This is a genomic window from Flavobacterium sp. GNP001 (assembly GCF_054343775.1).
This window is the reverse complement of the sequence record NZ_JBTGUX010000001.1, coordinates 2,768,232-2,998,917: the sequence shown is the minus strand read 5'-3', so window position 1 is coordinate 2,998,917 and position 230,686 is coordinate 2,768,232. Positions and strand designations below refer to the sequence as shown.

Annotated in this window: 206 protein-coding genes and 3 tRNA genes (2 of these 209 only partly in view); 123 read left to right on the top strand and 86 right to left on the bottom strand. The window is 35.9% G+C overall.

Features of this window, described 5'->3' with window-relative positions:
* From ACXX8U_RS12845 to ACXX8U_RS12820, 6 genes are all read left to right on the top strand, one after another.
* Positions 1–1,025, top strand: partial view of a lipopolysaccharide biosynthesis protein gene (locus ACXX8U_RS12845; RefSeq protein ID WP_458566181.1) — the 3' portion only. It extends 442 nt beyond the left edge of the window; the window shows 1,025 of its 1,467 coding nt (coding positions 443–1,467); its start codon lies beyond the left edge, outside the window; its stop codon occupies positions 1,023–1,025.
* Positions 1,026–1,244: 219 nt separating this feature from the next.
* Positions 1,245–1,679, top strand: coding sequence for a dUTP diphosphatase (gene dut / locus ACXX8U_RS12840; RefSeq protein ID WP_458566180.1), 435 nt, complete (start codon positions 1,245–1,247; stop codon positions 1,677–1,679).
* A 288-nt stretch (positions 1,680–1,967) separates the two neighbouring features.
* Entirely contained in the window at positions 1,968–2,978 is a 1,011-nt protein-coding gene (locus ACXX8U_RS12835) for a sugar phosphate nucleotidyltransferase (protein ID WP_458566179.1), read from the top strand.
* A gap of 155 nt (positions 2,979–3,133) precedes the next feature.
* On the top strand, positions 3,134–4,426 hold the full coding sequence (locus tag ACXX8U_RS12830) for a tetratricopeptide repeat protein (RefSeq protein ID WP_458566178.1): 1,293 nt from the start codon (positions 3,134–3,136) through the stop codon (positions 4,424–4,426).
* Positions 4,426–5,223, top strand: coding sequence for a lipoprotein insertase outer membrane protein LolB1 (gene lolB1, locus ACXX8U_RS12825; RefSeq protein WP_505307833.1), 798 nt, complete (start codon positions 4,426–4,428; stop codon positions 5,221–5,223). The genes ACXX8U_RS12830 and lolB1 overlap by 1 nt, the downstream gene beginning before the upstream one ends.
* A 59-nt stretch (positions 5,224–5,282) precedes the next feature.
* On the top strand, positions 5,283–6,500 hold the full coding sequence (locus ACXX8U_RS12820) for a murein hydrolase activator EnvC family protein (protein ID WP_225899133.1): 1,218 nt from the start codon (positions 5,283–5,285) through the stop codon (positions 6,498–6,500).
* 103 nt (positions 6,501–6,603) lie between these two features.
* Here the strand turns inward: ACXX8U_RS12820 and ACXX8U_RS12815 are convergent, their stop codons facing one another.
* On the bottom strand, positions 6,604–7,611 hold the full coding sequence (locus ACXX8U_RS12815; RefSeq protein ID WP_458566176.1) for a hypothetical protein: 1,008 nt from the start codon (positions 7,609–7,611) through the stop codon (positions 6,604–6,606).
* A gap of 189 nt (positions 7,612–7,800) precedes the next feature.
* Here ACXX8U_RS12815 and ACXX8U_RS12810 point away from each other — a divergent pair, with 189 nt between their 5' ends.
* Positions 7,801–9,864, top strand: a complete 2,064-nt coding sequence (locus tag ACXX8U_RS12810; RefSeq protein WP_458566175.1) for a TonB-dependent receptor family protein — start codon at positions 7,801–7,803, stop codon at positions 9,862–9,864.
* 21 nt (positions 9,865–9,885) lie between these two features.
* On the opposite strand, the gene ACXX8U_RS12805 is transcribed toward ACXX8U_RS12810, so the two are convergent.
* The 3 genes from ACXX8U_RS12805 to ACXX8U_RS12795 form a co-directional block, all read right to left on the bottom strand.
* Positions 9,886–10,326 carry a c-type cytochrome gene (locus ACXX8U_RS12805; protein WP_458566174.1) on the bottom strand — a complete coding sequence of 147 codons (441 nt, stop codon included), beginning with the start codon at positions 10,324–10,326 and terminating at the stop codon, positions 9,886–9,888.
* A 3-nt stretch (positions 10,327–10,329) separates the two neighbouring features.
* A complete protein-coding gene (locus tag ACXX8U_RS12800) occupies positions 10,330–11,454 on the bottom strand; it encodes a PQQ-dependent sugar dehydrogenase (protein WP_458566173.1) in 1,125 nt (374 codons plus the stop codon).
* A 194-nt stretch (positions 11,455–11,648) separates the two neighbouring features.
* Complete coding sequence (locus ACXX8U_RS12795) at positions 11,649–13,979, bottom strand: glycoside hydrolase family 3 protein (protein WP_458566172.1); 2,331 nt, start codon at positions 13,977–13,979, stop codon at positions 11,649–11,651.
* Positions 13,980–14,187: 208 nt separating this feature from the next.
* Here ACXX8U_RS12795 and ACXX8U_RS12790 point away from each other — a divergent pair, with 208 nt between their 5' ends.
* Positions 14,188–14,601, top strand: coding sequence for a DUF2452 domain-containing protein (locus ACXX8U_RS12790; RefSeq protein WP_166132679.1), 414 nt, complete (start codon positions 14,188–14,190; stop codon positions 14,599–14,601).
* Between the two features lie 106 nt (positions 14,602–14,707).
* Here the strand turns inward: ACXX8U_RS12790 and ACXX8U_RS12785 are convergent, their stop codons facing one another.
* The 3 genes from ACXX8U_RS12785 to ACXX8U_RS12775 form a co-directional block, all read right to left on the bottom strand.
* Positions 14,708–17,929 (bottom strand): WD40/YVTN/BNR-like repeat-containing protein, encoded by a 3,222-nt coding sequence (locus ACXX8U_RS12785; protein WP_458566171.1) that lies wholly within the window; start codon positions 17,927–17,929, stop codon positions 14,708–14,710.
* 262 nt (positions 17,930–18,191) lie between these two features.
* A complete protein-coding gene (locus ACXX8U_RS12780; RefSeq protein ID WP_458566170.1) occupies positions 18,192–18,395 on the bottom strand; it encodes a Dabb family protein in 204 nt (67 codons plus the stop codon).
* A 9-nt stretch (positions 18,396–18,404) separates the two neighbouring features.
* Complete coding sequence (locus ACXX8U_RS12775; protein WP_458566169.1) at positions 18,405–18,581, bottom strand: antibiotic biosynthesis monooxygenase family protein; 177 nt, start codon at positions 18,579–18,581, stop codon at positions 18,405–18,407.
* 565 nt (positions 18,582–19,146) lie between these two features.
* Here ACXX8U_RS12775 and ACXX8U_RS12770 point away from each other — a divergent pair.
* Both ACXX8U_RS12770 and ACXX8U_RS12765 read left to right on the top strand, forming a co-directional pair.
* On the top strand, positions 19,147–20,211 hold the full coding sequence (locus ACXX8U_RS12770) for an HNH endonuclease domain-containing protein (protein WP_458566168.1): 1,065 nt from the start codon (positions 19,147–19,149) through the stop codon (positions 20,209–20,211).
* Positions 20,204–21,064, top strand: a complete 861-nt coding sequence (locus ACXX8U_RS12765; protein WP_458566167.1) for an HIT family protein — start codon at positions 20,204–20,206, stop codon at positions 21,062–21,064. Before ACXX8U_RS12770 ends, ACXX8U_RS12765 begins: the two co-directional genes overlap by 8 nt.
* 263 nt (positions 21,065–21,327) lie before the next feature.
* On the opposite strand, the gene ACXX8U_RS12760 is transcribed toward ACXX8U_RS12765, so the two are convergent.
* Both ACXX8U_RS12760 and rseP read right to left on the bottom strand, forming a co-directional pair.
* Positions 21,328–21,401, bottom strand: a tRNA-Asn gene (locus ACXX8U_RS12760).
* Between the two features lie 137 nt (positions 21,402–21,538).
* A complete protein-coding gene (gene rseP, locus ACXX8U_RS12755) occupies positions 21,539–22,882 on the bottom strand; it encodes an RIP metalloprotease RseP (protein ID WP_458566166.1) in 1,344 nt (447 codons plus the stop codon).
* Positions 22,883–23,074: 192 nt separating this feature from the next.
* On the opposite strand from rseP, the gene ACXX8U_RS12750 reads away from it, so the two are divergent.
* The 6 genes from ACXX8U_RS12750 to ACXX8U_RS12725 all read left to right on the top strand — a co-directional run bounded on the left by ACXX8U_RS12750 (position 23,075) and on the right by ACXX8U_RS12725 (position 31,958).
* Positions 23,075–24,142: an NADH:flavin oxidoreductase/NADH oxidase gene (locus tag ACXX8U_RS12750; protein WP_458566165.1), complete on the top strand. Its 1,068-nt coding sequence runs from the start codon at positions 23,075–23,077 to the stop codon at positions 24,140–24,142.
* A gap of 211 nt (positions 24,143–24,353) precedes the next feature.
* On the top strand, positions 24,354–25,394 hold the full coding sequence (locus ACXX8U_RS12745; protein ID WP_458566411.1) for a Gfo/Idh/MocA family oxidoreductase: 1,041 nt from the start codon (positions 24,354–24,356) through the stop codon (positions 25,392–25,394).
* 136 nt (positions 25,395–25,530) lie between these two features.
* Positions 25,531–26,742, top strand: coding sequence for an MFS transporter (locus ACXX8U_RS12740; protein WP_458566164.1), 1,212 nt, complete (start codon positions 25,531–25,533; stop codon positions 26,740–26,742).
* Between the two features lie 494 nt (positions 26,743–27,236).
* Positions 27,237–30,074: a carboxypeptidase-like regulatory domain-containing protein gene (locus ACXX8U_RS12735; RefSeq protein ID WP_458566163.1), complete on the top strand. Its 2,838-nt coding sequence runs from the start codon at positions 27,237–27,239 to the stop codon at positions 30,072–30,074.
* Between the two features lie 10 nt (positions 30,075–30,084).
* A complete protein-coding gene (locus ACXX8U_RS12730; RefSeq protein ID WP_458566162.1) occupies positions 30,085–31,440 on the top strand; it encodes a DUF5689 domain-containing protein in 1,356 nt (451 codons plus the stop codon).
* Between the two features lie 59 nt (positions 31,441–31,499).
* The gene (locus tag ACXX8U_RS12725) at positions 31,500–31,958 is read left to right on the top strand and encodes an FKBP-type peptidyl-prolyl cis-trans isomerase (protein ID WP_458566161.1); all 459 of its coding nucleotides are present in this window, start codon (positions 31,500–31,502) and stop codon (positions 31,956–31,958) included.
* Positions 31,959–32,020: 62 nt separating this feature from the next.
* On the opposite strand, the gene ACXX8U_RS12720 is transcribed toward ACXX8U_RS12725, so the two are convergent.
* Positions 32,021–34,135 (bottom strand): glycoside hydrolase family 97 protein, encoded by a 2,115-nt coding sequence (locus tag ACXX8U_RS12720; RefSeq protein ID WP_458566160.1) that lies wholly within the window; start codon positions 34,133–34,135, stop codon positions 32,021–32,023.
* A 298-nt stretch (positions 34,136–34,433) separates the two neighbouring features.
* Here ACXX8U_RS12720 and hflX point away from each other — a divergent pair, with 298 nt between their 5' ends.
* From hflX to ACXX8U_RS12700, 4 genes are all read left to right on the top strand, one after another.
* Positions 34,434–35,675, top strand: coding sequence for a GTPase HflX (gene hflX / locus ACXX8U_RS12715; RefSeq protein ID WP_458566159.1), 1,242 nt, complete (start codon positions 34,434–34,436; stop codon positions 35,673–35,675).
* 414 nt (positions 35,676–36,089) lie between these two features.
* Entirely contained in the window at positions 36,090–36,671 is a 582-nt protein-coding gene (locus ACXX8U_RS12710) for a PepSY domain-containing protein (RefSeq protein WP_458566158.1), read from the top strand.
* 69 nt (positions 36,672–36,740) lie between these two features.
* Positions 36,741–37,172, top strand: coding sequence for a hypothetical protein (locus ACXX8U_RS12705; protein ID WP_458566157.1), 432 nt, complete (start codon positions 36,741–36,743; stop codon positions 37,170–37,172).
* Positions 37,173–37,226: 54 nt separating this feature from the next.
* Complete coding sequence (locus ACXX8U_RS12700; RefSeq protein ID WP_458566156.1) at positions 37,227–37,829, top strand: hypothetical protein; 603 nt, start codon at positions 37,227–37,229, stop codon at positions 37,827–37,829.
* 423 nt (positions 37,830–38,252) lie between these two features.
* Here ACXX8U_RS12700 and ACXX8U_RS12695 read toward each other — a convergent pair whose 3' ends face one another.
* From ACXX8U_RS12695 to ACXX8U_RS12670, 6 genes are all read right to left on the bottom strand, one after another.
* Positions 38,253–38,759, bottom strand: coding sequence for a DUF2480 family protein (locus ACXX8U_RS12695; RefSeq protein WP_210791050.1), 507 nt, complete (start codon positions 38,757–38,759; stop codon positions 38,253–38,255).
* 67 nt (positions 38,760–38,826) lie between these two features.
* Positions 38,827–39,150 (bottom strand): SUF system Fe-S cluster assembly protein, encoded by a 324-nt coding sequence (locus tag ACXX8U_RS12690; RefSeq protein ID WP_086455167.1) that lies wholly within the window; start codon positions 39,148–39,150, stop codon positions 38,827–38,829.
* Between the two features lie 145 nt (positions 39,151–39,295).
* Positions 39,296–39,709 carry a GxxExxY protein gene (locus ACXX8U_RS12685; protein WP_458566155.1) on the bottom strand — a complete coding sequence of 138 codons (414 nt, stop codon included), beginning with the start codon at positions 39,707–39,709 and terminating at the stop codon, positions 39,296–39,298.
* A 78-nt stretch (positions 39,710–39,787) separates the two neighbouring features.
* Positions 39,788–40,207 (bottom strand): SufE family protein, encoded by a 420-nt coding sequence (locus ACXX8U_RS12680; protein WP_458566154.1) that lies wholly within the window; start codon positions 40,205–40,207, stop codon positions 39,788–39,790.
* Positions 40,208–40,219: 12 nt separating this feature from the next.
* On the bottom strand, positions 40,220–40,654 hold the full coding sequence (locus ACXX8U_RS12675; RefSeq protein ID WP_458566153.1) for a hypothetical protein: 435 nt from the start codon (positions 40,652–40,654) through the stop codon (positions 40,220–40,222).
* Positions 40,655–40,671: 17 nt separating this feature from the next.
* On the bottom strand, positions 40,672–41,886 hold the full coding sequence (locus ACXX8U_RS12670) for an aminotransferase class V-fold PLP-dependent enzyme (RefSeq protein WP_458566152.1): 1,215 nt from the start codon (positions 41,884–41,886) through the stop codon (positions 40,672–40,674).
* A 181-nt stretch (positions 41,887–42,067) separates the two neighbouring features.
* Between ACXX8U_RS12670 and ACXX8U_RS12665 the strand changes: the two genes are divergently transcribed.
* On the top strand, positions 42,068–43,420 hold the full coding sequence (locus ACXX8U_RS12665) for a serine hydrolase domain-containing protein (RefSeq protein WP_458566151.1): 1,353 nt from the start codon (positions 42,068–42,070) through the stop codon (positions 43,418–43,420).
* A gap of 66 nt (positions 43,421–43,486) precedes the next feature.
* Here the strand turns inward: ACXX8U_RS12665 and sufD are convergent, their stop codons facing one another.
* From sufD to ACXX8U_RS12635, 6 genes are all read right to left on the bottom strand, one after another.
* Entirely contained in the window at positions 43,487–44,803 is a 1,317-nt protein-coding gene (gene sufD / locus ACXX8U_RS12660; RefSeq protein WP_236362187.1) for a Fe-S cluster assembly protein SufD, read from the bottom strand.
* A gap of 44 nt (positions 44,804–44,847) precedes the next feature.
* Positions 44,848–45,237 (bottom strand): four helix bundle protein, encoded by a 390-nt coding sequence (locus tag ACXX8U_RS12655; RefSeq protein WP_458566150.1) that lies wholly within the window; start codon positions 45,235–45,237, stop codon positions 44,848–44,850.
* Positions 45,238–45,323: 86 nt separating this feature from the next.
* Positions 45,324–46,070, bottom strand: a complete 747-nt coding sequence (gene sufC, locus ACXX8U_RS12650) for a Fe-S cluster assembly ATPase SufC (RefSeq protein WP_458566149.1) — start codon at positions 46,068–46,070, stop codon at positions 45,324–45,326.
* A gap of 230 nt (positions 46,071–46,300) precedes the next feature.
* On the bottom strand, positions 46,301–47,749 hold the full coding sequence (sufB, locus tag ACXX8U_RS12645) for a Fe-S cluster assembly protein SufB (RefSeq protein WP_458566148.1): 1,449 nt from the start codon (positions 47,747–47,749) through the stop codon (positions 46,301–46,303).
* A gap of 44 nt (positions 47,750–47,793) precedes the next feature.
* Positions 47,794–48,012, bottom strand: coding sequence for a four helix bundle protein (locus ACXX8U_RS12640; protein WP_458566410.1), 219 nt, complete (start codon positions 48,010–48,012; stop codon positions 47,794–47,796).
* A gap of 185 nt (positions 48,013–48,197) precedes the next feature.
* Positions 48,198–48,527 (bottom strand): HesB/IscA family protein, encoded by a 330-nt coding sequence (locus ACXX8U_RS12635; RefSeq protein ID WP_166132709.1) that lies wholly within the window; start codon positions 48,525–48,527, stop codon positions 48,198–48,200.
* Between the two features lie 175 nt (positions 48,528–48,702).
* On the opposite strand from ACXX8U_RS12635, the gene ACXX8U_RS12630 reads away from it, so the two are divergent.
* The 7 genes from ACXX8U_RS12630 (at position 48,703) to ACXX8U_RS12600 (ending at position 58,505) form a co-directional block, all read left to right on the top strand.
* Positions 48,703–49,662 carry a YjgN family protein gene (locus ACXX8U_RS12630; RefSeq protein ID WP_458566147.1) on the top strand — a complete coding sequence of 320 codons (960 nt, stop codon included), beginning with the start codon at positions 48,703–48,705 and terminating at the stop codon, positions 49,660–49,662.
* A 3-nt stretch (positions 49,663–49,665) separates the two neighbouring features.
* Positions 49,666–50,736 (top strand): M48 family metallopeptidase, encoded by a 1,071-nt coding sequence (locus ACXX8U_RS12625; protein WP_458566146.1) that lies wholly within the window; start codon positions 49,666–49,668, stop codon positions 50,734–50,736.
* 131 nt (positions 50,737–50,867) lie between these two features.
* The gene (locus ACXX8U_RS12620) at positions 50,868–51,725 is read left to right on the top strand and encodes an MBL fold metallo-hydrolase (protein WP_458566145.1); all 858 of its coding nucleotides are present in this window, start codon (positions 50,868–50,870) and stop codon (positions 51,723–51,725) included.
* Between the two features lie 231 nt (positions 51,726–51,956).
* Entirely contained in the window at positions 51,957–53,093 is a 1,137-nt protein-coding gene (locus ACXX8U_RS12615; RefSeq protein ID WP_458566144.1) for a hypothetical protein, read from the top strand.
* 6 nt (positions 53,094–53,099) lie between these two features.
* Positions 53,100–54,761, top strand: coding sequence for a hypothetical protein (locus ACXX8U_RS12610; protein ID WP_458566143.1), 1,662 nt, complete (start codon positions 53,100–53,102; stop codon positions 54,759–54,761).
* A gap of 184 nt (positions 54,762–54,945) precedes the next feature.
* On the top strand, positions 54,946–56,574 hold the full coding sequence (locus ACXX8U_RS12605) for a S8 family peptidase (RefSeq protein ID WP_458566142.1): 1,629 nt from the start codon (positions 54,946–54,948) through the stop codon (positions 56,572–56,574).
* 62 nt (positions 56,575–56,636) lie between these two features.
* Positions 56,637–58,505: a M1 family metallopeptidase gene (locus ACXX8U_RS12600; RefSeq protein ID WP_458566141.1), complete on the top strand. Its 1,869-nt coding sequence runs from the start codon at positions 56,637–56,639 to the stop codon at positions 58,503–58,505.
* A 234-nt stretch (positions 58,506–58,739) separates the two neighbouring features.
* On the opposite strand, the gene ACXX8U_RS12595 is transcribed toward ACXX8U_RS12600, so the two are convergent.
* The 4 genes from ACXX8U_RS12595 to ACXX8U_RS12580 are packed head-to-tail and all read right to left on the bottom strand — an operon-like array spanning position 58,740 to position 65,312.
* Complete coding sequence (locus ACXX8U_RS12595) at positions 58,740–59,840, bottom strand: MBOAT family O-acyltransferase (RefSeq protein WP_458566140.1); 1,101 nt, start codon at positions 59,838–59,840, stop codon at positions 58,740–58,742.
* A complete protein-coding gene (locus tag ACXX8U_RS12590) occupies positions 59,837–60,745 on the bottom strand; it encodes an LB_356 family protein (protein WP_458566139.1) in 909 nt (302 codons plus the stop codon). The genes ACXX8U_RS12595 and ACXX8U_RS12590 overlap by 4 nt, the downstream gene beginning before the upstream one ends.
* Positions 60,745–62,580 carry an AMP-binding protein gene (locus ACXX8U_RS12585; protein ID WP_458566138.1) on the bottom strand — a complete coding sequence of 612 codons (1,836 nt, stop codon included), beginning with the start codon at positions 62,578–62,580 and terminating at the stop codon, positions 60,745–60,747. The genes ACXX8U_RS12590 and ACXX8U_RS12585 overlap by 1 nt, the downstream gene beginning before the upstream one ends.
* On the bottom strand, positions 62,577–65,312 hold the full coding sequence (locus ACXX8U_RS12580) for a class I adenylate-forming enzyme family protein (RefSeq protein WP_458566137.1): 2,736 nt from the start codon (positions 65,310–65,312) through the stop codon (positions 62,577–62,579). The genes ACXX8U_RS12585 and ACXX8U_RS12580 overlap by 4 nt, the downstream gene beginning before the upstream one ends.
* A 165-nt stretch (positions 65,313–65,477) precedes the next feature.
* Between ACXX8U_RS12580 and ACXX8U_RS12575 the strand changes: the two genes are divergently transcribed.
* The gene (locus tag ACXX8U_RS12575) at positions 65,478–65,870 is read left to right on the top strand and encodes a hypothetical protein (RefSeq protein ID WP_458566136.1); all 393 of its coding nucleotides are present in this window, start codon (positions 65,478–65,480) and stop codon (positions 65,868–65,870) included.
* Between the two features lie 76 nt (positions 65,871–65,946).
* Here ACXX8U_RS12575 and ACXX8U_RS12570 read toward each other — a convergent pair whose 3' ends face one another.
* Entirely contained in the window at positions 65,947–67,152 is a 1,206-nt protein-coding gene (locus tag ACXX8U_RS12570) for an NAD(P)/FAD-dependent oxidoreductase (RefSeq protein ID WP_458566135.1), read from the bottom strand.
* A 252-nt stretch (positions 67,153–67,404) separates the two neighbouring features.
* Between ACXX8U_RS12570 and ACXX8U_RS12565 the strand changes: the two genes are divergently transcribed.
* Entirely contained in the window at positions 67,405–67,875 is a 471-nt protein-coding gene (locus ACXX8U_RS12565; protein WP_458566134.1) for a hypothetical protein, read from the top strand.
* Positions 67,876–67,996: 121 nt separating this feature from the next.
* Here ACXX8U_RS12565 and ACXX8U_RS12560 read toward each other — a convergent pair whose 3' ends face one another.
* Positions 67,997–68,935: an L-threonine 3-dehydrogenase gene (locus ACXX8U_RS12560; RefSeq protein WP_458566133.1), complete on the bottom strand. Its 939-nt coding sequence runs from the start codon at positions 68,933–68,935 to the stop codon at positions 67,997–67,999.
* A 350-nt stretch (positions 68,936–69,285) separates the two neighbouring features.
* Between ACXX8U_RS12560 and ACXX8U_RS12555 the strand changes: the two genes are divergently transcribed.
* The 5 genes from ACXX8U_RS12555 (at position 69,286) to ACXX8U_RS12535 (ending at position 74,452) form a co-directional block, all read left to right on the top strand.
* Complete coding sequence (locus ACXX8U_RS12555) at positions 69,286–69,891, top strand: hypothetical protein (RefSeq protein WP_458566132.1); 606 nt, start codon at positions 69,286–69,288, stop codon at positions 69,889–69,891.
* Complete coding sequence (mfd, locus tag ACXX8U_RS12550) at positions 69,884–73,252, top strand: transcription-repair coupling factor (protein WP_458566131.1); 3,369 nt, start codon at positions 69,884–69,886, stop codon at positions 73,250–73,252. Before ACXX8U_RS12555 ends, mfd begins: the two co-directional genes overlap by 8 nt.
* A gap of 37 nt (positions 73,253–73,289) precedes the next feature.
* Complete coding sequence (locus ACXX8U_RS12545) at positions 73,290–73,802, top strand: tripartite tricarboxylate transporter TctB family protein (RefSeq protein ID WP_458566130.1); 513 nt, start codon at positions 73,290–73,292, stop codon at positions 73,800–73,802.
* Between the two features lie 141 nt (positions 73,803–73,943).
* On the top strand, positions 73,944–74,168 hold the full coding sequence (locus ACXX8U_RS12540; protein ID WP_458566129.1) for a hypothetical protein: 225 nt from the start codon (positions 73,944–73,946) through the stop codon (positions 74,166–74,168).
* On the top strand, positions 74,159–74,452 hold the full coding sequence (locus ACXX8U_RS12535; protein ID WP_458566128.1) for a type II toxin-antitoxin system RelE/ParE family toxin: 294 nt from the start codon (positions 74,159–74,161) through the stop codon (positions 74,450–74,452). The genes ACXX8U_RS12540 and ACXX8U_RS12535 overlap by 10 nt, the downstream gene beginning before the upstream one ends.
* A gap of 9 nt (positions 74,453–74,461) precedes the next feature.
* Here the strand turns inward: ACXX8U_RS12535 and ACXX8U_RS12530 are convergent, their stop codons facing one another.
* From ACXX8U_RS12530 to ACXX8U_RS12520, 3 genes are all read right to left on the bottom strand, one after another.
* The gene (locus tag ACXX8U_RS12530) at positions 74,462–75,118 is read right to left on the bottom strand and encodes an aspartate kinase (RefSeq protein ID WP_166132728.1); all 657 of its coding nucleotides are present in this window, start codon (positions 75,116–75,118) and stop codon (positions 74,462–74,464) included.
* 109 nt (positions 75,119–75,227) lie between these two features.
* On the bottom strand, positions 75,228–75,587 hold the full coding sequence (locus ACXX8U_RS12525; RefSeq protein WP_458566127.1) for a YraN family protein: 360 nt from the start codon (positions 75,585–75,587) through the stop codon (positions 75,228–75,230).
* 153 nt (positions 75,588–75,740) lie between these two features.
* Positions 75,741–76,742: a S66 peptidase family protein gene (locus ACXX8U_RS12520; RefSeq protein WP_458566126.1), complete on the bottom strand. Its 1,002-nt coding sequence runs from the start codon at positions 76,740–76,742 to the stop codon at positions 75,741–75,743.
* A gap of 142 nt (positions 76,743–76,884) precedes the next feature.
* Between ACXX8U_RS12520 and ACXX8U_RS12515 the strand changes: the two genes are divergently transcribed.
* The 3 genes from ACXX8U_RS12515 (at position 76,885) to amaB (ending at position 80,373) form a co-directional block, all read left to right on the top strand.
* Entirely contained in the window at positions 76,885–77,985 is a 1,101-nt protein-coding gene (locus ACXX8U_RS12515; RefSeq protein ID WP_458566125.1) for an endonuclease/exonuclease/phosphatase family protein, read from the top strand.
* Between the two features lie 99 nt (positions 77,986–78,084).
* On the top strand, positions 78,085–78,624 hold the full coding sequence (locus tag ACXX8U_RS12510; protein ID WP_166132731.1) for a 3-hydroxyanthranilate 3,4-dioxygenase: 540 nt from the start codon (positions 78,085–78,087) through the stop codon (positions 78,622–78,624).
* A 195-nt stretch (positions 78,625–78,819) separates the two neighbouring features.
* Entirely contained in the window at positions 78,820–80,373 is a 1,554-nt protein-coding gene (gene amaB, locus ACXX8U_RS12505) for an L-piperidine-6-carboxylate dehydrogenase (protein ID WP_458566124.1), read from the top strand.
* Between the two features lie 74 nt (positions 80,374–80,447).
* Here amaB and ACXX8U_RS12500 read toward each other — a convergent pair whose 3' ends face one another.
* The 5 genes from ACXX8U_RS12500 to ACXX8U_RS12480 all read right to left on the bottom strand — a co-directional run bounded on the left by ACXX8U_RS12500 (position 80,448) and on the right by ACXX8U_RS12480 (position 85,197).
* Complete coding sequence (locus tag ACXX8U_RS12500; RefSeq protein WP_458566123.1) at positions 80,448–80,948, bottom strand: DUF6646 family protein; 501 nt, start codon at positions 80,946–80,948, stop codon at positions 80,448–80,450.
* Positions 80,949–80,990: 42 nt separating this feature from the next.
* Positions 80,991–81,716: a metallophosphoesterase gene (locus tag ACXX8U_RS12495; RefSeq protein ID WP_458566122.1), complete on the bottom strand. Its 726-nt coding sequence runs from the start codon at positions 81,714–81,716 to the stop codon at positions 80,991–80,993.
* Between the two features lie 520 nt (positions 81,717–82,236).
* Entirely contained in the window at positions 82,237–83,373 is a 1,137-nt protein-coding gene (locus ACXX8U_RS12490) for an ATP-binding protein (RefSeq protein ID WP_458566121.1), read from the bottom strand.
* Positions 83,374–83,532: 159 nt separating this feature from the next.
* Complete coding sequence (locus ACXX8U_RS12485; protein ID WP_458566120.1) at positions 83,533–84,285, bottom strand: SDR family NAD(P)-dependent oxidoreductase; 753 nt, start codon at positions 84,283–84,285, stop codon at positions 83,533–83,535.
* Positions 84,286–84,324: 39 nt separating this feature from the next.
* Positions 84,325–85,197 (bottom strand): aldo/keto reductase, encoded by an 873-nt coding sequence (locus ACXX8U_RS12480; protein ID WP_458566119.1) that lies wholly within the window; start codon positions 85,195–85,197, stop codon positions 84,325–84,327.
* Between the two features lie 212 nt (positions 85,198–85,409).
* On the opposite strand from ACXX8U_RS12480, the gene ACXX8U_RS12475 reads away from it, so the two are divergent.
* From ACXX8U_RS12475 to ACXX8U_RS12435, 9 genes are all read left to right on the top strand, one after another.
* On the top strand, positions 85,410–86,414 hold the full coding sequence (locus tag ACXX8U_RS12475) for an AAA family ATPase (RefSeq protein ID WP_166132738.1): 1,005 nt from the start codon (positions 85,410–85,412) through the stop codon (positions 86,412–86,414).
* An 80-nt stretch (positions 86,415–86,494) separates the two neighbouring features.
* The gene (locus ACXX8U_RS12470) at positions 86,495–87,358 is read left to right on the top strand and encodes a DUF58 domain-containing protein (RefSeq protein WP_166132739.1); all 864 of its coding nucleotides are present in this window, start codon (positions 86,495–86,497) and stop codon (positions 87,356–87,358) included.
* A gap of 71 nt (positions 87,359–87,429) precedes the next feature.
* Complete coding sequence (locus ACXX8U_RS12465; protein WP_458566118.1) at positions 87,430–89,061, top strand: hypothetical protein; 1,632 nt, start codon at positions 87,430–87,432, stop codon at positions 89,059–89,061.
* Complete coding sequence (locus ACXX8U_RS12460) at positions 89,061–90,062, top strand: vWA domain-containing protein (RefSeq protein ID WP_166132741.1); 1,002 nt, start codon at positions 89,061–89,063, stop codon at positions 90,060–90,062. Before ACXX8U_RS12465 ends, ACXX8U_RS12460 begins: the two co-directional genes overlap by 1 nt.
* 48 nt (positions 90,063–90,110) lie before the next feature.
* Positions 90,111–91,151 (top strand): VWA domain-containing protein, encoded by a 1,041-nt coding sequence (locus tag ACXX8U_RS12455; RefSeq protein ID WP_458566117.1) that lies wholly within the window; start codon positions 90,111–90,113, stop codon positions 91,149–91,151.
* Between the two features lie 30 nt (positions 91,152–91,181).
* Complete coding sequence (locus ACXX8U_RS12450; RefSeq protein WP_458566116.1) at positions 91,182–91,940, top strand: tetratricopeptide repeat protein; 759 nt, start codon at positions 91,182–91,184, stop codon at positions 91,938–91,940.
* 20 nt (positions 91,941–91,960) lie between these two features.
* On the top strand, positions 91,961–93,706 hold the full coding sequence (locus ACXX8U_RS12445; protein WP_458566409.1) for a BatD family protein: 1,746 nt from the start codon (positions 91,961–91,963) through the stop codon (positions 93,704–93,706).
* A gap of 51 nt (positions 93,707–93,757) precedes the next feature.
* The gene (locus ACXX8U_RS12440) at positions 93,758–94,138 is read left to right on the top strand and encodes a GxxExxY protein (protein ID WP_458566115.1); all 381 of its coding nucleotides are present in this window, start codon (positions 93,758–93,760) and stop codon (positions 94,136–94,138) included.
* Positions 94,139–94,183: 45 nt separating this feature from the next.
* A complete protein-coding gene (locus ACXX8U_RS12435) occupies positions 94,184–94,930 on the top strand; it encodes a tetratricopeptide repeat protein (RefSeq protein ID WP_458566114.1) in 747 nt (248 codons plus the stop codon).
* Here ACXX8U_RS12435 and ACXX8U_RS12430 read toward each other — a convergent pair.
* Positions 94,927–95,526, bottom strand: coding sequence for a CvpA family protein (locus ACXX8U_RS12430; protein ID WP_458566113.1), 600 nt, complete (start codon positions 95,524–95,526; stop codon positions 94,927–94,929). The genes ACXX8U_RS12435 and ACXX8U_RS12430 overlap by 4 nt on opposite strands.
* A 76-nt stretch (positions 95,527–95,602) precedes the next feature.
* Between ACXX8U_RS12430 and ACXX8U_RS12425 the strand changes: the two genes are divergently transcribed.
* From ACXX8U_RS12425 to ACXX8U_RS12415, 3 genes are all read left to right on the top strand, one after another.
* Positions 95,603–95,959: a hypothetical protein gene (locus ACXX8U_RS12425; protein ID WP_458566112.1), complete on the top strand. Its 357-nt coding sequence runs from the start codon at positions 95,603–95,605 to the stop codon at positions 95,957–95,959.
* Between the two features lie 110 nt (positions 95,960–96,069).
* On the top strand, positions 96,070–97,089 hold the full coding sequence (pheS, locus tag ACXX8U_RS12420; protein WP_166132748.1) for a phenylalanine--tRNA ligase subunit alpha: 1,020 nt from the start codon (positions 96,070–96,072) through the stop codon (positions 97,087–97,089).
* 82 nt (positions 97,090–97,171) lie between these two features.
* On the top strand, positions 97,172–97,579 hold the full coding sequence (locus ACXX8U_RS12415; RefSeq protein ID WP_458566111.1) for a hypothetical protein: 408 nt from the start codon (positions 97,172–97,174) through the stop codon (positions 97,577–97,579).
* Between the two features lie 202 nt (positions 97,580–97,781).
* Here ACXX8U_RS12415 and ACXX8U_RS12410 read toward each other — a convergent pair whose 3' ends face one another.
* The 4 genes from ACXX8U_RS12410 to ACXX8U_RS12395 all read right to left on the bottom strand — a co-directional run bounded on the left by ACXX8U_RS12410 (position 97,782) and on the right by ACXX8U_RS12395 (position 101,253).
* A complete protein-coding gene (locus ACXX8U_RS12410; RefSeq protein ID WP_458566110.1) occupies positions 97,782–97,994 on the bottom strand; it encodes a hypothetical protein in 213 nt (70 codons plus the stop codon).
* A gap of 34 nt (positions 97,995–98,028) precedes the next feature.
* Positions 98,029–99,024, bottom strand: a complete 996-nt coding sequence (locus ACXX8U_RS12405) for an NAD(P)H-dependent glycerol-3-phosphate dehydrogenase (RefSeq protein WP_458566109.1) — start codon at positions 99,022–99,024, stop codon at positions 98,029–98,031.
* A 290-nt stretch (positions 99,025–99,314) separates the two neighbouring features.
* Complete coding sequence (locus ACXX8U_RS12400; protein WP_458566108.1) at positions 99,315–100,478, bottom strand: iron-containing alcohol dehydrogenase; 1,164 nt, start codon at positions 100,476–100,478, stop codon at positions 99,315–99,317.
* Between the two features lie 4 nt (positions 100,479–100,482).
* Positions 100,483–101,253, bottom strand: coding sequence for a type 1 glutamine amidotransferase domain-containing protein (locus ACXX8U_RS12395; protein WP_458566107.1), 771 nt, complete (start codon positions 101,251–101,253; stop codon positions 100,483–100,485).
* Between the two features lie 86 nt (positions 101,254–101,339).
* Between ACXX8U_RS12395 and ACXX8U_RS12390 the strand changes: the two genes are divergently transcribed.
* Positions 101,340–102,233, top strand: a complete 894-nt coding sequence (locus ACXX8U_RS12390) for a LysR family transcriptional regulator (RefSeq protein ID WP_458566106.1) — start codon at positions 101,340–101,342, stop codon at positions 102,231–102,233.
* A 3-nt stretch (positions 102,234–102,236) separates the two neighbouring features.
* Here the strand turns inward: ACXX8U_RS12390 and nadD are convergent, their stop codons facing one another.
* From nadD to ACXX8U_RS12360, 6 genes are all read right to left on the bottom strand, one after another.
* Complete coding sequence (nadD, locus tag ACXX8U_RS12385) at positions 102,237–102,818, bottom strand: nicotinate (nicotinamide) nucleotide adenylyltransferase (protein ID WP_458566105.1); 582 nt, start codon at positions 102,816–102,818, stop codon at positions 102,237–102,239.
* Positions 102,819–102,977: 159 nt separating this feature from the next.
* Positions 102,978–103,340, bottom strand: coding sequence for a four helix bundle protein (locus ACXX8U_RS12380; RefSeq protein ID WP_458566104.1), 363 nt, complete (start codon positions 103,338–103,340; stop codon positions 102,978–102,980).
* A gap of 100 nt (positions 103,341–103,440) precedes the next feature.
* On the bottom strand, positions 103,441–104,013 hold the full coding sequence (gmk, locus tag ACXX8U_RS12375; RefSeq protein ID WP_458566103.1) for a guanylate kinase: 573 nt from the start codon (positions 104,011–104,013) through the stop codon (positions 103,441–103,443).
* A gap of 84 nt (positions 104,014–104,097) precedes the next feature.
* Positions 104,098–104,958, bottom strand: coding sequence for a YicC/YloC family endoribonuclease (locus ACXX8U_RS12370; RefSeq protein WP_458566102.1), 861 nt, complete (start codon positions 104,956–104,958; stop codon positions 104,098–104,100).
* Positions 104,959–105,143: 185 nt separating this feature from the next.
* Positions 105,144–106,025 (bottom strand): DMT family transporter, encoded by an 882-nt coding sequence (locus tag ACXX8U_RS12365; RefSeq protein WP_458566101.1) that lies wholly within the window; start codon positions 106,023–106,025, stop codon positions 105,144–105,146.
* Complete coding sequence (locus ACXX8U_RS12360) at positions 106,018–106,374, bottom strand: arsenate reductase family protein (RefSeq protein ID WP_458566100.1); 357 nt, start codon at positions 106,372–106,374, stop codon at positions 106,018–106,020. Before ACXX8U_RS12360 ends, ACXX8U_RS12365 begins: the two co-directional genes overlap by 8 nt.
* A 77-nt stretch (positions 106,375–106,451) precedes the next feature.
* Here ACXX8U_RS12360 and ACXX8U_RS12355 point away from each other — a divergent pair, with 77 nt between their 5' ends.
* Positions 106,452–106,910 (top strand): DinB family protein, encoded by a 459-nt coding sequence (locus ACXX8U_RS12355; RefSeq protein WP_458566099.1) that lies wholly within the window; start codon positions 106,452–106,454, stop codon positions 106,908–106,910.
* Positions 106,911–107,100: 190 nt separating this feature from the next.
* Here the strand turns inward: ACXX8U_RS12355 and ACXX8U_RS12350 are convergent, their stop codons facing one another.
* Complete coding sequence (locus ACXX8U_RS12350) at positions 107,101–107,844, bottom strand: DUF3298 and DUF4163 domain-containing protein (RefSeq protein WP_458566098.1); 744 nt, start codon at positions 107,842–107,844, stop codon at positions 107,101–107,103.
* A 112-nt stretch (positions 107,845–107,956) separates the two neighbouring features.
* Between ACXX8U_RS12350 and ACXX8U_RS12345 the strand changes: the two genes are divergently transcribed.
* A complete protein-coding gene (locus tag ACXX8U_RS12345; RefSeq protein WP_458566408.1) occupies positions 107,957–109,159 on the top strand; it encodes a cystathionine gamma-synthase in 1,203 nt (400 codons plus the stop codon).
* Between the two features lie 62 nt (positions 109,160–109,221).
* Here ACXX8U_RS12345 and ACXX8U_RS12340 read toward each other — a convergent pair whose 3' ends face one another.
* A complete protein-coding gene (locus tag ACXX8U_RS12340; protein ID WP_210788145.1) occupies positions 109,222–110,028 on the bottom strand; it encodes a THC0290_0291 family protein in 807 nt (268 codons plus the stop codon).
* A gap of 277 nt (positions 110,029–110,305) precedes the next feature.
* Here ACXX8U_RS12340 and gdhA point away from each other — a divergent pair, with 277 nt between their 5' ends.
* From gdhA to ACXX8U_RS12285, 11 genes are all read left to right on the top strand, one after another.
* On the top strand, positions 110,306–111,649 hold the full coding sequence (gene gdhA / locus ACXX8U_RS12335) for an NADP-specific glutamate dehydrogenase (RefSeq protein ID WP_458566097.1): 1,344 nt from the start codon (positions 110,306–110,308) through the stop codon (positions 111,647–111,649).
* Between the two features lie 119 nt (positions 111,650–111,768).
* Complete coding sequence (gene porZ / locus ACXX8U_RS12330) at positions 111,769–114,057, top strand: type IX secretion system anionic LPS delivery protein PorZ (protein WP_458566096.1); 2,289 nt, start codon at positions 111,769–111,771, stop codon at positions 114,055–114,057.
* Positions 114,058–114,131: 74 nt separating this feature from the next.
* The gene (gene recO, locus ACXX8U_RS12325) at positions 114,132–114,845 is read left to right on the top strand and encodes a DNA repair protein RecO (RefSeq protein WP_458566095.1); all 714 of its coding nucleotides are present in this window, start codon (positions 114,132–114,134) and stop codon (positions 114,843–114,845) included.
* A 291-nt stretch (positions 114,846–115,136) separates the two neighbouring features.
* Positions 115,137–115,520, top strand: coding sequence for a hypothetical protein (locus ACXX8U_RS12320; RefSeq protein WP_458566094.1), 384 nt, complete (start codon positions 115,137–115,139; stop codon positions 115,518–115,520).
* Positions 115,521–115,754: 234 nt separating this feature from the next.
* Positions 115,755–116,213 carry a hypothetical protein gene (locus ACXX8U_RS12315; protein WP_458566093.1) on the top strand — a complete coding sequence of 153 codons (459 nt, stop codon included), beginning with the start codon at positions 115,755–115,757 and terminating at the stop codon, positions 116,211–116,213.
* A 219-nt stretch (positions 116,214–116,432) separates the two neighbouring features.
* Positions 116,433–117,020 (top strand): hypothetical protein, encoded by a 588-nt coding sequence (locus ACXX8U_RS12310; protein WP_458566092.1) that lies wholly within the window; start codon positions 116,433–116,435, stop codon positions 117,018–117,020.
* Positions 117,021–117,114: 94 nt separating this feature from the next.
* On the top strand, positions 117,115–117,276 hold the full coding sequence (locus ACXX8U_RS12305) for a hypothetical protein (protein ID WP_458566091.1): 162 nt from the start codon (positions 117,115–117,117) through the stop codon (positions 117,274–117,276).
* A 442-nt stretch (positions 117,277–117,718) separates the two neighbouring features.
* Complete coding sequence (locus tag ACXX8U_RS12300; RefSeq protein WP_458566090.1) at positions 117,719–118,126, top strand: hypothetical protein; 408 nt, start codon at positions 117,719–117,721, stop codon at positions 118,124–118,126.
* A gap of 151 nt (positions 118,127–118,277) precedes the next feature.
* A complete protein-coding gene (gene ileS, locus ACXX8U_RS12295; protein WP_458566089.1) occupies positions 118,278–121,697 on the top strand; it encodes an isoleucine--tRNA ligase in 3,420 nt (1,139 codons plus the stop codon).
* A 10-nt stretch (positions 121,698–121,707) separates the two neighbouring features.
* Entirely contained in the window at positions 121,708–122,088 is a 381-nt protein-coding gene (locus ACXX8U_RS12290; protein WP_166132771.1) for a TraR/DksA family transcriptional regulator, read from the top strand.
* Positions 122,089–122,204: 116 nt separating this feature from the next.
* The gene (locus ACXX8U_RS12285; protein ID WP_166132772.1) at positions 122,205–122,801 is read left to right on the top strand and encodes a lipoprotein signal peptidase; all 597 of its coding nucleotides are present in this window, start codon (positions 122,205–122,207) and stop codon (positions 122,799–122,801) included.
* Between the two features lie 58 nt (positions 122,802–122,859).
* Here ACXX8U_RS12285 and ACXX8U_RS12280 read toward each other — a convergent pair whose 3' ends face one another.
* The 3 genes from ACXX8U_RS12280 to ACXX8U_RS12270 are packed head-to-tail and all read right to left on the bottom strand — an operon-like array spanning position 122,860 to position 124,648.
* Entirely contained in the window at positions 122,860–123,054 is a 195-nt protein-coding gene (locus ACXX8U_RS12280) for a hypothetical protein (RefSeq protein ID WP_458566088.1), read from the bottom strand.
* Positions 123,055–123,097: 43 nt separating this feature from the next.
* Positions 123,098–123,661 (bottom strand): 5-formyltetrahydrofolate cyclo-ligase, encoded by a 564-nt coding sequence (locus ACXX8U_RS12275; protein ID WP_458566087.1) that lies wholly within the window; start codon positions 123,659–123,661, stop codon positions 123,098–123,100.
* A 9-nt stretch (positions 123,662–123,670) separates the two neighbouring features.
* Complete coding sequence (locus tag ACXX8U_RS12270; RefSeq protein WP_458566086.1) at positions 123,671–124,648, bottom strand: succinylglutamate desuccinylase/aspartoacylase family protein; 978 nt, start codon at positions 124,646–124,648, stop codon at positions 123,671–123,673.
* A 136-nt stretch (positions 124,649–124,784) separates the two neighbouring features.
* Between ACXX8U_RS12270 and uvrC the strand changes: the two genes are divergently transcribed.
* The 12 genes from uvrC to ACXX8U_RS12210 all read left to right on the top strand — a co-directional run bounded on the left by uvrC (position 124,785) and on the right by ACXX8U_RS12210 (position 142,684).
* Positions 124,785–126,581 carry an excinuclease ABC subunit UvrC gene (gene uvrC / locus ACXX8U_RS12265; RefSeq protein WP_458566085.1) on the top strand — a complete coding sequence of 599 codons (1,797 nt, stop codon included), beginning with the start codon at positions 124,785–124,787 and terminating at the stop codon, positions 126,579–126,581.
* Positions 126,582–126,588: 7 nt separating this feature from the next.
* Positions 126,589–128,943, top strand: a complete 2,355-nt coding sequence (locus tag ACXX8U_RS12260; protein WP_458566084.1) for a patatin-like phospholipase family protein — start codon at positions 126,589–126,591, stop codon at positions 128,941–128,943.
* Positions 128,944–129,126: 183 nt separating this feature from the next.
* Positions 129,127–130,284: a homogentisate 1,2-dioxygenase gene (locus tag ACXX8U_RS12255; protein ID WP_458566083.1), complete on the top strand. Its 1,158-nt coding sequence runs from the start codon at positions 129,127–129,129 to the stop codon at positions 130,282–130,284.
* Between the two features lie 229 nt (positions 130,285–130,513).
* Entirely contained in the window at positions 130,514–131,674 is a 1,161-nt protein-coding gene (gene hppD / locus ACXX8U_RS12250) for a 4-hydroxyphenylpyruvate dioxygenase (protein WP_458566082.1), read from the top strand.
* Positions 131,675–131,961: 287 nt separating this feature from the next.
* Complete coding sequence (locus tag ACXX8U_RS12245) at positions 131,962–132,732, top strand: DUF3108 domain-containing protein (RefSeq protein ID WP_458566081.1); 771 nt, start codon at positions 131,962–131,964, stop codon at positions 132,730–132,732.
* Positions 132,732–133,667, top strand: coding sequence for a tryptophan 2,3-dioxygenase family protein (locus tag ACXX8U_RS12240; RefSeq protein ID WP_458566080.1), 936 nt, complete (start codon positions 132,732–132,734; stop codon positions 133,665–133,667). Before ACXX8U_RS12245 ends, ACXX8U_RS12240 begins: the two co-directional genes overlap by 1 nt.
* A 20-nt stretch (positions 133,668–133,687) precedes the next feature.
* Positions 133,688–134,908: a M23 family metallopeptidase gene (locus ACXX8U_RS12235; protein WP_458566079.1), complete on the top strand. Its 1,221-nt coding sequence runs from the start codon at positions 133,688–133,690 to the stop codon at positions 134,906–134,908.
* A 158-nt stretch (positions 134,909–135,066) separates the two neighbouring features.
* Positions 135,067–136,719, top strand: coding sequence for a glucose-6-phosphate isomerase (gene pgi, locus ACXX8U_RS12230; protein WP_458566078.1), 1,653 nt, complete (start codon positions 135,067–135,069; stop codon positions 136,717–136,719).
* Positions 136,720–137,081: 362 nt separating this feature from the next.
* Positions 137,082–140,429: a TonB-dependent receptor gene (locus ACXX8U_RS12225; protein ID WP_458566077.1), complete on the top strand. Its 3,348-nt coding sequence runs from the start codon at positions 137,082–137,084 to the stop codon at positions 140,427–140,429.
* A 50-nt stretch (positions 140,430–140,479) separates the two neighbouring features.
* Positions 140,480–141,520 carry a fasciclin domain-containing protein gene (locus ACXX8U_RS12220; RefSeq protein ID WP_458566076.1) on the top strand — a complete coding sequence of 347 codons (1,041 nt, stop codon included), beginning with the start codon at positions 140,480–140,482 and terminating at the stop codon, positions 141,518–141,520.
* A 130-nt stretch (positions 141,521–141,650) separates the two neighbouring features.
* A complete protein-coding gene (locus ACXX8U_RS12215; RefSeq protein WP_458566075.1) occupies positions 141,651–142,073 on the top strand; it encodes a hypothetical protein in 423 nt (140 codons plus the stop codon).
* 83 nt (positions 142,074–142,156) lie between these two features.
* Positions 142,157–142,684 carry a septal ring lytic transglycosylase RlpA family protein gene (locus ACXX8U_RS12210; RefSeq protein ID WP_458566074.1) on the top strand — a complete coding sequence of 176 codons (528 nt, stop codon included), beginning with the start codon at positions 142,157–142,159 and terminating at the stop codon, positions 142,682–142,684.
* Here the strand turns inward: ACXX8U_RS12210 and ACXX8U_RS12205 are convergent, their stop codons facing one another.
* Positions 142,685–143,152 carry a CYTH domain-containing protein gene (locus ACXX8U_RS12205; protein ID WP_458566073.1) on the bottom strand — a complete coding sequence of 156 codons (468 nt, stop codon included), beginning with the start codon at positions 143,150–143,152 and terminating at the stop codon, positions 142,685–142,687.
* A 321-nt stretch (positions 143,153–143,473) separates the two neighbouring features.
* Between ACXX8U_RS12205 and ACXX8U_RS12200 the strand changes: the two genes are divergently transcribed.
* From ACXX8U_RS12200 to ACXX8U_RS12190, 3 genes are all read left to right on the top strand, one after another.
* Positions 143,474–145,561 (top strand): transporter-like protein, encoded by a 2,088-nt coding sequence (locus tag ACXX8U_RS12200; protein ID WP_458566072.1) that lies wholly within the window; start codon positions 143,474–143,476, stop codon positions 145,559–145,561.
* A gap of 46 nt (positions 145,562–145,607) precedes the next feature.
* Positions 145,608–146,690 carry a DNA polymerase IV gene (dinB, locus tag ACXX8U_RS12195; RefSeq protein WP_458566071.1) on the top strand — a complete coding sequence of 361 codons (1,083 nt, stop codon included), beginning with the start codon at positions 145,608–145,610 and terminating at the stop codon, positions 146,688–146,690.
* Positions 146,691–146,786: 96 nt separating this feature from the next.
* Positions 146,787–147,302, top strand: coding sequence for a PAS domain-containing protein (locus ACXX8U_RS12190; protein ID WP_458566070.1), 516 nt, complete (start codon positions 146,787–146,789; stop codon positions 147,300–147,302).
* 76 nt (positions 147,303–147,378) lie between these two features.
* Here ACXX8U_RS12190 and pyk read toward each other — a convergent pair whose 3' ends face one another.
* The 5 genes from pyk to ACXX8U_RS12165 form a co-directional block, all read right to left on the bottom strand.
* A complete protein-coding gene (gene pyk / locus ACXX8U_RS12185) occupies positions 147,379–148,809 on the bottom strand; it encodes a pyruvate kinase (RefSeq protein WP_210788121.1) in 1,431 nt (476 codons plus the stop codon).
* Between the two features lie 5 nt (positions 148,810–148,814).
* Positions 148,815–149,300, bottom strand: a complete 486-nt coding sequence (locus tag ACXX8U_RS12180) for an IPExxxVDY family protein (protein ID WP_210788120.1) — start codon at positions 149,298–149,300, stop codon at positions 148,815–148,817.
* 114 nt (positions 149,301–149,414) lie between these two features.
* Positions 149,415–150,155: a ribonuclease III gene (gene rnc, locus ACXX8U_RS12175; RefSeq protein ID WP_458566069.1), complete on the bottom strand. Its 741-nt coding sequence runs from the start codon at positions 150,153–150,155 to the stop codon at positions 149,415–149,417.
* Positions 150,156–150,159: 4 nt separating this feature from the next.
* On the bottom strand, positions 150,160–151,413 hold the full coding sequence (fabF, locus tag ACXX8U_RS12170; protein ID WP_458566068.1) for a beta-ketoacyl-ACP synthase II: 1,254 nt from the start codon (positions 151,411–151,413) through the stop codon (positions 150,160–150,162).
* A 177-nt stretch (positions 151,414–151,590) separates the two neighbouring features.
* Positions 151,591–151,827 (bottom strand): acyl carrier protein, encoded by a 237-nt coding sequence (locus tag ACXX8U_RS12165; protein WP_007137004.1) that lies wholly within the window; start codon positions 151,825–151,827, stop codon positions 151,591–151,593.
* Positions 151,828–152,003: 176 nt separating this feature from the next.
* On the opposite strand from ACXX8U_RS12165, the gene purN reads away from it, so the two are divergent.
* The 4 genes from purN to ACXX8U_RS12145 all read left to right on the top strand — a co-directional run bounded on the left by purN (position 152,004) and on the right by ACXX8U_RS12145 (position 156,120).
* Positions 152,004–152,594 (top strand): phosphoribosylglycinamide formyltransferase, encoded by a 591-nt coding sequence (gene purN, locus ACXX8U_RS12160; protein WP_458566067.1) that lies wholly within the window; start codon positions 152,004–152,006, stop codon positions 152,592–152,594.
* Positions 152,595–152,596: 2 nt separating this feature from the next.
* Positions 152,597–153,079 carry a ribonuclease HI gene (gene rnhA, locus ACXX8U_RS12155; RefSeq protein WP_458566066.1) on the top strand — a complete coding sequence of 161 codons (483 nt, stop codon included), beginning with the start codon at positions 152,597–152,599 and terminating at the stop codon, positions 153,077–153,079.
* Positions 153,080–153,174: 95 nt separating this feature from the next.
* Positions 153,175–154,098: a PfkB family carbohydrate kinase gene (locus tag ACXX8U_RS12150; RefSeq protein WP_210788116.1), complete on the top strand. Its 924-nt coding sequence runs from the start codon at positions 153,175–153,177 to the stop codon at positions 154,096–154,098.
* A gap of 123 nt (positions 154,099–154,221) precedes the next feature.
* Entirely contained in the window at positions 154,222–156,120 is a 1,899-nt protein-coding gene (locus ACXX8U_RS12145) for an amidophosphoribosyltransferase (RefSeq protein WP_458566065.1), read from the top strand.
* A gap of 361 nt (positions 156,121–156,481) precedes the next feature.
* Here the strand turns inward: ACXX8U_RS12145 and ACXX8U_RS12140 are convergent, their stop codons facing one another.
* Positions 156,482–157,090, bottom strand: a complete 609-nt coding sequence (locus ACXX8U_RS12140; RefSeq protein ID WP_210788114.1) for a superoxide dismutase — start codon at positions 157,088–157,090, stop codon at positions 156,482–156,484.
* Positions 157,091–157,299: 209 nt separating this feature from the next.
* Positions 157,300–157,983 carry a ComF family protein gene (locus tag ACXX8U_RS12135; protein ID WP_458566064.1) on the bottom strand — a complete coding sequence of 228 codons (684 nt, stop codon included), beginning with the start codon at positions 157,981–157,983 and terminating at the stop codon, positions 157,300–157,302.
* A 97-nt stretch (positions 157,984–158,080) separates the two neighbouring features.
* Here ACXX8U_RS12135 and ACXX8U_RS12130 point away from each other — a divergent pair, with 97 nt between their 5' ends.
* From ACXX8U_RS12130 to ACXX8U_RS12110, 5 genes are all read left to right on the top strand, one after another.
* The gene (locus ACXX8U_RS12130; RefSeq protein ID WP_236362340.1) at positions 158,081–159,622 is read left to right on the top strand and encodes a glycine--tRNA ligase; all 1,542 of its coding nucleotides are present in this window, start codon (positions 158,081–158,083) and stop codon (positions 159,620–159,622) included.
* Positions 159,623–159,978: 356 nt separating this feature from the next.
* Entirely contained in the window at positions 159,979–160,788 is an 810-nt protein-coding gene (locus ACXX8U_RS12125) for a LytR/AlgR family response regulator transcription factor (RefSeq protein WP_458566063.1), read from the top strand.
* Positions 160,789–160,966: 178 nt separating this feature from the next.
* Positions 160,967–161,212: a 3-oxoacyl-ACP reductase gene (locus ACXX8U_RS12120; RefSeq protein WP_458566062.1), complete on the top strand. Its 246-nt coding sequence runs from the start codon at positions 160,967–160,969 to the stop codon at positions 161,210–161,212.
* Between the two features lie 115 nt (positions 161,213–161,327).
* Entirely contained in the window at positions 161,328–163,352 is a 2,025-nt protein-coding gene (locus ACXX8U_RS12115; protein ID WP_458566061.1) for an ATP-binding protein, read from the top strand.
* A gap of 17 nt (positions 163,353–163,369) precedes the next feature.
* On the top strand, positions 163,370–164,071 hold the full coding sequence (locus ACXX8U_RS12110; RefSeq protein ID WP_458566060.1) for a response regulator: 702 nt from the start codon (positions 163,370–163,372) through the stop codon (positions 164,069–164,071).
* 42 nt (positions 164,072–164,113) lie between these two features.
* On the opposite strand, the gene thiL is transcribed toward ACXX8U_RS12110, so the two are convergent.
* On the bottom strand, positions 164,114–165,160 hold the full coding sequence (gene thiL / locus ACXX8U_RS12105) for a thiamine-phosphate kinase (protein ID WP_458566059.1): 1,047 nt from the start codon (positions 165,158–165,160) through the stop codon (positions 164,114–164,116).
* Between the two features lie 304 nt (positions 165,161–165,464).
* Here thiL and ACXX8U_RS12100 point away from each other — a divergent pair, with 304 nt between their 5' ends.
* On the top strand, positions 165,465–166,382 hold the full coding sequence (locus tag ACXX8U_RS12100; RefSeq protein ID WP_458566058.1) for a 1-phosphofructokinase family hexose kinase: 918 nt from the start codon (positions 165,465–165,467) through the stop codon (positions 166,380–166,382).
* A gap of 76 nt (positions 166,383–166,458) precedes the next feature.
* Here the strand turns inward: ACXX8U_RS12100 and lepA are convergent, their stop codons facing one another.
* Complete coding sequence (gene lepA / locus ACXX8U_RS12095; protein WP_458566057.1) at positions 166,459–168,255, bottom strand: translation elongation factor 4; 1,797 nt, start codon at positions 168,253–168,255, stop codon at positions 166,459–166,461.
* 324 nt (positions 168,256–168,579) lie between these two features.
* Here lepA and ACXX8U_RS12090 point away from each other — a divergent pair, with 324 nt between their 5' ends.
* Positions 168,580–169,218 carry a pyridoxamine 5'-phosphate oxidase family protein gene (locus ACXX8U_RS12090; RefSeq protein WP_458566056.1) on the top strand — a complete coding sequence of 213 codons (639 nt, stop codon included), beginning with the start codon at positions 168,580–168,582 and terminating at the stop codon, positions 169,216–169,218.
* A gap of 17 nt (positions 169,219–169,235) precedes the next feature.
* Here the strand turns inward: ACXX8U_RS12090 and ACXX8U_RS12085 are convergent, their stop codons facing one another.
* The 3 genes from ACXX8U_RS12085 to ACXX8U_RS12075 all read right to left on the bottom strand — a co-directional run bounded on the left by ACXX8U_RS12085 (position 169,236) and on the right by ACXX8U_RS12075 (position 170,540).
* On the bottom strand, positions 169,236–169,595 hold the full coding sequence (locus ACXX8U_RS12085) for a hypothetical protein (RefSeq protein ID WP_458566055.1): 360 nt from the start codon (positions 169,593–169,595) through the stop codon (positions 169,236–169,238).
* 2 nt (positions 169,596–169,597) lie between these two features.
* A complete protein-coding gene (locus tag ACXX8U_RS12080) occupies positions 169,598–170,080 on the bottom strand; it encodes a DoxX family protein (protein ID WP_458566054.1) in 483 nt (160 codons plus the stop codon).
* 103 nt (positions 170,081–170,183) lie between these two features.
* Positions 170,184–170,540: a putative periplasmic lipoprotein gene (locus tag ACXX8U_RS12075; protein ID WP_458566053.1), complete on the bottom strand. Its 357-nt coding sequence runs from the start codon at positions 170,538–170,540 to the stop codon at positions 170,184–170,186.
* Positions 170,541–170,878: 338 nt separating this feature from the next.
* Between ACXX8U_RS12075 and ACXX8U_RS12070 the strand changes: the two genes are divergently transcribed.
* Complete coding sequence (locus ACXX8U_RS12070; protein WP_458566052.1) at positions 170,879–171,052, top strand: hypothetical protein; 174 nt, start codon at positions 170,879–170,881, stop codon at positions 171,050–171,052.
* Positions 171,053–171,080: 28 nt separating this feature from the next.
* Here ACXX8U_RS12070 and ACXX8U_RS12065 read toward each other — a convergent pair whose 3' ends face one another.
* Positions 171,081–172,283, bottom strand: coding sequence for a helix-turn-helix domain-containing protein (locus tag ACXX8U_RS12065; RefSeq protein ID WP_458566051.1), 1,203 nt, complete (start codon positions 172,281–172,283; stop codon positions 171,081–171,083).
* Positions 172,284–172,433: 150 nt separating this feature from the next.
* Here ACXX8U_RS12065 and ACXX8U_RS12060 point away from each other — a divergent pair, with 150 nt between their 5' ends.
* The 5 genes from ACXX8U_RS12060 (at position 172,434) to ACXX8U_RS12040 (ending at position 176,093) form a co-directional block, all read left to right on the top strand.
* On the top strand, positions 172,434–173,714 hold the full coding sequence (locus ACXX8U_RS12060; RefSeq protein WP_458566050.1) for a putative DNA modification/repair radical SAM protein: 1,281 nt from the start codon (positions 172,434–172,436) through the stop codon (positions 173,712–173,714).
* Entirely contained in the window at positions 173,692–174,459 is a 768-nt protein-coding gene (locus ACXX8U_RS12055; RefSeq protein WP_458566049.1) for a TIGR03915 family putative DNA repair protein, read from the top strand. The genes ACXX8U_RS12060 and ACXX8U_RS12055 overlap by 23 nt, the downstream gene beginning before the upstream one ends.
* A gap of 43 nt (positions 174,460–174,502) precedes the next feature.
* Positions 174,503–175,498: a tRNA dihydrouridine synthase DusB gene (gene dusB / locus ACXX8U_RS12050; RefSeq protein WP_144890531.1), complete on the top strand. Its 996-nt coding sequence runs from the start codon at positions 174,503–174,505 to the stop codon at positions 175,496–175,498.
* A 69-nt stretch (positions 175,499–175,567) separates the two neighbouring features.
* A complete protein-coding gene (locus tag ACXX8U_RS12045; protein ID WP_458566048.1) occupies positions 175,568–175,801 on the top strand; it encodes a hypothetical protein in 234 nt (77 codons plus the stop codon).
* On the top strand, positions 175,791–176,093 hold the full coding sequence (locus tag ACXX8U_RS12040) for a type II toxin-antitoxin system RelE/ParE family toxin (RefSeq protein ID WP_458566047.1): 303 nt from the start codon (positions 175,791–175,793) through the stop codon (positions 176,091–176,093). Before ACXX8U_RS12045 ends, ACXX8U_RS12040 begins: the two co-directional genes overlap by 11 nt.
* A gap of 3 nt (positions 176,094–176,096) precedes the next feature.
* Here ACXX8U_RS12040 and ACXX8U_RS12035 read toward each other — a convergent pair whose 3' ends face one another.
* Both ACXX8U_RS12035 and rbfA read right to left on the bottom strand, forming a co-directional pair.
* On the bottom strand, positions 176,097–177,296 hold the full coding sequence (locus tag ACXX8U_RS12035; RefSeq protein WP_458566046.1) for an ABC transporter permease: 1,200 nt from the start codon (positions 177,294–177,296) through the stop codon (positions 176,097–176,099).
* 3 nt (positions 177,297–177,299) lie between these two features.
* Positions 177,300–177,692 (bottom strand): 30S ribosome-binding factor RbfA, encoded by a 393-nt coding sequence (rbfA, locus tag ACXX8U_RS12030; RefSeq protein ID WP_166132818.1) that lies wholly within the window; start codon positions 177,690–177,692, stop codon positions 177,300–177,302.
* Positions 177,693–177,924: 232 nt separating this feature from the next.
* Between rbfA and ACXX8U_RS12025 the strand changes: the two genes are divergently transcribed.
* The 5 genes from ACXX8U_RS12025 (at position 177,925) to ACXX8U_RS12005 (ending at position 187,708) form a co-directional block, all read left to right on the top strand.
* A complete protein-coding gene (locus ACXX8U_RS12025) occupies positions 177,925–181,095 on the top strand; it encodes a UvrD-helicase domain-containing protein (protein ID WP_458566045.1) in 3,171 nt (1,056 codons plus the stop codon).
* A gap of 45 nt (positions 181,096–181,140) precedes the next feature.
* A complete protein-coding gene (gene kbl, locus ACXX8U_RS12020) occupies positions 181,141–182,334 on the top strand; it encodes a glycine C-acetyltransferase (RefSeq protein WP_458566044.1) in 1,194 nt (397 codons plus the stop codon).
* Positions 182,335–182,446: 112 nt separating this feature from the next.
* Positions 182,447–183,895, top strand: coding sequence for an OmpA family protein (locus ACXX8U_RS12015; RefSeq protein ID WP_458566043.1), 1,449 nt, complete (start codon positions 182,447–182,449; stop codon positions 183,893–183,895).
* A gap of 63 nt (positions 183,896–183,958) precedes the next feature.
* Entirely contained in the window at positions 183,959–186,736 is a 2,778-nt protein-coding gene (locus tag ACXX8U_RS12010) for a PD-(D/E)XK nuclease family protein (RefSeq protein ID WP_458566042.1), read from the top strand.
* Between the two features lie 300 nt (positions 186,737–187,036).
* The gene (locus tag ACXX8U_RS12005; RefSeq protein WP_458566041.1) at positions 187,037–187,708 is read left to right on the top strand and encodes an ATP-binding cassette domain-containing protein; all 672 of its coding nucleotides are present in this window, start codon (positions 187,037–187,039) and stop codon (positions 187,706–187,708) included.
* On the opposite strand, the gene ACXX8U_RS12000 is transcribed toward ACXX8U_RS12005, so the two are convergent.
* The 3 genes from ACXX8U_RS12000 to ACXX8U_RS11990 form a co-directional block, all read right to left on the bottom strand.
* Complete coding sequence (locus ACXX8U_RS12000; RefSeq protein WP_458566040.1) at positions 187,705–188,487, bottom strand: alpha/beta fold hydrolase; 783 nt, start codon at positions 188,485–188,487, stop codon at positions 187,705–187,707. The genes ACXX8U_RS12005 and ACXX8U_RS12000 overlap by 4 nt on opposite strands.
* Positions 188,488–188,695: 208 nt before the next feature.
* Positions 188,696–189,496, bottom strand: coding sequence for a TIGR00266 family protein (locus tag ACXX8U_RS11995; protein ID WP_166132825.1), 801 nt, complete (start codon positions 189,494–189,496; stop codon positions 188,696–188,698).
* Between the two features lie 317 nt (positions 189,497–189,813).
* Entirely contained in the window at positions 189,814–191,106 is a 1,293-nt protein-coding gene (locus ACXX8U_RS11990) for an aminopeptidase P family protein (RefSeq protein WP_458566039.1), read from the bottom strand.
* 204 nt (positions 191,107–191,310) lie between these two features.
* On the opposite strand from ACXX8U_RS11990, the gene ACXX8U_RS11985 reads away from it, so the two are divergent.
* Both ACXX8U_RS11985 and ACXX8U_RS11980 read left to right on the top strand, forming a co-directional pair.
* Positions 191,311–194,148, top strand: a complete 2,838-nt coding sequence (locus ACXX8U_RS11985) for a WD40/YVTN/BNR-like repeat-containing protein (RefSeq protein ID WP_458566038.1) — start codon at positions 191,311–191,313, stop codon at positions 194,146–194,148.
* A 422-nt stretch (positions 194,149–194,570) separates the two neighbouring features.
* The gene (locus tag ACXX8U_RS11980) at positions 194,571–195,038 is read left to right on the top strand and encodes a hypothetical protein (protein WP_458566037.1); all 468 of its coding nucleotides are present in this window, start codon (positions 194,571–194,573) and stop codon (positions 195,036–195,038) included.
* Between the two features lie 109 nt (positions 195,039–195,147).
* On the opposite strand, the gene ACXX8U_RS11975 is transcribed toward ACXX8U_RS11980, so the two are convergent.
* Positions 195,148–196,509, bottom strand: a complete 1,362-nt coding sequence (locus ACXX8U_RS11975; protein WP_458566036.1) for a hydroxymethylglutaryl-CoA synthase family protein — start codon at positions 196,507–196,509, stop codon at positions 195,148–195,150.
* Positions 196,510–196,877: 368 nt separating this feature from the next.
* Between ACXX8U_RS11975 and ACXX8U_RS11970 the strand changes: the two genes are divergently transcribed.
* From ACXX8U_RS11970 to ACXX8U_RS11955, 4 genes are all read left to right on the top strand, one after another.
* On the top strand, positions 196,878–197,543 hold the full coding sequence (locus ACXX8U_RS11970; RefSeq protein WP_458566035.1) for a succinate dehydrogenase cytochrome b subunit: 666 nt from the start codon (positions 196,878–196,880) through the stop codon (positions 197,541–197,543).
* Positions 197,544–197,556: 13 nt separating this feature from the next.
* A complete protein-coding gene (locus tag ACXX8U_RS11965) occupies positions 197,557–199,557 on the top strand; it encodes a fumarate reductase/succinate dehydrogenase flavoprotein subunit (RefSeq protein ID WP_458566034.1) in 2,001 nt (666 codons plus the stop codon).
* Between the two features lie 69 nt (positions 199,558–199,626).
* Positions 199,627–200,373, top strand: a complete 747-nt coding sequence (locus ACXX8U_RS11960) for a succinate dehydrogenase/fumarate reductase iron-sulfur subunit (RefSeq protein WP_458566033.1) — start codon at positions 199,627–199,629, stop codon at positions 200,371–200,373.
* Positions 200,374–200,640: 267 nt separating this feature from the next.
* Positions 200,641–201,405, top strand: coding sequence for an amidohydrolase (locus ACXX8U_RS11955; protein ID WP_458566032.1), 765 nt, complete (start codon positions 200,641–200,643; stop codon positions 201,403–201,405).
* Between the two features lie 7 nt (positions 201,406–201,412).
* Here the strand turns inward: ACXX8U_RS11955 and ACXX8U_RS11950 are convergent, their stop codons facing one another.
* A complete protein-coding gene (locus ACXX8U_RS11950; RefSeq protein WP_458566031.1) occupies positions 201,413–203,065 on the bottom strand; it encodes an Ig-like domain-containing domain in 1,653 nt (550 codons plus the stop codon).
* Between the two features lie 202 nt (positions 203,066–203,267).
* On the opposite strand from ACXX8U_RS11950, the gene mce reads away from it, so the two are divergent.
* From mce to ACXX8U_RS11935, 3 genes are all read left to right on the top strand, one after another.
* The gene (gene mce, locus ACXX8U_RS11945) at positions 203,268–203,669 is read left to right on the top strand and encodes a methylmalonyl-CoA epimerase (RefSeq protein ID WP_458566030.1); all 402 of its coding nucleotides are present in this window, start codon (positions 203,268–203,270) and stop codon (positions 203,667–203,669) included.
* A 139-nt stretch (positions 203,670–203,808) separates the two neighbouring features.
* Positions 203,809–203,882: transfer RNA gene (locus tag ACXX8U_RS11940), tRNA-Ile, on the top strand.
* A gap of 146 nt (positions 203,883–204,028) precedes the next feature.
* Positions 204,029–204,238 carry an Fjoh_0651 family PID-CTERM protein gene (locus ACXX8U_RS11935; RefSeq protein WP_505307834.1) on the top strand — a complete coding sequence of 70 codons (210 nt, stop codon included), beginning with the start codon at positions 204,029–204,031 and terminating at the stop codon, positions 204,236–204,238.
* Positions 204,239–204,260: 22 nt separating this feature from the next.
* Here the strand turns inward: ACXX8U_RS11935 and ACXX8U_RS11930 are convergent, their stop codons facing one another.
* A complete protein-coding gene (locus tag ACXX8U_RS11930) occupies positions 204,261–204,848 on the bottom strand; it encodes a riboflavin synthase (RefSeq protein WP_458566028.1) in 588 nt (195 codons plus the stop codon).
* 58 nt (positions 204,849–204,906) lie between these two features.
* On the opposite strand from ACXX8U_RS11930, the gene pdxA reads away from it, so the two are divergent.
* From pdxA to ACXX8U_RS11890, 8 genes are all read left to right on the top strand, one after another.
* On the top strand, positions 204,907–205,950 hold the full coding sequence (gene pdxA, locus ACXX8U_RS11925; RefSeq protein ID WP_458566027.1) for a 4-hydroxythreonine-4-phosphate dehydrogenase PdxA: 1,044 nt from the start codon (positions 204,907–204,909) through the stop codon (positions 205,948–205,950).
* Positions 205,951–206,052: 102 nt separating this feature from the next.
* Positions 206,053–206,595 carry a YceD family protein gene (locus ACXX8U_RS11920; protein ID WP_210788074.1) on the top strand — a complete coding sequence of 181 codons (543 nt, stop codon included), beginning with the start codon at positions 206,053–206,055 and terminating at the stop codon, positions 206,593–206,595.
* Between the two features lie 9 nt (positions 206,596–206,604).
* The gene (gene rpmF, locus ACXX8U_RS11915) at positions 206,605–206,799 is read left to right on the top strand and encodes a 50S ribosomal protein L32 (protein WP_133532440.1); all 195 of its coding nucleotides are present in this window, start codon (positions 206,605–206,607) and stop codon (positions 206,797–206,799) included.
* A 170-nt stretch (positions 206,800–206,969) separates the two neighbouring features.
* Positions 206,970–207,968, top strand: a complete 999-nt coding sequence (locus ACXX8U_RS11910; protein WP_458566026.1) for a beta-ketoacyl-ACP synthase III — start codon at positions 206,970–206,972, stop codon at positions 207,966–207,968.
* Positions 207,969–207,991: 23 nt separating this feature from the next.
* Positions 207,992–208,471 carry an acetyl-CoA carboxylase biotin carboxyl carrier protein gene (gene accB, locus ACXX8U_RS11905; protein WP_458566025.1) on the top strand — a complete coding sequence of 160 codons (480 nt, stop codon included), beginning with the start codon at positions 207,992–207,994 and terminating at the stop codon, positions 208,469–208,471.
* 98 nt (positions 208,472–208,569) lie between these two features.
* Positions 208,570–209,916 carry an acetyl-CoA carboxylase biotin carboxylase subunit gene (gene accC / locus ACXX8U_RS11900; RefSeq protein WP_166132843.1) on the top strand — a complete coding sequence of 449 codons (1,347 nt, stop codon included), beginning with the start codon at positions 208,570–208,572 and terminating at the stop codon, positions 209,914–209,916.
* A gap of 264 nt (positions 209,917–210,180) precedes the next feature.
* Positions 210,181–210,477: a hypothetical protein gene (locus tag ACXX8U_RS11895; protein ID WP_458566024.1), complete on the top strand. Its 297-nt coding sequence runs from the start codon at positions 210,181–210,183 to the stop codon at positions 210,475–210,477.
* 212 nt (positions 210,478–210,689) lie between these two features.
* Positions 210,690–212,036 (top strand): sigma-54-dependent transcriptional regulator, encoded by a 1,347-nt coding sequence (locus ACXX8U_RS11890; protein ID WP_458566023.1) that lies wholly within the window; start codon positions 210,690–210,692, stop codon positions 212,034–212,036.
* Here the strand turns inward: ACXX8U_RS11890 and ACXX8U_RS11885 are convergent.
* Together ACXX8U_RS11885 and ACXX8U_RS11880 are read right to left on the bottom strand one after the other, a co-directional pair.
* On the bottom strand, positions 212,029–214,464 hold the full coding sequence (locus tag ACXX8U_RS11885; protein ID WP_458566022.1) for an ATP-binding protein: 2,436 nt from the start codon (positions 214,462–214,464) through the stop codon (positions 212,029–212,031). The two genes, ACXX8U_RS11890 and ACXX8U_RS11885, sit on opposite strands and share 8 nt — an antisense overlap.
* Positions 214,465–214,569: 105 nt before the next feature.
* Positions 214,570–216,471 (bottom strand): S9 family peptidase, encoded by a 1,902-nt coding sequence (locus ACXX8U_RS11880; RefSeq protein ID WP_458566021.1) that lies wholly within the window; start codon positions 216,469–216,471, stop codon positions 214,570–214,572.
* A gap of 209 nt (positions 216,472–216,680) precedes the next feature.
* Here ACXX8U_RS11880 and ACXX8U_RS11875 point away from each other — a divergent pair, with 209 nt between their 5' ends.
* Entirely contained in the window at positions 216,681–217,793 is a 1,113-nt protein-coding gene (locus ACXX8U_RS11875; RefSeq protein ID WP_458566020.1) for an NAD(P)/FAD-dependent oxidoreductase, read from the top strand.
* On the top strand, positions 217,793–218,539 hold the full coding sequence (gene mtgA, locus ACXX8U_RS11870) for a monofunctional biosynthetic peptidoglycan transglycosylase (protein ID WP_458566019.1): 747 nt from the start codon (positions 217,793–217,795) through the stop codon (positions 218,537–218,539). Before ACXX8U_RS11875 ends, mtgA begins: the two co-directional genes overlap by 1 nt.
* 67 nt (positions 218,540–218,606) lie before the next feature.
* On the opposite strand, the gene ACXX8U_RS11865 is transcribed toward mtgA, so the two are convergent.
* Positions 218,607–218,680: transfer RNA gene (locus ACXX8U_RS11865), tRNA-Ala, on the bottom strand.
* A 125-nt stretch (positions 218,681–218,805) separates the two neighbouring features.
* Here ACXX8U_RS11865 and ACXX8U_RS11860 point away from each other — a divergent pair.
* Positions 218,806–219,573, top strand: coding sequence for an enoyl-CoA hydratase/isomerase family protein (locus ACXX8U_RS11860; protein WP_458566018.1), 768 nt, complete (start codon positions 218,806–218,808; stop codon positions 219,571–219,573).
* 117 nt (positions 219,574–219,690) lie between these two features.
* Here ACXX8U_RS11860 and ACXX8U_RS11855 read toward each other — a convergent pair whose 3' ends face one another.
* Together ACXX8U_RS11855 and ACXX8U_RS11850 are read right to left on the bottom strand one after the other, a co-directional pair.
* Positions 219,691–219,912 carry an Fjoh_0651 family PID-CTERM protein gene (locus tag ACXX8U_RS11855; protein ID WP_458566017.1) on the bottom strand — a complete coding sequence of 74 codons (222 nt, stop codon included), beginning with the start codon at positions 219,910–219,912 and terminating at the stop codon, positions 219,691–219,693.
* A gap of 51 nt (positions 219,913–219,963) precedes the next feature.
* Entirely contained in the window at positions 219,964–222,756 is a 2,793-nt protein-coding gene (locus ACXX8U_RS11850; RefSeq protein WP_458566016.1) for a beta strand repeat-containing protein, read from the bottom strand.
* Between the two features lie 308 nt (positions 222,757–223,064).
* Between ACXX8U_RS11850 and ACXX8U_RS11845 the strand changes: the two genes are divergently transcribed.
* Positions 223,065–223,517: a 6-pyruvoyl trahydropterin synthase family protein gene (locus ACXX8U_RS11845; RefSeq protein WP_306264182.1), complete on the top strand. Its 453-nt coding sequence runs from the start codon at positions 223,065–223,067 to the stop codon at positions 223,515–223,517.
* A 16-nt stretch (positions 223,518–223,533) separates the two neighbouring features.
* A complete protein-coding gene (locus ACXX8U_RS11840; protein WP_458566015.1) occupies positions 223,534–224,292 on the top strand; it encodes a UDP-2,3-diacylglucosamine diphosphatase in 759 nt (252 codons plus the stop codon).
* Here the strand turns inward: ACXX8U_RS11840 and ACXX8U_RS11835 are convergent.
* The 7 genes from ACXX8U_RS11835 to ACXX8U_RS11805 all read right to left on the bottom strand — a co-directional run.
* Positions 224,289–224,645 (bottom strand): hypothetical protein, encoded by a 357-nt coding sequence (locus ACXX8U_RS11835; RefSeq protein WP_458566014.1) that lies wholly within the window; start codon positions 224,643–224,645, stop codon positions 224,289–224,291. The two genes, ACXX8U_RS11840 and ACXX8U_RS11835, sit on opposite strands and share 4 nt — an antisense overlap.
* A gap of 107 nt (positions 224,646–224,752) precedes the next feature.
* Positions 224,753–226,030 (bottom strand): MFS transporter, encoded by a 1,278-nt coding sequence (locus ACXX8U_RS11830; protein WP_458566013.1) that lies wholly within the window; start codon positions 226,028–226,030, stop codon positions 224,753–224,755.
* A 4-nt stretch (positions 226,031–226,034) separates the two neighbouring features.
* Positions 226,035–227,726 carry a single-stranded-DNA-specific exonuclease RecJ gene (gene recJ, locus ACXX8U_RS11825; protein ID WP_458566012.1) on the bottom strand — a complete coding sequence of 564 codons (1,692 nt, stop codon included), beginning with the start codon at positions 227,724–227,726 and terminating at the stop codon, positions 226,035–226,037.
* 81 nt (positions 227,727–227,807) lie between these two features.
* Positions 227,808–228,152, bottom strand: a complete 345-nt coding sequence (locus ACXX8U_RS11820; protein ID WP_458566011.1) for a HopJ type III effector protein — start codon at positions 228,150–228,152, stop codon at positions 227,808–227,810.
* Between the two features lie 13 nt (positions 228,153–228,165).
* Entirely contained in the window at positions 228,166–229,218 is a 1,053-nt protein-coding gene (locus ACXX8U_RS11815) for a flavin monoamine oxidase family protein (protein WP_458566010.1), read from the bottom strand.
* Positions 229,215–229,934 carry a 16S rRNA (cytidine(1402)-2'-O)-methyltransferase gene (gene rsmI / locus ACXX8U_RS11810; protein WP_458566009.1) on the bottom strand — a complete coding sequence of 240 codons (720 nt, stop codon included), beginning with the start codon at positions 229,932–229,934 and terminating at the stop codon, positions 229,215–229,217. Before rsmI ends, ACXX8U_RS11815 begins: the two co-directional genes overlap by 4 nt.
* A gap of 57 nt (positions 229,935–229,991) precedes the next feature.
* A protein-coding gene (locus ACXX8U_RS11805) for a DUF8457 domain-containing protein (protein ID WP_458566008.1) crosses the window boundary here: on the bottom strand, positions 229,992–230,686 show its 3' portion. The gene runs 352 nt beyond the window's last position; 695 of the gene's 1,047 nt are visible here — the last part of the coding sequence; the start codon falls outside the window, past its right edge; its stop codon occupies positions 229,992–229,994.

Sequence of the window (230,686 nt, the reverse complement as noted above, 5' to 3'; positions counted from 1 at the left end):
TCAAAATAGGGAATGTTGTAGTTAATATGGTTCTTAACTTATTCTTTTTGAGTTATTTACCCGCCATTGCAAAATCAAATCCTGATGGTTTTTTAGGCTCGTTGTATATAACTGATTTTCAAATAGGTTATATTTTCGTATCCAACATTGTAGCCAGTTTGCTCACATTTTTAGTATTGTCACTAAGTTATTTAAAACTAAAATGGCATTTTGATTACCAGCTTTGGAAACGCATGCTGCAATACGGAATGCCCATTATGGTGGCCGGAATTGCATTTGCCATCAACGAACAGTTTGATAAAATTTTGTTGGCAGAACTATTGCCAGCAAATATTGCCGATGCAGAGGTAGGAGTATATTCCGCTTGTTATAAGCTTGGTTTATTTATGGTTTTGTACCGTACGGCCTACACTTTAGGAATTGAGCCTTTCTTTTTTAGCCATGCTGATAGTAAAGATGCACCACAAACCTATGCCACAATAACCAAATATTTTGTCATTTTTGGGTCGTTCATATTACTCTCCGTTATCGTTTTTGCCGATGTTTTAAAGGTAATTATGATTCAGGACGAGTCCTATTGGGAAGCCATGAAAGTAGTGCCATTAATTATTTTGGCTAATTTTTTTCTAGGTATTTACACCAACCTTTCCGTTTGGTACAAACTCATCGATAAAACGTATGTAGGTGCTTACATATCTATCGTAGGAGCCATCATCACACTAGCGCTCAATTACCTGTTAATCCCAACCATGAGTTATTACGGTTCAGCTATTGCCACAATAGCCGCTTATGGTAGCATGATGACCATCTCTTATTATTTCGGAAACAAATACTATCCCATACCGTATGACAGCCGTAAAATTTTTATGTATCTCATAATTTCAATTGGTTTTTCAGCGATTTCATTTTACGGATTCCGTGAGAATTATTTCGTAGGAATCCCGTTATTGCTCGTGTTCCTTTATTTTATATACCACAACGAAAAAGAATTATTAACCCAAATACTAAAACGTAAAGCGAAGTAGTATCAAATTTTCTAGGAGCTTATCGCGCCCTTCGTTTCAAGCTTTTTCCTAAAATTGTTTTTTTCTACGGCTCAAAAGGAGCTTCTTGCAGTCGCTCTTTTCACCCTCGAAAAAAATACAATTTTATAAAAAAAGGCTTTCCACTTCGGTCACGGCTAAAAAAGCGCACTTCCTAAATAAGACTATCTGATCCTGAAAACTAGCTCAAACAAATACATTATGAATATCAATATCATCAACAAATCACAACACGACTTGCCTAGCTATGAAACCATCGCCTCCGCAGGAATGGATTTACGAGCCAATATAACCGACCCAATTACATTAAAACCTTTAGAAAGAACCATCGTAAAAACAGGTCTTTTTATAGAACTACCTATTGGGTACGAAGCACAAGTAAGACCACGCAGCGGATTAGCTGCAAAAAATGGCGTAACCGTACTAAACGCACCCGGAACTGTTGATGCGGATTATCGTGGAGAAATTGGAGTTATTTTAGTAAATTTATCCAATGAAGATTTTACCATTCAAAACGGAGAACGCATAGCGCAATTGGTAATAGCAAAACACGAACGCGCCGAGTGGGCTGTAGTTCAGGAACTATCTGAAACTTCAAGAGGTGAAGGTGGTTTTGGTAGCACGGGAGTGAAGTAAACAGTCGCAGTATTCAGTGTGCAGTGTTAAGTCAAAGTAATCAGTCACAGTTAACAGTTTTAGAAAATTATTAAACGAGAAATTTCAAATATAAAGTGTCAAAAATCCGTTTAATCTTTTAAATCTGTGGTTAAATAAAATAGAAAAACTTTGCGAGCTTTGCGAAATCCTTCGTGAACTTTGCGTTTAAAAAGTAAAAGAAATTTAATAATTCAATGATTGAAAAATTTTAAAGATTTGTGATAATCATTAAATTTTTCAGTCATTTAATCTTTCAATAAATAAAGCATGAAAATAATCGTTCCTATGGCTGGTCGTGGATCACGCCTTCGCCCACATACATTAACCATTCCTAAACCATTAATTCCTGTTGCGGGTAAACCTATCGTACATAGATTGGTTGAAGACATTGCAGGAGTTTTAAATCAACAAATTGACGAAGTAGCTTTTATCATTCATGAAAGTTTTGGTCAGAAAGTGGAAGAAGAACTTTTGGCTATAGCTGCAAAACTAGGTGCTAAAGGAACCATTTACTACCAAAACGAAGCCTTAGGAACTGGTCACGCCATCATGTGTGCCAAAGAATCCTTGAGCGGACCAGCGGTAATTGCTTATGCCGATACCTTAATTCGTGCCGATTTTGACTTAGACAAAGAGGCAGATAGCGTAATTTGGGTAAAACAAGTTGAACAACCAGAAGCTTTTGGTGTGGTAAAATTAAACGCGAATAATGAAATCGTCGAGTTGGTTGAAAAACCAGCCACTTTTGTTTCAGACTTAGCGGTTATCGGGATTTACTATTTCAAAGATATCGCAGTACTTAAAAACGAATTGCAGTTGGTACTTGACAATAACATCATTCACGGTGGCGAATACCAAATCAATGACGGAATCAAACAAATGATGGCCAAAGGCATGAAATTTGTCCCTGGCAAAGTGGAGGAGTGGATGGATTGCGGTAACAAAAACGTGACTGTAGAAACCAATTCTAGAATGTTAGGATTTTTACATAATGATGGTAAATCCTTAGTTGATGAAAGTGTAAAACTAGAAAACGCAACTATTATACCGCCTTGCTATATTGGTAAAAACGTAGTGTTGGTTAACGCTACTGTTGGTCCAAATGTTTCCCTTGGAGATGGTTGTCATGTGGTAAACAGTACGGTAAAAAACAGTTTAGTACAAACGCATTCGCATATCAAAAATGCCGTTTTAGACAATGCTATGATTGGTAATCACGCTAGTTTTGATGGTAATTTTACCAGCATTAGCATAGGTGATTATTCTGTTTTAGAGTAAAATATGGCAACAACTCACTGATGTGAATCGGTGAGTTGTTACTTCAAAAAGGTTTTGATTTTGTGTCAATTGTACTAGTATTACGTTTAATTATGAATAGGAAAAACAATTTTTTTGTACTGCTACTAATTGGATTTTTTGGATTCCAAACAAATTTGTGCGCACAAATTGAGCCTGATGAAATCAAATTGGAAACGGATCAATTTCAAGAACTATTCTACGAATCTTTGCTGCAAAAAGGAATCGAAAATCACGATAAAGCCATTGTCGCTCTTGAAAAAGCCGATAAAATCAGTCCTAACAACGCTACCGTTTTTTATGAATTAGGGAAAAATTATTTAGCCTTAAAAAATTATCCCGAAGCCTTTACTTTTTTTGAAAAAGCCAGCACCATCGATCCTAAGAATAAATGGAATTACATTGGCATGTACGATGTGAGTTATGAAACCAAAAACTATGCGCAAGGAATCACAGTTTTAAACCAATTAATTCCAATCGATTCGAAGTACAAAGAGGATTTGACCTCGCTGTATATGGCTACCAATCAATACGACAAAGCTTTAACTTTGATACAAGAACTCAACCAGACCGTTGGAAAAACCGATAGAAGAGAATTGTATAAAAGTCAAATTCTATCAGTAGGGAAATATCAAAATTCGGAAATTGCAAACCTCGAACAACTCATTGCAAAGAACCCAAAGGAAGAATCGAATTACTTGAATTTGATTTTTTTATACTCTAAAAATAACGACGAGAAAAAAGCCTTTGAAGTTGTTCAGAAATTAGAGAAAGCCATACCTACTTCAGAGTGGGCGCAGGTGAGTTTATTCAAAAATTATTTAGATAGTAATGACGCTGCAAAAGCCATTAGTGCTATGAATACTGTTTTGGGAAGTAACAAAATAGACTCCAAAATTAAACACCGTATTCTGAACGAATTTTTAATTTATGTAAATAAAAATCCACAGTACAGCGCTGATTTAGAAAAAGCAGTTTCTTATTTTGATAATGATCCAAACATCAATGTTGCAAAAGAAGTTGGTTTGTTTTTTCAAAACAAAAAGCTGTACCAAAAAGCAATTCCCTTTTACGAAAAGGCTCTGAAAACCAATGCTGACAGTGATATCGCAACGCATTTGTTGCTCTTGCAAGCACTTACTGAGGTGCAGCAATTTGACCAAATAGATAAAAAAGCAACTGCTTTGGTAGAGAGTTTTCCAACACAAGCTACCTTTTATTATTATGCAGGTTTGGCTAACAATCAATTAAAACAGTTCAAGAAAGCAAAGGACTATCTCGAAATGGGCATGGATTATGTAGTAGAACAATTGGATTTAGAAGTGAATTTCAACATCCAATTAGGAGAAGCCTACAACGGTTTGGGCGATTTCAAGAAAAAAGACTTGTATTTTGCCAAAGCCAATCAATTACTTAAAGCAAAAAAATAATGAAAAAATGTGTCCTACTCTTTATACTTTCAGTGTCGTTGTTGGCATGCAAGTCCAAATCAATGGCAGTTGGTACAACTCCTGAAGCTCCTGAAGTTCCCGCAGTTACAAGCGCTGAAATGTCTGCTAAAAAAATTATTGAGCAGCATTACAACAATAAAATCGATTTTTCTACATTGTACATTAAGTCGAGCGCACGCTATGCAGATGATAAATTAACACAAAACGTAACGGCTGAAATTAAAATACAAAAAGACGAACAAATTTTGGTAAGCGTTCGTTTTCTGGGCATCACAATGGCTAAAGCCTTAATTACGCCAAAAGCAGTAAGTTATTACGAGAAATTAAATGGAACTTATTTTGAAGGCGATTTTAGTAGTTTGAGCCAATGGTTAGGTACTGATTTAGATTACGAAAAAGTGCAAAATTTATTATTGGGTAAGGCTATTGATAATTTAAACAAAGGCAAGTATCAAGTTAAACTTGAAGAGCAAAGTTATCAATTAGTAGATCAAAATAGTGGGAGCACTTCAAAATCTTACTTTTTAGATGCGTTGCGTTATTTAGTTCAAAAACAAGAAGTGGCTCAAGCTACTGAAGAACGTAACATTAAAGTAGAGTATGGCGCACACCAAGATTATGCACAAGGAACCTTGCCTACGCAAATTGCTATTCAAACCCAACAAAAAAAAGGAACTACGGATATAAAATTGGAGTACAACGGAATTTCTTTTAACGAAGAACTTTCTTTTCCTTATAGTGTGCCAAATGGCTACAAAAGAATTTTAATTAAGTAAATTTGCCAAAACATTTTTTTCACATGCCAAAATTGATCCTAAGCCTAATTTGTATTTGTATGACTTCCTTACTTTGGAGTCAAGAGTCACAACAAGAAAAATTAGAACAACGCAAAGAGCAAATTCAAAAAGAAATTCGCGAAAACGAAAAACTTTTACAATCCGTTAAGAAAAAAGAAAAAACGGTCGTGAACGTTATCGCGATTCAAAGCAATAAAATTAAGCTAAAGGAAAAATTAATTAATACGACCGAAAAGCAGACCAAATTGCTTAAAAACGACATGTATATTAATCAAGTACAGATTAATAAACTGAAAAAAGAATTAAAAATTTTAAAAGAAGACTATGCTAAAATGATTGTGAAATCATACAAAAGCAGGTCTAGTGAGAGTAGAGCCATGTTTTTACTGTCGTCTGAAAATTTCTTGCAAGCTTACAAACGTGCGCAATACATGAAGCAATACACGAGCTACAGAAAGATGCAAGGAGAAGAAATTAAAACTAAAACGGATAAATTAGCCGATTTCAATCAAAAGCTAGACGTTCAAAAAACGGCCAAACAAAAATTGATTGCCGAGAATGAAAAAGAACGTTTGTCTCTCGAAAAAGAAAAGCAAGAGCAACTTAAGTTGGTGAATTCTATCAAGAAGGACAAAAACAAGATTGCGCAAGAAATTAAAAAACGCCAGCAAGAATACAGAACAATTGACAGGCAAATCAATAGGTTAATTAGAGAAGCCATTGCTGAAGCCAATAGAAAAGCAGCACTAGAAAAAGCAAAAGCAAATCCTAGCGCGCCAGTATCTAAAGCGGCAGTATCATCATCAAAAATTGAATTAACGCCAGAGGCTAAATTAATTGCAGATAATTTTAGAGCCAACAGAGGTCGTTTGCCTTATCCGGTTGAAAAAGGGTTTATCTCTCTCGGCTACGGAAACCAAACGCACCCGCTCTTTAATACGATTACCATTCACAACAGTGGTGTTGAAATCACTACCGAAAAAGGGGCTAGTGCTCGTGCAGTTTTTGGAGGTGAGGTAACAAGTGTAATGGTAATTTCGCCAGTAAACAAGGCCGTTACCATTTTGCATGGTGATTATTTTACGGTGTATCAAAACTTAAGTTCGGTATCAGTAAGTAAAGGCGATAAAGTAAGTATTAAACAAAGCATTGGGAAAGTAAGAACCAATGGCGACACCGGAAAGACAGTTTTAAAGTTTATGATTTCTCAAAACTCAACCTTGATTAATCCAGAGGGTTGGTTGTCAGGAAGGTAATTTATAACTTGCCTTAACATAAAAAAGCACTATCTTTTCACAAGAAATGATAGTGCTTTTTTAGTTTTTAAAGGTGATTTTTCAATCAGTAATTCACTCCAATTTATTGGTACTGAATGTAAATTGGCTTTGGTGTAAGCTGAACCAATTGTTTTGGCGTGTACATGCTCCAGTTATTCCAATTGTCATTTTTGTAAAATAATTTGAAACCTGTAAACTGCACAGGCTCTCTAAAAATGTAACGTAAGTAAGTTGATTTTTTTAGAATTTGACTTCCAAAACCATCCATGTGCATCACGATTTGTACTTCAGGAACTTTTTTAATGTTTTGGTAATTGGTAACCATTCCTTGTGTAAAACGGTGTACTACTAAAACTTTTGGCGGAAGCTTTTTCTCGCGTACAATTCGAGACAAAATTTCAATTGCATCGTTAATATCGGAGGCGTCAAGTGTACCAATTTTTTTGCCAGGCACGTGACCTCTTTTCATCGAAAATTCAGGATCAATACCTAAATGCACATTGGGTTTTGCCAAATACGATTCTAGTTGCGTTACTTCTTCTTTTACAGTACTATGACCAATTTGCACGTCTAAAAACACCAATGCTTTAATAGGTTTTGCCCAAGCTAGCAAGGTATCAATTTGTTTAAACGGCATGCGCATGTTGTACCTATTTGCTTTTCCAGGTTGGCTTTGCGCCGAAACTGCAATATAATGTAGCGCAGGTATTGCTTGAACTGTTGAATCAGCGGCTTGCCATTTGGCTACTTCTGATTGTAGTTTTTGGATCATTTCTTCTTTGGGATATTCGCCTAAAACGCCCATTCTTTTCGAGTACAAATTACCATAAAATGCAATGATGCGTTGGTATGGCAAAACAGCACCCACTAACGGATACGGACTTTCTGCAGGCCATCTTCCTGTGGTGTCTTGGTTGCTTAAAGCGAGCATGCGCTTGTTGTAATCTATTGTGTCAAGTTGTGGTTTGTGACTTTGAATTTTTTTTGTAATAGGAGCTGTGGCTGGTTTTTTTGCAGCCTTTTCATTTTGACAAGAAAAAAACAGTAGTGAAAATGCTAAGGCAAAAAGTAGATTTAAAACGGGTTTCATTGTTGAGGAATTACTGCATCAAAAAGCTGCTGATTATGACAGCAAGGTATTCATTATTGGTTGAAATAAAGTTTGAAACCGTTACATAATTTACGGTTTTTGACAATATGAAATCGTGTTTTGACTTGGTTCCAAACCGAAGAAAAGAGTATCTTTAAGCACCAATTTAAACCGCTAAATAGTAGTCTCTTGTTAAAAAAAATAATTCTTTGTTTCCTTCTAGTTCAATATGCCTGCTTAACTTTTGCGCAAGCTAAAAAAGACACCATCTCTCTACCAGAAGTAGTTTTGAAAGGCGCACCGATACAAAAAAGCGTTCAAAAAACCGCTGCAGCTGTTGCAATACTAACTGCCGTTGATATCAATAAAAGCGATGGTTTGATTTTAACTTCAGTTTTAAATACAATTCCGGGCGTGAATATGCAGCAAGGTGCGTTGAACACCAACCGAATTATGATACGTGGTATTGGTGCACGCGCACAATTTGGCACTACCAAAATCAAAGCTTATTTTGACGGGATTCCGTTAACTACCGGCGAAGGAGAAACTACAATTGACGATTTAAATTTAAGCGCAATTGAAAAAATAGAAATCACAAAAGGACCCAATGCCACGAGTTTTGGATCTGGTTTGGGAGGCGTTATTCAACTGTTTTCAAAAGAGACGCCTGCGGGAGAGAATTTTGCAAAAGCTGCTACCACTTTAGGCAGTTTTGGTTTGCTACATCAGCAATATACTGCCGGGTTTGCGAATGCAAAAAGCAATTGGTACAGCAGTTATGCCAATGTGCAGCAAGACGGATTTAGAGCCAACAGTGACTACAATCGTAAAACATTCAACTTGCATGGCAAGCAGCAATTGGGAACGAAAGGGAAATTGTCTTTTTTAGGAACCTTTACACGATTGAAAGCGTTTATCCCAAGTTCGATTAACGAAAATGATTTTAACAACAATCCCGAAAAAGCCGCTCCTACTTGGGCTTCCGCAAAAGGATTTGAATCATATGATAAAGTACTTTTAGGACTTGCTCACCAACATCAATTCACAAATAAATGGTCGTTGCAAACGAGTGTTTTTGGTAGTTTCAAAGAGGCTTATGAACCACGACCTTTTGATATTTTAGAGGACAACACCAATACAGTGGGTTTGCGAGCGCATGCGAACTTCAAAAACCAACTTTTTTCAATACCCATGGAATTGAGTTTTGGAACTGAATTACTCAAAGAACGATACAATAATACTTTGTATCGCAATTTGTATCAATCGCAGCCGGGTCAGGGAAGTGTGCAAGGAGAAGCTTTCAGTACCGTAAATCAAAATAGAAATTATAGTACTTTTTTTGTTCAAATGGAGTTGCAACTAAATTCAAAACTGCAATTAGAAACGGGTTTGGCTTTCAATGAAACTTCATACTCATTAGAAAATGAAGAAAATCAAGGTGATCCGTACTCCTTTGGCGCTGTGTGGTCGCCACGTGTAGGATTGTCGTATCAAGTAAGCAAAGGAAAACATTTGTATACGGCAGTTAGCAATGGTTTTTCGGTGCCTTCGGTTTCAGAAACCTTAACTCCTCAAGGTCAAATCAATAGTAGTTTGAAACCAGAATTGGGTTGGAATTATGAAGTTGGTTTTAAAGGAAATTGGTTGGGTCAAAAGTTATATACCGAAGTTGCTTTGTACACTACTCAAATCAAAAATTTGTTGGTCGCACGTCGCACTGCCGAAGATCAATTTGTGGGTATCAATGCGGGTAGCAGCTCACATTCAGGTCTTGAGTTTGTGTTGCGTTATTTAGTTTTAAATACCCAACAAGTACAAGTTAAAACCTATACTTCGGGGACTTTGAATAATTTTAAGTTCAATGAATTTGTAGATGGAGATGCTGATTATTCTGGAAATCAACTTACGGGCGCACCGCAATCGCAGTTTAATTTCGGAATTGATGTGCAAACTAAAATGGGAGTAAGTTGGAACACTGCTTTGCAAACCGTTGGTAAAATCCCTATGAATGACAGCAACACCAAATACAGTGATCGTTACGCGCTGTTAGATAGTAAACTGACTTATTTATTTACCTTGTTTAATTGTTTAAAAACAGAGGCAAATGCTGGAGTAAACAACGCTTTAAATCAAAAATATGCGGCTAATATTTTACCTAATGCAGTAGGATTTGGTACTGCTGCGCCACGTTATTTTTATCCCGGAAATCCGATCAATTATTACGGAGGTTTTTCGGTAGCCTATTACTTTTAAATCTAAACTCTAAAAAAAACTTTATTTTTTAATAGCGGCAACCTCTGTTACAGTCACAACTTTGGTTTGTTTGTTGCTCCACGAAGTCATAATGTAGTTCATTACATCAGCTACTTCTTGATCACTGAGGCCCATGGCAGGCATGTTACCATTGTACCATTTACCATTAACTATCATCATGCCTTTTTTTCCGTATTTTACAGCTGCGATACTTGCTTTTCGTTTGTTTTTTAACCAGCTAGAACCATCTAATGGCGGAAAGTTAGTGCCATCGCCCTTCCCAGTGGCGCCGTGACATTGTATGCAAAAATCGGCATAGATTTCTTTACCTGGATTTTGAGTAGTTACAAAGTTGTTATTTTTATCAATGCGGCTGTATGTAGCTGTTTCAATAGAGTTCTTTGTAGCGATGCTTCCAAGCAATGCCATACCCAATCCCATTATTAGTTTTGTGTTGATCATGATTTAGTTAGGTATAATTTTTACAATTCCTTTTCCTTCAACTCCCATGTAAATGTAACCGTCGGGACCTTGCGCTACATTGCGTACACGACCTACACCGGTGGCAATTTTTTGACGACCTACAATTTCATCTCCCTTTAATTGAACCAATTCGAGGTATTGAAATTTCAACGATCCTACTAACAAATGTCCTTTCCAGTCTGGATATTTATCGCTGGTTACAAATGTCATTCCGCTTGGCGCGATAGAAGGCAACCAGTAATAAATTGGTTTTTCAATTCCTGGTTTTTCGTTTTGAGTGCTAATTGTAGTGCCATCATAATCGATGCCGTAGGTCACCACAGGCCAACCGTAATTCACTCCTTTTTGAATGATATTGATTTCGTCGCCACCTTGAGGTCCGTGTTCGGTTTCCCAAATAGCGCCTGTAACTGGATTTTTTGCCATTCCTTGTGGGTTGCGATTTCCGTAAGTGTAAATAGCTTCTTTAGCTCCTGATTTACCCACAAAAGGATTGTCTTTTGGAATACTTCCATCATCATTTAGTCGGTAAATTTTTCCGCCATCGCGGTTAATATCTTGTGGATTGACAAAGTGTTCGCCACGTTCTCCTACTGAGAAAAATAGGTAGCCATCATTGTCAAAAACAATTCGGGAACCAAAATGCTGTCCTTTGGTTGTGTTTGGAGTTGCTTTGTACAACGATTCAATTTGGGTTAAACCGCCATCAACTAATTTAGCGCGAATTAATTTTGTATTTCCTCCCGTACCTTCACCTTCTTCTGAAGCAAAAGTCATGTAAATCCAACCGTTTTTAGCGTAGTCTGGATGTAGAGCGATATCCAACAAACCACCTTGTCCGCGAGTATATACTTTTGGAACATTTTTAACGGCTGTTTTTTGTCCGTTTTTAATGTGAAACAAAGTCCCACTTTTTTCTGTAACCAATAGCGCACCGTCTGGCAACCAAGTCATTCCCCATGGAATGGCAATGTCCGAAGCCACGGTTTCTAAAGTATAATTTTTAACTTCGTCTTTGACAACTACATCATTTGGTTTGGTTTGTGCCTCACAATTTAGTGCAAGCATGGAGAATATAGAAAGGGAAACAAGCGTTATTTTTTTCATGATGGAAGTTTTAACAAAATTGTTTTTAAAGGTACTAAATGCCCAATAAAAATTGATGATTGGATTTAATTTTTGCTTCGAATTAACAAAATCAGTTCGTTGCGTTTAATTAATGTTTTTTGAAAAAAGATAAAGCCAAAGTTTCTCGATTAAAAAACCACCTTTTTGTTAGGTGGTTTTTGAGAGATTGTGTTTTATTTTTTGACACTGTATTTGGCTGTTCGGGCATCTTTGATGGTTCCTTTCCAATTTAATCCGAAACCAAAATCATAGACATTTCCAACGTTGTCTTGGTAAGGAATCATATCGTGTGGCACATCTTCGAGTTGTTTTTCAACGGTTGACATGTTGGCGGGCATTTGCAAGGGCAACAAACCAGACGGTTCGGTTTTACCAGAAACAATATCTAGCAAAGCCTCTACTTGTACGCCAAAATCTCCCAGAATTGCATCTACATTTTTTTCGAAATCACTAAAAACCATCGGATTTGAAATGGATACAGCTACTAAAACTGGTTTGTCTTTCATAGCTTTTTTTGTGTCCAAAATGGTATTTAAATCAGGATACGAATTGGATTTACTCGTTTTATTCACATACGAACGGTTGTTGATAGTAGGATCAATCACGGGATCACCAGCAGCAATACTTTGCACTCTTGCATCAACGGCGGTGTAGTCACTCAATTGCAAACTAATGGGTACATATCCGTTTCCGCCAGCTTCTCTATCCGCTCGGCTATACCCGTTGCTGATCGGACTTTTGATAAAAACCATTGCAAAGTCAGCTTTGTTCGGATCATCGGTTACAGTGTAGTATCTTTTAATCAATTCTAAATTAACTGGATATTCTGTCTTTTCTGGCGAAGGTTGTCCAAAAAAATTAATGCCAGCAGGTGTAGTGCGTTTTGGTACATAGACCGTTTTTCCTTTGGCAATTGGTAGCGTTTTGTTTTTATTTTTAAGCAATACTACCGATTTTAATTGCGCATCGTAACCGGCTTTCATGAACTCGGGTTTTCCAACAATAGCTTTGGTTTCGTTCGGGTCTAAATAGGCATTTTCGAACAATCCTACTCTAAAAATATTCAAAAGTAGCCTAACCGCTGACTGCTCAAAACGCTTCCGCATGAAGGATTCGCCTTGCTCTTTTACACCCATTTCATAGGCTTCAAGAACAGGTTTGATGTCGTTATTTCCTCCAAATTGATCTACTCCAGCCATCAGCACTTTGTAATGTCTTTCGGCCACGGTTAAGGATTCAACTCCCCAAGATTTTCCAGCAAATACATCTGGTTTCGGGCCTTCATCAGCAGTAATGAGCCAATCGGTACAAACTACGCCATCGTAGCTGTATTTATCTCGCAACAAATCAGTGATGATGTATTTGCTAAACCCGTTCCCAACGTTCTCGTTATATTTTTTATCTTGACCAAATGAGATGGTGTAGTAAGGCATCACCGCCGATGCTTTTTTGGTAGATCCATTCAGTTGAAAAGCGCCTTCGGTAAATGGTTTTAAGTGCGTTTCGAAATTGTTTCCCGGATAAACTGCAAATTTTCCGTAGGCAAAATGTCCATCGCGTCCGGCTTCTTCAGGACCGCCGCTTGGCCAATGTTTCACCATGGCATTTACACTTTGATGTCCCCAACCGTTGTAGTTGGCAATTGGTTTTTTTGGAGTTTGAAAACCATCTACATAGGCTCTTGCCATGTCGGTAGCTAGTTTTGGGTCTTCGCCAAAAGTACCCACAAAGCGATTCCATCTTGGTTCTGTTGCCAAATCAATTTGAGGCGAAAGCGCCGTTGCAATTCCCATGGCACGGTATTCTTGTGCAGCAATACTGCCAAATTGTTGTGTAATGGCAGCATCAAAAGTAGCAGCTAGTCCTAATTCTTCTGGCCATTGTGAGATAGCACCTCCTGAACCCGCATTGTATTCGGCATCTTTATTGGCTCCGTTTCTAGGATCGGAACTGTTGTTGGCTGGAATTCCCATCCCGATACCTTCGACTAAAGTTTGAATATTGTTGTTCCACTGTGCTGCAATTTCGGGCGACGCTACCGAGGTCATTAATATATGTCGCAGATTGTCTTTGGTTAAAAAAGCAATTTGCTGATCGGATAAAGCGGAAGCTTGTGCTCCACTTTGCGAGAAAGGTTTTCCGTTATAGGTTCCTGTAAACATGCCTGCTTCTTGCGCCGGAATGGCTTGGTGCCTGCTGTACAACATTAAACCTGCGATTTGTTCTACGGTCATTTGTGCGGCTAGGTCTTTGGCTCTTTCGTTTACGGGTTTGCGCCAATCTTCATAGAGGTCTAATTTCCCGTTTTTATTCAAGTCTTTAAAGGCAAATCCATCTACTTGAATGATTTTGATACCTGATTGTGGGGAGTAACCCAAGGTTTGACCTCCTTTGTTGGCTACCAATTTATAGGTGTTTTTGTTGGTTTCGGTCCATTTGGTTTGTGCCTGCAAGCCTAAAGCAAGTAGGAGCAAAGAGGGTAGTATTACAATTTTTGATTTCATATGGGTTTATTTTCAGGTCAATAGCTTTAATTGAAGTATTTCAAATGTAACGAAAAATAATATGTGTTGTATAGACACAATGAAACTATTTTTATTTTTGAAATCAAAGTAATTAGGAATAGCGACTATAAAACTATTTTTTGTTTAACTTTGCTGAATTAAAATTAAACAAAATAAAATAATTATTCTTTGCATAAGCTGAAAATAAATGGAAGATAAAAAACCAGATAATGTTGTTTATACTGCCGAGGCGGGATACAATGCTAATATTTTGCCCTACGCAACAGGCGTTGGTGCACCAGTTATTCGTGTTGATGATGTAGTTTCTTGGAAAAGCAGAGGAATTGACAATGTGAATAAAGAATTGGGGAATAAGTTCAATGAACTCAAGTTGCAGTACGAAAAATTGATGCAAGAATACGAATGGAACGAACTCGTATACAGTGCCAAATTTTCGTTTGAGCCAGTTATTGGCGAGATTTACCATTTGTATCGCGATGCGCAAGGCGTTCATTTTTTATCCTTGATAGGTCCACACGAGTGGAATAAAGAACACATTGGTACTTTTAAACTCAACAGCGATAAAAAGTGGATGCATTTAGACGGCTATTCCAACTTTTAATAAGTGCTTTTACTTTTCAAAAAGAAATATTTTTACAAGAAGAAAGGGACCGCTCATTGTGAACGGTCCCTTTTTTGGTTTTGTAATACTTTATATTCGTTGCAACTTATTTTTTATCCTCATCTACAATAATAGCGGGAACTTTTTGTTGCATCACATAGCTGTTAAAAGCTTTCACATCTTTATCCATCAGCTCTTGTAATTTACTGATTTGAGCGTCTATTTTTTGAGCTAAATCTTGGTAAACTACATACGCATTTCGCGTAGGTTTTGACTCTGATGAAGAAATGTTTGAGCCCAAACCAGCCATTTTATCATTCAATTGTATAGGGTAGGCCAATACATCTTGCGGTGCTTTCGCTTTTGGTTGCATTAAAGTTCCTTCGATAGCATCTAGACTTTCTAAAGTTGTTTTTGTCATTTTTTTCATTTCTTCTACCAGCGCAACATCTTTTACGCTACCGATATACGAATTGATTTGCGATCTAATTTTGCGTAATTTGTTGATCGCCTTATGCGCTTCGTCCACTTTTTTGTTTACTTTTTGATGCAAATCAAATTGTTCTTGTAAGTCGGCTGCACTTGTATTTACTCGTGGGTCTAATTTAATTTCGAAGGCTGCTTCGCCAATTACAGTTTTTCCTTCTAAAAGTTTAACGGTATAAGTACCAGGAACTACTTTTGCACCTGCTCCAGAACCAGCCCACATTACATTGGTACCCTCTACTTCGGTTACATTAGGATATCTCATGTTCCACACAAAAGAATTCATACCTGCTTGCGCTGAAATTGTTCCTGGTTGTGCTTTCTTGGTATCAGTATAAAACTCTTTTGAAGGTGTCATTTCTTTGCCTTTCAAGTTTTTTGTAGACGAGTAGGTGATAATAGTATCTCCTTTTGGAGTAGCAAATTGCAATTTTATCTCGCTCGTAGGTTTCTTTTTAAAATAGTAACGCACAATTACACCATTTGGCGCATTGGTCCCTGTGCTTGTGTCATCGCTTTGACCACCTGACATACGGTAGGCATGGCGTGGTTTGAATAAGTGTTTGTCTGCTTTTACTGCTTGGTCTTTGATTTCGTACAATGGAGTAATGTCATCTAAGACCCAGAACGCACGACCGTGAGTAGCCACTACTAAATCTTTCTCTCTTTTGTGAACACGTAAATCACGAATTGGTGTTAGCGGAAGGTTTAAGTTGAGTTTTTGCCACGAATCGCCATCATTGAATGAAACATAAATACCGCGTTCTGTACCAGCATAAAGCAATCCGGGTTTGTTTGGGTCTTCGCGCAATACACGACAATATTCGTCACTCGGAATTCCGTTCGTTATTTTAGTCCATGTTTTTCCGTAATCAGACGTTTTAAATAAATATGGATTGCGATCGCCGTACATGTATTTGTTCGCCGCTACGTAAGCTTTTCCTTTTTGATGCTCAGAAGTATGAATCATACTAATCAATGAAAAATCAGGTAAAAGCGTTGTTGGTAATGAAATATTATCCCATTTGGCACCATTGTTTTTCGTGATGTGAATCAAACCATCATCAGATCCTGTCCAGATAACACCTTCTTCAAGAGGCGATTCTGATAAGGTGAAAATAGTAGCATAGGCTTCGGCACCAGTTTGGTCTAAAGTTATTGGACCTCCTGTTTCGCCAGTAGTTTTTGGATCATTACGCGACAAGTCAGGACTTATAATTTGAAAAGAATTTCCTTGATCCTCAGTAACGTGCACCACTTGTGAGGTCACGTACATTTTCTTAGGATTGTGAGGCGAAAAAACGATTGGGTACGTCCATTGAAAACGGTATTTTTTAGCATTGGATGGCGCTCCAATATTCGACTCCGGATAAGGAGAAATATCTTTTGACTGTCCTGTTTTTTTGTTGAAAGTACTTAACTGTCCGTCGTATTCACCACCAAAAGTAATGTCAGAATTGGTTGGGTCAGCTTCAATATAACCCGCTTCGCCACCCGCAACAGGATACCAAGATTCTGTACCGATACCATAACCATTGGTTCTTGAAGCGATACGAACAGATGAGTTGTCTTGTTGTGCGCCGTAGATGTTATACGGAAATTCATTGTCTACCGAAACGTGGTAAAACTGACTCGTAGGTACATCAAGGGCAGTAAAAGTTTCACCTCCGTTATAGGTAACTTCTCCGCCACCATCATCACCAATTATAAAATTATCAGGGTTGTTCGGGTTGATCCAAACATCATGTGTATCACCGTGACCTACGTTTATTTTTTTGAAACTTTTGCCGCCATCGCTTGTTTTCCAAGCATCAACATTCAAAACAATTAATCCATTTTCGTTTTTAGGATCGGTTTGTAAATTCATGTAATACCATGGACGTTGCCACAAATTTTTGTCTTCGTTAATTAGTTGCCAGTGTTCACCAGCATCATCAGAGCGGTACAATCCGCCTTTGTTGTTTTCGATTAAAGCATACAAACGGTTTGAGTTTACAGGCGAAACAGCAACTCCTATTTTACCAAGCAAACCAATAGGCATTCCTGGTTTTTCGTTTAAAGAAACCCAAGTATCGCCACCATCGATCGATTTGTATAGTCCAGAACCTTTTCCTCCAGACGACATCGAGTGTCCGTTACGATACGCTTCCCACAAGGTAGCATACACAATTCGCGGATTAGATGGATCAATGCGAACACACATCGCTCCGGTTTTAGCATCTTTAGAAAGGACTAATTGCCATGTTTTTCCACCATCTTTAGATCGGTACACACCACGCTCCGGGTTCGATTGAAAAGGATTTCCCATTGCTGCTGCAAAAACGATATTGGCATCAGTAGGATGTACCTCAATATTACCAATAGCATCTGCCTTGTCTAGTCCTGCTTTTGCCCAGCTTTTGCCACCGTTAACTGATTTATAAACGCCATCGCCAAAGGAAATGTTAGATCGCATATCGGCCTCGCCCATTCCTACATAAATCACATTAGCATCAGAAGGCGCCACGGTTATAGCTCCAACGGAAGAGGATTTAAAAACACTGTCAGATATAGGAAACCATTCGTTTCCGCCATCAATGGTTTTCCAGACACCGCCACCGGTTGCCCCAAAGTAGTACGTGAGCGGTTGACTGGCGTGACCTGCAACAGCCAAGGACCTACCGGCTCTAAAGGGCCCGATGTTGCGCCATTTGAGGGCGTTAAAAACACTATCTGTAGCAATGGCTGCCGTGTTTTTGTTTTTTACATTCTTTTTTTGAGCGAATCCGCTTGGTGCGTTACTCACTAATGCTGCTGCAATGATAAGGCCATGAAAGACTTTTTTACAATGCGTTCGATTCATATGGTTTGGTTTTTAGTTAGTTTTTAGTTTTATAATGAAAACACAATTTAGAACTTTATTTTCAACTGTTATTACAATTAAAACTCATGATCAAAGCGGTTTTGTATTTTAACTACTGTTCAAATATAGTGAATAATCAAATGGTTTGGTTATGAAGTGTTTGCAGATGAGGTGTTTTTGGAATTCTGTTCTTTTACAAGTAGATATTGCTCGTAAATTACAGACTATTAACAACTTATCGTTGCAATTATTTCTGAAAAAGCTACTGTGTCATACTATCGAATACGCGAACTTTTTCCCAAAGATGTTGGTGTTTTTTTACGAATTCTAAGTGAATGGGATGGTCTTGATATATTTTTTGGTCGGATTCATTGTCAAAAAACAACAATTCGGATACCTGCCAAGAGGTATCAACCACTTCGCGTTTTTCAGTAGAGGCTAAAGTGCCTACGTGAATTTGTCGCACTGTTGGTATTTATTCTAGCGTTTTTAAGCCTGCGATAAGTTGTTTTTTGTCAGCTTCAGAATCTGGATTTTTTAACCAAAAGTAAACTTGATGCAGCACGGACGGCGATGCTGTTTTGGTTTTTAATCCTATCAAACTAGCCAAACCAATTGCTGTAGTAGCTCCAATAAATTTTCGTCGTAACATGTTACTGTAGTTTTAGTACGGGAAAATAAGAAAAATATTGGGAATAATAATGTAAACCACTCAATTTGAAGGTGTAGTAAAAGCAATTGTGAGTAACATTAAGATCGTTATCAAAAAGGCACTCCATTTTAGGCATAAGATTTTAAAGGTTTTAATTTTTTAGCTTTCTTAATTATGTTCCTTTTTAATATTTTTCTTATCTTTCAGAATCGCTTTTTAATTGCTGTTTTAACTTAAGATTATTTATATTTTTTATAATCGGTCAATGATAAAAGTTGATTAAAGGTAGGTAACTGAAATGATGCTATTTTTAGAGATATTAAGAATATAAAACAGGATATTTTACTAGAAAAAAACCAATTGTTTTATGTTTCAATTACGAGAGTTAGGGACAAATTATTTTTGATTATAGATTTTGGAAACGAGTCGTCATTTGTAGATGAAATTCCGCAGCATTTCTATAATGTTGATAAGCCTAAAATTAAAAACATAGATGCACAAATTATAAATAACAGCAATTTTACAAGAATGTATAAAGAACTAAATCATTAATAATCTAAGCTTGATGAACCTTCCTACTTCAAATAATTTACCAATCAATAAATTGGTTTCTGTTTTCAGAAGCACTTCTGCTACTTATAAATTTTATTGGTTGCTTGCTATTATCGAATTAGTTGAAGAAGGTCATTTGAAACTTGAAAAAAGAAAAATTTTTGCAAGAATGATAAGCAATTCTTGGTATACGATAAATTACTTTCATGTGTCGTACGGAAAACAAGATAACATTCAATTGGCTGTAGAAAGGATTTTAAATACTGAAGCTTCACTTACTATTGATGAGAAAAAACAAAGCCTAAATCAACGTTTAGAAACATCTGAAAATAAAGTCACCATCAAAGAATTAATGCATTTTGATAAAAACGTACCTCATTGGTTTTTGACGCCTTGGTTTCCTAAGTTAGCGGGAGAGACGGATACTGCTCATTGCAAGCGAATTTATGCGGATTCGCAATCTTTTTTGAATGATAGTTTGTATGCTTTACACAAGAATTTTATCAGCATTAATCCGATTTGGATTGATTATTTGCGAAGTAACGCAAAAATCATTAAAGATTTCTGTTATTGGAATTTGACTTTGTTTCTTCAAGTCAGAAATCCAAATGTACCTGATATTCCTAATAAATTAATTAAACCTGCAACTAGAAATAGTTTAACTAAACAAACCAATCAATATTGGAAACCTGTTTTCAAAGAGTTAGGACACATAAATTGTATTTTTACAGATACTAAACTGTATTTCGATGAAAAGAATTATGCTTTAGATCATTTTGTCCCTCATGCTTTTGTATCACACGATTTAATTTGGAATTTGTTGCCAATTGAAAAAAAATTCAATTCTTCAAAAAGTGATAAACTTCCATTGTTCGATAAGCATTTCCACAAATTTTATGAATTGCAAAAGTTAGCTTTTGAAATTAATAAACAATATAGTTCAAGTAGTAAATATATGGATGAGTTTCTGACAATTTTTCCCAGTATTGATGCTTTTGAAAAAGATAAATTTTCAAATACCATTCAACCATTGATTACCATTGCTAGTAATAACGGATTTTTATTTATGAATGAGTAGCCAAAACCCAAATAGTCACTTAACAGCAATTGAAAGAACTTCACTTTCTTATCCTGCAAGGATTTTACTAAATCAAAAAAAGATTAATGGTAAAGTTTTAGATTTTGGCTGTGGCATTGGTAAAGATGTAGAATTTTTGAAAAATAAAGGTTTTGATATTACTGGATACGATCCCTTTTATTTTCCGACATTTCCAACCGAAAAATATGATACAATCTTGTGCTTTTATGTTCTAAATGTTTTACTTCCTGAAGAACAAGCTGAGGTTTTAATGAATGTATCGAGTCTCTTAAAGCCAAACGGAAAGGCCTTTTTTGCTGTTCGTAGAGATATTCAACACGAAGGTTTTAGAATTCATAAAATCCATAAAAAAGAAACTTATCAATGTTTAATTAGATTAGGTTATTTGTCTATTTATAAGAACGAAAACTGTCAAATATACGAGTACCAACATTATACTGTTTTAAACAAAGGAAACGTAGATTTAAGCCCTTTTTTAATTGGAGAGGAAACACGAGAATTAATTGTTGAAACAGCAACAGTCTTTTCATTTTATGATAAGTTTCCCGTTTCAGAAGGCCATGCTTTAATTGTCCCAAAAAGATTAGTCTCAAATTATTTTGATTTGACTTTAAAAGAACAAACCGCCTGTTGGATTGTCGTGAATAAATTAAAAAATATACTTCAGGAAAAATTTCGACCAGATGGGTTTAATATTGGTATAAATATCAATGAGGATGCTGGACAAACGATATCGCATTGTCATATACATATTATTCCACGATATAAAAATGATGTTGAAAATCCGAGAGGTGGAATTCGTGGAGTGATTCCAAGTAAAAAGGATTATTAGCTTATAAAATTATTTTTCCCCGTAATCTCTTAGTTTAAGTCCGACATTTGATCGGGGTTGTAAAAAGACTTACCTTTTCAAGACAGAGTATTCCTTTTTTAACTCAAAATATGAGGTCAACATCCAAAAGTGACTTTGTAATTGAAAATTAAAAAGAAATTCCATTAGTTTCTAAAAGCTCCTCCGCCGCGGCGAACTCGAACCAAGTTCGAAATGATATAAAACAAAAAAGCCACTCAATTTCTTGAATGGCTTTCTAAAAGCTCCCCCTCTTGGGCTCGAACCAAGGACCCTCTGATTAACAGTCAGATGCTCTAACCAACTGAGCTAAGGAGGAAACTGTATATTTTTATTTTTTTAAAGAACGTCTTTTTTATTTGCTTTTGAACAACTCTGTTTGTTTGTCTAAGCGGTTGCAAAGATAGGCTATCATTTGGTTTCTGCAAATAAATTTCAAACTTTTTTTCATTTTTTTTACTTGCCGATGATCGCTTTGTAAATGTCGTTTCCGTTAGCAAATAGTAAGAGTGTGATAAGTAAAACAAAACCAACCATTTGTGCATTCTCTAGGAATTTATCGCTAGGTTTTTTGCCTGAAACAATTTCGTATAATAAAAACATCACATGACCTCCATCAAGTGCCGGAATTGGCAAAAGGTTCATTACTCCGAGCATTATTGACAATAAAGCCGTGATATTCCAGAATACTTCCCAGCTCCAAGTTTTAGGGAAAATATCAAAAATAGCCTTGAATCCGCCTACTTGTTTGTATGCGCCGGTGCTTGGACTGAAAATCATTTTTAATTGTTTACCATAGCCAACAAGCTGGTCTTTTCCTTTTGTAATTCCTACCGGGATAGATTCGGCAAAACTAAATTGTTGTTTACTTACTTTATAGTACCCCAATTTTTCTAGCGATTCCATACCTAAACGACCAATTCCAATACCAAGTTTCCCATCAGCGGATATTACAACTGGTAATTTAATTTCCTTCTCCTCACGAAGTATTGTAGCGGTTACGGTTTTGTTTTTGTTGTTTTCAAGCACTGCTTTTGCTTGATCAAAATATTTAGTAGGCGTACCGTTAATAGCAAGAACAATATCTTTTGGTTGCAAATTGGTGTTTTTAGATCCTTCAGAAATTGCACCAACAACAAATGGCATTCTGATATCTAATAAAATTCCTTTTTCTACTTTGTCAAGTTGATCTACAAAATCAATAGGAAGTTTTACAGTAGTATCAGCACCATTGCGGTGTAAAACTACCTCTTTTGCAGTAAGCACTTTTAGGGTTAATTCTTTATCGAATTTTTCGATTGTTTCTCCATCAACTGCTTTTATTTGATCTCCGGTGCGGAAACCAATTTTTTGCAGGATCGTGTTTTCTACCAGCATTCCATCTTTCAAGTCTTTGTTAGCAATATAAATATCGCCATACACATACGCCATTCCTATATATATAATGAAAGCCAAAATAAAATTGACCGTAACACCACCTAACATGATGATCAAACGCTGCCAAGCTGGTTTCGATCTAAATTCCCAAGGTTGTGGAGGCAAAGCCATTTGTTCTTTGTCCATACTTTCATCAATCATTCCGGAAATTTTCACATAACCACCTAGTGGCAACCACCCAATACCGTATTCGGTTTCGCCAATTTTCTTTTTGATAAGAGAATATTTAACATCAAAAAACAAATAGAATTTTTCGACTCTGGTTTTAAACAATTTGGCAGGAATGAAATGTCCTAATTCGTGAAGTACAATCAGTAATGATAGGCTCAATAAAAATTGAGAAAGCTTGATAACTATGTCCATTTTAAATTTTTAGTTCTTTTATAACTCACAAAAGTAAGGTTTTCTGTTTGTATATTTTACAATATTTGTATCATCGCTTTTTAAAAGTTTGTTAATTATCAAAAATTCAATTCTTACTTTGGTAATAGAGCCTTAACTTTACTTTTTTGGAAACTTATTACAGTGTTTCTTTCATTTTAAATTTAACTCAGCATGACATCAGCATTATTTTCTCCATTAACAATAAAAAGTATCACCTTAAAAAACCGTTTGGCTATTTCGCCCATGTGCCAATATTCTGCCGTAGATGGTTTTGCAAACGATTGGCATTTGGTACATTTAGGAAGCCGTGCCAGTGGTGGCGCAGGTTTGATTATTCAAGAAGCTACTTCGGTTTCGCCAGAAGGACGCATTTCGCCAGAAGATTTGGGACTTTGGAAAGACGAGCAAATCGAGAAAATGCAGCAAATCAACCGTTTTATTATCAGTCAAAATTCGGTTCCTGGTATTCAGTTAGCTCATGCCGGACGTAAAGCGAGTGCTGCTTCGCCATGGAACGGTGGTCGAAAAGTTGCTATCGAAAAGGGTGGTTGGAATACTGTGGCGCCAAGTGCAATTCCGTTTTACGATACGGATCCTGCGCCTGTAGCACTTGATTTAAATGGGATTCAAAAAGTGATTGCTGACTTCAAGTCGGCTACCAAAAGAGCGGTTCAAGCGGGTTTTCAGGTGATGGAAATTCACGCTGCTCACGGTTATTTAATGCATCAATTTTTATCGCCTTTGTCTAATACCAGAACAGATGCATACGGCGGTAGTTTCGAAAATCGAATCCGATTCACACTCGAAATAGTAGCAGCAGTGCAAGCCGAATGGCCGGAGAATTTACCTTTGTTTGTTCGAATTTCAGCTACTGATTGGGCTGAAGGCGGTTGGAATTTACAAGAGTCGATTGCTCTATCAAAAATTTTAAAAGAAAAAGGAGTCGATTTAATTGACGCTTCTTCTGGCGGAGCGGTAACGCAACAGCAAATTCCTGTTGGTCCGAATTATCAAGTACCTTTTGCGGAAAGCATAAAAAAGGAAGTAGGCATTTTAACAGGAGCAGTTGGTTTAATTACTCAAGCAGCTCAAGCGGAGGAAATAGTATCCTCTGGAAAAGCTGATTTGGTTTTGGTAGCGCGTGAATCATTGAGAGATGCTAATTTGGGATTGACATTTGCGCACGAGTTAAATGCAGATACGACTTGGCCTAAACAATACGAACGAGCTAAACTTTAGGTTTTGAAACATATAAGTCAAGTAAGTTTTTTTAAAACCATTAAGGGATTAAGAAAAGTTAAGGGTTTGAAACATATAAGTCATGTAAGTTTTTTTTGTAAACCATTAAGGGATTAAGGAAAGTTAAGGTTGTTGGTACCTCTACAAATCTTAAAAACTCATATGACTTATATGTTAAAATAACTTTGGCATGAATAACAAAAAGAACAACATGCAAAAAATAAAAACCGCTTTACTCTCCTACGGAATGTCAGGAAAAGTATTTCATGCACCCTTTATAACCAATCATCCCGGATTTGAATTACTGGGCTCGTGGGAACGCAGTAAAAAGTTAATTCAACTTGATTTTCCAGCGGTAAAAAGTTATCCTACGCTCGAAGCTGTATTACAAGATGAGGCTGATTTAGTGATTGTCAACACACCTGTTGCAACGCATTACGAGTATGCCAAACAAGTTTTGCTAGCCGGAAAACATGCCATTGTCGAGAAAGCTTTTACCACAACAGTTGCGCAAGCAAAAGAATTGGCCCAAATTGCTCAAGAAAAAGGGGTAAAATTGGCCGTTTTTCAAAATCGCCGTTGGGATAGCGACTTCAAAACGGTTCAAAAAATAGTGCAAGAAGGACTTTTGGGTGAAATTGTAGAAGCCGAATTCCATTTTGATCGTTACAATCCTTTGTTAAGTCCTAAGCAACATAAAGAAACCACGAATGATGGTGCCGGAATTCTAAAAGATTTGGGTCCACACTTAATAGATCAAGCATTGTGTTTGTTCGGAATGCCAACAGCTGTTTTTGCTGATGTTCGATTTACAAGAGCAAATTCATTGGTTGATGATTGTATAGATATTCTATTGTATTACAATTCATTTAGAGTACGTCTCAAAGCTGGTTTTTTTGTTCGCGAAGCCGTTCCGTCGTTTGTTGTTCATGGCAAAAAAGGTTCGTTTTTAAAAACTCGTGCCGATGTGCAAGAAGACAATTTGAAACTTGGCATGCAGCCCAACACAGCAACTTGGGGTACAGAGCCGGAATCGCAACAAGGTTTTTTACACACTGAAGTTGATGGAATTTTGAAAAAAGAATTCGTACCCACACAACAAGGCAATTATATGGCGTTTTTTGATGGTGTATATCATTCAATTACAAACAATACCGTTGAGCCTGTAACGGGCCAAGATGGTGTTCATGTGATGCAAATTATCGAGGCAGCATTGCAAAGTAGCACAGCGCAAAAAGTAATTTCGTTGTAAAGTAGCGCTCTAAACAATGGTTTGCTAATAGCTATTTATAAACAATAACGTTGTATTTATTGGTATTAGTGTTGTATTGACACAATCAATAGTTGGTTTTTGTAATTTTGCACCTCTAATTATAAAATTCATTATTTTGATAGTGCTCAACTTCTTAAACAGGTCTCGTACCAAAGCCAAATTCAAAAAATCATATAAAGATGTCAAAATCTCGTATTTAAACCGCATTCGTTGGGCGGTTTCTATGTTTTATTTTGGCATGGGTTTGTCTTTTGCTACTTGGGCAAGCCGTATTCCGGATATAAAAACTGCCTTGCACCTTAGCGAAGGCGATTTAGGGAGTATTCTTTTTGCTTTACCCATGGGGCAATTGGTAATCATGCCGTTCTCAGGCCAATTGGTTACTCGTTTTGGTAGTCACAAAGTTCTGGTATTTTCTCTTTTTATGTATGTGCTGAGCTTAACCAATTTGGGTTTGGCTACCGCGGCTTGGCAATTATCGCTTGGCTTGTTTGTGTTTGGTATCTTCGGAAATCTCTCTAACATTGCTGTAAATACGCAAGGCGTGTACACCGAAGTTTTATTCAAAAAAACCATCATGAGCTCCTTTCATGGTATGTGGAGTTTTGCCGGTTTTACCGGTGCTTTGGTAGGTTTAGGCATGCTCGCTTTTAAATTATCTCCGTATGCTCATTTTCTTATTGTGGGAGCGTTGGTACTTTTATTAATGGTTTTCAATTACAAATTTTTAATCAAAGCCAAAGAAACTGCCAAAGCCGCCAAGAAAAAATTATTTTCTAAACCTGATCCTACTTTAATATGGCTCGGAGTAATTGGTTTTTGCTGTATGGCCAGCGAGGGAGTCATGTTTGACTGGAGCGGAGTCTACTTTAAAGATGTCATAAAAGCACCCGGTGCCTTAGTAATTTTGGGCTACACCTCGTTTATGATCATGATGGCTAGCGGACGCTTTGTTGGCGATAGTTTGATACATAAATTCGGTCGTAAAAAAGTATTACAAATTAGCGGAATCATGATTTCTGCAGGGCTTTTTACTGCCGTATTTTTCCCTTTTGTTGTTACTTCAACTATTGCATTCATGTTTGTTGGTTTAGGAGTTTCAACCATCGTGCCTACCGTTTATAGTGTAGCGGGTAAAACACCTAATGTATCGCCAAGTGTCGCTTTAACCACTGTTTCAAGCGTTAGTTTCCTTGGTTTTTTAATGGGTCCGCCTATTATTGGTTACATCGCTGAGTTATCAAGTCTGCGTTTTTCTTTCGCTTTTATTGGTGTTTTCGGACTGCTAATTACACTTATGGTTTCCAGAATCAAAGCTATTGCGTAATTTTTTAGGAGCAGTCATGCTGTTTTCAGTAGCTATCTATTCCCGCTCTTAGCCGTATCTTTTTTATAAACGTACTCGAGTAGTGCTAAAACGCCAGAAATACTAGCGTTTATAAAAAAGGATACCTGCTGCGATCGGGGCTATGCTAGACGTATTCCTTTTGCTCACACGGCTCCTTTTTTTTAAAAGAAAAATACTGCTATTTTTTTTCAAAAAAGAAACAACTAACAAAATTTTTTATTATTTTTAACATAATAATTCGTTCGAATATTTTTTAAGTGTCTGAAATTCAAATACCATTCATCAGCCTTAAGCTTTAAGATTTATACCACTTTTCCAAAATTTATTTTTTAATTCTAACACGAAGTACCCACAAAAAGGTGGGTATAAAGCCTGCTTGTTGTTCAACCTTAAGTCATCACTTTTGGTTGAACTTTGGGCATGCTGGTTTAAAAAAATATTTTTTGTTGATGTAAAAATCTAATGCATTGGATATGGTAAAACTCGGAATTTGTTTGTGCTTTGGCTTGTTATTCAATAGTGTTTGGTCGCAAAATAATGCTGCTGCTCGCGGTACAGTTGTAAATGCCAAAACTCAAATTCCTATTGCAGGTGTCGTAGTGAGTATTCAAAACACGGCACAAATGCAAATTACCAATTCTGATGGAAGCTTTCAAATTCAAGAAATTCCAGCCGGAAAATGGTATCTTTTAGTACGCAATCAAGGTTATCAAGATGCGTTATTTCCTATTGAACTCGCCGCAAATCAAATCCTAGATTTAGGTACAATTCCACTGCAAGAAGACCAATCCTTCGAACAACAATCTAGTATTATAGCTTTATCTGAAAGTGATTTCAGTGATGATAATTCCAGTTCCGAAAACACGGCAGGCTTGCTACAATCTACCCGAGATGCCTTTTTACAAGCGGCTGCTTTTCATTGGGGACAAGCCCGTTTTCGAACCCGCGGATTAGATAGTGAACAGGCCATAATGATGATTAATGGCGTTAGTATGAATAAAATAATTGACGGCCGACCGCAGTGGGGCGATTGGGGCGGACTCAATGATGCGCTCCGAAATCAAGAGTTTACCATTGGCACCACTCCTTCTGATTATACCTTTGGGGCACTTTTGGGTACTCAGGAAATAAATACTCGAGCTTCTGTTTATCGGCCGGGAACGCGCCTCACTTTTTCAGGAACCAATAGCAATTACAATTGGCGCAGCATGGCTACTCACGCATCAGGCATGAGTTCATCGGGTTGGGCTTACGTTGTTTCGGCTAGTAAAAGATGGGCGCAAGAAGGCTATTTTGAAGGCACTTCGTATGATGCGAATTCTTTTTTCGTGAGTATCGAAAAGAAACTCAATCAACGGCATGCACTAAATCTTACCGCTTTTTACACACCCAATACCCGAGCAAAAAATTCACCGAATACGGCTGAGGTCACGAAACTCACCTCCGAAAATTACAATTCGTATTGGGGTTTCCAAAGCGGAAAAAAACGAAATGCGCGCTTAAAAACAGTCGAAGAACCAATAGTGATGCTACAGCATTTTTTTAAAATTAAAGAACAAATCCAATTGAACACCACTTTAATGTATCAAATGGGAACCATCACCAATAGCAATATCGATTTTCAAAATGCCAACAGTCCGGATCCAGCTTATTACCGCAAATTACCTAGTTTTTACAGTTCGCTTTACGCCCCTGACGATGGGGAGTTTTCTGGGGCTTTTACGCCAGATGAAGATAATGCCGCCAAAAATAAAGCCGCTTTTTTAGCGCAGCCACAGTTAGATTGGAAGGCATTGTACTTGGCCAATCAAACTGCTGTAACCGATAGCAATGGCGCCATCACAGGCTATGAACCTGCTCAAAGCAAATATGTACTTTACGATGATGTAGTTGCTGATCAGGTGGCAGCGGCGACAACCAATTTGAATGCGCAACTGGCCGATAATATTAGCCTTAATGCTGCGGCCTCGTACAAGAAACTCTTTTCACGTAATTACCAAAAGTTAACGGATTTATTGGGAGGCAAGTTTTATAATGATATTGATGCTTTTTACAACGGCGACGAATCACAATCTGATTTAAATAATCCGAACCGTCAAGTTGTGGTGGGAGATGTTTATGGCTATAATTTTAACTATACAGCTCAAACGATTGACGCTTTTACACAGTTTAAATTCAATTATAATGATGTTGATTTTTATGTATCCCAAACCTATTCTAATACGGTGTACCAAAGAGAAGGCTTGTACAAAAATGGTTTGTATCCCAACAGCTCCTTTGGGAAAAGCGAAACGGTACATTTTGAAAATTTTGGGTTCAAAGTCGGTTTGATTTACAAAATTTCAGGGAAGCAACTCCTTAGTTTTCATGCTGCTCACTTGAGTAAAGCGCCATCGCTACGAAATGTATTTTCAAACGCCAGACTCAATAATGTGGTGGTTCCCAATATAAAAAGTGAACGCAATAGTAGTTTAGAGTTGAGTTATACCTATCGGTCTCCATTGTTTAAGGCGCGTGCTACGGCGTACCACACTTTACAACGTGACATCACCCAAGTTTCTTTTTTCTATGCCGAAGGAATTTTTGACGATGGTGCAGGATTTGCGAGTACCGATGCTTTTGTGAGTCAGACTTTAACAGGTTTAAACAAAAAACACACAGGTGCCGAGTTGAGTTTAGAATACCAATGGACAGCAACATTTAAGACCACTTTGGCGGGAGCTTTTGGTTTGCATACGTATGCCAGTAATCCAAATGTAACTTTGGTTAATGATGCGCAAGCAGCGGCAAGCAATGAAAATCCTCAATTTGATTTCGGCAAGGCAGCGCTTACCAACTATAAACAATCGGGGACACCGCAGCGCGCGTACTCCTTTGGTTGCGAGTATCGTGATCCTAAATATTGGTGGTTGGGTACCACCATAAACTATTTGTCTCATAGTTTTCTGGATGTTTCGCCAATAGCGCGCACTGATATTTTTTACAGAAACCCAAGTAGCGGACTTACTTTTCCAGAGGCTACTCCTGAACGTGGCAAAGAGTTGTTGCAGCAAGAACAACTTGAGCCTATTGTGCTTTTGAATCTTGTAGGTGGCAAATCATGGATTGTGAAAGGTAAAAATCTGGGAGTCTTCTTTAGTGTGAATAATATGCTGAATCAACGCTTTAAAACAGGCGGTTTTGAGCAAGCTCGAAATGCTAATTTTAGAGAGCGAAATCAAGACGTTTCAAGCGGCACACCTTCTTTTGGGCCAAAGTATTTTTATGGTTATGGCCGTACTTATTTTGTCAATTTTTATATCAACTTGTAAAACGATAGCTATGAATACAATGTTTAAAAATACGATAGTTGTGTTAAGTTTTTTATTGTTTTTTGTGGGATGCGTTCCCGAGGAAACGGCTGTGCCAGAATTAAAATGTACACAACCTGATATTGCGGTAACAGCAACAGTTGCAAAGGTATTAGCCCAAACAACTTCTACCGCAACGCAATACCAATACGATGATGTGGTTGAGGCCTATGTGGTATCGAGTGATGAAGGAGGGAATTTTTTCAAATCGATTTCTCTTCAAACTTTGGGTACAGCCAACACAGCGGCGCAAGGTTTTAGCATTCCTATTGATGTGAGTAACTTGTATATTGAGTATCGTGTGGGCACAAAAGTGTATGTTAAACTAAAAGATTTGTACACCGATTTGTATTTTGGAGGTTTACGAATTGGTGGTCTCTATGTGAATGCCTTTAATCAAGGTGGAGTGGGGCGACTTTCGCAAAATGATTACAAAAAAATAGTAAATGCTTCGTGTACACAGCTTCAGGAGGAGGCGTTGGTACGCAAAATGAGTTTACAAGAGGTGTTTAATGATGCCAATTTGAATACACTTATTGAAATCAAAGATGTTCAATTTGCAGAAGAAGCTATTGGGCGTAGTTTTTTTGAAGAAACCAATAATGTAGGAGGAGCAAGTAATTGGAACATAGTGGACAAAAGTGGCAATCAGTTGTATGTTCGAACGAGCAGTTTTGCCGACTTTGCTGCTCAAAAAATACCTGAAGGAAACGGGACTGTTCGAGGGATTTTGACCAAATTTGGAGACGATTACCAACTCCTTCCGCGATCGGTTAAAGATATAGTGATGACAGGCAAAAGAGCGATTCCTTTTTTTAATCAAGATTTTAAAACTGTTGTAGATCGTTCTGTTATTAGTTTGCCAGGCTGGGCCAATATTGTACAAAATGGCTCTTTGGCTTGGCGCGGTGGTGTTTCGTCAGGAAACGGATATGCCGAGTTTTACTTTTCAGGTACTAGAGTGTTAAATAATACTGCGTGGTTAATTTCGCCAAAAATTGATATGGATTTGTACACCAAGGAAATCCTCACTTTTAGATCGGCACAGCATCATTTGGATGTTGATTCGCCTTTGAACGCGCTAGAGGTATACGTGTCATCTGATTTTAATGGGTTGAATGTAACTACTGCCACTTGGACTAAATTAAACCCGAAATTACCAACTCAAGCAACACCTTGGAATCTATTCATTGGCAGTGGCCCCATTGATTTATCTGCTTATCAGGGCAAAATTAATCTAGCATTTAAGTTTGTAGGATCAGGTCGGAACTTGGCCTTAGATGGTTCGTTTATGGTGGATGATGTACAACTTTATGGAGAAAAATAATTTTAACTAACTCATTAGTTGAAATTAGTATATTTGTCAGCAAACTAAAAAATTACATTATGAAATATACAGTATTAGCTTTGATTTCGTTCTTATTTGTTTCTTGTTTGCCGGAAAATGATAAAGAACCAATTGATTTTACAGCGCAAAACGAAAAAGAAATTACAGATTATATCGCTGCAAAAAACTTAACTGCGACCAAAACCGGAACCGGATTGTATTATGTAATGACCGAACAAGGTGCAGGAGCACAGCCTACTGCAAACTCTAATGTGACGGTAGCGTACAAAGGATATTACACCAACGGAAATGTGTTTGATCAAAGTAAACCAGAAGGAATTACTTTTGGATTGCAGCAAGTAATTAAAGGTTGGACCGAAGGAATTCCTTTTTTTAAAGAAGGAGGAAGCGGAATATTATTAATTCCAGCGCACTTAGGTTACGGTAGTTTTGATTACAGCGGTATTCCTGGAGGCTCCGTTTTAATTTTTGATATTAAAGTTATCAAAGTAAATTAAGACTAAACGTTTTTACTCTTCATAAAAAAAAGGCTGTCAAATCAATGACAGCCTTTTTAGTATTATTTAATTTCTATTAAACTAATGGCGTAACCTCCACCAGGAGCGCTAGATAATTTAATTTTTGAAGTACTAGTTACTACCTTTTTTTGAATGGTGTAAGCTTGCGGATTGGTTTTATAATGAGCATCTTTTGCATCAGCATAAATTACAGTATTGTATTTTTTACCTTTCTCTAAAAAATCAAATGAGATTGTTGCCGTTCTCGGTGTTTCACCATTTACGTTACCTACAAACCAGTTGTTGGTTCCTTTGGCTTTACGCGCTACGGTTACGTATTGTCCAGGTTCTGCCTCAAGGTATTTGCTGTCAGACCAGTCAATAGCCACATCTTTAATAAACTGAAACGCATCTGGAAAACGGTCGTAATTCTCTGGTGTATCAGCAGCCATTTGTAGCGGGCTGTACATAGTAACATACAAAGCTAACTGATTAGCAAGTGTACTATTTACATGTGAATTATTGTCTTTGTTCAACTTGCTCAAGTCCATTTCAAATATTCCAGGAGTATAATCCATAGGTCCACCTATTAAGCGTGTAAATGGCAAAACCGTTACGTGGTTTGGTTTTGATCCTCCAAAAGATTGGTATTCTGTTCCTCTTGCCGCTTCGTTACCTATTAAGTTCGGGTAAGTTCTCGCAATTCCTGTTGGTCGAACGGCTTCATGAGCATTCACCATAATTTTATAATCGGCTGCTTTTTCAATAGCATATTGGTAGTGGTTGATCATGAATTGGTTGTAATGATTCCCACCGTTTTCGATGATATCCCCAACATAGCCACTTTTTACAGCATCGTATCCGTTATCTTTCATGAATTGGTACGCTTTGTCTAGGTGGCGTTCGTAATTGCGCACTGAACCAGAAGTTTCGTGGTGCATGATCATTTTTACGCCTTTTTCTTTAGCATAGGCTTGCAAACCTTTTACATCAAAATCAGGATAAGGCGTCACAAAATCAAAAACATAATCTTTTAAATGACCAAACCAGTCTTCCCAACCTTCGTTCCAGCCTTCAACTAACACACCATCAAAACCGTGCTTGGCAGCAAAATCAATGTACTTTTTTACGTTGGCATTATTCGCCCCGTGTTTGCTGTTTGGTTTTACTTTTGAGAAATCAGTAACTCCCAATTGAACGGTTGGCAATTCGTCAGTGTAAGCCCAAGAACTTTTTCCGGTAATCATTTCCCACCAAACGCCTACATATTTCACAGGCTTAATCCAAGAAGTATCTTTTATTTTATTAGGCTCGTTGAGGTTCAATGTCATTTTAGAGGCTAGAATATCTCTCGCATCATCACTCACGATAATGGTTCTCCATGGCGAATGTTGAGGAGCTTGCATGTAGCCTTTATCACCTTTTGCATCAGGAGTTAACCACGATTCAAAAACCATGTTTTTATCATCAAGGTTTAGGTGCATACAAGAATAATTGATCAAAGCCGCCTCGTGTAGGTTGATGTATAATCCGTCAGCAGTTTTTAGCATTAATGACGTTTGTACTCCTGTATTCGAAAATGATTTTTGAGATACATTGGCAGTAGTTGCTTTTTCTGTCAACCCTCTAATTTCGGATAGTTTAGAGGTGGTATAATCGTATTCTTGCGTATCATAATCGCCCGGAATCCAAAATGCAGTATGATCACCAGTCATGGCAAATTGGCTTCTTTCTTCTTTGATGACGAAGTAAGTTAGGTTTTTTTGCGAAGGAAATTCATATCGAAAACCCAAACCATCATTGAACAAACGAAAACGAATAATCATTTTACGTTCTGTCTCTTTTTGTTCTAAAGTAACAGCTAGTTCGTTATAATTGTTTGTTATTGTGGCAACTTCGCCCCAAACCGGTTTCCAACTTTCATTAAAAGTAGTTGCCTTTGAGTCAATAACCGTAAACTCATTTAGTAATGATTTCTTGTCGTTTTTCAACTCAAGACCTAATTTACTGGTTTTAATTACCGCTTTGTTTTTATAATTCAGCTGGTAGCTTGGTGTTCCATTTGCTTGTAGGGCAAACTCCATAACTAATTTTCCGTTCGGAGATTGCAATTGCTGCGCTTGTATCGTGCCCAAAAACAGGAAACAAACTACGGTTGTAAAAAAGAATTGCTTCATTTTTTAAATAAAATTTTAAAAATTAATGTTTCGATTTTCATTTGGCAAAAGCCATTCAACAATGATAAGCCTGATGAAAACCCCTTAATTACAAAAGTAAGCCCTTTATTTTTTATTTTTAAAACAAATTGTATTTAATGTTCTTGAGCCCGTTTTTGATTTTTTTTAGATTCATATTCGAGTTAAAACTTTCCTTTGGCTTGACCGAAGTTATATTCTGTTCAAACGTTCTTTTTTTATAATCAGATAGCTTCATAAGTCGCTGACAAATCCGTAAATTTGTAGCTTATTCAATAACATGTTAGAAACAGAAGTAATCAATTTCGAAAAAACCGCTTTAGTAGGTATCGTAACTCAAAATCAAAGTGAAGAAAAGTTAAACGAATACCTAGACGAATTAGAGTTTTTAACCTACACCGCTGGTGGCGAGGTAATCAAGCGCTTTTCGCAAAAAATGGAGCGCCCTAATCCCAAAACGTTTGTTGGTACCGGAAAAATAGAAGAAATTCACCTTTTTGTAAAAGAAAATGGCATTTCGACCCTAGTTTTTGACGACGAATTATCGCCGTCACAACAAAAAAATATATCCAAGATTATCACCGAATGTAAAATTCTAGACCGTACCCACCTTATTCTAGACATTTTTGCACAACGTGCCGAAACCTCTTATGCTCGTACCCAAGTAGAACTGGCGCAATGTATTTATATGTTGCCTCGTTTGTCCGGATTATGGACGCACTTAGAGCGACAAAAAGGGGGAATTGGAATGCGCGGACCGGGTGAAACCGAGATTGAAACCGACCGTCGTATTGTACGTGATCGCATCTCGTTACTCAAAGACAAAATCAAAACTATTGACAAACAAATGGGCATACAACGCAGCAACCGCGGTGCTATGGTACGTGTTGCGCTGGTGGGATATACAAATGTTGGTAAATCTACCTTGATGAATGCTGTGGGTAAAAGTGATGTTTTTGTAGAGAACAAACTCTTTGCAACGCTGGATACTACCGTGCGTAAAGTGGTTATCAAAAACCTGCCTTTTCTGCTTTCGGATACCGTAGGATTCATTAGAAAATTGCCTACGCAGTTGGTTGATTCCTTCAAAAGTACACTTGATGAGGTACGCGAGGCCGATTTATTGCTGCACGTAGTAGATATTTCGCACCCAGATTTTGAAGACCATATCGAGTCGGTAAACCAAACCTTGCAAGACATCAAGGCGCATGACAAACCGGTGATTATGGTGTTCAATAAAATTGACGCTTATAAACCGCTAATCATTGACGAAGACGATTTGATGACCGAAAAAACTCCTAGACACTTCACGCTAGAGGAATGGAAAGCCACTTGGATGAGTAGAGTAGGAGAGCAAAATGCTTTGTTTATTTCGGCTACACATAAAGAAAATTTCGAAGAATTCAGAGAGCGCGTGTACGAGTCTGTGCGCCAGATACACATAACCCGTTTCCCGTACAACAAGTTTTTGTATCCAGATTACAGTGACGCCATCGAGAAAGACGAGGACGAAAACGAATAATTTCACACCTTTGTCAGTTCGAGCGCAGTCGAGAACGCATGCAAGCGAGAATAATTTAATAAACAGAATCCCTTTTGAATTTCAAGAGGGATTTTTTTGGGCATGCCCCAGCTTTCACTAGCGTTGCAGCTGCGTCAGGCTGTTCGCTTTATCTTTTTATACATTTTAGGCTACTAGCCTTTCAAAGGCTAGTAGCCTAAAATGTAGAAAAAGGATGCCGCTTCCATCCTTCATGCATTCGAGTTCAATGTTCAAGTGCTATTTACAATAATTAACACTTTTCAGTTGGATAGTTGGGTACGAAACGTCTTGTATAAGTTCCTTTTTTCAGTATATTTGAAAGCAAACGCAGAGCCTATAATGCTTTATAAATTTTTTAGCATAGGTACTATTTTCAATTTTTTGAACAATCAAATGATAACATCAAATAAACGACAAAATCAAGCAAAGTTGCTCCGAACTTTCAGAGAAATTCACCGCAAAACAGGTGCGTTACTTTTTGTGTTTTTCTTTGTCATTGCATTAAGTGGTTTGTTTTTGGGCTGGAAAAAACATAGTAACGGATTACTCTTACCACAATCTATTAAAGGAACTTCAACTAATTTGAAAGAGTGGTTGCCAATAGATAGTTTACATCAAAAGGCGTGTAAAATTGTACACGACTCAATTGATTCTCAACTATCTCTTGACTTAGACCGAATCGATATTCGAAAAGACAAAGGAATGGTCAAATTTGTATTTACCGACAGTTTTTGGGAAGTGCAATTGGATGGCGCTACTGGTAATTTGTTACAAGTTGCACGCCGTCGTTCTGATTTTATTGAAACCATTCACGACGGGTCGTTTTTAGATCAAATATTTGGTACCTCGGGCGGAGAATTAAAGGTGGTGTACAGTTCGGTGATGGGTTTGGCGTTGCTCATTTTTACCGTAACCGGATTTTGGCTTTGGTATGGACCAAAGCGCATGCGCAAGCAATCAAAAAATGTTGATTAACCCTCATTTTAAAAATAATTAGTAAAGAACACAGGCCAAATTAGGCGTCTTAAAGTAAAATAAAATAATATGAAAAAATTAATGCTAGCCTCAGCGGCTTTCTTTTGTCACTTTTTAATTATGGGTCAAGATTTGAAATCAAATGTGGTACCTGACGAAAAGGAACACGATCCAAGTTTAGTGGGCTGTTGGAAAGGGTCTGAAGTAAATCAACAAATAAAGGGTATGAGTAAGTATTGGGTGTCTTGCAGAATGGCCAATGGTACGAGTACACTTTTATTTATAGCTATTGATAAAAAAGGGAAAGTTACTCAAGAAACAGAAAATGGCAGGTGGTGGACCGAAAACGGAAAATACTACGAGTTGCACAATTACGATGGCGTAATCGATACCTATATTTATGAAATGACTCCTGAGGGTGTAAAGTTTAAGTCGGTAGAATTAATGGGGAAAATGGACAGTAGTTACAAATTTGTGGACTATAAAATCGAGGAAGATTAATACAAAATTTTAAAACCAAAGCACAACGAAATAAGTGCACAACCAAACAAGTTTATGAAAAAAATCATTTTATTAGCACTGATTTTATTTACGGTTAACTCGTTTTCACAAAAAAATGCAGAGTACGTTTCCTTTGTACAACAAATTAAAAAAGACGCTAAGATTGATACCAAAGACCAAACGGTACTTAACTTATTAACTGATTTTTACGAACAAATTTTACAGTCCGAAACAGGTGAATTACAAGCTAGTTTGTCAGAACGAATTCAGAAATTGTATGCTGATAAAGATGCTAAAAACCTCCATATCTTGAATCTGTTTTTAGCGTATCAAGAACATATCAGCCAAACGGCAGTTAAGGGAAAAGTACCGGATGCTACGTTTCAGAATAATTTGTTAGACGATTTGCAGACTGAGTTGCAAAGCACCTTTGGGGTTGTGCCGGTTATTATCAAAATTTATAAAGTAGAAGCTTTACAATCGGCTGGTAAGTTTGGCGAATCAAGTGCGTTATTAGCAAAAAGTTTGCAGGAGTTTCCTAAGTCGGTTCCTTTAAAAGTATATTCATACTTAGATACGAGGAACGAAAGTTTAAAGAAAGAATTGATATCGCAACATGCTTCGCACTGGATGGTGCAACAGTTTCAAATTAAATAAGATTAGAAATTAGTTGTTAAAACAAATATACGTGTTTGAGTAGTCCTAAATATTTGCAAAACAACAATTCTGAAAAAAATCGTATTCATTAGAGTATGATTTGAAGCACTATTTTTTAAGTAGGGAAAGTGATAGTGGTAATACTATAGGTAGATGTTAAACAAGATGAAGGTTACTTGATTATTTATGGGCAAAATAATATTTCTTTTGTGCAATATTTATTTAATAATAATCTGTTTTTTGAGGTTTTAGATATTCAAAAGTTTGCAACTAAATAAAATAAGCAGTAAAACCCTAAGCTTTATTTATGGTGGTTTTACTGCTTTATAATTTTATTTCGAGTGGAATTAATTTTTCATTTGTAGTAATATCACAGATGAAATTTTTGAATGCAATCACTTCTCGGAACCAAAAAATTCTTTTTTATTTTTGAATCTTGAACAGCGGTACTGCAGAGCACGCTTCGCCATACATAATACTGCGGGCCACTTGTTGTAAATGTTGTACTGCTACGATATAAGCACGAGTTGGAACTGGTTTTTTAGAACATCCTTTCAAGATAACAGGTTTATCTTGATACACTGAATAGTCGATTTTTGGCAGTAATTCTTCATATAAAGACGCTTCAAGATCTTCTAAATTCCCATTGACTATTTTTTTTGCAAAAGGAACAAGTTGAATAGCCACCAATATAGATGCCCAAGCCGGAACTATGGCATCAGTACTGCAATTAATAGCTACGTAGTGATCTTGGTAATGCGACCAATCGTGATTTTTGAGACTTTCTCTAAAGTCTTTTTCTCTTAATAAAAATCCTTCAGCAAGCCATTGTGAGATGTCAATTTGCGTACGAATCCCTTTTGGATAATAATCCTCAAGATCGAAAACTTCGAGTACACTATTGGCTACTTTGTTGATTATTTCTTCCATTTCTAAAAGTTTAAAAGGTTTAAAGTTTAAAGTTGCTCAACCTTAAACTTTAAACCTGAAACAAATTTTACAACATCCCCAATTCTAATTTGGCCTCTTCACTCATCAAATCTTTACTCCAGGGCGGGTCAAAAGTAATTTCAACTTCTGCATCTTTTACATGCTCGATAGATTTAATTTTGTCTTCTACCTCTTTTGGTAAACTTTCTGCAACGGGACAATTTGGTGAAGTAAGTGTCATAAGAACTTTTACTTCGTAATCAGTGTTTACCATTACGTCATAAATCAAGCCTAATTCGTAAATATCTACAGGAATCTCTGGATCATAAATGGTTTTTAATTTTTTTACGATTGCTTCTCCTAATTCGTTAGTGTCTATTTCTTGTGTCATGTTTTTTTATTGTTTTTGTTGTGACTTTTTGGTTAACATATAAGTCATTTAAGTATTTAGAGAATTTCTTTAAAGTTAAAGGGAAGTGAATATAAGTTATTAATTTAATGTCTATAAATTTTAAATATATGTTTAAATCGTTTTTTTATTCATCTAGTTTACGATACAACTCATTTACCAAAGTTTTTTGACCCTCATAAAAAATATTCTTCACATTAAAGTTAATTAATAAACCAATAGGGGCATTCAATAAATTCATGTAAGTCAGTAATTGTGCTTCAAAAATTGGATTGATTTCATTTACTGATTTTAATTCAACAACTAGGGTATTTTCTATAAACAAATCGCATTTTAATTTAGATTCTAATTCATGGCCTTTATAAATAATTGGCACCGATAATTCTGAAATAAAATTAATGTTTCGCAACGTAAGTTCTTTTTTTAAGCATTGGTGATAAACCGATTCTAAAAGTCCTGGACCAATACTTTTATGCACCTCGATTGCTGCTCCATTAACCTGATATACCAGATCTTTAAGATAACTCCTTGTAATGTCCATTCTTCTAAACTTAATATATCAGTAAGGTAAAAGGTGTGAACACAAATATAGAAAACTTATATGACTTACCTGTTTAAATCAATTCTTCGCCTCAAAAGCCAAAGCATACATTTTGATGTTTTTTATCATCGAAACTAGTCCATTAGCACGAGTGGGTGATAAGTGTTCTTTCAGGCCAATTTCATCAATAAAATCCATATCGGCAGAAAGTATATCGGCGGCTTTTTGATTGCTAAAAGCGCGAATCAAAATGGCAATAATTCCTTTGGTTAAAATAGCATCACTATCGGCAGTGAACATAATTTTATCGTCAGCTTGCTCGCCTTGTAACCAAACTTTTGATTGACAACCTTTGATGATGTTATCTTCTGTTTTGAATTCTTCTTTGATAAGGGGTAGTTTTTTCCCCAGTTCAATGATGTATTCGTAACGATCCATCCAATCATCAAACATCGAGAATTCCTCTACTATTTCTTCTTGTATATTTTTTATAGTCATGTTTGTTCGTGTTTAATTTGCCTCAGCTAAAGCATTGATTTTTTTTACTAACTTTTCAATTTCTTTTGGAGGAGTACCATGATCAAATGATGTGCTTTGATAGGTTTTATCTTGATGTACTATTTTCAGATTTGCAATAGCAGCTCCGTCGTGAAATCGTTTTTCAGAAGGTGCTTTGAATGTTTCCACTTTGTCAAGTTCAATAGTTTGAAAATCCGTTACAAGTTCCTTCCAATCTGCATCAGAAATTGGAGTTGTTGTAGGTTTTTCAGTCTCATTTCGGTCTTTGCTTACACTCAATTCTTGGTTGACAACGGTGATTTTTTGATAAAAACCTCTTGTATTAGCCGTATACTCGATCACTGTGTTTTCTAGATCAGATTGTTTCTTGTTGCTGCATGTAGATCCAAGAATCACGGTGGCAACTAAAGCTAGTACTGTTTTCATAAGGTTGTGTTTAAGTGTTAAGCAAGCATATTTTGAGCTCTTTTTACAGCGGCTACTAAGCTGTCAATTTCTTCCTTGGTGTTGTAAAACGCAAACGAAGCTCTTATGGTGCCCGGAATTTCAAAGAAATTCATGATCGGTTGTGCACAATGATGTCCTGTTCGAACTGCAATTCCTAATTTGTCAATTATAGTGCCAATATCGTACGGGTGAATTCCTTCAATATTAAATGAAATCACAGACGTTTTTTCTTTGGCAGTACCGTAAATTTTCAAACCTTCAATGGTTAATAATTGTTGGGTACCATACTCTAGCAATTCTTTTTCTTGTTGCTGAATGTTGTCAAAACCTACTTCGTTCATATAATCAACCGCGGTACCTAATGCAATTCCTCCAGCAATATTGGGCGTTCCTGCTTCAAATTTATGAGGTAGCTCTGCATAGGTTGTTTTCTCGAAAGACACTTCTTTGATCATTTCGCCACCACCTTGATACGGCGGTAATTTATTCAACCATTCTTCTTTACCATATAAAATACCGGTACCTGTTGGTCCGCACAATTTATGTCCTGAAAATACATAGAAATCACAATCTAGTTCTTGTACATCAGGTTTTAAATGCGGAACAGCTTGTGCACCATCTATCAAAACTGCAGCGCCTACTTCGTGTGCTTTGTCAATCATGTATTTAACAGGATTGATCGTTCCTAGCGCATTCGAAATATGATTTACCGTTACCACCTTAGTTTTATCCGACAACAATTTATCGTATTCTGCCATAATTAACTCGCCATCCGTATTCATAGGAATGACACGTAAAACAGCTCCTGTACGTTCACACAACATTTGCCAAGGCACTATATTGCTGTGGTGTTCCAATGCCGAAACTAAAATTTCATCACCCGGTTTTAAAATTGAAGCAAATCCATTGGTTACCGCATTAATACCGTGTGTAGTTCCTGAGGTAAAAAGTACTTCGTGAGCAAATTTGGCATTGATGTGATTTTGAATTTTCTTGCGCGATTCTTCGTAAGCATCTGTTGCTAATTGACTCAAGGTATGTACACCACGATGGATATTAGCGTTGATTTCTTGGTAATATTTCGCTATCGCATCAATCACCACTTGCGGTTTTTGAGTGGTAGCTCCGTTATCGAAATAGACTAATGGTTTACCGTTTACTTTTTGAGTAAGTATCGGAAAATCGGCTCTTATTTTTTGAATGTCTAGCATAGTTATCGTAGAAAAAATCTAGTTACAAAAGTACTGAAATTAAACCGTTTTGAAATTAAGAAACCCAAGTTTTTCATACTTTCTTGTTATGCTTTGATAGCCAAATTATTTGCGAAACAGTCGTTTTTTAAACCAACGTAATTCAAATGTTTTTAATAAATTGCAGTCAAAAGAATGGTTTATGAAAAAAATATTTAAAATTGCTGCGGTTGTTCTATTAATCGGAATTGTATATGTGGGTTTTACAACTTATCCAAAACTCGATTTAATTTCTGGCTTTTCAGCCAAAAGTATTGCGTCTGGCCATTTTTTAGACCATCGTTCGCAGTCGCTGATTGAAAAAGGAGACAATGATATCGACATGATGGATCTGGCTACGAACCAAATTGATGAAGCGGGAAAAATGGCGATTGCCTCAGTATACGGCTTAAAAGAACGAAAAGCTATTTACCGTGAAGGATTGGGAGTAACCCTAATCAACGATAATTTTGATGTAACTAAACCGTATTTGGTTCCCAAAAGAACAAAATTGAACAACAATTTACCTTTTCCGTACGGAAATAACGAACCAAAAGACACTATTTTTGCGAATGTTGATTATACCCAATTGAATGCGGCTGTAGCCAATGCTTTTGATGTGAAAGGAGAATTGAAAAAGAGGACGCGTTCCCTTTTAGTAATTTATAAAGACAAAATTATTGCCGAAAAATACGATACTGGATTTACTAAAAACAGTAGAATATTAGGCTGGTCCATGACCAAAAGTATCACGAGCGCTGTATTTGGAGTTTTAGAAAAGCAAAGAAAATTTCACATTGATGCTCCAGCTCCTATTGCAGAATGGGCCAATGACGAACGAAAAAAAATTACAACAAGTGACTTGCTGCACATGAATTCCGGTTTAGAGTGGGATGAGCAGTATGACCGAATTTGTGATGCTACCAAAATGCTTTTTCAAGCCGAAGATATGACCCGAGCGCAACTCGAGAAACCAGCGGAGCATAAACCCAACACCCATTGGAATTACTCCTCAGGAACGACGAATTTACTTTCTGGAATTTTGCGCAAGCAGTTCAAAACACATCAAGAATATTTAGATTTTTGGTACACGGATTTAATAGATAAAATAGGAATGAATTCTATGGTAATCGAAACGGATATGAAGGGGAATTATGTAGGCTCCTCATACGGCTGGGCAACTACTCGGGATTGGGCTAAGTTTGGCTTGCTCTATTTACATCAAGGCAACTGGAACGGGGAGCAAATTTTTAATGAAGGTTGGGCAAAATACACCGCAACACCTACGAATACCTCAGATGGAAAATACGGTGCTCATTTTTGGCTTAATGCTAGTGGCACCTTTCAAGATGTTCCAAGGGATATGTATTTTTGTAGTGGCTATCAAGGTCAAATGATTTTGATTATTCCGTCGCTTGACTTAGTTGTGGTGCGAATGGGTTTAAAAGAATCTCCAGAATTTAATTTTAATGAAATCATGAAGGGGATAATTTCATCACTTAATCACAAAAAGTAAAAATAGAAAGGGCGCAAAGTTGTAAAACTCTGCGCCCTTTGTGTATAGCGAACCTTGTTGTTAAAACTACAAATCAAATCCCATTTTTACGCCAAGTTTGTTAGCAATAATTTTGGTGATGCGTTGTTTTAATTCTGGTATTTTAATGCTTTCGATTACTGCATTAGAGAATGCGTACATCAATAAAGCTTTGGCTTCTTTAACAGGAATTCCGCGTTGTTGCATATAAAACAATGCTGTTTCGTCTAACTGCCCGATGGTGCAACCATGAGAACATTTCACATCATCAGCAAAAATTTCTAGTTGCGGTTTGGCATTGATGGTAGCCTTGTCACTCAACAAAATATTATTGCTTTTTTGAAAAGCATTTGTTTTTTGAGCTTCTTTTTCTACAAAGATTTTACCGTTAAATACCCCGGTAGATTTATCGGTAAAAATTCCTTTATAATCTTGATGACTTTCACAATTTGGCGTAGCGTGGTGTACCAAGGTGTAGTGATCTACGTGCTGTTTATCGCCAATAATGGTAATTCCGTTCAAGTAGCTTACAATATGCTCCCCGAAATGGTAAAAATTAAGATTATTACGAGTCATGTTTCCTCCAAAACTGAAGGTATTTACAGCAACACTACTTTCTTCTTGCTGAGATACATATGTATTATCAACTAAATTAGCAGCCTCGTTATCGTTTTGAATTTTATAAACATCTACAAAAGCTCTTTTTTGTGCAAAAATTTCAGTAACCGAATTGGTTAATACTGCATTTTCGTTCAAGCTTTGGTGACGTTCGATGATTTGCACTTGTGCATTCTCACCAACAACAATCAAGTTGCGCGGTTGTACTAGCATTGCCGCTTCATTACCAGTCGATAAATACATGATTTCGATCGGTTTGTCAGCCACTTTTCCTTTCGGAATGTTGATGTACGCTCCTTCATTGGCGAAAGCCGTGTTTAATGAAGTCAACGTTTCTTCTTTGTTGACAACTTGGTTGAAATACGCGTCAATAACTGTTTTGTATTTTGGTTTTGTCAAAGCAGAAGATAGTAGGCAAACATCAATTCCTTCGTGAGTTGTAGCTGATAAATGCGAACTAAAAACGCCATCAATAAAAACTACTTTGTAGGTATCAACTTCATGTAAAAAGTATTTTTTCACATCAGAATATTGTACAGCGTTTTCCTGTTTTGGAAAAACGGTAAAGTCATTTTTAAGAATTGCGTTAAGCGATGTATATTTCCAAGCTTCCTCTTTTTTAGTTGGGAAACCTTTGGTTTCAAAGTTTTTTAAGGCAGCGGTACGCAAGTCGTGCAGTTCAGTGTGAACATCAACGCGCTCCTCAAAAGCCATAAAAGACGATATTAATTTTTCTTTTAAATCCATTTTTATTTTGTTTCAGGTTTAAAGTTTAAAGTTTCAGGTTTTGCCTATTGAAACTTATTTCCTTTAAAGTCTTTCTTATTTAAATAGGTAATAAAATTTTTAATTTTACCACTTAGGTTTTCATAATCTTTTTTGAGCAGTTCATCTTTGGATTCATTGATATAGCCAAAATCGTAAATTCTATAGAGTTGCGATCTTGTTTCACCAGAAGAACCTTTTGCAATGGATAGAAATTGTCTAAATTCAAGATTTCCATCTCTTTCAAACCCTTCAGCTATATTATCCATTACTGAACCTGAAGAAGATTTAATTTGCTCTTTGAATCTAAAATCTGATTTCAAGTCGGTTTCAATAGCAATTAGATGTATTTCTTTTGCTAAGCGTCTTGCTTCCTGCCAGATTTCTAAATCTTCAAATCGATTTATGGTAGCCATAGGTTTTGTTTATTCGTTTCAAGTTTTTACTTGTTTCAGATTTTTTTTAACTTGAAACTAAGAAAACTTTAAACTTGAAACAATTTTTAATTCTCTGCTTTAATCCAATCGTATCCTTTTTCCTCTAGTTCGTGCGCTAATTCTTTTCCGCCAGATTTTACAATTTTTCCGTTATACAAAACGTGAACAAAATCAGGAACGATATAATCAAGTAATCTTTGGTAGTGTGTGATCACTACGATAGCATTTTTATCGCTTTTTAGTTTGTTAACACCATTGGCAACAATTCTCAAAGCATCGATATCTAGTCCAGAATCGGTTTCATCAAGGATGGCTAATTTTGGTTCTAACATAGCCATTTGAAAAATTTCGTTACGTTTTTTCTCTCCACCCGAAAAACCTTCGTTTAAAGAACGTGACAAAAATTTACGGTCTATTTCTAGTAATTCTGATTTTTCACGAATCACTTTTAGCATTTCGTTAGCAGGCATTTCTTCCTGTCCGTTTGCTTTACGTGTTTCGTTGATAGCTGTTCTCATGAAGTTAGTTACTGAAACACCCGGGATTTCAACAGGATATTGAAAAGAAAGAAATACACCTTTATGTGCTCTTTCCTCTGGAGCCAATTCTGAAATATCTTCATTGTCCAAAAAGATTTCTCCATCGGTCACTTCATAATTTTCGTTTCCTGCAATAACTGCCGAAAGGGTACTTTTTCCAGCACCGTTTGGTCCCATAATCGCGTGAATTTCTCCCGCTTTTACTTCAAGGTTAATCCCTTTTAATATTTCTTTGTCGCCTATTGAGGCGTGTAAATTTTTTATTGATAACATATCTGTTTTATTAATTCTATTTTGAATTACTTTTTTTGTTAATAATTTTCCCTTTTACTACTTGACCTATGTATAGTAAAATTAGAATAACGATCGGTGTGGTGAATAAAAATAAAAAAATATAAAAAACTATTTTAAAAGCACTATAGCTCAGTTTAAATCCCAAGAAATAAGTAAAAAATAAAGCACCTATTCCAAACAATAAACTTGGTCCTATTTCTCTCAAATTTTTATCCAACACTTCCTTCTAACGAAATTTCCAATAATTTTTGCGCTTCTACTGCAAATTCCATTGGCAATTTATTCAATACATCTTTACTGAAGCCGTTTACAATTAATGCAATTGCTTTTTCGGTTGGAATACCACGTTGGTTGCAATAAAAAACTTGGTCTTCACCAATTTTACTTGTCGTAGCCTCGTGTTCTATTTTTGCCGTTGGATTTTTACTTTCGATGTATGGAAATGTATGCGCTCCACATTTGTTCCCCATTAATAAAGAGTCGCATTGTGAAAAATTACGAGCATTTTCAGCATTAGGAGAAATACGCACTAAACCACGGTAACTGTTTTGTGATTTACCAGCAGAAATTCCTTTAGAAATAATAGTCGATTTGGTGTTTTTACCAAGGTGAACCATTTTAGTACCCGTATCGGCTTGTTGGTAATTATTAGTTACTGCAATCGAATAAAACTCACCAACTGAATTATCTCCTTTTAAAACCACTGATGGGTATTTCCAAGTTACAGCTGATCCTGTTTCTACTTGTGTCCAAGAAATTTTTGAGTTTTTCTCGCAAATTCCTCTTTTAGTCACAAAGTTATACACACCACCTTTACCTTCTTTGTTTCCAGGATACCAGTTTTGTACGGTTGAATATTTTATTTCGGCATCGTCAAGAGCAATTAACTCTACAACTGCAGCGTGTAATTGGTTTTCATCACGACTTGGAGCTGTACAACCTTCAAGGTATGATACGTAGCTTCCTTCATCGGCAATAAGTAAGGTTCTTTCAAATTGTCCGGTACCGGCTTGATTGATACGGAAATAGGTAGAAAGTTCCATTGGACAACGAACGCCTTTTGGGATGTAACAAAACGATCCGTCAGAGAATACGGCCGAGTTTAACGCAGCATAAAAATTGTCTTTTTGCGGCACTACAGTTCCTAAATATTTGCGTACTAATTCTGGATGTTCTTTGATGGCTTCAGAAATACTCATGAAAATAATTCCTTTTTCGCCTAATGTTTTCTTGAATGTCGTAGCTACCGATACCGAGTCAACTACGATATCCATGGCCACATTATTCATCATTTTTTGCTCATCTACAGAGATACCTAACTTTTTATACATTTCTAAAAGTTCCGGATCTACATCATCTAAAGTTTTATTAGGATCTACGGCCTTTGGTGCAGAGTAGTATGATATGGCTTGGAAATCTGGTTTTTCATAATGTACGTTAGCCCATTCTGGCTCTACCATTTGCTCCCAAGCACGAAAAGCCTCAAGGCGCCAATCGGTCATCCATTGTGGTTCTTCTTTTTTAAGAGAAATGGCACGAACGATATCTTCGTTTAAACCAATAGGAAACGTCTCAGCTTCCAACTCGGTATAAAATCCGTATTCGTATTCTTTATTTTCGAGTTCGATTTTTAAATCGTCTTCTGTGTATTTACTCATTGTGATTTAAAGATTTAAAGATTTAAAGATTCAAAAATTGAATATCAAACTTTATTATTTGTGTCTAAATATTTAATAAAATTAGAAAGGTTTTGAGAAATTTCAATTGTTAAATTATAACATATTTGAATCTCGTCTTGATTGCAAAAACCTAACTCTCTTGCTAATATCAACATATTTCTAACCTCAGCGCAACTGCCTTTGGAGATTTTTAAATATCTTGTAAATTGTCTATTACTGTTGTATTCTGAACCTTCGGCAATATTATTTGTAATTGAAACTACAGCTCTTTTTATTTGGTCTTTAAACCAAATTCCTTTTCTAAAGATTTATTGTTTAATACTTGAAAAACTAATTTGGTCAAGACAACACCTTTTTTATGAACATCAAATTCTTCAAATGATTTTGCCATGCTTTCATTAATCTTTTAATTTTTCAATCTTTAAATTTAAAGAGAGAAACTCTCGCCACAACCGCAAGTTCTTGTTGCATTCGGATTGTTAAATACAAATCCTTTTCCGTTTAATCCACCAGAAAATTCTAAAATAGTTCCTGCTAGGTAAAGGAATGATTTTTTTTCAACCGCTATAGTTATGTCGTTGTCAATGAATATTTTATCATCGTCTCCTTTGTTTTTGTCAAATTTTAAATCATATGACAATCCAGAGCAGCCGCCGCTTTTTACACCTACTCGTACATAATCTGTAGCAGCATTAAAACCATCGTCTTGCATTAAGTCGATAATTTTCTTTTTGGCAGTGTCAGATACCTTTATCATGTTTATGTTGATTTTGTCTAAATTAAACGCAAAGATAGTGTTTAAAATACTTTTTCCATAATTGATAACATTATTATAACTAATGCGAAAATAGAATTTAGTTATTTGCGCACTTTAATTTTATTGTATTACTTTTAACGCTTTATAACTTACAAACAAACCAAAAAAACTATTTATGGAAGAAAATGTACCAAGCAAAATGCACTATCAACTCGATTTTAAAGGAAAAGGGGAGACTTTTTTCGGTATCGTAATTGTCAATTGGCTCTTAACTATCGTTACATTAGGACTTTATTATCCGTGGGCTAAGGCCAAAACGCTACAGTTTTTATTCGGTCAAACCACACTGAATGATGATCCTTTTACGTTTCACGGTACCGGTAAAGAGATGTTCAAAGGATTTTTAAAAGCTTTGTTAGTCTTTGCTGTTTTGTTTGGAATCATGGGTGCACTTACCTATTTAGGTCATCAAGGTATTGGTATTTTGGTTCTTTATTTAGGGATTTTTGCTATTATGCCATTGGCCATTCACGGATCGTACCGTTACAGAATGTCTCGTACTACCTGGAGAGGTATTCGTTTTGGTTACCGAGGTGATCAAGCTGAATTAGTTAAACTTTTTTTTAAGTGGGTTTTCTTTACCATTATTACTTTGGGTATATACAGCTCGTGGCTTCAAATGAATTTACGCAGGTATGTTATCGGAAATATTCGTTTTGGTGATGCCGAGATGAATTATGATGGTGATGGCGGCGATTATTTATTGATGAATATTAAAGGATACTTTTTGACTATTATAACGTTTGGAATTTATTCTTTCTGGTGGCAAAAAGAAATTTTTGAATACTATGTGAACAATTTGTCTTTGCATAAAGATGACAAACGTATCGAGTTTACATCGACAGCTAGTGGCGCTGATTTTATTGGCCTCATCGTAATTAATATGTTGCTAATTGTGTTTACATTAGGATTGGGTTACTCTTGGGTAGTAACGCGCACCATGAAATTTATTTTTGACCACATTCAATTAGACGGTAACATTGATTTGAATACATTACATCAAACCGAAGAAAACTATAAAGATGCTACCGGCGAAGACGTTAGTGACTTTTTAGATATGGATTTTATCGTTTAAAATATGAACCAAGAAGCCGCAGGAATTTATTTTGATGGCAAGTCAGCCGCCCCGCAAGCAGTAACTATTGTTTTGAACACATTAAATGGTGTTCTACAGTTTCAAACCGAAACAGCTACAGTAGAGCGCTGGTTGCTGGGTGAACTGAGTTTTGAAAACGTGGGTACAACCCTGCAATTGCAAAAACAGCAACCGGATGGCATAGCAATTTTAAAAATCACAGACGCCTCATTTGCAGCTGCTATTTTAAAATTTCGTAAAGAAAACAATCAAGTAGGCTGGTATGAAAAAATGCTAGCATCGGGCATGAAATTTCATCTTGTTTTGGCACTCGTGATTTTAGGTTTAATAGGTCTGACCTATGTGTACGCCATTCCGTGGGTGGGTGAAAAATCAGTAGCGCTAATTCCTGAGAGTTTTGATGATACCATGAGCGGAACATTTATCAGCGATAATTTACTGTTTTCAGATGTAGCTTCGGATAAATCCAAAGTCTTAAACGCTTTCGCAAAAGAGTTACTACTGAACAATAAAAAGAAATTGAAATTCATATTTGTTGAAGAGGATATTGTAAACGCTTTTGCTTTGCCTGATGGTACCATTGTGGTATACTCCGGAATTGTAGACAAGATGCAAAATTACGATGAGTTAGTTGCTCTTTTAGGTCACGAAGCCGCACACGTCAACAACCGCCATTCGATGAAAATGCTTTGTCGCAACTTGTCTGGTTATTTGTTTATTTCGGCAATTTTAGGTGATGCCAACGGAATCATGGCCACAATTGGCGATAACGTAAATAGTTTTCAATCATTGTCGTTTTCTCGTGAGTTCGAGCAAGAAGCTGATCGTGAAGGTTTCGCTATTGTTGTCAAAAACAAAGTAGATCCAAACGGAATGTTGAATTTATTTAAAAGATTACAAGACGAAGGCGATTCTATCGTTCCGGAGTTTTTAAGTTCGCACCCTGTTACAAAGCAGCGCATTGCAACCACTAGACAATTGGTTAAATCTACTCCGCACCAAGTTGAGCCAAATAGTAAGCTGCAACAGTTATTTCAACAATTAAAAAAATAATCTAAAATCAAATTGCGTTCAAACCATTGCACATCAGTTGTGTATTGGTTTGGGTGCAATTTGTTTTTACATACTTTTAGTTCGGTATCAATAAATATGCTTAATTTTAGAGCATACAATTTTGATATATTATGAAACTATATCCAATAGAAACGGGTAATTTTAAATTAGATGGTGGCGCTATGTTTGGCGTGGTTCCCAAAACCATCTGGAACAAAACCAATCCTGCTGATGCCAATAACCTCATTGATATTGCGGCACGTTGTTTATTAATTGAAGAGGGAAACCGCTTGATTTTGATTGACACCGGAATGGGAAACAAACAATCTGAAAAATTCTTCGGATACTATTCTTTATGGGGTTCCCATTCATTAGATAAATCTCTAGCAAAATACGGTTTTCACCGCGACGATATTACGGATGTGTTTATGACGCATTTGCATTTTGATCATTGTGGTGGAAGTGTACAATGGAATAAAGACAAAACGGGATACGAACCAGCCTTTAAAAACGCAAAGTTTTGGACCAACGAAAATCACTGGGAATGGGCTACAAAACCAAACCCGAGGGAGAAAGCATCGTTCTTGTCTGAAAATATTTTGCCCATGCAAGAAAGTGGTCAATTGCATTTTATAAAAAGACCCGAAGGTGATTTTCTTGAAAAATCTGAATTAGGATTTGGAATCTTTTTTGTAGATGGACATACCGAAAAACAGATGATTCCGCACATTCAATATAAAGGTAAAACGATTGTTTTTTGCGCTGATTTGTTGGCTACCGCCGGGCACATTCCAATTCCGTATGTGATGGGCTATGATACCAGACCTTTATTGACAATGCCAGAAAAGAGTAAATTATTGCACACTGCAGTAGAGCAAAACCACTATTTGTTTTTAGAGCATGACGCCCACAACCAGATCGTTACAGTGCAAAACACAGAGAAGGGTGTGCGATTACAAGACGTATTTACTACCGATGAAATTTTTTAAAGTAAAAATTTGAAATAAATAGAATAAGCCTCTTAATACTAAAATGTTAAGGGGCTTTTTTTTTGGACCTGATCTTTTTTGCTTGACATTGTAAAGTTAAAAATGTGCAACATTATTCGTACTATATTAAGCAATCTTTAATTATTCTATTTTAGAATTTTTAGTAAGATAATAAATTGTTTTTTTAGAATATAATAAATAGGTTTGTGCCAAATTTATAAAAATACACTTATGAAAAAAACTTTAATTTTTTTGTTGTTTTTAGTTTCTGTTACTATTTCAGCACAAAAAGTAGACTTGGATCGTTTTTACTTTGATGTTAGTTATCAGGCACTTCCAAAAGAGCCTGTGGCCTTTGAAAAAAGAACCTATACTTCAGAAGTTAAATTAGGCGGAAAAATACAAACGTATGCAAACCCAACTTCATTAAATGAGAGCATTGCTATTTTTGGCTGGAAAAAAGTTGACGAAAATGCAACTGTAAAAATTACTTTATCTGTTGATGATTTTGTAGAAAAAAGCGTTACTCCTCAAATTCGTGTTGAAGAAAGTAAGGACAAAGAAGGTAGAGTAACAAGTCGTAGAGAGTACCATTATGTTTTAGCAAAATATTCAGGAAGAGCACATGCAAAAATAGCTGGACCACGCACACCAACTCCTTTATCAGCAAAACAAATTGAGGAAGAAAAAGCTAAGCAAGCAGCTGCTTCTACAAACAGATTTTTGAAAAACGCAGTGGTTAAAAAGGACACAGTTGCTTCTACTAAAGGATTTGATTGGAGTTTTAATGAGGAAATAGAGGTTAAATCAGCTGAATTTCAGGACGCGGCAGCAGCGATGAAATCTTTCAATCTTAATAGAAATGGAGTTCATGACAATGCATTAAGAGATTATGTGGATGGGACAATGAAAAAGTTTAGCGCAAGTATAAACTATTCCTACGGCTTTAAACCAATTAACACAAATCAAATTTTGTGGATTTTAGACGCTAAAAATGAGGAAGGTGCAACTCAAATAGAAGCTATTCAAGCTGTTAGGTCATTGTTTAAAACCATGAAAGCTGATCGACCAATTGATGATATTAAAAGCAGTATGCAGCCTTTAATAGAGTATTTTGATTCCTTAAAAACAAAATATGCTGATGATAGTAAACCAGCACGTAAAATGAGATATTCAGCATATTATAATTTAGCAGTGATATATTTGTTAACTGACGAACCAGAGAAGACTATCGTAGAAGCAGAGAAGTTAATTTTAAATGATTACGATAAGGGAGATGGTAAAGAATTAATTAACCGTGCCAATAGATTAATTGAAGATTTTAAAATTGCAAATACAAGAACAACACACAACCCAACTCTAAATTAATCACGAATGAAAAAAATTACACAATTAGCATTAATAGGTGCTTTTACAATACTTAGCTGCAATGCTTATAGCCAGTTTTCACTGGGTAAAATGATTAGCAAAGTAGAGGGCTCTGGAACGGCAGCAGGTCAAGACGAAGAATTAAAAAACACTTTGAATTTAAGAGGTCCTGAGGCTCCTGTTGACAAACAATACGGTAACTACAAAACCTATGAAATTAAATTAGATTTATCAACAGGTATTGAAGATAGTTTCGGTTTTAGAAAAATTCCATATTCTAGCGAAAAAATAAACAACATCTTTTTTATTTCAGGTTTGAAAAAAACCAATGATGGAGAATTTAAAATTAAATACACCGTTTCAAGATTTGAGTCGATTAATGACGAAGATTATGTGCAAAGCTATTATCAAAAATCTCCTGCGTATTATATAGGAATGGAGTCTAACCTTGAGATCATGGATAAAACGGGCAAGGTTATTTACAAAAGATATACAACGCCAAAAGTTAACATGTATGTAACTGATCCAACTTATAGTTATGAAGCTTTAGTTATAAAAATATTGACTAATAATTTCTACTCGATGCTAGAGGAGTTTGAAGGCTTCTATTTGTATGGTCCAGAAGTTTCAGGTTTGCGTTATTTTGATATTGAGAAGAAAAAGAAATCAAAATCGACCTTTAATCCTGATGAGTTCAATCAATCAGTTCAAGTATTGCCTACTTTAGTTGATGTTGATAGAGCTGATTGGCCAAGTTTATTTAGTGAAGCTCAAAAGTATTGGAAAGAGTTTTTAGCTTTTGAAGATAAAAATGACGAAGAGATGCAGAAAAAAGTGCGTTTTAGCGCTCATTATAATTTAGCTACAACTTATTTGCTTTTGGGACAAGTTGAGGAAGCTTCAAAATATTTAGATGGAGTAAAGGAAAACGAAAAAAGCTTTTTAGGAATTCGTACGCATTATCCTTTTTTAACAAACCTTGTTTCTAATATTGATGCCTATAAAAAAACCACAGAAAAAGCGACTACGTTAGAGGCAATTCAAGCAGAGCCTATTTTAGCATCATATAAAAAGGCTGCAACGGCTTTTAGATATGCTGAATTTGATGGAGAAGTTTTAGATGTAGATGGTAAAGTTTTTAAAGGTAAAGTAAGAATTATCAGTGATTACCCTGAAATGGTAGACTATAGAACGGAGTCGCAAGTTTCAGCTCTTCGTGCTTTAGCAAATGGGATTGGTTCCGATAAGAGTTCCGTTAGAATTACTATTGAAGGACAGAAAAAACCAGAACGCACCAACTTGAAAAAAGTGGTTAGTATTAAAGATAATGAAGGTCATTTTTATATCGCTGGTCAAACAGGTAAAGGAGTAGGTCTTACATCTGATGTGAATACAAAAAGATATTCTTTGTTTGAAGAAATTAAAAAAGGAGAAAAAATATCTGTATATCATGAGTTTTTCCCTCAAGACGCCTATGTTTTGAAAAAGCAAATTCAAGATGAATTTTTCAGTCCAGCTGTTTTAATTGGTAGAAAAAAAGAATTAAGAGAATATTTTTCAGATTGTCCTAAAATGATTGAAAACATCAATAAAGGACTTTATAATTTTGAAAATAAAGAAACTTACATCAAGATGTTTGAAGATTATACTGCATTGTGCGGTAATTAATCACGCAACTATTTAAGTACAAAAGCTACCTCTCAAGGGTAGCTTTTTTTGTTATCTTTACCATATGATTCAAAACAAATAAAATTATATATTTTTTCTTAATGTACTGTTAATCCTTTTATTTGTGTAACAAAATCAATTATTTTAGACCCATATTTCAATAATAAACAAAAAAACAGATTCAATGAATACCATCAAACCCATTTACATTTCTGCTTTTGCTATGCTTGCTTTAGTAGGATGTGGCGCTGCAAAACAAGTTTCGAGTTCCGCTAATGCTAATTTGACTCTTATTTCGGCACCCTTAAATGTACAGAAGAAAGCGGCTTTAACCGAAAACGAATTGAAACGTTGGAGTCACCTTGATATTGTAAGCGACACCATTCCTGGGATGAGTGTTGATAAAGCTTATGCCGAATTGTTAAAAGGTAAAAAAGGAGTACCAGTTATTGTAGGTATTGTAGACTCAGGTGTTGATATCGAGCATGAAGATTTAAAATCGGTTTTGTGGACTAATGCTAAAGAAATTGCAGGAAACGGAATCGACGACGATAAAAATGGTTACGTAGATGATATTCACGGTTGGAATTTCTTGGGTGATATTACCAAAGAAAACGTTGAATACGAAAGAATCATTAGAGACAAAAATTTGGTAGACGAAAAAACTTTTCAAGAAGCAAAGGCAGTTAATGATAAAAAAGTGGCTGAAGCAGCTACCATCAAAGCACGCTCTGAGCAAATGATTAGCACATTAACCACAAGTGATGCTGCAATTGCGAAGCATTTAGGTAAAGCTGTTTATACCGCAGAAGAGGTAAAAGCAATTACAACTCAAGATGCTGATTTACTAAAAAGCAAAACTACAATGCAACAAATGTTGGGTTATGGTTTACCAGTTGCCGAGTTGAAAGTTGCAGTTCAAAAACAAAAAGATGCTCAAGATGCACTTATTAATGGCGACAACCTGAAAACAGATTATCGTAAAGTGGTTGGTGACAATCCAAACGATATTACGGATACCAAGTACGGAAACAACAACGTAATGGGTCCAGATAAAAACGAAATTTTGCATGGTACACACGTTGCCGGGATTGTGGCTCAAGTTAGAGGGAACAATTTAGGTGGAGATGGTGTGGCTAATAATGTTCAAATTTTAACAGTTCGTGCCGTGCCAGACGGAGATGAGTACGATAAAGATATTGCATTAGGAATTCGTTATGCGGTAGACAATGGCGCGAAAGTAATCAACGGAAGTTTTGGAAAAAGCTTTTCTCCACACAAACAGTGGGTGTATGACGCTATTAAATATGCAGAGAAAAAAGACGTTCTTTTTGTACACGCGGCAGGAAACGATGCGAAAGATATTGACTTTGCCGAAAATTTCCCGAACGATTCTGATGATAAAGTAAAAGAGTTTGCTTCAAACGTAATAACTATAGGTGCATTGAATTATGAATACGGAGAAAAAGTAGTAGCTCGTTTTTCTAACATTGGTAAATTAAATGTAGACGTTTTTGCACCAGGAGTAAAAATTTATGCAACCACTCCAAATAACGAATACCAATATTTACAAGGAACTTCAATGGCTGCGCCAAACACAGCAGGAGTTGCAGCATTGATTCGTTCGTACTATCCAAAATTATCAGCAAAACAAGTAAAACAAATATTGATGGATTCAGGAGTTGCAATAACTACCGAAGTAATTGTAGGCGGAAAACCATCAGACAAACGTTCGTTTACAACGCTATCTCAATCAGGTAAAATTGTAAATGCTTACAACGCATTATTGATGGCTGAGAAAATGTCAAAATAACTAATAAAAACTTAATTTTATGGAAGGACAAATCGTCCTTCCATTTTTTATTTTAACCACTTATGAAAAAACTATTTTTATGCGCTCTTTTAACTACTGGTTTTGGTAGTGTTTGGGCACAAAGTAATGCGTATTGGCAGCAACATGCAAACTACAAAATGGAAGTTGCACTCGATGTAGCTACCTATAAGTACAAAGGAGCGCAAGAGCTGGTGTATACTAACAATTCTTCGGATACGTTAAGAAAAGTGTATTACCATTTATTCAATAACGCTTTTCAGCCAGGAAGCGAAATGGATGCGCGCATTCAAAACATAAAAGATCCTGATGGCAGAATGGTCTCTAAAATAAAAGTGGGTGACAAAGAAGTAAAAGAAAGTCGCATTAAAAATTTGAAACCTAACGAAATAGGTTTTTTACACGTAACAAATTTCAAACAAGATGGTGTTACCGCTACTGCAAAAGAAGTGGGAACCATACTCGAAGTAACTTTGGCTAAGCCTATTTTACCAAATTCTAAAACTACTTTTACACTAGATTTTGACGGACAAGTTCCGGTACAAATTCGTCGCTCAGGACGCAATAATGCTGAAGGAGTTGAATTGTCAATGGCACAATGGTATCCAAAATTAGCCGAATTTGATTTTGAAGGTTGGCACGCAGATCCATATATCGCAAGAGAATTTCATGGAGTTTGGGGCGACTTTGATGTAAAAATTACTATCGATAAAAATTATGTTTTAGGTGGAACGGGTTACTTACAAAATCCAAATGAAATTGGTCACGGTTACCAAGAACAAGGTGCAGTGGTTACCATTCCTAAAAAAGCAAAAACACTAACATGGCATTTTAAAGCACCAATGGTTCACGACTTTACTTGGGCAGCTGACAAAAACTATATTCATGATATTGCCAAAGGTCCAAACGGTGTTGACATTCACTTTTTGTACAAAAACAATCCGCAATACATTGAAAACTGGAAAAATTTACAGCCATTGACTGTAAAATTGATGGAGTTTTACAACAAAACTGTGGGCGAGTATCCGTACAAACAATACTCAGTAATTCAAGGTGGCGATGGCGGAATGGAGTATGCCATGTGTACTTTGATTTTGGGTCAAGGTAAATTTGAAGGATTGTTGGGCGTAACAGCTCACGAAATGGCGCACTCTTGGTTCCAACACGTATTGGCGTCAAACGAGTCTAAACACGGCTGGATGGATGAAGGTTTTACATCGTTCTTAGAAGATTTAGGAATGAATGAACTTGCAGAGAAAAAAGCACAAAATCCATTTGCGGGAGGTTATGCAGGATATTTTTCTATGGTAAATTCAGGAAAAGAATTGCCTCAAGGAACTCACGCTGATCGTTTTGATGAGAACAGAGTGTACAGTATTAGTTCATACAGCAAAGGAGAACTTTTCTTGACACAATTAGTTTATTTGATTGGGAAAGACAATTTGATGAAAACCTTGAAAAAATACTACAGCGATTTCAAATTCAAGCATCCTACGCCGAATGATATTAAAAGAACTGCTGAGAGAGTTTCAGGTGCTAACTTAGATTGGTATTTAACAGATTGGACACAAACAACCAACACGATCGATTACGGAATAAAAGAAGTAACTGAAAATGCAGGTCAAACTAAAGTAGTTTTAGAAAGAATTGGTAGAATGCCAATGCCAATTGATTTGCTTGTTGAATATACAGATGGAACATTAGAAACTTTTTATGTGCCTTTGCGCATGATGAGTTTTGAAAAAGAAAATCCGTATCCGGCAATTAAAAGAACGGTACTATCTGATTGGGCTTGGGCATACCCAACTTACGAGTTGAATATTCCTAAAGCAAAATCAGCTATAAAAAGTATTACCATTGACCCAAGCAGTTTAATGGCTGATATTAAAAAAGAGAATAACGTTTTTAAATAATCTTTTTTAATTATAAATAATGTCTACTTCTTGATCAACATCTTTAAAGTGTTGTTGAAGAGGTAGACATTTTTTTATGTGGTCAAAGTTACCAACCAATATAACGAAATTGTCCTTCCCCAAGATCAGCCAAAAGTAATCGTAGAAGGTAGATTATTAATATGGTATACCAAATTATAATTAGAATTAAGGCTATATTTTTATGGAAGTATTTTTTTAAAAAAGAATACATGGTTATGAAATTAGAAATAAAATTTTGTAAGTTTCAATTGCACTCGCTAGCGATTTATGACTGATAATGATGCCACTACAAGCAAAAAAATGAAGTACAAACAGCCGTCCTAAAAAAGTGCTTACTAAGTTTTTTGGTATTTGTTGAAAATAGGAACCTACAGAAATGGCTATTGCCTGCAAAATTCCCCAAATCAAGTAACGAATTGAAATTTCATGCCACATTGCAATTACAATCATCGTAATCCCCACGCCTAGCAGTGGTTTTCTGTAGTATGAACTAATAGGAGTGTAGATATAATCTTTGCAAAAAGACGATAACGACATGTGGTACTTTGTCCAGAAATCGCGCATGTTTGTTGTTAAAAATGGATAATTAAAATTTTCAGTTATCCGGTAACCCATCAATAAACTAAGACCTATTGCAATATCAGAGTACCCAGCAAATTGAAAGTAAGCATTCAAAACAAAACGAATAGTTTCTAAGTAATTTTGTAGCCAAATGTCACTTGGATCTAAATTTTTGATAAAAAGGTTTGCCTTAAACGTAAACAAATAATTTCCTAGAATAACAATTTTAGACAAGCCATACAATATGCGTTGTAATCCATCAGAAAAGTAGTCTTGATTAAAGCGTCTTCGTTGCCAATCCTTCACAAAATCAGCATAGCGGTTTATTGGACCAACAATAAATACAGGTAGAAAAAAATTATAGCTCAAGTAGAACAATAGGTTTGGGTTTTTAATTTTATCTTTAAAAAATTCTAAAGTGTAATGAATATTTCGAAACGCGTAATAAGAAATACCCAAAGGCACAACCCAATTTTGTTCTAAAGCAATAGTTATTTTTATTGTCAATAGCAATAGCGCCAAAAACAATAAGCTAATCCCTATTTTTAAGGTTTGCTTTAGTTTTGTATGATGTAGAAGGTAAAAATTTCCTGTCGCAACAAATGTTAATAAAGCAAAAGATAATGGAGACTCATAAAGAACAAAGAATCCTGTACAAATAATTTGCGATTGTAAAACATATTTTTTTGGCAAAATCCATGATAAAATAATCATAGGAATGGCAAAGCAAAACAAATGATAGACTAAGGTCATGGTAATAATTTAAATTGAGTAATTAGCCAATCTTGGTATTTTTTTGCGCCTTTGTAATTCAAATGGCCACCATCAACAAAGTCAGAATTGTTTAATAGATTAGGATACTTCCAGAAGTCTATTTTATAGGATCTTTGGTATTTTTTTAGTACTTCGATCCAAACTTTTTTTTGAGTAGAACTTAACCAGATTTGTTCTAATTGAGGAGCACGAGGAAGATCTATAAAAATAATTTTTGTCTTTTTAAGCTGTAAGTCTAAACAAGCCTCGTTTAAAATTTTATTTTCATTAAATAATCTAACAGAACGCTTTTTTTGTAATAATTGTTTATAATCTTCAATGTTAAACTGATCATGAAACAAAGCGTTTTCGGGTTTGATTTTAAAGAAATTTATTGTCTTTTCTGGAGCCAATCCAATTGTATTTTTTACAAAAAGAAACAAATTATTAATAGCAATTTTTAGATACTTCAAAGTTAACTCAGTTTCTTCACCATCAACCAAGATGTGATTGATCTCAATAAATAGATAATCTGGTGGATGATTTACTAATTCTTCAAAAAGTTTTAATTTGTTAATTTTTTCATTGTCTAGAGCATTAATTGCTATGGAGCAAATTTTTGGACTTGCTTTTGTTTTCTTTAATTCAAATTTTTCATCTATTGTGTTTAGGTTATATAAGGCGTGACCTATTAAAGATGATCCTAAAAAAACAACTGATGGTCTTGCGGCATTTGAACTGTTATTTACTTTTAAAATTTTTCTGACTTTAGTGTTGATATTTTTGTATTCGATTTGTTTATTTTTCTTTTCAGTTTGTAAACCAAATACAGAAATTAATACAAGCACTAAAATGGTACTCACAGTATACAACCAAACTTTTAGCGGTGGACTCGTTTCGTTCATTAATTAATTTTTTTTGAAATCATGGTGTGAATCGAGCGAATACTCGTCATTGACATAATCTCTGAAGTTGTAAATTGAATTGAAAAAATTTCTTCGAGTGTTGTTATAAAAATCAAGTTATTCAATGAGTCCCATCCAGAAACAGAATTTGAAGAGCTTGATTCAGTTATGTCATTGCTGTCAATTTTAAAAGTAGTAGCCGCAGTTTGAATAATAGTTTCGAGTGTTTCTGCGCTATTCTCAATTGGTTTTTTTAATTGCTGCTCAATATTTTTCTTTAGTTGATCTACTTGTATCTTGCCACTTATACCACGCGGTAAATCAGCAACAAAATAAATGTCATGTGGCACTTTTTCTTGCTCTAAATTTTGTCGTAGGTATTTGTAAAGTTGTATTTCATTTAAAGTACTACCTTCATTTAGTTGAATGCAGGCAATTATTTTTTCAGTCAAAACTGCGTCATAAATGCCAATTACTTTACAAGCATGAACTTCATTAGTGTTTAATATTATTTCTTCAATTTCCTCAGGTTGAATCCTAAAACCACCAGAGTTGATCATGCTTTTTTTACGACCAATTATTTTAACAAACCCTTGTTCGTCTTGCTGTGCATAATCGCCTGTATATAACCATCCATCAATAAGTACTTCATGGGTTGCTGTAGGGTTACCAAAATATTCTTTCATGATGTGCTTACCAGAAATAGCTAACTCACCAGTTTTATTTGGTCCTACTTCGGTACCATTTTCATCAATAATTTTTACTTCGCAATCAACAGGTTTTCCTACGGTTCCTATTTTAAAAGAATCTGATGACGGGCCACAAAATAAACTGCCATTAACCGTTTCGGTTAAACCATAAACATTCAATATTTGAACCTTAAAAAGAGACGAAACAGAAGTCCATAATTTTTCCTCAAGCTGCGCTGCTACTGAAATGATGGACTTAAAGTCGGGAGTTTGAAAACTATCTTCAAAATCTTCGTGGTATTTCTCAAAAAAGGAAAGCAAAGTAGGAACTACAAATAAGTGTGATATCTTATACTTGTAGATTGCGTAATAGATTAAATCGAGTTTAGAAGTATCGAGTTTAAACGGGCAATACCAAGTGGCACCACAATAAAAAGCTAGAAGTGGACCTTGATTGATTCCATCTGCATGATATAGATTAAGTACATTTAAAATAGCCGAACTTTCATTCATTTCATACACTTTTTGTAATGTTTCTAAATGACTAAATAAGCTATCATAAGATATTGCAACACCTTTTGGATCTGAGGTAGAACCTGATGTGTACATTATATATGCTATACTCTCAGGGTCAATAGCTTTATGGTTTTGCAATGGTACCTTTTCAAATTTTTGTAAACAAGCCGGATATGAGTTGTTGTTAATTTCTGTGGTAGAATCGGTAGTTTTTTGTGCAAAAATTTTACTCAAAAATTTTTTCTTTCCAATTTGAGTTCTTTGTATTTCGATGCAGTTTTCATGCGTAACTTTCCAGGCTAATTTTACAGAAGTATCTAAAAAAACAGCTTTTGGTTCGCAATTTTTTATGATTGAATGTGCCCTAGATGATTTGGTATTGTAGTCTAATAAAACCACGGTCAGGCCAAATGAATATGCGGCAATTGTTAATTCTACCAAACTTTGATGGTCTGCTGTAGACAATATAATTTTATCCGATGCTTGCAAACCGAGTTTATCAAAATAAACACTAAGTTGATTTGTAGTTGAAACAAGATCTTGATAAGTAATAGTTTTATTATCTGCTAAAACAGCAAATTTTTTATTAGGATGTAATCGTGCGCGATCTAGCAATTGTATGCAATTCATAAATACTTTTGTAATTCTGTTTTAATAATTTTTCCGTGGCTTGTACGTGGTATTTTCTCAATTATTTTAATGACGCTAGGTACTTTGCTCTGGCCTAATTGTTTCGAAATTTTTTCTTTTATAGTTCCAATACCCAGTTCTGGTGTTTTATTCTGGTTTGCTATTTCTACGAACAAAGCTAGTTTTTCTGATTCGTTGTCAAAAAAAGAGATTAGTCCAGTGTCTACAACCTCTTCTAATGCTTGCACTACGTCTTCAATTTCTTGAAAATATACAATTTCACTACGGGCATTTTTTATAAAATCTTTCTTTCGCCCTGTTAATTCGATGGTTCCAAATATTGTTTTTTTGGCTAAATCTCCGGTGTAGAACCAAGTTTGAACTCCATTAAAATCAGAATTATTGGAATGATATCCTTGGGTATTGCAATAACTATATATGCGCAGTTCGCCAACGACTCCTATGGGTACTTCTTGATTGTTTTTATCAACAATTTGAGCAACACAATCAATGGTCTGGCCTATATTATGTCCAATATCTTGGTATGATGCATGGGTTTCTCCAAGGCAAAAGCCGGTAGTTTCAGTCAAGCCGTAGTAGTTTAAGATTTTTTTTGTCGTTTTTTCAAAAAACTGTTCTTTCAATTGTTTCGATAAATTGCTTCCGGTACTTAAAACGGTGCTCACTTTCGCCAATCTATTTTTCACTTCTTTTTTAGTTAAAAATTGATTCAGTAAACTAGGACTCGCCACCAAAACACTAATGTCTGCTTCATAAATACCATCTAAAAGCGCACTTATGTTATTGCGTTCATCCTTAGACGGGAGAACACAACTTGCTCCAGCAGTAGTGGTAACCAAGCAGGCATTGCGTAGGCCACTCATAGAATCAAGATTTCCAATTGAAAGGTATTTGTCTTGATTTGTAATTTTGTATGTTGTTACCATATTGATAGCGCTTTGAAACAATTGTCCATGCGTTAACAATACCCCTTTTGGCTTACCACTTGATCCAGATGTATGCAAAATCACTGCAAGATCATTTTCATGAAGTGATAATAATGGTGTCATCTCTTCGTTTTCAAGTAACCAATCAGAAAAAAATAACTTTGTACCCGTTTCAGTGAAGTCTTCGGAATCAAAATATACAATTTCCGCCGTTGGATTTTCGATTGCTTTAGTAGAGTGGTTTAAAAAAACAATTTTTGGCTGGTATTGTATAATTAAATCATTAAAAAGAGCTTCAGGAAGGTCGCTATTGATAGGTACAAACACAACACCTAAATTCATACAGGCCCAAAATAAGCCCATAGCTTCAAAATGAATATCTGCCTCTAAAATAATCGTATCTCCTTTTTGGAATCCTTTTTGTTGTAAGGTGTACGTGATGCAATTTACAATTTCATTAAACTCCCTGTAATTGTAAAAAGTTTCATCAGTACGATCAAACGCAAAGGTGTTTTCTGGAAAATTTCTAACGGATCTTTGCCACAAGGTTTGTAAGTTCATGAGCTCAGGCGCATCAATAAACTCTTGGTGAGAGAAATAGTGCTGTAATCGTACTTGTTTTGAGGTAATGGGTACAATTTGTATAATATCTAGGTGCTCTAACTTGGTAATTATTTTTTTAAAATTAGTTTCATCTAAACCCAATTGTTTTTGAATGAAGCTACAAGTGCGGCATTTTCGGACCCAATACAATAAAATTAATTCTTCGTTCGAAAGATGGTAACCCAATGTTTTTTCAAGTTGTGCTTCATACACAGGGTGATTTTGCAATAAGTTCAAAATCTCATCCTCTAAATCGGATTTTCTGTAAATAATTTGATTGTTACTATCAACTTCTAAGAGTGGATTGAGTAAAATATTAGCTGCCTTGATATCGAAATAATCAAAAAAATTGTAGGACTGCAGTTCGCTCTCAAGATCTATTCTAGTTGGTGCAATGGCTATTAATCCGTTATAATCTGCTGTATTAGGATTTGCTTTAGCTTGAAAATTTTGATCAAAACTTTTACGATACAAATCAGGCTCTGAAAACATATAAGCTGATTTGGTCATAGGTTTTAACTGCTCAAAAAATGCTTCATAATCACGACCGTGAATCAAGTCTCCGCATCTAGAAAAATAAGGAACAGGTTCATTATTAGATAAATGAACGTGCGGGAAAACAATCAATGCATTAACTTGACTAACTCTTAAAATCTCCGGAATTAAATTTGTTTTTAATTGTCTGTGTAGCAAATCAAATCCAAAAACAAAAGCAATAGATTGATCCTCAAAAGGTAATTTTTCCTTAAGGTTACAAAAATAAATTTCAATATTTGAGGGTATTTCTTGATCCGAAAACCAATAAGCAAACCCATTGTAACCCAGAACATCTGTGTCGCCTTCCCAAATACTGATTATTTTTTGTTCAGGAAACAAGCCTGATAGCATAGCGGTAGACCAGCCAGTTCTACTCCAAATATCCAAAATTACATCCCCTTTTTTAAGCTTTTTTTTCAAATAGGGTATAAAAGGGTAAAAGGCTTTGTTAGCTTCATTAAATGGGTTAAACATGGCGTACAAATCAAATAGCGGCTTTCGAAATTTGTTTCGGCAAAAGAGTTCGTACGAGCTAGAACTTATCTTATTATGAATGTTTTGTTCCTTTTTTTCACTGATGCTATCTATTGCAAGTGAGGATTCGGTATAAAATCGAAGGTTCGAAATTTGCGGGATATTTATCATTCAAATTGAATTGGTAAACTGAATTATGATTAATTTTGTCAGGTTAGCTGTCCGAATTGCAAAGTTATGACTAAATAAAGAAAGTTTAGTTATCAGTTGCTATTCATAGCGTGTTAAAACGCGGGCTTCTCAAAAATTATTTTAAGATTTTAATTATTTTTTCACATGAAATTCAAATACAATGAAGCAACTGCTTCGCTTGAAATTATAGACAGTTTAAAAAGTCATTTTTTAATTGTACGACTCTTGCTCATCGTGACTTTTGTCAATGTGATTTTGAACCTATCCAATTCTCAAGTGGAATTTGGTTTAATGAAACTAATTTGGTTGTTAATTGGTATGGCAGCTGCGGTGGGTTTACGACAGTATTTTATAAAAAAAACGGGTAGCAATACGATTCCGCTGGAGCAAATTGTATCCGTGCAAGATAAGTCGACATCGGTTAGAAAAAAATATGCACTCGTACTCAAAAACGGAAAACGTCGTGATTTAATTGAATTACAATCGGAAGCAGATTACAAAGAATTACAAACGTTATTGGCCAAAAAGAAAAAGTAAGTTCTTCTTTTACGCTCCATACAAAAGCCCAAATAAACTACGGTTTACTCGGGCTTTTTGTTATTTGGAAAACAAATTATCGTCTGAATTTAAAAGTATCTGACAATGGATGTTTTTTGTTTTGTAGCATATCAGCAACAAGTTCCATTCCTATGACAGAAAAGGTGATTCCGTTACCGCCAAAGCCCAAAACAAAATAAGCGCCCGGAAAATTAGGATGTTCGCCTATGTAGGGCAATCCGTCTTTGGTTTCTCCAAAAGTACCCGCCCAAACAAAATCGGTTTGAAATTGGTAATCTGGTAACATTTTTTTCAAATAGTTCTTTAGTTTGACTGATTTGTTTTCAAGTAATGCATCACGTTTTGAAGCATCAACAAAGTCTTCATCCTCGCCACCTATCAACAATCTGTTGTCATCTGTGGTACGCATGTACATATACGGTTTAGCGGTGTTCCAAAAAAGAGTTTCACTCAAGTGACTTTGGTCGTCTTCAAATTGTTCTCCAACCATGGCGTAGGTTGACAAGAGGTTCACGAATTTATCTTTAATAATTTCAGTACTTTCAAAGCCGTTGCAGTAGATGATTTTTTTTGCTGTGATTGTGCTGCCATGCTCGGTTGTAACTACAACGTTGTTTTGGTTATAGCTTGTGTTTTTGATATCTGTTTTGTCAAATATTTGCAAACCTTTTTTATGATTGTAGTGCAAAAGATCATGTGCCAATTGAAACGCATCAATACTGCCACCTTGTTGTGATAAAATGCCGCCGTGAGAATTTTTTATTTTAAAACGTTTTTCAATTTCAGCAGCTTCGAGCCATTCCACAGGAAGTCCTATTTGTTTTCGGGCCTCAAATTCATCCTTAAGCCAAGCAACATCTTTTTTATAAGCAGCAAAGTAAAGGGAATCTTTTTTCTTGAATCCACAGTCAGATTTTATGGTTGAAACAATCTTTTGCAAATCGTCTATTGATTTATAGCAAGCCCAGTAACTCGCGGCTGCCTCTTCATGACCAATTAAGTCGTTGAGTTCGTGTAAGGGAACATCTATTTCATATTGCAGCATCGAGGTAGTTGCTGATGTACTGCCATGACCTATTTCTCGTCTATCAATTAAAACCGTTTTGTGACCGTCTTTGATGCATTGATGCGCAATCAAACTGCCTGTGATACCGCCACCTACTACCAAAATATCGGTAGCAATATTTTTTTGTAACGATGGATAGGAGTGCAGAATTCCGTTTTTTACCAACCAAAAAGGTTCACTTGATTTAAGTTTCATAACGTTCTAGTTTTTATCAAAAATAATGATAATCAATGCGCTACATTTATTTTTAAAATGATATTGTTACATAATTATTGGGTGATTTCTGTTTTTTTAGGAAACGATTGTTTTTTAAATGGAAGTGTGGGGTTTCAGAGTATGAAAAGTAATAATCAAAAACGCCTCAAAATTGATGTTTTGCGGGATTTTTATTCTAAATTTATTGATTTCAAATGTGCTGATATATCGGACGTTCAAATTGTAACTACTATGAAAAAAATATTTAGCGTTGTTGTTTTTTGTCTCTCTTTTTCCATATTTGGGCAAACAAAAGAAATTGATTTTTTTAACTTTTATAAAGGTGGGAATAAGTATAAGAAACCTGTGAAATATGTCCTTTTTGATGGCTCTGCAGGAGATATTAAAAAAGAAGTTAATTATAAAATCTATTTTTATATGGGAGGAGAAACTTTTATTTATGATTCTAAAATCAATAAAAAGGATACTTTTTTAGTTGATAAGTCTAAATTCACCTTTGACAAAGCAGAAGATTTACAACAAAAGGCGTATCAGTTTTACAAGGAAAAAAAGCAACTAGAGGAAAGAAAAATGAAGTTGAAAAATCCAATACTGTATCCAGTAACTGATTTTAGTCCTTATTTTAAAATTTTTGTATTAGAAAAAACTAATAAAAATACTTTGTTAAAATATGAAGTAGATTGGATATATTCTACTTTTTAAATACCCAGGACTAATGTTGATTTGAACATAAATCTCAAAATAAATTTAGCCTGAGATTAATAAAACCAAAAAAAGTCTAATGTAAAAGTTAGACTTTTTTTGAGTATATATTTAAGAAAGTTTACTTCAAATGTTCTAGCATATCAACTGTCATACTCGCTAAATCAAACTCATGATTCCAGTTCCAGTCTTCGCGAGCACTGCTGTCATCTATACTGGCTGGCCAGCTATCGGCAATTTTTTGACGGAAATCAGGTTCGTAGGTAATCGTAAATTCAGGAATGTGTTTTTGTATTTCGGCAGCAATTTCAGTTGGCGTAAAGCTCATAGCAGCCAAATTGTATGAGGAACGAATCTTAATTTCTTCAACAGGCGCTTGCATGATTTTGATGGTTGCCGCAATAGCATCATCCATGTACATCATTGGCATTTTAGTTTCTGAAGATAAAAAACACTCGTATTTTTGATCGGCTAATGCTTTGTGATAAATATCTACAGCATAATCTGTAGTTCCGCCACCAGGAGGTGATGACCAGCTGATCAAACCAGGATAACGAATGCTACGCACATCAACACCAAACACATTGTGGTAGTACTCACACCATCTTTCGCCTGCTTGCTTACTGATTCCGTACACCGTTGATGGCTCCATAACCGTGTATTGTGGTGTGTTTTCTTTGGGTGTTGTTGGTCCAAAAACCGCGATGCTTGATGGCCAAAATATCTTTTTTATTTTTCCGGCTTTCGCCAAATTCAAAACATGAAATAGGGAGTTCATATTCAAGTCCCATGCAAAGGCTGGATTTTTCTCGGCTGTAGCCGATAATAGTGCCGCCATCAAGTACACATCGGTAATTTGATGAACTTCAACCAAATGCTCAATCTGATTAAAATCTAAAGCATTTACTACTTCAAATGGCCCCGAATTTACTACATCAACGTTCAGTTTTCTGATGTCAGAGGCAATCACATTTTCGGTTCCGTAAATCGAGCGTAACTTTTGCGTCAGCTCTGTTCCTATTTGGCCGCAAGCGCCTATAATCAATATTTTAGTACTCATCTTTTTCTGTTTTGAAAAACAAAGATAACGTTTTCGCGAATAGTACAACTTTTGATAAAAACTGCAATAAAAACCACAAAAGACTACATTAAATTTAATCTGAAACGAAAATACTGGTTTTTTTAGTGGTGAATTCCATTTGGTTGTTGTCAAAATAGCAAAGGAAGAGCCATTATTTTTAAAACAAATTTATTTCAGATCGTATTTGATAGATCATGCAGAGTCAAAAAGCAGTTTTTTAAACCAACGAATCGAATGTTAAATGGTTTTTTACAAGATTGACATTACCCAAAACCACCATTCGTTATTGCCAATTTAGTTTGTAACTTTGTACTTTAATGATACAAAAAATGAAATACAATTTTGCTCTTTGCTGTTGCCTTGTTTTGTTCTTGTTTTCCTGTAAAAATGAGGATGATAATCGTTTGGCTGACACACAAAAGGAGGTTCAAAAAAAAGAAGTTTTAGTAAAAAATTTGCAGAAAGCTTGGGATTTTTATGACACACCACTTACCGAAGCTTCTGAAACGAGTATAGCCTCTTGGAACGAGTTGCGCCTTTTTCTGGATGCCTTGGCACAAAAACCACAAGCTTCTGTTCGTGCTTATCAACGCAAATCGGCAGAATTATCTAAAAAAGTAATGGCGCTTGGCGAACGCATACCCTACCAATACGATAAACCACAAATACGCAGCCGCATTGCAGCCCTAACAACCAAGGTGCGCATGTTGGATTTATTTATGCACCTAGATGTTATTCCAGACAAAAAAGTGAGTGCTTTGGTAGCCGAAATTAATCTCGAATTACTTTCCGTTCAACGACAAATGGACGAAATTGTCGAAAAAAGTAAAATTCAGTTAGAAGAAGGTGAGTCTGATTTACTTCGCATGCTAGACAGCAGCAGAGCCATTCCTAATACGCCTATTGTAGATCCAAATATTCCACGCGTTGAGTAAATCAGTTTTATACCAAACCTACGATTCTGCTCCCAAAACCATACAAATTGCAGCGCGCTTACTCGAGAAAAATCAGGTAAAAATGCAGCTTTCGGGCTTGGTGGGATCATCTCTTTCCTTTGTTTTGCGTGCTGTTTTTAAAAAGGCAGAGCTTCCGTTTTTAGTTGTACTCAATGACAAAGAAGAGGCAGCTTATTATTTGAATGATCTGGAACAAATGGTCGGTGAGCAAGATGTGTTGTTTTATCCCGCATCGTTTCGTAGGCCATACGAGCTTGAGGATACCGATAATGCCAATGTTTTGCTCAGAGCCGAAGTTTTGAACCGCATTAATTCTCGTAAAAAACCAGCGCTCATTGTTACCTATCCGGAGGCTTTATTTGAAAAGGTAGTAACCCGAAAGCAATTAGACACCAATACTTTAAAAGTAGCTGTTGGTGACAAAATTTCTATCGATTTTATAAATGAAGTTTTATTTGAATATGAATTCAAGAGAGTAGATTTTATAACTGAACCGGGCGAGTTTTCTGTCCGTGGTGGAATCGTCGATGTGTTTTCTTTCTCGAATGATAATCCGTACCGAATTGAATTTTTTGGTGATGAGGTAGAGAGCATTCGTACTTTTGATGTAGCGACACAGTTGTCTATTTTGCCGCAGAAAAAAATTGCCATTATTCCCAATGTTGAGAATAAGGTGTTTCAAGAAAACCGTGAAAGTTTTCTGGATTATATCTCAGAGCAAACGGTCATTTGTATTCAAAACACTGAAAATTTATGTACAGAGTTAGACAAACAATTTGCTCGTGCCGAAACCGCTTTTGCTAAATTATCGCAAGAAATTAAACGTAGTGAGCCGGAACAATTGTTTTTGAACCAAACGCAATTCATCAAGCGCGCGCTAGATTTTTCGATTATTGAGTTCAATACTAAGGCTATTTTTAGAACTACTCAAAAATGGGAATTCCACATCAAGCCGCAACCATCGTTCAATAAACAATTTGATTTGTTGCTGAATAATTTGAATGAGAATCATTTTAACGGTTACAAAAATTATTTGTTTTGTTCGAATGATGCGCAAGCCAAACGTTTTCACGATATCTTCGAAACCTTAGACGAAGCCAATTCTGAGAATATCCGCAAGCAATACAATACTGTTGTGTTGCCATTGTATCAAGGTTTTATTGACGAAGAAAACCAAATTACGTGCTACACAGACCATCAAATTTTTGAACGCTATCATAAATTCAACATCAAAAATGGCTATTCAAAAAAGCAAAATATAACTTTAAAAGAGCTTACAACACTTTCGGTGGGCGATTATGTAACGCATATTGACCACGGAATAGGTCGTTTTGGAGGTTTGCAAAAAATACAAGTTGAAGGCAAAACACAAGAAGCCATCAAGCTCGTGTATGCCGATAATGATATTGTGTACGTGAGTATTCACTCGCTCCACAAAATTTCAAAATACAACGGCAAAGACGGAACGCCACCCAAAATTTACAAGCTAGGTTCTAATGCTTGGAAGGTTTTAAAACAAAAAACCAAAGCGCGTGTCAAACATATTGCCTTCAATTTGATTCAGCTTTACGCCAAAAGAAGACTCGAAAAAGGGTTTCAGTACGCGCCTGACAGTTACTTGCAAAATGAGTTAGAAAGCTCGTTCATTTACGAAGATACGCCCGACCAAACTAAATCAACGGCTGAGGTAAAAGCAGATATGGAAAGCGACCGTCCGATGGACCGCTTGGTTTGTGGTGATGTTGGTTTTGGTAAAACCGAAGTGGCTATTCGAGCGGCTTTCAAAGCAGTTGATAATAGCAAGCAAGTTGCCGTTTTGGTTCCTACAACCATTTTGGCTTACCAACATTACAGAACTTTTAGCGAGCGATTGAAAGATATGCCGGTGTCAATTGGCTATTTAAACCGTTTTAGAACCGCAAAACAAAAAGCGGAAACTTTAAAACAATTAGCCGAAGGTAAACTTGATATTGTGATAGGAACGCATCAATTGGTCAACAAAAATGTAGTTTTCAAAGACCTTGGTTTGTTGATTGTAGATGAGGAACAAAAATTTGGTGTCAACGTAAAAGACAAACTGAAAACGATTGCTGCGAATGTAGATACCTTAACACTTACGGCTACGCCAATCCCGAGAACCTTACAGTTTTCATTGATGGCAGCTCGAGATTTATCAGTAATTACTACGCCGCCGCCTAATAGATATCCTATTGAAACGAATGTGGTTGGCTTTAGCGAAGAGACTATTCGAGATGCTATTTCGTATGAAATTCAGCGTAACGGACAGGTTTTCTTTATCAATAACCGAATAGAAAATATCAAGGAAGTAGCCGGAATGATTCAGCGTTTGGTTCCCAATGCCAGAGTAGGAATTGGTCACGGTCAAATGGATGGCAAAAAACTCGAAGAGCTGATGTTGGCCTTCATGAACGGAGAATTTGATGTTTTAGTCGCAACAACCATTATCGAAAGCGGATTGGATGTACCTAATGCGAACACGATTTTCATCAATAATGCCAATAATTTCGGACTCTCTGATTTGCATCAAATGCGTGGTCGAGTAGGACGTAGCAACAAGAAAGCGTTCTGTTATTTTATCTGCCCGCCTTATTCAAGTATGACCGAAGATGCTCGTAAACGTATTCAAGCCTTGGAACAATTCAGTGAATTAGGTAGCGGATTTAACATTGCCATGAAAGATTTAGAGATTCGTGGTGCAGGAGATTTATTGGGCGGTGAACAAAGCGGTTTCATCAACGAAATTGGTTTTGATACGTATCAAAAAATCATGAACGAAGCTATTGATGAGTTGAAAGAAAACGAATTCAAAGATTTGTATCCTGAAGAAAATAATATTGAAACCAAGGAATATGTAAAAGACCTCCAAATAGATACTGATTTTGAACTATTGTTTTCTGATGAGTACATCAATAATGTATCGGAACGATTGAGTTTATACAATGAGTTGGGCGCCATCAAAAACGAAGAGGAATTAATCGTGTTTCAAAATAAATTGATTGATCGTTTTGGACCTATGCCTCCACGTGCCAAAGCGTTGATGAATAGTATTCGTATTAAATGGATCGCTACCAAAGTAGGAATTGAGAAATTGGTATTGAAGCAAGGCAAGATGATTGGTTATTTTGTCTCGGATCAACAATCGGATTACTACCAATCCAAGAAATTTATGCAAGTTGTGAATTTTGTTCAAAAAAATAGTGCGATTTGTCGAATGAAAGAAAAGCAAACTCCGGCAGGATTACGTTTGCTCTTAACCTTTGATGATGCCAAAACTACGCGTAGGTGCTTGGAATTGATGGAGATGTTGGGTGGGGAGTAAAAAATATTTCTTCAATAAACTTTAAATAATTGAATAATTGACAACTAATACTACTAAGGAAAAATCATTTTTTAAAAAAATAACTTCCAAAAGCCTAAATAAATTTGGTTTTGTAGGATTGATTCCCAATTTTGGATTGATTCCTGGCGGAGTTCTATTGTTTCAGGGATTTATAAGGAAAGATAAAAAAATGAAATTAATTGGATTAGGAGGAATTCTTTTCACACCTATATTTTGGTTTATTTATCTAAACAGCGATTTTCATGAAAAACATTTAATACAATTTACAAATATTCAATTGAATGAAATGGTAAAAGATTTAGAGTTTTATAAAAGTAAAAATGGAAAGTATCCTGATAGTTTACCAGAATTGAAACTACAAAACAAGTTTTTTAATGATGATGAGTTGTTTAAGAGTGAATTCAATTTTAAAGAATCAAAACCTGCAAGATTTTATTATAAAAAACAAGAAAGTGATTATGTTTTAAAATCATTGGGTCCTGATTTGATTTTAAATACAGAAGATGATATCCATCCAGAATTAAAATAAAATGCTTGTCATTTTCTTAAATCAATATTAATAAAATCTATTTGTTTAATATTTTAAAAATGAAACACTTAGTTAAATTTGACGATTTGTTTTTTTACCATTATCAAAAAAGATAACTTTGTTAAACTAAAATTTTAAGTTATGAATTTAGCCACCAGAAAATATAATTTGATTCAAGAGTTGACAACTATTGACGAAAGTTTATTGGAAAAACTTGAAATTATTTTAAAAACCAGTAAAAAGGATTGGTTTACTGATTTGACTTCAGAGGAAAAACAGCAAATTGAAATCGGTTTAAAACAAGCAGAAAATGACGAGTTTGTAAGTCATGAAACTGTAATGAACAGATTTGCCAAATGGCGTTAGAGATTAAATGGACTCCTCAAGCCGATACAGGTTTGGCAATTGTTATTGAATATTTAGAAGCAGAATGGACGTTCAGGGAAATTTTGCAGTTGGAAGAAAATATCAATCAAGTTATTAAGCAAATTAGTCATTTCCCTGACCTTTATCCAAAGTCTAATTCCTTTAAAAATCTTCATAAAGCAACAATAGATAGAAATAATTATCTTGTTTACCAAGTCAATTACAAAACATCATGTGTTGAAATAATTAATTTTAGAGGAACTAAACAAAAACCTAAATATTAGGAAGTGAATTTAATTCTTCAAATCCTTTATCACTTTAAAAGCAACATCCACTTGTTCTTCACTTACTAAAATAGTGAACTCATTAGAAGTCGAAATTACTTCGTTGATAATAATTCCTTCCCAAGCCAAGCGCTGAAAAATGAAATAGTAAATCCCAGGAACTACAATGTTTTCTTTGGGTAATTTTACAGTAATTGAGGCCAGATCATCTAGTTTTTGAATCAGTTTTTCGTTTGCAAAATGTTTGTCTACAAGATGATTGATGCTGTTGCTTACGACAATATTCGTTTCGTTTACTCCTCTTGACGAAGTGTAAAAAATGTCTGGTAATGCATTGATATCTGCAATTAAATCAGCCTGTTTGTTTAAAACTGTCTCTGAGGCTGCAAAAGTATAATCCGTCAAGGCGGAACGCACAGTAATTTCGCCAATATTTTTGATGACTTTATTAATCTTGTGGTTGAGTCTAAAATCCAGTTCCTCTGTTAATCTTTTCAATGCCATTACTACAGCACCTTGCTTCACTTCTTTACCAAAATCAGCTTCCAACTCTGTCATGATATTTCGTGACAACGAAGTCAAATTGATAATACCTAATGATAAAGCATTTAGTAAAAAAGGCTTTGTTTTGATGTAATTTTCAACAATTGAAGAAACAGTTTTCATGATGGATTTTTTTAATTTGTAGTTGCGTTGTATGTAGTTACTGTGTAATTTTAACGCAAAGATAAATAAAAAAACAATTTGTTACAAATATAACAATATAAAAAAGTCATTAAAAATGATAAAAGGCATCGGTAAGATGCTCAATAACAAAAGATTTATCGTTTTTATGAATGGCTATGATGTCAAAACGTACCTCTAGGTCAAGATCATTTTGATTTACAAACGCATCTACAGCTTTTACTAACAGTTGTATTTTTTTGGGCTTCACAAAATCCTGAGGTAATCCAAAATCCAAGGAAGATCTTGTTTTTACTTCGACTACAGCAAGAATACCTGATTTTTGAGCCAGGATGTCAATTTCTGCTTTTTGAAACGTATAATTGGTTTGCAAAATCGTGTATCCTTCCTTTTGGAGGAATTCAACAGCCATTTCTTCTCCAAGTTTACCAAGTTCGTTGTGTTCAGCCATTTAAAAATTTCTTTCAAGTTTGAGGTTTCAAGTTTTTTAACTTCTGCAACTAAAATTCATCAATGCAAAAAACATAATTCTTTGTACTGTAGACGTTTTCAAACCGCTTCTGTCAAGTCTTCCACTCCTTTGGAGGGGGTCGGGGGGAGGATTTTATTCAAAAGTAAGCGTTCCGCCTTTTTCCTGCACGTCTAGAGTGACTTTACTTCCTAAAATCAAGGCTCTGTTATCTTGAATGTGCCCGGCCGGGAAATTGTACAAAATCGGAATGTCGTATTTTTGTGTTACATCTTCAATAATTTCGATCGCATTTTTTCCCCACGGAATATCGTTGTCTTTCATTTTGGTCATAGATCCGACTACAATTCCTTTGATACTTTCCAGGCAACCGTTGCGCTTTAAGTTCATCATCATGCGGTCTATGTGATACAAATATTCGTCAAGATCCTCTATAAATAAAATTTTATCAGTGCAATCAATCGCTGATGTAGAGCCAAACAAACTGTAGAGTATCGATAAATTTCCGCCCACCAAGCGTCCTGTTGCAGTTCCTATTTTGTTTTTGCTAAAAGCGGCAACTTGGTAAGAAAGCGGTTCTCCAAAAAGCGCTTTTTTTAGTGATGTTATGGCTTGTTGTGTTGCTCGTGGCGCAGTAAGTGGCATTATAGCGTGAAGCGATTGAAAGCCTAAAGTATTCAAATGACTATGCAAAACAGTCACATCACTAAAACCAACAATCCATTTCGGATTCTTTTTAAACTTTGTAAAATCTAATAAATCAACCATTCTTACCGTACCATAACCGCCTTTTACGCACCAAATTGCTTTGATGTTAGGGTTGTCTAACTGTGCTTGGAAATCAGCTGCGCGTTGTTCATCAGTTCCTGCAAGTTGATTGTTATCCAAACCAATTGTCTTTCCAATGACAACCTCAAGTCCCCAACTATGCAGTAAATCAATAGCGGGTTGCAGGTTATTGTCAATATTTTTTCGAGCAGTAGCTACAAGAGCAACGGTATCTCCTTTTTGCAAATAAGGTGGTGTAATCATAGTGGTTTGAGCTTGACTGTATGAGGTTTCAAAAACAAAAATAAGAAATAGCAACCAATAAAAAATAGAATGTCTTGTCTGTTGCTTGAATGTATAATGGTTCATGAATTGGCGTTAACTGAAAAAAGGGTTTGTTTATAAATTCAAAGATAGTCATTTCTAAAACAATGCGAAATTCAATACAAATTACTACTTTTAACCTAAAGTAATTGATTATCGGTACGTTGTAACTCAAAAAAACAAAACAATGAAGTTTAGAATTCTGTTGTTCCTTCTTCTCAGCCTGCCTACAATTGTCTCGTCACAAACCAAAAAATACAGCATTCACACCGTAGCTTTTTATAATTTTGAAAATTTATTCGACACCATAAATGACCCAGATACTTTTGATGAGGAATGGACGCCAAAAGGTTTGCAGCGTTGGACATTTGATAAATACCAAAAAAAATTATCGAATCTAGCTCGTGTTCTTTCTTCAATTGGTAATGGAGAGCATGCAGATTCACCAACGCTTATTGGAGGTTGCGAAATTGAAAACAGAGCTGTTCTTGAAGATCTTGTCAAACAGCAACTTTTACTAGAGAAAGAATATGGCATCGTACATTTTGATTCGCCTGACAAACGCGGAATTGATGTGGCGCTTTTGTATCAAAAAAGTAAATTCCAACCCACGAGCTCCAGCAATATCCCGTTGTACATTTACAAAAAAGGAAATGTGACAAAAGATGAGGTTGACGATAAAACAGTTGAGATCACGGATGATAATCCTGAAGTAAACACCAAAAATTATAGAGTATATACTAGAGATCAACTCTTAGTGACGGGATTTCTTGAGGGCGAAGAAATTCATATTATCGTAAACCATTGGCCATCGCGTTCGGGTGGAGAAAAAAAATCAAGTCCGTATCGCGAGGCAGCAGGCTCATTAAACCGAAAAATAATTGATTCGTTGCAGCGAATTAATCCCGAAGCAAAAATCATCACCATGGGCGATCTCAATGACGGACCCTACAACAAAAGCGTAAAAATTGGGCTTGGCGCCAAAGCTAAAAAAGCGTCCGTAGCAGAATTTGGCATCTTTAACCCTTTCGAAGAAATGGCTCAAAAAGGCCAAGGAACCATCGCGCATCGTGATGCATGGGATATTTTTGATCAAATAATGATTTCAGAAACCTTAATTCGCACTGATTTTTCTAGCTATCGTCTCTGGAAAGCGGGCATTTACAACAAACCTTTTCTCATCCAAAACACTGGTCAGTTCAAAGGATATCCGCTCCGACATTCTTCCTCTGAAATTGGTTTTAGCGATCATTTTCCCGTTTATATTTATTTGATCAAGCAAAAATAACACACGTCTGCCTTCTCTTTTTTTGGTGAAAATTAGTCGCTTGATTCATTTAAAATCTTAGTACCTTAGTGGCTTAGTAACTTTGAAACTCATACTAAAATGGCAATCGCAAAACCCTTCAACCTCAATAAGTGGATTGATGAAAATCGTCACCTACTCAAACCGCCCGTAGGCAATAAAAATTTATACCAAGAATCAGGAGATTACATCGTTATGGTAGTGGCTGGCCCAAACGCCCGTAAAGATTACCATTACAACGAAACCGAAGAACTATTTTACCAACTCGAAGGTTCTATAAAAGTAATCATCCAGGAAGATGGAGAGCGCCGCGAAATGGAATTAAATCCTGGCGATATGTATCTCAATCCTGCCAAAACACCACATTCACCGGTTCGTTCTGAGGGTTCAATTGGGCTGGTTATTGAACGCAAACGTGCGGGTCAAGGTTTTACCGATGGCTTACTGTGGTTTTGCGATAACTGCAATCACAAATTGCACGAGGTTTATTTTGAACTCCATAACATAGAAAAGGATTTCCTGCCGCATTTCAAACATTTCTATAATTCAGAAAGCTTGCGCACCTGCGATTCGTGCGGCACAGTCATGCAGGCCGATCCTAAATTTGTTTCTAAAGACTAGTTTTTTAGGAGCTTTTTCCCGTCATCCGCTGTATTCCCGATTAAAAAAACTACGGCCAAAAAAGCCTTGTTTTTTAAAATCGGGAGATGCCGCTGCTACCGGGGCTAGAAGAAAATTAAATACCAGAGTGTATTTTTCAAGCTGAAATCAATATATTTGTAAATAAATATAACAATTTTAATCAAAAAAGTTAGAATGATAACAATAGCCAATCAATTCGGAATGAACGAAGCCTTGAAGCAATTGGGCATAAAAGATATAAACGAAGGAAGTTCAACCGGACAAAACTCCTTTTCAAATGGTGAAATTTTAGAAAGTTTTTCGCCTGTTGACGGACAATTAATAGGTAAAGTAAAAACATCTACTGCCGCTGATTACGAAAAAGTAATGCAAACAGCAACAGAGGCTTTTAAAACTTTTAAAACAATGCCAGCGCCACAACGCGGTGAAATTGTACGACAGTTTGGTGAAAAATTACGTAAAAATAAAGAAGCTCTTGGTAAGTTAGTTTCCTATGAAATGGGGAAATCATTGCAAGAAGGCTACGGCGAAGTTCAGGAAATGATTGATATCTGTGATTTTGCAGTAGGATTATCTCGTCAATTACATGGTTTAACCATGCACTCTGAACGTCCAGGACACAGAATGTACGAGCAATACCATCCATTAGGAGTGGTAGGAATCATTTCGGCTTTCAATTTTCCAGTAGCAGTTTGGGCTTGGAACACAGCATTAGCTTGGATTTGTGGCGATGTTTGCGTTTGGAAACCATCTGAAAAAACACCTCTTTGCGGTATTGCTTGCCAAAATATTATTGCTGAAGTAATTAAAGAAAATAACCTTCCAGAAGGAATTTCTTGTTTGATCAACGGAGATTACAAAGTAGGCGAAATGATGACTAACGATAAGCGCGTGCCTTTGGTATCTGCAACAGGTTCTACTCGTATGGGTAAAATTGTAGCGCAAGCGGTTGCTGCTCGTCTTGGAAAATCATTGTTAGAATTAGGTGGAAACAATGCTATCATTGTAACTCCTGATGCGGATATAAAAATGACCGTTATTGGTGCCGTATTTGGTGCCGTTGGAACTGCAGGACAACGTTGTACTTCAACACGTAGATTGATCATTCACGAAAGTATTTACGATACTGTAAAAGATGCCATGGTGTCTGCTTACAAGCAATTGCGTATTGGTAATCCATTAGATGAAAATAATCATGTTGGTCCTGTAATTGACACACATGCTGTAGAAATGTATAATAAAGCGCTTGAAAAAGTAGTTGCCGAAGGTGGAAAAATTCTTGTTGAAGGCGGAGTAATTTCTGGCGAAGGATTTGAAAGTGGTTGTTATGTAAAACCAGCTATCGCTGAGGCTGATAACACTTTTGAAATTGTACAACACGAAACTTTTGCTCCTGTATTATACTTATTAAAATATTCAGGAACGGTAGAGAATGCCATTGCAATTCAAAATGGAGTAGCGCAAGGATTATCATCGGCAATTATGACCAACAATTTGCGTGAAGCAGAATTGTTCCTTTCTGTGACAGGTTCTGATTGCGGAATTGCAAACGTAAACATTGGAACTTCTGGCGCCGAAATTGGTGGTGCTTTTGGAGGTGAAAAAGAAACTGGTGGCGGTCGTGAGTCTGGCTCTGATGCTTGGAAAGTGTATATGCGTCGTCAAACCAATACCATCAATTACACCACAAGTTTACCCTTAGCACAAGGAATTAAATTTGATTTGTAATTGAATTAATAGAAATATTAAAAAAGGCAATTTGAAATCTCAAATTGCCTTTTTTTTTTCAAAATAGTTTTGTTCTACAAATTGAAAGATGCTCCTAGACTAAGAGTAAACTGATTGTTTAGTTTATCAAAACCAATTGGATTTGTTTTATAACTAGCAATAGGAATTCCAGCTTCTGTAAAAACACCAAAACCTTCAGTAAAGAAATAACGGAAACCTAAATGAGCACCAAAATTGCGTAACCCTAAATCCAATCCAGGATAAACATCCATTTTTTCATCCAGCTCAAATACGTTTCCTAAATTAGCATTAAAACGGGCTTTTAAATCAATTCGGTCACCAAAATCTGGTTTGTTTCCCAAAGCATCATTTGAAACAGAAAGCAAATAGGAAGTAGCAAAGCCAAATGACATATTTTCGCCTAGTCCAAAATCACTGGCAACACGTATTCCGGATCCGCCGTCTTGTAGTATTGCTCCAAGATCAAATTTAGTATCACCATTACCTTTAAAAGCTTGGCCTTGAGCCACCCTAGCTGTTAGTACAAGTGCAAAAAGTACGATATATTTTTTCATTTCCTCTGTTTTAAATTCGTAAAAATTAGTTGTTGTGTTATATTAATTTCGGCCTTTTTCGTCAAAATACAATTGATCTAGCGGCTCACTTTGCCAAAATTCTTTGGTGTCAACATCAAGAATCGTAAGCGGTCCTTTGAATGCGGCTCCCGTATCTACATTCCAAACGTTGGCTTTTTTAACAGGTGTTGTTTCTCCAATTCGTGTTACTGGAGTATGACCAATAAAAATTTCGTGATACAGGCTCAATCTTTTTGGATAAAAAGGATGGTCAAGTGCCATACGATCATCTAAGGATAAAGCGGTTTCCCAAAGAGTACGATCCCAGTAAAATTGACCAGGAAAATATTCAAATTGTGCTCCATTCACATTCGTAAAACCGGCATGAACATACAACCTGTTGTGCTCGTCTAGGTAATAATTTTGAAGCGATTTAAGGAATTCTATGTGTTTTTGTTTTTGGCTGTATGTTACACTTTCGTAGGCTTTTACCGTTGCTTCTCCACCATGTTTGTACCACAAAAGGTTGTCTTTGCTTTCATCAAGCCATTCTAGTAACAAGTCATCATGATTGCCGCGAATACAAATGCAATTTTGCTGTGATTGCAAATCAATTATAAAATCAAGTACCTGAGGTGATTGACTCCAGCCGTCTACATAATCTCCTAAAAAAATAAGAGTGTCGTGTTTGGTAACTTTGGCACGCTCCATGATTTGATGTAGCGCTCGCAAGCCACCATGAATATCGCCTATAACGAGTGTTCTCATTCTGAATTTTGTCTATTTGTAACTGCAAAAATAGCAGAAAAAAAGCACTATTTAAGCTAATTGTGAAAACAATGAAATTAGAGACGTATTGTTTTGAGCTAAATTCATTTTTTATTGTTTTAAACACGGTAATGATAAATCGTCAAACAGTTGTGAAAAATGTACTTACAAATGATTGTGTAATTCAATTATTACAGTTATCTTTACGGAAATTTAAACCAAATCCCTGATGAGTACACTGGTTAAAATAACGTTACTTCTTGTAAAGATGATGTGTCAATTGATTACAGATATTATAAATTATTTTTAATTTTTTCTGAATCTTTTACATCAATTCTTTTGTGTTAATTGCTATAAACTTTTAAGATGCTGTTTTAGAGTATGAAAAAGTAAAAATAAAGCAATTAGCTATTTCTTTTTTTTGCCTTTATACAAGCAAAATATTTTTTTCCCCATCGAGATTTTTATTTAATGCAATTGCACAAGACTATCAATTATTAGGTATACTTTCATATAATAGTTAAGTATCGTATTTCATTTTTCGTAAAACTCTCAGAGCTTCTTTAAACGAAATATATACAGGAACAAATGGTTTTAGAGTAGCTTTGGCTTCTATCAAATTTTGTTTGGCTTTTTCAAATCCGTTTAAATAACAAATCATAAACGTATATGGCAAATGCAATAAATCTTTTTGCTCTTGCGATGTTAACGGCTGATTGGAGTTGATCTTTTTGAGTAATGCCAAGTTAGAATTGTAAGTGTGAAAGAGGATTTTTTTATCAAATTCAGGTGGCTGGAAAAGAAACTCTGTTTCGATTTTATAATAACCGTTATCAAAAAAATGTAATGTTTGTTTTTCTAGCGGATAGTACTGCATTTGATCATTTAATCCTAGGGGTACATACTCAATAATGGTGAAACTGTCATCGTCAAAGAGAATTTCTACAACATCTTGCGAGGAGTAAAACAATTTAATTTGTTCGTTTACAAGCTCAATATCTACTCGTGATAAATAGATTTTGTTTTTAGATTTTTTAATAGTTCCTGCCCAACAAATAACGAACAACTCTTTGAAAACTTTGTATCTCGGCGCCATGTCTTTATGTTTAAAATTCATAAATTCAATTACGCCATCTAAGGTGTATGCAATACTATTTCTGGAGTTATTTTCTATACCAATTACGGTTTCAACATTGGTAAAATTCAGGTCCATTTTGCCTTCAAGCGGAGTGGTATTGCTACCAACACGGATAAAAACACTGTTGAAAGTAATGGTGTGAATTCCTTTTTTAAAACTAGAAATTTTATTTTTGGGTTTAATAGTTACCAATCCTACAACTTTATCCTTTGGTAAATTTGGAAAAGGAACATTTTCATATTGAATTTTGGGAGGGTTTTCAAGATAAGCGTTTACAAGATTTTGAATTCGGCTATCGTCAAAAAAATCATCACCTACAATTGTGTTATCTTGATCTTCGACACCCACTACTATATAGGAATTGTTGGTAGGATTGGAGTTAGATAAAGCGCAAATGTGTTTCAAAAACTTGGCTTTTCCCTCGCGAGTATGAAGGTTCAACTGCCGCTTTTTATCATAAAAACTACATTCGTCATTGTGGGCGAGTAAATTTTTAATCAAAAGGCGTTTGTTGATCATTGTTATTGATTAATGATTATTTCCAATATCTTAAATTGTCTTTGAAGAATTAATTATATTTATATTCTTTGTAAAATAAATTACCGCAGATTCACGGACTTAAAATTAATTAAAAATCTGCGAATCTGCGGTTAATTTTTTAATCATTACAATTTTTTACTAGTCTCTTTTTAAAATAGTTGCTGCTGCTTGAGCGGTAGGCAACACCAGTAAATCACCAATATTGACGTGGTATGGTCTTGTTACTACAAAATGAATGATATCTGCAATATCTTCGGCACGTAGCGGCTCAAATCCGTTATAAACACTAGCTGCTCTGCTGGTATCGCCCTTAAAGCGTACTTCACTAAATTCGGTTTCAACTGCGCCAGGATGTATCGCTCCAACTCGAATTCCGTACGGATTCAAATCAATTCGCATGGCTTGGTTCAAAGCATCTACCGCGTGTTTCGAGGCGCAGTAGACATTTCCGTTCGGGTAAACTTCCTTGCCTGCAATTGAACCAATATTAATGATATGACCTGATTTTTTAGCAATCATGCCCGGAATTACCGCTTTAGAAACATATAAAAGTCCTTTTACATTTATGTCAATCATGGCGTCCCAATCGTCAAGGCTTCCCGTTTGAATAGGGTCAAGTCCGTGGGCGTTTCCTGCGTTATTAATCAAAACATCGATGGTTGAAAAAGCAGCTGGCAAGGAGTTAATCTGATTTGAAACTGCTTCTTTATCACGAACGTCAAAACACAATGTGTGTACTTGAGTAATGCTGCCTAACTCCTGAGCAAGTTTTTCAAGGCGGTCATCTCGACGGCCGCACAAGATCACATTAAAATTATTTTTGGCTAAAAGTTGGGCTGTTGCTTTACCTATGCCGCTGGTAGCACCAGTTATTAATGCGGTTTTATTCATTTGTATTTTTTTTAAATTTAAAAAGGCGCCTAATCTGAACTAAGGAACTTTGTTTCCCATGCTTTCTGTCCAGATAGCAAACCAATCTTCATGATCCAATTGTAAAGCAGCAGCTTTCATCAGCGATTGAATTCGAGCTACATTTACCGTACCTGCAATTGGAATTATTTTAGAGGGATGTTGTAAAATCCATGCTAGCAATAATGTGTCTGAACCCAATTCGTATTTAGCAACTAAAGTGGCTAATAATTTTTTCAAACGTCGGGTTTGCGCATTGTCTTCTCTAAACACAGATCCTAGTGGATTCCAAGACATTGGTCGAATGTTGTGCAGTTGCATATAATCCAAACTGCCATCTAGCATGGGCTCGTGGTGAGTTGCTGAAAACTGAATTTGATTGTAGGAAACAGCTGTTTTTTGTCTAATTAACTCAGTTTGCGAATTCGTAAAATTAGAAAGTCCAAAATCAATGATTTTTCCTTGAGTTTGCAATTGAGTTACAGCCTCAGCAATTTCATCAGCTTGCATCAATGGGCTTGGTCGGTGCAATAACAACACATCCAAATAATCAGTGTGTAGGTTTTGTAAAGATGCCTCGACAGATTGAATAATATAATCCTTTGAGTACTGATAATGCTTGATGGTGTTGTTCCTGTTGCCAGTTACCATCTGGATGCCGCATTTTGAAATCAGCTGTATTTTTTCGCGCGCTATTTTGCTTGCTGCAAATGCTTTTCCAAAGGCGGCTTCGGTGGTATAATCACCATAAATATCAGCATGGTCAAACGAAGAAATTTTATTCTCCAAACACACATTAATCATGTTCTCCATTTCTTTGGAAGTGAGATTTTTATCCCAAATTCCCCAATTCATTACGCCAGCAATGATTGGGGATAAATTTGTTTTTATCATGTTTTTTATTTTTTGTAAAAAATAGCTTTTTTACGTTTTCGAACTTTATTATTCAAAGTTCTTAAAATTATAAAAATTGTATCACAATTAGTACTTAAAATTGCCTATTTTACTTAAGTTTTAACCATTTTTTAACATCTTACTTCTAAAAAAAAATTCAATTTGCAGCTTCAAACCAAAAGCATTTAATTCAAGTTTTTAAACATAAAATAATGGAAGAAAATACGGCGACTTTAGACATAAGAGCGATCAATGAAAAAATAGAGAGAGAGAGCGCGTTTATTGACCTTCTCGTAATGGAAATGAATAAGGTTATTGTAGGTCAAAAGCACATGGTAGAGCGCTTGTTAATTGGACTTTTGGGTCAAGGCCATATTTTGTTAGAAGGAGTGCCAGGATTGGCAAAAACTTTGGCTATCAATACTTTGTCACAAGCAGTTCAAGGTTCGTTTAGCAGGATTCAGTTTACTCCAGATTTATTGCCTGCCGATGTAGTAGGAACCATGATTTACAACATTAAATCAAACGAATTCTCTATAAAAAAAGGTCCTATTTTTGCAAATTTCGTTCTTGCAGATGAGATCAACCGTGCGCCTGCTAAGGTACAATCGGCACTTTTAGAGGCCATGCAAGAAAAGCAAGTTACCATCGGGGATACTACTTTTAGATTAGACCGCCCATTTTTAGTTTTGGCTACTCAAAATCCAGTAGAGCAAGAAGGAACATACCAATTACCAGAAGCGCAAGTAGATCGTTTTATGCTAAAAACGGTTATTGATTATCCTAAAATGGAAGACGAGCGCATGGTAATTCGTCAAAATTTGAAGGGTAGCTTCGAAAAAGTAAATGCAGTTGTATCTGTGGAGCAAATTTTGCGTGCACAAGAAGCTGTTCGTGAAGTATACATGGATGAAAAAATAGAGAAATACATTCTCGATATTATATTTGCTACCCGTTATCCTGAAAAATACAAGTTAGCTGATTTGAAACCTTTAATCAGTTTTGGAGCATCACCTCGTGGTAGTATCAACTTGGCTAATGCGGCTAAATGTTATGCTTTTATCAAGCGCCGCGGCTATGTAATTCCTGAGGATGTGCGTGCAGTAGTTCACGATGTATTGCGTCACAGAATTGGAGTTACTTACGAAGCGGAGGCTGAAAACATTACATCTGTTGACATTATCAACAAAATCGTAAACGAAGTAGAAGTACCCTAAAAGTGAATAGTAATAAGTGAATAGTAATTAACCGTGGTTGGTTACTATTCACTATTCACTAATTACTAATTACTAAAAAAATGGATACAAAAGAGCTTTTAAAAAAGGTACGTAAAATAGAAATTAAGACCCGAAGATTGAGTGATCATATCTTTTCGGGCGAATACCATACATCTTTTAAAGGACGAGGAATGACCTTTAGCGAGGTACGCCAATACCAATACGGTGACGATATTAGAGCTATTGATTGGAATGTTACCGCGCGCTACAACGAGGCACACGTAAAAGTTTTTGAAGAAGAGCGCGAACTCACTATGATGTTAATGGTTGATATTTCGGGTTCTGAAAGTTTTGGTTCTAAAAATCAGTTCAAAAAAGATATCGTTACTGAAATTGCTGCTACAATGGCTTTTTCGGCTACGCAAAACAACGATAAAATAGGATTGATTTTATTTTCAGATGCAATCGAATTGTACATTCCGCCAAAAAAAGGACGCTCTCATGTATTGAGAATTATTCGAGAACTTTTAGAATTTGAACCTAAAAGTAAAAAAACCGATATTGCTCAAGCTTTGAAATTTTTATCTGGAACTCAAAAAAAGAAAGCTATTGTGTTTGTAATTTCTGATTTTATGGCTAATGGCTATGAGCAAACCTTGAAAATTGCAGCAAAAAAGCACGATATAACTGGAATTCGAGTTTACGACAGTCGAGAGGAAAAAATGCCCGATTTAGGTATGGTCCCGATGCTAGATGCTGAAACAGGTGCCATTGAATTGATTAATACGGGATCAAAACAGTTGCGTTTGCAATATGAAAAGCAGTACCATGAAAAGGTTGATTATTTTAAAGAAACTTTCAGTAAATCAGGCTCCGGAGTAGTACACACAAGAGTTGATGAAAGTTATGTAACAAAATTATTAAGCTATTTCAAATCAAGGTAACCAACTTTTTCAAAGCAAATCAAAAATCGTTAGTCCTCCATCAAAAATCGAGAAAGGTTCAATACTAAAACATGAAAAAACAACTCTACATATTATTAATCCTGATTTCTACCACCGTTTTTGCACAACAAAAACAAGTAGTAACCAGCCTTGATACTATCAAAAATAAAATAGGAGCCGAGTTCAAGTTGTCTATCAAAACAACGGTGGATACGTCGGCTAAAGTCGTGTTTCCAAATTTTAGAAACATTGGCGCGCTTGAGGTCATTCAATCGTATCCCATCGACACAATTCGAATGGATAGCAAATACGAGTTAATCAAAAAGTACGGCTTAACTCAGTTTGATTCCGGTAGGTATGTTATTCCTCGCGTGAAAATCTTTATTAACAGCAAACCGTTTCTTACTGATTCGCTTCTTGTTGAAGTAGCCAATGTGCAAGTAGATACCTTGAAACAAAAAATGTTTGACATCAAAGACATAGCTCCTGCAGAGGATTCTATTGGCGATTGGTGGAAATATCTTTTGGGATTTTTGCTTTTAGCAGGAATTGGAGCTGGAGTGTATTGGTTTGTAAAACGAAGACAACGTAATAAAATTACCGAAGAGGTTTACAAAACCCCAATCGAAAAAGCAACCAACTTGCTAGATACGCTGGAGAAAAAAGAGTTATGGCAAAAAGGAGAAGTAAAAGCTTATTACAGTGAGCTTACTGATATTGCCCGTAATTATATTGAAGAGGCGATTGAAATTCCAGCTATGGAAAGCACCACATCGGAGTTGATTCAAGGTTTAAAAGCAGCATCTCTTAAAAAGAAAATGAAGCTTTCAAAAGATATTATCGAAAATTTGGAGCGTGTACTTAAACAAGCCGATTTGGTGAAATTTGCGAAAGTTAAGCCACTTGATTATGAAATTACAGAAGATCGCAACAAGATTCAAAAAGTGATTTTAACATTGGATAAATCCATACCAGTTGAGGTGCCTGATCAAGAAGAATTGCTGTTAAATGAAGCACAAAGACAAAAACAAATTGAAATGCAATTGCGCAAAGAACGCAAAAAAAGAATCAGTTTGGCAGTTGCAGCTGTCGCCTTTGTTTTGGTAGCCACAACAGTTTATTTTTCTGTAACCAAAGGATTTGATTATGTGAAAGACACGATTCTCGGACACCCAACCAAAGAACTTTTAGAGGGCGAATGGGTGAAAAGTGAATACGGAAATCCGGGTGTGATTATTGAAACACCTAAGGTTTTAAAAAGAGTAGATTTAACCAAAAGCCTTCCTAAAAACGGAATGGCGTTGATTAAAGAGATGCAATCATTTGGCTACGGAAGCCTTATAGATCGTTTTTATATCTTGGTTTCTACCTTTAAATACAAAGCCGAAACGCAAATTGATTTGGCCAAATCTATGGATGGAGCTTTGCAATCGCTTGAGGCACAAGGCGCACAGAATATGATCGTAAAACAAGAGGAATTTGAAACGCCTGAAGGTGTTAAGGGTTTAAAAGCTTACGGTACTTTCTCGCAATTGGATAGCAATAATAAAACTACAGCCAAAATGTATTACGAGGCACTTATTTTTAGTCAAGATGGTGGTTTGCAACAATTACTCATTTTCCATGAAGAAGGAGATACTTACGGCAACACCATTGCAGAGCGTGTTTTGAATACTGTTGAATTAAAACAAGCGAGCAACTAATGGAGAAATTAACGTTTTTAAACCCAGAATTTTTTTGGTTGTTTCTTGTAATTCCAGTAGTTGTATTTTGGTTTTGGAAGAAAAAAAACCAACAATCGGCTACCTTAAAAATGAGTTCACTTGATGGTTTCAAGGGAACAAAATCAGTGATTACAAAACTAAAACCTGTTTTGAATGTGTTTCGTGTTTTGGCGCTTTGTTCTCTTATCATTGCATTAGCAAGGCCACGAACGGTTGATGTGAGTAACAAAACAAAAATAACCAAGGGTGTTGATATCGTTATGGCAATTGACGTATCAGGTAGTATGTTGGCAAAGGATTTAAAACCGAATCGTATGGAAGCGCTAAAGCGCGTTGCAGCCGATTTTGTTCAAGAGCGCCCGAATGACCGAATTGGTTTGGTGGTTTATGCCTCTGAAGCGTACACTAAAACGCCTGTAACTAGCGATAAAGCGATTATTTTAGATGCGATCAATAGTATTAAATACGATAACGTGTTGCAAGACGGTACCGGAATTGGTATGGGACTAGCTACCGCTGTGAACCGATTGAAAGACAGTCAAGCTAAAAGTAAAGTAATTATTCTGTTGACCGATGGAGTAAATAACTCTGGTTTTATTGAGCCTGAAACCGCATCAGATATTGCCAAGCAATACGGTATAAAAGTATATACGATTGGTATTGGAACCAACGGAATGGCCATGTTTCCATACGCTGTGGCACCTAACGGAGAGTTTTTGTTTCAAATGATGAAAGTAGAAATTGATGAGCAATTGATGAAAAATATTGCCAAAAAAACCGAAGGTCAGTATTTTAGAGCAACAAGCAATTCAAAATTAGCCGAAATTTATAACTCAATCAATAAACTAGAAACTACTGAAATCGAGGAGCTTAAGTTTTATGATTACGACGAAAAATTCAGGCTCTTTGTCTGGATTGCTGGTTTTTTACTGTTAGCTGAATTTGGTTTACGAAATACAGTTTTCAAAAGCTTTGTATAATAAAAGTCGAATTCTTAGTAAAATAGAATACCGACTAAAAGAAATAAAATGGAATTAGACGAAAAAAAATATTTATACCTATTAGTAATCCTGCCTTTGGTGGTGCTTGTTTTTATGGCCAATTTATATTGGAAACGAAAAAAACAGCGCGAGTTTGGTGATCTTGAAATGGTAAAAAAACTAAGTCCAGATGCGTCTATTTTCAAGCCAGTTGCTAAATTGGTTTTATTACTTGTGGCGCTTTTGGCATTGGTTTTTGCTTTGGTTAATCCAAAAGTTGGAACCAAGATGGAAACCGTAAAACGAGAAGGTATTGATATTGTTTTTGCCATGGACGTGTCCAAAAGTATGTTGGCAGAAGACGTAGCGCCCAATCGTTTAGACAAAAGCAAGCAATTGGTATCGCAAATCATCAAGCAGTTAGGAAGCGACAGAATTGGCATTGTGGCTTATGCAGGAAGCGCATTTCCGGTATTGCCCATCACTACAGATTATGGTGTGGCGCGTATGTTTTTGCAAAGTATGAATACAGGAATGGTATCCTCACAAGGAACTTCGCTTGACGAGGCTATTAAATTATCGGCTACTTATTTTGATGAAAAAAGCAAAACTAGCAAGTTGCTTATCTTAATTTCGGATGGAGAAGATCATTCTGAAGGTGCAGAAACTGCTGCAGAGGAAGCGAACAAACTCGGTTTAAAAATCATCACCATTGGAGTTGGTACCGAAAAAGGAGCTAATATTCCGCTCAAGCGTAATGGTGTGGTTGAAGGTTATCAAAAAGACAACAACAATGAAATTGTAATTACCAAACTGAATAAAGCCAGTTTAGAAGTGATTGCAAAAACAACGAAAGGCAGTTATGTAAGCGGTAACAATACCAAGGAAGTTGTAGAACACATCAAAAACACACTCAATAACATTCAAAAAACAGAGTTTGAGGCAACTGAAATGGCCGAATTCCAATCGCAATTTCAATGGTTTTTAGGTTTAGGTTTCTTGTTGTTGTTGATCGATGTATTTGTATTGGATAGAAAAACAAGTTGGGTTAATAAATTAGATTTGTTCAACGAAAAAGCATCATCGTAATAGCACGATTGATTCTGTTAAAAATAAAAAATGAAAACAATTCAAAATAGATGTCTTTTAATGTTGCTCTTGGTGGGGCTAAGCTGCTTTGCGCAACAAAAAGATCGAATTTTACCAAAAGCAAACCAAGAATATACAGACAGTAAGTTTGTAGATGCGGAAGCAATGTATCGTATTTCGGATTCTAAATTTCCAAACAAAGCGACTGCACCTTTCAATCTTGGGAACTCCATTTACAAACAAAAACAATCTTCTGAGGCTAAATTTGCTTTTGCAAAAGCATTAAAAAACTCAAAAACACGTCCTGAAAAGCACCGCGCGCTTCATAACTTGGGCAATGTTTTTATGAATGAGAAAGATTATACAAAAGCAGTTGAGGCCTACAAAAACGCTTTGCGCAATGATCCTACCGATGAGGAAACGCGTTATAATTATGCTTTGGCAAAAAAAATGTTGAAAGACAATCCGCCGAAAGACGACAAGAAAAAAGACGATAAAAAAGATAAGGACAAGAAAGACGACAAAAAGGACGATAAAAAAGACGGGGATCAAGATAAAAAGGACGACCCAAATAAAGATAAGAAGGACGACCAAGGCGACAAGGACAAACAAAATAAAAAACCGGATGCTAACGAAAAGGGAGAACCAAAACCGGCTCCGGGAGGAATATCAAAAGAGCGTTTAGAGAATTTATTAGACGCTGTGAATAAAGAAGAAAAGAAAATTCAAGATAAAGTAAACGCCAAAAAAGTAAAAGGTAAACCAGTTAAAACTGAAAAAGATTGGTAATGCAATTACAGAGTGTGATGATGAAAAGATATATAGTGGCAATTGTTTTATTGGTATGCAGTACGCTCAGTGCACAAGTGCAGTTTGAGGCGCGAGTGAGTAAAACAACTTTGGGTTTGAACGAGCGTTTGCGCATTGACTTTATGATGAATGTAGATGGCGACAACTTCGTACAGCCTTCATTTGACGGTTTTCGTATTATTGCTGGTCCAAGTCAACAAGTAAGCCAATCTTGGGTTAATGGCCGTAGTTCATTTGAAAAAGCGTATTCTTATTTTTTGTCACCCAATCAAAAAGGTACGTTTGTAATTAAGTCTGCAGCTATTGAGTACAATGGTCAAATTTATAAAACTGCTCCTATAAAAATCACAGTCACTGCCCCAACGCAGCAGCCTCGAGATCCTAATGATGTACAATTGAGCGCAGATGATAATTTATATTTGGTTGCTGATGTTTCGAAAACCAATCCGTACGTTAACGAGCCGATTACCGTAGTTTACAAATTGTATTTTGCTAACATAGGTATTTCAAATTTAGGTGAAGCTAGCAAACCAAAATACAATGATTTTTGGAGTCAAAATATCGACATCAAGCAATTAGTAGCCGAAGAAGGAATTTTCAAAGGACAAAACTTCAGGTATATCGTGCTTAAAAAAGTAGTACTGTATCCGCAAAAGTCAGGAAAACTAAAAATTGAACCGCTATCACTTACTGTTGATGTGCAATTACCAACCAACCGTAGGGATATTTTTGGACGTATGCTACTAGTTGATGACACAAAAACTGTATCGGCTGGAGCCAAAACCATCAATGTTAAACCATTGCCTGAGGCTGGAAAGCCAGATGATTTTACTGGTGCTGTGGGTAATTTTGATTTTAAAGTTACGCCTTCGAAAACCACATTGAAGCACGGAGAAAGTTTAGATTTGGTCGTAAGCGTTAGCGGAAAAGGAAACTTAAAACTCTTTAGTTTGCCTAAACCGGTTGTGCCAAACGCACTCGAAATGTATGATCCTGTTCATAGTGAGTCCATCAATACGCCACTTTCTGGTATGGCCGGAAAATCAACGGATAGTTACACCATTATTCCGCAATACAAAGGCAATTATCCAGTAAAACCAATGCAGTTCTCTTATTTTGATTTGAACTCTGGAACTTATAAAACCATCAAAACGCCTGAGGTGATGATCAATGTGATTGATGGCCCGTCACCAGTTGATTCTACTGCTGTTGCTGGCAATAAAAACAAAGCGGTCGTTGTAAAAGAATTCAAAAATATCCAAACCAAAACGGAGTTAGTGCCAGTAAGTTCAGATAGATTTTTTGGTTCAAACCGCTTTTTGGGTCTGTTACTATTGCCATTTTTGTTAATTCCGATTGTCATTTTGGTGCAAAACAAACGCGAAGCACTCGCCGGAGATGTAACTGGAAACAGAATCCGTATGAACAACAAATTGGCTAAAAAATATTTATCGGAAGCGAAAAAACAAATCAAAAATAAAGAATTGTTCTACGTGGCTTTGGAAAAAGCAATGCATAATTTCTTAAAAGCCAAATTGCGTATTGAAACCTCTGAAATGAGCAAAGAAAACATTCAAGAATTGTTATTGTCTAAAAATGCAAATCCAGCGGTAGTAACTGATTTTATTACGCTTACTGAAAATTGCGAAATAGCGCGATATGCGCCTTCGTCAAGTGTCACGATTCAACAAGATTTTGATAAGGCGGTCGCAATTATTTCTGATTTAGAGAAACAAATTAGCTAACCACTAAGGGCACCAAGAAGTCGCAGCGTACACAAGTTTTGACAAAATATAATGACTGAAAACGAAATATCAAAAATTGTATTTGAAAGTGCTTTAAAAGTGCACAAAGTTTTAGGGCCTGGACTGTTGGAAAGTGCTTATGAAGAATGCTTATTTTACGAACTTAAAAAAAGTAATTTAAAAGTAGAAAAGCAGAAAGCCCTTCCCTTAATTTATGAAGAGGTAAAGCTAGATGTGGGATACAGAATTGATTTAATGATTGAAGATAAGTTTATAATTGAGGTAAAATCTGTTGAAACTTTGAACGATGTTCACTTAGCACAAGTGCTTACCTATTTGAGATTGTCAGATTGTAGATTAGGATTACTAATTAATTTTAATGTTAAATTACTAAAAGAAGGCGTACGACGAGTTATAAATGGATCACTTTGATAATGTTCTTAGAGAATTCTTTGTGACCTTCGTGTTTAAATTGTTATGAAAAACATATTATATTTATTTTTATTTTCAACCCAATTTTTCTTTGCCCAAAGCGGTTTCGAAAACGGCAATGCTTTGTATGCAAAAGGTAAATATACCGAAGCCGTTGCAGCTTATGAAAGTGTATTGAGTCAAAAACAACATTCATCTGAGTTGTATTTTAATTTGGCCAATGCACACTATAAATTGAACGCGGTGGCACCGGCCATTTATAATTATGAAAAGGCATTGGTGCTAAATCCCGAGAATACAGCTGCTGCTAATAATTTAAAATTTGCACAAAAAAGAACGATTGACGAAATCAAAGTAGTACCTAAAGTTGGTCTCGCAGCATTGTTACATAACATCACCGGGAAGTTGCATTATGATACTTGGGCTTGGTCTGCGGTGGGATTTTCGGGCTTGGTTTTTTTGGTGTTTTTAGGGTATTACTTTTCGAGAAATACTGTAGTGAAAAGAATTTTCTTTGGAAGTATCTTCGTTATGATTGCTGGGATATTGATTTGTGTAACCGCTGCCAATATTGAAAAAAATCATTTTGACAATGACAGACCAGCTATCGTTTTTGCAGAAAGAACAGCAGTTACAAGTCAGCCTCGAAATGGAGATAAACCGCTATTGGTTTTGCATGAAGGCGCTAAAGTTTACGTATTTGAAACCAAAGCACAATGGACCAAAATTGAACTTACTGATGGCACTGAAGGATGGATTGAAAGTAGCGCAATAAAGGAAGTGAAGGATTAATTTTTATCTTCTTGAACAGTTTTTGAATCCTTATTTTTCAACCCATCGTACCATTTCTCGATTGAAGGAAAAATAAAGCGAGCCGTTTTTTGGATAGGATTGTAAAAAAGTGAATTGTCTAAAGTTTCTTTTTTAGCTAAAAAATTATGGTAGTTTATTTTTTCAAATATTGAGAACACAACTCCCAAAATAAGAACGGTTTTTAAAATTCTAAAAAATCCGCCACCAAGTGTATTGGCCCAACCTAAAAAAGCCAAATCAGCAATTCCGGTTAAAATTTTCCCTAGCAAAGAAACAGCAACAACCACTGCAGCAAAGGTGAGCATAAAGGCTATGACTTGCACGGTATTCAGATTCCATTTGACAAAGCCAAGAAGGAGGTTTTTTACAGCTGCCGAAAATTGTATGGCCAAATAAACACCAAGCAATAGCGATAGCAAAGAAGCCAATTCTGCAAAAAGTCCGTTTTTTAAACCTTTGTAAGCCGCAAAAACCAACAAAACACCTACTACAATATCTATAAATCCCATTTGATTGTTGTTAAAATTCTGATCGCAAATATAAATGATTTGTTCTGTACCATTGTCAATTTTCAAGTTCTTATCTTTGCCTGATACAATTGTAAAGGTGATGACTTACTAGTTCGTAACCAATAATTCATAATTCAAAAAAATGTCAAGAGACGCACAATTAAAAGAACGCTGGGAACAGCTTGTCAAGATACTGTCTGATCAATTTTCGCAAGGCGAAGATTTAGATTTAGATGCCATTATTTATTTGATCGGAGTACAAGAGTTAGGTAAAGTACACCAAGAATTCAAAAAAGACGAGAAAGTAAACCTCATGCACATTGCTATTTGCAGGTTGCTAGAACCTTATGGATTTTACGAATTTGATTTTTTCGATAAAGACGGTTGGCCACATTACACTGTAAAAGAAGAATTGCCACCGCTAAAGGCAGGAGAACAATCGGTTTTGATGAAAGAAGCCATTGTAAATTATTTTTTAGAACGCGAAGTAATTGAATAACTTGTTTAAGTAAGAGGATTAGTTGAAAATGTACTGAAACAAACTTGAAACTTTAAACCTTAAACTTGGAACAAATTTCATAAATTTGCACTCTCAAGTACCGATGGAAAATGATAGATAAGATAAAAGAATATATTGGCGAAGCACAAGCTTTTTCAACACAAAATGCAGGAGAATTAGAGGCATTCCGAATTAAATTTTTAGGAAGCAAAGGTCTTTTAAAAGATTTGTTTGCTGAGTTCAAAAATGTGCCAAACGACCAGAAAAAGGAGTTTGGGCAAATCATGAATTTGCTAAAAACTACTGCCGAAGAAAAGGTAAAATCCATTCAAGAAGCATTAGAAAGTAAGGAAGAAAGTAAAGGTTTTTATGGTGATTTAACTCGTGCTGCCGAGCCGCTTGTTATCGGTTCGCGTCACCCAATTTCATTGGTAAAAAACCAAATTATTGATATCTTTTCAACCATTGGTTTCAACGTTTCTGAAGGTCCAGAAATTGAAGACGATTGGCATAATTTTACTGCATTGAACTTGCCAGAATACCATCCGGCGCGTGATATGCAAGACACGTTTTTCATTCAAACTAATCCTGATATTTTGTTGCGTACACACACTTCATCTGTGCAAGTGCGCTACATGGAAAACAACAAGCCGCCTATTCGTACCATTTCACCAGGGCGCGTTTTTCGTAATGAGGCTGTTTCCTCTCGTTCCCACTGTATTTTTCATCAAGTGGAAGGGTTGTACATTGATAAAGACGTTTCATTTGCTGATTTAAAACAAACCTTGTTGTATTTCACCAAAGAGATGTTTGGGAAATCTAAGATCCGTTTGCGTCCTTCTTATTTCCCTTTTACAGAACCAAGCGCCGAAATTGATATTTACTGGGGTTTAAAAACCGAAACAGATTACAGAATCACCAAAGGAACAGGCTGGCTAGAAATAGGTGGTTGTGGTATGGTAGATCCTAATGTATTAAAAAATTGCAACATTAATCCTGATGAACATACTGGATTTGCATTCGGAATGGGAATCGAGCGTATTGCGATGTTGTTGTATCAAATAGGCGATATTCGTATGTTTTACGAAAATGACGTTCGTTTCTTAGAGCAATTCAAAGCAAGTATCTAATTTAATAGTACTTAGTAACTAGTACTTAGTTTCTTGGTGTAAATGACTAAGGACTATGCACTAGGGACTAAAAACTCAATTTATGAAAAAAGACATCATCATCCCCGAAGTAGAAAACGTTTTTTTTGCAGCAGTGCAAGAATGGAGCGACGATTTTATGGAGAAAGTATGGTACGCTTATCTTGTAAACGATAGCGATTACCTCATAGAAAGTGTGATGGTAGTTTCTAAAGCTTTTGGTACCATAGATGGTGAAATGAAAAAAACATCATTATTGCGCCATGCCTTTATGGAAGTGCCAGCAGTTTCTGTAGTTAAGGTTGAAATGATCGAAAAAAGTGTTTTAGCGCTTAATAATGAATTCATGCTTACGTTTTTCATGGATGGAAAATTATACGATAAAAAATTCATATTCAAGGCACACTCCATTAATGAAACTGAAGTTGAAGAAGTACCAATTTTATTTGTTGACGGGGTTATTGTTAGGTAGTTTACCTTTTAACAAGAAGCGTTTAAGTCTAAATAAAATATAGTGATACAAAAAAAGCAGTCGAGAGACTGCTTTTTTTGTTTGAAACTCATTGAGTACTATCGTTGAATAGCTGAAATGAGTCATTAATTATTTGAAGTATAGATTCTAAATCAATCCAGATCTAAGTTTGCATTTTCATCTTTCTTTTTTTATTCAAAAATTATAGATTTTGTTTTTGTTTGGATTTCCAGGTGTAATACCCCAAAACAAATATGCCTACTAAAATATAAGCGACAGCTTTAAAATAAAAAGCAGGAGCTGCAACTTGTGCTGCTAGTGGAGTGTCTTTTAGGTCAAACAATACATTGAAAACCGTCATAAATAAGCCCCAAATACCGCCCATTTTAATTTGATATTTCCATCTTTCGCTCATGGGTATATTTTCAATTTTTAATACTGACGATTTTCTAGTCTAGTTTGTCGGTTAGTTTTTTAAATACTGCTTTGGCATCTTGGCCTTCGTACAAAATACTGTGAACTGCATCAATTATCGGGGTTTTAGCACCATAGGCTTGATTCAGTTTGAAGGCGCTCTTGGCAGCATAATAACCTTCAGCAACCATACTCATCTCCATCATTGCTGATTTTACGGTATAACCTTTACCAATCATATTACCAAACATTCTATTTCTAGAAAAAACAGAGTATCCAGTAACCAACAAATCTCCCAAATAAGCAGAGTCGTTAATATTGCGTTTCATGCGGTGTACTTTTTTGATGAATTTTTTCATCTCGCGAATTCCGTTACTCATTAAAACCGATTGAAAATTATCACCATAACCCAATCCATGAGCAATTCCAGCAGCAATAGCATAGATGTTTTTTAACATCGCTGCATATTCTGTTCCTATAATGTCATCGGTGATTTTTGTTTTAATGTAATTTCCTGAAAGATTTTTGGCAACCAATTTGGCTTTGTCTGGATCGCCACAAGCAATGGTTAGGTAAGATAGGCGTTCCATAGCTACTTCTTCGGCATGGCATGGGCCAGTAATTACGCCGATGTTGTAATATGGAATGTCGTATTTTACATGAAAATGTTCTCCAACAATTAAACTTGTCTCGGGAACGATTCCTTTTATGGCTGAAAATATAATCTTGTTTTCAAGTGAAACAGTTAGTTTTTCTAATTCGGCACCCACAAAAGCAGAAGGTATAGCAAAAATTATATAATCGGCGTAAGCCACTGCCTCATTGATATCGCTTGTTAATTTTAATTTTTTAACGTCAAACTCAACTGAACTTAAATAGTTAGGATTGTGTTTGTATTTTTTAATATGTTCAATTGCAGCTTCATTACGCATATACCACGACATTTCGTCAAGATTTACGCAAAGCATTTTTGCAATTGCTGTAGCCCAACTCCCACCACCAATTACTGCAAACTTTTTATTTTCGGTCATTTTTTACTGAATTTAATCAAAAGTACTTAAAAAAGAAGTAATGAAGCAAATTTAATTGTACGATACCATTCCTTTGAAAATATGGTTTTGTAGATCTTTTTCTTAAATAAATAAAAAATAAATATTTTTTTTTTGATAGTAGTACAATATTATTATTTAATTTTCGTTGTACTTAATTAATAAGCAGTATTTTAACAAATGTATGTATTGAGTGAGTTAGTTATTTTAGAATGTAAAAAGGCGTTCCCTTATTTGGAGAACGCCTTTTTTTATGTTTGCAACTAGTTTTTTTAGTAACTCAGCTCTACAATTGCTTTTACTTTTTCAAGTGTTACCAATTGTTTTTCGCCTAAGCCTAACCAACCTCTTTCTTTGAAGCGGTCTACTATGAAATTCGCTGTATTGTCAAACTCTTTTGTGTAATCTGATAATTTAGTATCCATTCCCATAGTGTGAAAAAAGGCTACTGTTTTGTTGATCGCTTCGTTTGCAATTTCATCATCTGTTCCGGTTAAATTAAAAATACTTTTTCCGTATTGTGCTAATTTTCCTTTTTTGGTTTCAAACATAACGCGATACAAATTTGGACCAACTACAGCTAACGTTCTAGCATGATCAATTCCATACAAAGCCGTAAGCTCGTGACCAATCATGTGCGTAGCCCAATCAGATGGAACTCCTTTTTGAATTAATCCGTTCAAGGCCATGGTGCAACTCCACATAAAGTTAGAAGCCAATGCATAATCTGCTGGACTTTCAACTACTTCAGGACCTACTTGAATTAAGGTTTGCAAAATACTTTCGGCAATACGATCTTGTAAAAAACCTTCGTGCGGATAGGTTAAATATTGTTCCAAAACGTGAGTGTAAGCATCTACTACACCATTTTGCAGTTGTCTTTTTGGTAACGATTGAATGACTGTTGGATCACAAATAGAAAATTTTGGGAATAATGCGGAACCTCCAAAAGCCAATTTCTCTTGTGTAGCTTGAATAGTAACTACTGAACCAGAATTCATCTCGCTTCCTGTTGCTGGCAAAGTAAGAACTGTTCCAAAAGGAATTACTTTAGATAGATCTTTGATCAACAATCTTTTTTGCAGAATTTCCATTGGATTTCCTTCAAAATGCACGGCTGCCGAAATGAATTTTACCCCATCAATTACTGAACCTCCACCAACGGCAAGGATGAAATCAATGTTTTGTTCCTTTATAACGTCAACCGCTTTCATTAAGGTTTCAAAATGCGGATTGGGTTCGATTCCACCAAATTCAACAATTGTAAAATCTTTTAGATTGTTGATGACTTGCTCATGAATACCATTTTTGAAAATACTTCCACCACCATAAGCCAAAAGAATTTTAGCTCCTTGGGGCACTAGCGTGGATAGTTTTTCTATTTGTCCTTTTCCAAAAACTAAATTGGTAGGATTGTATAATTCGAAGTTTAACATCTTATTATTTTTTTGAATTCAATTGAGCCAGTAATTTTTCAGCAACTAATTTTGACGAAGCTGGATTTTGACCTGTAATTAACAAACCATCTTCTACCGCATATGGATTCCAATCTGCTACTTTAGAGTAAATAGCTCCGTTGGCTTGCAAAGCATCTTCTAATAAAAATGGAACAACTTTAGTCAATCCAACCGCTTCTTCCTCGGTGTTTGAAAAACCAGTTACTTTTTTACCTTTTACTAGGAATTCGCCATTTACTTTTACGTTTTTCAACACTGCTGGTGAGTGACAAACAAAAGCTACCGGTTTGTTATTAGTATAAAAAGACTCAATCAAAGCGGTAGAATTAGCATCAGTTGCTAAATCCCATAAAGGACCGTGGCCACCCGGATAAAAAACCGCATCGTAATCAGACTCTTTAACATCGCTTAATTTGTGCGTGTTTTTTAGTTTTGCTAGCAATTTAGCATCGGCATCAAAACGTTTTGTGTCTTCTGTAGCTGCAGTTGGGTCTTCACTTTTTGGGTCAATTGGAGGTTGTCCACCTTTTGGTGTAGCAATATCAATTTGAACACCTTTGTCAAGTAATTCATAATAAGGAGCAGCAAATTCTTCTGTCCAAAATCCTGTTTTTTCTCCTGTGTTTCCTAGTTCAGAATGACTGGTAACAACAAATAATACTTTTTTCATCTTAGTTTTTTTTGTTTTTTGTGCTGTTGCAGATAAGCAACCCACGGTTAATACTAGTAATGCAAATAATGCGATCTTTTTCATTTTGTAATTTCTTTGTACAAATTTACGGCGATTATGTTATCAGTAAAAATAATTTAAATTATGTTTGTGATAAATATATTTATATCATGGTCAATTTAGAATGGTATCGCACCTTTAAATCAGTGTATAAAAACGGAAATTTTTCTGCTGCAGCCAAAGAGTTGTTTATTAGTCAACCCGCTGTTAGTCAGCAAATATCCATGCTCGAAGCGCACGTGGGGTACAAGCTTTTCAATAGAAAGTCAAAAGGAGTAGAAGCCACTGAATACGCTAAGTTACTCAATAATTTAATCATTGAAGCATTAGACCGATTGGAAAATGTAGAAAATGGTTTTCGAGCTAAGGCATTCAACGCCAACCGTTTAATTTCAATAGGAATTTCGAAACATTTAATGTCTAGTTTGGGAAGTGCTCTAGTTTCAAAGTTTGAATATATTGACTTTAGTTTTTATGACAATGACACATTGTTTGAATTGGTGAACGAAAAAAAACTAGATTTTGCGGTAGTTACTCAGCAATATGACACCTTTGATACCATTCAGAAAAAAGTTGGTGAGATCAAGCAAGTAATTGTAGGTTCGCCAGAAATTGATGCTTCGCCATTAAGAGCAAGTATAAAACTAAAAGATTTTGCGGCAATTGAATATTGGTTAAACGATCAAAAATGGTACAGCCACAATGCTCAAATTCCGCATATAAAATTATTTTGGTTGCATGTCTTTAACAAAAAAAGACCGTCGATGGTTCCTAACTATATCATTCCTTCCGAATATGAAATGCTCGAAATTATTTCTAGAAATACAGGAATAGGAGTAGTTTGGGATATCAATGCAAAAAAATTACTAGCCGAAAACAAAATCCAATTGTTGTGGAATAGTAAACAAATGCCCAGTACAGTTGTTTATGTTTTATCAGGTAAAAATGAGAACTTGAGTTCTATTTTTGAGAATATTCAAGCGGAGTTGAAAAAGGTTTTTTGATTTTTATTTCTTATAAAAATTATTGTGATCAATATATTCCCAAACTTTTGCGGGCAACAGCGGTTGAATGTTTTTGCCTTTTTTGATGTTGTCGCGTATAAAAGTTGCTGAAATCTCTACAACAGGCGCATCAATCAAATGTATTTTAGGGTGATTTTTAAACTCGACATTTTCCTCTTCGGATGAGATTCGTGGGTACACGTAAATGTCATGACGCTCAAGGATAACTTCGTAGTTTTTCCATTTATGTAAGGACTTCAAATTGTCTTCTCCCATGATTAAAGAGAATTCGTAGTTAGGATATTTTTCCTCTAAGTGCACAAGCGTATTTACCGTATAATTTGGCTGAGGTAATTTAAATTCAATATTTGATGGCTTGATTTTTGGGAAATCCTCAGTTGCTAGAAACACCATTTGCAAACGATGATAATCATCAAGCAGTGTGCTTTTTTTCTTCAAAGGATTGTGTGGCGTAACTACCATCCAAACCTGATCTAAATCAGAATGCTCTGCCATGTGATTGGCAATGATAAGATGCCCAATATGAATGGGATTAAATGTTCCGAAATAAAGTCCGATTTTCATTTTTCTAGTCCTTAGTTTTTTTGTTTTTAGTCCTTAGTACCTAGTGATTAGTCCTAAGTAATTAGTCCTAAGTAATTAGTCCTTAGTCTTTAGTTTTTAGTTCTTAGTGTATAGTCCTTATTGTTTTTAAAAGGGGGTAAAGTGGTTATATGGTGGAAATTACTTTAAGTTTTTTGCAAAAGCATTAATCATTTTACTTTCTTCTTCAATTAAAGACATAATTTCAGTAATCAAGTTGTCATCGGTAATAAATCCTAATTCTCTAGCGATGATTAGTTGGGTTTCTATTTCGTTTAAGGAGCCTCTAGCAATATTTAAAAAATGATTGAATGACTTGTCTGTTTGACGTCCAAAACCTTCTGCAATAATTGAAGAAACTGATACACTTGCTCTTTTCAACTGGCTAGTAAGAGCGTATATTTCGTCTTTTGGAAAATCCTTTGTAAGCTTATAAACCAAAACCACAATTTTAATTCCTTTTTGCCAAATAAGTAATTCTTTATATGATTTAACTCCACCCATAAATAAATGATCTAATAATTGTTTTTTTCGAACTACAATTTACAAAAAAAACTAATTACTAATAACTTAGGACTAATCACTAAGTACTTAGGACTAAAAACTACTCAGAAACAAAATCCTTCACCAATTGATAAGCTTCTTTAAGAGCAACAGGCAAATCGTAGTTCTTGATAATCACATCAAATTGTGGAGCAGTTGCTAATTCTACAGATGCTTTAGCAATACGCATATTGATTTTGTCATCACTTTCAGTGGATCGTTCCTTTAATCGTCTTTTGAGTTCATCCACGCTTGGTGGTTTTACAAAAACAGCCAAAGTTTCCTCTGGGAATTTATGTTTGATTCGCAATCCGCCTGCTACATCAATATCAAAAATCACGTTTTTACCAAGTGCCCAGATACGCTCTACTTCACTTTTTAAAGTTCCGTAAAAATTATCTCTGTAAACTTCTTCCCATTCTACGAAATCCTCGTTTTTAATGTGTGTTTTAAAATCTTTCAGCGACATAAAATAGTAATCCTTGCCACTTACTTCTTCACCACGAGCCTCGCGCGTAGCTGCTGATATCGAAAACTCTAAATTTAAGTCTTCTTGTTTTAATAAATGCCTAACTATAGTAGTTTTTCCAGAACCTGACGGTGCCGAGAATACGATTAATTTTCCTTTTTTCATCTTAATAATGATTAGTCCAGAGTTCTTGGTCTTTAGTCCTTCATTTTTGAATACGGGGGACTTGTGACTAAGTACAAATTACTTTTATAACACGTTCAACACTTGTTCCTTAATTTTTTCTAATTCGTCTTTCATTTGAACGACTAATTTTTGCATTTGTGCATGATTTGATTTAGAACCCATCGTGTTGATTTCACGTCCCATTTCTTGAGTAATAAAACCTAATTTTCTTCCGTTAGCTTCGGTTCCGTTGATGGTTTCTAGGAAATAATCGAGGTGATTCGTCAAGCGTACTTTTTCTTCGGTGATGTCTAGTTTCTCTAAGTAGTAAATCAATTCTTGTTCAAATCGATTCTCATCAACATTCACTTTCAATTCAGCAATTGCGGTTTGCAAACGATCTTTTATCGCTTGAACACGCTCTGGATCAAGTGCCAAAGCTTCTGTCATGTATTGACGAATATTAGCAATACGCAATTGGAATTCTTTTTCAAGTGACATGCCTTCATCTTGCCTGAAGTTCAAGATGTTTTGCAACGCTTCTTCTATAACGGTTTGAATTTGAATCCAATCGTTTTCATCAATTTCTTCGCGTTCTATTTTCATGGTATCCGGCATGCGAACAGCCATTTTCATCAATTCGGTTTCATCAGCTTGTGGGTATACTTCGCGTAACTGACTGATGTATGCTTTTACAATAGGTACATTTACTTTGGTAGAAGTTTGCTCAGCAGTACTTTCCATAAAAATAGAAAAATCAACTTTGCCTCTCTCGAGTTTCAGTGCAATTTGGTTGCGCAAACCCAGTTCCATTTCGCGGTAAAGCGATGGCATGCGAACATTTAAATCGAGTCCTTTACTGTTTAATGATTTAACTTCTACTGTTATTTTTTTGGTTGGCAATTGCAAAGTAGCTTTACCAAAACCGGTCATTGATTGTATCATATTGTTTTCTAAAAGAGGGCAAAGATAAGGAAAAAGTGTTCAGTGATTCGTTTTTAGTCTCAGTCTCAGTTTTTAGGGTGTAGTGTTCAGTTTTCAGTCTCAGTGTTCAGCAATCAAATTCGTAATCCAACCTCATTTTTGTAAACTACTTTTCATAACTGCCAACTCCAACTGCCAACTGTAAACTAGTTTTTTTTCATAGTCACCAAATAAACGCCACTAAATATTAAGATAGCCGACCCAATTTTGACCAAACTCAATTCGTCTTTACCTAATCCAATTGCGAAGACAGTAGCAAAAAAGGGTTGCAAATAAATAAAAACAGCAACCGTAGTTGGTTTTAATCCTTTCATCGAAAGTAAGTTCAATAGGTACGTCAAAAAGGTCGAAAAAATCACTACAAAGCCTATTTTCCAGCCAATAGCCTCAGGCACTGCTGCCCAGTTAACCGCCTGAAATTCGTTCCATCCAAAAGGCAAAACCATTAAAAAGCCAAACAAATAAATCCATTTTACAAAAGTAAAAGCATTGTACTTATCCATTAATTTCTTGACTACAATCAGATAAAAACCGTATGAAATAGCATTTACTAAAACCAGAAAATTCCCCAACCCAGCATTGGTAGCATTACCGATAGATTTGCCGTATAAAATTAAAAATGCCGTTCCTATGAGCCCGAGTACAATTCCAAAAACTTTTCGTTTTTGCATGCGTTCTTTCATAATTATGGCCGAAAGTGTCAACACAATCATTGGGGTTGATACCATAATTACCGCTGCGCTTATGGGCGATGTCAAGCTCAATCCTTTAAAAAAAGTTAGCATATTAAATGCTACACCAAAAAAAGCAGCCGCTATAATTCGAGGAAAATCACCAATCTCTATTTTTTCTTTTGGCATAAAAAGCCATACCAGCCAAAAGAGTAATACTGAGCCACCCACCCGAAGTAAAATAAATCCATACGCATCAATGTACGCGGGCATTACATCCTTGGCAATGGTAAAAGTGACACCATAAATAATCGATACCAGTGTGGCGCCAATCAGCGCAAGATTGCGTTTAGACATTTGCAAAGGCAAGCATTACTTGGTGCATGTTTTGTTGGCTGTTGCCAATGTAAATCTTGTTTTTGATGATGAAAACAGGACGACTCAAAAACGTATAATGCTCCAAAATATATTTTTTATAATCGTCTTCGGTCAAGTTTTTATTTTTCAAATCCATCGATTTGTAAAGCTGTGCTTTTTTGCTAAAAAGCGCTTCGTAACTACCCGAAAGCTCGCGCATTTGCTCCAGTTCAGTTTCGGTAATCGGATTTTGTTTGATGTCGTGAAAACTCAAATTGTGGTTTTCTGGCAATGATTTAATGATTTTTCTGCAAGTGTCGCAGGAGGCGAGATAGTATATTTTGTCCATGAATCGTATAATTTCTTTCTGCAAAGAAAATTCATTTGCCACGTAAATTGCTTATTTTTATCAAAAAATATAAAAAAATGAAGCAAGTATTTGACGTTACAACCACAAGCAGAAAAATGATTTCTACTTTTCTTGAAAACTATTCCTTGGCGCAACTCAATACCATTCCGCCGGGATTCAACAATAATTTAATTTGGAACATCGGGCACATTATCGTTTCGCAGCAAATTTTGGTTTACAAACTATCAGGTTTGCCACTTTTGGTCTCAAATGAATTGGTCGAAAAGTACATGAAAGGAACTCGCCCTGAAACTGATGCATCAAAGGCCGAAGTAGATGAAATTAAACACCTTTTAACGCATACATTGCAGCAAACGCAAGCAGATTTTGAGCAAAATCGCTTTCAAAACTATACACCATACACAACATCTACCGGCGGTCATGTATTGAACAACGCGCTCGATGCTATGGCTTTCAGTAATTTTCATGAAGGGCTTCACATAGGTTGCATGCTCATGATTCGCAAATTTATTTAAGCAAATAATTCAGGATTTCAGGAGCTATTTCCTGCCATTCGTTACAATCTGTGGGTCCAAAACCATTTTTTCTAAGGCATAAAAGGAGCTTCCTGCGGTCGCTCTTTTCTACCAAAAAAAAATAGGGTTTTGGACCCACAGGATTTTCACTACTGTCAGGGCTAGTGCGAGTATTAGTGCTAAGAAAATCTTATTTTAGCAACATGTACTCCGCAATAGTATCGTAAGGCAAGAGTAATTCTTTCGGGCCATCGGCGTATGAGGCGGCTTCGTAAGAGTTGTAATAAAGGAGCAATCCTTTGTCAGTGTAAAAAATAGTTTGCGGAAGCGCAAATTGATCTTCTTCAAACATCAGCCCAGTTGAATTGATCGATGCTGAACTCGGGATTTTGTATTTAGCTCTGAATTTTTTTTCGGCGAAAGTCTTAAAACCAGCTACATCATTAAATAAAGTTTCATTTGTCAAAGCTTTTCCAGTTGCGGGGTCAAACAGTAAAGAACGCAATCCTTGGTAGCCGTGAGCGCCACCCGTATAGGTGTAATGATTAATTTCAATGTTGAGCACCGCTGCCGATTGGTATTTTATTTTACCCGAAACAGTAGCTTCCCAACCCATTGTTTCGCCTGGAAAATCTTTCTGCAATGCCTCGTACGAGTCGATAAAAGCTTTTGTTAATCCATCATAGGTGGTTGCTTCGTATGGTTTTTCACCAAAATAAACGATCTCTTTTAAAACCGAAAACACTTTTTTATTAATGCTATCAGCTACTACATCTTTGTTGCTGGCTACTGGGATTTTTATGTCAATTTGTGGGCAATTTTCGGTACAAGCAATCTTTGATTTTTTCTGATACGTTTCGGTTACAAATTGAAGGTCCTTGGTGCAACTACTTAATAAAAGCAAGAGCGCGGCAAAAAAGAAATAGGGTTTCATGAGGCAATTGTTAATTAAATACAAAGGTATCAAGTTGTGACTTGCCAAGTATAAATTAAAGGGTAAATTTGTGAAACTTTTAGGTAATAAAATCAAACGATAGGAGATGAGCATGACTTTCAATTGGTCGCATCAAATATCATTTTTAAAAAACAATAAATTAAGACATATGAAATTCAATACTAAAGCAATTCATGGTGGGCAACACCATGATCCTAGCACTGGAGCGGTAATGCCGCCTGTATACCAAACTTCTACCTTTGTACAAACTAGTCCGGGGCAGCCGTTAAATCCAGATTATGAGTACAGTAGAGCCGCAAATCCTACACGTTCAGCACTTGAAAATGCATTGGCAAGTATCGAAAACGGAACTCGTGGATTGGCTTTTTCATCAGGATTAGCAGCTACAGATTGCGTATTGCGTTCGTTTAAAGCAGGTGATGAAATCATTGCAATGGATGATTTGTACGGCGGTACGTACCGCATGTTCACACGTGTATACAAGGATTCTGGAATAAAATTCCATTTTGTAGATATGAATGACTTGGATAAATTCAAGTCGTTAATCAATGAAAACACAAAAATGGTTTGGGTTGAAACTCCTACCAATCCGTTGATGAAATTAGCCGATATTCAAGAAATTGCAAAAATCACTAAGGAACACAACATACTTTTTGCAGTTGATAACACTTTTGCAACGCCGTATTTGCAAAAACCATTAGACTTAGGAGCTGATATCGTAATGCACTCAGCAACCAAATATTTAGGTGGTCACTCAGATGTAATTGCGGGAGCTTTAATTGTAAAAGATGACGCTCTTGGAGCACAGTTGCATTTTCAACAATTTGCAACCGGCGCTACGCTAGGGCCAATGGATAGTTTTTTAGTGCTTCGAGGAATTAAAACTTTGCATTTGCGTGTACAAAGACATTGTGAAAATGGTGCAAAAGTGGTGGAGTTTTTGAGTAATCATCCTAAAATTAAAACCGTTTATTACCCAGGATTGCCAAGTCACCCGTTTCACGAAATTGCTAAAAAACAAATGAGCGGTTTTGGCGGAATGGTCTCTTTTACATTTGTATCTGGTAAAAAAGAGGATGCCATTGACTTTCTTGAAAAAGTGAAGGTGTTTACTTTGGCTGAATCTCTTGGTGGCGTTGAGTCTTTAGCGAATCATCCTGCTTTGATGACACACGCTTCTATCCCAGAAGACAAACGAAAAGAAATAGGAATCACCGATGATTTAGTGCGATTAAGCGTAGGTATTGAAGATGCTGATGATTTAATCGACGATTTAAAGCAAGCACTCGCATAATTCCAAAAAGAAACCCCAAAACTGCTGAGTGTTGGGGTTTCTTTTTTTAAATCAAAGTGTAATTAATCCAAGTAATAAATGTATCCGACGTTGAACCAAACCAACCAATCGTTTGCTTTGTTTTCTTTATAAATAGCTGGGTTAGGATTTAAGCCATCGACCCAATTCGAAAAGTAATATTGAAAGCGCAAATCAACCATTAAATCGCGCAATGGGCTCAGTTTATAACGTGTTCCCACACTGGTAACTACAGACCAAACCGTTCCACTTTCTGTAGAAAAACCATACGGCCTTCCTTCAGATGGAGTAAGGTACTTAGGAAAGGTAGTTAGAGGTGTTCCAAGTGCTCCTAATGATGACGATGCTTCGGCGTTGTAATAACTAAACTGTCCACCCAAACTCACAAAAGGACCAAAACTTCCATCTCTTGCAGAGAAATCACGAATACTCCAAGGGAAAAACTCCAATTGCATTCCTAAATTTGTCACAGCAGTACTTCCTTCCATGGCTCTTAATTGCTGTGCTCCGAGTGAGGTAATGCTTGGATCAACGTATTGACCAAAATGCTTCAAATTGGTTTTGTTGAACGATAATTCAGATCTTAATTTGAAGTGATCGTTAAAATAAGTTTCAGGAGTGTAGCAATTACAATCTGCTTTGTATGAAAAATTGAGATAGTGTATAAGTCCAATTCCAATTCCAGTATTACCTGCATTAGTTGAAAAATCATAACGCTCACCGTAGTCAGATTGAAAAGCAACTGGACCAGCAATAACTCCCACCTCGTGTGAAAATCCGCCAAATTGTGCGTTGGAATTTACGGAAAATCCAAGTAATATTCCTAGAAGTGGTAGCAGTTTTTTGATCATTAGGAAGTGATATTTTCAAATCATGACAAATATATAAAAACATAGCTCATTTATAAAAATAATTTAAAATTAAAAAAAAGCAGATAATTTAGTATTTAGTTACGAAAGTTGCAGTGATTTGGATTAAATGGAGAAGTCCTAAATGCAAATTTTTATAGAAGGTTAAAAAAAAGATAATTCGGAAGATAAAATAAAAAAACTAAGTTTGGATATTTTTATAAGATGTATCTTTGTAAATTATAACGAAATCGTTTTCTTAATTAATCACATTAAATCTATGTTACTAAAAATAAATGATTTTATGGCTCAAGTAGAGGCCAAAAATCCAAATGAACCTGAATTTATTCAAGCTGTTAGGGAGTTTGCAGAGACTGTAATTCCATTTATTGCAGAGCAAAAAAAATACGATGGTAAGAACCTACTTTTAAGAATTGCTGAACCAGAACGCTCTATTATTTTCCGCGTTCCATGGGTTGATGATGCTGGAGAAATTCAAGTAAACAGAGGATTCAGAATTCAAATGAACTCTGCAATTGGACCATACAAAGGAGGAATCCGTTTTCATCATTCAGTAAACTTATCAGTTTTGAAATTCTTGGCTTTCGAACAAGTTTTCAAAAACAGTTTAACAACATTACCAATGGGTGGTGGTAAAGGAGGTTCTGATTTTGATCCACAAGGTAAATCAGATGCTGAAGTAATGCGTTTTTGCCAATCGTTTATGACAGAATTGTGCAGACACATTGGGCCACAGTTGGACGTTCCAGCAGGTGATATTGGTGTAGGAGCCAGAGAAATTGGTTATTTATTTGGTCAATACAAAAGAATCCGCAACGAGTTTACAGGTGTTTTAACTGGTAAAGGATTGGCTTACGGAGGATCTTTGATCAGACCAGAAGCAACTGGATATGGTGTGGTGTATTTTGCTGAGCAAATGTTGAACACTATTGGGCAACACATCGCAGGTAAAACGGTTTCTATTTCAGGTTTCGGAAACGTAGCTTGGGGTGTAGCGCTAAAAGTGAACGATTTAGGCGGAAAAGTAGTTACTATTTCTGGTCCTGATGGATATATTTATGATGCAGAAGGTATTTCTGGAGACAAAATTGATTTCATGCTTGAAATGAGAGCAAGAGGTGATAACAGAGCCGAAGCTTACCTTGAAAAATATCCAAATGCAGAATTCCACAAAGGGAAAAGTGTTTGGGAAGTAAAAGTTGATGTGGCTATTCCTTGTGCAACTCAAAACGAATTGAATGAAGAAGATGCTAAAAAATTGATTGCTAATGGTGTAATTTGCGTTACCGAAGCAGCAAACATGCCATGTACTTTAGAGGCTATCAAAGAATTCTTGAACGCGAAAGTTCTTTTTGCACCAGGAAAAGCGGCAAATGCGGGTGGTGTAGCAGCATCTGGATTAGAGATGACTCAAAACTCTATTCGTTTGAACTGGACAAGTGAAGAAGTTGACAGTAGATTAAAAGAAATCATGGTTGGTATTCACAATCAATGTAAACAATACGGAACTGATGCAGACGGTTATGTTAACTACGTAAAAGGAGCTAACATTGCAGGATTTGTAAAAGTAGCCGATGCTATGCTTGCTCAAGGGGTAGTATAAATTGTTACAACCTAATATTAAAATGCCTTTTATCATTGCGATAAAAGGCATTTTTTTTTGGCAACAAAATTATAAGAGTTTCGTTTGTTTTATATTTGTAAGCCTTAGGCGCGTTACTTATGAAAAAACAAATTTTTACCATTCTTTTCGTCCTTGTAAGCTGGGCTACTTTTGCTCAAAATAACTTGTCGTGGCAGGGATATTTTTCGTACTCGCAAATCAATGCTATCACCGAAACAAATTCGGCTGTAATTGCGGCTTCTGAGAATGCTTTATTTGCCAGAAACGCAGTTAGTAACGAAATAAAAACAACTACCACAATTGACGGTCTTTCGGGTCAAACGATTTCGGCTTTGTTGTACAGTAAAACAGCAAACAAAACCTTAATTGGCTATGAAAACGGTTTGTTAATTGTAGTGAACGATGCCGATGGAAGTAAGTTGAATCTTGTAGACATCATTAACAAACAGCTGGCTCCTAATCTCAAAAAAATAAATCACTTTTTTGAACACCAAGGAATTGTTTATGTAGCCTGTAATTTTGGGATTGTTCAATTTAATTTAACAACGCTTCAGTTTGGAGATACTTATTTTATTGGAGATAATGGTGCCGAGATTGCCATTAATCAAACCACAGTTCATAACGGATTTATTTATGCTGCTACCGCTGTAGGAGTTCGCAGCGCAGCCATTAACAATCCTAATTTAAACGACTTTCAACAATGGCAAACTAGAGCAGCAAGTTTGTGGGTAGGAGTTGCCGCGTTTGGTGCTGATTTGTATGCCGTTTCGTCTTCAGGAAATATTCAGAGATACAACGCCGCAACAAGTTCATTTACATCTTTTGCTCAACTTCCCGCTGCGGCTGTCAATATGCGCGCTCTTGCGGAGTATTTGGTGTTTACAACTGCTAATTCAGTAAGTATTTACAACAGTCAAATGGTGATGATTCGTCAAATTAATAGCAATCAAATTCCAGATATTCAGAGTTCTTTTACATGTGCAACGATACTCAACAATCAAGTTTATATCGGGACCACAGCGAATGGTTTGTACCGTACTTTGATAACGGCAGGCGGAAATTTTGAAAACACAACTCCAATTGGTCCGTCTCGAAATAATATTTTCTCAATGCAAGTTACGCCATCTTCGGTGTGGACTGTTTATGGCGATTATGCCGCTGATTACAACCCGTATCCATTAGATAGTTTTGGGATTAGTAAATACAATTCAGAGGGATGGAACAACATTCCTTACGACCGAGTTTTAGGAGCGCAATCCATGACAAAAATTATCGTTAATCCAGCCAATGAAGACGAGGTTTATGCTAGTTCGTTTTTCTCAGGATTATTAAAAATAGTAAAAGAAGTCCCTACCGTTTTGTTCAATCAAACCAATAGCGGCTTGGAGTCGCTTACTTTTGGCGGACCCAATTATATTGATATCCGAATCAACGGAACCGCATTTGATAAAACTGGAAATTTATGGGTAACCAACAGCCGAATCAATAACGGAATCAAAGTACTACGCCCCAACGGGCAATGGCAAAGCTTTGATATGAGAAGTATTTTATCGGCTCCTCAAGAAAATAATTTTGCAAACATTGCCATTGATCGCAACAGTGTAAAATGGTTGCCTACCAGTGGTGATGGTGTGATTGGCTTTAGCGAAAACCCATTAAAATTTAAAAAAATTACTAGCGGAGCAGATACAGGTAATTTACCGGTTGCTAATGTTCGAACGGCAGTTATTGACAATCGCAATCAATTGTGGATTGGTACTGCCAAGGGTTTGCGAGTTGTTTCTAACCTTGGTGCCTTTCAGGATGAGGAACAAATTAAAGCTAATCCGATTATAATTGAAGAAGATAATTTGGCCCAAGAGTTATTGTTTGAGCAATTCATCACAGCCATAGCTGTTGATGGCGCCAATAACAAATGGATTGGCACTGCCGATTCGGGTTTGTTTTTAGTATCTCCCAACGGTCAAGAAACCAAATATCATTTTACTATTAACAATTCGCCGCTGCCAAGCAATACCATCAATGATATTGGTATCAACGCTACCACAGGCGAAGTATTTATAGCCACAAGCAAAGGCATGATTTCGTTCAAAGGCACTGCTACCGGTGCGGCTGATGATTTGAGTAATGCTTACGTGTACCCAAATCCAGTGCGACCTGAGTTTACCGGTACTGTAAAAGTAGCTGGACTTATTGATCGCGCTTCGGTAAAAATCACTGATGTGGCTGGGAATTTGGTGCACGAAACCATTGCACAAGGCGGTACTATCGAGTGGGATACCACTGCGTTTGGGAAATACAAAGTAGCCTCTGGCGTATATTTAATATTTATTGCAGCGCCAGACGGAGCCGAAACCAAAGTGAAAAAAGTAATGATTATTAGATAATTCGTCGCGAAAATTAAATCTTTTAATCTTTCAATCCTTCAATTTTTCAATCTTTTAATCCTTAATCTAAAACCGTGCAAGTCAAAACCAGAGCTATCGTGCTTTCCTCTTTAAAATTTCAAGAAAAAAGCTTGATCGTAAAATGTTTTACACTTTCGCATGGACTCAAATCCTACTTTGTGCGCGATGCTTTTTCGAGTCGAAAAGCCAATCAAAAAATTGCATATTTTCAACCCTTAACGATACTCGAAATAGAAGCCGTTCACAAAAACAAAGGCACCTTAGAAAATTTCAAAGAGATAAAAATTGGCACGGCTTTTCACTCCATACATTCGGATATTTACAAGAGCACAATGGCCATGTTTATTTCCGAGATGCTGCACCATTCCATTCACGAAGAGGAAGAAAACGAAGCTCTTTTTACGTTCCTAGAAACTGCCTTGCACTGGCTAGACAATCATGACGAGATTGCGAATTTCCATTTAATTTTATTATTAGAAACTACCAAATACTTTGGTTTTTACCCAGATACTTCAGATGTTGATATGGCTTTTTTCGAAATGAACGAAGGCATCTTCACACCCTTTCACGCCATCAGTTCACTCACGGAGCACGAAACCAATTTGTTCAAAAAACTACTCGATTTAAAATTCGACAACAGTCAAAAAGTCTTTCATGTCATCGAACGCCAAATATTACTCCGCATCTTGATTGACTATTACAGCATCCACCTCCACGGATTCAGAAAACCAAAATCACTAGATGTTTTAAAAGAAGTTTTCTCCTAAAATATTGGGCGTGCCCCTGCGTAAAAACTCCGGGTCAGGCTGTGCGCTGTATCTTTTATTCCGTAAACTCCATAAAAGGATGCCGCTTCCATCCTTCACGCGAAACCTCACGATAATTGACACATAAGCGCAAATTTTGTAAGATTTATTTATATATTAGCTGAAAGAAATGCTGCTGATTGTAAGATAGGGCAACTTGTTTTAGATGTACATTTGAAATGGAGTTGTGTTTATATGTGAGTTATGGGAAAGCGTCGAACTTTAATGAGAATTTATAGATTGAAATAAATTATGAAACAGAAATCAAATTTTTTTAAGTTATTGTTTTTTGGATCCATTGCTATATTTATTATATATGGTCAATTTGTAAGTTTAAAATTTGAAAAAGATTTAAAGGAACATGGTTTAGTGACAATCGGCAAAATTGATAGCATACAAGAATTTCCAAAAAGAAATTATATTCACGTTTCATACTATATAAACGGTAAAAAATACAATTCTAGCGAAAGTGGTAGTGGTCATACAAATATTTCGAAAGAGAATATTGGAGAGTTTTTTAAATTGAAATATTTAAAAGACTCTCCTGAAATAGTTAGAGGAATTTATTCTCAAAGAATTATCGACACAGTGACAATATTAAAAGCAGGTTTCTCTATAACAGAAGTTAAACCATAATTTATTGGCTTTTATAGTCATAAAGCCTTTTCATAACATCTAGTGCAACAGAGTTGAGCAATTGGCTTATTGGGAAGATTGTTTTGTATTAGATAGATTTAACAAATCCGTAAACAGGGATTAGTTTTATCCGAAACAACATATGGTGTCGCAGCTTTACAGAAAATAGAAAAAATCTAAGAGAAAAATATGATCCTACAGATAACATTATGGAATCAATTTAAATTATTGTCTTTGTTACTAATGATAACTTCATCTTATATTGGCTTGTTAGCATACGCCGAAATACCATTCGAAAAAAGAGCGATTTTAATATTCTCATTACCATATTTAATTTTATTTTTAATTCCCGTAGGTATCATTCATTTGAACCATTATGTCAACAGCAAAGGAATTATTTATAAAATTGATGAAACCGGAATTACAAAGATTGTTAAAAATGAAGAGGAGTTTATATCAAGAGCTAACATAAAAGAAATAACATTTTTTATGACGCCTAACAGATTCTTAAATAGTTCTACTGGAAACTTTCCTTTTGAAGATTATTACTATGCCGAAATCAAAACAACAGACAAGAAAGTTCTGTTTATAAGTTGTTTTTACTCTACAAAAATTGATAAAATATTAGAAGTGTATTTTAAAGAGTTAAATATAAAAAAGCTAAAGACAATTTATCCATTAATAAACGCTTAAAGGTATCGGCCCGCCACCGCGGATTTGAATCCCATTTTCGCGAATTTACAATCTGTGCCCCAAGTAGTAGCTACTTTGTCCAATCGAGTGCAGTTAGGATTTACCTTGTTTTTGCTAAAAATTAATTAATAAGTTTAAAAAATGGGCTTACTATAGAATCCAAATTCAAGAGCCGCTAAAGAACATTTTTTCACTGAAAAAATCAAATGAATGAGAATTATGCGAAATAATATTTTTTTAAAACTATTTGTATTTTTGATCTGCTTCTCTTGCAAAAGTCAAACAAATAGTGATACTCAAAAAATAATCAATGTTCTTTTAGACGATTATGAATCAGTTTATTTAATTAAAGAAACCTACTTCAATAACAGTTCCTTTCATCCTATTAATGTTTTAAATCCTTATTATAGAGCATATGCCTATGGCATAATGAAAAAAAGTCCAGCAGAAAAAGAAAACAATATTGCTTACAATGTATTTTTAAAAGAGATAGATGGACTCATTTCAAAAATTGAACTTGATGAAATGAATCAAAAGTACAAATCTTGGACTATTAACGAATGGGAAGAATCTGATCTAAAAAATAGTAAAGTAAAACTTATTTTATTACAAGAAAGTAAAAAGATTGAGGACTCTATACCAAAAGTAATTTTTTCAGAACCTCTTTTTACAAAAGACCAAAAAAAAGCAATTATTCATGCAACCTACCTTAAGAATAAGACTGGATCAAGTGGTATTCTAATTATGGTTAAAGAGAATGGAAAATGGATTAAAAAAGGAGGAATTGATGATGGAACAATAGGGTGATGTAACTCGCTAGCGCGATTTTTCAATTCGTAACCACAAGTATTAGCTACTTTGTCCAACCGAACGCAGTCGAGATTTGCTTTCTTAATTTGTAATGATTGATGGGTTAATCCCAAATTATCAATTGAGTGAAATTTCTAAAAATTCAATTATTTTTAATTTAAACCAAAATGATACTGTTTATTTTAGAAAAGGAACTTGGAAGTATGAAGAAATCGAAGAAATGTCAAATTCAATAAAAACTATTGAAATTTAAAACAGATTATAAAACTCAAAGCACCATAAATACTTTACTAAATAAAAAAAAGGAAGGCTTTTGGTGGAAAACCAAAATTATCATTGAAATAAATTAAACTGTGGAAAACCTCAAATTATTCCTTGAAAGGAGAAAAAAGGCATTTATATTTTCGATAATTTATGTTGGAATAGGAACATTATCTGTTTGTTCGATTTCAGGTAGTGATTTATTTTATGGAGAATGGTCTTTGTATGCTTTAATCTTAACTTTTCCTGTAACGATTATTAGTTTCGCTTATCGTTATGCTGCATCGGATTACTTAATTCCTGTTTTAATAATTCAATCTATAATGTTCTTGATTACTTTTTCAATATCATCTGCTATTTTTAATGAGAAACCCAATTAGTCCAGATTAGCAATCCTTGCCATTACCAATAGTTTTTTTAATAATAAGAATAATTTGAAAGAATTTTTAAAATACTTCAACATAAACGAAGATAGAGTTTATCTAAAATTGGCGTTGCTATTTTTTGTGATTTGGCTTTTATTCAAAGGAGTTATAAGAAACTTAATAGATACAGAAAGTATTGCTATCAATACATTTTTAGGTTTTGCACCAAATTTATTTGCAGGAGTAACTTTGGTCTTCTGGCAGATTTATGTGACTAGCTCAAAACCATTGTTAACGTGGGTTTGTGTGAATGTTGTTCTTTTTTGTGCTGAATTTATTCAATTGTTCATCCCAACTCAAACAGCAGCTGTACTTGATTTATGTGCTAGTATTTTTGGTAGCACCGTCGCAGTTATTGTTGTCATATTACGCGAAAAAAGAAAGTCAAGTAAAGATCAAGACATCAGTTTGCGCTGATTTTAAATTTGTGTATTCAAAAATTAGCAACTTTGTCAAATCGTGCGCAGTCGAGATTCAGTTTTGTCCCAGCATGTAACTTTCGACCTACGCCTTTCAACTTTCAACTTTAATTTACTACTTTCGCATTTCGATTAAAGAAAAGGATAAAATGAGCACAAAATTTACTGAATACAAAGGACTTGACTTACCAACAGTAGCATCAGAAGTACTTGATTTTTGGAAAAAAGAAAATATATTTGAAAAGAGCGTTTCTACACGCGAAGGCAATCAACCATTCGTGTTTTTTGAAGGACCGCCATCTGCAAACGGATTACCAGGAATTCATCACGTAATGGCACGCGCCATTAAAGATATTTTTTGCCGTTATAAAACTCAAAAAGGATTTCAAGTAAAACGTAAAGCCGGCTGGGATACGCACGGTTTACCGGTTGAACTTGGAACTGAAAAAGAACTCGGAATTACCAAAGAAGATATCGGAAAAACCATTTCGATCGAAGAATACAACGAAGCGTGTAAAAGAACAGTGATGCGCTACACGGATGTGTGGAACGATTTGACCGAAAAAATGGGCTACTGGGTTGATATGGAAGATCCTTATGTAACCTACAAATCCAAGTATATGGAAACTGTTTGGTGGATTTTAAAACAAATCTACAACAAGGATTTAATGTATAAAGGCTACACCATTCAGCCGTATTCTCCAAAAGCAGGAACAGGTTTGTCATCGCATGAGGTAAACCAACCCGGAAGTTACCGTGATGTTACGGATACTACTGTGGTAGCACAATTCAAAGTAAAAGAAGACAACTTACCTCAATTGCAACGTATTTTTGAGATAGGTCATATTTTTGAGGATACTTTCTTTTTGGCTTGGACCACCACACCGTGGACTTTGCCAAGTAACACTGCACTTACCGTAGGACCAAAAATTGATTATGTTTTGGTGAGTACCTACAATCAATATACTTTTAAACCTGTCAATGTAATTTTAGCAAAGGCATTGGTGGCAAAACAATTTGCTGGAAAATTTACTGAGGTAACTGAAGTAAGCGAATTATTGAATTACAAAGAAGAAGATAAAAAAATACCATTTTATGTGACTGCAGCTTGTAAAGGAGCTGATTTAGTTAACATTGAATACGAACAATTAATGGAGTTGGTATTGCCGTACCAAAACCCTGAAAATGCGTTTAGAGTAATTACAGGTGATTTTGTTACTACCGAAGATGGTACAGGAATTGTACATACCTCTCCAACTTTTGGTGCAGATGATGCTAAGGTGGCCAAAGAGGCTTCACCTGAAATTCCGCCAATGTTGGTGCTAGACGAAAACGGAATTCCGGTTCCATTAGTAGATTTGCAAGGACGTTTTGTTCAAGGTCTTGGAGCACTTTCGGGCAAATATGTAAAAAACGAATACTACAACGAAGGCGAGGCACCGGAGCGTTCAGTAGATGTTGAAATTGCGATTCAATTAAAAGAAGAAAACAAAGCCTTTAAAGTTGAGAAATACGTACACAGTTACCCACATTGTTGGAGAACTGACAAGCCTATTTTGTATTATCCTTTAGATTCTTGGTTCATCAAAATATCAGAGGTTAAAGACAGAATGTTCGACCTGAACGAAACCATCAACTGGAAGCCAAAAGCAACTGGTGAAGGCCGTTTTGGAAACTGGTTGAAAAATGCTAACGACTGGAATTTATCTCGTTCTAGATATTGGGGAATTCCATTGCCAATTTGGAGAACAGATGACAAGCAAGAGGAAATTTTAATTGGTTCGGTTGAAGAACTGTACAACGAAATAGAAAAATCAATCGCTGCTGGTTTTCAAAAAGAAAATCCTTTTAAAGGTTTTGAAATCGGAAACATGAGCGAAGAAAATTATGATTTGATTGATTTACATAAAAATGTAGTCGATGAAATTACTTTGGTGTCTGCATCGGGCAAGCCAATGACACGCGAAACCGACTTAATTGATGTTTGGTTCGACTCAGGTTCAATGCCGTATGCACAATGGCATTATCCTTTTGAAAACAAAGAAAAAATAGATCAAAACCAAGATTTTCCAGCTGATTTTATTGCTGAAGGTGTCGATCAAACCCGTGGATGGTTTTATACCTTACACGCTATTGGTACTTTGGTTTTTGATAAAGTAGCCTATAAAAATGTAGTGTCAAACGGATTGGTTTTAGACAAAAACGGACAAAAAATGTCCAAGCGTTTGGGTAATGCTGCAGATCCTTTTGATACTTTAAAAGAGTACGGACCGGATGCTACACGTTGGTACATGATCTCAAATGCTAACCCTTGGGATAACTTGAAATTTGACCTTGAGGGAATTGCTGAGGTACGTAGAAAATTCTTCGGAACTTTATACAACACGTATTCTTTCTTTAGTTTGTATGCCAATATCGATGGATTTACTTTTGAAGAAGCCGAGATTCCGGTACAAGAAAGACCTGAAATTGACCAATGGATCATTTCTGAACTGAATACTTTGATAAAAGAAGTAGATGGTTTTTATGCTGATTATGAGCCTACAAAAGCAGCGCGAGCTATATCAGAATTTGTTCAAGAAAACCTGAGTAACTGGTACGTTCGTTTGTGCAGAAGACGTTTTTGGAAAGGCGAGTATGCGCAAGATAAAATTGCTGCATACCAAACCTTATACAGCTGTTTGTTGGCCGTAAGTAAGTTAAGTGCGCCAATTGCACCGTTCTTTATGGACAAACTTTACAGAGATTTAACACAAGCAACACAGACAGAAAAGTTTGACAGTGTACATTTGGCGGAGTTCCCGGTAGCGGTTGACAACTATGTTAATAAATCGTTGGAGAGCAAAATGCAGAAAGCACAAACCATTTCATCATTGGTATTATCACTCCGTAAAAAGGAAATGATTAAAGTGCGTCAACCATTGCAAAAGGTAATGATTCCGGTACTTGACGAGGCACAAAGAGCCGAAATCGAAGCTGTTTCTGACCTGATAAAAGCAGAGGTAAACGTAAAAGAAATCGTGCTTTTGGATGATGCTTCTGGAGTTTTGGTAAAGCAAATTAAACCGAATTTCAAGGCGCTCGGACCGCGTTTTGGTAAAGATATGGGGTTGATTTCCAAAGAGATACAAGGGTTTTCTAAAGAGCAAATTGCACAATTGGATAGAGAAGGAAGTCTTGATATTGTAATTGCAGGAAATACCGTAACTTTAACCTTAGAAGATGTGGAGATTACTTCCCAAGATATCGAAGGCTGGTTGGTTGCAAATGCGAACGGAATTACAGTGGCGCTTGACATCACGATTTCGCCAGAGTTGAAGCAAGAAGGAATTGCGAGAGAATTGGTAAACAGAATTCAAAACATTCGTAAAGATTCTGGATTTGAAGTTACCGATAAAATTAAAGTGTATTTGCAAACAGAAACAACCTTGCAAGAGGCCGTACAAAATAATGAAGCATACATAAAATCAGAGACATTGACTGAAGTGCTTCTTTTTGAAGATAATTTGGAAAATGGAACTGCTATTGAATTTGACGAAATAACAACCAAAATAGTAATTACTAAATAACAAAAAAACCATGGTAGATGAAGCAACACGATACTCTGACGCTGATTTAGCAGAGTTCAAAGATTTGATTCTAAAAAAAATTGAGAAAGCGCAATACGATTTGGATTTGATTAAAAGTGCCTATATGAACGATTTGAATAACGGTACTGATGATACTTCACCTACTTTCAAAGCTTTTGAAGAAGGCAGCGAAACCATGTCAAAAGAAGCGAACTCACAATTGGCTATTCGCCAAGAGAAATTTATTCGTGACCTGAAAAATGCACTTTTCCGTGTTGAGAATAAAACGTACGGTGTATGTAAAGTAACTGGAAAATTGATCAGCAAAGAACGATTGATGATTGTTCCTCATGCTACAATGAGTATCGAAGCAAAAAATTTACAGCGCTAGTTCGAAACGAAATACAAACTATTAATTCCAAATTCCAACACTAATTGTATCAATTATTGGAATTTGGAATTTAATTTTTAGATTTTGCCTATTTTTGGCAGCATAAAACTTTTAAAATGTCATTACAAAGAGCCTATTTACTTATTTTTATCTTGTTGCTAGTTGATCAAGCTTCAAAAATTTATATCAAAACTAATTTTCTATTAGGTCAAGAAGTTGAAGTGTTTTCATGGTTCAAAATACTTTTCATCGAAAACGAAGGCATGGCTTGGGGCGTTAGAATTCCAGGAGCGTACGGAAAATTATTCTTAACACTTTTTAGAATTGGAGCTGTGGCTGGTATTGGATATTGGTTATGGGATTCGATTAAGAAAAAAAGTTCCAACTATTTAATCGTTGCTATTGCTTTAATTTTAGTGGGAGCATTTGGAAATATTTTAGATTCTGTGTTTTACGGCGTGGTCTTTAACGACAGTCAACAACAATTGGCTACGGCATTTTCTGATCAACCTTACGGAACTTGGTTTCACGGTAAAGTAGTTGATATGTTCTATTTTCCGATTTGGCATGGTAATTTACCTAGTTGGTTACCAATTTGGGGAGGTAAAGAATTTACGTTTTTCAATGCTATTTTTAACGTAGCTGACATGGCCATTTCAACAGGAGTTGGAATCTTGATTTTCTTCAATAAAAAAGCATTTCAAAACAGCTAGAATTAAAGCTGTTCAAATCATAAAAAAAGACCTGTTCATAATTTGAACAGGTCTTTTTTTATTTATTTCGTCCGGGTGCATAACGTTTAGCGCTTTTTCCTCCATATATTTTTTTAGCTTTTCCTGGCGGAAGAGTTTTAGCTTTATATGTTGATCTGCTCGTTCCGGTTTGAATACTACAGTTTGAAAATGAAACTGCAAATAGAATAACCATGAGACTTACAGCAAATCTTGAATTTTTAAATGTTTTCATAAATGATTTAGATTTTATCTTTCGCTAAGGTAGACATTAAAAACTAAAACAAATGTACTTGATTGGGAGTCACGCAATAGTTGAGTTTTACATCGCCTTCAAAAACATCCTCAATAATTTCTTCAGGTTCAAAAAATGACAATCCAATTTTTATTACATCAGGTTTACATTCCGCTAGGAATTTATCATAAAAGCCTTTTCCGTATCCCACGCGATTTCCTTTTTTGTCGTAAGCCAAAAGGGGAACAAAAACAACATCAATTTTATGGGAAGGAACTTCAATTCCGTCAACAGGCTCCGGAATATTGTATTCGTTTTTCTTTATTTTGGTATTGTCAGTCAGCAGAAAATGCGTCATTGTACGAGTTTCAAAATCAGCTTTAGAAACAATGATTTCCTTGTCATTGCCCGCTAATGCGTGTAAAATAAATTCGGTATTTACTTCGTTTTGCTCTGCAATAGGCAAAAAAACATGAAAGTAAGTGCGTTCCCAAATGGGTAGTTGCAATACTTTGTTGGCAATAGCAAGACTCATTTCCTCCAGCTGTTCCTCTGAAAGTGGTTTTCTAAGCGCTTTATATTTTTGTCGTAAGGTAGTTTTGTTCATTGTTTTATTTTATTCGTCTTCTTCGTCAGCAACCACATTGGATAAGTGGTAAATAGCATCACCTTCGTACACAATAGGTGCGTGATTGGCATTGATGATGTAGCCGTCGTTTGGCGCTTTTACTTTTCGTTCAAATTTACCATAAGGGTCAGTGATGGTTGCCAAAACAGTTCCCTTTTTCACAAAAGTACCTACGGTGTCAAAATCTTGCAAGAGACCAGAACATTTAGCTCTAATCCATCCTGATTTGTCAATATAAATGGTAGGCGATTTTTGTGGAATTACGCGGTGTTTTGGACTTAACATATCCAAATAGGCAAGTAATCGAATAGCGCCATTCACACCCTCTGTAGCTATGCTTTTGTTAATGTCTAAAGATTTTCCACCTTCAAAAAGCAGCATTTTTACATTCATTTTTTCGCTTGAACTTCTAAACGATCCTGTTATATTTCGGGAATATAAAGTAAAGGGTGCATCAAACACATCCGCAAGAATTTTTAGATCTGGATTGTTGGGAGCAATACGTATTTGCGGAGCGTTAAACCTACTAGCGCCACCGGCATGAAAATCTACGGCATAATGAACCAAAGGCAAAATTTCAGTCAGAATATGAAACGCAAAGCGACTGGCCAATGATCCTGATTTACTTCCAGGAAAAACCCGATTTAGGTCGCGACCATCCGGAAATTCACGTGATTTATTCACAAAACCATACACATTGATTACGGGAATGCAAATAATGGTTCCTATTTTGGGTTTGTTTATTTTTTTGTGAATCAGTTGTCGCACAATTTCAACCCCGTTAATTTCGTCACCGTGAATTCCTGCAGAAAATAGTACTACTGGCCCAGGTATTTTAGAGCGGCGAACAATAATAGGTATATTGAGTTTGGTCGTGGTATGTAGGCGCGCAATCTCAACGTTGATCGTTTTATTTTCTCCGGGAGCAATACTTTCGCCAAAAAGGGTAATAGAGCGTGTATTCATTGTTTATACAAATTCTTGAAAAGATAAAAATAAGGATAATAATAAGTTAAGCTCGCATTTTATTTGAATTATTTTGCAGCTTGTAAATAAACTACAATGATTTCTATTTCGTAATTTTGAAGAATAAATTTGTTACATGACTCCACCTGCTTTAGCCATTCAAATACAGACTTTGCCCGACAATCCTGGTGTATACCAATATTACGACAAGGAAGGTAAAATTTTATACGTTGGTAAAGCTAAGAATCTTAAAAAACGCGTTTCATCGTATTTTAATAAAGTGCACGATGCGGCCAAAACAAATGTGCTGGTTAAGAAAATTGTAACCATAAAACACATTGTGGTTCCTACCGAGACCGATGCCCTGTTGTTAGAAAACAATTTAATCAAAACCTTGCAACCGCGCTACAATGTATTGCTGCGTGATGATAAAAGTTATCCTTGGTTGTGCATCAAAAAAGAACCTTTTTCACGCATATTTGCCACTCGCAGGATGGTGAAAGATGGCTCGGAATATTTTGGTCCGTACACCAGTTTCAAAACAGTTTCGACAATTTTAGAATTGATAAAAGAACTCTATCCATTGCGTACCTGCAATTACGATTTGAACAAAAGCAACATCGAAAGTGGGAAATTTAAAGTGTGTTTAGAGTATCATATTGGCAATTGTATGGGGCCATGTGAAGGCCATGAAACCATAGAGAATTACCAAAAACAAGTAGATGCTATTCGCGAAATTTTAAAAGGAAATTTCAAAGAAAGTATGAAGGATTTTAAACGCGTTATGACAAATCTCGCGGCTGATATGCACTTTGAAGAGGCTCAAAAAATCAAAGAAAAAATTGAGATCCTAGAAAACTACCAATCGCGTTCTACCGTAGTAAATCCAAAAATTACCAATATTGATGTTTTTTCTATCGTGTCTGATGAGGCGGCGGCATTTGTCAATTTTTTACAAATTTCGCACGGTTCCATCATTCGTTCCCACACAATGGAGATTAAAAAGAAATTAGACGAAACCGACGAAGAATTACTCGAATTGGCTATCATCGAATTAAGAGAGCGTTTCCAGTTGCTGTCTCGCGAAATAATTGTGCCGTTCCACGTAGATCTTGGCGAAAACATAAAAATCACAGTCCCACAATTGGGCGATAAGAAGCAAATTCTGGATTTGTCAATTAGAAACGCTAAGTTTTACCGTATTGAGCAACTTAAGCAACTGCAAATTGTAGATCCAGACAGGCATACCAACCGCATCATGGCGCAAATGCAAAAAGATTTACGCCTGCCCGTAGAGCCTAGGCATATTGAGTGTTTTGATAACTCCAACATTCAAGGAACCAATCCGGTATCTGCTTGCGTGGTGTTTAAAGACGGAAAACCTAGCAAAAAAGATTACCGCCATTTTAATATCAAAACGGTCGAAGGTCCCAACGACTTTGCTTCGATGGAAGAGGTGGTGTACCGACGCTACAAACGCCTTTTGGATGAAAACCAACCTTTGCCCAACCTAATTATTATTGACGGTGGAAAAGGGCAGTTGTCATCGGCGCTAAAAAGTATTGATGATCTCGGTTTGCGTGGTAAAATAGCCATCATCGGCATTGCTAAAAGACTCGAAGAATTATTTTATCCTGGCGATTCAGTGCCTTTATATCTTGATAAAAAGTCCGAAACGCTCAAAGTTATTCAACAACTTCGCAACGAGGCGCACCGTTTCGGAATCACGCATCATCGCGATAAGCGTAGCAAAGCCGCCCTAAATTCGTCTATAGAAAGTATTCCCGGCATTGGCGAAAAAACCATGCTCACATTGATACAACATTTTAAAAGTGTTAAAAGATTAAAATTGGCTACCGAAAAAGAAATTTCTGAGGTTGTAGGAGTATCAAAAGCCAAAAAAATTACCGACTTTTACAACAACACAAAGTAGTTTCCTTATGAGCCTATTCCAGCTATTCGTTTCAAGCGCTCCGCAAAAAAGCTTTTTTTCTACTGCAAACCAAGGAGCTTCTACCGTCGCTCTTGCTTTGCAAGAAAAAATAGCTTTTTTGTCATCGCGGCTTTACACTGCTATCTGGGGCTTTCCGTGGTCTAGTACTTTACTACTGCTGCTTTTCTCGTTTTTTATCGGGAACACTTACACGTTTGCACAAAATAAAAAACCTAAAATTGGTTTGGTACTTAGTGGCGGCGGCGCCAAGGGTTTTGCACACATCGGAGTTTTAAAAGTATTAGAAGAAGCAGGCGTAAAAATCGATTATATTGGCGGAACTAGCATGGGCGCTGTAATCGGAGGTTTGTATGCTTCGGGTTATAACGCGGCACAAATCGATTCGATTTTTCAAACCACTAATTTTAACGAGCTGATTAATGATTTTATTCCTCGCTCTTCAAAAAACTTTTACGAACGCAGGAATGACGAGTTGTATCCGCTTATTTTGCCTTTTAATAAATTCAAAATAGGGATTCCTGAGGCTTTGTCAAAGGGAATGTACAATTACAATTTGCTAAGTCGTGTTACCCGTAATGTAAGGCACATTCGCGATTTTAATCAATTACCAACGCCATTTATTTGTATTGCAACCAATATCGAAACTGGTGACGAGGTATTACTGAACAAAGGCAATTTGGCGCAAGCCATGATTGCGAGTTCGGCTTTTCCTTCCTTGTTTTCACCTGTTGAAATTGGCGGTAAAATATTAATTGATGGTGGAGTTGTAAATAATTATCCCATAGAAGAAGTTCGAAAAATGGGCGCCGACATCATTATCGGTGTCGATGTGCAAGATGGTTTACTTGATCGAACTCAGCTCAAAGATGCTACGAAAATCTTAGTGCAAATTACAAGTCTGCAATCTATTGATCGCATGAAAAAAAACATCGCCAATACCGATGTTTACATCAAACCGGATATTTCACAATACGGTGTAGTATCATTCGACAAAGGAAAAGACATTATTCGTAAAGGCGAAGAAGCTGCTTTTGGGGTGTACGAACAAATAAAAAAATTAGCTACCTCAAGTCAAGTATATCACAAGCCCAAGTTGAATGTGCTTACTGACAGTCTGCACATTGGGTCAATCAATTACGGAAAATTAACGAACTACACCAAAGAGTATGTAAGCAGTAAACTTCGTTTTAAACCCGATTCAAAAATAACTTATGACGGTTTGCTTCGTGGAATTAACAACATCAATGCGACACAAAATTTTAGCGGTATCTCGTATTCATTAAATAATGCGGGTGACAAAGTAAACTTGAGTTTGAACCTCAAAGAAAATCCTACCAAGACCTATTTGAAATTTGGGCTTCATTATGACAATTTATTTAAAAGTGGCGTTTTGGTCAACCTAACTCGTAAAAAAGCGCTTTTAAAAAATGATGTAGCCTCGCTTGATGTGATTTTGGGAGACAACATCAGATATAACTTTGATTATTACATCGAAAATGGATTCAATTTAAGTTTGGGTTTTAAGTCTACTTTTACACAATTTAGCCGCAATGTAGCTGCAGCAATTAGTCCTATTGCCAGCTCTAATCCTAATATAAATACGGTAAATGTTAATTACTCTGATTTGATTAATCAACTGTATTTTCAGTCGCTGTTTGTTCAAAAGTTTTTAATTGGTGGCGGTCTTGAATTGCAATACTTAAAAATCAAATCCGAAACCTTGGCGAATGTTGATCCAATAGTTGATAATAGCACTTACACCAGTTTGTTTGGTTACTTAAAATACGACTCATACGATAATAAGTATTTCCCCAAAAAAGGCTGGTTTTTTTCGGGTGATGTACAAACGTATTTTGCATCCTCCAATTATACTGGAAATTTTCAACCATTCTCCATTGCCAAAGGTGATTTCTCTATTGTTACACCGGTCTTTAATAAAACCACTTTTAAGTTCGAAACCGATGCTGGTTTTTCGTTTGGTAAACAAAGTATTTCATTTTTTAATTTTATTTTGGGTGGCTACGGCTTTAGCACCGTTAATAATTTTAAATTTTTATATGGGTATGATTATTTGAGTGTGGTGGGTAATAGTTACATAAAATCAACAGGAACTTTTGACTATGAATTCTTGAAAAAGAATCATGTCAATTTCTCAGCTAATTTTGCTAATATTGGAGATCGAATTTTTGAATCGACTAACTGGGTATCTATTCCTAAATATGCAGGATACGCCGTTGGTTATGGACTTGAAACCATTATCGGGCCAATAGAAGTGAAATACACTTGGTCTCCTGAATTGCCCAAAGGATTTACATGGTTCAGCATAGGCTTTTTGTTTTAAATTTAATTTAGTTTCAAAATAATTACGATATTTGTGATAATGAAAACAAATTGGACAGGTTTATTAGAGTATCTACAATTCTTAATCAAGAGAAATCCTGAGTAGCGCACTGTTTTTTGATTTAGAATAACAAAATGAAAAGCCTCTCAGCTTGATCTAGTTGCACTTTTAAAACAAAAAATTATGCCTTTATACCATAAATTAGGGACTTTCCCTCAAAAAAGACACACACAGTTCGAAAAACCGAATGGTGGTTTTTATTACGAACAGCTATTTGGAACAGAGGGTTTTCACGGACACTCGTCCTTATCCTACCACGTGCACAGGCCTACACAAGTAAAAGAAATTTTAAATTCGTATTCAGTAGAGCCAAAAATTGCCATCGGCAAAAACATTAAATCATTACTCTTAAAAGGTTTTGAACTAAAACCTGAGGACGATTTTTTAGACAGTCGCAAAGCCTTATTGGTCAATAAAGACTGTACCATCGGTCTAGCGGCACCACGCAAATCACTTACACAGTATTTTTATAAAAATGCCGATGCTGATGAAATGATTTTCATCCATAAAGGAAAAGGAAAATTGCGTACAATGTTAGGAAACATTCCTTTTGAGTACGGTGATTATTTGATTATTCCACGCGGAATCATCTATCAAATCGAATTTGACACAGAGGATAATCGCTTGTTTTATGTAGAATCATTTGCTCCGTTTTATACCCCAAAGCGTTATAAAAACGAATCGGGACAACACCTAGAGCACTCACCATTTTGCGAACGTGATTTTATTTTGCCAAACGAATTAGAAACGCATGACGAAAAAGGAGATTTCTTAATCAAAATCAAAAAAGAAGGCATGTTGCATGAAGTTGTTTATGCCACGCATCCTTTTGATGTAGTTGGTTGGGATGGTTACAATTTCCCATACGGTTTCAGCATCCATAATTTTGAGCCTATCACAGGCCGTGTACACCAACCGCCACCGGTGCATCAAACCTTTGAGACCAGCACTTTTGTAGTGTGCTCATTTGTGCCGCGTTTGTACGATTACCACCCAAAATCAATTCCTGCACCTTACAATCACAGTAATATTGATAGCGACGAGGTTTTGTACTACGTGGATGGCGATTTTATGTCGCGCAACAACATCGAGCAAGGTCATATCACGTTGCACCCAAAAGGTATTCCGCACGGTCCTGCGCCAGGAGCAATGGAGCGCAGTATTGGTCATACCGGAACCGAAGAATTAGCCGTAATGGTTGATACTTTCCGACCGCTGATGGTTACCGAGGAGGCTATGGGTCTTGACGATGGTCAATACTATAAATCGTGGGTTGAATAGTCATTGCTAGGAACGAAGCAATCACATCATAATTTTCATCTTGAGCTTAGTCGAAAGAAGGAGCTATTTCCTGCTGTACGCTATATCTTTTCCTGGCTAAAGAAGCCAGAAAAAGGATGCCGCTGCCATCAGGGCTAGTGGTACAGCATTCAGAACCATTTTAACAAAATCACAAATCAATTCTTTTATGAGATTCCCGTCTAGAAAAGAATTCAAAAACAAATAAATCATGTCAAAAGAAGTAAAATCAGTAGAGTACGGACTAGAAAAAATATTCGAAGGAGCGCAAGATTTCTTACCACTTTTAGGAACCGATTATGTAGAGTTTTATGTAGGTAACGCCAAGCAATCGGCACATTATTACAAAACAGCATTTGGCTACCAATCATTGGCTTATGCCGGTCTTGAAACAGGAGTAAAAGACAGAACATCCTACGTTTTAAAACAAGATAAAATCCGAATTGTGTTAACTACGCCATTAACGCAGGATTCACCTTTACATGATCATTTAAAAAAACATGGCGATGGTGTAAAAGTAGCAGCGCTTTGGGTTGAAGATGCGACAAGTGCTTACGAAGAAACCATGAAACGTGGTGCGCGCTCTTTTATGGAACCAACTGTGGAAGAAGATGAGTTTGGTCAAGTAGTACGTTCTGGAATTTATACTTACGGTGAAACCGTACATATTTTTGTGGAGCGTAAAAATTACAACGGTGTATTTTTACCAGGTTATAAAGAGTGGAAATCGGATTATAACCCGGAGCCAACCGGTTTAAAATACATTGATCACATGGTTGGAAATGTAGGTTGGAACGAAATGAATACTTGGGTAAAGTTCTACGAAGAAGTAATGGGATTTGTGAACTTCCTTTCTTTTGATGACAAACAAATCAATACCGAATATTCAGCATTGATGAGTAAAGTAATGTCTAATGGAAACGGACGTATTAAATTCCCAATCAACGAACCTGCCGAAGGAAAAAAGAAATCTCAAATTGAAGAATACTTAGATTTTTACGGCGGGCCAGGAATTCAGCACATCGCTATTGCTACAGATGATATCATTAAAACCGTAAGCCAATTAAAAGCAAGAGGTGTTGAGTTTTTATCAGCGCCGCCACATACTTATTATGAAGCAATTCCAGAACGTTTAGGCGCTCACATGGGAATGATGAAAGAAGACATCAATGAAATCGAAAAATTAGCCATCATGGTTGATGCCGATGAAGATGGGTATTTGTTGCAAATTTTTACCAAACCGGTTCAAGACCGACCAACCTTATTTTTTGAGATAATTCAACGAATGGGAGCAAAAGGCTTCGGTGCAGGTAACTTCAAAGCCCTTTTTGAGTCAATTGAACGCGAACAGCAATTGCGAGGAACGCTATAAAAGTTGCTTTTTTTTACATTATGCAAAAAAATAAGCAACTTTAAACACTATTCTTTATTGATGATGTGTTAAACTTTATTTTTAGCCAAAATAACTGGATTTGTTAGCTACCTTTGCACTCGCAAAACGGAAGGGGTGGTTTCCTTCCGAGTTGATATAAATTTCATAGTTTATAGTTTTTTGGTTAGTTAATAGCATAAAAACTCAGTCTTTATTGGCTGAGTTTTTTTGTTTTGATATATTTGGAATAAAATTTGCACAAGCAGTTCTAAACGATACATCAAGTAATGAAAAAACTAATACTAATCCTTGTACTGCTACTGTCTTTAAGTTTTGATACACCTCAAGAAGATGCCTACACCACTGGCGAATGGTTTAAATTAAGAATCCATTACGGATTTGTAAATGCCGGATACGCTACACTCGAAGTAAAAGACGCTTCGCTCAACTCCAAAAAAACACATCATATTATAGGTAAGGGCTATACGGTAGGAATGTCTCGCTTTTTCTTTAAAGTCGATGACTTATATGAAACTTACATTGACAAAGAAACCCGCAATCCGTACCAATTTGTTCGAAAAATAAACGAGGGTGGTTACACTAAAAACCAAGAAGGTTTTATCAATCAAAACGCTAACAAGGTTACGGTTAAAGACTATAAAAATAAGACTGAAAAATCCTTTAGCATTCCCAAAAACACACAGGACATTTTATCTACCTTTTACTATTTAAGGAATCATCCTAATATTGATAAGTTAAATGTAGGCGAGTCTATCGCAGTCGATATGTTTTTTGATGATGAAACTACTAAATTCAGGCTAAAGTTCATTGGTCGAGAAAATATAAATACTAAATTTGGCGTCGTGCCTGCCATGATTTTTAGACCGCTCGTGCAATCTGGCCGTGTGTTTAAAGAGCAAGAAAGTGTTACAGTTTGGATTTCAGACGATGATAATAAATTACCACTTAGGGTAAAAGCTAGTCTTGCAGTAGGTTCCATCAAAGCAGATTTAGACGCATACAAAGGCTTGAAAGGAGCTTTTAAAACAAAAAAATAATGAACAATACCGATCAATCAGAATCAATTTTATCAGCAATTGACCGCAAATACGAAGCTATAAATCAAAAAACAGAAACGCACCTCGAAGGTTTGTTGTGGTCTAAACCCATAACGTATTGGGATTACATTCAAACCGATGCCTTACTGAATTTACAAGTGCAACGTACCGTTTTGCCAGACGAAATGGTATTTATCATGTACCACCAGGTCAACGAACTTTTGTTTAAAATGATTCTTTGGGAAATCAAACAAATAGCGTATCAAGACAATATTTCGACTGCTTTTTTTACCGAAAGATTGAGTAGGGTAAGTCGTTATTTTGACATGCTTACCACTTCATTTGATATTATGGGTAACGGAATGGAGGTTGATCAATACATGAAGTTCAGAAACACACTTACACCCGCCAGTGGTTTTCAAAGTGCGCAATACCGAATGATTGAATTTGCATCTACTGATTTGATAAATTTGATTGATGCCCGTTATCGTGAATCAATTGATCGTAATACATCGTATGAATTTGCGTTAGAACATTTGTATTGGCAAGCTGCTGGAAAAGATTATCATACCGGTAAAAAATCCTATTTATTAGAAGAATTTGAGAGAAAGTACAAAAAAGACTTTTTGGCTCACATGGAAGAATACAATACGATTAACATTTGGCAAAAATTCAAACAGTTGCCTATTGAAGATCAAAAGAATGACAAATTAGTGCAAGCCATGCGTCATTATGATCATACGGTAAACATCACATGGGTAATGCAGCACCTAGATACTGCAAAGAAATATATTGACCAAAGTGGGCAAGGAGACGGTGAAGCAACAGGTGGTAGTGATTGGAAAAAATACATGCATCCTAAATACCAAAGGAGAATTTTTTTCCCAGAGTTGTGGACTGATGATGAATTAGCCAATTGGGGAGTGGAAGCTTAGGTTGAATTAAAAAAGAAGGTTTGAAACAAATTTTTATAATGCTATTAGTGGTGTTTACAATGGTTTCTTGTAAACAATCAGAAGAAGTAAACGAAGAAAAAAAAGTAATAATTGTTCCAAAAAAGGGAGAGTTCGGTTTTGTGTACGCTGATTTTAATGTGGTACATGACACGATTCAAAAAGGAGATACTTTTGGTACTTTATTAGAGTCTCAAAATATTGGCGACCGACAAGTATATGATATCATCGCTAAAGTAAAAGATAGTTTTGATGTGCGTTCTATTCGCGTTAACAAACCGTTTACTTTGCTACGATCTAAAAACAAAAAAAACGACCTTCAGGTTTTTATCTATCAACCCGATAATTTGAGTTACTACGTTGTTGATTTTAGAGATACTGCCATTGCTGTTTATAAAAAAATAAAACCGGTTACTATTAAACGACGCAGTATCGGTGGTGTTTTGAAAGAATCATTATCGGAAACTTTGGGTAACGAAAAAATTGAAGGCGCGCTGGCTAGTAAAATCGCTAAAATTTACGCCTATTCTATCGATTTTATGAAATTGAAAAAAGGCGATCGCTTTGCGTTGACGTTTACTGAGCGGTATATCAATGACTCTATTTATGACGGTGTCGAAGAGTTAGAAGCTTCTTTCTTTGAATACCGAGGCAAAATAATTTATGCATTCGCTTTTGAACCCAATTCCAATAGTGATAAAGTAGAGTATTACGATGAACAAGGTAAAACACTCAAGAATTTCTTTTTAAAGTCGCCTATTAAATTCAGTCGTATTTCTTCTCGATTTTCATCCAGCAGATTCCATCCGGTACAGCACCGCTGGAAAGCACATAAAGGAACTGATTATGCAGCACCACGCGGCACGCCCATAACTACTACTGCCGGAGGTGTGGTAGAACAAAGCGGTTATACAGCAGGCAACGGTAATTTTGTTAAGGTAAAACACAACGGAACCTATTCTACGCAGTATTTGCACATGTCTAAAATTTTAGTTCGCCGCGGGCAACGTGTTACCCAAGGTCAAGTGATTGGATTGGTTGGTAGTACAGGTTTAGCTACCGGACCGCATGTTTGTTATCGTTTCTGGAAAAATGGGGTACAGGTCGATGCGCTTCGATTAAAATTACCTTCGGGCGAGCCGATGTCAGGTGCTAATAAAGATCGATTCATGAAGCAAATTACACCGCTTAAATTTGAATTGGATAGCATTGCAAATTTGTAATTTGCGGTTTTCTTAGGATCTGATTTTAAATACTGTTTGATTTTTTATAAAATACAGTTTTTCGCCTCAAATTGTTATATCCTGATGGCGGTAGAAACGTTTCCAACATTTTTAAGTATTTTTGCAGCACTTTTAATTTTACTACAAATACCAATTCAATGGCTTTACATACAATAAATCCAACGGCTACTGCTGCTTGGAAACAACTAGAAATGCACTTTCAAACAATGAAAGGAGCAAAAATGCAAGATTTATTTCAACAAGATGCAACCAGAACAGCTCAGTTTAACTTGCAATGGAATGATTTCTTGTTAGACTTTTCTAAGAACATCATTACTAACGAAACGCTTTCCTTATTACTTGAATTAGCCAATCAAGTTGGTTTAAAAGAAGCTATTGGGGAATACTTTGGAGGAGCAATTATCAATCAAACTGAAAATAGAGCCGTATTGCATACTGCTTTGCGTGCTCCTGCAAATGCTACCGTTATGGTTGATGGTGTAAATGTAATGCCAGAGGTTAATGAGGTTAAAGCTAAAATAGAGTCTTTTACGAATGAAGTTACTTCTGGAGCGCGCAAAGGATACACGGGTAAACCGTTTACTGATGTTGTCAATATCGGAATTGGTGGATCTGATTTAGGGCCAGCAATGGTGGTCGAGGCGCTTGCGTATTACAAAAATCATTTGAATGTACATTTTGTTTCTAACATAGATGGTGATCATGTTCAAGAAGTAATTAAAAAACTAAATCCGGAAACCACACTTTTTGTAATTGTATCAAAAACTTTTACCACACAAGAAACTTTAACAAATTCAGAAACTATTAAAAAGTGGTTTTTGTCCGAAGAGTTTGGTACAAGTCAGGCGGATATTGCCAAACATTTTGTGGCGGTTTCAACAAATATCGAAAAAGTTACTGCCTTTGGTATTAATCCCGATGTAGTTTTCCCAATGTGGGACTGGGTTGGTGGTCGTTTTTCATTATGGAGTGCAGTTGGTTTGTCTATCAGTCTATCTGTGGGATATGCTAATTTCGAGCAACTGTTATCTGGCGCGAATGCAATGGATGAGCATTTTAAAACCACCGAGTTTGATGCTAACATTCCAGTAGTTTTAGCATTGTTAAGTGTATGGTACAATAATTTTTTTGGTGCCGAAAGCGAAGCGCTTATTCCTTATACACAGTATTTGCAAAAATTAGCACCATACTTGCAACAAGGTACCATGGAAAGTAATGGTAAAAGTGTTGGTCGCGATGGTCATAAAGTAAACTATCAAACCGGAACCATTATTTGGGGAGAGCCGGGTACCAATTCACAACATGCCTTTTTTCAATTAATTCATCAAGGGACAAAATTGATTCCAGCAGATTTCATTGGATATGTTTCTTCTCTACATGGCGACGATAATCATCATGATAAGTTAATGTCTAATTTCTTTGCACAAACAGAGGCATTGCTACACGGAAAAACGGCTGAGCAAGTTCAAGTTGAATTCGACAAACAAGGATTAAGCGAAGCCAAAGCAAATGAGTTGCGAGCTTTTAAAGTTTTTGAAGGTAATAAACCGACCAATACGATCTTGATTCAAAAATTAACAGCTTCCTCTCTTGGTTCATTGATTGCGATGTACGAGCATAAAATTTTCGTTCAAGGCGTAATTTGGAATATTTTTAGCTTTGATCAATGGGGAGTTGAATTAGGGAAACAGTTAGCAAATTCTATATTAAATGAAATTGAGAGCAAGTCTGTTAACACACATGATAGCTCTACAACGTTTTTGCTTGAATATTTTTTAAAAAACAAATAAATCAAAATATGATTCATCAATTTGCTTGAAAACATTCTTGTTTTGAACCAATTACAAATAACAAAAGCCTCAATAAAATATTTATTGAGGCTTTTTTATGGTTAATAGCCTCTTTTTTAAATGTATTTAACTAAAAAATCGCATTTTTTCTCCTTATTTTATTCCTTAATATTTGCATTTAATTCATCAATTTGTATTTTTTATTGAGAATATTTTTAAAAATTTAATTGTTATAGTTTAAAATTAATTATTACTTCAATTTTTAATTTTTCCAAATTAGCTTTCTTAACCTTGTGTTAACTTAATAAACTAAAAATGTTATAATTTTGCCAAATATTTTTAAACTAAACAAAAAAGCAAAAATGAAAAGAATTATTTTTATTTTGATTATTTTCCTATCGGCTCTTGGTCATGCTCAGGTTACTACCTCGGCTATGTCTGGAACGGTTAAGTCAAATACTGGTGAGGCTTTACCCGGAGCCTCTGTTATGGTTGTTCACAAACCTACAGGCTCAAAGTATTTTTCTACAACTGATTTTGATGGTGGTTACTCAGTACAAGGTTTGAGACCAGGAGGTCCTTACACTTTGACTGTTACCTATATAGGGTATAAAACATCAGAGATTACAGAAATTAATGCTCCTTTGGGAAGCAACATAAGTGTAAATGTAGTTGTTCAGGAAGCTTCTAACACGCTTAAAGAGGTTGTAGTAGTTTCGAATAAATCGAATGGAGCTTTTAATAAAGGTAAAACTGGTGCTTCACAACAATTTTCTAACAGAGAATTGACAGCGATACCTGTAACTGGAGCAAGATCGATCAATTCGATAACCAAATACAACGCAAACGCAGGTGGTGGAGGTTCTTTTGGAGGACAAGATTCAAGATTGAATAATTTTACTATTGATGGATCTGTTTTTAACAACGGTTTTGGACTTGGATCTGATGCGCAAGCAGGAGGTAGAACAGGTTCGACAGCTATTTCATTAGATGCAATTGAACAGTTGCAAGTAAGTGTAGCTCCATTTGACGTTCGTCAATCTGGATTTACAGGAACAGGAATAAATGGTGTAACAAGAAGTGGTACCAACGAAATAGAAGGATCTGTTTACACATCAACAAGAAGTAACAAAAAAGAATTTGTAGGTACTAAAGCTGGTCAAATTAGAATTGTACCTGCTAAATTCGAAGAAAATATTTTGGGTGCTAGAATTGGAGCTCCGATCATTAAAGACAAATTGTTTTTCTTTGGAAATTTTGAAACAATCAACAATTTAAGCCCAGCAACTACATGGACAGCAACAGGGTCTCCACAACCAAGTGGACAAGTATCTGCTCCTACTTTTCAACAAATGCAGGCACTTTCAACTTTTCTACAAGAGAAATTTAATTACACTACAGGTCCTTGGGAGAACTACGATGCAGAAAGAATATCAAAAAAATTCCTAGCAAAAATTGACTGGAATATCAATGATAATAATAAGTTTTCTGTTAGATATGTGCATCATGACTCTTCCTCTGACGAATTAACTTCTAATTCTAATTCATTAGGATTTGGTAACAGAAGAACAAATGTTAACTCAATGTCATATAGAAATAGTGGTTATACAATTTTAGATAACACTAGATCTATAGTAGTGCAATTAGATAGTAAATTATCTAATTCATGGAATAATAACTTCATTGGAGGTTATGACAAACAAATTGAAGATAGAGGTTTAATTGGTGGAGGTTTGTTTCCAACTATTGATATTAAAAACGGTACTGCACCTTCAGGTGGTAATGCAGGTACAGTGGGTAATTTGAATTTTATTTCTGCTGGTCTAGATCCATTTACACAAGGAAATAAACTTAATTATTCTACTTTGCACTTCACGAATAATTTAACAAAAACAGTTGGAAAGCATTCGTTATTATTTGGTGCAAATTATGAGCATTTTGAATCAAGCAACTTGTTCTTCTCTGGTTCAAATGGAGTATTTATCTTCAACTCTTTAGATGAGTTTTATAGTGCAGCAAATGAGTCTATCGCTTTAAATGGTGCGCCTTCAGTAAACAATTTACCAGTAAGAACGCAATACAGATATTCAGCTTTAGCTGGAGGTGCTGAGCCTTTGCAAGTATTAAAATCTGATAAAATAGATTTATATTTCCAAGATGATTTTAAAGTTAGTGACCAATTAAGAGTTACTGTGGGTATTAGAGGAACAAGAGTTTCGTTTAAAGATACAGCACTAGAAAACCCTTTAGTTTCAGGTTTGACTTTTGCAAACGGTGCTAAATTCAATACAGGTGATATGCCAGATACTCAGTATTTGTTTGAGCCAAGAGTAGGTTTCAATCTAGATGTTACTGGTGATGCAAAAACAATTGTTCGTGGTGGTTCTGGATTGTTCTCAGGAAGACCTCCATTAGTGTTTCTTTCTAACGCAATAGGAAATAACGGTATTCTTACCGGTCTAGTAGACGCAAGTGATGCCAATGTTGGTTCTGGAGGATACGGATTTACTGTTAACCCAAGTCAATATTTTACACCAAGTACACCAACTTTACCAAGTACTATTGATTTAGCATTCACTGATAAAAACTACAAGTTTCCACAAGTTTGGAAAACAACAATTGCAGTAGACCAAAAATTACCATTTGGATTTACAGGAACAATTGAAGGTATTTTCAGTAAAAACATAAATGAGACAGCATATTCTAATGTGAATTTTGAAAATGCAGTGGGAACAATTAATGGTCCTGATAATAGACCATTGTTTGCTGGAAATGATAACGGTGTTAGAATAAACAACAATGTTATTAATGGTATACTTTTAAGTAACACTGATAAAGGATATTTTTACTCAACTACAATTAAATTAGAGTATCCTTATAAAAAAGGATTGTGGGGTTCTTTTGCTTATACGCACTCTCAAGCTAATGACTTATTATCTCCAGGTTCTACAGCATCAGGTAGCTGGAATGGTGTTAGATCTATCAATGGTAATAATGACCAAAAGCTAGGATTGTCTAATAACAACACTCCTCATAGAATGGTAGGTATATTGGGTTACAAAATTCAATATGGAAATAAGTTAGGAGCGGCAACGTCAATTAACTTAGGTTACATCGGTGAGCAATCAAGTTCTTTCTCATACGTATATGGTGGAGACTTAAACGGTGATCGTATCAACGGAAACGACTTACTTTTTGTTCCTAATAAAGCTAGTGATTTACGTTTTGTTCCAATTACACAAAACCTTGGTGGTTCTACAATCGTTTTATATTCAGAAGCTCAGCAAATGGAAGCTTTTGATAAGTTTATAGATCAAGATCCTTATTTATCTAAAAAAAGAGGTCAATATGTAGATAGAAATGAAAACTTATTGCCAATGCTACACAGAGTGGATTTATCTGTAACCCAAGATTTTTCTCTTAACATTGGAGGTAAAAAGAATAGTTTTCAATTTAGAGCAGATATCTTAAACTTTACTAATTTAGTAAACCGTTCATGGGGTGTTTCACAGAGAGCAACAAACACCAATATTTTGGTTGTAAATCAAGCTCCTAGTAGTACAAACAACTTTATCCCAGGTTACCAAATGGCTTTCCAAACAGATAATCAAGGTAGAAGATTTTTAGCAAAAGATACTTTCCAAAAAAATGCATCTGTATCTGATGTTTGGCAAGCACAATTTACGCTAAGATATACTTTTGGTAATTAAGAAAAAAATAATTTAAATAACGCAGTACACAAACATTAAATAAAAAAATCATGAAAATAAAAAATCAAATTTTGTCTTTCGTAACTATGTTAGCTGTTGCTTTTGTGACATTCTCATGCTCGACTGATGAGCCAAAAGAGGTAACTCCTTTAAAATCGATCGTTGAAATAGCTAAAGCAGACCCTGCAAATTTCAGTATCTTAGTTGATGCTTTAAGAAAAACGGGTTTAGAAACTACTTTAAGTAGCGCAGGATCATATACTGTTTTTGCTCCAACAAATGCTGCTTTTACAGCTGCGGGTTATTCAAGTGCAAGTATTAATGCTTTAACTGCTCCAGCGGACAACACGGCAATCGCCAACCTAAGATTAATTTTGCAGAACCATGTAATTGGTTTAGGAACAAGAGCGAATGATTTAGTTGCAGGTGGTTACTTCAAAACTTTTGGATTTATCAAAACTTCTTCAACTGCTACATCAGGTGCAAACTTAAACTTGTATGTTAGTAAATCTGGAAATGATGTAATATTGAACGGAGGAGTAAGTAATGGTGGTGCAAAGGTTGTAACTGCTGATCTTGCTGTAGGTAATAATGGTGTATTACACAGTATTGACGCCGTTTTAAAATTGCCAACTATAATTGATCAAATTAAATCTAATCCAAATTTATCTTCGTTATTAGCCGTTGTTACTTCCCCTTCTCAAGCTTCTGTTTTAGCAACACTTAATGCTGCTACCGGTACTGCTGCTGTATCTGTTTATGCGCCAGATAATGCTGCATTTACAGCTGCAACTGCTACAGGTGGATACTTAGTAGGTAAAACTGATGCTCAAGTAACAAATATTTTAAGATATCATTTGGAGAATGGAAATAGAACTGCAAGTTCAGCAACTTCTTTTACAAATAGTACAGCAACTGCTGATGTGTCAGTGGCAACTTTGTTTACTCCTAATAGGTTTTCAATTTTATTGGGTACAGTTAAAATAAAAGATGTTGTAGGTACTACTAATGGTACAATTAAAGTAACCAATATTCAAGGTTCTAATGGCGTAATTCAGGTAATTGATAAAGTATTACAACCATTTCAATAAGAAACAGATTTGTTCTAAAAAAGGCTGTCTAATTTAATTTAGACAGCCTTTTTTTTGTTTTATTGTCTTTCTGTAGTTTAGATTTTACACCTTTTTTTTATTATATTTGTTTTAAACAAAATCAATATTTATGTATCAATTCATTCAAAAATTTCATTCTGGTTGGGCTTATTTAGCACTTTTAATTTTAGTAGTGGCAGTAGTAAATGCTTTAATCGGTAAATTTTCAGGTAAAGAATTCACGTCTAAAGATAGAAAAATTGCTTTATTTGCTTTAATCGCTATCCATATTCAACTTTTAGTAGGACTCGTTCTGTATTTTGTTTCACCTCTAGGTTTAGATTCTTTAGGGCAAATGTCAGATAAAGGATTACGCCTAACATCATTGGAGCATCCATTAATTAACATCATTGCCATTGCTCTTATTACAGTTGGTTGGTCTAAACATAAAAATTTAGCATCATCTGAAAGTAAATTCAAAACATTTTCAATATTCTACGGTATAGGTTTACTTCTTATTTTAAGTAGAATACCTTGGAATTTATGGTTGTAATTAACCTATAGAAAGCTCTAGAAATAGAGCTTTTTTTTCTAGGTATGGTTTTTGTAAAATAGAGTTGAACTAATAAAATACATATGAAAATAGCATTTACTTTATTATTTAGTATCGCAGTTTTGTTTCAGGTAAGTGGTCAAACTAACGCCGCAGATAGACAAAGTAAAATAAATCAAAAGTCTACTTTAGATAAAAACATTGCTGCGAAATTAGCTATTGAAAAGGATACAGTTAAAAAAATTAAAGGAGCGACAGTCATTCCAGAAAAAACTGCTGATAGCGCTTTGGTTTATTCGGGTGTTTTTAAACCTTACAAAAAGCAAGTTCACGCTTCTTACTATGCAGACAAATTCAACGGCAGACGAACCACTAGCGGTAAAAAATTTGATAATAATAAGTACACGGCTGCACACAAAAAACTTCCTTTTGGTACCAAAGTGCGTATTACCAATGAAAAAAACGGAAAGTCGGTAGTTGTTGAAATATTAGATCGTGGTCCATTTGTGCGTTCAAGAGAAATTGATCTTACCAAAAGAGCTTTTATGGAAATTGCTTCTAATAAAGCAAGTGGCGGTATGTTAGTAACCATTGAGGTGCTCAATGAATAATTACCAAGTGCTAAAAGGTAGCTGACTCAAATACGAATTGTAATAGCGCTTATCTCTTGTTACTTCAATACCCAGCCAATCTGGTATTGTAAATGTTTCCATCTCCGTTTCGAGTTCAATTTCGGCAATAATCAATCCATCGTTTAGGCCATGAAAAACATCTACTTCAAACGTATGTTTTTCAAAATAGATTTCATAGCGTGTTTTTTCTATAATTCCACTTTCGCACAGTGACAGTAAGGCTTTAGCCTCATCAACTGCTATTTCTTTTTCCCATTCAAAACGTGACAGTCCGCTAGCGCTACTTTGTCCCTTTATGGTCAAAAAAGCTTGATCGCCTTTGGTTCGCACCCGCACTGTTCGCAGCGGATCTGAATTCAAATACCCTTGGGATATGTACTTTTTAGTCGATGCTTGCTCAATAAAAGTATCGTTCTTTACTAAAAACTTTCTTTCAATTTCAATCATTTTTTTTGTCTTTTGGAGCTTTTTCCAGCTATTCGTTTCAATTTACGACCGCTCAAATTTTTTTTCTATTACAAAAAAGGAGCTTCTTGGGTCGCTCTTTTTTGCTAGAAAAATACAATTTGCGCCCTTGTAAATTTTCACTTCTATCTGGGCTAGGTTGCGTTGCAAATATAGGAGTTTTGTTTTTGCAAGTGCTATATTCATTCCTTGTCAATATCAAAGTTTTGATAGTACCTTTTAAAAATAGATGTTTTTAAAAATAGAATAATTGCGCCATAAATTGGCCCTCGATTTGTATTTTTACAGAAACTGATTTACACCATGAAATTATTTTCCAAAACAAATGCGCATCCAACAATAGCAAATATTTTGACCGAGTTCTTTGGTGTGGCACAATCGTGGCGGGAAACAAATGATCCCTTACAACCTTTGGTAGAGCTCATAGGTTTAATTAGACCAAAATCGACCCAAAATATTCAAACGGTAGATATCACAGAAGTCATTGTTTTTTTGCAAAATAATTTTGCTTGTCGTAAGCAGTTTTCCATCTATTTAGATGAAATTTTTGCAAATAAAAAATTCAATAAAATTTTAGCTGATGCTGCAATTTTACAAGATGCCGATTTCTTTTTTGAAGTTAAAAAACGGATTTTCGCTAAATTTTTACCTTATCAACCACAAAAAGATACACTTGAATATATTTTTAATCAAGTTTTTTATCTTGCTAATGATGGAATTTGGATTTCAAAAATCCCGATGCAACAATTGCAAGAATTGAGTGATTTGCTGAAATTTACATCTATTTATGACGATGTTGAGTCCAATTCAGTTTTAAGTGAATTGCTAGTAGCCATGCATTTGCTGACCCAACGTATCAGTGGGCGAGCAATGGAAACCGATGTGATTAAAATGGTACCTGAATTCGAAAATTTAGAGAGTCCTTTTTCTGCTTTCGAAAAGGAGTTGTTCCTAATCGAAGATCGGATTAAAGAGTCTAAAAATCATTACATAACTACTGACGATTTATCATACGCACAATTACTTGTTTTGTATAAGCAGTGCGAAGATTTTGTAGATATCGCTTTTAACAATAGTTCTAAATATGGAATTTCGCTTCGTGTCAATCAAAATTTATTAAAAATCAGACAGCAATTAGTGCGACTTAAATTTTTGATTTCTCTTTTGGTTGTTGACGATGAGAAACACAAAAAAGCCAACGGAATTAGTCTCGTGCTTCAACTCATAAAGTACAATTGTTATAAAAACAACGTTCGAAAATTTATTGCCGAAAGTACGCAACTACTGTCCTATGAAATAACACAGCATACTGCTAAAACAGGAGAACATTACATTACCGAAAGCCGAAAAGAATACTATAAAATGTTCCGAACTGCTGTTGGTGGTGGTTTTATTGTTGGTGTTTTATGTATTATAAAAGTGTTGTTGTCAAAAGTAGAAACTAGTTATTTTGGTCATGCGTTTTTGTATAGCATGAACTATGCTTTTGGATTTATCACTATTTATTTATTAGGTTTTACCTTGGCCACTAAGCAGCCTGCTATGACTGCTGCGGCTCTTATTAAAGCGCTTGAAGACGGAGCTTTGAAGAAAGGCAGGGATACTGAAAAATACAAAGCGTTTGCGATATTGTTTGCTCGAGTATTTCGCTCGCAATTTATTGCCTTTGTTGGCAACGTGATTATGGCTTTTCCTGTTTCTCTTTTAGGAATTTGGCTTATTGATTATTATTTGGACTACAATATTGCAGCAACTAAATGGAAAACCTTGGTTATCGATTTGAGTCCGGTACATTCACTAGCAATTGTTCATGCTGCAATTGCAGGTGTTTTTCTGTTTTTATCTGGGATTATTTCGGGAAGTGTCGCCAATAGAGACAAACACAATCAAGTGTATTTTAGAATAAGTGAACATCCCGTTTTAAAAAGGTATTTCGGGAAGAAAAAAACCACTCGATTTGCGCACTTGTATGAAAAAAAATGGGCAGGAATTGTATCTAATTTTTGGTTTGGTGTATTCATGGGTAGTACGGCCTCGATAGGTTTATTTTTGGGGCTTAATATCGACATTAGACACATTACTTTTGGTAGTGGTAATTTGGCGCTAGCCATGTATGGAGCTAATTACGAAGTTCCAACAGATTTATTGATTTGGGGGATTTTTGGTATCGGTATTATTGGTTTGGTTAATTTTATGGTTAGTTTTAGTTTGTCCCTCGGACTAGCATTTCGATCAAGAGCAATTTCTGTATTCGAATTGCGTTTTGTAACCATTTCCATCTGGAGACATTTTAAATCCAATCCCTTTAGTTTTTTCTTTCCTACCGAAATTAAAACTAAATCTGCCGTAATTGAAAATTACTTGGATACTGATGAATCTAAAAAACACTAATCTTTTCCTAGAACGCTAACGGGCAACACGTCAACAAATAGCCACTATGAGTGAAATTGTTTCATACCGAAAAATTATACATGTAGATATGGATGCTTTTTATGCCTCTGTAGAGCAAATGGATAATCCGGAGTTACAAGGAAAGCCTATTGCCGTTGGTGGTTCAGAAAATCGTGGCGTGGTTGCGGCTGCAAGTTATGAGGCCAGAAAGTTTGGTGTACGAAGCGCTATTAGTGGCGTTTTGGCCAAAAAAAAGTGTCCTGATTTAGTGTTTGTACGCCCGCGATTTGATCGTTATCGAGAGATTTCGGGTAAGATTCAGAAAATATTTTATGAGTATACAGATTTGGTAGAGCCCTTGTCATTAGACGAAGCTTATCTTGATGTGACTCATAATAAAAAAGGCAATCCTAGTGCTAGTTTGCTGGCCCAAGAAATTCGAGAGCGAATTTTTAAAGAAGTTGGTCTTACAGCATCTGCGGGTATATCAATTAATAAATTTGTTGCGAAAATTGCCAGTGATTACAATAAGCCAAACGGCCAAAAAACGGTTAATCCTGACGAAGTAATTTTGTTTCTAGAAGAGCTTCCTATTCGTAAATTTTATGGGGTGGGCAAGGTAACCACCGAAAAGATGTATCAATTAGGGATCTTTACGGGACGGGAATTAAAAAGTAAATCTTTAGAATTTTTAGAAAAACATTTCGGTAAAGCCGGTCACTTTTATTATGACGTAGTACGTGGTATTCACAATAGTGAAGTAAAATCACATCGCATTACAAAATCAGTTGCTGCAGAGCATACTTTCGATGTCAATCTTTCCTCGGAGATTTTTATGATGGAACAATTGGAAATCATCGCAAACTCTTTAGAGAAAAGACTCAGAAAACACAGTTTAGCAGGTAAAACAATTACTTTAAAAATTAAATACAGTGATTTTACGCAGCAAACCCGCAGTAAAACTTTGCCTTACTTTATAGCTGACAAAGCATTGTTAATTGAAAATGTAAAAGAACTGCTGTATCAGGAACGCCTCAAAGATTCGGTACGCTTGTTAGGTATATCGCTTAGTAATTTAAATAACGAAGAGAAAAAATTTGTTGTAGTGCAATTAAAATTCAATTTTTGAGTGCCACATTGGTCGTTCAACAATGGTTAAAGTTGCATTAATCCTATTGTATGTTTTTAAATAAATATACATTTGATCTTTCTAATGAAAATGATCATGAGCACTTTACATCAGTACGATTCAGCTATTGCCAACTATTACAATGCAATGCGCGTTAAAACGCTACCACTTTATTCCTTTGATTTTCACCATGAATACCGCAAAGATTTGCAAAATATATTTGTGGATAGTGTAAAGTTGAGGGCTATTGCACAGGATAACAAGTGGATTGCTAATGACTGGGATTTACAAGAAAAATTACAAGAGGAGGTTGTTATTGTTACTGATGCACAATTAAGAATCGTTTTTGCTTCGCAGAATATGGTTAAAATGAATGGCTATGAAGTGAGTGAAGTGCTAGGAAAGAGCCCTAAAATATTTCAAGGAGAGGCTACCAACCATATTACCTCAAAAGAAATTCGTTTGGCCATACAAGCCCAACAATCATTCGAAAAAGTGGTAATGAATTACAAAAAGGACGGCAGTATTTACGCTTGTACAATCAAAGGTTTTCCAGTTTTTAATATCAAAGGAGAATTGAGTCACTATATTGCATTTGAAAAAGCGGCATAAAAAAACCTCTCTAGGTAGAAAGATTTAAATAAAATCCATCTTTAGGTCTAAAGATGGATTTTTTATTGGTATTGTATTATTCAATTTCAGATACACGTAAGGTGTTTACCATACCTTTATCTTTAATTGGCATTGCTGCAAGATTAATCAAAAAGTCTCCTTTTTCAACAAAACCTTTTTCTCTTGCTATTTCATTCACATCAGTAACGGTGTCATCAGTGCTAACATCTTTTTCGTACATGAATGATTTAACTCCCCATAGCAAATTAAGCTGCGTTAAAATGCGTCTGTTAGAGGTAAAAACCAAAATATGTGCATTAGGTCTCCATGCCGAAATTTGAAAAGCAGTGTAACCACTATTTGTTAAGGTACAAATTGCTTTTGCTTTGATTACGTTAGCCATAGTCGCAGCGTGATGGCAAATAGTTTTTGTGATAAAACGCTTAGTCTTAATTTGTGGTGTATTTTGTGGTACTTGAATTAGCGGAGAATCTTCTACTGCTTCAATAATTTGCGTCATTTTTTGAATAACTTGCACGGGATAGTTTCCTGCTGCAGTTTCTCCAGAAAGCATTACAGCATCAGCACCATCCATTACAGAGTTGGCTACGTCATTCACTTCTGCACGTGTTGGCGTTAAGCTAGTGATCATAGTCTCCATCATTTGAGTAGCAACAATAACCGGAATACGAGCTGTTTTGGCTCTACGAATCAATTCTTTTTGAACTAACGGCACCTCATGCGCAGGTAATTCAACACCTAAATCACCACGTGCTACCATTAACGCATCACAAAAAGCAACAATTTTATCGATGTTTTCTAGCGCCTCAGGCATTTCGATTTTTGCAACAATCGGAATTTTATACTCAGAATGTTCTGCAATAAGTTCCTGTAAATCTTGTAAATCTCGTGGTGTTTTTACAAATGATAAAGCAATCCAGTCAACATTTTGACCAATTGCAAAAATAGCATCTGCAATATCTTTCTCTGTCATCGCAGGCAATGAAATCTTTGTATTAGGAAGGTTCACTCCTTTTTTAGATTTTAATTCACCACCTTGAATAACTTTTGCTAAAACTTCTGATTTTTTATCAGTCTCAACAATTTCAAAAATTAGTTTTCCATCATCTAATAATATACGCTCTCCAGGATTTACATCGTTTGGAAAGTTTTGGTATTTCATGAATACTTTTTTCGCAGTTCCTAAAATATCCTCTGCAGTAGTAAAAGTTATCAAATCACCATCATTTACCACAACGCCTTCTTCCATAACTCCTACGCGCAACTTAGGACCTTGTAAATCGGCTAAAATAGCAGTAGTGTACCCAAATTCTTCATTCAATCCACGAATAAGTTGTATTCTCTCTTTAACATCTTCGTAGTCTGCATGAGAAAAATTAATTCGAAACACGTTAACACCAGCGTCAATCATGTCTTTGATGATTTCTCTTGTACTACATGCAGGCCCTAGTGTGGCTACAATTTTCGTTTTTTTGTTCGTAAGCATTTTTATTAAAAAATTAAATTGTTCTTAGCTTTTATTTGATTCGTATCGATACTGTATACTGTTGATACGTTTTCAATTGTATTTAATGTGCTTTGTATGTCGGCAATATTAACGCATTCATTATTTTCTATTTTTAAAAAATAATCGACTTTTTTAAATTCAGGGAGTAGGAATACTTTAGTTGATATTTCCATTGCCACGTTTGAAAATAAGTTTTGCGTCGTGATTTCTGCAATTTTTTTTACCTCATTTTTGTTTTGAACCAGCTCCCAATTGACTTCATTTTCGGTATCAAAATAAGAAAATCGTGAAAAATAAGTCTCTCCTTCCTTATTATTTACCGGGATATCAGTGCTGCTTTTTTCTAAAATAATTGGCAGTTTTTGATTTATAAAGTAGGCCAAACGATAATCTTCAATTAGAGTGTGAATTGCAATTAGATAGTAATCTATTTCGTCAAATTCCCCGAGATTCAGTTTATGAATAGCCATTCCGTTAAAAAATAAGATGTAAATATACCATTTCTATTGAAGTGTATACGCCTCAAAATAAGATGTTTTTGTTAATTTATGAACGAAAACGATATAGTTTTGTAGAAATTACTATTATTTTCTATCCATTTTTTCTTGAAATGCAAAATACGCACGTTGGGATGCTTTTTCTTCTGCTTTCTTTTTAGAGGTAGCTCTTGCTTTTGCAATTACTTTATCATCAATACTTAGTTTCACACCAAACAATCTTTGACCATCCATTGCATTGTCTTCATAGATGTCATAGTGAAAGGTTTTCTTTTCTTTTTGGCACCATTCAATAATCAAACTTTTGTAGCTTATTACTTTGCCTTCTAAGCGAGAAATATTAACGTAGGGTTCGATTACTCTTTTTTGAATGAATTTTTCGCATGCATCATACCCTTTATCTAAATAGATTGCTCCAATAAGCGACTCAAAGATATTACCGTGTATGTTTTCGCCAAAATGTTGAACGGGTACTTTACTTTCGATAAATTGTATCAAGTTCAAATCTTTGCCTAGTTCATTTAGATGTTCGCGACTAACAATTTTAGAACGCATTTTGGTGAGATAACCCTCGTCACCTGTTGGTACTTCGTTGAATAAATGAGCGGCAATAACCGCGCTAAGCATGGCGTCGCCAAGAAATTCCAGTCTTTCATAACTTACAGGGTTTCCTGCGGTATCAATGCGGTTGCTGGAACGGTGTGTAAATGCTTTGGAATAAAAATCCAGATTTATGGGGTCAAAGCCAAGTATTTTGGCAATTGAATTAAAAAAAATCCCGTTTTCTTTCGAACGGGATTTTGAAAATATTTTTCTAAGTATGCGCATACAATTAGATCTCTAATTTTTTAACCAAAACGCAAGCATTATGACCTCCAAAACCAAAGGTGTTGCTCATAAGTACTTTTACGTCTCTTTTTTGAGCAGTATTGAAAGTAAAATTCAATCTTGGATCAATGTTTTCGTCATTTGTTGTATGGTTGATCGTTGGAGGTATTATTCCGTATTTTAATGATAAAATAGATGAAATTGTCTCAATAGCTCCAGCTGCTCCAAGTAAATGGCCTGTCATTGATTTGGTTGAATTCAGATTCATGGTATAAGCATGTTCTCCAAAAACGTGTAAAATTGCTTTTGATTCAGCAATGTCTCCCAATGGAGTTGATGTTCCGTGCATGTTAACACCATCTACGTCTGTTGGTTGTAAACCGGCATCTCTTAAACAATTCAACATTACATTTTTAGCACCTAAACCTTCTGGATGTGGCGCAGTAATATGATGTGCATCTGCTGACATTCCGCCTCCGCCAATTTCACAATAAATAGTAGCTCCACGAGCAATTGCATGTTCGTACTCTTCTAGCACTAATGCTCCAGCACCTTCACCAAGTACAAACCCATCACGGTCTTTGTCCATTGGTCTTGAAGCTGATTTTGGATCATCGTTTCTAGTTGATAAAGCGTGCATCGCATTAAATCCGCCCATTCCTGCAATTGTGACTGCGGCTTCAGATCCACCAGTAATCATCGCATCAGCATGACCTAAACGAATGTAGTTAAAAGCGTCAATGATAGCATTTGTTGATGAAGCACAGGCAGAAACAGTTGTAAAATTCGGGCCTCTGAATCCGTATTTAATAGAAATGTGTCCACCAGCAATATCAGCAATCATTTTTGGGATAAAAAACGGGTTGAATTTTGGTGTCCCATCTCCAGCTGAATAATTAAGAACCTCTATTTGAAACGTTTCTAATCCCCCAATTCCAGAGCCCCAAATCACGCCTACGCGGTCTTTGTCTAGGGTTTCCATATCAAAATTAGCATCTTTAACAGCTTCATCAGAGGCTACCATGGCATACTGAGCGTAACGGTCCATTTTCCTAGCTTCTTTGCGATCGATAAAGTCTTCAACATTAAAGTTTTTAACTTCACAGGCAAACTGTGTTTTAAATTTGGAAGCGTCAAAATAGGTTATAGGTGCAGCACCACTTACTCCATTTATCAAGCCATTCCAATATTCTTCAATAGTATTTCCAATAGGAGTTAGAGCGCCTAAACCTGTTACAACCACTCGTCTTAATTCCATAAACTCTTTATTTCGTTATCTTTAAACAAATAAAACCCATGCTGATACTGTATAAATACTACAAAATAGCTATGGGTATTACAATAAATATCTTTCGATTGAATGTCAATCTTGAATTTAATTTCTTAAAAAAAATAATAACACCCGTATACCAATAGCGTACGGGTGCATGTTTTATTATTTTTTAGCTTCCTCAATGTAAGAGATTGCTTGACCTACAGTAGCGATGTTTTCTGCTTGATCGTCTGGAATTTGAATGTCAAATTCTTTTTCGAACTCCATAATAAGCTCAACAGTGTCTAATGAGTCAGCTCCTAAATCATTAGTGAAGCTTGCTTCTGTTACAACTTCGTTTTCGTCAACGCCTAATTTGTCTACGATAATCGCTTTTACTCTTGATGCAATGTCTGACATAATCTTTAATTTTAGAATTTAATTTGTTGGCAAAAATAAAAAACTTTATTTTAAAACAACTATTTAGTTAATAAATGTGACGTCTAATTTATGAAATATATTTAAACAAAGCCGAAGCATTGCTATTTAATTTGATTTATTATGCTTTTTTTTGTGCTCTCAAAACTGATGATTTTATGAAAAAGATAGTTGTTTTTGCTTCTGGATCGGGGACTAATGCCGAAAATATTATTCAATATTTTGAAAAAACAACGTCGGCTAAAGTAGTAGCTGTTTTTTGTAATAATGCGCAAGCTCTTGTGGTTGACAAGGTAAAAAAATATGAAATTCCGTCAGAAATTTTCTCTAAAAGCGAATTAAATGAAGGTTTAGTTTTGCAAAAAATAAAAAATTTCGCTCCAGATTGGATCGTTTTAGCGGGTTTTCTTTTAAAATTTCCTTCCAATTTAATTGATGCTTATCCTGATAAAATAATTAATATTCATCCTGCATTATTACCAAAGTATGGAGGAAAAGGAATGTATGGCATGCACATTCATGAGGCGGTTGTGACTAATAAAGAAGTTGAAACTGGTATCACTATTCATTATGTTAATGAAAATTATGATGAAGGAAATATCATTTTTCAGCAAAGCGTGGTTCTCACACCAACAGACAATGCTCATGATGTTGCTGTTAAAATTCATAAACTGGAGCAAGAGTATTTTCCAAAAGTGATAGAAGATTTGCTCTTAACTACTGCTGGTGCAGAGAATAAAGAAGGTTAAAGATGACTACACACGATGTACATATTTACACAGATGGCGCTGCCAAGGGAAATCCAGGCAATGGTGGTTATGGTGTGGTGATGGAATGGGTGGGTAAGCCTTACAAAAAAGAATTTTATGAAGGTTTTCGCAGGACAACCAATAATAGGATGGAACTTTTGGCAGTAATAGTAGGCTTAGAAAAACTTAAAAATCCCGGTACAAGGGTATTGGTGGTTTCTGATTCTAAATATGTTGTCGACTCTGTTGAAAAAAAATGGGTGTTGGGTTGGGAAAAAAAAGGCTTTGCTGCTAGGAAAAATGCCGATTTGTGGCAACGTTTTTTAATAGTTTACCGCAAACATCAAGTCAATTTCAAATGGATAAAAGGTCACAACAATCATCCTCAAAACGAAAGATGCGATGAATTAGCAGTTATGGCATCCATGCAAAAACAACTTTCGATTGATGCTTTTTATGAGCAAGAAGATTCAAAATTGATCTGATTTTTTTTCAAAAAGAACCACAATATTACACTTTCAACACATTGCAACTTTACAACTTATAAACTATCTTTGCCCCTTAATTCGAAACGTATATAATGAATAAATTATTGATTGTTGGAACTGTAGCTTTCGACGCGATTGAAACTCCTTTTGGAAAAACAGATAAAATATTAGGTGGAGCAGGAACTTACATTGGTTTATCAGCTTCGTTTTTTAATGTGCAATCAGCCATTGTTTCTGTAGTTGGAGACGATTTTCCGCAAGAATATTTAGATTTATTAACTGCTAGAAACATTGATATTTCTGGTCTTGAAGTTGTGCCTGGTGGTAAAACTTTCTTTTGGAGCGGTCGTTACCACAATGATTTAAATTCAAGAGATACCCTTGACACACAGTTGAATGTCTTAGCTGATTTTCAGCCGAAAGTGCCTCAAGATTTTAAGAATGCTGAGATTGTGATGTTAGGAAACTTACATCCATTGGTACAAAGCAGTGTTTTAGATCAAATGGAAACGCAACCAAAATTAGTAGTTTTAGATACTATGAACTTTTGGATGGATTGTGCTTTGCCAGAGTTACTAGACGTAATTAAACGCGTTGATGTAATTACTATCAATGACGAGGAAGCTAGACAACTTTCTGGTGAATATTCATTAGTAAAAGCTGCCGCAAAAATCCACACCATGGGTCCTAAATATGTGGTGATTAAAAAAGGAGAACACGGAGCGCTAATTTTTCATGACAAAGAAATTTTCTTTGCACCAGCTTTACCACTTGAAGAAGTATTTGATCCAACAGGAGCAGGAGATACATTTGCAGGAGGATTTGCAGGTTATTTGACCCAAAGCGAAAACATCTCTTTCGAGAACATGAAAAACGCAATCATTCACGGTTCAAACTTAGCTTCTTTCTGCGTAGAGAAATTTGGTACTGAAAGAATGCTTGCTTTGAATAAAGAAGAAGTAGTGTCTCGACTTCAACAGTTCAAGTCATTAACACAATTTGATATCACACTATAATACAAGAAACCTCGGAAACGGGGTTTTTTTGTTCCGTAAATTCAGTGTAAATTTTATTTAGTAAACTGAATTTATGTTGGTTAACTTATTATTACAACAACACAACAATACAAATTACTTACAATGAGCGATGCTTTAAAACACGAATGTGGAATAGCCTTAGTCAGATTACTTAAACCGCTTGAATATTACAAAGAAAAGTATGGTACTGCATTTTACGGTATCCAGAAAATGTATCTTTTAATGGAAAAGCAGCATAACCGCGGACAAGACGGTGCTGGTTTCGCCAGTATAAAACTAGATGTCGATCCGGGAGAAAGATACATCAGTAGAGTTCGCTCCAATCATGCGCAACCTATTCAAGATGTTTTTAAACAAATCAACGATCGTATTAACGAAGAAATGGAAGCCCATCCAGAGTACGCTGATAATGTCGCCTTGCAAAAACAAAAAATCCCATACATTGGAGAATTGTTTTTAGGACACGTTCGATACGGAACTTTTGGTAAAAACAGTATCGAGAGTGTACACCCATTTTTGCGTCAGAACAATTGGATGCATCGCAACTTAATTCTTGCTGGAAATTTCAACATGACTAATGTGAAAGAGTTGTTTCAGAATCTTATTGATTTGGGGCAACATCCAAAAGAAATGGCTGATACGGTGACGGTGATGGAAAAAATTGGTCATTTTCTTGATAATGCTGTTACTGATTTGTACCAAGATTGTAAAAACGAGGGCTTGAGCAAAAGAGAGGCATCTCCCGTAATTGCAGAACGATTGGATGTAGCTAAAATTTTAGCACGTGCAGCTAAAAATTTAGATGGAGGATACGCTATGGCTGGACTTTTGGGCCACGGTGATGCTTTTGTTTTTAGAGATCCTGCCGGAATCAGACCTGCTTATTTTTATCAAGATGATGAAATTGTGGTGGTAGCTTCAGAGCGACCAGTGATTCAAACGGTATTTAATGTTCCTTTCGAGTCGGTGCAAGAAATTGAGCCAGGAAATGCATTGATTATCAAAAAGAATGGTACGATTTCTATGAAAGAAATTTTACCTCCAACGGTGAAAAAAGCGTGTTCTTTTGAGCGCATTTACTTCTCAAGAGGCAGTGACGCCGAAATTTATCAGGAAAGAAAAAATCTAGGGCGTTTAATTTTGCCTGCCGTTTTAGAGTCTATCGATGAAGATACAGACAACACTGTTTTTTCATACATACCAAACACCGCTGAAACTTCTTTTTACGGTTTGGTCGAAGCGGCTCAGGATTTCTTGAACCAACGAAAAAATAATTTTATTCTAGAAAACAGAAATACCTTGACCAAAGAGTCTTTGCAAGAGTTATTGTCTGTAAAAATTAGAACTGAAAAAGTAGCTATTAAAGATGCTAAGCTGCGAACTTTTATAACTGAGGACAGTAGCAGAGACGACTTGGTTGCGCACGTATATGATGTTACTTATGGCGTAATCAAACCAACTGATAATTTGGTTATTATTGATGATAGTATTGTACGTGGAACTACTCTTAAAATGAGTATCATCAAAATGATGGATCGTTTGAACCCGAAACGAATTGTAATTGTTTCATCAGCACCACAAATACGCTATCCAGATTGTTATGGTATTGATATGGCGAAACTAGAAGGTTTAGTTGCCTTTAGAGCTGCTCTTGAATTATTGAAAGAACGCAATTTGTATCATATTGTAAATGAAGTATATGCTAAATGCAAAGCGCAGGAAAATTTCAAAGATAGCGAGGTAGTCAATTATGTTACTGCTATTTACGAACCATTTCATCCACAGGAGATATCAGATAAAATTGCCGAGATGTTAAGTTCGCCTGAAATTAAGGCTGAAGTGAAAATAATTTTTCAAACAGTAGAGAATTTGCACATAGCTTGTCCTAAAAATTTAGGCGACTGGTATTTTACAGGAGATTATCCTACTCCAGGTGGTAATCGTGTGGTTAATAGAGCCTTTATGAATTTTTATGAAGGTAAAGATGCAAGAGCATACTAATAATTTGAGTCTAAATAGTTTTTAATCGGTTTTATGAGTTGTTAGTCTAAAATATTTGCAGTGATTGAAGTACGGTGTTACATTTGAACAACCATAATATTAGTAGGTTAAATTTATGGTAGATTTGGGGCAAAAAAGGTGGAAGAGATTCCACCTTTTTTATTGGAATAAAGTCAAGGTAGTGAAAAGAAATAAGGAAATCGAGTAAGATATAAAGATGAGCAAATTAAGTTTTTTGGCTCGTCTTTTTTTTTTGAGTAAAAGTCTTAAAAGAGAATTCAACTTTGGTGTAAGAAAAAAAAATAGACGAACAAACTCAAGGTTCACTCGTCTATTTTCTTTGTTCTATTTTCTCAGAAGACTATTTCTCTAAAGCATATCTTCTGGAAACTTCAGTCCAATTGATTACGTTGAAAAATGCTTCAATATAATCAGGTCTTCTGTTTTGGTAGTTTAAGTAGTAAGCATGTTCCCAAACGTCCATAGCCAAAATAGGTGTTCCGCCACAACCTACTCCTGGCATTAATGGATTGTCTTGATTTGGCGTACCGCAAACTTCAAGTTTTCCTCCTTTTTGCACACAAAGCCAAGCCCATCCTGAACCAAATTGTGTAGCACCCGCTTTACTAAAACTAGCTTTAAATTCTTCAAAAGTTCCAAAAGCGGCTTCAATCGCAGCTAATAAATCTCCTGTTGGTAAGCCACCACCATTTGGCGTCATTACAGTCCAAAACAAGTTGTGGTTGTAGAAACCTCCACCGTTGTTACGTACAGCAGCGTTTTTTAAATCTAGGTTTATTAAAATATTTTCGATGGTTTTACCTTCCATATCTGTTCCTGCAATGGCAGCGTTCAAATTGGTTGTGTAAGCATTGTGGTGCTTAGAATGGTGGATTTCCATTGTACGAGCATCAATATGTGGTTCTAATGCATCGTATGCATAAGGTAATTGTGGTAATTCAAAAGCCATAATATGTTTGTTTTATAAGTGAATTAATTTAACAGTCAAATTTACTCATTAAAGTTTGGAAACGAAAATTCTATTTCGTTATAATTTCATTAAATTATATTATAGTAGGTTATTTTTAGAATTAAAACATTGGTAATAAGTAATTTAAATTTTTTTCAGTTGAGCTATTGCAACTGAGTCCATTTGCAACCTATCAAATTTTTTAGTTTTCAGGAATGCGCCATAGCCATACAAACAATACTGATTTTTGTCCCGGGAATTTTTAATAAAGCACGTGAGCACGCTTCAAGTGTAGCGCCAGTTGTTAGTACATCATCAACCAACAAAAAATGTTTGTTATGCTCTTTTTCAGAAAAAACAACATCAAAAATTGTCTCGTTTAATTCTGACCTGCCCAGCAAGTTTTTTTTAGATTGGGTTTTCGAATAGACTTTTCGAATCAGTAGGTTGTCATTATAAGCGATATCTAGCTGCTCAGAAAGTGCTTTTCCAAATCCGCTTACTTGATTGTAGCCGCGTTCTTTAAATTTTTTTGGATGCAAAGGAACCGGAATAATTTGGTCTACGTCTTGTAAAGCAACCACCGTTTTTAAATCTGCGGCATACCATTCACCTATTAAAGGACCTAATTCTTCATGGCCTTTGTACTTTAGATTATGAATGAGCTCTTGCACGATTCCCTTTTTATGAAAATAAAACAAAGCTGAAGCATGTTGGACTAAAACCCTACCGTAAAATTTTTTGTAAGCATCATTTTCAGGGTTTAAATGATGGTGTGTCAATGGCGCATCGTGACGGCAAGTAGTGCAAATCATATTTTCGGTACCCAATAATAAGGTACTGCAGCCGGAACAAACTTTTGGAAAAAAGAGATTAATGAGGCTTTGAAACATATAATCAGAGTTTTAATGCTAAAATTAATCAAATCAGGACTTCAAACTCCAAGAAATTGCTTTTTTTTAAGTTCACTTTTTATATTTTTGCAATACTATGGCAAAACAAGAAGATTTATTTAAGAATGTAGTTTCGCATGCAAAAGAGTACGGATTTATTTTTCCGTCAAGCGAAATATACGATGGTTTAAGTGCAGTCTATGATTATGCACAAAACGGAGTAGAGTTAAAAAAGAACATACGCGAATATTGGTGGCGCGCTATGGTTCAGATGAATGAAAACATCGTGGGCCTTGACGCTTCCATATTAATGCATCCTACAACTTGGAAAGCATCCGGTCACGTAGATGCGTTCAACGATCCTTTGATAGACAATAAGGATTCTAAAAAAAGATACAGAGCCGATGTTTTGATAGAAGATTATGCTGAAAAACTTAATCAAAAGGCGCAAAAAGAAATAGAAAAAGCGCGAACTCGTTTTGGCGAAGCTTTTAACGAACAAGAATTTGTTACTACCAACGCACGCGTTATGGAGTACAAAGCCAAAGAGAGAGAAATTCTAGAACGTATGGCTCGCTCTCTTGGTAACGAAGACTTAGCCGATGTAAAAGCTTTAATCGAAGAGCTTGAAATTGCTTGTCCTGATTCAGGTTCAAGAAATTGGACGGAAGTAAAACAATTTAACCTAATGTTTGGCACCAAATTGGGAGCATCTGCCGATTCAGCAATGGATTTGTATTTACGACCAGAAACCGCTCAGGGAATTTTTGTTAACTTTTTGAACGTTCAAAAATCGGGACGAATGAAAGTTCCTTTTGGAATCGCTCAAACTGGTAAAGCGTTTAGGAACGAAATTGTGGCAAGACAATTTATCTTCCGTATGCGTGAGTTTGAACAAATGGAAATGCAATTTTTTGTGCGTCCAGGCGAAGAAATGAAACATTACGAATTCTGGAAAGAAGCCCGACTTAAATGGCACTTGTCACTTGGTTTAGGAAAAGAAAGATACCGTTTTCACGATCACGAGAAGTTAGCTCACTACGCTAATGCTGCCGCTGATATTGAATTTGATTTTCCATTTGGATTTAAAGAATTAGAAGGAATTCACTCTAGAACCGATTTTGATCTAAAAGCTCACGAACAATTTTCAGGTAGAAAATTACAATATTTTGATGCTGAATTGAATCAAAATTATGTACCATATGTTGTGGAAACTTCAGTTGGTTTAGACAGAATGTTCTTGGCTGTTTTTGCTACTTCCTTAAAAGAAGAAACACTTGAGGATGGATCCACAAGAACCGTTTTGAAATTACCATCAGTACTTGCTCCTACAAAGGCTGCCATTTTACCATTAGTTAAAAAAGACGGTTTGCCAGAAATTGCCAGACAAATTATTGACGATTTGAAATGGGATTTCAGCGTATCGTATGATGAAAAAGATGCTGTGGGAAGACGTTATCGCAGACAAGATGCCTTGGGTACGCCATTTTGTATTACCGTTGATCATCAAACTGCCGAAGACCAAACGGTAACCATTCGTCATAGAGATACCATGAAACAAGACCGTGTTGCGATTGCTGATTTAAAAGCAATAATAGAAAACGAAGTTTCTATGAAAACTTGGTTGATGAAAATGTAGATTAATTTACAGAATAAAAACATGAAGAAAGGCTTTCCATAACGGAAGGCTTTTTTTATGGTTTTAGCAAAAAAAGCTGAAGTTTAAGGTAATTAGATAGGAATTTACAGGCTTAAGAGTGAATAATATATGTATTTTATCGGATTTATTTGTAGTTCATCTTTATGTGTCAACATTTGTTAAGAACATATTAACAAGATCTTTAATAAAATTGTTATTTGCTTATTTTTAGACTGTTAAATAAGTGATTCTTGTTTAATTAGTTTCCCAAAATTACCCTATTTATCAAATTTTCGAAAGTCGAAATGGCTTTATAAATTAATTTGCAGGTCCTATTTGTTTTAGGAAAATCGTTAATGAGTTATTCGTACATTATTATTGATGATCATCACGAATGTGTTTTGGAAACGAAAGCTGCGCTTTCTCGTTTTCCAGAATTAAATTTTATAGCTGCTGCAAATAATTACGATGAAGGAGTAAATTGTATTTTAGAACACCAACCTGATCTTGTTTTTCTAGAAATTGATCCAGCCAATAAAAAAAGTAATTTATCATTACAACTAATAAACGAGCTGCATCGGTATCTAAAAGTTATTCCGAAAATTATTATTACTACAAAAACTAAAAATTTTGCTTTTGATGCTATTAAGTTCGAAGTAGCTGATTATCTCATTAAGCCAGTTCAGCATATTGATTTGGTGAAATTGATTTTGAAATTGAATAAATCAATTTTGGAAACGCCTACTTCTGTTGAAAAAGCGCTACCGAGGCAGGATATAGTCACAACCAATAATGAGGCACAAACCCCAGCTGATCAGCCATTAATTTTATGCATCAAATCATACGGTGATTACAGGTACATAGATACCAACGATATTTGTTACTTAAAAGCAGATAACAACTCAACGGATATACACTTAAATACTGGCGAAATGATTACGGCTTTCAAAACCCTAAAACATTTTGAAGCTTCGCTCAACAGTCCATTTATTAGAATTCATAATAGCTATATCATTAACCGAAACTACATTGCACGAATCCATACAGGCAATGCGCTTTGTTTCATAAAAAATAGTACGGTTAAACTTCCTTTTTCAAAGTCTTATAAGTCCAATATTGATACAATTATCACTGATTTCTCAGATGGAAATTATTTAGAAATATAAAAAGTACCCATCTACCCAAAATTGTGTGTCATTCACTTTCATTTGGTGGCAATCTACCATATAGGGTGTTTTTACGGGCAAAAAGTAAAGTTGTCTGCTTAGTTTTACAAAGGAATCAACAAATAAACGGTTCTTAAATAAACAAAAAACAAACAAAAAACATAAAAACCCCAAGGTTATGAAAAAAGCAATTTTAGTATCAGGATTATTTTCTTTAGTAATGGTTTTAACTTCTTTTACTTCTAACGCAGAGGTTTCTAATTTATCTGAAATAGAAAAAAATGGGACTATTGAATTAACGGGTAATCAATCAGCAGGAGGAAATAAGAAATTAGATCTAACGGGTAATCAATCAGCAGGAGGAAATAAGAAATTAGATCTAACGGGTAATCAATCAGCAGGAGGAAATAAAAAACTTGACTAAATAGATCAATATCTAGTACAATTTTATAAAAATTATTAGGCTGTCAAAATTTGATAGCCTTTTTTTATGTGAATAGGTTTATTTCACTATTTTTGATAAAATTCAAAAATACCTATTGAAAAAGATTTACTACATATTTTTTATAGTACTATTTGTGTTTTTTTGTTGTACCAAAAAAACAAAAGTAAATTCAGCCAAAGTATCTTCAAGTGATAGTTTATCTTCATATCTTTCAATGGCAAACGAAGATAGTCTACCGCTTTTCAAAAAACAGCAGTACAATCAAAAAGCATTGGCTATTATCAGCAATCAACCTAATGATTCGATGAATAAAGTAAATTTGTTCAAAGTTGCTAACCGATATTATAATATGAATGATTGGAAGGCGTACAAAGAAACTGTACGCCTTGTTTTAGAAAATTCGAAAAGTAATAATGACTCCGTGAATATGGCAAGAGCCAATACATATTTAGGAGATTATTATGGTGCTCAAGCCATTTCAGACAGTGCTTATATTTGCTATTCTTTGGCTGATAAAATATATGATAATCTTAACGATGATTATAATTTGGCTAAAACACGATTAAATAAAGCATTGCTGCAATATAGTGAAGGTGACTTTTCGGGCAGTGAAATAGCTGTATTTAATGCCTTACGAGCTATAAAAGGAAAAAAGATAAAAGATATATTGTATGAATCCTATAATCTTTTAGGAATAGTTTATAATGAACGAGAAGAATACGATAGAGCAGTAGATTTTCATACAAAAGCTTTATTAAATATTGATGAGACAGTGTTACCATCTGTATTTCAATCTAAAGCTGTTTCATTGAATAATATTGGGTTTGTTTACCAAAATATGGATAATCACAAACAGGCAATATCTTATTTTAAACAAGGACTGGATCAAAAAAACTTATTAATTGATAAGCCATCATTATATGCTATGTTATTGGATAATTTGGCTTATTCAAAATTTAAAATAAAAGAATCTGAGGAACTACCCAAGCTGTTTTATCTATCCCTTAAGCTGAGAGATAGTCTGCAATTAACAGCTGGTATTATCACAAATAAAATTCACTTGTCTGAATATTTTGCGTCTAAAAAGGATACTATGACAGCATTAAAATATTCCAAAGAAGCACTTGCAGCAGCCCAGAGGTTCAAAAATTCCAGAAATGTATTAGCTTCGCTTAAGCAATTAGCTGTTATAGAGCCCAAAAAAGCAGCTAGCTATACCAAACAATATATTCATATTAACGACAGTCTTCAAAAAGCAGAGCGAAAAATGGGTGATAAATTTACCCGAATTGAGTTTGAAACAGACGAGATTAAAAGTGAAAACAATGAACTAGCGCAACAAAACAGAAATTTAGTATATCTTTTTTCAGGACTTGGTATTTTAGGATTGTTAATTTTTAAAATTAAAACGCAAAAAGCAAAAAACAGAGAGTTGTTATTTAAACAACAGCAACAAGTAGCAAATGAAGAGATTTATAATTTAATGATTTCGCAGCAAAATGCCATTGAAGTAAGCAGAGTTGAAGAGAAAAAGAGAGTTGCTCGCGAATTGCATGATGGGGTATTGGGTCGAATGTTTGGCGTACGTATGAATCTGGATGGTTTGAATAAGCAGCAAGACGGTTTGGCTATATCACAAAGAATCAATTACTTAGCGGAATTAAAAAATATTGAGCAGGACATTCGTGAAATTTCACATGATTTGAATAGGGAAAAATCAGAATTAATTAATAACTTCGTTGCAATCGTTAATAATTTATTTGAAGAACAGAAGAAAACCTATAAGTCAAAATTTATAGTAAATATGGATGCTACTATCCGTTGGGAGTTGGTTAGTAACACCGTTAAAATTAATTTGTATCGAATAATACAAGAAATTTTGCAAAATACAAATAAATACGCCGAAGCCTTAAAAATTAATGTTGATCTCAAGAAAGAAGAAGATCATTTGGTCTTGAGAATATCTGATGACGGCAAGGGTTTCAATGTGAAAACAGCTAAGAAAGGAATAGGTTTGCAAAATATCTTGTTCCGAACTAACGAGTGTGAGGGTGTTGTCGATATTAAATCAGCAAAATTGCAAGGGACTATTGTAACAGTTACTTTGCCAATTGCTTAAATACAATAAGAACAAGAATGGGAAGCGAGATTGAATCTGTTGAAAAACAAAAGAAAACACAAAAAATATTAATAGTTGATGATCATCGTTTTATAATTGAGGGTTATAAAAATGCCATAACACGATACAATCCAAACGAATATGATTTTTTAATTACGCAAGCTAAGGATTGCGAATCCGCATACGAAATTATAACAAACCCAGATAGTCCTGTTTTTGATATTGCTTTTTTAGATATTAGTATGCCTGCATTTGAGGAAAAACAAATCTACTCAGGTGAGGATGTGGCCAAATTAATCTTGGATAAGATGCCGGATTGTAAAATAATTCTGTTAACTATGTACACGGAATTATTAAAAATTAAAACGATTATTAATACAATTAACCCTGCTGGACTCGTTATCAAAAATGATTTGACATTTGATGAATTGATTTTTGCCTTTGATAAAATTATAAATAGCGATAATTACTACAGCGAATCAGTTGTTAAAATGCTCAATTTAGCAGAGGTTGATGCGATAGAAATTGATCAATTTGATGAACAAATTTTATTTCATCTATCAAAAGGTACAAGTATTACAAACATGGTGCAATATATTCCGATATCGGTAGGGGCTATTGAAAGGCGTATTGTCAACTTAAAAGAACTTTTAAGTGTTGAATACAACGACTACAGCGCCTTAGTTGTAGAAGCTAAAAACAAAGGATTATTATTTTAGTATAAAAAAAACGACACCAAAAGTGTCGTTTTTTAGTTTTATTTATTCACTAATGGCATCCCAACCACGCGCTTTTAGCGGGATTTTAGTATTCGCTCTTGTAATTAAATGAATTCCTTCACTTTCTTGGGTCATGTGACCAATAATTGTAAAGTTTGGATTGGCTTTTATTTTCTCAAAATCTTGAATCGAGATCGTAAATAGCAATTCGTAATCTTCACCTCCGTTGATGGCAACAGTGGTGCTATCAATATTAAACTCTTCGCAAACATTGATAAACTGAGGGTCAATAGGTAATTTATTTTCATACAAATTACAACCTACTTTTGATTGTTTGCAAATGTGCATAATTTCAGAGGAAAGTCCGTCTGAAATATCAATCATTGCGGTTGGTTTTACTTCAAGTGCATGCAGTAATGTACGAACATCTTTGCGTGCTTCAGGCTTTAATTGACGTTCGATAAGATAAGTGTAAGCGTCTAAATCAGGTTGTGAATTTGGGTTCACTTGAAAAACTTGTTTTTCACGTTCCAAAACTTGTAATCCCATGTAAGCAGCACCAATATCTCCAGTAACAACCAGCAAATCGGTTTCTTTAGCGCCATTACGATATACAATTTCATCTTCGTTTGCTTCTCCAATGGCAGTAATGCTAATTATTAATCCTTTTTGAGATGATGTGGTGTCACCACCAATTACATCAATATTGTACTCAGCTGCGGCATGTGTAATACCAGCAAACAATTCTTCTAAAGCTTCTAACGGGAATCTATTGGAAACGGCAACCGAAACAGTGATTTGAGTTGCCTTGGCATTCATAGCGCAAATATCCGAAACATTGACTACAACAGCTTTATATCCCAAGTGTTTTAAAGGCATGTAAGCCAAATCAAAATGTACTCCTTCAATCAATAAATCGGTTGAAACAACAACTTTTTTGTCCTTGAAGTCTAAAACGGCTGCATCATCTCCAATTCCTTTTAAGGTTGATGATTGGTTGATTTCAAAATTTTTAGTCAAATGATCAATTAGTCTAAATTCTCCTAATTGAGCTATACTTGTACGCTGTGGATTTTTATCTTCTATCATTTTGCAAAGGTACAAAGTTTTCTTGCCACAGATTACACAGATTAGCACAGATTTTTTCGCATCTTTTTAATTGTTAAACATCTTTCATTGAAACAATCGTAACTAGTACTATACATCCATCTTCAGATAATTTGCCACAGATTACACAGATTAGCACAGATTTTTTAGCTTCTTTTTGATTGTAAAATATCTTTCATGAAAACATTCGTAACGCTAACCGTACATACATCTTCAGATAATTTGCCGCAGATTACACAGATTAGCACAGATTTTTTCGCATCTTTATGATTGTAAAATATTTTTCATGAAAACAATAACTACGCTAAACATAAATCCTTCCTTAGATAAATCAACTCATTTTACTGGACTTATCGCTGAGCAAAAAATTAGATGCGGAAAACCGCGCTATGACGCTGGTGGTGGCGGTATAAATGTATCTAAAGCCATTGCAAAATTAGGAGGTGCGTCCAAATGCATTTTTACTTCTGGTGGTTCTTCTGGCGAATTGCTCGAAGAATTAATTACAAAAGAAGGTTTGCAATTTGAATTGATAAGAACAAAAAGTTGGACACGAGAAAATTTTATTGCTTTTGATTCTGAAACACAATCGCAATACCGTTTTGGTTTTCCAGGAAATGAGTTATCTCAAGTAGAACAAGATGAAATTTTGCATAAAGTAAAAGACTTAAAAACGGATTACTTGGTAATAAGCGGAAGCTTAAACGAAGGATTAACAACTGATTTTTACCAACAAATAGCCCAAATAGCCAAAGTTTCTAACATCAGAGTTATTATTGATACATCTGGTGAACCACTGCAAAAAGTGTTAGAAAAGGGGGTCTACTTGATTAAGCCCAACATTGGCGAATTAGCAAAATTAATTGGTGTCGAACGATTAGAATTACCAGAAGTTGAAAAAGCAGCCAAACAATTAATTGAAAATAAAAGTGCTGAAATTGTTGTGGTTTCACTGGGAGCTGATGGAGCCATTTTAGTCACTCAAGACGAAACTCATTTTGTTAAAGCACCAAAAGTAGAAAAGAAAAGCACCGTAGGAGCTGGCGACAGTATGGTCGGTGGTATGGTGTGGGCATTGTCTCAAAACAAAACTTTAAAAGAAGTGATACAAATGGGAGTTGCTTGTGGTTCTGCAGCAACTATGAACGAAGGAACTCAACTTTTTAAAGTAGAAGATGTGATGCGATTACTCAGTAATATGTAAAACGAAAAAACCTGACAATTTTCATCGTCAGGTTTTCTCTATATTCTTTGTTCTTTATTCTATTTTCTAAAGTAAACTAGTCATTTAACTTCAAAACAGCCATAAATGCTTCTTGCGGAATTTCAACGTTTCCTACTTGACGCATACGTTTTTTACCTTTTTTCTGTTTTTCTAATAATTTACGTTTACGTGAAATATCTCCACCGTAACATTTTGCGGTAACGTCTTTACGCAATGCTTTGATCGTTTCACGAGCGATAATTTTAGCACCAATTGAGGCTTGTATTGGGATTTCAAATTGTTGTCTTGGAATTAATTCTCTCAATTTTTCACACATTTTTTTACCAATATTATAGGCGTTATCTGCGTGAATCAAGGCTGAAAGCGCATCTAATTGATTTGCATTGAGCAAAATATCCATTTTTACAAGTTTAGATTCTCTCATTCCTATCGGAGAATAATCAAATGAAGCGTATCCTTTGGAAACGGTTTTTAGCCTATCATAAAAATCAAATACGATTTCAGCCAGTGGCATGTCAAAATTCAATTCAACACGCTCTGTTGTCAAATAGGTTTGATTGGTAATTTGCCCGCGCTTTTCAATACACAAACTCATTACGTTGCCCACAAAGTCAGCTTTGGTTATAATCGTAGCTTTGATGTAAGGCTCTTCAACACGGTCTAATTTTGTAGCCTCGGGTAAATCACTTGGGTTGTTTACAATGATAGCTGTATCAGGTTCTTTCTTGGTATATGCCAAGTACGAAACGTTAGGAACCGTGGTAATTACAGTCATGTTAAATTCACGTTCTAAACGTTCCTGAATAATTTCCATGTGTAACATTCCTAGGAATCCGCAACGGAAACCAAAACCTAAAGCTGCTGAACTCTCAGCTGAAAATACAAGCGAAGCATCGTTCAATTGTAGTTTTTCCATCGAGGCACGCAAATCTTCATAATCCTCTGTGTCAACAGGGTAAATACCGGCAAAAACCATTGGTTTTACATCCTCAAAACCCGTAATCATATTTGTTGTTGGCGTTTTTGCATCCGTAAGTGTATCACCTACTTTTACTTCTTTCGCCTCTTTAATTCCAGAAATTAAGTACCCAACATCACCTGCTGAGATCACTTGTTTTGGTACTTGATTGAGTTTCAAAGTACCTATTTCATCAGCAAAATATTCATTGCCAGTAGCCATGAATTTAATTTTTTGCCCTTTTTTAATTTCACCATTTACTACTCTAAAAATAACCTCAATACCTCTAAACGGGTTGTAATGAGAGTCAAAAATCAAAGCTTGCAAAGGCTCGTCAACATTTCCTTTTGGAGCAGGAATTTTTTCAATAATAGCTGCTAATATATTTTCGACACCAAAACCAGTTTTTCCAGAGGCGTGAATAATATCCTCTAGGTCGCAACCCAATAAGTCAATAATATCATCGCTCACCTCTTCAGGGTTGGCGCTTGGCAAATCTACTTTGTTCAAAACCGGAATAATTTCCAAGTCGTTCTCTAAAGCCAGATATAAATTTGAAATCGTTTGTGCCTGAATACTCTGCGCTGCATCCACAATTAAAAGCGCACCTTCGCAAGCCGCAATAGATCGAGAAACTTCATACGAAAAATCAACGTGTCCCGGAGTGTCAATCAAGTTCAAGATGTATTCCTCACCCTTGTATGTGTACTCCATCTGAATGGCGTGACTTTTAATTGTAATACCACGTTCACGCTCCAAGTCCATATTGTCAAGCAATTGCGCCTTTTCCTCACGAGCAGTTACAGTTTGTGTAGCACCTAGTAAACGGTCTGCAAGCGTACTTTTCCCGTGATCAATATGTGCAATAATGCAAAAATTCCTTATGTGTTTCATTTTCAGTAAATATCAATAAATTTGCTTGTCAACTTGTGGGCGTGCCGGCAGAAAAAGCCGTCGGGCTATGCGCTTTATCTTTTGTTCCGTTAGCACTTCACAAAAGGATGCCGCTGCTATCCCTCACGCAAAACCCCACTAAGAGTCAATTAATTTGCAAATATAGGCTAAAAGTTTTTTATGAGAGATTCAACAATGCCTAATGTTACTGCAATTGAAATTTAATTTTTTAGCAATTCCATTTTAGGATCTTTCTTATTGTATTTTTGCTCGTATTTACAAGAGCACCTTGCAGTTACATTTGAATTTTTATACCATCTATTTATGCCAACTTCAGCACAAGATTCTATTACCATAAACGACACTTCTTACAACTTACAAGAGCTAGAAACATTAGCTTGGAAAAAATTAGTCAACGGTTCAGTCAAGAAAAAAAACGGTTTCCGAACCATGTGCGTTGGTACCCTAAATGAAAACAACACTGTCGCTTTACGAATTGTAGTAAACAGAAAAGTTGATGAGGTAAACAAAACCGTATATTTCCACACGGACAATCGCTCCCGAAAATGTTATGATTTACAAAAAGACAATCGCATTTCACTCTTGTTTTACGATGCGCGTCAACGGGTTCAAATTGTTGTGAAAGCGCATGCCGCTTTACACACTAACGATGCCTTATCAAATGATCGTTGGAAGGCAACCAGTCCGCAAGCCCGATTGGGTTATATGACATTGGAACCACCCAACACAAAATCAGACCAACCAACATTGGGGTTTGAAGAACGTTTTTCGACCCTAAAGCCCACAGAAATTGAAAGTGATCTGTTTCAAGAAAATTTCACGGTTGTTGCTTGTGCCGTCTATGAACTTGAATTTTTATACCTCGACTTCACCGGGAACAGAAAAGCAAATTTCTTTTATGAAAACAGTGTTTTACAAGATAGTTTTTGGGCAGTTCCGTAGCATATAGAGCTTGGAAATTATCTTTTATTGAACTTCGCTTTGTAATACGTAGTGTCTTTTTCAGAGAAAAGGACTCTGCGGTTATCTTCATTTTCAAATTCTAAACTGTCATTAACCACAAATTTTATTTCTGTAAATTTATAACCAGTAACAAATGTGGTTGTTATTTGATAGGTGTTGTTGGTTGCATTCAATTTCATTTCGGTCGCTTCACCCCAAGACAATGGTTTGTCTTTTCCACGAATGGCTACTTTTTTTACATTTTTCATTTCGGATGCATCCAAAGTAAAAATAACGGTTTTTTTAAAGGTTTTTTGAACGCAATTTGTCAAGAATAAAGAAAGTACAAGTGCTAGAAATATCGTTTTAGTTTTCATAATTAAGCTTTGTTTTTAGTTAGTACATAATCAATTCCAAATCGGCCTGACCCTAGTATCAAAAAGAACATCGCTACCCAAAGAAATCCCATGGCGGCAAGGCAATTCCACAGTCCATTTTGTATTTGTTGCATGAATATGGCGACTAGCATAGTACAAATTATTAAGAAAGAGGCAATACGGGTTTGAAATCCAAATAACAGTAGCAATCCGCCAACAGCTTCTGCAAAAGCGCCAATCCAAGCAAAAAAAGTTGGCGCAATGGCAAAAATCCCACCATAACTTGCCAAATCACCGGGAAACCAAAAAGCGACTTCAAACAATCCTAAATTAGCATCAACGGGTGACCAGGGCATTCCAAATTTATCGGCTCCAAAATTTAGAGCCAGCAAGTACCCACAAACGATTCGCGGAATAGCAATAAATAGATCTTGTGACCAATGTGGTAACAAAATAGGTTTGGTGATTTTGGTAAGTAGTTCCATAGTGTTATATTTTTTGATTTTCTTATTGATATTGCTATTGAATTTTGCTATTGAATTTTGCCATTGCCATTGAATTTTTGCATTTCCATTGCCATTAAAAGGGTTAGTTTTTATATCCCATAGAAAAGCCAGTATCTCCTGTTACATACAAATCGACTGATGCGACTTCATTGGATTTATTTTCAATTCGTAATGCGGTATTTCTTTCTGCTTTTACGATTACAGTTTCATTTGGTTTAACGGTAATCGGCGAATGTGTTCCTCCAGCAAGTGGAGCCATGATAATTTTTAAATCGTGATTAGAAACGTTTTTAAGTTTTACTTTGAACGTTCCGTGTTCATTATTTCCTAATACAAAACTTTCGTTTGGTTTAATAGTTGTGTTTGACGTAAGCGAATCAAAAACACTACAAGAAGTAATAAGTAAAGCAGTTGCGAGTAATACGAGGATCGTTTTCATAATTAGTTTTTTAGTGATCAATAACATGGCAAAGTTGCGCCATAAATCAGCACCAATCGCTTCAAATTATGATTTGAGACTAGTTTAATTTTACTGTGAAGTACCGTAAAAGCTGATAATGTTTTTTTCGACAGTTTTTTATTCAAAAATCTTTGTTGTTATTCTTGATTTTGAATTACGGTTGATAAATGCACTTCTTAAGTAGAAAGCAGATTCAAATTTAACGCTTGTTGTAGGGAAACATTTTTGTAGGCTACTTACTTTTATGTTCAAGAGCAGTTACATTTTGGAAAACAAAACCAAACAATAAATTCCTGAACTTTTAACAACATCGAATTATGAAAAGGAATTCCCTAAATGACATAAGTCACATTGATGATTTAAACCGACTGAATGAAATAGTTTCTGATAAGCGTCTCGCAAAAAGAGCCACAGAAAAAAAGAACAGACGTAACCGTCACTACGAAAAACAGTTTATAAAAAACACTATTGAACGGTTTGATGCCGAATAAATAGTTGCTTTTTTATTGGCGGAAAATCTTATTCATTGGTGTATTCTTTCGGAGTTTTACCAGTATTTTTTTTGAACGCTCTGTTAAATGTAGCTTTCGAATTAAAACCGCAATCGTAAGCAATTCCTAGCAAAGTAGATTTTTTGTGTTCACCATTTGACAAACTGATTTTAACCGCTTCAATTCTGAAATTATTGATGTAATCATTAAAGTTCATTTGAAAACCTTGATTGATCGTTTTAGAAATAACAGAAGCGTTGGTTTCTAATTTTTTTGCCAAATCGGTAAGCGTTAAATCGGGATTTTGATACAGTTTTTCCGTCTGAATTAAGGTTTCTATTTTAGATTTCCAATGTTCCATTTCGGGTGAAACAGTGTTCTCTACCGTCTCGTATTGAATGTCAATACTCGTTTCCATATTATCTGCACTGCTGTTGTCCAATAAAAGAATAGGGCTTTTGTCAAAAAAAGACATTTTAAACGGTATTGTAGCATTTGTAGGATTAGAATATCCCGTAATGGCAATGTAATACATCACAGTCGAAAAGAAAAGATAAAACCACCAAGTGCCTTGATAGGATTTTATTTCAGGAAAAAAGTATCCTATACTATCAAAAACTACTGGTAAAAGTAACATTACTAAAAAGGCAATCAAATACGTTTGAATCCATTTAAACAAAACCGAATCAGCATAACTCACAACCTGAAACATCAGTCTTTTGTATATATTGTAATATCTGATACTCAATATAAAATATACAATCATCGAGAGTAAACCTAGTTTTTGATACCATTCCTCGAAGTCTTTGTCCATTCCGTTTTCATAGAAATAGTAATTGCCCAAAATGAATTGGTCGTAAATCCAAATAGCAATAATGTAAATAAGATACAGTAATCCTGGCAAAATATGTAACGCTTCTTTTTTAGAAAATTTAAATGAGGGATTCAGTAAACTTTGGGTGTAAAAAAAGATGATAGGACCTATCCATAAATGGTGTTGGAAAGGAGTGTAAAATAAAATATCTCGATAGGGTTGATTGTCATACCAGCCTGCAAAACCAAGCATCCACGGTGCAATATATAGGCTACACAGAAAAATGAAAAAACTCAACCAATAATTCGATTTATTGTCGGTTTTGATAGCTTTTGCAAGTAACAAAACGCTGTATACAATTCCTTGCGTAAACGAAATAAGTAAAACGGAACTGTAAAAGCCAAAAGTAAAAAGCATTTGAGTTTTTATGTAAAAATAGTATTATTTGTAATGTCTTGTTGTACTTGTTATTACTTTTTTAAAAGTGTTAATTAACTCAAAATAAAACAGTAAGAATTTTAATTATAGCTAACTTTGTACTTCTTATTCTAGAAAAAAACAGCAAATTTGAACTTCGATAAACTTAAAGATAAACTAGAAATCCTGGCAGATGCGGCTAAATATGACGTGTCTTGCTCCTCTAGTGGCGGCAACAGAAAAAACACTGGCAAAGGTCTGGGTGATTCCTCCTCAACAGGAATATGCCATACCTATACAGAAGACGGCAGGTGCGTTTCATTGCTTAAAATTCTACTTACAAATTTTTGTATTTATGATTGTGCCTATTGTGTTACCCGAAGCAGTAATGACATTCAGCGTGCTGCATTTACGGTTGATGAGGTGGTTGATTTGACTATTAATTTTTACCGAAGAAACTATATCGAAGGCTTGTTTTTAAGTTCTGGAATTTTTAAAAATGCCGATTACACCATGGAACGCTTGGTGCGAGTAGCTAAAAAATTACGTTTGGAACAAAATTTTAACGGGTACATTCACTTAAAAAGTATTCCAGGCGCTAGTGACGAGTTAATGCGTGAAGCGGGTTTGTACGCGGATAGATTGAGTATGAATCTCGAAATCCCAACGGAATCTGGATTGAAATTACTGGCTCCGGATAAAAACCATCAGGATATGATTAAGCCGATGCGTTTTGTAAAAAATGAGCTGATTCAATACAAAGAAGAAAAGAAAAAATTCAAAAGCACTCCTAAATTTGCTCCTGCCGGTCAAAGCACGCAAGTAATTGTAGGCGCAACGCAGGAAAATGATTTCCAAATCATTCAGGTCGCAGATCATTTTTACAATAATTTTAATCTCAAGCGTGTGTATTATTCGGGTTATGTTCCCGTTTCTAATGATGCTCGTTTGCCGGCAATAGGCGCACAAGTGCCTTTGGTTCGCGAAAACAGACTCTATCAAGCCGATTGGCTGATGCGCTTTTATGGCTTTAAAGCCAATGAAATTCTCGAAAAAAACAATCCGTTTCTGGATTTAGAAGTCGATCCAAAAATGGGTTGGGCATTGCGAAATATTACCCAGTTTCCAGTAATTATTCAGCATGCGCCGCTTGAAATGATTTTGCGTGTACCAGGGATTGGCGTAAAATCGGCACATAAAATTGTATATGCCAGACGTTTTCAAAACTTGACAATGGAACACCTAAAAAAGATTGGCGTATCGGTAAATAGAGCTAAATATTTTATTTCAGTAAGCAACGAGAATACCCATTTGAAATTCTTAAACGCCCTGAATTTAAAAGAAATAATCCTGGGCGATATGAAATCTAAGTTCGAAAAGCCATTTGATAATCAATTATCACTACTCAATGACGAAACTTTCTTACGATAATACTTTTGAGGGTTTATTGACTGCCGTTTTCGAAATTTTTGAATTCAAATATTTAAATCCCAAAATCATAAAAAAAGACGATCTGCAACAGCATTTATTTGCCGAAAAGATTGAAATTATTACCGATGTTTCCAAATCAGATCGGGTGATGAAAAAATTACAAGCACAATTGGGCAGCGACGGCGTTAGGTGTATTATTTGGGCTTTTTTATCTGAAAAAACGGGTGTTGAAGATGTTATTTTTGACGTTATTAATTATGCGGTTCAAAATCCTACTGTCAACGTGATGAAGAATTTTTCGAATGATAGTGTGCTCCAAATTTCACAACTTACTAAAAATGTAGGTCGGGAGAAACATCGAATGGAGGCTTTTATTCGGTTCGAAGAATTGAAAGACGGTATTTTTTTTGCTAAAATCGATCCTGATTTTGATGTATTAACTTTAATCATAAGGCATTTTAAAAACCGATACCAAGATCAAAAATGGATAATTTATGATTTACGTCGCAAATATGGGGTGTATTACGATTTGAATGATGCCGAAATTGTGATGATGGATTTAGACATCAAATCATTAGACGATAAAAACAACCAAATTTTCTCAGATACTGAAATCAATTACCAAAAATTGTGGTGGGAATATTTTGACCATACCAATATAAAAGAACGCAAAAACACTAAGCTTCACGTACAACACGTTCCAAAGCGCTATTGGAAGTACTTAACCGAAAAGAAAATGTTTTAGACTTGCTAACATTTCCGTATTTTTGCAAAAAAAATAAAACACCTTGATTAAAATAGGCGACCATATTGTTTTACCGGATTTCCCCTTACTTCTTGCTCCTATGGAAGATGTGAGCGATCCGCCGTTTCGTAGATTGTGCAAAATGCATGGTGCTGATATGATGTACTCTGAATTTATCTCATCAGAAGGTTTAATTCGTGACGCCATCAAAAGCCGAATGAAATTGGATATTTTCGATTACGAGCGCCCTGTTGGGATCCAGATTTTTGGTGGAGATGAAGAGGCAATGGCACTTTCGTCTAAAATTGTTTCTACCGTAAATCCAGATCTTATTGATATCAACTTTGGCTGCCCTGTCAAAAAAGTGGTGTGCAAAGGAGCTGGTGCTGGTGTTTTAAAAGATGTCGATTTGATGATTCGGTTAACAAAAGCCGTTATTGATAGCACGCATTTGCCCGTAACCGTAAAAACGCGTTTGGGTTGGGATGATAATTCTATTAATATTGATGAGGTTGCTGAACGTTTGCAGGACATTGGTGTTGCTGCATTGAGTATCCACGCTAGAACACGTGCCCAAATGTACAAAGGCCACTCCGATTGGTCACACATTGCCCGCGTGAAAAACAATCCAAGAATTACGATGCCTATTTTTGGGAATGGAGATATCGATTCTCCAGAGAAAGCATTACAATATAAAAATGAATACGGCATTGACGGCATCATGATCGGTCGTGCTGCCATTGGTTATCCTTGGATTTTTGACGAAATCAAACATTACTTCAAAACAGGAGAACATTTAGCAAAACCTACCGTTATTGATCGAGTAGAAGCTGTTCGCAATCACCTTACTTGGGCCATGGACTGGAAAGGCGAACGATTGGGAATTGTGGAAACACGTCCGCATTACACCAATTATTTTAAAGGAATCCATTCTTTTAAAACCCACAAACAAAAATTAGTTACCCTAGATCGCCCCGAAGAATTGTTCGCTGCTTTAGATGAAATTCAGGATGCTTATGCTGGTTATGAGGTGGTTTAAAATTCCATTTCAAAGTTAAGGGCATTTTTTTATGCCAATTTTTAGTATATTTGATACAAAACAATGATTATGAGTGTTCAAACTGAAAAATCTTTTTTAATTGATTTACTTCAAAATATTAATGATGCTTCTATAATTCAGAAAGTAAAGAATTTTGTTTTACACGAAATAGAACCAGATGTTTTGACAGAAAATCAAAAAAAAGAATTAGATATAAGGATTTTAGAACTCCAAGAAAACCCAGTATCTGGAGTAAATGCAATGGATTTTTTAGATTCTATAAAATCTAAATATGAGTTATAAAAACCTCATTTTAAGTACAAAAGCATCTTTTGAGATTGAAAATGTTATCGCACATTATGCAATTGTAAACAAAGTTGTATCTAAAAGACTTGAAAAAGAAATCCGTTTTGGTTTCAAAGCTATTGTCGAAAATCCAGAAAGTTTTCAGTGTAGATATTTTGAAATCAGAATATTTTGGTTCAAAAAATTCCCATTCGGACTGTACTATATTTGTGATCAAGACCAAATAAACGTTTTGGCTTTTTGGCATACCAAAGAAGATATTTCTAGTAAATTGTCAAAAATAAAATAGATCTTATTCTAACAACCTCTTACTAACCCTACTACTAGCAATAAGGGAGGCTAGAAAACCGAGTATAACAATGGTTGTCATCACAATGGCCACATTTTCAAAAGAAAAAACAACGGGATAAGCCAAACTTTCAGTGAGCATAATCCATTGAAAATGCTCTTGAAGCAACACAATTACAATTCCTAAAAATAATCCTAAGATACCTCCAAATACGCTCAATAACGTGCCTTGTAGCAAAAATATTTTACGTAAATCTTGAATAGGAGTACCCAAATTGTACAAGGTTTTTAAATTGGCTTTTTTGTCCAAAATCATCATAATCAAGGCGCCAACCAAATTAAATAAAGCAACTACTATCACTAAAGTAAAAATCAAGTACACTGCAATATTCTCCGTGTTGAGCATTTTATAAAGCGAGGCATTCAGCTGTGCTCTGTTTTTTATAGTAACCGTATTTTTAAAAATGGTCTGCAACTGCTCTTTAATAGCGGATTCATCAGTATTGGCGGCTAATTTCAGTTCTATCCCTGAAACTTTATTGGTAGGATAACCCAATAATTCTTGCGCCAAACCCAAATCGGCAAATACGTACTTCGAGTCTAATTCTTCGTTGATAGCATAAATTCCAACCGGAATTAAATCCGATTTGTTAAAAGCTTGCTCCAAGTTGTCAATCGTTCCTCGACCCGGTTTTGGAACTAAAACCTCAAGCTGACGGTTAAAGTCCAGCAAACCCATCGAAAATTTTTGAGCAATCCCATATCCTACCACAACTTGATAAGTATCAGGTTGCAACCATTGCCCGTTATATAATTTTGATTCAATGGCGTTGACCTTGTTGTAATTGGGGTCAACACCTTTTAGGTAAGTCACTTCTTGCTTGCCATCAAAGGTAAACAACACGCGTTCTTCAATAATTTTGGTAAACGAAGCCACGCCAGCAACAGTCTTAATTTGCTGCTCTTGTTGCGGGCTCACCACAAACGATTTCCCTTTGGTACTGCTAATTTTTAAATCAGGGTCAATCTCATTGGTAAACGACAAACTAAAAACTTTTAAGCCGCTAAATACCGAAAGTACAACAAACAAGGCCATAGCACCCACAATAATACCCAAACTCGCAATGCGGTTTATAATATTGATGGCATTATTTTTACTGTTACTTTTAAGGTAACGCGTGGCTATGTACAGCGGAAAATTCAAGGATTATTGGAATCTGCGTTTGTCTAGTAAATCTCTGTTTTCAATAGGATTGTCTCTATTGGCAAGCGCATTGTCAATTTTTTCGATGTAATCTAATGAGTCGTCAATAAAGAAAACCAAATTAGGCACCTTGCGCAATTGCAGGCGTACACGTTGCGATAAATCGTGTTTAATATTTTTTGAATTTGATTTTACAGCTTCTAAAATCTCTTGCGCTTTGTCCTGAGGAAAAACACTCAAATGCACCGTAGCAACTGATAAATCAGTAGTTACAGCAACTTTAGATACCGAGATCACCAAGTTAGAAACGCCGTTTTTTCTCACTTCACCTTGCAGGATATCCACCAAATCTTTTTGGATTACCCCGCCTATTTTTTTCTGTCTATTTGTTTCCATGCTGCAAAAATACTACTTTTAAGGTTTATCCCGAAGTTTCAACTCAAAATTAAAATGTAACCCTCTTACAGCGCAATTTTTAGGAGCTGTTTCCCGCTTTTCATTACAATCTTTCCTGCTCTGCTAGCGCGCCGCAGTAAAGGATTTTCATTGCAATCGGGGCTAGGGAGTACGTAAATGAAGTAGTTAATTTTAGGTAAAGACAGTAGATAATCCAAAAGCAAAATTCAAGATGCAAAGACCATCCTTTTCTATATACGACGCCTCAGCAGGTTCCGGAAAAACCTATGCACTTGTCAAAGAATACCTGAAAATCATTCTTACCGCACACAAAAACGATGCTTACCGCCATATTTTAGCCATTACTTTTACCAATAAAGCGGTGCACGAAATGAAATCGCGTATTGTGGGTAGCTTGTCTGAATTTGCCAAAGACGAACCAAGCGACAAAGCACATGATTTGATGCTTGATTTAGCGGCAGCAACCCAATTATCAGTCATTCAAATAAAAGTAAAATCGCAACAAATCATCAAGCACATTATTCACAATTATGCAGCTTTTGATATTTCTACTATTGACAAATTCACTCATAAGGTAATTCGAGCTTTTGCGCACGATTTGAATTTGCCCATGACTTTTGAAGTTACTTTGGATACCGAAAACCTCTTGATTGAAGCGGTAGATGCCATCATTGCACAAGCCGGTGAAGATGAAACTTTGACCAAATTGCTCATCGATTTCACCATGGAAAAAACCGATGATGACAAATCTTGGGACATTTCACGAGAAATTCTCGACACAGGTAAATTAGTACTGAATGAGAATAACCGAAACGAAATTACACATTTTCAAGACAAATCGATTGCTGAGTTTGTAGCAATAAAAAACAAATTAGATAAAACCTGCAAGGAGCTAGAAAAGGAAACGGTTGTTTTTGCAGAAGAAATAGTAAGCTTAATTGATAAAAATGGTATTGATGTAAAGTCCTTTTCCAGAGGCACTTTCCCCAATCATATTGCAAGTATTCAGCAAGGAAAATTTAATCCTAAAAATAAAATGTTTCTTGATTTTGATGATATTGCCATCAATAAAACAGCCAAAGATCGTGATCTAATTGAGGGTTTGATTCCGCAAATGCTGGATCAATTAAAAACGATTTATGGAACTTTCGAGAAAATAAATTTCTACAAAGCCTTCCTCAAAAATATTACACCACTTTCCTTGTTGAATACCGTCAGCAACGAATTGGCTAAAATTCAAGAAGAGCAAAATGTGTTGTCTATCTCTGAGTTCAATGCCATCATTCACCGTGAAATTCAAAATCAACCTGCTCCTTTTATATATGAGCGATTGGGCGAGCGCTACCGTCATTTTTTTATCGATGAGTTTCAAGATACTTCCGAAATGCAATGGCAGAACTTAATTCCCTTAATTGATAATGCACTTGCGGGTCAAGATGATTATGGTGTAAAAGGAACATTAATGATTGTGGGCGATCCTAAACAATCCATTTACCGCTGGCGCGGAGGAAAAGCAGAGCAATTTATCGAACTAAGTAAGGACAATAATCCGTTTAGCAATCCGGACAAAGTTTTAGAACATTTAGATAAAAACTACCGTTCTTATTCGCAAGTTATCGAGTTCAACAATGCCTTCTTCAAGTTAATTGCAAACCATTTTGATCAACCTGATTACCGCGACTTATATGAAAATCATAGTAGTCAAAAAACAAATGATAAAAAAGGAGGTTTTGTAAGCATCGCTTTTATACCCAATGTAGATAAAAAATCAGCAGACGCTGAGGAAAGTAGCGATGAAGAGGTTCTCGACAAAACCGATTTGTATCTCGAAGCTACTTTAACAACCATTCAAAAAGTGTTGCAAGAAGGATTTGAGTACAAAGATATCGTGTTACTTACCCGCAAACGTGACCAAGGTATTGCCATTGCCAATTATTTAACAGAGAAAAAAATACCATTGTTATCATCAGAAACCTTGATGATTCAAAATGCGACCGAGGTACAACTCATTATTCACTTGTTAAAATACCTTAAAAATAGTGCCGACTTGGAGGCGAAAGCTCATTTTTTATATCACATAGGACTAAATAGTCAAACGGAATTACCAGTTCACGATTTTATCGCGCAAGGAATGGCGCTCAAGCAAGAAGCTGATTTTGAAAAATGGTTGTTGCAGTGCAATGTAGCGCTGTCGTTTCAAAATATTCGTAAAAAATCGCTGTACGAAGCCGTAGAAGTAATCATTGCTAAGTTTTTGCATTCTCAAAAAAGCAATGCTTATGTACAATACTTTTTGGATATTGTTTTAGAACGCGACGTGCGTAATCAAGCCGGCGTTGCTGATTTTGTAAGTTTCTGGGAAAAGAGCGGTCACAAGTTTAGCATTCCATCTCCCGAAGGAACGAACGCGGTCCGTATCATGACCATTCACAAATCAAAAGGATTAGAGTTTCCGGTGGTAATTTTTCCTTTCGCAGAAGAAGATTACAGTCGAAAACCCAAAGATAAATTGTGGCTAAATGCCGCTGAAGAAGATTTTGGAATTCCAAAAGTACTGATTGATAATAGCAGTAGCGTAGAAGGTTTTGGAGACGAGGCCGCCGAGGTTTACCAGCAAAAGAAACAAGAAGAACTACTTGACAATGTTAACGTACTTTATGTGGCGTTAACTAGGGCCGAGGAGCAGTTGTATGTGATTTCGAATATGAATTTAAGTTCGAAAGGCGAGTTGCCAAAAAATAATATGTGTACCTTTTTTATAGAGTATCTACAAGCAAATGACGGGTTTGATGAAAATCAATTTCTTTATGAATCTGGAAATTCAGAACGTCTTTCAAAAGCCAAGCCACACGTAGATAGCTCGCGCGTGATTCCGTTTGTGCAGGAAGTTTTAAATTCTAAAAATATAAAAATTGCCCAACGCGAGTCCTTGATGTGGGGTACGCAGCAACAAGAAGCTATTGAATACGGGAATCTAATTCACGAAGTGCTTTCCTTTGTGAAAACCTACGATGAGGTTGATGTAGCAATTACCAAAGCAATCGAAAGCGGAATGATAGCAATAACTCAACAAGAAACTGTTCGTACAAGTTTGCAGGAAATTGTGAGCCATCAGGAACTAGCTGCTTGTTTTGCTAAAGGTAATACGGTACTCAATGAGCAAACCATCATTCAAAAAGAAGGCGGCACTATAAAACCTGACAGAATGGTAGTAAACTCAAACAACGAAGTGTACTTATTGGATTATAAAACGGGTATGCATCAAAAAAAATACGAACAACAGTTAAATAATTATCAAGAAGCTATTGAGGCTATGGGTTATAAAGTGACAAAAAAAGCGCTAATTTATATCGGAAAAGGAATTGAAGTAGTAAATTTGTAACGCAAAAATGAATAATTCGCAAAATAGAATTGTAAACTATAAATTATGTACGGAAAAATAAAGGAACATTTGCAAGCAGAATTGCAAACAATAGAGGAGAATGGAATTTTTAAAAGAGAAAGAATTATTACATCACCACAAGCGGCTGAAATAACCATTTCTACTGGAGAAACTGTTTTGAATTTTTGTGCCAATAATTATCTTGGACTTTCATCTCATCCCGAAGTAGTGCAAGCAGCGAAAGATGCTTTGGATTCTCATGGTTTCGGAATGTCGTCAGTTCGTTTTATTTGTGGAACACAAGATATTCATAAAGAACTTGAAAAAAAGATTGCTGATTTTTACGGTTTAGAGGACACCATATTATACGCTGCAGCATTTGATGCAAATGGTGGTGTTTTTGAACCTTTATTAGGAGAGCAAGATTGTATTATTTCAGATAGTTTGAACCATGCTTCTATTATTGATGGAGTGCGTTTGTGTAAGGCGGCACGCTACCGTTACGAAAATTCCAACATGGAAGATTTAGAACAACAATTAATAAAAGCTACAGAAGCGGGTTGTCGTTTTAAATTAATTGTAACTGATGGTGTGTTCTCTATGGACGGATTAGTTGCGCCTTTGGATAAAATTTGTGATTTAGCTGACAAGTATGATGCCTTAGTAATGGTGGACGAATGTCACGCTGCTGGTTTTATTGGTGCAACTGGTAAAGGAACTCCGGAAGCAAAGGGTGTTATGGGTCGCGTAGACATCATCACAGGTACGCTTGGTAAAGCTTTAGGAGGTGCGATGGGCGGTTACACTACCGCTAAAAAAGAAATTATTGAAATTTTGCGTCAGCGTTCAAGACCGTATTTGTTTTCAAACTCTTTAGCGCCAGCTATTGTTGGTGCATCATTAAAAGTATTTGAATTACTTGAAAAAGATACCACCTTGCGCGATCAACTAGAGTGGAATACCAATTATTTCAAAGCAGGTATGAAAGCGGCAGGTTTTGATATTATCGATGGAGATTCGGCAATAGTACCTGTTATGTTGTACGATGCTAAACTTTCTCAAATCATGGCTGATGAATTATTGAAAAAAGGAGTTTATGTTATTGGTTTCTTTTTTCCAGTAGTTCCAAAAGACAAGGCTAGAATTAGAGTTCAGCTTTCTGCGGCACATACACAAGAGCATCTGGATAAGGCAATTAGTGCATTTACAGAGGTTGGAAAAGAGTTAAAAATTATATAATTCCCACATTGTAGTGGATAAGAAGGTTTTTTTTAACATTAAACTTTGTAGTTTAAAATTTACGTACTACTTTTGTCCATAATTAACTAAATTGTAATTAAAAAATTTAAGTATGAAACATCTTAACAAAATTTTTGTTGCTGCAATAATGGCGATGGGATTAAGCTCTCAAGCACAAGACAGGAACAATCCTTACGCTATCTCTTTCGGAGTTAACGCAGTTGACACTAAAGCAGGCGCAGAGGGTGGACATAATTGGCTAGATCGTCATTTTTCTCAACCTTTCGCAGTAAAAGATAATTGGAACATTTTACCATCTGTATCATACCTTAGTGTATCGAAATATGTTGGTGATAATTTCTCTTTTGGTCTTTCAGGATCTGTGAACAAAATTAGCAAATTCGTAACTTTTGCTCCAGAGCCAGCTTCAGTTATGCACGATAGCCGTGGTTACATCGTGACTAATCCAGGTGATTTGATGTATTATGGAATTGATGCTACTGTTAAGTACAGCTTCATGAATATGATCAAATCTAAAGTAATTGACCCATCTTTATCTGTAGGTGGTGGATATACTTTCTTTGGAGACAGTAGTTTTGGAACTCTTAATCCAGGTGCAGGTTTAACTTTATGGTTTACTGATAATGTAGGTTTAGAGTTAACTACACGTTACAAAAAAGCTTTCGGAGATAGAACAGAAGGAGATGTGAATTTTGCTGCTCCAGATGCTCCATCTTTATTCCAACACACTGCAGGTTTAATCTTCAAATTTGGAGGTAAAGATACTGACGGTGACGGAATCTACGATAAAGATGATGCATGTCCAGAAGTTGCTGGTTTAAAAGAATTCAACGGTTGTCCTGATACTGACAAAGATGGTATCCAAGACAGTGCTGATGAGTGTCCAGAAGAATTTGGTTTAGCTGCATTAAACGGATGTCCTGATACTGACGGAGACGGAATTGCTGATAAAAATGATGCATGTCCAGAAGTTGCTGGTTTAGCTTCTTTGAAAGGTTGTCCAGATGCTGACGGAGACGGAATAGCTGATAAAGATGACAAATGTCCTACTGTTGCTGGTCCTAAAGAAAATTCAGGTTGCCCTTGGCCAGATACTGACGGAGACGGAGTACTTGACAAAGATGACGCTTGTCCATCTGTAGCAGGTCCTGCAAGTAACAAAGGATGTCCTGAAGTTACAACTGAAGCTTTAGATAACTTAAAAATTCAAGCTAGAGCAATCTACTTTAATTCAGGAAAAGCTACTTTCAAAGTTGGTGATGTACCAGCTAGATTAGATGCAATGGCTAATATCCTAAAAAATTATCCAAATGCTAAATTCAGCGTTGAAGGACATACTGATAGCGATGGATCTGACGAATTTAACCAAAAACTTTCTGAAGACAGAGCTAACGTAGTTAGAGATGCTTTATTAGAAAGAGGTATTAAAGCTGAAGATTTAAGAGCTGTAGGTTTTGGTGAGTCTGCTCCAGTTGAAACTAACAAAACTGCTGCTGGTAAAGCTAAAAACAGAAGAACAGAGATTTTATTACAAAAATAATTTCTTCTAAAATATTTATAAGAAACGCCTCGATTTATCGGGGCGTTTTTTTATTTTTATAGAATGACAAATATTTCTTTTTTAGATAAAATAGCTTCAGTTTTATTGCAAAATGATGCGGCCAGTTTACCCAAAACAATTGTTGTGCTACCCAATAAGCGCGCTAAAATATTTTTACTTGAAGCGCTTAAAAAGCAAGTAAGTACAAACATTCTTGCGCCTCAAATTATAAGTATCGAAGATTTTATACAAGACATAGCCGGAATAAGAACTATCGATCCTATAGAGCTATTGTTTGAGTTTTACGAGGTTTATTTAAGTCAAACAGATGCATCTAAACAACAAAGCTTTGAATTGTTTGCCAATTGGGCGAAAACTTTATTGCAAGACTTTAACGAGATTGATAGGTACTTGCTTGATCCCGCTTATGTTTTATCTTACCTAAAGGATATTGAAGACATAAAAAAATGGGGTATTGAAGTAGAAAACAAAACTCCTTTACTTGAAAAATATATTGATTTTTGGAAGTTGCTTCCACAATATTATCAAACCCTTTACAAGCATTTACTTGAACTTGGAGTAGGCTATCAAGGTTTGATTTACAGAGAAGCAGTGAATAACCTGAATTCATTTTGCAAAAATCTTCAAGATAGTCGCTTTTTATTTGCGGGCTTCAATGCCTTAAATGCTGCCGAGGAAAAAATCATACAACACCTATTAGCTGATAATCGTGCCGAAATTTATTGGGACGCTAATCAAACTTTTTTAAATGATCCGTATCACGATGCGGGTTTGTTTTTGCGCAGATTTAAAGAAAGTTGGAAGCACTATAAGTCGCAACCTTTTGAGTGGATTGTTGACGAATTTTCTCAAACAAAAAACATCCAAATTATTGGTACTCCTAAAACAATGGGTCAGGCTAAACTCGCCGGAAGTATCATTGAAAAAACTATTGAAAAGTCGAGTGAACTAGGCCAAAAAGAATCGCTTGATAAAGTAGCGGTAGTCTTGGGTGAAGAGAGTCTTTTGGTGCCGCTATTGTATTCTTTGCCTGCTACCGTGGGCGCTTTGAATATCACGATGGGTTATTCCAGTAAAAATAATCCGGCGCAAATTTTAATTGCAAAATTATTCAAAATGCATACCAATGCATTGGCTAGGAATGCTAAAAGTTATGTGTTCTATTATAAAGACGTTCTTGATATATTGACGCATCCTTTGGTGGAGCCGTATGCTGAAACGAAGGCTTTAGTACAATTGATAAATCAAAATAATTACACTTTTATACCCCATCAAAAATTGATGGAGTTGAATGTGATGCCAACGGATTTGTTTGTGTTGCTTTTTCAAAAATGGGAACGTGGAGCTATTCCTGTTTTAGAAACCATTTCTCGATTATTGTTGATTTTAAAAGAAAACCTTAACAACGATAACGAAGAGGAAAAAATCACGAAAGCTTTTGTGTATGCCATTTTTAAGGTAATCAACAAACTGATTAATTACTATTCAAAATCAGCACATATTGATAAAATTGAAACGTTATATGCCATTTACAAACAGGTTATTGATCTAGCCGAGGTTTCGTTTGAAGGTGAGCCGCTAAATGGTTTGCAAATAATGGGAGTTCTTGAAAGTAGGGTTTTAGATTTTGATACGGTCATTGTTACATCTATGAACGAAGGTAAATTTCCAGCCGGAAAGTCTCAAAATTCTTTTATTCCTTATGATGTTAAACGAGAATTAGGATTACCAACTTTTAAGGAGAAAGACGCCATTTATACGTATCATTTTTATCATTTGTTGCAGCGTGCCACTAACATTTACTTGCTTTACAATACTGAAAGCGAAGGTTTGGATGCTGGTGAAAAAAGCAGATTCATTACCCAATTAGAAGTAGAAAAGCAAAACAATCACACGCTTACACATGAGATTTATAATGCTACTTTACCTGAAATAGCTTATGAACCAATGGAAATTCCTAAGTCGGAAAGTGTGATGCTACGCCTTAAGGAAATTGCTGAAAAAGGATTTTCGCCATCGGCATTGACCAGTTATATTCGGAATCCGATACAGTTTTATTTCCAAAAGATTCTACGCATCAGCGAAGTAGAAGAGGTGGAAGAAAATATTGCCTTGAATACGTTGGGTACCATTATTCACGAGACTTTACGTGTTTTATACGAGCCATTTATTGATAAGTTAATTTCTGAAAATGATATTTTAAATTGTTTCAAACAAATAGACGATGAGGTACTAAAGCAATTCAAATTAGTATACAAAGAGGGCGAAATCAAAAAAGGACGGAATTTATTAGCTTTTGAAGTAGCCAAACGGAATGTATCAAACTTCTTGAAAGTAGAATTAGAAAGCATTAAAAAGGGAGATGGTATCAAAATTATAGCTTTGGAACAAACTTTTGAGCGCATTTTGCATCATCCGAATTTACCTTTTCCAGTTTTAATTAGAGGAAATGTGGACCGAATTGAAGAGCGCAATGGAAACATTCGAATTATCGATTATAAAACGGGAAAAGTGGATAAAGCGAATGTGACTTTGAAATCCTGGAACGGACTCATTGAGGATATAAAAAGCGATAAGATCATTCAAGTGCTTGCATATGCATACATGTACGAAACCGAAGCAAAAGGAAAACCAATTGAAGCAGGTATTATCTCTTTCAAAAATCTAAAAGCAGGTTTTTTACCTTTTAATTTTAAAATAGATAAAGAGGTGCAAACCACTATTTCGACTGAAATGCTGAATAATTATCTGGAGCAATTGGTATTGCTATTGAGTGAAATTTTAGATAAGGATACGCCTTTTAAAGAGAAAACAATTTAATTCATATACTATCAAAAAACTATACAACAGTTTTGAATTTTACAAAAGTACTTTAGCTATAAACATTGCTGTAAGTGCTGTCTCGGCTGTGTTTGGAGGTTTTGAAACCTTTAAATATGTACTCTTGTTTTTTGGATTTTTCATTAGTATTTTGATTAAAGAAGTCAATGCTAAAAACGAATACTTGTTTTATTACAATAACGGACTTTCAAAAATTCACGTTATTTTTTATTCATTTCTGATTAATTTTTTCGTCTCGATGCTCTTTATTCTTGTTGTGAACCTTATATTGCATTTGCTATGACGACAAGTATTTTAGAAGTAGATAGCGTACAAAAACAATACAACGGAAAAATTATTCTTTCGGATGTGTATTTGAAATGTGAAACGGGAACTGTTCTTGGGCTTTTGGGTCGAAATGGTTCTGGTAAATCTACATTATTGAAGATTATTTTCGGAATAGAACCAGCTGTTTTTAAATTTGTTCGGGTTGGTGGAAAAGTGCTCTCAAAAACAAGTGAGTTATTAAAAGAAATCAGCTATTTACCTCAGGATTCTTTTATTCCGAATTCTTTTTCGGTCCAAAAAACCATTCAATTGTGCATTGCGAAAGAGCAATTACAAGATTTTTATGAAGACGCGATGATACAGTCTATGTTGGGTAAAAAAATCAAACACTTATCTGGTGGGGAATTGCGGTACCTAGAAATTAAATTAATCTTGAACAATGATTCAAAATTTGTACTGCTAGATGAACCATACAACGGTTTGTCGCCCATCATGATTGAAAACATAAATGCATTAATCACGACCATGTCTGCGAAAAAAGGCATTTTGATCACCGATCATAATTATGAAAATGTAATCAAAATTTCTACCAAACTGGCATTAATGAAAGATGGGAAAATGCATCATTTAAAAGATAAAAACGAACTCGTCGAAAAAGGTTATTTAAAATTTGGTATGCTCTAAATACTTTTAAAAAAAGATAATAGAACAGCTAATAATTCGTCTTGATTTTCTATGTGGCACATGTGTCCATCAGGAAAAGTGATGAGTTTTACGGCAGTGTTTTCAATTTGTTCCTTGGTTTCCTCATAATTCAAAACAGGATCTTTTTCGCCTAAAATTAAAAGTTTAGGAAATGGCGTAAGATGTAGTAATACTTCTCGATCTTGCCTAATTTTCATTCCCTCTAGTGAAGCAACAATTCCTTGCAAGGGTGTTTGTAATGCTTCTTTTTTCACGTTTTCAATCGTAGCAGCCAAACGCTCTCTATTGTTTTCACTGAACAAATTAGCAATCGAAAGCGAAATGAAATTTACAAATGATTGTTTCACGGCTTTAATAGCGCGGTCCCGATTTTTTTTTCGCTCTTCACTGTCGGCCCTTGCGGTCGAGTTGAGTAAAACCAATCCTTTCATGGTATCGGGATACAATTCGGCGAAAGCCAAAGCTACGTAACCTCCCATAGAATGCCCTACAAAAATAGCTTTGCGAATGCGCAATTCTGATAAAACGGCATGAACCACATCGGCATTGTCCTCCATGGGGTGTACATATCCCAAACATTCTGTGGCACCATGACCTAATAAATCAATGGTTATGACACGATTTTTTTTTGCCAATTCTGGAACGTAAAAATCCCACATACTTTTGTTTTCTAGAAAACCGTGTAGTAAAACAATGGCCGTTCCTTTTCCTTCATCAGTATAGGAAATAGTCGTGTTTTTAAAGAGAATTTGTTTCAATTTGTAATGTTTGTGCAAAGCTAAAGCTTTAATTTTTTCAAAACATATAAGCTATTTAAGTTTTAGATTTTTTTTGGCTGAATAATGTTGGTAGTTGGAATAAAAAAATAAACATATAAGTCATGTAAGGTCAGTTGTTCATTTCATTACAATACTTATATGACTTATATGTTTAAAAAAAGCTCCCATTCCTGAGAGCCTTTGAGTTTTAAAATCTATTATCACCGTCTATTAATCGGCCTAAACCGCCTAATAAACTGCCTTCGTCACGGCCGCTTCCGCCTGCTCGTGGTGCCGATGCAATGATTCTGTCGGCAAGGCGACTGAAAGGTAAGGATTGAATAAATACAGTTCCTGGTCCGCGTAATGTTGCGTAAAACAAACCTTCGCCACCAAAAAGAGAATTTTTGATTCCGCCCACAAACTCGATGTCGTAATCCACATCTTTTGTGAATCCTACGATACATCCGGTATCTACTTTTAGGACTTCGCCTGCGGCTAATTCTTTTTGGGCTAGTGTTCCTCCGGTGTGAACGAAGGCCATTCCGTCGCCTTCAATTTTTTGCATGATGAAACCTTCACCTCCAAACAAACCTGTTCCTAGTTTTTTAGAGAATTCGATTCCTACTGATACGCCTTTGGCTGCACATAGGAAAGAATCTTTTTGGCAAATGAATTTACCGCCATATTGCATCAAATCGATTGGGATAATTTTCCCAGGATATGGCGATGCAAATGACACTTTACTTTTGGTGTTGTTTTGATTGATGAAAGCGGTCATAAAAAGACTTTCTCCAGTAAGTACTCGTTTTCCGGCGCTTAAAAGTTTGCCAAACAATCCCGTTTCTTGACCTGATCCGTCTCCGAAAATGGTTTGCATTTGGATATTGTTGTCCATCATCATAAAGCTACCTGCTTCGGCAACTACAATTTCTTGTGGATCTAATTCTATTTCTACATACTGCATTTCTTCGCCGTAAATGTGGTAATCGATTTCGTGTGCTTGCATGATTTTATGTTTTTTAGTTTTTATTTGTTCGTTTTATAAACTGTTATTCGTAATAGTTTTAAAGTAAGTCTTTGACTGATTTGTAACGTTACAATTTTAAAATTGTTTTAACATTTTGACTATTGAAAATGATTTGTGAATCATAGCCCTGATGGCAGTGGCATCTCCCGATTGAAAAACAAGGCTTTTGGGACGCAGTTTTTTGAGCGGGAATAGAACGAACAGCAGGACTGTACGACTTAAGTTGCAGGATGTGGTGCTCCTAAAAAAAAACAGCCTAGAAAACTAGACTGCTTTTGGTTGGGTGTTTTGCTATTTTAAGCGTTCATGAGGTCTTCAATTTCTTCGACTTCGATAGGAATGTTGCGCATCATGTTGAAAGGTTCGCCGCTTTCTTGAACGATGATGTTGTCCTCAAGGCGAATTCCGAAACCTTCGGCAGGAATATAAATTCCAGGCTCTACGGTAAATACCATGTTGGCTTGCATTGGCTCGGTCAAAATACCATAATCATGCGTGTCTAGTCCCATGTGGTGCGAGGTTCCGTGCATGAAATATTTTTTGTAAGCGGGCCAATCGGGGTTTTCGTTTTGCACATCGGCTTTGTCAATAAGTCCTAAACCTAATAATTCTGAGGTCATGATTTTCCCCACTTCGATATGGTATTGTTTCCAAAGTGTGCCAGTAGTTAACATTTTTGTAGCTTCGTTTTTTACACGAAGTACGGCGTTGTAAACCTCTTTTTGACGGCTGGTATAGCGACCAGAAACGGGAATTGTACGCGTCATGTCACTAGAATAATTAGCATATTCAGCAGCTACATCAAGCAATATCAAGTCGCCTGCCTTGCACTGTTGGTTGTTTTCAATATAGTGTAGAACATTAGCATTGTTACCCGATGCGATGATAGGCGTGTAGGCAAAACCACGAGAGCGGTTGCGGATGAATTCGTGAATTAATTCGGCTTCGATTTCGTATTCAGTAACATTAGGTTTTACAAAAGGCAACAATCGTCTGAAACCAAGTTCGGTGATGTTACAGGCTTTTTGAATTAAATCTAATTCTTCGCTTTCTTTAACAGAACGAAGGCGTTGTAGGATTGGGTTGCTTTTGGCAACGGCGTGTGCAGGATATTTTTCTTTCCACCATTTTACAAAGCGGGCTTCGCGGGTTTCGGTTTCTACGGTAGCACGGTAATGTTCGTTGGTGTTTATGTAAATGGTTTCGGCATGCGTCATCATTTCGAACAATACTTTTTCAAAATCTTGCAACCAATACACGGTTTTGATTCCAGTTACTTCGTAAGCACGTTCTTTGGTTAATTTTTCCCCTTCCCAAATAGCAATGTGCTCGCTGGTTTCTTTCAAGAAAACCATTTCGCGTTGGTGTTCATAAGGCGCGTCAGGGAACAACAGTAAAATACTTTCCTCTTGGTCTACACCACTCAAATAAAAGATGTCACGGTGTTGTGCAAAAGGCAAGGTACTATCAGCCGATACAGGGTAAATATCATTTGAATTAAAAACAGCAATACTTTTTGGCTTCATTTGCGCCATGAATTTCGCTCTGTTTTTTACAAATAAATCGCGGTCAATTTGATGGTATTTCATGAGTTGGGTTTTGTTTTTTTATGGGTGTAAAATGTAATTAGAATAACTTATTTGTCTCATTAATTTAAAACAATTGAGTGCTATTCTAGATTTTTTATTGATTATTCAAAAATACTAACTTTGATAGAAACGGGTGTTAATTAGAGTATAAAATTTTTTGGTACGTGTATTTATCCTTAAATTTCGGCATCAAAAATCAATCCTATGAAAAAAAGAATACTCCTAACCGCGTTTATTGTACAAACTGTAGCCTCTGCGCAGGTCTCTGCTGAGGCGGTTCAAAACAGTTTAGTGGCTAAGAAACAACTGCAAGAACAATCGCTTTTTCAGAGTCTAAATTTACAAAATGTAGGTCCAACCGTTATGAGCGGGCGTGTAGTTGATGTAGATGTAAATCCTGAAAACCCTACCGAATTTTATGTAGGTTATGCTTCAGGAGGTTTGTGGTATAGCAATAATAACGGAATGAGTTTTGTGCCGGTTATGGATAGTGCGCCTACGCAAAATGTAGGTGATATTGCTATTGACTGGAAAAACGGAACGATTTGGGTAGGAACTGGAGAAGTGAATTCGTCGCGTTCCTCGTATGCGGGAATCGGAATTTTGCGTTCTGATGACAAAGGAAAAACTTGGAAGAATTTGGGATTAACCGATAGTCACCACATTAGCCGTATCGTTATCAACCCAGCGAATCCGAACGAAGTTGTGGTTGGAGTCGTAGGTCATTTGTACACAAAAAATGAAGAACGCGGTATTTATAAAACTACTGATGGTGGTAAAACTTGGAGTAAAACCCTTTTTGTGAACGATCAGACGGGAATTATTGATGTGGCTGTTTCGCCAAAGAACTTTAAAATACAATACGCAGCGGCTTGGACTAAAGACAGAAAAGCATGGGATTTTGTAGGTAGCGGTGCAGCATCTGGAATTTACAAAAGTGAAGATGCGGGAGCAACTTGGAAATTATATTCTGCAGCAAACAGCGGTTTCCCTACGGGCGAAGGTGTGGGTAGAATTGGGCTAGCAGTATATGATGATGCCACTGTGTATGCGGTTCTTGACAATCAGTATAAACGGCCTTTGGATAGTAAAAAAAGTACGGCCTTGCCAGCAGCTTTTTCACTGCCTGGCGATGAATTTTTGAAATTACCCAACAAAAGTTTGAATTCGATTTTGAAAAATTACGGATTAACTGAAAAATATAGAGCTGAAAACATCAAACATTGGGTTGAAAATGGATACGTGCAGCCTAGTGAAGCTGGAAAAGTAGTTCTAGCATCTATCAATAGTTTGGCTGATGCCGAAGTAATAGGTGCCGAAGTTTACAAATCAACTAACGGAGGAACAACGTGGACAAAAACAAATCAGAACTTTATTGATGATTTATTTTCGTCTTACGGTTATTATTTTGCCGCAATATCGGTAGATCCTTCTAATTCAAATAAAATTTACTTGTCTGGAGTTCCGGTAATCAAATCAGACGATGGTGGTAAAACCTTTACGAGTATTAGCGAAGAAAATGTACATTCTGATCATCACGTAGTTTGGGTAAATCCTGCTAAACCAGGTCATTTAATCAACGGAAATGATGGTGGATTGAATATTTCTTATGACGATGGTGCACATTGGTTCAAAGGAAACTCGCATGGCGTGAGTCAGTTTTATGCGGTAAATGTTGATGAGCAAGAGCCTTACAACATTTATGGCGGTATGCAAGACAATGGGGTTTGGGTAGGACCTAGCAATTATACTTTTTCTTCGGAGTGGTTACAAACCGGAAAGTATCCTTATGAAAGTTTAATGGGTGGCGATGGAATGCAAGTTCAAATAGACAAACGCAATCCGAATATTGTTTTTACGGGTTTCCAATTTGGAAATTACTACCGTATCGATCGCGCTACTGGCAAAAGAGAATATGTTTCGCCAAAGCCAAAAAAGGACGAGAAACCATTCCGTTTTAACTGGCAAACACCAATTTTGCTTTCGTCTCACAACCAAGATATCTTGTACATGGGGTCGAACTTTTTGCACCGTTCTATGAATCAAGGACAAACTTGGACTGCGATTTCACCTGACTTAACGCAAGGTTTTAAAGAAGGAAATGTAGCCTACGGAACGCTGGCTAGTATTAGCGAAAGTGCATTGCAGTTTGGTTTATTGTACACGGGTAGTGATGATGGCTTGATTCATGTTTCAAAAGATGGCGGTGTCAATTGGACAAAAATTTCAGCCAACTTACCTCAAAACTTATGGGTAACTCGCGTTGTAGCGTCCACTCATAAAAAAGAACGTGTTTATGCTACCTTAAACGGCTATCGTAATGATGATTTTACTACTTATGTTTATGTGTCTGATGATTATGGTCAAAATTGGACGAGTATTGCTAGCAACATTCCTACTAGTCCCGTAAATGCTATTGCAGAAGACTCGACAAACGAAAACGTATTGTATTTAGGAACTGACAATGGATTGTATGTATCTTTAAATCGTGGCAAAAACTGGGATGATTTTTCAAACGGAATGCCAGCGGTGGCAGTACATGATTTAGTGATTCAAAAGAAAGTAAAAGACTTGGTTGTGGGTACACACGGTCGTTCTATTTACAAAGTAAATGTAGATGCTGTTGGTCAATTAACAGATGAAGTATTAGCAAAAAACATCCATGTTTTGGAGCCAAAAAAGATAAGAAAATCAAGAGAATGGGGCAATAGCTGGAGTGTGTGGTCAAAACCTACTGATCCTAAAGCTGAGATTTGGTTCTATTCTAACTCTGATTCAGAGGTTGTAGTACAAATAGAAAACCCAAACAAGGAAGTGTTGCTTTCGCAAAAAGTTGCTGCCAAAAAAGGATTGAATAGGTACGTTTATGATTTAGCTGTACCGAAAGCAATTGCCGAAAAAGCGTTGGCTAAGGACAAAAAACTAAAATGGGAACCTGCCAAAACAGGAAAATACTATTTGCAACCTTCGGTTAATAAAGTGAGCATCCAAAAAGGAAAAGACAAAGAAGTTGTAAATCTTGAGGTTTATGAATCCAAATAAATCACTTTAGCACTAATACAAAAAGCACGATTCTATTAGAAATCGTGCTTTTTTTTGCTTGTTATTTTTAAGGATTTCAGTTTTAATTTAACTTGAATTGTGTGGACTTTTCTTTTATGTACAGTAACGAAAAGTAAACACCGAAGCCGTCGTTTTGAAAAGCATGATGAACTGTAGTTCCCATTTTTCTTGCTCTGTTATTATTTTATTGTTAATTTATTTCGAAAGGTAATTCTGAACATTAATTTGTATATCTTCGTAAGAATTAACCTTGTAAACCAAAACTAAATGAATAAAAAAATACCTATCAATTTTATTGTTAGTTGTTCTGACAATATCAAGAACACATACGATAACCCAACAGAAACTTACTTAGACGAATTATTTAATAACTGGCAAGACTAATTTAACAAAACTATATCATGAAAAAATTAATTATTTGGATACTAATACCATTTTGTTTTTGGTGTTGTGTAGTTGAAGATAGTAAAAACTATGATTATTCTATTTTTAATAATTCGGGTGTTACAGTGGTGATTGTACCTTATGGTCCCGATGGCTTAAGAGATTTGTCAAAAAAAGTTGTTCTTCCTAATAATGAAAAAATCAGAGTAAAAAGATATGTTACTTATCCAGCACCTGATTTTGTGGATATGGCAGAGGTAATAACTAGAGATAGAAATATTTTTTTAACTAAAATTGAGTTTGTTTTTAATCTAAGTAAAAAAACACTTTATTCCAGCTGTAAATTTACTCCTACTGGAGTGGAAGGATGCACAGAATCTAGAAATATTTTTAGGTCAGAGTTTAATGACGAGCAAACAGAAGTTTACACCATAACCCCCGAGGATTTTCAAAATGCACAAGATTGCGGTGGGAATTGTAATTAAAAATATAAAATACAAGATTTAGGTTGTAAAAAAAGGCTGTCTTCAAAAATTGAAGATAGCCTTTTTTATAATTAACTGGTATTGAAAATTCAATATCTTATAGCTTTTATTACTCCACCCATTTGTAATAACGAGCTCCCAATAGGTTAGGGTTTTCGCTCTCAATACGATCTAAAACCCATTCGTTTTTTGGGGTTTGTACGCTTAGGTGTTGTTCTTTTTTATGTAGTTTTTCGTAGGTTTCAAAATCAATTTCAAAACTCTTTTTGAGTGTTTCAAATAAGGCAACAGCTTGTAGTGCTTCTTTCCACTGATCTTCAATTGTTCCTTCAAAAACTTTTGATTTTGAGCCGCTTCCATAGGCCAGAAAGCCCATTTTTTCATTGGTAATTTCTTCGTTTGTGCCTAAAAAATGCGCTAAGGTTGATAGTAGTCCCATGAATATAGAGCCAGTATATAGGTTTCCAATTAATGAGGAAGCAATTTCAGCAGGCTGTAATTTCTCAGTCACAAAGGTTTTGTAGGTTTCTGATTTGCTAACTTCCTTGAGTTTATTCTGGTATTCTGTCGCATCTTCGAAACCAGAAAGATAAGTAGTTCCCTCATCTAGAGCGTAAATTTCAGATAACATTCTTCGGCCTTGAAAAGCATACGGCAAATGCATCACAATACTTTTCCAAGAGTTGTAAATAGTTTCGGAGCTGTTTTTTAATTTTTTGAAAGCAAAATAAGCACTGCGTGTGCGATCCATGTAGCATTGATTGGAATATTGCCCGTCAAAAACCGGTTGATCTTTATGGATTTCAATTTCGCTTTCTAAGTTATCAAACCAAACCTCATTATTGGTATTGTTTGTTATGGCTTCTTTAGTTACTGTTCTGTAGGGTTTAAAAAAATCAAAAACACCTTTGGTACTCACGCCCCAATTATTTTCAATACTCATAATTCTTGGGTTAGCAGTAATCAAAATAGCTACTGCTCCTGCGCCTTGAGTGTATTCGCCAGTCGAGTTGAGGTCGTATTTAGCAAAATCGGTAGTCACTACAATGGCTTTTTTGCTAGGGTTTAATGTTACAAAATCAATACAATTTTGCATAGCATCTACGCCGCCAATACAAGCAAAAGTGAAGTCAACTGCGTCACAATGTTCAAGAGTGTTTTCTCCAAATTTTTGCTCCATCAAGGCAACCAAAAATGAAGCAATAGGTTTTGAACTGTCAATACTGCTCTCTGTTCCTACGTAAATGCGAGCAATTTCATTTAAGTCGAGTTTTTGTTCCTCGATTAATTTTGTCAAAGCATTGGCGCCAAAAACCACGGTGTCTTGATGGGTGTCAGGCAAGGTCATTTTAAGAAGTCCCAAACCTTTTTCTAGTTTTTCAGGATCAATATTTCGGGCTTTTGCAAGTACCGCTATCGGTAAATGAATTTTTGCTACGTCAAAAGCGAGTGCGTCTATTCCTATTTTCATTGTGTTTTTTTTGGATATAAAATTAAAAATTAGCTTGGTAGCAACTTCTTTTTACAAAAACAAAAACGATAATATGCCAAATTTTTACGGATTTAAATTCGATTCTAAAGTAAAATTATAGATATCATAATTAATGTGATTTTTAATGAGGATAGCATCAATTTGGAAAAAGTCAGACTTTAGTATTTTTTGACTTTTGTTCAACTAATAAACACGATATTAGGGTCTTAAGTATTGGTTTATAGGAAATTAAACGAGAATCTGGCTTAACACTTTAAAATCATTATAAATTATAGCGAAAAGGTTGTAGTTCTTTTTCAATTGCCCTATTTTTGTATGATTTTTTAAATTAATTCACACTAAATCTTATGGCAAAATCTGCATTATTAAAGTCATCGATAGCAAAAAAAGTCGCTATGGCGCTTTCTGGACTTTTCTTAATTTTATTTTTAGCACAACATTTTTTTATAAACAGTACCTCGGTTTTTAGTCCTGATACTTTTAACTCTATTTCTCATTTTATGGGAAATAATCCATTGGTACAGTTTGTAATTCAGCCAATTCTTATTGTTGGTGTTATTTTTCACTTTATTATGGGTATCGTTTTAGACTTTCAGAACAAAAGTGCAAGACCTATCAAGTATGTAAAAAATAACGGTGCGGCTAGTTCATCGTGGGCATCAAGAAACATGATCGTTTCAGGTTTGGTAGTTTTAGCGTTCATTTTGTTGCATTTTTACGATTTTTGGGTTCCAGAAATGGTATACAAGTATGTTGATTTTCAGCCGCTTGACGAAACTCGTTATTTTGGTGAATTGCAACACAAATTTGTAGACCCTATTCGTACAGCCATTTACTGTGTTTCTTTTGTGTTGTTGTCGTTGCACTTATGGCACGGTTTCAATTCTTCGTTCCAATCAGTTGGATTTAACAACAAATACTCAAGAGCATTACATAAATTGGGATATGCGTTTGCAATTGTAGTTCCTTTCGGCTTTATTTTCATTGCATTATTTCATCATTTTAATCATTAATATTAAATTATAAATGGCTTTAGATTCAAAAATACCAAATGGTCCAATAGCGGACAAATGGACAAATTATAAAAATCACATCAATTTAGTTAACCCAGCGAACAAACGTAATATTGATATTATTGTTGTAGGTACTGGACTTGCGGGAGGATCTGCTGCTGCAACTTTAGCTGAATTAGGATATAACGTTAAAACTTTTTGCTTTCAAGATTCACCACGTCGTGCGCACTCTATCGCTGCACAAGGAGGTATCAACGCTGCAAAAAACTATCAAGGTGATGGTGACTCAACTTTCCGTTTGTTTTATGACACGGTAAAAGGAGGAGATTACCGCTCTAGAGAGGCAAACGTTCACAGACTTGCAGAAGTTTCTGTAAACATCATTGACCAATGTGTAATGCAAGGTGTGCCTTTGGCTCGTGAGTACGGTGGTTTGCTAGACAACCGTTCTTTTGGAGGAACGTTGGTGGCTAGAACTTTTTACGCAAAAGGACAAACAGGACAGCAGTTATTATTAGGAGCATATTCTGCAATGAACCGTCAAATTGGTCGTGGTAAGATTAAATCATACACACGTCACGAAATGCAAGATTTAGTTCTTGTTGACGGAAAAGCAAGAGGAATTATTGCTCGTAACTTGGTTACAGGAGGGCTGGAGCGTCACTCTGCACACGCAGTTGTAATTGCTTCTGGAGGATACGGAAACGTGTTTTTCTTGTCAACTTACGCTATGGGAAGTAACGCTACTGCAGCATGGAAAGTACACAAAAAAGGAGCTTTCTTTGCTAACCCTTGCTACACACAAATTCACCCAACTTGTATCCCAGTTTCTGGAGATCACCAGTCTAAATTGACTTTGATGTCTGAGTCATTACGTAACGACGGACGTATTTGGGTACCTGCAAAATTAGAGGATGCACAAGCTATTCGTGAAGGGAAATTGAAACCAACACAAATCGCTGAAGAAGATAGAGATTACTACTTAGAGCGTCGTTACCCTGCGTTTGGTAACTTAGTACCTAGAGATATCGCTTCGCGTGCTGCTAAAGAAAGATGTGATGCTGGTTTTGGTGTGAACAAAACAGGTGAGGCAGTTTACTTAGATTTTGCTGCAGCAATCGAGCGTTACGGAAAAGAACAAGCTTATGTTAAAGGTCTTGATGCTAATGACAAAGCGTTGGTAACAAAATTAGGAGCTGCTATCGTAGCTAATAAATACGGAAACTTATTCCAAATGTATGAGAAAATCGTTGACGAGGATCCGTACACAACTCCAATGATGATTTACCCAGCAGTACACTATACTATGGGTGGTATTTGGGTTGATTATAACTTACAAACTACAATTCCGGGATGTTTCAGTATTGGAGAAGCTAACTTCTCTGACCATGGAGCTAACCGTCTTGGAGCTTCTGCTTTAATGCAAGGTTTGGCTGATGGATACTTTGTATTACCATACACAATTGGTGATTACTTAGCACCAGACATTAAAACGGGTAAAATTCCAACTGATTTACCAGAGTTTGAAGAAGCTGAGAAAAACGTAAAAGCGCGTATTGATAAATTTATCAATAACAACGGTACACATTCTGTAGATTATTTCCATAAGAAATTAGGAAAAATCATGTGGAACAAAGTAGGTATGGCGCGTAACGCAAAAGGTTTGACTGAAGCTATTGAAGAAATTGCAGCTTTAAGAGAAGAGTTTTACAGAGATGTAAAAGTTCCTGGAGATGCATACAGTTTTAACCAAGAGCTTGATAAAGCTGGTCGTGTTGCTGATTTCCTTGAATTAGGAGAGCTTTTCGCTAAAGATGCATTGCACCGTAACGAATCTTGTGGAGGTCACTTCCGTGAAGAATACCAATCGGAAGATGGTGAAGCACAACGTGATGATGAAAATTTCGCTTACGTTGCCGCTTGGGAGTATGTTGGAAAGCCTAGTGAAGCTATCTTACACAAAGAGCCGCTAGTGTACGAAAATGTTAAACTAGTAACGCGTAGTTATAAATAGGAATCTGTCCTAGAGTTAAAAATGGTTTGAAATCCACTTTAGCTCTCTGACTTTCAAACGAAAGAAAATATGAAACTTACATTAAAAATATGGCGTCAAGCCAACGCCAAAGCAGAAGGTAAAATTGTTGAGTATCCGTTAGATGGTATCGAAGAGGACATGTCTTTCCTTGAAATGCTTGACGTTTTAAACGAAGGTTTAATCAACAAAGGAGAATTACCAGTATCTTTTGACCACGATTGTCGTGAAGGAATTTGTGGTTCTTGCTCTTTGTATATCAACGGTGAAGCTCACGGTCCAGACAGACGTGTACCAACTTGTCAATTGCACATGAGAATGTTCAAAGACGGTGATACCATTTTTATCGAGCCTTTTAGAGCGAAAGCTTTTCCAGTAATCAAAGATTTAGTTGTTGACAGAAGTGCTTTTGACAGAATTCAACACGCAGGTGGTTTCGTTTCAGTAAATACTTCAGGTAAACCAACAGATGCTAATGCAATTTTGATTCCTAAACACGATGCTGACAGGGCTTTTGATGCTGCAACTTGTATTGGTTGTGGAGCTTGTGTTGCAAGTTGTAAAAACTCATCGGCAATGTTGTTCGTGTCTGCTAAAGTATCTCAATATGCTTTGTTGCCACAAGGTAAAGTTGAGGCTGCTGATCGTGTATTGAACATGGTTGCACAAATGGATGCCGAAGGTTTTGGTAACTGTACCAATACTGGTGCGTGTGAAGTAGAGTGTCCAAAAGGAATTTCTCTAGAGAACATCGCTCGTATGAACAGAGAATACTTATCTGCTAGTTTAAAAGGATAATTTATCCCCAATAATAGTTTAAAAAACGCATTCGAATAACTCGAATGCGTTTTTTGTTTTTACGAGGTGCCCTTGTTTCGGCAAAAAAAGCCTCAACTCGGTCGGGCTATTCGCTACAATCTTTTACTTCATTGCATTTCATAAAAGGATTTTCGCTGCTATCCCTCACCCAAAATAAGCTTTTTACTAAGAAATCATCTTTAAAAGATAAACCTGTCATCTTTCAAATAAATCCTTTTTTTTTATCTTTAGCCAAAACAAAAACCAATGCAAGTAAGCTTTATTCAATCGCCCCTAGTTTGGGAGAACCCACAAGCCAATCGTGACTATTTTACAGATGCAATAGCAGCTGTACCAGTAGAAACCAACTTAATTGTACTGCCTGAAATGTTTACCTCGGGATTTACTATGAATCCGCAAGCCGTTGCCGAAAGCATGCAGGGAGAAACGATTCAATGGTTGCAACTTTTGGCGCAAAGCCGAAATTGTGCCATCACAGGAAGCTTGGTTATTACAGAGGGCGATCAATATTATAACCGTTTGGTGTTTGTATATCCGTCAGGTGTAATTCAATCGTATGATAAAAAGCATTTATTTACCCTGTCTGGAGAGCACGAGGTATATACTGCTGGAACTGATAAAGTGGTTGTAGAGTACATGGGTTGGAGAATTTGTCCTTTTATTTGCTACGATCTCAGATTTCCTATTTTCTCACGAAACAATGTCAATTATGATTTGCTGTTGTATGTGGCAAGTTGGCCCAAAACAAGAACCAATGCTTGGGATATTTTGCTCCAAGCACGTGCTGTTGAAAATATGTGTTACGCTATTGGAGTAAACCGTATTGGCACAGATGCAAATGGTTACGAATACATCGGGCACTCACAAGCAATCGATTTTCTTGGTCACACATTAGTGGCCTCGAATGAGGCTGAGGGTGTTTTTACAACGATTTTGGATAAAGATGCCTTATTGGAAACTCGTCAAAAACTCAACTTCTTGAATGATCAAGACGCTTTTCATTTGCTTTAAAGCAAATTTATTTCTTTTTCTTTATTTCTTTTTTTGGTTCAGGAATGTAGGGTAAGCTTAAATCAAAGGTTTGGTTAACATCCCAATTTGTTCTGATTTCAATTATTTTTGATAGGTAGATTACCTCTTCTGCTTGTCGTTTTTCTAAAAAGGAACCTGAGTCCCATTCTTTATTTGCGTTGGTATCGTATATGGCGCGTAAAGAGTATAGTGCTGGTTCTAGAAGGTTGAAGTTAATCGTATTGGCCTCAGTTGTGTATTCTGTGGCTAGCACTTCTCCTTTTTCGTTTGTAAGTTCAATAAGTACCGGATATGATTTTGCATTTTGTAATTGAACAATAAGATTTCCGTAATCAGCTGCAGAACGAGTCGTTATCTTAAAACTTAAAGAGTCATTTTTTTGGTCAAAATAATCAGTTACCGCATTCGGAAGTAAGGATATAGTGTAGTTTTCTTGTTCTTCCTTTTTGAAATCTAGAAATAATTTTTGCTCAAATTCATCGTAATAACTTGTAAAGGGAACTATTGTACGGGATTTGTTAATGATGCTAATTTTACTGCCGTTCACTGTGGTTAAAGGCGTGTTGCTTTCAAATCCAAAGCGTTCTCTGAATTTTAAATCGTTCGTTTGTAATGGTGACAGTCGTAGGGTGTCCTTCTTTTGATCTTTTATTTTAAAACTGAAATTTGCTTTATACGTGCCTTTGGTCACAGCTAGTTGTAAGGAATCTGCTTTTAATGGTTTGTACCAAATTTGTAGCGAATCTTTTTTGGGGAATTTAGTCACCATGCTTTCAAGAGCTACGCTGTTGTTTCTTAAAGTAAGCATCGGTAAATCTTTTTTCGATTTAATCTTCCCTTCATGTCCCAACAATAAACGATTGCCAGAGGCTTGAACAGGTTTAAAACTTTTAAACGGAAGTGCTTCTTTGAATATTTCTAATTCATACAAGGTGTCGTTAGGTACAGTTATAAATTTGTTGATGAAGCCAATTTTGTCTGTTTTTGGATTGTATTTATTATTGCTATTTGCGTCTTTAACAGCAACCAAAAGGTATTTTCCTGCTTTTAAGTTTTCGAATTTAAAACTTTTTAAACTGTCAAGAGTATTGGTTACGTAGCGTGGGGCTTCTTTATACACGATGGAGTCTGTGTATTTTTCATTTGCATCATAAAGCATTACTGATACAAATGGTTCTACTTTTTTGTCAATTGCGCTTTTTACGATGCCGCTCAATTGTAAAGAATCAATATATGAGCCAGTAGAAAAAACATATTTGAACTGATTCAACGGATTTCCTTCGTTATTATCGGCTATACTTTGCCCGAAATTAAAGCTATAAGTTGTATTGGGTTGTAACGTATCTTTAATTTTAATTGTAATGGTTTTACTAGCCGTTGTGGGCAAAATTAGCGGGTCGTTTTTCATTGGCGGAGACACGATCAACTGTTTTGAAAGGTTTTTCAATTTGATATTTTCGTCAAACACCAATTTGATTTCATTTCCTTTAAATTCAGTTTTAAAATTTTCAGGAAAACTTACTTTTAGTACGGGAGCAATAGTGTCTTTTAGCCCACCAGTTATGGAGCCGCGTTTGGCGCATCCAATGATTATAAAAAGTGATAAAAGACTAATATACCTCCAATTGATTTTAAACATGTTTGCTCGAATTTTAAAATACAAAATAACAATTATAATTCTTGCAACCGAAATTTTTATACAATTATTGTGAGCTTATAGTTTACAATTGAGATTTATAAAAATCACTAAAAAAAATGGGTACACATTCCCTAAATTTGTCGCCAGTAGCACGCCTTGTATAGGTAAGTGTTTCTTTCATTCTAATTAGTAAAAATTAATCATGAGAAAAATTGAACATATAGGTATTGCAGTTAAGGATTTAGAGGTTTCCAACTTAGTTTTTGAAAAATTATTTGGGGCCCCAGCCTACAAATTTGAAGAGGTGTTAAGTGAAGGTGTTACAACTTCATTCTTTCAAAGCGGACCAAACAAAATTGAATTATTAGCGGCTACGCATGCGGATAGTCCCATTGCAAAATTTATTGAGAAAAAAGGTGAAGGTATTCATCACATTGCCTTTGATGTGGAAGATATTGTTGCTGAGATTTCCCGATTAAAAAACGAGGGTTTTGTGGTGTTGAATGAAACTCCTAAAAAGGGAGCTGATAATAAATGGGTAGCTTTTTTACATCCCAAAAGCACCAACGGTGTACTAATTGAATTATGTCAAGAAATAAAATAATTAAAATGTAAGACTACTAGCTTGCTAGTAGTCAAGTAGTTTTAAATACTTGTGTTTGTGTTATTGTTTATTATTAAAAACAAGCGCAAAAATATTTGGAGCAAATGAAAAATAATGGTAATATTGCAAGCTCTAAACCGGTCCTATAGCTCAGCTGGTTAGAGCACCTGACTCATAATCAGGTGGTCCCTGGTTCGAGCCCAGGTGGGACCACTGTAAAAACCTCCAAATTTAATTTGGAGGTTTTTTTTTAAACCAAACAGAGGTATTCTTCGTAAATGAGGTGGAACGATTAAAAAAAGAGTATTAAAAACTTAATAGATTTTTTTTTATCGTAAAAATTGTTATTTTTGGGCATTATGGAAGGTAAGGTAAATAAATTTTATTTTTTAATTTTAATAGTAGCAAGTTTTAGTGCTGCTGTTGCGCAGCCTTTGATTCCTCCTCCGCCACCTGGTGAGCCCGAGCCAGTTTTATCTGTGAGCCAGTATTTGGATTATATAGCTTTAATTGCCGTATTTTTTGGAATGTATATTTTATATCATCATAGAAAAAACAAAACCCTTTAGTCTCCTAAAGGGTTTTGTTTTTTTAATTTGCCTGGTGTAAGCGAGCAACATATTTGCCAATTACATCAAACTCTAGGTTTACTTTAGTTCCAATTTCAAAACTTTTAAAATTGGTGTGCTCATAGGTATACGGAATAATGGCAACGCTAAACTGATTTCTTTTCGAGTTTACAACGGTTAAACTCACTCCGTTTACAGTAATTGATCCTTTTTCTATAGTTAGATTATTCAATGTAGGGTCGTATTCAAAGCTGTATTTCCAGCTACCATTCGTTTCTTCTGCCTCTATACAAGTTCCAACTTGATCAACGTGCCCTTGTACAATATGGCCATCAAGACGATCTCCTAATTTCATAGCGCGCTCCAGATTAACTAAGTCACCTATGGTCCAGGTGGATAAATTAGTTTTCTGTAACGTTTCATCAATTGCGGTAACCGTGTAACTATTGTCGTTAATAGCAACTACGGTCAAACAAACGCCATTATGAGCAACACTTTGGTCGATTTTTAGTTCGTTCGTTATAGCGGCTTCAATAGTGATGTGTACGTTTGAGTTTTCTTTTTCTATTTCTTGGATGGTTCCAAGTGTTTCTATGATTCCTGTAAACATTTCTTATTTTAATTTACTAAATTTGTCCTTCAAAATTAGCAATAAATAACGGTAAGTCATGGTGAAAAAAGCAGAAAATATATTGGTAGGAATTTCTATTGGAGATTTAAACGGTATTGGAAGCGAGGTGGTGTTAAAAACATTCGAAGATGCTCGTATGTTGGAGTTGTGCACGCCAATTATTTTTGCTAATGTGAAGTTGTTATCATTTGTTAAAAAATCATTTCAATCAACTACTACTTTGCACGGTATCGATAAGTTAGATCAAGCAATTCCTGGAAAAATTAATGTGCTCAATGTTTGGAAGGAAGGGGTAGATGTTCGTTTAGGTCAGTCCGATGAGAAAGCAGGTGAATATGCCATAAAATCCTTTATAGCGGCTACTGAAGCTTTAAAAGAGGGTGCTATTGATGTTATGGTAACTGCGCCGATAAATAAATACAACATACAATCGGAAGCATTTCAATTTCCGGGTCATACCGATTATTTGAATCAAGAGTTTGAAGGTGACGCCTTAATGTTGATGGTGCAAGATAATTTGCGAGTGGGTTTACTCACTGATCATATACCATTGAGTGAAGTTGCGGCGCATTTGACAGAGGAATTAATTGTAAAAAAAATTGAAACTATTAAACGAACATTGATTCAGGATTTTAGTATCAATAAACCAAAAATAGCAGTCTTAGGGTTGAATCCGCATTGTGGAGATGGAGGTGTGATAGGTAACGAAGACGATGCTATTTTAAAACCTGCGCTACGCAAATTGTTTGACAAAGGAACATTAGTTTTTGGACCATTCCCAGCAGATGGTTTTTTTGGGAGTAATCAATATGAAAAGTACGATGCGATCATTGCAACTTATCACGATCAAGGCCTAATTCCATTTAAAACTTTATCGTTTGGTAAAGGAGTTAATTTTACTGCAGGTTTACATAAAATTAGAACTTCACCTGATCACGGGACGGCTTATGATATTGCAGGTAAAGGCATTGCTGACTATAACTCTTTTAAAGAGGCTGTATATTTGGCTATCGATATATTTCATTCTAGAAATCAGTATGCAGAAATTAGTGCAAAACCACTTAGAATAAAAGAAAAGTAGTTGTCAACAAAAAAAAGTGAATAACATTATTAGATTTGCAATAAATTTATATCTTTGCACTCCCGTACTGAAAGCTCAGTTAAGGCTCAAATTGCTGTTGAAATGAAGAACACAAAAGAATTTTTAATACCTTTTATAGGATTAAAGCTAGGGAAACATCATTTTGAATATCAAATCAGTAATGCGTTCTTTGAAATCTTTGATTATGATGAATATCAAAATTCAGATATCAAAGTAAATGTGGTTTTAGATAAGAAAAGCACGCTTTTAGAGTTGAATTTTAAACATAAAGGAACCGTTAACGTTCCTTGCGATTTGACAGGAGAAGATTTTGATTTGCCAATCAAAGGCAAAATGAAATTGATTGTTCGTTTTGGAGAAGAATTCAATAACGACAATGAAGAATTATTGATTTTGCCACACGGAGAATTTGAGGTAAATATTGCACAATACATATATGAAATGATTGTATTGTCAGTTCCCTTTAAACGTGTGCACCCAGGAATAAAAGATGGAAGTTTAAATACTGAAGCCTTGACCAAGCTCAATGAGCTAAGCATAAACGAAGAAAAAGAAGAATACAACGAAGAAGAAAATATTGACCCACGTTGGGACAAATTAAAGAAACTATTAACGGATAAATAATATAGTAAAATGGCACATCCAAAGAGAAAAATCTCGAAAACAAGAAGAGATAAGAGAAGAACACATTACAAAGCTACTGCAGCACAAATAGCTACTTGTCCTATTACAGGTGAGGCGCACTTATACCACAGAGCATACTGGCACGAAGGTAAAATGTACTACAGAGGGCAAGTTGTTATAGATAAATCTGTAGCTGTTGCTTAATACATTTTAGCAAATGATATTCGAACTCTCACATCGTGAGAGTTTTTTTGTTGGTTAAAATTTTCATTAATTATCAGGTTCTATATCAAGTAGATGGAAATTTTTTCGTAATTTTCGAGTCTTTTAAAAAAAATCAAATGGCAACATTTGGCCAGTAATAAATGCATAAAATGAATACAATCACAGCCGCAATAACCGCTGTTGGAGCCTATGTTCCTGACTTTGTTTTGAGTAACAAAGTATTAGAAACCATGGTTGACACCAATGATGAATGGATTACTTCTCGTACTGGAATTAAGGAAAGAAGAATCTTAAAAGATGCTGATAAAGGAACCTCTTTTTTGGCTATTAAAGCAGCTCAAGATTTATTAGCCAAAGCTAATTTGGATCCTCTTGAAATTGACATGGTAATCATGGCTACCGCAACACCTGATATGCCTGTGGCTTCTACAGGAGTATTTGTAGCAACTCAAATTGGCGCAACAAATGCTTTTGCCTATGATTTGCAAGCCGCTTGCTCAAGCTTTTTGTACGGGATGTCAACAGCTGCAGCGTACATACAATCAGGTAGGTACAAAAAAATACTTTTAATTGGGGCTGATAAAATGTCTTCAATCGTAGATTATACGGATAGAGCAACTTGTATTATTTTTGGTGATGGTGCAGGAGCAGTTTTATTTGAACCTAATCATGATGGACTTGGATTACAAGACGAGTACCTGCGAAGTGATGGAGTAGGAAGAGATTTCTTAAAAATCGATGCAGGTGGATCAATCACTCCAACTTCTCTTGAAACGGTAAGAGATAACAAGCACAGTATTTTTCAAGACGGGAAAACAGTTTTCAAGTATGCAGTGACAAATATGGCTGATGCTAGTGAATTAATTTTACAAAGAAATAATTTGACTAATCAGGATGTATCTTGGTTAGTGCCACATCAAGCTAACAAACGTATCATTGATGCAACGGCTAATAGAATGAATCTCGAGGAGTCTAAAGTATTAATGAATATTGAAAAATACGGTAACACAACTTCTGCCACTTTGCCATTAGTGTTGCATGATTTTGAACATTTACTTAAAAAAGGAGATAATATAATATTTGCTGCTTTTGGTGGTGGATTCACTTGGGGATCTATTTATCTAAAATGGGCTTACGACAAAAAATAAATTTAAACTAAAAACAAATAATCATGGATTTAAAAGAAATTCAAAATCTAATCAAATTTGTAGCAAATTCTGGTGTTGCAGAAGTTAAATTAGAAATGGATGATGTAAAAATCACTATTAGAACTACTCTAGAAGGTAATGTAACTGAGACTACTTACGTACAGCAAATGCCAGCTCAAGCTGCACTTCCGCAAGCTGTAGCTCCAGTACAAATGGCCCCTGCGGCAGTTCCTGCAGAAGCTCCAGCGGCTGAAAATGCAAATTATGTGACTATTAAGTCGCCAATTATTGGAACTTTCTACAGAAAACCATCTCCAGATAAACCAATGTTTGTTGAAGTAGGAAAATCAATTGCCAAAGGTGATGTATTGTGCGTAATCGAAGCAATGAAATTATTTAACGAAATCGAGTCTGAGATTTCTGGTAAAATTGTAAAAGTATTGGTAGACGATATGTCGCCAGTAGAATTTGATCAACCATTATTCTTAGTAGATCCGTCATAAGAAATTATAAATTATAAATTACAAATTTTGAATGATGAGTTTTCGTTATTTGAAATAATTTAAAATTTAAAATTCAACATTTAAAATCTCAAAAAAAGATGTTTAAAAAAATATTAATTGCAAATAGAGGCGAAATTGCATTACGTGTTATCAGAACATGTAAAGAAATGGGCATTAAAACAGTTGCTGTTTACTCTACTGCTGATGCGGAAAGTCTTCATGTAAAATTTGCTGATGAAGCAGTTTGCATCGGGCCAGCGCCAAGCAACTTGTCCTATTTGAAGATGTCTAATATTATCGCTGCCGCAGAAATTACGAATGCTGATGCGATTCATCCAGGATACGGTTTCTTGTCTGAGAACGCTAAATTTTCAAAAATTTGCCAAGAGCACGGTATTAAATTTATTGGGGCTTCTCCTGAAATGATTGACAGAATGGGTGATAAAGCTTCGGCAAAAGCAACCATGATTGAAGCAGGAGTTCCTTGCGTACCAGGTTCGGTAGGTATTTTGGAGTCTTACGAGCAAGCCTTAGGCTTAGCAAGAGAGTTCGGATTTCCAGTAATGCTAAAAGCTACTGCTGGAGGTGGAGGAAAAGGAATGCGTGCCGTTTGGAAAGAAGAAGATTTATTGAAAGCATGGGAAAGTGCTCGTCAAGAATCAGCTGCTGCGTTTGGAAATGACGGAATGTATCTTGAAAAATTAATCGAGGAGCCGCGTCATATCGAAATTCAAGTAGTAGGTGATGCTTACGGTAAAGCGTGTCACCTTTCTGAAAGAGATTGTTCTGTACAAAGACGTCACCAAAAATTAACCGAAGAAACTCCTTCGCCATTCATGACTGACGAATTGCGTACAAAAATGGGAGAAGCAGCTGTAAAAGCAGCCGAATTCATTAAGTATGAAGGTGCTGGAACGGTTGAATTCTTGGTAGATAAGCACCGTAATTTCTACTTCATGGAAATGAATACACGTATTCAAGTGGAGCATCCAATTACAGAGCAGGTTATTGATTACGATTTAATTAGAGAGCAAATTTTAGTTGCAGCTGGTGTGCCAATTTCTGGTAAAAACTACTTACCTCAATTACACGCTATCGAGTGTCGTATCAATGCTGAGGATCCGTACAATGATTTCCGTCCTTCTCCAGGAAAAATTACTACATTACACATGCCAGGAGGTCACGGTGTACGTTTAGATACACACGTGTATTCAGGATATACAATTCCACCAAATTACGACTCTATGATTGCTAAGTTAATTACAACAGCGCAAACTCGTGAAGAGGCTATCAGTAAAATGAGAAGAGCTTTAGATGAATTCGTGATTGAGGGAATTAAAACAACAATTCCGTTCCACAGACAATTGATGGATGAGCCAGCATACATTGCGGGTGATTATACCACAGCGTTTATGGACACATTCAAAATGAATGCTCCAGAATAATTCTAAAGATAATTATATTCTAAACCTTGCAGCAATGCAAGGTTTTTTTTTGCTTTTACTTTAATAAACGACTCTAATTTGGGTAAATTTTACTCAGTTGTCTACAGATTTTACCCATAAATTCCTTAGGTTGACAATTTAGTATTTTTTTAAACATCTTAAAATGTGTTATTTATGGATAGGGCAGGTTGCTTTTTAGAATTGGTATAATTTTTCCATTATACCAAACATAAAACGTTATTAACTAACTTAAATATAACTATTATGAAAAAGTACATTTTATCAGCAGCGATTGTTTTAGGAAGTTTTGCAACTCAAGCAGCAAACACAGTAGAAGTAAACCCAGCTAGTAAATCAGTTGTTTTACAAGAAGAGTACACTGAGGTGAAATTAGAAGAAGTACCAACTGCCATAAAAGAGGCACTTAAAAAGGCATATCCAGATGCAGTTTTAGATAAAGCTTATATTAATGCAAATAAAGAGTACAAATTAGAAATCACCGTGGGTGACAAAAGAGGAAATTTATTTGCAGATGCAAATGGTAAATGGATTGAAAAATAAGATCATAAAGATCGCAATGAAATGATAATGTCAGAGACCAGAAAGCTACTGTTCACACGGATGCTCATGGCGACTAGATAGATACATAATTAGGTGGTTTTTTTATTTTTTAAAAAGAGAGATTGTATATGTATAATCTCTCTTTTTTTATTTAAAAAACGGACTAATAACAGCAAAAATAGCTGTATTTTAGCAGTAAAGTAAATAATGCAATGGCTAGAATATTATTGATCGAGGACGACGTACCTTTTTGCAAAATTCTTGAGAAATTTTTGATAAAAAAATCATTTGAAGTAGTAACAGCTTTTTCAGCAGCCGAGGGCAAAAGCAGCCTAAAATCTGTTGATTTTGATTTGGTTATCTCTGATTTGCGATTGCCAGATTATGATGGCCTTTTGCTTTTGTCTGAAATAAAATCAGATTTTCCTAACCTGCCCGTTTTACTCATGACCGGCTATGCTGATGTAAATACTGCGGTAAAAGCGATCAAAAATGGCGCTACAGATTACATTTCAAAACCTTTTAATCCTGAAGAAGTTTTAATAGTAATTGCAAATGCGTTAGCTCAAGAGCCTTCTGATGAAACAGTGTTGTCCAGCGTTCCGACTAAACCTAAAAAACAAGTTCAAAGCACTCCTTCAACAACCTTCGTAAAAGGAATTTCAAAAGCTTCTCAAAAATTAGCTGAGTATATTCAGCTCGTGAGTCCAACTAATATGTCAGTGCTTATCATTGGCGAAAGCGGAACGGGTAAAGAGGTTATTGCTAAAAGTATTCACCAAAACAGTACCCGAAAAGATACTCCTTTTATTGCCGTCGACTGCGGTTCAATACCGAAAGAATTGGCTGCGAGTGAATTTTTTGGACATGTAAAAGGTTCTTTTACCGGCGCTATTCATGATAAGGTTGGTTTTTTTGAAGCTGCTAATAACGGAACTGTTTTTCTAGACGAAATTGGGAATTTATCATATGAGAATCAAATTCAATTGTTGCGCGCCTTACAAGAACGCAAGATAAAACCTGTTGGTAGCAACAAGGAGATAGCGGTTGATATTCGCATCATTACAGCTACAAATGAAGATTTAAGAGAGGTCGTTAAAAAAGGAGATTTCCGAGAGGATTTGTACCACAGAATTAATGAATTCTCGATTCATTCGCCATCTTTGGTAGAGCGAAATGAAGATTTGATGCTTTTTGCCGATTTTTTCCTCGAAAAAGCCAATCAAGAATTACAAAAAGACGTTTTAGGATTTTCTCCTGAAGTTATTTCTATTTTTCAAAAATACAAGTGGCCAGGAAATTTAAGAGAACTGCAAAACTGTATTAAGCGTGCGACTTTGTTAACGCAGGGTGACTTGGTACAAAAGGAAGCATTGCCTGCTGAGTTTTTTCAAGAGGATGCCACCATCAACGCAGATTTTTCCTTATCGGAAAACGAAAAAGAAACCATTCTTGAAGCGCTTGCAAGAACCAATCAAAATAAAACAGAGGCTGCCAAATTGCTTCAAATCAACAGGAAAACATTATACAATAAGTTGAAGTTGTACAATATCAATTAATTTCTTTTTTGAGTAAAACAAACAGAGCGTTCATTTTTATGCTCAATTCATTTGCCAAGGCAACTGCATCTATTGAATCATAGGATTCTCTTTCTAATTGATCCAAAATCGTGCTGCTGTGGTGCGCTTTTATTTGCTTGAACATCGGACTCATTTTATGCGCGATGTTTTGCACTTCAGCCGCATTTTTGTTTTCTATCGCGTAATTCAAAAGGGCTACATTTTCTATTGAACTTGTCATAAAATTTTCAAGAATTTCTCGTAATTCATCGTCCTGATCTGGTAAAAAAGCTCTTAATTCTTTTAACGAAAACAGTTTTGTAACTGTTTTTTCTCTCGCTTTTTTGGTTGATGTTGTAGGTATTTCACGCTGATTTAAAATAGCGCTTATGGTTTTAAGTAAAATTTTAGGTGTGTATGGCTTGTAAATTACAGTACTAAAACCAGCATCAAGATAGTAGCTTTTATCCAAGTCATTGCGTCCTGTTACGGCAATAGTAGGTTGCTTTTTGGAATTATATTCGGTACTTTTTTGAACACTTCGCAGTAGTTCAAATCCATCCATAACGGGCATTTGTATGTCGGTAATTATAAAGTCGTAACTGTGCTGCTCCATCCACAGTAGGGCTGCATTGGCTTCTTGAAAAGGAAAAACGATATAGTTATTGTTTCTTAAAACCTCGGTTGTTAGTTGTAATAAATTGCAGTCATCGTCTATTAAAACACCTATTTTCTTATCACCTGATATTTCTATTTTGTCTTCAGTATTTTCAGTTAACACCGGAGCAAATAGTAGCGGCAACGTAATTGTAAATGTGCTGCCCTGACCAAGTGTGCTATTTAGCTGTAAATCGCCTCCGAGAATTGCTGCCATTTTTTTAGAAATGGTTAGTCCAAGACCTGTTCCTCCGTACTTTTTTTCGATTTGGTCATTGGCTTGTGTGAATTCTTCAAAAATGATTTCCTGATTTTCTGTCGCAATTCCTATTCCGCTATCTGCAACTGAAATGCGAATGTTTTCAAGCGCTTCATCAACTTGTGCCGAAATTTTGATGGTTCCTTTTTCAGTAAACTTATATGCGTTTCCTATCAGGTTGGTTAAAATTTGACGCAAGCGAAATGGATCACTTAAAATAGGTTGTTGCAATTTTGGGTCAATCTCGAGTTTCAATTCGATATCTTTTTGTGCGTAAATGGCTTGAACGCTTACTGCTACTTCTTGAATGTTTTTAGAAAGTGAAAACGGAATTTTTTCGATGGTAATTTTTCCTGCCTCGATTTGAGTAAAATCAAGTAAATCTTGTACTAATTGCGCAATATAATCGGAGGAACCTTTGATGTTTTTGGCAAAATGAATTTGCTTGTTGCTGAGTTCAGAATTACTTAATAATTCAGAATAGCCCATGATGGTACTCAAAGGTGTTTTTAAATCATGGCTCACGGTAGCAATCAGTTGTTCTCTGCTGCGAAGTAATTTTTTGGCCTTAAGGTTGGCTGCTTCGAGCTGCTTTTTATACAATTGCGATTTAGAGAAATCATTCAAAATTGCAATTAAAAATGCCATGGTTAAGATCAAACCAATAATAGCAGCGCTGGTTACAATTCGATTGGTTTTTTGTAAAGAGGCTTCTCTTTTTAAATAATTGCTTGCTGAGCTGCGAATAATTTCTTTTTCGATACTGCCCAAAACTTGACGCAATTGATCTGAAATTGACAATTCATTTTGCAGTAATTTTTTTTCCTCGGCACTTACTAACTTTTTCTTGGTACTCGTTTTAGTTTGTACTTGATTCAAAAGCTTTTTGGATACACTTACAATTGAATCAGATTCTTTCTTGCTTAATGTATTTGTACTATCGTCAGGAATATTTTGATTGAGATACGCTACATATTTTTTCAACACATTACGCTCGTAATCTCCCATTTTATTCGGATTTTGTACAAAATCTTCTAATTGCAACTTACGCAATGACGATTGCATTTTGGTTAAGTCGGTAATGGCAGTGCTTACGGCTTGTTCGTCTTCTGATTTACTTTTAATCGCTTTTAACTTCAGGATATTTTTGGTTTTTTTAGCTATTAGTACCTGAACACTGTCTAGTAATTTAATTTGCTTAGGTGTATTTACAGCTTTTTTTAGCGAATCAATTGCGGCGGTTAGCGCATTGGTTTGTTTCAAATAGTTGTTGTAATCGCCATTTTGGCCTGATTGTACCGCAGCACGACCCATACTTTCTGTTTTGTATAAATCAGCAAGTACATTACTAACTTGTAAAACGGCACTATTATTTGAGGAAGGATTGTTATCTATTGTTGAAAAACGCTGGTTTTCTAGGTACAAAAACCAAGCTACGCTACCAAATAATAGTATCAAAAGGAGATAGCCTAGGAGCACTTTAACAGGGATGTAGTTTAATTTGAAATCCATTCTTCAAAGTTAAAAATTAGTACACACTTTTAAGTTAAGATATTCCAAATAGTGAGTTGTTTATAAAAAATAACCCCACAAAAAGTGAGGTTATAGTCATCTGATTTATAAAGTTTCCTTCAGCCATTTAAAAAATTCGTACTGCCAGACTTGTGCATTTTGTGGTTTCAGTACCCAATGATTTTCTTCGGGAAAATACAAAAATCTACTTTTAATACCACGCAGTTGTGCAGCCTGAAACGCTTCTTGACCTTGGCCAGTTGGCACTCTAAAATCTTTTCCACCTTGAATAATCAAAATAGGGGCATTCCATTTGTCAACAAAATTGATCGGATTAAAAGTTGTGTATGCTTTTTGCGCTACAGCATTATTTTTATCCCAATACGGCCCTCCAAAATCCCAATTCGTAAAAAACACTTCCTCAGTGGTGCCGTACATGCTTTGGGTGTTAAAAATACCATCGTGAGCAATAAAAGTTTTGAAACGGTTGTTGTGAATTCCTGCCAAGTAAAAAGCCGAATAACCGCCATAACTAGCACCCACACAACCTAAACGCGTTTTGTCTACATAACCTTCTTTAGCCACATCATCAATTGCTGCTAGGTAATCATCCATTACTTGACCACCCCAATCGGTACTAATTTTTTCATTCCACTCTACGCCATGTCCTTGCATTCCGCGACGGTTTGGTGCTACAACAATGTAGCCGTTTGCAGCCATTAATTGCAAATTCCATCGGTAGGAATAAAATTGTGTCAAGGCAGATTGTGGTCCGCCTTGGCAATACAATAAAGTTGGGTATTTTTTTGAGGCATCAAAATTAGGTGGCAATACAACCCAAACAAGCATTTTTTTGCCATCTGTTGTAGTAACATATCTTTTTTCGACCGTACTTAATTGTAATGATTTGTATGTAGCAGTGTTAACTTCCGTAAGTTGTTGCCAAGTTTTTTTCTTGAAATGATACGAGAAGAGTTCTGCTGCATGATTCATATCTGTTCTTGAGACTACTATTGTCTCTCCAATTACTCCAACCAAATCATTTACATCAAAAGCGCCGCTTGTAATTTGACGTACCGTGATGGCAATACGCGTAACGCCCGGAAAGTTGACTTCAAAAAGTTGTTTGGTTCCATCAACTGCAGCTGTGAAATATACTTTGCTGCCATCCGGACTCCACATAAAACTATCTACGCTACCGTCCCAATTGGCAGTTAAGTTCATTTTGGCACCATTAAAAAGAACGATAATGTCATTTTTATCCGCCTCATAACCATCGCGTTTCATTTGTAAATAGGTCAAATGTCCTTTTGGTGAAAATTGTGGTGCGGTATCGTAACCTTTATTTTCGGCAGTTAAATTGGTGGTTAATCCTGTTTCTAAATTGTATTCAAACAAATTAGTATCGGTAGAAATAGCGTAATTAGTACCTGCTTTTTTCTTGCTAACGTACACAATACGCTTGCTATCTGGCGACCAAATATAATCTTCATCGCCACCAAAAGGTTTTTGAGGGCTATCAAAATTTTCGCCTTTCATGATATCAATTCCCGTTGCGCCTTCTTTGTTTTCTTTGTAAAAAACATGGTTGTAGCTGCCTTCGTTCCAACTGTCCCAATGACGGTAATTCAAACCATCATAAATTTGTACGTCAGAATTTTGCAAAGCGGGATAAAAATCTTTTCCATGAACATTTTCAATCTTTACGGCTTCGTCATAAACGATGTATTGGCCGTTTGGCGAAATGTTTTTGTTGGGTAAAATTGCTGTTGTCGACTTTAATTCCACGGCAGTGCCACCACTTACAGGAATGGTGTATCGCTTGCTAACGGATTTGTTGGAAGCTACATCAGGAGTGCTCACTTGGTAAACTATGTTTTTACCATCTTTTGATAAGCCTAATGGAGTTACGCGGCCCAATTTCCAGAGCAATTCAGGTGTCATTACATTTTGTGCCATAGTATTTAAACTCAACATTAATAAAGGGAGAAACAGTATTTTTTTCATTCGAACAATTATTTTTGGATGCTAAAATTAGCCATTTTTTTTCGATTGAAGATGCTTCATCAGCTGTTTCTATTGGGTTTTTAAACTAGTTTGGCTGAATAAATTGGTGTTCAATGTGTTACTTTTTTGCAGTAAAGCTCCAGATAAAGATTAATTTCTTTCCTGTAATTAGCTTTAAAAAAGTATTATTTTTATAAAAAATTTTGAAAATGGATTTGAGTTATTGGGAGTTGAAAAATTGGTTTACAAAAGTAGATTACACCATCGTAGGCAGCGGAATCGTGGGTTTGCATACTGCGTTGCGCTTGCGCGAAAGATTTCCAGAGAGTAAAATTCTAGTTTTAGAAAAAGGAATGTTACCACAAGGCGCTAGTACCAAAAATGCTGGTTTTGCTTGCTTTGGAAGTATTTCGGAGATTATCGATGATTTGAATTCGCATTCGGAAGAAGAGGTGATCCAACTCATCCAAAAACGTTGGCAAGGCTTACAGCTTCTTCGTAAAAATTTGGGAGATGCCGCAATTGACTTTAAACCTTTTGGAGGTTATGAGTTGTTTTTACAAGATGATGAAAGTACTTTTCAAGAATGTATTTCGAAGCTACCTTTTATAAACGAAATTTTAAGACCGCTCTTCAAGGTAGATGTTTTTGTGAAACAAGTGGATCGTTTTGGATTTCAAGGCGTACAAGATTATGTGGTATATAACCCGTTCGAAGCACAAATTGATACTGGTAATATGATGCAAGCGTTACTAAAAAAAGCAATTGCAAATGATATTCTGATTCTAAACCAACAAATAGTTACGGCCTATACAGATTTAGAAAGTGGAGTAGAAGTAGCGCTGGGCGATTTTAGTTTTGTCACTCAAAAACTTTTATTTGCTACTAATGGTTTTGCCAATTCGCTAACTCAAGGAGCTGTGCAGCCTGCGCGTGCTCAAGTGTTAATCACGCAACCCATTCCTAATTTAGATGTTAAAGGGACTTTTCATTTAGATAAAGGGTATTATTATTTCCGAAACATTGGCGACAGAATATTGTTAGGCGGCGGTAGAAACTTAGATTTTGAAACCGAAAATACCTCGCAACTAGGGCAAACAGAAATTGTACAAAAAAAATTGGAACAATTGCTAAAAGAAGTAATTTTGCCGCAATATGACTTTGAAATTGCTCATCGATGGAGCGGTATCATGGGAATGGGAAATAGCAAAAAACCAATTGTGTCGCAATTATCAAATCATGTGTATTGTGGCGTGCGTTTGGGCGGAATGGGAGTAGCAATAGGCAGTTTAATAGGAACAGAATTAGCAGATTTAGTATAATGGGAACCAAAATAGCACCAAAAAAATCAAGACAAACTAGCAAAAACCAAACGAGTACTTGGCAATCAAAACTCAGAAATTTTTTGGTGAAGGCTTTGCTTTGGTTTTTTGGTATTTCTATTTTCTTTGTTGTATTGTACAAATTTGTTCCGGTTTATTTTACTCCGTTAATGGTTATTCGCGCTATCGAAAATAAGTTTTCAGACAAAGAAGTGTATTTTAGTCACGACTGGGAACCTATTGAAAATTTATCAATGAATTTGCAAAAAGCAGTGATTGCCAGCGAGGATGGCACTTTTTTAAAACACAATGGTTTTGATTTTGTAGCCATGCAAAAAGCCTATAAAAGCAATGAACGTGGCCGAAGAATAAAAGGAGGTAGCACCATTTCGCAACAAACGGCCAAAAACGTTTTTTTATGGCAAGGTCGTAGCTATTTGCGCAAAGGTTTGGAGGCTTATTTTACTGTTTTAATTGAGCTTATTTGGGGCAAAGAACGCATCATGGAAGTATACTTAAACAGCATCGAAATGGGTAATGGAGTATATGGCGCTCAAGCTGCCGCCGAACATTGGTACCGCAAAGGAGCTTCAAGCTTGACCCCGAAACAAGCTGCCGGAATAGCCGCGATTTTACCTAATCCACGAAAGTATTCAGCAACAAGTTCATCTTCGTACATTAACAATCGCAAAACTAAAATTGTTAGGATTATGCGTTCTGTTGGCAAGATCGATTATGCTAAATAAATTATTGAAATTAAATACAGACATAAAAAAACCGCAATAACTTGAAAGTTGTTGCGGTTTTTGTTTGTGGAGAATACCGGATTCGAACCGGTCACCTCTTGCCTGCCAGGCAAGCGCTCTAGCCAAATGAGCTAATCCCCCAATCTTGTGGCAAATATATGATTTTAATTATCCAAAAAACAAATTTCCAAAAAACAAATCCATTCCTTTTTCTTAAAAATTGAAATCATGCGGTAGTTTTTTTAACTTTACCCTAAAAAATCCCTATGTCATCAATACCGTCTACAGGTTCACTTACTATAACCATCAACGCAGCAGTTGCAACACTTACATTTGGCCACCCTGCAAGCAATTCGTTCCCAAGAGTTTTACTAGATCAGTTAACCGAAGCTTTAAAAGCAATGAGTGACAATCCAGAGGTATCTGTAATTGTAATTCAAAGTGAGGGCGAAGGCGCTTTTTGTGCAGGTGCCTCATTTGATGAACTCTTGGCGGTATCCAATGAAGCAGAAGGAGCCCATTTTTTCTCTGGTTTTGCCCATCTTATCAATGCCATGCGTTCATGCTCAAAGTTGATTATTGGTCGCGTACATGGCAAAGCAGTGGGCGGTGGAGTTGGTATTGCCGCAGCCTGTGATTATGTTTTGGCGTCTACTTCGGCTGCTATTAAACTCTCTGAATTAGCAATTGGAATAGGTCCTTTTGTTATCGAACCAGCTGTTTCTCGTAAAATTGGTAAAACTGCCATGTCCGAAATGACACTTGCTGCTCACGAATGGAAGTCTGCCGATTGGGCTGTTGCCAAAGGTCTGTACGCCGCAACCTATGCCACGCAACAAGAACTTGATGCTGCCGTTGCTTCGTTTAGCACCAAATTAGCGAGTTACAATCCGGAGGCATTGTTTGAAATGAAAAAAGTACTTTGGGAAGGAACTGAAAATTGGGATACACTTTTATTAGAGCGCGCCAGCATTTCTGGAACTTTGGTTTTGTCTGAGTTTACTAAAAATGCTTTGGCACAGTTCAAAAAATAGAATGAAATAAAGTCTCATTCAAATTCATGATTTGGCAACTTAATTAAAAATAGCAAAACCCCCGAAAATTATTTTTCGGGGGTTTTTATTGGTTTACAGTTTTAGAATTTATTCTAATTAAACCGATTTTTGAGCTGTGTTTTTAGAATATTTATATCCTGCAAAAATAGCTACAAGTGCCATTGGCAAAAGGTAATCATCTATTGGTGCTGCAGGAACATCAGCTCCTTCTAGACCATCGGTTGTACCATCAGTGTCACCTGGAGTTTGTGCTAGCATGGTAACACTAGACAGCATAAATAAAGCAACGATATAAAATTGTATTACTATGTTTTTCATGATTTAATTTTAAAATTTTAATTCCAGTATCTGGTTTCTATGGGCTACAGCTTAAAAAATAGCTTTTTTAGTTACGGTTTTATTATCGTCTGAAGTAATTTGAATTAAAACAGTTTGTTTGCTTGCCGTAACGTTTTTGATACTTGCTGTATTGGCATTTACCTCTTTTTGTTCTGCTATTAAAATACCTCTTATGTCAAAAACACGAATATTTTTGATGGTATTTTTGCTGCTAGATACGTTTAACGATCCGTTTTGGTTAAATATAACTACGCTATTCTCATCAAAACTTAGAGAGTTAACATCTAAAGTTTGGCTGGTTTTGAAAGTGATTTCAAAACGTTTTTTAAAAGTACCAGCATCACTTGTAAACGTGTAAGATCCTGCTTTTAAGTTTTGCTCTGTTCCTGCTTTTAAATCTTTAAGTATAATTTCTTGATTGCCTAAGAACAAACCATCAACATGGTCTAATGCAATGGCAAAACTACCTGCTTGTTCCGCTTTAAAACTTAATGGAACAATGTCACTAAAATCAAATGGTAATCCTTTGGCTTGGATTACAAATTCTTCTCCTTTTAAAGAGCTGGTTAGCGCGGTTTGATTATCATTGATGTATCTTCCGTCTAATGTATTGTCAATTTCGCTAGTGGCGCCATCCATATACGCTACCATCATTTGGTTTACATATTCCGTACCTTTAGACAGGTTTAGCCAGATTCTATTTTTTTCTGTTTTAGCAGTTCTTAGTATTTGATTTGAATTGTTGGCAGTACGCATATTATTATTAGTAAATGCAACTGAATTTGAGATTGTTTTTACAATAAATCCTTGTCCTACTTGAATGGTTCCGTTTGGTGTGATACCACCATTTCCAGGTGTTGTTCCTACAGCTCCTGCCATCGTGTAGGTTGCATAAGCAGTTCCTGCAGCAGCATTAGTTTTTCTCCAAAAATACAATGGCTCTGTAATGCTGTTCGCTGTGATAAAAGCATCAGCGCTTATAGTAGATGGATACGGATTTCCTACAGCATTAAAAGTACCCGGAGTCAAACCTGTGATCGTAATGTCTCCATTATTTGGAACTCCTTTAAACATTCCATTCCAGGTGGTAGGAGTAGTAGGATGATCAGTCGGAACACGAATTAAGTATCCATTTCCTAATGCAAAATCAGTAGTAGCTGGAGCAGCAACGGCTACGTAGATATTTGAACTTGGATTGTAGGTGTAAAAACGATTATCTAACGTATTAGGCGAAAATGCTTTTAATTTTTGTCCACTTACTGGTGAAGACCATAAACTGTAATCCAAAAGCATGAGTAAAGCTCCGCTTCGGTTGATGGTTATAGCGCCAGTATTGGTATTGGTAGTCCCATTTTGGATAAGATTAGCATTATTTTCAAGAACGAATGAAGATTCTGTACCGTTATTAAACAAACTATTCGCTACAGAAAGATTATTTCCTGATTTTACAGTTACTGTGCTTCCAGAGTCAACGGTTAAATTACCTGCAAGACCTCTATTGCTATTGATGTTGATGCTGCTGCTGTTAAGAGTCACGTTATTAGGAATTCCAACCCCAGCTGTTGTTGCGTTGCCGGTCCATTCGTTTCCTACATTGGCACCGCCAATAACGCCATTGTATATTAGACTTGAAGCAGCTCCATAAGTAGGAGTGGCACCTGCAAGTGATCCAGTTGAATTTAATCGTAGTGTCCCATTTATAGAGGGTGTGCCTGAAAGGGTAAGGGTTCCGTTTGTTGCTAATGTAGCCCCAGCATTTACAGTAGTACTTCCCAACAATGTTTGAGATTGATTAAAAGTAACTCCGTTTGTATTTGCTATGATCGCATTTGTATTTGCAGTAAAAGTAAGTGTTCCTGCATTGTTGATGGTTTGAGCTGTTGTACCATTAAATGTTAATGAACCAACTGCAGTTGCAGGACTGAAAGACAATGTTTGTCCTGCAGCAACACTAATGTTTCCTTTAATTGAAACTGCTGAGGTAAGATTTATGTTGAGAGTCCCTGTGGTAATCGTAAGATTATCTATGGATAAAGCCCCTGTTCCAGTAGGACTCTGACTAAATCCAGTAGCCGCAATTTCAAGGTTTGCGTAGGTTCTTCCTACAAATGAGGGGGCCTGATTTACAATTAATTTAAACAAACTCCCTGTTTGAAAAACAACTACAGATGCAGGTTGAGCTTTTTGAAAAGGATTAGATCCAGCAGCCTGAATAAAAGTAGACCCACTTGCAAATACCACACTATTACTAGTTCCGCTACCAAAAACATTCCCAGTACTATTCGTGCTTTGTGTAAAAACCGCTCCATTGGTAAAAGTTAAACCATTTGCATCAACAGCAGTTATAGCATTTGGAGTAGATGCTGTTGCGCTCGAGAATGTCATAGAACCAGCAACGATCCCAGTTGCTCCTGTTCCGATGGCAATTGTCAAAGGAAACGCGCCTCCTGTAATGGCCACGTTAAGATGAGAACCACTTTCAACAGAAAAATCTGCGCCGCTTAGACTATTAGTGATGGTTAGTATTTTTGCGGGTGTAGCTGATGTATTTAAAGTTACATTAGTATTTGTCGCAATTGTAAGACCGCCTATAGTTTGTGTAGGTACATCAGTTACAATAATTGTAGCTCCATTGTTGAAAACTAAAATATCGTTAGCTGCTGGCGTATCTCTGCTTGGAGACCAGTTTGCAGCAAGACCAAAAGACGCGCTGCCTGTTTGATTCCACGTATAGGTAGTTTGTGCGTTAAGTGATGAACTCAGGCTCAAACCCAAAAAGGTGAGTAACACAAACAAAACATTGTTGAGTAAAGTTTTTTTCATAGAAAAAGTAATAAATATGTGTTAGTTAGTTTTATTAAAATAATTAAAATAAGGATAGGCACTCTCTTATCATAGAGCATGTACTATCATTCTATTTGCTTTCAAATATTTGAAAGTCAAATATATTACTAATAATATTGACAAAACAATCGGTATGTTAATTTATTGTAAATTTTGGTCGGATTTAACGTGCTTTTCTATGATATGTTTTTTAAATTTTTGGTTTTATTGGCATTTAAGTGGTTTGATGAACAAAGCTTTTACTACAAATCAAAAAATCACTAAATTTGCATCAAAATTCAAGTCTAATGAGCAATATCAGAATTACAAAACAATTTAGTTTCGAGACCGGGCATGCCTTGTATGGTTATGATGGCAAATGCAAAAACGTACACGGACACAGTTACAAATTGTCAGTAACCGTAATAGGAACGCCAATCACAGATCGTTCTAATGTAAAATTCGGAATGGTAATTGACTTCACGGATTTAAAGAAAATTGTAAAAGAAGAAATCGTTGATCAATTCGATCACGCCACAGTCTTTAACGGTACTACACCACATATTGATTTGGCCAATGAGCTTATCAATCGTGGGCATCACGTAATTCTTGTTGATTACCAACCTACGAGTGAGAATATGGTAATTGATTTTGCAAAACGCATAAGCAACAGACTTCCAGATGGAATTACACTTTTCTCATTGAAATTACAAGAAACAGAATCGTCTTTTGCAGAGTGGTTTGCTAGCGACAATATTTAATATTTAGGCCGTTTTCATGACTGTACCTCCTAACAAAAAGATTTATTTTGCCTCTGATCAGCATTTTGGTGCGCCAACGCCTGAGTTGAGTTTTCCCCGAGAACAAAAGTTTGTGGCTTGGCTAGACGAAGTAAAAAAGGATGCCGAAGCGATTTTTTTGTTAGGTGATTTATTTGACTTTTGGTTCGAATATAAAACTGTTGTTCCCAAAGGATTTGTTCGTGTTTTGGGTAAATTAGCCGAAATTCGCGACAGCGGAATTCCTATTTATTTTTTTGTCGGCAACCACGATTTATGGATGGCCGATTATTTCCAAAAAGAATTGAATATCCCCGTTTTTCATGACAATCAAGAGTATACTTTTGGTAATAAAACCTTTTTAATCGGACATGGTGATGGGAAAGGCCCTGGTGATTTAGGGTACAAACGCATGAAAAAGATTTTTACCAATCCGTTTTTTAAATGGCTTTTCAGATGGTTACATCCGGATATTGGCGTGAAATTAGCACAGTACCTTTCTGTAAAAAACAAACTGATTTCAGGCGATGAAGATGTAAAATTTCTTGGTGAAGACAACGAATGGCTGATTCTTTATTCCAAGAAAAAATTGCAAACCAAACACTACAATTACCTTGTTTTTGGCCATCGTCACTTACCAATGAAAGTATCTGTCGGCGATAATGCCGAATACGTAAACCTTGGCGATTGGATTGTGTATTTTACCTACGGTGTTTTTGATGGTGAGAATTTTGAAATTAAAAAATTCGAATCTTAATTTAAGCCTTCTCCGAATACATACTTTTCCAAATTAATGGTAAACAAAGTTCCCATTACTAAGTCTTTAACCGCTGAAAGTTCGTTCCTAGTTACTGCTAAATCTATTTGAGAATTAGGTGTTTTTAATAAGAAACGCTGGCATTGTTGCTGAAACTCGCAACTCATACACGATTTATTGTTCTCAAAACTATCTTGAATACAATTAGCAAACAGTTGTAATTCTTGCGTAGTATAGTAAAAACCCATCTCTTTAAAAATAACTTGTACGCGATCTGAAAGAAGTTGATCTTCTTTTTTCCAATAAAATGCGGTTCCTAAATGGTTCTGGTAAATTGTTTTGATATCGTGCATGAGCTACTCTTTTTTACAAAGATAATTATTATTTAAAATAATTCTAAATAATAAATTGTAAAAAAGACTTAAAATTACATTATCGAGGGTAGCTTCGCTAAATATACTTATGCCTCGCTTTTTTCATGGTCTTCGACATCTTTTTGCAGGTCTAATTTTCTGAAAGTAGGTGATACCGCTCCTGTAAAAAATACCGTAACCAAAGTCATTACACCACCAAACACTACTGCATTTACAGTACCCATAAGTTTTGCGGTCAATCCACTTTCAAAAGCGCCTAATTCGTTTGAGGATCCTACAAAAATTGAATTTACAGCTGCCACACGGCCTCGCATCGAATCCGGTGTTTTTAATTGTAAAATGGTTTGTCTAATTACAACTGAAATTCCATCGAAAAGACCACTTAAAAACAAAGCGACAACCGAAATCCAAAAAACAGAGGATAATCCAAAAACTATCATACACAATCCAAAGGCAAATACGGCGAGCAATAATTTGATTCCTGCATTTTTTGTAAACGGAATGTAGGCCGAAAGTATCAGCATTAAAAAGGCGCCAACTGCAGGTGCGGCGCGCAACACACCAAAGCCTTGTGGTCCTACTTTTAAAATGTCTTGTGCAAAAATGGGTAATAGCGCTACGGCACCTCCAAACAAAACAGCAATCATATCCAATGACAAAGCACCCAAAATGGTCTTGTTGGTAAATACAAATCTTACGCCTTCTTTCAGGCTGTCCATTATGGGCTCACCAATTTTCGGATTTAAAATAGGCTTGGTTGCTATTTGAGTTAACGCAAGCAAAGCAAGAGTGGAGCAAAAAAGCACTACTGCCATTGAACTTGGTACTCCAAACCAATTGATCGAAAAACCAGCAACTGCCGGTCCAAGTACAGAACTTATTTGCCAAACAGAACTACTCCAAGTTGCTGCATTAGGGTATATTTTTTTGGGAACAATAAGAGCCAACAAAGAGAAAATAGTTGGACCTAAGAAAGCGCGGACTGCACCGCCCAAAAACACCAAAAAGTAAATGAAATACAACAAGGTCGACTTGGATATATCTTTTGTAATTGAGGGCAAAGTACATAAGAACAAGCCTAAACTAATAACTGCAAAACCTAAAATGCATTTAACTAGAAGCCCTTTTTTTTCCTTTTGATCTACAATATGTCCGGCAAACAAAGCCATCGTTATAGCAGGAATTACTTCCATTAAGCCAATAATCCCTAGCGATAGCGGATTTTTAGTCAAACTATAAACTTCCCATTCGATAATGATAAATTGCATCGACCAACCGAAAACCATGGTAAAACGCAACAATAAAAAAATAGTAAATTCTTTGTAACGTAGCGCTGCGTAAGGATCAGTTTTGATAGTGGTCATGGTGTTATGCTTTAATATCTTTTAATCGCAATTGGGTTGTAACGGTGCCGTTCCATTCGTTTTCCTCAATGCAATAAACAGCTTGAAAGGGTTTTTGATGTGAGGTAATTTCTAATTTAGCACCAAGATTAAATCCTATTGCCGCAATGCCAGCTGAATGATTCTGTTTCACAAAAAGGCGAATATGTTCGTCCTCTTTACCCATTGGCTTGCCGTAACCAGTATCTTTTACGTTTTTGGTTAAAAATACGGGAGTCATATTTTGTGGCCCGAAAGGTTCAAATTGTTTTAAAATCCGAATAAGTTTGGGTGTGATGTCGTTAAAATCAATCTCGGCATCGATGCTAATTTCAGGAATCAATAATTCGGGCGGAATGGTTTGTTTAACCTCATTTTCGAACGCATTTTTAAACGACTCGTAGTTTTCTTCTTTTAAAGTCATACCGGCCGCATACATGTGGCCACCAAATTGTTCTAAATGTTCGGCACAAGATTCAAGAGCATTATACACATCAAATCCTTTTACGGAACGTGCCGAAGCGGCATATTTGTCGCCACTTTTGGTAAAAACTAATGTCGGTCGATAGTAGGTTTCAATTAAGCGCGAAGCTACAATTCCGATGACTCCTTTATGCCAATCTTCTTGATAAACAACGGTGGTAAAGCGCTCCGTTTCGTCATTTTCAATGATTTGCTGCAGTGCTTCTTTGGTGATGTACTTGTCTAAATCTTTGCGTTCTGCGTTATAAGCTTCAATTTCTGAGGCAAATTGTTGTGCTTGTTCAAAATCAAATTCGGTTAACAATTCAACAGCGTGATTGCCATGTTTGATGCGGCCAGCAGCATTGATGCGGGGCGCAATGATAAAGACCACATCTGTAATATCTAAAGTTTGTTTTTTTAATTGATGGATGATTGCTTTGATTCCCGGTCTAGGATTACTATTGATAACTTGTAATCCAAAATGAGCCAAAACTCTGTTTTCTCCGGTCATGGGCACAATGTCTGCAGCAATGGCGGCGGCTACTAAATCAAGGTATTCCGTTAAATCAGTTACGGTTTGGTTCCTGTTGGCGCCTAGTGCTTGAATGAGCTTGAATCCAATACCGCAACCACACAATTCATCATACGGATAATTGCAATCGTCTCGTTTTGGATCAAGTATCGCTACTGCATCGGGTAGGGTATCGCCTGGTCTGTGGTGGTCGCAAATGACAAAATCAATGCCTTTGTTTTTGGCGTAAGCCACGTGATCGATTGATTTAATACCGCAGTCTAAGGCAATAATAAGTGTAAAACCGTTATCCTCTGCAAAGTCAATTCCTTTAAACGATACTCCGTAACCTTCGTCATAACGATCCGGAATATATGTGGCAACATTAGGATAAAATGACCTTAAGTAGGACGATACAAGTGATACGGCTGTTGTTCCATCCACATCGTAATCACCAAAAACCAGTATGTTTTCGTTTGCTGAGATGGCATTTTCAATGCGTACAATGGCTTTATCCATATCTTTCATTAAGTATGGATCGTGTAAATGTTCTAAACTTGGTCTAAAAAAAGCCTTGGCTTCTTCAAAAGTAGTAATGCCGCGTTGAACGAGTAAAGTGGCCACAAATTCTTCTACATTAAGTGCTTTAGCCAATGCAGTTACTGTTTCTTGTGGCGGTTTTGGTTTTAGTGTCCAACGCATACTGATTTTGAATAATAAATTGATGTTATAAATTTTGTAATCTTGAGCGCATTACAGTCGGCTTGAAATTGGATTATAGTTTTATTTTGCAACTAATGGACTTCCGTAAAATGCAACGCCATCCCAACTTGTTTTCATGAAATTACGAATGTTTTGGTGGTTGGTTCCATTTGGATCTCCCAAAACTTCTTCAAAATAATACGCTCCAAAACAAGCTAAAGTAGCATCTGGACTTAGTTGGTGCATTTCGGCGAAAGCCAAAAGTTTACACGAACCTGAATTTTCGCCAGCGGCATTGTGCTGTGTACCGTTTTCAAAGGCGGTTGGAGTAAAATCATAGTGGCTTTCAATAACTGCTATAGTATCTGCAAATGCGATTGATTGTGGTGTTGTATGTAATTTTTCTAAAAAAGCTTCAATAGTCATGATCTGAAATATATTAAAATTGAGATGAAAATTTTTTTGCCGCAGCAAGTGCCCCGTCCATGTAACCAGGATGTTGTTGCGCTGTTTCGGAGCCAGATAAGAATAGTTTTCCATTAAACTGGCTTTGTTGGTAGGCTTGGTGCCCATTATTTTGGTGTGCCAAAACAAGTTGATCGTATGGGTGAAAAGTCAAAGCTTCGTTTCGCCAAACGGTTTCATAATAGCCTTCGATTGCTGAGGCTTTAGGTCCAAATAAACTAGTTAATTGCGCAATTACTTTTTGCTGCCTTTCTTGAGATGAGAGTACTGCTGTGCCTGCGTTTAAAAAACCTTTTAATGCAAATCCTGTAGCAGTAGCGGTGCTGTGGTCGTACATTTCTTGAGTGATACTTGCCTGACTATACAAAGTTCCCGAATAATTGGCATCACGCCAAAAAGGAGTTTTGTAAGCCACGGCAAATTTAATGCTTTCGCCCATCCAAGTATGAGTTTTACGAGCCAGCTGCACCAGATTTTCAGGCAGTGCAGGCTCAAATTTTACTGTGTTAATGAGTAAATTTGGCGGAATCGTGCTAATGACATAATCGGTTGTAAAAATGGTTCCGTCACTTGTGGTTACTACCAATTGACTTTCTTGCTCTTGAATTGTAGTTACTGTGTATCCGGTTTTAATTGTTGCCGCAGCGCACAATGATACCAAGCGATTAATCAAAACGCTACTGCCGCCTTCAATTCCAAACGAAGGTCCTTCAGCATCAGATATTTCAAACTTTTGCGGAGGCACAAATGACATGGTTTCGAATAATGAAATTCCTTTGGTATGTTGTCTAAAATACGGAATTTGTAATTCTTGCAATAAAGCAACGAGATGCGTATGCTGGTTGCTAAACCAAGTAGCGCCCATTTCCATGGTTACGGGAGTGTTACCTGTGATTGTGTGAATGCGTCCGCCTACACGATCGCGAGCCTCTATGATTTCGACATCAAAACCTTTTTGAAGAAGTAAGTACGCAGTGTATAAACCCGTAAGTCCTGCCCCGATAACGATTACTTTCTTTTTATTCATGATTCACTTTGGTCCGAGAATTTACTTTTTTTAGGTTCTTTAATCGTCGTTTTACCCGCTACCACAACTACAATTTCACCTCTCGGTGCTGTTTTTTCAAAATGAGCAGCAACTTCTTTCACAGTGCCACGAACATTTTCTTCGTGTAGTTTTGATAATTCTCTGGAGACACAAATTTGGCGGTCTTCGCCAAAATAGGTGCTAAATTCAGCCAGAGTTTTTACCAATTTATGTGGTGAAACATATAAAATCATGGTACGCGTTTCCTCGGCTAATGTCAAATAACGCGTTTGGCGCCCCTTTTTTTCAGGTAAAAAACCCTCAAAAACAAACTTATCATTGGGCAATCCGCTATTGACTAATGCTGGTACAAACGCAGTGGCGCCAGGCAAACATTCAACCGCAATACCATGTTCAACGCATGCTCTTGTAAGTAAAAAACCAGGATCAGAAATGGCTGGTGTGCCCGCATCAGAGATTAAAGCGATGTTTTCGCCAGCTTGTAATCGAGCGATAAGATTCTCGACTGTTTTGTGTTCGTTGTGCATGTGATGGCTGTGCATGTGCGTGCCAATTTCAAAATGCTTCAACAGTTTGCCGCTCGTACGCGTGTCTTCGGCTAGAATCAAGTCGACTTCTTTTAATATTCGAATGGCTCGAAATGTCATGTCTTCAAGATTACCAATGGGAGTAGGAACGATATATAATTTTGACATAGTAGTTGGTATTTCCTAATTAGGAATGCTTAACAAAAGGCTAATTTGAAATGAAAATTACAAGAATTTCTTTTCGATGATATCCATAAATCGGTCTTCGTATTCTTGTTTGCCTTCCCAATTGTTATAATCTGGTTTTACCATATCTTGAACAAAATCTCTTGTTTCGTAAAATGAATTAAAAGTATTTATCTGACTCAAAACGCGATTGTAATCTTCGCTGCTGTTTGCAAATAAATGTTTGATAAAAGCCAAGCGATCATTTAAATCAATATGGATTCCTTTGGCTAATTTGTCGTTTAAAGATACAGCTTTAGCTTCTGGTTTTTCAATTTCAATTGCCTCCTCTACAAGTTCTGGTTGTTGCGGTGGAGCTATTTCTTCTGGAGTTTCAATGACAACAGCGGTTGGTATATTTTCAATTTGCTGTTTTTTAACGAATAAAGTATCGTGGTAATTTCCACCTAATAAATCTTCAAAAGAAATTTGGACTGCTTCTGGTTTTTTTATGTTTTCAAGTGGAGTTTCCTCAATTTCATCTGAAAGTAAGCTAAAAGCCGGTGTAAAGTCGGGAGTCGCAGCAAGTTCAGGTTCATCTGATTCATGTTGAGGTTCTAATTCTACAGCTGTTTCACTGTCAGTTGCTGCTGCTACTTCATCTTTTGTATCTTCTTCAACTTTATCAATGTTAATTGACTCTTTTACTTCAGTACTTTCTTCTTCATAGTTGGTGTTTGATTCTGCTTCCGGTA

Coding starts and splice junctions, on each gene's coding strand:
- dut (WP_458566180.1), top strand. CDS start 1,245: ATGAATATCAATATCATCAACAAATCACAACACGACTTGCCTAGCTAT.
- ACXX8U_RS12835 (WP_458566179.1), top strand. CDS start 1,968: ATGAAAATAATCGTTCCTATGGCTGGTCGTGGATCACGCCTTCGCCCA.
- lolB1 (WP_505307833.1), top strand. CDS start 4,426: ATGAAAAAATGTGTCCTACTCTTTATACTTTCAGTGTCGTTGTTGGCA.
- ACXX8U_RS12820 (WP_225899133.1), top strand. CDS start 5,283: ATGACTTCCTTACTTTGGAGTCAAGAGTCACAACAAGAAAAATTAGAA.
- ACXX8U_RS12815 (WP_458566176.1), bottom strand. CDS start 7,611: ATGAAACCCGTTTTAAATCTACTTTTTGCCTTAGCATTTTCACTACTG.
- ACXX8U_RS12805 (WP_458566174.1), bottom strand. CDS start 10,326: ATGATCAACACAAAACTAATAATGGGATTGGGTATGGCATTGCTTGGA.
- ACXX8U_RS12800 (WP_458566173.1), bottom strand. CDS start 11,454: ATGAAAAAAATAACGCTTGTTTCCCTTTCTATATTCTCCATGCTTGCA.
- ACXX8U_RS12795 (WP_458566172.1), bottom strand. CDS start 13,979: ATGAAATCAAAAATTGTAATACTACCCTCTTTGCTCCTACTTGCTTTA.
- ACXX8U_RS12790 (WP_166132679.1), top strand. CDS start 14,188: ATGGAAGATAAAAAACCAGATAATGTTGTTTATACTGCCGAGGCGGGA.
- ACXX8U_RS12785 (WP_458566171.1), bottom strand. CDS start 17,929: ATGAATCGAACGCATTGTAAAAAAGTCTTTCATGGCCTTATCATTGCA.
- ACXX8U_RS12775 (WP_458566169.1), bottom strand. CDS start 18,581: ATGTTACGACGAAAATTTATTGGAGCTACTACAGCAATTGGTTTGGCT.
- ACXX8U_RS12770 (WP_458566168.1), top strand. CDS start 19,147: ATGAACCTTCCTACTTCAAATAATTTACCAATCAATAAATTGGTTTCT.
- ACXX8U_RS12765 (WP_458566167.1), top strand. CDS start 20,204: ATGAGTAGCCAAAACCCAAATAGTCACTTAACAGCAATTGAAAGAACT.
- rseP (WP_458566166.1), bottom strand. CDS start 22,882: ATGGACATAGTTATCAAGCTTTCTCAATTTTTATTGAGCCTATCATTA.
- ACXX8U_RS12750 (WP_458566165.1), top strand. CDS start 23,075: ATGACATCAGCATTATTTTCTCCATTAACAATAAAAAGTATCACCTTA.
- ACXX8U_RS12745 (WP_458566411.1), top strand. CDS start 24,354: ATGCAAAAAATAAAAACCGCTTTACTCTCCTACGGAATGTCAGGAAAA.
- ACXX8U_RS12735 (WP_458566163.1), top strand. CDS start 27,237: ATGGTAAAACTCGGAATTTGTTTGTGCTTTGGCTTGTTATTCAATAGT.
- ACXX8U_RS12730 (WP_458566162.1), top strand. CDS start 30,085: ATGAATACAATGTTTAAAAATACGATAGTTGTGTTAAGTTTTTTATTG.
- ACXX8U_RS12725 (WP_458566161.1), top strand. CDS start 31,500: ATGAAATATACAGTATTAGCTTTGATTTCGTTCTTATTTGTTTCTTGT.
- ACXX8U_RS12720 (WP_458566160.1), bottom strand. CDS start 34,135: ATGAAGCAATTCTTTTTTACAACCGTAGTTTGTTTCCTGTTTTTGGGC.
- hflX (WP_458566159.1), top strand. CDS start 34,434: ATGTTAGAAACAGAAGTAATCAATTTCGAAAAAACCGCTTTAGTAGGT.
- ACXX8U_RS12710 (WP_458566158.1), top strand. CDS start 36,090: ATGATAACATCAAATAAACGACAAAATCAAGCAAAGTTGCTCCGAACT.
- ACXX8U_RS12705 (WP_458566157.1), top strand. CDS start 36,741: ATGAAAAAATTAATGCTAGCCTCAGCGGCTTTCTTTTGTCACTTTTTA.
- ACXX8U_RS12700 (WP_458566156.1), top strand. CDS start 37,227: ATGAAAAAAATCATTTTATTAGCACTGATTTTATTTACGGTTAACTCG.
- ACXX8U_RS12695 (WP_210791050.1), bottom strand. CDS start 38,759: ATGGAAGAAATAATCAACAAAGTAGCCAATAGTGTACTCGAAGTTTTC.
- ACXX8U_RS12690 (WP_086455167.1), bottom strand. CDS start 39,150: ATGACACAAGAAATAGACACTAACGAATTAGGAGAAGCAATCGTAAAA.
- ACXX8U_RS12685 (WP_458566155.1), bottom strand. CDS start 39,709: ATGGACATTACAAGGAGTTATCTTAAAGATCTGGTATATCAGGTTAAT.
- ACXX8U_RS12680 (WP_458566154.1), bottom strand. CDS start 40,207: ATGACTATAAAAAATATACAAGAAGAAATAGTAGAGGAATTCTCGATG.
- ACXX8U_RS12675 (WP_458566153.1), bottom strand. CDS start 40,654: ATGAAAACAGTACTAGCTTTAGTTGCCACCGTGATTCTTGGATCTACA.
- ACXX8U_RS12670 (WP_458566152.1), bottom strand. CDS start 41,886: ATGCTAGACATTCAAAAAATAAGAGCCGATTTTCCGATACTTACTCAA.
- ACXX8U_RS12665 (WP_458566151.1), top strand. CDS start 42,068: ATGAAAAAAATATTTAAAATTGCTGCGGTTGTTCTATTAATCGGAATT.
- sufD (WP_236362187.1), bottom strand. CDS start 44,803: ATGGATTTAAAAGAAAAATTAATATCGTCTTTTATGGCTTTTGAGGAG.
- ACXX8U_RS12655 (WP_458566150.1), bottom strand. CDS start 45,237: ATGGCTACCATAAATCGATTTGAAGATTTAGAAATCTGGCAGGAAGCA.
- sufC (WP_458566149.1), bottom strand. CDS start 46,070: ATGTTATCAATAAAAAATTTACACGCCTCAATAGGCGACAAAGAAATA.
- sufB (WP_458566148.1), bottom strand. CDS start 47,749: ATGAGTAAATACACAGAAGACGATTTAAAAATCGAACTCGAAAATAAA.
- ACXX8U_RS12635 (WP_166132709.1), bottom strand. CDS start 48,527: ATGATAAAGGTATCTGACACTGCCAAAAAGAAAATTATCGACTTAATG.
- ACXX8U_RS12630 (WP_458566147.1), top strand. CDS start 48,703: ATGGAAGAAAATGTACCAAGCAAAATGCACTATCAACTCGATTTTAAA.
- ACXX8U_RS12625 (WP_458566146.1), top strand. CDS start 49,666: ATGAACCAAGAAGCCGCAGGAATTTATTTTGATGGCAAGTCAGCCGCC.
- ACXX8U_RS12620 (WP_458566145.1), top strand. CDS start 50,868: ATGAAACTATATCCAATAGAAACGGGTAATTTTAAATTAGATGGTGGC.
- ACXX8U_RS12615 (WP_458566144.1), top strand. CDS start 51,957: ATGAAAAAAACTTTAATTTTTTTGTTGTTTTTAGTTTCTGTTACTATT.
- ACXX8U_RS12610 (WP_458566143.1), top strand. CDS start 53,100: ATGAAAAAAATTACACAATTAGCATTAATAGGTGCTTTTACAATACTT.
- ACXX8U_RS12605 (WP_458566142.1), top strand. CDS start 54,946: ATGAATACCATCAAACCCATTTACATTTCTGCTTTTGCTATGCTTGCT.
- ACXX8U_RS12600 (WP_458566141.1), top strand. CDS start 56,637: ATGAAAAAACTATTTTTATGCGCTCTTTTAACTACTGGTTTTGGTAGT.
- ACXX8U_RS12595 (WP_458566140.1), bottom strand. CDS start 59,840: ATGACCTTAGTCTATCATTTGTTTTGCTTTGCCATTCCTATGATTATT.
- ACXX8U_RS12590 (WP_458566139.1), bottom strand. CDS start 60,745: ATGAACGAAACGAGTCCACCGCTAAAAGTTTGGTTGTATACTGTGAGT.
- ACXX8U_RS12585 (WP_458566138.1), bottom strand. CDS start 62,580: ATGAATTGCATACAATTGCTAGATCGCGCACGATTACATCCTAATAAA.
- ACXX8U_RS12580 (WP_458566137.1), bottom strand. CDS start 65,312: ATGATAAATATCCCGCAAATTTCGAACCTTCGATTTTATACCGAATCC.
- ACXX8U_RS12575 (WP_458566136.1), top strand. CDS start 65,478: ATGAAATTCAAATACAATGAAGCAACTGCTTCGCTTGAAATTATAGAC.
- ACXX8U_RS12570 (WP_458566135.1), bottom strand. CDS start 67,152: ATGAAACTTAAATCAAGTGAACCTTTTTGGTTGGTAAAAAACGGAATT.
- ACXX8U_RS12565 (WP_458566134.1), top strand. CDS start 67,405: ATGAAAAAAATATTTAGCGTTGTTGTTTTTTGTCTCTCTTTTTCCATA.
- ACXX8U_RS12560 (WP_458566133.1), bottom strand. CDS start 68,935: ATGAGTACTAAAATATTGATTATAGGCGCTTGCGGCCAAATAGGAACA.
- ACXX8U_RS12555 (WP_458566132.1), top strand. CDS start 69,286: ATGAAATACAATTTTGCTCTTTGCTGTTGCCTTGTTTTGTTCTTGTTT.
- ACXX8U_RS12540 (WP_458566129.1), top strand. CDS start 73,944: ATGAATTTAGCCACCAGAAAATATAATTTGATTCAAGAGTTGACAACT.
- ACXX8U_RS12535 (WP_458566128.1), top strand. CDS start 74,159: ATGGCGTTAGAGATTAAATGGACTCCTCAAGCCGATACAGGTTTGGCA.
- ACXX8U_RS12530 (WP_166132728.1), bottom strand. CDS start 75,118: ATGAAAACTGTTTCTTCAATTGTTGAAAATTACATCAAAACAAAGCCT.
- ACXX8U_RS12525 (WP_458566127.1), bottom strand. CDS start 75,587: ATGGCTGAACACAACGAACTTGGTAAACTTGGAGAAGAAATGGCTGTT.
- ACXX8U_RS12520 (WP_458566126.1), bottom strand. CDS start 76,742: ATGAACCATTATACATTCAAGCAACAGACAAGACATTCTATTTTTTAT.
- ACXX8U_RS12515 (WP_458566125.1), top strand. CDS start 76,885: ATGAAGTTTAGAATTCTGTTGTTCCTTCTTCTCAGCCTGCCTACAATT.
- ACXX8U_RS12510 (WP_166132731.1), top strand. CDS start 78,085: ATGGCAATCGCAAAACCCTTCAACCTCAATAAGTGGATTGATGAAAAT.
- amaB (WP_458566124.1), top strand. CDS start 78,820: ATGATAACAATAGCCAATCAATTCGGAATGAACGAAGCCTTGAAGCAA.
- ACXX8U_RS12500 (WP_458566123.1), bottom strand. CDS start 80,948: ATGAAAAAATATATCGTACTTTTTGCACTTGTACTAACAGCTAGGGTG.
- ACXX8U_RS12495 (WP_458566122.1), bottom strand. CDS start 81,716: ATGAGAACACTCGTTATAGGCGATATTCATGGTGGCTTGCGAGCGCTA.
- ACXX8U_RS12490 (WP_458566121.1), bottom strand. CDS start 83,373: ATGATCAACAAACGCCTTTTGATTAAAAATTTACTCGCCCACAATGAC.
- ACXX8U_RS12485 (WP_458566120.1), bottom strand. CDS start 84,285: ATGAATAAAACCGCATTAATAACTGGTGCTACCAGCGGCATAGGTAAA.
- ACXX8U_RS12480 (WP_458566119.1), bottom strand. CDS start 85,197: ATGATAAAAACAAATTTATCCCCAATCATTGCTGGCGTAATGAATTGG.
- ACXX8U_RS12475 (WP_166132738.1), top strand. CDS start 85,410: ATGGAAGAAAATACGGCGACTTTAGACATAAGAGCGATCAATGAAAAA.
- ACXX8U_RS12470 (WP_166132739.1), top strand. CDS start 86,495: ATGGATACAAAAGAGCTTTTAAAAAAGGTACGTAAAATAGAAATTAAG.
- ACXX8U_RS12465 (WP_458566118.1), top strand. CDS start 87,430: ATGAAAAAACAACTCTACATATTATTAATCCTGATTTCTACCACCGTT.
- ACXX8U_RS12460 (WP_166132741.1), top strand. CDS start 89,061: ATGGAGAAATTAACGTTTTTAAACCCAGAATTTTTTTGGTTGTTTCTT.
- ACXX8U_RS12455 (WP_458566117.1), top strand. CDS start 90,111: ATGGAATTAGACGAAAAAAAATATTTATACCTATTAGTAATCCTGCCT.
- ACXX8U_RS12450 (WP_458566116.1), top strand. CDS start 91,182: ATGAAAACAATTCAAAATAGATGTCTTTTAATGTTGCTCTTGGTGGGG.
- ACXX8U_RS12445 (WP_458566409.1), top strand. CDS start 91,961: ATGAAAAGATATATAGTGGCAATTGTTTTATTGGTATGCAGTACGCTC.
- ACXX8U_RS12440 (WP_458566115.1), top strand. CDS start 93,758: ATGACTGAAAACGAAATATCAAAAATTGTATTTGAAAGTGCTTTAAAA.
- ACXX8U_RS12435 (WP_458566114.1), top strand. CDS start 94,184: ATGAAAAACATATTATATTTATTTTTATTTTCAACCCAATTTTTCTTT.
- ACXX8U_RS12425 (WP_458566112.1), top strand. CDS start 95,603: ATGTCAAGAGACGCACAATTAAAAGAACGCTGGGAACAGCTTGTCAAG.
- pheS (WP_166132748.1), top strand. CDS start 96,070: ATGATAGATAAGATAAAAGAATATATTGGCGAAGCACAAGCTTTTTCA.
- ACXX8U_RS12415 (WP_458566111.1), top strand. CDS start 97,172: ATGAAAAAAGACATCATCATCCCCGAAGTAGAAAACGTTTTTTTTGCA.
- ACXX8U_RS12410 (WP_458566110.1), bottom strand. CDS start 97,994: ATGAGCGAAAGATGGAAATATCAAATTAAAATGGGCGGTATTTGGGGC.
- ACXX8U_RS12405 (WP_458566109.1), bottom strand. CDS start 99,024: ATGACCGAAAATAAAAAGTTTGCAGTAATTGGTGGTGGGAGTTGGGCT.
- ACXX8U_RS12400 (WP_458566108.1), bottom strand. CDS start 100,478: ATGTTAAACTTCGAATTATACAATCCTACCAATTTAGTTTTTGGAAAA.
- ACXX8U_RS12395 (WP_458566107.1), bottom strand. CDS start 101,253: ATGAAAAAGATCGCATTATTTGCATTACTAGTATTAACCGTGGGTTGC.
- ACXX8U_RS12390 (WP_458566106.1), top strand. CDS start 101,340: ATGGTCAATTTAGAATGGTATCGCACCTTTAAATCAGTGTATAAAAAC.
- nadD (WP_458566105.1), bottom strand. CDS start 102,818: ATGAAAATCGGACTTTATTTCGGAACATTTAATCCCATTCATATTGGG.
- ACXX8U_RS12380 (WP_458566104.1), bottom strand. CDS start 103,340: ATGGGTGGAGTTAAATCATATAAAGAATTACTTATTTGGCAAAAAGGA.
- gmk (WP_458566103.1), bottom strand. CDS start 104,013: ATGAAAAAAGGAAAATTAATCGTATTCTCGGCACCGTCAGGTTCTGGA.
- ACXX8U_RS12370 (WP_458566102.1), bottom strand. CDS start 104,958: ATGATACAATCAATGACCGGTTTTGGTAAAGCTACTTTGCAATTGCCA.
- ACXX8U_RS12365 (WP_458566101.1), bottom strand. CDS start 106,025: ATGTCTAAACGCAATCTTGCGCTGATTGGCGCCACACTGGTATCGATT.
- ACXX8U_RS12360 (WP_458566100.1), bottom strand. CDS start 106,374: ATGGACAAAATATACTATCTCGCCTCCTGCGACACTTGCAGAAAAATC.
- ACXX8U_RS12355 (WP_458566099.1), top strand. CDS start 106,452: ATGAAGCAAGTATTTGACGTTACAACCACAAGCAGAAAAATGATTTCT.
- ACXX8U_RS12350 (WP_458566098.1), bottom strand. CDS start 107,844: ATGAAACCCTATTTCTTTTTTGCCGCGCTCTTGCTTTTATTAAGTAGT.
- ACXX8U_RS12345 (WP_458566408.1), top strand. CDS start 107,957: ATGACTTTCAATTGGTCGCATCAAATATCATTTTTAAAAAACAATAAA.
- ACXX8U_RS12340 (WP_210788145.1), bottom strand. CDS start 110,028: ATGATCAAAAAACTGCTACCACTTCTAGGAATATTACTTGGATTTTCC.
- gdhA (WP_458566097.1), top strand. CDS start 110,306: ATGTTACTAAAAATAAATGATTTTATGGCTCAAGTAGAGGCCAAAAAT.
- porZ (WP_458566096.1), top strand. CDS start 111,769: ATGAAAAAACAAATTTTTACCATTCTTTTCGTCCTTGTAAGCTGGGCT.
- ACXX8U_RS12320 (WP_458566094.1), top strand. CDS start 115,137: ATGAAACAGAAATCAAATTTTTTTAAGTTATTGTTTTTTGGATCCATT.
- ACXX8U_RS12310 (WP_458566092.1), top strand. CDS start 116,433: ATGCGAAATAATATTTTTTTAAAACTATTTGTATTTTTGATCTGCTTC.
- ACXX8U_RS12305 (WP_458566091.1), top strand. CDS start 117,115: ATGATTGATGGGTTAATCCCAAATTATCAATTGAGTGAAATTTCTAAA.
- ileS (WP_458566089.1), top strand. CDS start 118,278: ATGAGCACAAAATTTACTGAATACAAAGGACTTGACTTACCAACAGTA.
- ACXX8U_RS12290 (WP_166132771.1), top strand. CDS start 121,708: ATGGTAGATGAAGCAACACGATACTCTGACGCTGATTTAGCAGAGTTC.
- ACXX8U_RS12285 (WP_166132772.1), top strand. CDS start 122,205: ATGTCATTACAAAGAGCCTATTTACTTATTTTTATCTTGTTGCTAGTT.
- ACXX8U_RS12280 (WP_458566088.1), bottom strand. CDS start 123,054: ATGAAAACATTTAAAAATTCAAGATTTGCTGTAAGTCTCATGGTTATT.
- ACXX8U_RS12275 (WP_458566087.1), bottom strand. CDS start 123,661: ATGAACAAAACTACCTTACGACAAAAATATAAAGCGCTTAGAAAACCA.
- ACXX8U_RS12270 (WP_458566086.1), bottom strand. CDS start 124,648: ATGAATACACGCTCTATTACCCTTTTTGGCGAAAGTATTGCTCCCGGA.
- uvrC (WP_458566085.1), top strand. CDS start 124,785: ATGACTCCACCTGCTTTAGCCATTCAAATACAGACTTTGCCCGACAAT.
- ACXX8U_RS12260 (WP_458566084.1), top strand. CDS start 126,589: ATGAGCCTATTCCAGCTATTCGTTTCAAGCGCTCCGCAAAAAAGCTTT.
- ACXX8U_RS12255 (WP_458566083.1), top strand. CDS start 129,127: ATGCCTTTATACCATAAATTAGGGACTTTCCCTCAAAAAAGACACACA.
- hppD (WP_458566082.1), top strand. CDS start 130,514: ATGTCAAAAGAAGTAAAATCAGTAGAGTACGGACTAGAAAAAATATTC.
- ACXX8U_RS12245 (WP_458566081.1), top strand. CDS start 131,962: ATGAAAAAACTAATACTAATCCTTGTACTGCTACTGTCTTTAAGTTTT.
- ACXX8U_RS12240 (WP_458566080.1), top strand. CDS start 132,732: ATGAACAATACCGATCAATCAGAATCAATTTTATCAGCAATTGACCGC.
- pgi (WP_458566078.1), top strand. CDS start 135,067: ATGGCTTTACATACAATAAATCCAACGGCTACTGCTGCTTGGAAACAA.
- ACXX8U_RS12225 (WP_458566077.1), top strand. CDS start 137,082: ATGAAAAGAATTATTTTTATTTTGATTATTTTCCTATCGGCTCTTGGT.
- ACXX8U_RS12220 (WP_458566076.1), top strand. CDS start 140,480: ATGAAAATAAAAAATCAAATTTTGTCTTTCGTAACTATGTTAGCTGTT.
- ACXX8U_RS12215 (WP_458566075.1), top strand. CDS start 141,651: ATGTATCAATTCATTCAAAAATTTCATTCTGGTTGGGCTTATTTAGCA.
- ACXX8U_RS12210 (WP_458566074.1), top strand. CDS start 142,157: ATGAAAATAGCATTTACTTTATTATTTAGTATCGCAGTTTTGTTTCAG.
- ACXX8U_RS12205 (WP_458566073.1), bottom strand. CDS start 143,152: ATGATTGAAATTGAAAGAAAGTTTTTAGTAAAGAACGATACTTTTATT.
- ACXX8U_RS12200 (WP_458566072.1), top strand. CDS start 143,474: ATGAAATTATTTTCCAAAACAAATGCGCATCCAACAATAGCAAATATT.
- dinB (WP_458566071.1), top strand. CDS start 145,608: ATGAGTGAAATTGTTTCATACCGAAAAATTATACATGTAGATATGGAT.
- ACXX8U_RS12190 (WP_458566070.1), top strand. CDS start 146,787: ATGAGCACTTTACATCAGTACGATTCAGCTATTGCCAACTATTACAAT.
- pyk (WP_210788121.1), bottom strand. CDS start 148,809: ATGCTTACGAACAAAAAAACGAAAATTGTAGCCACACTAGGGCCTGCA.
- ACXX8U_RS12180 (WP_210788120.1), bottom strand. CDS start 149,300: ATGGCTATTCATAAACTGAATCTCGGGGAATTTGACGAAATAGATTAC.
- rnc (WP_458566069.1), bottom strand. CDS start 150,155: ATGCGCATACTTAGAAAAATATTTTCAAAATCCCGTTCGAAAGAAAAC.
- fabF (WP_458566068.1), bottom strand. CDS start 151,413: ATGGAATTAAGACGAGTGGTTGTAACAGGTTTAGGCGCTCTAACTCCT.
- ACXX8U_RS12165 (WP_007137004.1), bottom strand. CDS start 151,827: ATGTCAGACATTGCATCAAGAGTAAAAGCGATTATCGTAGACAAATTA.
- purN (WP_458566067.1), top strand. CDS start 152,004: ATGAAAAAGATAGTTGTTTTTGCTTCTGGATCGGGGACTAATGCCGAA.
- rnhA (WP_458566066.1), top strand. CDS start 152,597: ATGACTACACACGATGTACATATTTACACAGATGGCGCTGCCAAGGGA.
- ACXX8U_RS12150 (WP_210788116.1), top strand. CDS start 153,175: ATGAATAAATTATTGATTGTTGGAACTGTAGCTTTCGACGCGATTGAA.
- ACXX8U_RS12145 (WP_458566065.1), top strand. CDS start 154,222: ATGAGCGATGCTTTAAAACACGAATGTGGAATAGCCTTAGTCAGATTA.
- ACXX8U_RS12140 (WP_210788114.1), bottom strand. CDS start 157,090: ATGGCTTTTGAATTACCACAATTACCTTATGCATACGATGCATTAGAA.
- ACXX8U_RS12135 (WP_458566064.1), bottom strand. CDS start 157,983: ATGTTTCAAAGCCTCATTAATCTCTTTTTTCCAAAAGTTTGTTCCGGC.
- ACXX8U_RS12130 (WP_236362340.1), top strand. CDS start 158,081: ATGGCAAAACAAGAAGATTTATTTAAGAATGTAGTTTCGCATGCAAAA.
- ACXX8U_RS12125 (WP_458566063.1), top strand. CDS start 159,979: ATGAGTTATTCGTACATTATTATTGATGATCATCACGAATGTGTTTTG.
- ACXX8U_RS12120 (WP_458566062.1), top strand. CDS start 160,967: ATGAAAAAAGCAATTTTAGTATCAGGATTATTTTCTTTAGTAATGGTT.
- ACXX8U_RS12110 (WP_458566060.1), top strand. CDS start 163,370: ATGGGAAGCGAGATTGAATCTGTTGAAAAACAAAAGAAAACACAAAAA.
- thiL (WP_458566059.1), bottom strand. CDS start 165,160: ATGATAGAAGATAAAAATCCACAGCGTACAAGTATAGCTCAATTAGGA.
- ACXX8U_RS12100 (WP_458566058.1), top strand. CDS start 165,465: ATGAAAACAATAACTACGCTAAACATAAATCCTTCCTTAGATAAATCA.
- lepA (WP_458566057.1), bottom strand. CDS start 168,255: ATGAAACACATAAGGAATTTTTGCATTATTGCACATATTGATCACGGG.
- ACXX8U_RS12090 (WP_458566056.1), top strand. CDS start 168,580: ATGCCAACTTCAGCACAAGATTCTATTACCATAAACGACACTTCTTAC.
- ACXX8U_RS12085 (WP_458566055.1), bottom strand. CDS start 169,595: ATGAAAACTAAAACGATATTTCTAGCACTTGTACTTTCTTTATTCTTG.
- ACXX8U_RS12080 (WP_458566054.1), bottom strand. CDS start 170,080: ATGGAACTACTTACCAAAATCACCAAACCTATTTTGTTACCACATTGG.
- ACXX8U_RS12075 (WP_458566053.1), bottom strand. CDS start 170,540: ATGAAAACGATCCTCGTATTACTCGCAACTGCTTTACTTATTACTTCT.
- ACXX8U_RS12070 (WP_458566052.1), top strand. CDS start 170,879: ATGAAAAGGAATTCCCTAAATGACATAAGTCACATTGATGATTTAAAC.
- ACXX8U_RS12065 (WP_458566051.1), bottom strand. CDS start 172,283: ATGCTTTTTACTTTTGGCTTTTACAGTTCCGTTTTACTTATTTCGTTT.
- ACXX8U_RS12055 (WP_458566049.1), top strand. CDS start 173,692: ATGACGAAACTTTCTTACGATAATACTTTTGAGGGTTTATTGACTGCC.
- ACXX8U_RS12045 (WP_458566048.1), top strand. CDS start 175,568: ATGAGTGTTCAAACTGAAAAATCTTTTTTAATTGATTTACTTCAAAAT.
- ACXX8U_RS12040 (WP_458566047.1), top strand. CDS start 175,791: ATGAGTTATAAAAACCTCATTTTAAGTACAAAAGCATCTTTTGAGATT.
- rbfA (WP_166132818.1), bottom strand. CDS start 177,692: ATGGAAACAAATAGACAGAAAAAAATAGGCGGGGTAATCCAAAAAGAT.
- ACXX8U_RS12025 (WP_458566045.1), top strand. CDS start 177,925: ATGCAAAGACCATCCTTTTCTATATACGACGCCTCAGCAGGTTCCGGA.
- kbl (WP_458566044.1), top strand. CDS start 181,141: ATGTACGGAAAAATAAAGGAACATTTGCAAGCAGAATTGCAAACAATA.
- ACXX8U_RS12015 (WP_458566043.1), top strand. CDS start 182,447: ATGAAACATCTTAACAAAATTTTTGTTGCTGCAATAATGGCGATGGGA.
- ACXX8U_RS12010 (WP_458566042.1), top strand. CDS start 183,959: ATGACAAATATTTCTTTTTTAGATAAAATAGCTTCAGTTTTATTGCAA.
- ACXX8U_RS12005 (WP_458566041.1), top strand. CDS start 187,037: ATGACGACAAGTATTTTAGAAGTAGATAGCGTACAAAAACAATACAAC.
- ACXX8U_RS11995 (WP_166132825.1), bottom strand. CDS start 189,496: ATGCAAGCACACGAAATCGATTACCACATTTACGGCGAAGAAATGCAG.
- ACXX8U_RS11990 (WP_458566039.1), bottom strand. CDS start 191,106: ATGAAATACCATCAAATTGACCGCGATTTATTTGTAAAAAACAGAGCG.
- ACXX8U_RS11985 (WP_458566038.1), top strand. CDS start 191,311: ATGAAAAAAAGAATACTCCTAACCGCGTTTATTGTACAAACTGTAGCC.
- ACXX8U_RS11980 (WP_458566037.1), top strand. CDS start 194,571: ATGAAAAAATTAATTATTTGGATACTAATACCATTTTGTTTTTGGTGT.
- ACXX8U_RS11975 (WP_458566036.1), bottom strand. CDS start 196,509: ATGAAAATAGGAATAGACGCACTCGCTTTTGACGTAGCAAAAATTCAT.
- ACXX8U_RS11970 (WP_458566035.1), top strand. CDS start 196,878: ATGGCAAAATCTGCATTATTAAAGTCATCGATAGCAAAAAAAGTCGCT.
- ACXX8U_RS11965 (WP_458566034.1), top strand. CDS start 197,557: ATGGCTTTAGATTCAAAAATACCAAATGGTCCAATAGCGGACAAATGG.
- ACXX8U_RS11960 (WP_458566033.1), top strand. CDS start 199,627: ATGAAACTTACATTAAAAATATGGCGTCAAGCCAACGCCAAAGCAGAA.
- ACXX8U_RS11955 (WP_458566032.1), top strand. CDS start 200,641: ATGCAAGTAAGCTTTATTCAATCGCCCCTAGTTTGGGAGAACCCACAA.
- ACXX8U_RS11950 (WP_458566031.1), bottom strand. CDS start 203,065: ATGTTTAAAATCAATTGGAGGTATATTAGTCTTTTATCACTTTTTATA.
- mce (WP_458566030.1), top strand. CDS start 203,268: ATGAGAAAAATTGAACATATAGGTATTGCAGTTAAGGATTTAGAGGTT.
- ACXX8U_RS11935 (WP_505307834.1), top strand. CDS start 204,029: ATGGAAGGTAAGGTAAATAAATTTTATTTTTTAATTTTAATAGTAGCA.
- ACXX8U_RS11930 (WP_458566028.1), bottom strand. CDS start 204,848: ATGTTTACAGGAATCATAGAAACACTTGGAACCATCCAAGAAATAGAA.
- pdxA (WP_458566027.1), top strand. CDS start 204,907: ATGGTGAAAAAAGCAGAAAATATATTGGTAGGAATTTCTATTGGAGAT.
- ACXX8U_RS11920 (WP_210788074.1), top strand. CDS start 206,053: ATGAAGAACACAAAAGAATTTTTAATACCTTTTATAGGATTAAAGCTA.
- rpmF (WP_133532440.1), top strand. CDS start 206,605: ATGGCACATCCAAAGAGAAAAATCTCGAAAACAAGAAGAGATAAGAGA.
- ACXX8U_RS11910 (WP_458566026.1), top strand. CDS start 206,970: ATGAATACAATCACAGCCGCAATAACCGCTGTTGGAGCCTATGTTCCT.
- accB (WP_458566025.1), top strand. CDS start 207,992: ATGGATTTAAAAGAAATTCAAAATCTAATCAAATTTGTAGCAAATTCT.
- accC (WP_166132843.1), top strand. CDS start 208,570: ATGTTTAAAAAAATATTAATTGCAAATAGAGGCGAAATTGCATTACGT.
- ACXX8U_RS11895 (WP_458566024.1), top strand. CDS start 210,181: ATGAAAAAGTACATTTTATCAGCAGCGATTGTTTTAGGAAGTTTTGCA.
- ACXX8U_RS11890 (WP_458566023.1), top strand. CDS start 210,690: ATGGCTAGAATATTATTGATCGAGGACGACGTACCTTTTTGCAAAATT.
- ACXX8U_RS11885 (WP_458566022.1), bottom strand. CDS start 214,464: ATGGATTTCAAATTAAACTACATCCCTGTTAAAGTGCTCCTAGGCTAT.
- ACXX8U_RS11880 (WP_458566021.1), bottom strand. CDS start 216,471: ATGAAAAAAATACTGTTTCTCCCTTTATTAATGTTGAGTTTAAATACT.
- ACXX8U_RS11875 (WP_458566020.1), top strand. CDS start 216,681: ATGGATTTGAGTTATTGGGAGTTGAAAAATTGGTTTACAAAAGTAGAT.
- mtgA (WP_458566019.1), top strand. CDS start 217,793: ATGGGAACCAAAATAGCACCAAAAAAATCAAGACAAACTAGCAAAAAC.
- ACXX8U_RS11860 (WP_458566018.1), top strand. CDS start 218,806: ATGTCATCAATACCGTCTACAGGTTCACTTACTATAACCATCAACGCA.
- ACXX8U_RS11855 (WP_458566017.1), bottom strand. CDS start 219,912: ATGAAAAACATAGTAATACAATTTTATATCGTTGCTTTATTTATGCTG.
- ACXX8U_RS11850 (WP_458566016.1), bottom strand. CDS start 222,756: ATGAAAAAAACTTTACTCAACAATGTTTTGTTTGTGTTACTCACCTTT.
- ACXX8U_RS11845 (WP_306264182.1), top strand. CDS start 223,065: ATGAGCAATATCAGAATTACAAAACAATTTAGTTTCGAGACCGGGCAT.
- ACXX8U_RS11840 (WP_458566015.1), top strand. CDS start 223,534: ATGACTGTACCTCCTAACAAAAAGATTTATTTTGCCTCTGATCAGCAT.
- ACXX8U_RS11835 (WP_458566014.1), bottom strand. CDS start 224,645: ATGCACGATATCAAAACAATTTACCAGAACCATTTAGGAACCGCATTT.
- ACXX8U_RS11830 (WP_458566013.1), bottom strand. CDS start 226,030: ATGACCACTATCAAAACTGATCCTTACGCAGCGCTACGTTACAAAGAA.
- recJ (WP_458566012.1), bottom strand. CDS start 227,726: ATGCGTTGGACACTAAAACCAAAACCGCCACAAGAAACAGTAACTGCA.
- ACXX8U_RS11820 (WP_458566011.1), bottom strand. CDS start 228,152: ATGACTATTGAAGCTTTTTTAGAAAAATTACATACAACACCACAATCA.
- ACXX8U_RS11815 (WP_458566010.1), bottom strand. CDS start 229,218: ATGAATAAAAAGAAAGTAATCGTTATCGGGGCAGGACTTACGGGTTTA.
- rsmI (WP_458566009.1), bottom strand. CDS start 229,934: ATGTCAAAATTATATATCGTTCCTACTCCCATTGGTAATCTTGAAGAC.